This window comes from Leptospiraceae bacterium, assembly GCA_016708435.1.
GTDB lineage: Bacteria > Spirochaetota > Leptospiria > Leptospirales > Leptospiraceae > UBA2033.
Genome location: JADJFV010000005.1, coordinates 57,672 through 288,357 on the forward strand (window position 1 = coordinate 57,672; position 230,686 = coordinate 288,357).

Annotated in this window: 207 protein-coding genes, 3 tRNA genes and 8 pseudogenes (1 of these 218 running past the window's edge); 108 read left to right on the forward strand and 110 right to left on the reverse strand. The window is 36.5% G+C overall.

All coding sequences use genetic code 11. The features are described from left to right. The first annotated feature begins 262 nt into the window (after positions 1-262). The 6 genes and pseudogenes from IPH52_10255 (at position 263) to IPH52_10280 (ending at position 5,483) form a co-directional block, all read left to right on the forward strand. A complete protein-coding gene (locus tag IPH52_10255; GenBank protein MBK7055421.1) occupies positions 263-1,507 on the forward strand; it encodes a DUF1343 domain-containing protein in 1,245 nt (414 codons plus the stop codon). 21 nt (positions 1,508-1,528) lie between these two features. Then, a complete protein-coding gene (locus IPH52_10260; protein ID MBK7055422.1) occupies positions 1,529-2,125 on the forward strand; it encodes a hypothetical protein in 597 nt (198 codons plus the stop codon). Beyond that, a pseudogene (locus IPH52_10265) lies at positions 2,125-2,975 on the forward strand (DUF2797 domain-containing protein). Before IPH52_10260 ends, IPH52_10265 begins: the two are co-directional and overlap by 1 nt. 3 nt (positions 2,976-2,978) lie before the next feature. Then, the gene (locus IPH52_10270) at positions 2,979-3,785 is read left to right on the forward strand and encodes a tetratricopeptide repeat protein (protein ID MBK7055423.1); all 807 of its coding nucleotides are present in this window, start codon (positions 2,979-2,981) and stop codon (positions 3,783-3,785) included. Further along, positions 3,782-4,879, forward strand: coding sequence for a hypothetical protein (locus tag IPH52_10275; protein ID MBK7055424.1), 1,098 nt, complete (start codon positions 3,782-3,784; stop codon positions 4,877-4,879). Before IPH52_10270 ends, IPH52_10275 begins: the two co-directional genes overlap by 4 nt. A gap of 43 nt (positions 4,880-4,922) precedes the next feature. After that, complete coding sequence (locus tag IPH52_10280) at positions 4,923-5,483, forward strand: DinB family protein (GenBank protein ID MBK7055425.1); 561 nt, start codon at positions 4,923-4,925, stop codon at positions 5,481-5,483. Positions 5,484-5,772: 289 nt separating this feature from the next. Here the strand turns inward: IPH52_10280 and IPH52_10285 are convergent, their stop codons facing one another. Both IPH52_10285 and serC read right to left on the reverse strand, forming a co-directional pair. Beyond that, a complete protein-coding gene (locus IPH52_10285; GenBank protein ID MBK7055426.1) occupies positions 5,773-6,486 on the reverse strand; it encodes a FecR domain-containing protein in 714 nt (237 codons plus the stop codon). 401 nt (positions 6,487-6,887) lie between these two features. Continuing rightward, on the reverse strand, positions 6,888-7,982 hold the full coding sequence (serC, locus tag IPH52_10290; protein ID MBK7055427.1) for a 3-phosphoserine/phosphohydroxythreonine transaminase: 1,095 nt from the start codon (positions 7,980-7,982) through the stop codon (positions 6,888-6,890). A gap of 147 nt (positions 7,983-8,129) precedes the next feature. Between serC and IPH52_10295 the strand changes: the two genes are divergently transcribed. From IPH52_10295 to IPH52_10335, 9 genes are all read left to right on the forward strand, one after another. Next, on the forward strand, positions 8,130-9,767 hold the full coding sequence (locus tag IPH52_10295; protein ID MBK7055428.1) for a hypothetical protein: 1,638 nt from the start codon (positions 8,130-8,132) through the stop codon (positions 9,765-9,767). A gap of 574 nt (positions 9,768-10,341) precedes the next feature. Then, on the forward strand, positions 10,342-11,124 hold the full coding sequence (locus IPH52_10300; protein ID MBK7055429.1) for a hypothetical protein: 783 nt from the start codon (positions 10,342-10,344) through the stop codon (positions 11,122-11,124). Between the two features lie 38 nt (positions 11,125-11,162). Next, entirely contained in the window at positions 11,163-11,852 is a 690-nt protein-coding gene (locus IPH52_10305) for a hypothetical protein (GenBank protein ID MBK7055430.1), read from the forward strand. Further along, positions 11,842-12,816, forward strand: coding sequence for a WYL domain-containing protein (locus IPH52_10310; GenBank protein MBK7055431.1), 975 nt, complete (start codon positions 11,842-11,844; stop codon positions 12,814-12,816). Before IPH52_10305 ends, IPH52_10310 begins: the two co-directional genes overlap by 11 nt. Positions 12,817-12,897: 81 nt before the next feature. Continuing rightward, a complete protein-coding gene (locus IPH52_10315; protein MBK7055432.1) occupies positions 12,898-13,065 on the forward strand; it encodes a hypothetical protein in 168 nt (55 codons plus the stop codon). A gap of 1 nt (position 13,066) precedes the next feature. Further along, positions 13,067-13,573, forward strand: a complete 507-nt coding sequence (locus IPH52_10320; GenBank protein MBK7055433.1) for a hypothetical protein — start codon at positions 13,067-13,069, stop codon at positions 13,571-13,573. Between the two features lie 8 nt (positions 13,574-13,581). Then, positions 13,582-14,097 (forward strand): hypothetical protein, encoded by a 516-nt coding sequence (locus IPH52_10325; protein MBK7055434.1) that lies wholly within the window; start codon positions 13,582-13,584, stop codon positions 14,095-14,097. Positions 14,098-14,679: 582 nt separating this feature from the next. Next, the gene (locus IPH52_10330; GenBank protein ID MBK7055435.1) at positions 14,680-15,267 is read left to right on the forward strand and encodes a hypothetical protein; all 588 of its coding nucleotides are present in this window, start codon (positions 14,680-14,682) and stop codon (positions 15,265-15,267) included. A 402-nt stretch (positions 15,268-15,669) separates the two neighbouring features. Beyond that, positions 15,670-17,847, forward strand: a complete 2,178-nt coding sequence (locus IPH52_10335) for a glutamine synthetase III (GenBank protein ID MBK7055436.1) — start codon at positions 15,670-15,672, stop codon at positions 17,845-17,847. A gap of 83 nt (positions 17,848-17,930) precedes the next feature. Here IPH52_10335 and IPH52_10340 read toward each other — a convergent pair whose 3' ends face one another. Beyond that, positions 17,931-18,638 (reverse strand): FecR domain-containing protein, encoded by a 708-nt coding sequence (locus tag IPH52_10340; protein MBK7055437.1) that lies wholly within the window; start codon positions 18,636-18,638, stop codon positions 17,931-17,933. Between the two features lie 115 nt (positions 18,639-18,753). Here IPH52_10340 and IPH52_10345 point away from each other — a divergent pair, with 115 nt between their 5' ends. Together IPH52_10345 and IPH52_10350 are read left to right on the forward strand one after the other, a co-directional pair. Then, positions 18,754-20,028: an SH3 domain-containing protein gene (locus tag IPH52_10345; GenBank protein ID MBK7055438.1), complete on the forward strand. Its 1,275-nt coding sequence runs from the start codon at positions 18,754-18,756 to the stop codon at positions 20,026-20,028. Positions 20,029-20,106: 78 nt separating this feature from the next. Further along, positions 20,107-21,144, forward strand: a complete 1,038-nt coding sequence (locus IPH52_10350) for a DUF4325 domain-containing protein (protein MBK7055439.1) — start codon at positions 20,107-20,109, stop codon at positions 21,142-21,144. Between the two features lie 30 nt (positions 21,145-21,174). On the opposite strand, the gene IPH52_10355 is transcribed toward IPH52_10350, so the two are convergent. The 3 genes from IPH52_10355 to IPH52_10365 form a co-directional block, all read right to left on the reverse strand. Next, a complete protein-coding gene (locus tag IPH52_10355; protein MBK7055440.1) occupies positions 21,175-21,945 on the reverse strand; it encodes an enoyl-CoA hydratase/isomerase family protein in 771 nt (256 codons plus the stop codon). Positions 21,946-21,985: 40 nt separating this feature from the next. Further along, entirely contained in the window at positions 21,986-23,287 is a 1,302-nt protein-coding gene (locus IPH52_10360) for a serine/threonine-protein phosphatase (GenBank protein MBK7055441.1), read from the reverse strand. A 76-nt stretch (positions 23,288-23,363) separates the two neighbouring features. Next, positions 23,364-23,702, reverse strand: coding sequence for a hypothetical protein (locus IPH52_10365; protein MBK7055442.1), 339 nt, complete (start codon positions 23,700-23,702; stop codon positions 23,364-23,366). A gap of 71 nt (positions 23,703-23,773) precedes the next feature. On the opposite strand from IPH52_10365, the gene IPH52_10370 reads away from it, so the two are divergent. Then, a complete protein-coding gene (locus IPH52_10370; GenBank protein ID MBK7055443.1) occupies positions 23,774-24,691 on the forward strand; it encodes a tyrosine-type recombinase/integrase in 918 nt (305 codons plus the stop codon). Between the two features lie 13 nt (positions 24,692-24,704). Here IPH52_10370 and IPH52_10375 read toward each other — a convergent pair whose 3' ends face one another. The 4 genes from IPH52_10375 to IPH52_10390 all read right to left on the reverse strand — a co-directional run bounded on the left by IPH52_10375 (position 24,705) and on the right by IPH52_10390 (position 28,128). Then, a complete protein-coding gene (locus IPH52_10375; GenBank protein MBK7055444.1) occupies positions 24,705-26,159 on the reverse strand; it encodes a PAS domain S-box protein in 1,455 nt (484 codons plus the stop codon). Then, on the reverse strand, positions 26,119-26,577 hold the full coding sequence (locus tag IPH52_10380) for a response regulator (GenBank protein MBK7055445.1): 459 nt from the start codon (positions 26,575-26,577) through the stop codon (positions 26,119-26,121). Before IPH52_10380 ends, IPH52_10375 begins: the two co-directional genes overlap by 41 nt. Next, positions 26,570-27,523 (reverse strand): HAMP domain-containing protein, encoded by a 954-nt coding sequence (locus IPH52_10385; protein MBK7055446.1) that lies wholly within the window; start codon positions 27,521-27,523, stop codon positions 26,570-26,572. Before IPH52_10385 ends, IPH52_10380 begins: the two co-directional genes overlap by 8 nt. 107 nt (positions 27,524-27,630) lie before the next feature. Continuing rightward, positions 27,631-28,128 carry an MCP four helix bundle domain-containing protein gene (locus IPH52_10390; GenBank protein MBK7055447.1) on the reverse strand — a complete coding sequence of 166 codons (498 nt, stop codon included), beginning with the start codon at positions 28,126-28,128 and terminating at the stop codon, positions 27,631-27,633. Between the two features lie 294 nt (positions 28,129-28,422). Here IPH52_10390 and IPH52_10395 point away from each other — a divergent pair, with 294 nt between their 5' ends. Further along, the gene (locus IPH52_10395; protein MBK7055448.1) at positions 28,423-28,641 is read left to right on the forward strand and encodes a ferredoxin; all 219 of its coding nucleotides are present in this window, start codon (positions 28,423-28,425) and stop codon (positions 28,639-28,641) included. Positions 28,642-28,654: 13 nt separating this feature from the next. Here IPH52_10395 and IPH52_10400 read toward each other — a convergent pair whose 3' ends face one another. Next, the gene (locus IPH52_10400) at positions 28,655-30,031 is read right to left on the reverse strand and encodes an alkaline phosphatase family protein (GenBank protein MBK7055449.1); all 1,377 of its coding nucleotides are present in this window, start codon (positions 30,029-30,031) and stop codon (positions 28,655-28,657) included. A gap of 178 nt (positions 30,032-30,209) precedes the next feature. Then, positions 30,210-31,361, reverse strand: a complete 1,152-nt coding sequence (locus IPH52_10405) for a hypothetical protein (GenBank protein ID MBK7055450.1) — start codon at positions 31,359-31,361, stop codon at positions 30,210-30,212. A 121-nt stretch (positions 31,362-31,482) separates the two neighbouring features. On the opposite strand from IPH52_10405, the gene IPH52_10410 reads away from it, so the two are divergent. Then, on the forward strand, positions 31,483-31,992 hold the full coding sequence (locus tag IPH52_10410; GenBank protein ID MBK7055451.1) for a hypothetical protein: 510 nt from the start codon (positions 31,483-31,485) through the stop codon (positions 31,990-31,992). Here IPH52_10410 and IPH52_10415 read toward each other — a convergent pair. The 9 genes from IPH52_10415 to IPH52_10455 all read right to left on the reverse strand — a co-directional run bounded on the left by IPH52_10415 (position 31,989) and on the right by IPH52_10455 (position 39,765). Beyond that, positions 31,989-32,744 carry a hypothetical protein gene (locus IPH52_10415; protein ID MBK7055452.1) on the reverse strand — a complete coding sequence of 252 codons (756 nt, stop codon included), beginning with the start codon at positions 32,742-32,744 and terminating at the stop codon, positions 31,989-31,991. The two genes, IPH52_10410 and IPH52_10415, sit on opposite strands and share 4 nt — an antisense overlap. A 678-nt stretch (positions 32,745-33,422) precedes the next feature. Then, a tRNA-Leu gene (locus tag IPH52_10420) sits at positions 33,423-33,509 on the reverse strand. Positions 33,510-33,567: 58 nt separating this feature from the next. Continuing rightward, positions 33,568-33,639 (reverse strand) — tRNA-Cys (locus tag IPH52_10425). A gap of 55 nt (positions 33,640-33,694) precedes the next feature. Next, on the reverse strand, positions 33,695-35,443 hold the full coding sequence (locus IPH52_10430; protein MBK7055453.1) for a Na+:solute symporter: 1,749 nt from the start codon (positions 35,441-35,443) through the stop codon (positions 33,695-33,697). Then, positions 35,440-36,207 carry an imidazole glycerol phosphate synthase subunit HisF gene (gene hisF / locus IPH52_10435; GenBank protein MBK7055454.1) on the reverse strand — a complete coding sequence of 256 codons (768 nt, stop codon included), beginning with the start codon at positions 36,205-36,207 and terminating at the stop codon, positions 35,440-35,442. The genes IPH52_10430 and hisF overlap by 4 nt, the downstream gene beginning before the upstream one ends. Then, on the reverse strand, positions 36,204-37,661 hold the full coding sequence (gene gatA / locus IPH52_10440; GenBank protein MBK7055455.1) for an Asp-tRNA(Asn)/Glu-tRNA(Gln) amidotransferase subunit GatA: 1,458 nt from the start codon (positions 37,659-37,661) through the stop codon (positions 36,204-36,206). The genes hisF and gatA overlap by 4 nt, the downstream gene beginning before the upstream one ends. Beyond that, positions 37,658-37,942, reverse strand: coding sequence for an Asp-tRNA(Asn)/Glu-tRNA(Gln) amidotransferase subunit GatC (gene gatC / locus IPH52_10445; GenBank protein ID MBK7055456.1), 285 nt, complete (start codon positions 37,940-37,942; stop codon positions 37,658-37,660). Before gatC ends, gatA begins: the two co-directional genes overlap by 4 nt. Before the next feature lie 70 nt (positions 37,943-38,012). Then, entirely contained in the window at positions 38,013-38,954 is a 942-nt protein-coding gene (locus tag IPH52_10450; protein MBK7055457.1) for a hypothetical protein, read from the reverse strand. 1 nt (position 38,955) lies between these two features. Then, positions 38,956-39,765: a transporter substrate-binding domain-containing protein gene (locus tag IPH52_10455; protein ID MBK7055458.1), complete on the reverse strand. Its 810-nt coding sequence runs from the start codon at positions 39,763-39,765 to the stop codon at positions 38,956-38,958. A 94-nt stretch (positions 39,766-39,859) separates the two neighbouring features. Between IPH52_10455 and IPH52_10460 the strand changes: the two genes are divergently transcribed. After that, the gene (locus IPH52_10460) at positions 39,860-41,563 is read left to right on the forward strand and encodes a SpoIIE family protein phosphatase (protein MBK7055459.1); all 1,704 of its coding nucleotides are present in this window, start codon (positions 39,860-39,862) and stop codon (positions 41,561-41,563) included. Here the strand turns inward: IPH52_10460 and IPH52_10465 are convergent. The 5 genes from IPH52_10465 to IPH52_10485 form a co-directional block, all read right to left on the reverse strand. After that, the gene (locus tag IPH52_10465) at positions 41,550-42,548 is read right to left on the reverse strand and encodes a 5'-nucleotidase C-terminal domain-containing protein (GenBank protein ID MBK7055460.1); all 999 of its coding nucleotides are present in this window, start codon (positions 42,546-42,548) and stop codon (positions 41,550-41,552) included. The two genes, IPH52_10460 and IPH52_10465, sit on opposite strands and share 14 nt — an antisense overlap. 13 nt (positions 42,549-42,561) lie before the next feature. Then, positions 42,562-44,568, reverse strand: coding sequence for a TonB-dependent receptor (locus IPH52_10470; GenBank protein ID MBK7055461.1), 2,007 nt, complete (start codon positions 44,566-44,568; stop codon positions 42,562-42,564). Between the two features lie 259 nt (positions 44,569-44,827). Further along, the gene (locus tag IPH52_10475) at positions 44,828-45,082 is read right to left on the reverse strand and encodes a hypothetical protein (GenBank protein MBK7055462.1); all 255 of its coding nucleotides are present in this window, start codon (positions 45,080-45,082) and stop codon (positions 44,828-44,830) included. A gap of 81 nt (positions 45,083-45,163) precedes the next feature. Further along, the gene (locus IPH52_10480) at positions 45,164-45,943 is read right to left on the reverse strand and encodes a hypothetical protein (GenBank protein MBK7055463.1); all 780 of its coding nucleotides are present in this window, start codon (positions 45,941-45,943) and stop codon (positions 45,164-45,166) included. Positions 45,944-46,286: 343 nt separating this feature from the next. Beyond that, entirely contained in the window at positions 46,287-47,456 is a 1,170-nt protein-coding gene (locus IPH52_10485) for a hypothetical protein (protein ID MBK7055464.1), read from the reverse strand. 435 nt (positions 47,457-47,891) lie between these two features. Here IPH52_10485 and IPH52_10490 point away from each other — a divergent pair, with 435 nt between their 5' ends. The 11 genes and pseudogenes from IPH52_10490 to IPH52_10540 all read left to right on the forward strand — a co-directional run bounded on the left by IPH52_10490 (position 47,892) and on the right by IPH52_10540 (position 56,539). After that, complete coding sequence (locus IPH52_10490) at positions 47,892-48,122, forward strand: hypothetical protein (GenBank protein MBK7055465.1); 231 nt, start codon at positions 47,892-47,894, stop codon at positions 48,120-48,122. 220 nt (positions 48,123-48,342) lie between these two features. Beyond that, a complete protein-coding gene (locus IPH52_10495; GenBank protein MBK7055466.1) occupies positions 48,343-49,182 on the forward strand; it encodes a hypothetical protein in 840 nt (279 codons plus the stop codon). Between the two features lie 431 nt (positions 49,183-49,613). After that, complete coding sequence (locus IPH52_10500; GenBank protein MBK7055467.1) at positions 49,614-50,405, forward strand: hypothetical protein; 792 nt, start codon at positions 49,614-49,616, stop codon at positions 50,403-50,405. 432 nt (positions 50,406-50,837) lie between these two features. Beyond that, the gene (locus IPH52_10505) at positions 50,838-51,395 is read left to right on the forward strand and encodes a hypothetical protein (GenBank protein ID MBK7055468.1); all 558 of its coding nucleotides are present in this window, start codon (positions 50,838-50,840) and stop codon (positions 51,393-51,395) included. A gap of 416 nt (positions 51,396-51,811) precedes the next feature. Next, positions 51,812-51,958, forward strand: a complete 147-nt coding sequence (locus IPH52_10510; GenBank protein MBK7055469.1) for a hypothetical protein — start codon at positions 51,812-51,814, stop codon at positions 51,956-51,958. Positions 51,959-52,365: 407 nt separating this feature from the next. Continuing rightward, positions 52,366-52,647, forward strand: coding sequence for a hypothetical protein (locus tag IPH52_10515; protein ID MBK7055470.1), 282 nt, complete (start codon positions 52,366-52,368; stop codon positions 52,645-52,647). Then, a complete protein-coding gene (locus tag IPH52_10520; GenBank protein MBK7055471.1) occupies positions 52,625-52,903 on the forward strand; it encodes a hypothetical protein in 279 nt (92 codons plus the stop codon). The genes IPH52_10515 and IPH52_10520 overlap by 23 nt, the downstream gene beginning before the upstream one ends. 36 nt (positions 52,904-52,939) lie before the next feature. Beyond that, complete coding sequence (locus IPH52_10525; GenBank protein MBK7055472.1) at positions 52,940-53,224, forward strand: UPF0175 family protein; 285 nt, start codon at positions 52,940-52,942, stop codon at positions 53,222-53,224. A 150-nt stretch (positions 53,225-53,374) separates the two neighbouring features. After that, a pseudogene (locus IPH52_10530) lies at positions 53,375-54,946 on the forward strand (FAD-dependent thymidylate synthase). A gap of 134 nt (positions 54,947-55,080) precedes the next feature. Continuing rightward, the gene (locus IPH52_10535) at positions 55,081-56,256 is read left to right on the forward strand and encodes an amidohydrolase (protein MBK7055473.1); all 1,176 of its coding nucleotides are present in this window, start codon (positions 55,081-55,083) and stop codon (positions 56,254-56,256) included. Between the two features lie 106 nt (positions 56,257-56,362). Beyond that, positions 56,363-56,539, forward strand: a complete 177-nt coding sequence (locus IPH52_10540; GenBank protein MBK7055474.1) for a hypothetical protein — start codon at positions 56,363-56,365, stop codon at positions 56,537-56,539. A 70-nt stretch (positions 56,540-56,609) separates the two neighbouring features. Here IPH52_10540 and IPH52_10545 read toward each other — a convergent pair whose 3' ends face one another. The 6 genes from IPH52_10545 to IPH52_10570 form a co-directional block, all read right to left on the reverse strand. After that, positions 56,610-57,734: an alpha/beta fold hydrolase gene (locus tag IPH52_10545; protein MBK7055475.1), complete on the reverse strand. Its 1,125-nt coding sequence runs from the start codon at positions 57,732-57,734 to the stop codon at positions 56,610-56,612. Next, on the reverse strand, positions 57,734-58,504 hold the full coding sequence (locus tag IPH52_10550; GenBank protein ID MBK7055476.1) for a serine/threonine-protein phosphatase: 771 nt from the start codon (positions 58,502-58,504) through the stop codon (positions 57,734-57,736). The genes IPH52_10545 and IPH52_10550 overlap by 1 nt, the downstream gene beginning before the upstream one ends. Positions 58,505-58,790: 286 nt before the next feature. Next, positions 58,791-59,195, reverse strand: coding sequence for an energy transducer TonB (locus tag IPH52_10555; protein MBK7055477.1), 405 nt, complete (start codon positions 59,193-59,195; stop codon positions 58,791-58,793). A 72-nt stretch (positions 59,196-59,267) separates the two neighbouring features. Continuing rightward, positions 59,268-60,443, reverse strand: a complete 1,176-nt coding sequence (locus IPH52_10560) for an acyl-CoA dehydrogenase family protein (protein ID MBK7055478.1) — start codon at positions 60,441-60,443, stop codon at positions 59,268-59,270. Positions 60,444-60,485: 42 nt separating this feature from the next. Next, positions 60,486-61,229, reverse strand: a complete 744-nt coding sequence (locus tag IPH52_10565) for an SDR family oxidoreductase (protein MBK7055479.1) — start codon at positions 61,227-61,229, stop codon at positions 60,486-60,488. Between the two features lie 8 nt (positions 61,230-61,237). After that, on the reverse strand, positions 61,238-62,398 hold the full coding sequence (locus tag IPH52_10570) for an acyl-CoA dehydrogenase family protein (protein MBK7055480.1): 1,161 nt from the start codon (positions 62,396-62,398) through the stop codon (positions 61,238-61,240). Positions 62,399-62,655: 257 nt separating this feature from the next. Between IPH52_10570 and IPH52_10575 the strand changes: the two genes are divergently transcribed. Together IPH52_10575 and IPH52_10580 are read left to right on the forward strand one after the other, a co-directional pair. Next, complete coding sequence (locus IPH52_10575) at positions 62,656-63,627, forward strand: c-type cytochrome (protein ID MBK7055481.1); 972 nt, start codon at positions 62,656-62,658, stop codon at positions 63,625-63,627. A gap of 455 nt (positions 63,628-64,082) precedes the next feature. After that, a complete protein-coding gene (locus IPH52_10580) occupies positions 64,083-64,319 on the forward strand; it encodes a hypothetical protein (protein ID MBK7055482.1) in 237 nt (78 codons plus the stop codon). Between the two features lie 248 nt (positions 64,320-64,567). On the opposite strand, the gene fliM is transcribed toward IPH52_10580, so the two are convergent. From fliM to argH, 5 genes are all read right to left on the reverse strand, one after another. Then, complete coding sequence (fliM, locus tag IPH52_10585; GenBank protein MBK7055483.1) at positions 64,568-65,593, reverse strand: flagellar motor switch protein FliM; 1,026 nt, start codon at positions 65,591-65,593, stop codon at positions 64,568-64,570. Then, on the reverse strand, positions 65,590-66,567 hold the full coding sequence (locus IPH52_10590) for a hypothetical protein (GenBank protein ID MBK7055484.1): 978 nt from the start codon (positions 66,565-66,567) through the stop codon (positions 65,590-65,592). The genes fliM and IPH52_10590 overlap by 4 nt, the downstream gene beginning before the upstream one ends. A 52-nt stretch (positions 66,568-66,619) precedes the next feature. Continuing rightward, the gene (locus IPH52_10595; protein MBK7055485.1) at positions 66,620-67,240 is read right to left on the reverse strand and encodes a hypothetical protein; all 621 of its coding nucleotides are present in this window, start codon (positions 67,238-67,240) and stop codon (positions 66,620-66,622) included. Continuing rightward, positions 67,237-68,115, reverse strand: a complete 879-nt coding sequence (locus IPH52_10600) for a peptidylprolyl isomerase (GenBank protein ID MBK7055486.1) — start codon at positions 68,113-68,115, stop codon at positions 67,237-67,239. The genes IPH52_10595 and IPH52_10600 overlap by 4 nt, the downstream gene beginning before the upstream one ends. Before the next feature lie 183 nt (positions 68,116-68,298). Continuing rightward, positions 68,299-69,660 carry an argininosuccinate lyase gene (gene argH, locus IPH52_10605; GenBank protein MBK7055487.1) on the reverse strand — a complete coding sequence of 454 codons (1,362 nt, stop codon included), beginning with the start codon at positions 69,658-69,660 and terminating at the stop codon, positions 68,299-68,301. A 316-nt stretch (positions 69,661-69,976) separates the two neighbouring features. Here argH and IPH52_10610 point away from each other — a divergent pair, with 316 nt between their 5' ends. After that, positions 69,977-70,297, forward strand: coding sequence for a hypothetical protein (locus tag IPH52_10610; protein MBK7055488.1), 321 nt, complete (start codon positions 69,977-69,979; stop codon positions 70,295-70,297). 360 nt (positions 70,298-70,657) lie between these two features. On the opposite strand, the gene IPH52_10615 is transcribed toward IPH52_10610, so the two are convergent. After that, the gene (locus IPH52_10615) at positions 70,658-71,002 is read right to left on the reverse strand and encodes an alkylphosphonate utilization protein (GenBank protein ID MBK7055489.1); all 345 of its coding nucleotides are present in this window, start codon (positions 71,000-71,002) and stop codon (positions 70,658-70,660) included. A 123-nt stretch (positions 71,003-71,125) separates the two neighbouring features. On the opposite strand from IPH52_10615, the pseudogene pepN reads away from it, so the two are divergent. Together pepN and IPH52_10625 are read left to right on the forward strand one after the other, a co-directional pair. Beyond that, positions 71,126-73,736: pseudogene (gene pepN / locus IPH52_10620) on the forward strand (aminopeptidase N). 2 nt (positions 73,737-73,738) lie between these two features. Then, a complete protein-coding gene (locus tag IPH52_10625; protein MBK7055490.1) occupies positions 73,739-75,439 on the forward strand; it encodes a cation:proton antiporter in 1,701 nt (566 codons plus the stop codon). On the opposite strand, the gene IPH52_10630 is transcribed toward IPH52_10625, so the two are convergent. Both IPH52_10630 and IPH52_10635 read right to left on the reverse strand, forming a co-directional pair. Then, positions 75,420-78,608: a PAS domain-containing protein gene (locus tag IPH52_10630; GenBank protein MBK7055491.1), complete on the reverse strand. Its 3,189-nt coding sequence runs from the start codon at positions 78,606-78,608 to the stop codon at positions 75,420-75,422. The genes IPH52_10625 and IPH52_10630 overlap by 20 nt on opposite strands. Then, positions 78,595-79,995 (reverse strand): HAMP domain-containing histidine kinase, encoded by a 1,401-nt coding sequence (locus IPH52_10635; GenBank protein MBK7055492.1) that lies wholly within the window; start codon positions 79,993-79,995, stop codon positions 78,595-78,597. Before IPH52_10635 ends, IPH52_10630 begins: the two co-directional genes overlap by 14 nt. Positions 79,996-80,023: 28 nt before the next feature. Between IPH52_10635 and IPH52_10640 the strand changes: the two genes are divergently transcribed. Next, on the forward strand, positions 80,024-80,773 hold the full coding sequence (locus tag IPH52_10640; protein MBK7055493.1) for a Crp/Fnr family transcriptional regulator: 750 nt from the start codon (positions 80,024-80,026) through the stop codon (positions 80,771-80,773). A gap of 93 nt (positions 80,774-80,866) precedes the next feature. Here IPH52_10640 and IPH52_10645 read toward each other — a convergent pair whose 3' ends face one another. The 9 genes from IPH52_10645 to IPH52_10685 all read right to left on the reverse strand — a co-directional run bounded on the left by IPH52_10645 (position 80,867) and on the right by IPH52_10685 (position 91,567). Then, entirely contained in the window at positions 80,867-81,724 is an 858-nt protein-coding gene (locus tag IPH52_10645) for a response regulator (protein ID MBK7055494.1), read from the reverse strand. A 43-nt stretch (positions 81,725-81,767) separates the two neighbouring features. Beyond that, a complete protein-coding gene (locus IPH52_10650) occupies positions 81,768-83,411 on the reverse strand; it encodes a PAS domain S-box protein (protein MBK7055495.1) in 1,644 nt (547 codons plus the stop codon). 289 nt (positions 83,412-83,700) lie between these two features. After that, positions 83,701-84,120 carry an SH3 domain-containing protein gene (locus IPH52_10655; protein MBK7055496.1) on the reverse strand — a complete coding sequence of 140 codons (420 nt, stop codon included), beginning with the start codon at positions 84,118-84,120 and terminating at the stop codon, positions 83,701-83,703. Positions 84,121-84,133: 13 nt separating this feature from the next. Next, on the reverse strand, positions 84,134-85,363 hold the full coding sequence (locus tag IPH52_10660; protein ID MBK7055497.1) for a hypothetical protein: 1,230 nt from the start codon (positions 85,361-85,363) through the stop codon (positions 84,134-84,136). Between the two features lie 7 nt (positions 85,364-85,370). After that, positions 85,371-85,958, reverse strand: coding sequence for a cytochrome c (locus IPH52_10665; GenBank protein MBK7055498.1), 588 nt, complete (start codon positions 85,956-85,958; stop codon positions 85,371-85,373). A gap of 2 nt (positions 85,959-85,960) precedes the next feature. Further along, positions 85,961-86,518 (reverse strand): DUF3341 domain-containing protein, encoded by a 558-nt coding sequence (locus IPH52_10670; GenBank protein MBK7055499.1) that lies wholly within the window; start codon positions 86,516-86,518, stop codon positions 85,961-85,963. Between the two features lies 1 nt (position 86,519). Further along, the gene (gene nrfD / locus IPH52_10675; protein MBK7055500.1) at positions 86,520-87,884 is read right to left on the reverse strand and encodes a polysulfide reductase NrfD; all 1,365 of its coding nucleotides are present in this window, start codon (positions 87,882-87,884) and stop codon (positions 86,520-86,522) included. A 23-nt stretch (positions 87,885-87,907) separates the two neighbouring features. Further along, complete coding sequence (locus IPH52_10680; GenBank protein ID MBK7055501.1) at positions 87,908-91,003, reverse strand: 4Fe-4S dicluster domain-containing protein; 3,096 nt, start codon at positions 91,001-91,003, stop codon at positions 87,908-87,910. Between the two features lie 21 nt (positions 91,004-91,024). After that, positions 91,025-91,567: a cytochrome c3 family protein gene (locus tag IPH52_10685; protein MBK7055502.1), complete on the reverse strand. Its 543-nt coding sequence runs from the start codon at positions 91,565-91,567 to the stop codon at positions 91,025-91,027. A 989-nt stretch (positions 91,568-92,556) separates the two neighbouring features. Here IPH52_10685 and IPH52_10690 point away from each other — a divergent pair. Next, positions 92,557-93,915 carry a beta-glucosidase gene (locus IPH52_10690; GenBank protein ID MBK7055503.1) on the forward strand — a complete coding sequence of 453 codons (1,359 nt, stop codon included), beginning with the start codon at positions 92,557-92,559 and terminating at the stop codon, positions 93,913-93,915. 9 nt (positions 93,916-93,924) lie between these two features. Continuing rightward, positions 93,925-96,081: a carbonic anhydrase gene (locus IPH52_10695; protein MBK7055504.1), complete on the forward strand. Its 2,157-nt coding sequence runs from the start codon at positions 93,925-93,927 to the stop codon at positions 96,079-96,081. A 61-nt stretch (positions 96,082-96,142) separates the two neighbouring features. Here IPH52_10695 and IPH52_10700 read toward each other — a convergent pair whose 3' ends face one another. Further along, on the reverse strand, positions 96,143-97,180 hold the full coding sequence (locus IPH52_10700; protein MBK7055505.1) for a hypothetical protein: 1,038 nt from the start codon (positions 97,178-97,180) through the stop codon (positions 96,143-96,145). Positions 97,181-97,220: 40 nt separating this feature from the next. On the opposite strand from IPH52_10700, the gene IPH52_10705 reads away from it, so the two are divergent. The 11 genes and pseudogenes from IPH52_10705 (at position 97,221) to IPH52_10755 (ending at position 106,013) form a co-directional block, all read left to right on the forward strand. Continuing rightward, entirely contained in the window at positions 97,221-97,850 is a 630-nt protein-coding gene (locus IPH52_10705) for an ATP-binding cassette domain-containing protein (GenBank protein MBK7055506.1), read from the forward strand. Continuing rightward, complete coding sequence (locus IPH52_10710; protein MBK7055507.1) at positions 97,843-98,499, forward strand: heme exporter protein CcmB; 657 nt, start codon at positions 97,843-97,845, stop codon at positions 98,497-98,499. The genes IPH52_10705 and IPH52_10710 overlap by 8 nt, the downstream gene beginning before the upstream one ends. A 78-nt stretch (positions 98,500-98,577) precedes the next feature. Beyond that, positions 98,578-99,279, forward strand: a complete 702-nt coding sequence (gene ccsA / locus IPH52_10715; GenBank protein ID MBK7055508.1) for a cytochrome c biogenesis protein CcsA — start codon at positions 98,578-98,580, stop codon at positions 99,277-99,279. A gap of 1 nt (position 99,280) precedes the next feature. Continuing rightward, positions 99,281-100,132 carry a phosphoribosylaminoimidazolesuccinocarboxamide synthase gene (locus IPH52_10720; GenBank protein MBK7055509.1) on the forward strand — a complete coding sequence of 284 codons (852 nt, stop codon included), beginning with the start codon at positions 99,281-99,283 and terminating at the stop codon, positions 100,130-100,132. Next, positions 100,114-100,362, forward strand: coding sequence for a phosphoribosylformylglycinamidine synthase subunit PurS (gene purS, locus IPH52_10725; GenBank protein ID MBK7055510.1), 249 nt, complete (start codon positions 100,114-100,116; stop codon positions 100,360-100,362). The genes IPH52_10720 and purS overlap by 19 nt, the downstream gene beginning before the upstream one ends. Next, positions 100,359-101,021: a phosphoribosylformylglycinamidine synthase subunit PurQ gene (gene purQ, locus IPH52_10730; protein MBK7055511.1), complete on the forward strand. Its 663-nt coding sequence runs from the start codon at positions 100,359-100,361 to the stop codon at positions 101,019-101,021. Before purS ends, purQ begins: the two co-directional genes overlap by 4 nt. 213 nt (positions 101,022-101,234) lie before the next feature. Continuing rightward, positions 101,235-102,492 (forward strand): annotated as a pseudogene (gene glgC, locus IPH52_10735) (glucose-1-phosphate adenylyltransferase). 154 nt (positions 102,493-102,646) lie between these two features. Continuing rightward, a complete protein-coding gene (locus IPH52_10740) occupies positions 102,647-103,327 on the forward strand; it encodes a hypothetical protein (protein ID MBK7055512.1) in 681 nt (226 codons plus the stop codon). Then, positions 103,312-103,713, forward strand: coding sequence for an App1 family protein (locus tag IPH52_10745; protein ID MBK7055513.1), 402 nt, complete (start codon positions 103,312-103,314; stop codon positions 103,711-103,713). The genes IPH52_10740 and IPH52_10745 overlap by 16 nt, the downstream gene beginning before the upstream one ends. A 47-nt stretch (positions 103,714-103,760) precedes the next feature. After that, positions 103,761-104,597 carry a hypothetical protein gene (locus IPH52_10750; GenBank protein ID MBK7055514.1) on the forward strand — a complete coding sequence of 279 codons (837 nt, stop codon included), beginning with the start codon at positions 103,761-103,763 and terminating at the stop codon, positions 104,595-104,597. Between the two features lie 567 nt (positions 104,598-105,164). Then, entirely contained in the window at positions 105,165-106,013 is an 849-nt protein-coding gene (locus tag IPH52_10755) for a flagellin (protein MBK7055515.1), read from the forward strand. 497 nt (positions 106,014-106,510) lie between these two features. Here IPH52_10755 and IPH52_10760 read toward each other — a convergent pair whose 3' ends face one another. The 5 genes from IPH52_10760 to IPH52_10780 all read right to left on the reverse strand — a co-directional run bounded on the left by IPH52_10760 (position 106,511) and on the right by IPH52_10780 (position 109,400). Then, positions 106,511-106,723, reverse strand: coding sequence for a hypothetical protein (locus IPH52_10760; protein MBK7055516.1), 213 nt, complete (start codon positions 106,721-106,723; stop codon positions 106,511-106,513). A 108-nt stretch (positions 106,724-106,831) separates the two neighbouring features. Further along, entirely contained in the window at positions 106,832-107,467 is a 636-nt protein-coding gene (locus IPH52_10765; GenBank protein ID MBK7055517.1) for a hypothetical protein, read from the reverse strand. A 65-nt stretch (positions 107,468-107,532) separates the two neighbouring features. After that, positions 107,533-108,039: a hypothetical protein gene (locus tag IPH52_10770; protein ID MBK7055518.1), complete on the reverse strand. Its 507-nt coding sequence runs from the start codon at positions 108,037-108,039 to the stop codon at positions 107,533-107,535. 263 nt (positions 108,040-108,302) lie between these two features. After that, on the reverse strand, positions 108,303-108,803 hold the full coding sequence (locus tag IPH52_10775) for a DUF1564 family protein (GenBank protein MBK7055519.1): 501 nt from the start codon (positions 108,801-108,803) through the stop codon (positions 108,303-108,305). Positions 108,804-108,863: 60 nt separating this feature from the next. Next, complete coding sequence (locus IPH52_10780; GenBank protein ID MBK7055520.1) at positions 108,864-109,400, reverse strand: hypothetical protein; 537 nt, start codon at positions 109,398-109,400, stop codon at positions 108,864-108,866. Positions 109,401-109,610: 210 nt separating this feature from the next. Between IPH52_10780 and IPH52_10785 the strand changes: the two genes are divergently transcribed. Beyond that, positions 109,611-109,970 (forward strand): hypothetical protein, encoded by a 360-nt coding sequence (locus tag IPH52_10785; GenBank protein ID MBK7055521.1) that lies wholly within the window; start codon positions 109,611-109,613, stop codon positions 109,968-109,970. Here IPH52_10785 and IPH52_10790 read toward each other — a convergent pair. The 3 genes and pseudogenes from IPH52_10790 to IPH52_10800 all read right to left on the reverse strand — a co-directional run bounded on the left by IPH52_10790 (position 109,967) and on the right by IPH52_10800 (position 114,928). After that, a complete protein-coding gene (locus IPH52_10790; protein ID MBK7055522.1) occupies positions 109,967-110,995 on the reverse strand; it encodes a hypothetical protein in 1,029 nt (342 codons plus the stop codon). The genes IPH52_10785 and IPH52_10790 overlap by 4 nt on opposite strands. Positions 110,996-111,019: 24 nt before the next feature. Next, positions 111,020-112,762, reverse strand: a complete 1,743-nt coding sequence (locus IPH52_10795) for an acyl-CoA dehydrogenase family protein (GenBank protein ID MBK7055523.1) — start codon at positions 112,760-112,762, stop codon at positions 111,020-111,022. Between the two features lie 173 nt (positions 112,763-112,935). Further along, a pseudogene (locus IPH52_10800) lies at positions 112,936-114,928 on the reverse strand (FAD-dependent oxidoreductase). 251 nt (positions 114,929-115,179) lie between these two features. Here IPH52_10800 and IPH52_10805 point away from each other — a divergent pair. From IPH52_10805 to IPH52_10815, 3 genes are all read left to right on the forward strand, one after another. Further along, a complete protein-coding gene (locus IPH52_10805) occupies positions 115,180-115,830 on the forward strand; it encodes a TetR/AcrR family transcriptional regulator (GenBank protein MBK7055524.1) in 651 nt (216 codons plus the stop codon). Between the two features lie 178 nt (positions 115,831-116,008). Then, positions 116,009-117,226: a DUF445 domain-containing protein gene (locus IPH52_10810; protein ID MBK7055525.1), complete on the forward strand. Its 1,218-nt coding sequence runs from the start codon at positions 116,009-116,011 to the stop codon at positions 117,224-117,226. 133 nt (positions 117,227-117,359) lie between these two features. Continuing rightward, entirely contained in the window at positions 117,360-118,184 is an 825-nt protein-coding gene (locus tag IPH52_10815; protein MBK7055526.1) for an MBL fold metallo-hydrolase, read from the forward strand. 2 nt (positions 118,185-118,186) lie between these two features. Here the strand turns inward: IPH52_10815 and IPH52_10820 are convergent, their stop codons facing one another. Continuing rightward, a complete protein-coding gene (locus tag IPH52_10820) occupies positions 118,187-119,842 on the reverse strand; it encodes a GMC family oxidoreductase (GenBank protein MBK7055527.1) in 1,656 nt (551 codons plus the stop codon). Between the two features lie 248 nt (positions 119,843-120,090). On the opposite strand from IPH52_10820, the gene IPH52_10825 reads away from it, so the two are divergent. Both IPH52_10825 and IPH52_10830 read left to right on the forward strand, forming a co-directional pair. Further along, positions 120,091-121,248: a trypsin-like peptidase domain-containing protein gene (locus tag IPH52_10825; GenBank protein ID MBK7055528.1), complete on the forward strand. Its 1,158-nt coding sequence runs from the start codon at positions 120,091-120,093 to the stop codon at positions 121,246-121,248. 61 nt (positions 121,249-121,309) lie between these two features. Beyond that, on the forward strand, positions 121,310-121,993 hold the full coding sequence (locus IPH52_10830) for an SH3 domain-containing protein (GenBank protein ID MBK7055529.1): 684 nt from the start codon (positions 121,310-121,312) through the stop codon (positions 121,991-121,993). A gap of 66 nt (positions 121,994-122,059) precedes the next feature. Here IPH52_10830 and IPH52_10835 read toward each other — a convergent pair whose 3' ends face one another. From IPH52_10835 to IPH52_10915, 17 genes are all read right to left on the reverse strand, one after another. Then, complete coding sequence (locus IPH52_10835; protein MBK7055530.1) at positions 122,060-123,379, reverse strand: SpoIIE family protein phosphatase; 1,320 nt, start codon at positions 123,377-123,379, stop codon at positions 122,060-122,062. Positions 123,380-123,383: 4 nt separating this feature from the next. Further along, positions 123,384-123,776: a response regulator gene (locus tag IPH52_10840; GenBank protein MBK7055531.1), complete on the reverse strand. Its 393-nt coding sequence runs from the start codon at positions 123,774-123,776 to the stop codon at positions 123,384-123,386. A gap of 18 nt (positions 123,777-123,794) precedes the next feature. Continuing rightward, positions 123,795-124,868, reverse strand: coding sequence for a hypothetical protein (locus IPH52_10845; protein MBK7055532.1), 1,074 nt, complete (start codon positions 124,866-124,868; stop codon positions 123,795-123,797). Further along, positions 124,852-125,280, reverse strand: a complete 429-nt coding sequence (locus IPH52_10850) for a hypothetical protein (protein MBK7055533.1) — start codon at positions 125,278-125,280, stop codon at positions 124,852-124,854. The genes IPH52_10845 and IPH52_10850 overlap by 17 nt, the downstream gene beginning before the upstream one ends. Position 125,281: 1 nt before the next feature. After that, positions 125,282-125,695, reverse strand: a complete 414-nt coding sequence (locus tag IPH52_10855) for a hypothetical protein (GenBank protein MBK7055534.1) — start codon at positions 125,693-125,695, stop codon at positions 125,282-125,284. A 60-nt stretch (positions 125,696-125,755) separates the two neighbouring features. Then, complete coding sequence (locus IPH52_10860; GenBank protein MBK7055535.1) at positions 125,756-127,705, reverse strand: ABC transporter substrate-binding protein; 1,950 nt, start codon at positions 127,703-127,705, stop codon at positions 125,756-125,758. Positions 127,706-127,768: 63 nt separating this feature from the next. Further along, a complete protein-coding gene (locus IPH52_10865) occupies positions 127,769-128,620 on the reverse strand; it encodes a beta-propeller fold lactonase family protein (protein ID MBK7055536.1) in 852 nt (283 codons plus the stop codon). A 44-nt stretch (positions 128,621-128,664) separates the two neighbouring features. Beyond that, on the reverse strand, positions 128,665-129,630 hold the full coding sequence (locus IPH52_10870; protein MBK7055537.1) for a putative Ig domain-containing protein: 966 nt from the start codon (positions 129,628-129,630) through the stop codon (positions 128,665-128,667). Positions 129,631-129,671: 41 nt separating this feature from the next. Beyond that, on the reverse strand, positions 129,672-130,397 hold the full coding sequence (locus tag IPH52_10875; GenBank protein ID MBK7055538.1) for a hypothetical protein: 726 nt from the start codon (positions 130,395-130,397) through the stop codon (positions 129,672-129,674). Between the two features lie 116 nt (positions 130,398-130,513). After that, complete coding sequence (locus tag IPH52_10880) at positions 130,514-130,894, reverse strand: hypothetical protein (GenBank protein MBK7055539.1); 381 nt, start codon at positions 130,892-130,894, stop codon at positions 130,514-130,516. Next, entirely contained in the window at positions 130,863-131,309 is a 447-nt protein-coding gene (locus tag IPH52_10885; protein ID MBK7055540.1) for a hypothetical protein, read from the reverse strand. Before IPH52_10885 ends, IPH52_10880 begins: the two co-directional genes overlap by 32 nt. Continuing rightward, a complete protein-coding gene (locus IPH52_10890; GenBank protein ID MBK7055541.1) occupies positions 131,306-131,581 on the reverse strand; it encodes a hypothetical protein in 276 nt (91 codons plus the stop codon). Before IPH52_10890 ends, IPH52_10885 begins: the two co-directional genes overlap by 4 nt. Positions 131,582-131,990: 409 nt before the next feature. After that, complete coding sequence (locus tag IPH52_10895; protein ID MBK7055542.1) at positions 131,991-132,776, reverse strand: ParA family protein; 786 nt, start codon at positions 132,774-132,776, stop codon at positions 131,991-131,993. Positions 132,777-132,811: 35 nt separating this feature from the next. Next, positions 132,812-133,645 (reverse strand): phage antirepressor protein, encoded by an 834-nt coding sequence (locus IPH52_10900; GenBank protein ID MBK7055543.1) that lies wholly within the window; start codon positions 133,643-133,645, stop codon positions 132,812-132,814. 112 nt (positions 133,646-133,757) lie between these two features. Then, positions 133,758-133,910: a hypothetical protein gene (locus IPH52_10905; GenBank protein ID MBK7055544.1), complete on the reverse strand. Its 153-nt coding sequence runs from the start codon at positions 133,908-133,910 to the stop codon at positions 133,758-133,760. Between the two features lie 184 nt (positions 133,911-134,094). Next, complete coding sequence (locus IPH52_10910; protein MBK7055545.1) at positions 134,095-134,580, reverse strand: hypothetical protein; 486 nt, start codon at positions 134,578-134,580, stop codon at positions 134,095-134,097. Continuing rightward, on the reverse strand, positions 134,577-135,254 hold the full coding sequence (locus IPH52_10915) for a hypothetical protein (protein MBK7055546.1): 678 nt from the start codon (positions 135,252-135,254) through the stop codon (positions 134,577-134,579). Before IPH52_10915 ends, IPH52_10910 begins: the two co-directional genes overlap by 4 nt. A gap of 346 nt (positions 135,255-135,600) precedes the next feature. On the opposite strand from IPH52_10915, the gene IPH52_10920 reads away from it, so the two are divergent. The 9 genes from IPH52_10920 (at position 135,601) to IPH52_10960 (ending at position 144,995) form a co-directional block, all read left to right on the forward strand. Next, positions 135,601-136,485 (forward strand): 4-hydroxy-tetrahydrodipicolinate synthase, encoded by an 885-nt coding sequence (locus tag IPH52_10920; GenBank protein MBK7055547.1) that lies wholly within the window; start codon positions 135,601-135,603, stop codon positions 136,483-136,485. Beyond that, positions 136,478-137,293, forward strand: coding sequence for a 4-hydroxy-tetrahydrodipicolinate reductase (locus IPH52_10925; GenBank protein ID MBK7055548.1), 816 nt, complete (start codon positions 136,478-136,480; stop codon positions 137,291-137,293). The genes IPH52_10920 and IPH52_10925 overlap by 8 nt, the downstream gene beginning before the upstream one ends. 4 nt (positions 137,294-137,297) lie before the next feature. Beyond that, entirely contained in the window at positions 137,298-138,101 is an 804-nt protein-coding gene (locus IPH52_10930) for a TIGR00159 family protein (protein MBK7055549.1), read from the forward strand. Then, on the forward strand, positions 138,098-139,141 hold the full coding sequence (locus IPH52_10935) for a YbbR-like domain-containing protein (GenBank protein ID MBK7055550.1): 1,044 nt from the start codon (positions 138,098-138,100) through the stop codon (positions 139,139-139,141). The genes IPH52_10930 and IPH52_10935 overlap by 4 nt, the downstream gene beginning before the upstream one ends. Continuing rightward, positions 139,138-139,518 carry a holo-ACP synthase gene (gene acpS / locus IPH52_10940; GenBank protein ID MBK7055551.1) on the forward strand — a complete coding sequence of 127 codons (381 nt, stop codon included), beginning with the start codon at positions 139,138-139,140 and terminating at the stop codon, positions 139,516-139,518. Before IPH52_10935 ends, acpS begins: the two co-directional genes overlap by 4 nt. A gap of 15 nt (positions 139,519-139,533) precedes the next feature. Further along, positions 139,534-139,755 (forward strand): tetratricopeptide repeat protein, encoded by a 222-nt coding sequence (locus IPH52_10945; GenBank protein ID MBK7055552.1) that lies wholly within the window; start codon positions 139,534-139,536, stop codon positions 139,753-139,755. A gap of 17 nt (positions 139,756-139,772) precedes the next feature. Then, on the forward strand, positions 139,773-140,135 hold the full coding sequence (locus tag IPH52_10950) for a polymer-forming cytoskeletal protein (GenBank protein ID MBK7055553.1): 363 nt from the start codon (positions 139,773-139,775) through the stop codon (positions 140,133-140,135). Between the two features lie 295 nt (positions 140,136-140,430). Further along, positions 140,431-143,595, forward strand: coding sequence for an LPS-assembly protein LptD (locus tag IPH52_10955; protein MBK7055554.1), 3,165 nt, complete (start codon positions 140,431-140,433; stop codon positions 143,593-143,595). Next, positions 143,595-144,995 (forward strand): undecaprenyl-phosphate glucose phosphotransferase, encoded by a 1,401-nt coding sequence (locus IPH52_10960; GenBank protein ID MBK7055555.1) that lies wholly within the window; start codon positions 143,595-143,597, stop codon positions 144,993-144,995. The genes IPH52_10955 and IPH52_10960 overlap by 1 nt, the downstream gene beginning before the upstream one ends. On the opposite strand, the gene IPH52_10965 is transcribed toward IPH52_10960, so the two are convergent. Next, on the reverse strand, positions 144,992-147,277 hold the full coding sequence (locus IPH52_10965) for an NADP-dependent malic enzyme (protein MBK7055556.1): 2,286 nt from the start codon (positions 147,275-147,277) through the stop codon (positions 144,992-144,994). The genes IPH52_10960 and IPH52_10965 overlap by 4 nt on opposite strands. 214 nt (positions 147,278-147,491) lie before the next feature. Then, positions 147,492-148,376, reverse strand: a complete 885-nt coding sequence (locus tag IPH52_10970; GenBank protein MBK7055557.1) for a prolyl oligopeptidase family serine peptidase — start codon at positions 148,374-148,376, stop codon at positions 147,492-147,494. A gap of 273 nt (positions 148,377-148,649) precedes the next feature. On the opposite strand from IPH52_10970, the gene IPH52_10975 reads away from it, so the two are divergent. Continuing rightward, on the forward strand, positions 148,650-149,729 hold the full coding sequence (locus IPH52_10975; protein MBK7055558.1) for an alkene reductase: 1,080 nt from the start codon (positions 148,650-148,652) through the stop codon (positions 149,727-149,729). Positions 149,730-149,888: 159 nt separating this feature from the next. On the opposite strand, the gene IPH52_10980 is transcribed toward IPH52_10975, so the two are convergent. Then, a complete protein-coding gene (locus IPH52_10980) occupies positions 149,889-150,866 on the reverse strand; it encodes a hypothetical protein (GenBank protein MBK7055559.1) in 978 nt (325 codons plus the stop codon). Between the two features lie 189 nt (positions 150,867-151,055). Here IPH52_10980 and IPH52_10985 point away from each other — a divergent pair, with 189 nt between their 5' ends. The 3 genes from IPH52_10985 to IPH52_10995 all read left to right on the forward strand — a co-directional run bounded on the left by IPH52_10985 (position 151,056) and on the right by IPH52_10995 (position 154,106). Further along, entirely contained in the window at positions 151,056-151,541 is a 486-nt protein-coding gene (locus IPH52_10985) for a GNAT family N-acetyltransferase (protein ID MBK7055560.1), read from the forward strand. A gap of 85 nt (positions 151,542-151,626) precedes the next feature. Next, entirely contained in the window at positions 151,627-152,904 is a 1,278-nt protein-coding gene (locus tag IPH52_10990; protein ID MBK7055561.1) for a 7TM-DISM domain-containing protein, read from the forward strand. A 98-nt stretch (positions 152,905-153,002) separates the two neighbouring features. Beyond that, on the forward strand, positions 153,003-154,106 hold the full coding sequence (locus IPH52_10995) for a response regulator (GenBank protein MBK7055562.1): 1,104 nt from the start codon (positions 153,003-153,005) through the stop codon (positions 154,104-154,106). Positions 154,107-154,110: 4 nt separating this feature from the next. On the opposite strand, the gene fliE is transcribed toward IPH52_10995, so the two are convergent. From fliE to IPH52_11015, 4 genes are all read right to left on the reverse strand, one after another. Then, entirely contained in the window at positions 154,111-154,482 is a 372-nt protein-coding gene (gene fliE, locus IPH52_11000) for a flagellar hook-basal body complex protein FliE (protein MBK7055563.1), read from the reverse strand. A 78-nt stretch (positions 154,483-154,560) separates the two neighbouring features. Next, positions 154,561-155,022: a flagellar basal body rod protein FlgC gene (flgC, locus tag IPH52_11005; protein ID MBK7055564.1), complete on the reverse strand. Its 462-nt coding sequence runs from the start codon at positions 155,020-155,022 to the stop codon at positions 154,561-154,563. A gap of 19 nt (positions 155,023-155,041) precedes the next feature. After that, positions 155,042-155,473, reverse strand: a complete 432-nt coding sequence (gene flgB / locus IPH52_11010; protein ID MBK7055565.1) for a flagellar basal body rod protein FlgB — start codon at positions 155,471-155,473, stop codon at positions 155,042-155,044. Between the two features lie 32 nt (positions 155,474-155,505). Further along, positions 155,506-155,919 (reverse strand): hypothetical protein, encoded by a 414-nt coding sequence (locus IPH52_11015; protein ID MBK7055566.1) that lies wholly within the window; start codon positions 155,917-155,919, stop codon positions 155,506-155,508. Between the two features lie 1,097 nt (positions 155,920-157,016). Here IPH52_11015 and IPH52_11020 point away from each other — a divergent pair. Together IPH52_11020 and IPH52_11025 are read left to right on the forward strand one after the other, a co-directional pair. Then, the gene (locus IPH52_11020) at positions 157,017-157,373 is read left to right on the forward strand and encodes a PIN domain-containing protein (GenBank protein MBK7055567.1); all 357 of its coding nucleotides are present in this window, start codon (positions 157,017-157,019) and stop codon (positions 157,371-157,373) included. A gap of 32 nt (positions 157,374-157,405) precedes the next feature. Further along, a complete protein-coding gene (locus tag IPH52_11025) occupies positions 157,406-157,588 on the forward strand; it encodes a hypothetical protein (GenBank protein ID MBK7055568.1) in 183 nt (60 codons plus the stop codon). 133 nt (positions 157,589-157,721) lie between these two features. Here IPH52_11025 and IPH52_11030 read toward each other — a convergent pair whose 3' ends face one another. Further along, positions 157,722-157,928 carry a hypothetical protein gene (locus tag IPH52_11030; protein ID MBK7055569.1) on the reverse strand — a complete coding sequence of 69 codons (207 nt, stop codon included), beginning with the start codon at positions 157,926-157,928 and terminating at the stop codon, positions 157,722-157,724. 434 nt (positions 157,929-158,362) lie between these two features. Here IPH52_11030 and IPH52_11035 point away from each other — a divergent pair, with 434 nt between their 5' ends. From IPH52_11035 to IPH52_11065, 7 genes are all read left to right on the forward strand, one after another. After that, positions 158,363-158,704: a DUF433 domain-containing protein gene (locus tag IPH52_11035; protein ID MBK7055570.1), complete on the forward strand. Its 342-nt coding sequence runs from the start codon at positions 158,363-158,365 to the stop codon at positions 158,702-158,704. 239 nt (positions 158,705-158,943) lie between these two features. Further along, positions 158,944-159,090, forward strand: a complete 147-nt coding sequence (locus tag IPH52_11040; GenBank protein MBK7055571.1) for a hypothetical protein — start codon at positions 158,944-158,946, stop codon at positions 159,088-159,090. 193 nt (positions 159,091-159,283) lie between these two features. After that, entirely contained in the window at positions 159,284-161,101 is a 1,818-nt protein-coding gene (locus IPH52_11045; GenBank protein ID MBK7055572.1) for a flagellar hook-length control protein FliK, read from the forward strand. A 31-nt stretch (positions 161,102-161,132) separates the two neighbouring features. Beyond that, the gene (locus IPH52_11050; GenBank protein ID MBK7055573.1) at positions 161,133-161,864 is read left to right on the forward strand and encodes an endoflagellar hook capping protein; all 732 of its coding nucleotides are present in this window, start codon (positions 161,133-161,135) and stop codon (positions 161,862-161,864) included. Between the two features lie 27 nt (positions 161,865-161,891). Beyond that, on the forward strand, positions 161,892-163,283 hold the full coding sequence (flgE, locus tag IPH52_11055) for a flagellar hook protein FlgE (protein MBK7055574.1): 1,392 nt from the start codon (positions 161,892-161,894) through the stop codon (positions 163,281-163,283). Between the two features lie 335 nt (positions 163,284-163,618). Beyond that, positions 163,619-165,487: a GAF domain-containing protein gene (locus IPH52_11060; protein MBK7055575.1), complete on the forward strand. Its 1,869-nt coding sequence runs from the start codon at positions 163,619-163,621 to the stop codon at positions 165,485-165,487. A gap of 10 nt (positions 165,488-165,497) precedes the next feature. Further along, a complete protein-coding gene (locus IPH52_11065; protein MBK7055576.1) occupies positions 165,498-166,337 on the forward strand; it encodes an SDR family oxidoreductase in 840 nt (279 codons plus the stop codon). 95 nt (positions 166,338-166,432) lie between these two features. On the opposite strand, the gene tsaB is transcribed toward IPH52_11065, so the two are convergent. Genes tsaB through IPH52_11080 form a run of 3 tightly spaced genes read right to left on the reverse strand, consistent with a single transcriptional unit; the run spans position 166,433 to position 169,309 of the window. Further along, entirely contained in the window at positions 166,433-167,077 is a 645-nt protein-coding gene (gene tsaB / locus IPH52_11070) for a tRNA (adenosine(37)-N6)-threonylcarbamoyltransferase complex dimerization subunit type 1 TsaB (protein MBK7055577.1), read from the reverse strand. 50 nt (positions 167,078-167,127) lie between these two features. Then, complete coding sequence (locus IPH52_11075; GenBank protein ID MBK7055578.1) at positions 167,128-167,619, reverse strand: hypothetical protein; 492 nt, start codon at positions 167,617-167,619, stop codon at positions 167,128-167,130. A 13-nt stretch (positions 167,620-167,632) separates the two neighbouring features. Next, on the reverse strand, positions 167,633-169,309 hold the full coding sequence (locus tag IPH52_11080; GenBank protein MBK7055579.1) for a hypothetical protein: 1,677 nt from the start codon (positions 169,307-169,309) through the stop codon (positions 167,633-167,635). A gap of 308 nt (positions 169,310-169,617) precedes the next feature. Between IPH52_11080 and IPH52_11085 the strand changes: the two genes are divergently transcribed. After that, positions 169,618-170,649: an alpha/beta fold hydrolase gene (locus IPH52_11085; protein MBK7055580.1), complete on the forward strand. Its 1,032-nt coding sequence runs from the start codon at positions 169,618-169,620 to the stop codon at positions 170,647-170,649. On the opposite strand, the gene trxA is transcribed toward IPH52_11085, so the two are convergent. From trxA to IPH52_11105, 4 genes are all read right to left on the reverse strand, one after another. Next, positions 170,646-170,960 (reverse strand): thioredoxin, encoded by a 315-nt coding sequence (gene trxA, locus IPH52_11090; protein MBK7055581.1) that lies wholly within the window; start codon positions 170,958-170,960, stop codon positions 170,646-170,648. The two genes, IPH52_11085 and trxA, sit on opposite strands and share 4 nt — an antisense overlap. Continuing rightward, positions 170,957-171,115 (reverse strand): YtxH domain-containing protein, encoded by a 159-nt coding sequence (locus IPH52_11095; GenBank protein ID MBK7055582.1) that lies wholly within the window; start codon positions 171,113-171,115, stop codon positions 170,957-170,959. The genes trxA and IPH52_11095 overlap by 4 nt, the downstream gene beginning before the upstream one ends. A 150-nt stretch (positions 171,116-171,265) precedes the next feature. Continuing rightward, on the reverse strand, positions 171,266-173,995 hold the full coding sequence (locus tag IPH52_11100) for a SpoIIE family protein phosphatase (GenBank protein MBK7055583.1): 2,730 nt from the start codon (positions 173,993-173,995) through the stop codon (positions 171,266-171,268). A 4-nt stretch (positions 173,996-173,999) separates the two neighbouring features. After that, entirely contained in the window at positions 174,000-174,305 is a 306-nt protein-coding gene (locus tag IPH52_11105) for a hypothetical protein (GenBank protein ID MBK7055584.1), read from the reverse strand. A gap of 72 nt (positions 174,306-174,377) precedes the next feature. On the opposite strand from IPH52_11105, the gene IPH52_11110 reads away from it, so the two are divergent. The 5 genes from IPH52_11110 to IPH52_11130 all read left to right on the forward strand — a co-directional run bounded on the left by IPH52_11110 (position 174,378) and on the right by IPH52_11130 (position 179,125). Next, positions 174,378-174,450, forward strand: a tRNA-Ala gene (locus IPH52_11110). Positions 174,451-174,773: 323 nt separating this feature from the next. Then, a complete protein-coding gene (locus tag IPH52_11115; protein MBK7055585.1) occupies positions 174,774-175,310 on the forward strand; it encodes a peptide deformylase in 537 nt (178 codons plus the stop codon). A gap of 123 nt (positions 175,311-175,433) precedes the next feature. Continuing rightward, positions 175,434-176,189 carry a hypothetical protein gene (locus IPH52_11120; protein ID MBK7055586.1) on the forward strand — a complete coding sequence of 252 codons (756 nt, stop codon included), beginning with the start codon at positions 175,434-175,436 and terminating at the stop codon, positions 176,187-176,189. Between the two features lie 126 nt (positions 176,190-176,315). After that, the gene (locus tag IPH52_11125) at positions 176,316-177,440 is read left to right on the forward strand and encodes a diguanylate cyclase (protein MBK7055587.1); all 1,125 of its coding nucleotides are present in this window, start codon (positions 176,316-176,318) and stop codon (positions 177,438-177,440) included. 20 nt (positions 177,441-177,460) lie between these two features. Then, positions 177,461-179,125 (forward strand): PAS domain-containing protein, encoded by a 1,665-nt coding sequence (locus tag IPH52_11130; protein ID MBK7055588.1) that lies wholly within the window; start codon positions 177,461-177,463, stop codon positions 179,123-179,125. Here the strand turns inward: IPH52_11130 and IPH52_11135 are convergent, their stop codons facing one another. Further along, positions 179,126-180,391 carry a cyclic nucleotide-binding domain-containing protein gene (locus IPH52_11135; protein ID MBK7055589.1) on the reverse strand — a complete coding sequence of 422 codons (1,266 nt, stop codon included), beginning with the start codon at positions 180,389-180,391 and terminating at the stop codon, positions 179,126-179,128. 317 nt (positions 180,392-180,708) lie between these two features. On the opposite strand from IPH52_11135, the gene IPH52_11140 reads away from it, so the two are divergent. From IPH52_11140 to IPH52_11155, 4 genes are all read left to right on the forward strand, one after another. Continuing rightward, on the forward strand, positions 180,709-181,137 hold the full coding sequence (locus IPH52_11140; protein MBK7055590.1) for a hypothetical protein: 429 nt from the start codon (positions 180,709-180,711) through the stop codon (positions 181,135-181,137). A gap of 324 nt (positions 181,138-181,461) precedes the next feature. Beyond that, complete coding sequence (locus tag IPH52_11145) at positions 181,462-181,695, forward strand: hypothetical protein (protein ID MBK7055591.1); 234 nt, start codon at positions 181,462-181,464, stop codon at positions 181,693-181,695. Positions 181,696-181,930: 235 nt separating this feature from the next. Next, entirely contained in the window at positions 181,931-182,422 is a 492-nt protein-coding gene (locus tag IPH52_11150; GenBank protein MBK7055592.1) for a hypothetical protein, read from the forward strand. Between the two features lie 6 nt (positions 182,423-182,428). Next, the gene (locus tag IPH52_11155) at positions 182,429-183,292 is read left to right on the forward strand and encodes a 3'(2'),5'-bisphosphate nucleotidase CysQ (protein MBK7055593.1); all 864 of its coding nucleotides are present in this window, start codon (positions 182,429-182,431) and stop codon (positions 183,290-183,292) included. Positions 183,293-183,313: 21 nt separating this feature from the next. Here the strand turns inward: IPH52_11155 and IPH52_11160 are convergent, their stop codons facing one another. From IPH52_11160 to IPH52_11175, 4 genes are all read right to left on the reverse strand, one after another. Next, entirely contained in the window at positions 183,314-184,087 is a 774-nt protein-coding gene (locus tag IPH52_11160) for a response regulator (GenBank protein ID MBK7055594.1), read from the reverse strand. Positions 184,088-184,228: 141 nt separating this feature from the next. Further along, on the reverse strand, positions 184,229-185,032 hold the full coding sequence (locus IPH52_11165) for a prepilin peptidase (GenBank protein ID MBK7055595.1): 804 nt from the start codon (positions 185,030-185,032) through the stop codon (positions 184,229-184,231). Continuing rightward, positions 185,025-186,119: an aminotransferase class I/II-fold pyridoxal phosphate-dependent enzyme gene (locus tag IPH52_11170; GenBank protein MBK7055596.1), complete on the reverse strand. Its 1,095-nt coding sequence runs from the start codon at positions 186,117-186,119 to the stop codon at positions 185,025-185,027. The genes IPH52_11165 and IPH52_11170 overlap by 8 nt, the downstream gene beginning before the upstream one ends. An 8-nt stretch (positions 186,120-186,127) precedes the next feature. After that, complete coding sequence (locus tag IPH52_11175; GenBank protein ID MBK7055597.1) at positions 186,128-186,658, reverse strand: hypothetical protein; 531 nt, start codon at positions 186,656-186,658, stop codon at positions 186,128-186,130. A gap of 284 nt (positions 186,659-186,942) precedes the next feature. Between IPH52_11175 and IPH52_11180 the strand changes: the two genes are divergently transcribed. Continuing rightward, positions 186,943-188,136 (forward strand): PLP-dependent transferase, encoded by a 1,194-nt coding sequence (locus IPH52_11180; protein ID MBK7055598.1) that lies wholly within the window; start codon positions 186,943-186,945, stop codon positions 188,134-188,136. A 3-nt stretch (positions 188,137-188,139) separates the two neighbouring features. Here the strand turns inward: IPH52_11180 and IPH52_11185 are convergent, their stop codons facing one another. Continuing rightward, positions 188,140-188,910 carry a glucose 1-dehydrogenase gene (locus IPH52_11185; GenBank protein ID MBK7055599.1) on the reverse strand — a complete coding sequence of 257 codons (771 nt, stop codon included), beginning with the start codon at positions 188,908-188,910 and terminating at the stop codon, positions 188,140-188,142. 3 nt (positions 188,911-188,913) lie between these two features. Continuing rightward, entirely contained in the window at positions 188,914-189,633 is a 720-nt protein-coding gene (locus IPH52_11190; GenBank protein MBK7055600.1) for a four helix bundle protein, read from the reverse strand. Positions 189,634-190,111: 478 nt separating this feature from the next. Here IPH52_11190 and IPH52_11195 point away from each other — a divergent pair, with 478 nt between their 5' ends. The 7 genes and pseudogenes from IPH52_11195 to IPH52_11225 all read left to right on the forward strand — a co-directional run bounded on the left by IPH52_11195 (position 190,112) and on the right by IPH52_11225 (position 205,593). Then, on the forward strand, positions 190,112-191,380 hold the full coding sequence (locus tag IPH52_11195; GenBank protein MBK7055601.1) for a beta-ketoacyl-[acyl-carrier-protein] synthase family protein: 1,269 nt from the start codon (positions 190,112-190,114) through the stop codon (positions 191,378-191,380). A 102-nt stretch (positions 191,381-191,482) separates the two neighbouring features. Next, positions 191,483-192,445: a ketoacyl-ACP synthase III gene (locus IPH52_11200; GenBank protein MBK7055602.1), complete on the forward strand. Its 963-nt coding sequence runs from the start codon at positions 191,483-191,485 to the stop codon at positions 192,443-192,445. Positions 192,446-192,614: 169 nt separating this feature from the next. After that, positions 192,615-197,937 (forward strand): annotated as a pseudogene (locus IPH52_11205) (AAA family ATPase). 193 nt (positions 197,938-198,130) lie between these two features. Continuing rightward, the gene (locus tag IPH52_11210) at positions 198,131-198,679 is read left to right on the forward strand and encodes a hypothetical protein (GenBank protein MBK7055603.1); all 549 of its coding nucleotides are present in this window, start codon (positions 198,131-198,133) and stop codon (positions 198,677-198,679) included. A gap of 2 nt (positions 198,680-198,681) precedes the next feature. After that, the gene (locus IPH52_11215) at positions 198,682-199,056 is read left to right on the forward strand and encodes a DUF1987 domain-containing protein (GenBank protein ID MBK7055604.1); all 375 of its coding nucleotides are present in this window, start codon (positions 198,682-198,684) and stop codon (positions 199,054-199,056) included. Positions 199,057-199,061: 5 nt separating this feature from the next. Further along, a pseudogene (locus IPH52_11220) lies at positions 199,062-200,527 on the forward strand (GAF domain-containing protein). Between the two features lie 185 nt (positions 200,528-200,712). Then, complete coding sequence (locus tag IPH52_11225) at positions 200,713-205,593, forward strand: hypothetical protein (GenBank protein MBK7055605.1); 4,881 nt, start codon at positions 200,713-200,715, stop codon at positions 205,591-205,593. 237 nt (positions 205,594-205,830) lie between these two features. On the opposite strand, the gene IPH52_11230 is transcribed toward IPH52_11225, so the two are convergent. The 3 genes from IPH52_11230 to IPH52_11240 form a co-directional block, all read right to left on the reverse strand. Next, on the reverse strand, positions 205,831-207,393 hold the full coding sequence (locus IPH52_11230; GenBank protein ID MBK7055606.1) for an LruC domain-containing protein: 1,563 nt from the start codon (positions 207,391-207,393) through the stop codon (positions 205,831-205,833). Between the two features lie 77 nt (positions 207,394-207,470). Next, complete coding sequence (locus IPH52_11235; GenBank protein ID MBK7055607.1) at positions 207,471-209,336, reverse strand: cyclic nucleotide-binding domain-containing protein; 1,866 nt, start codon at positions 209,334-209,336, stop codon at positions 207,471-207,473. 11 nt (positions 209,337-209,347) lie between these two features. Continuing rightward, entirely contained in the window at positions 209,348-209,542 is a 195-nt protein-coding gene (locus tag IPH52_11240; protein ID MBK7055608.1) for a hypothetical protein, read from the reverse strand. A gap of 255 nt (positions 209,543-209,797) precedes the next feature. Between IPH52_11240 and IPH52_11245 the strand changes: the two genes are divergently transcribed. From IPH52_11245 to IPH52_11275, 7 genes are all read left to right on the forward strand, one after another. Continuing rightward, positions 209,798-210,265: a HEAT repeat domain-containing protein gene (locus tag IPH52_11245; protein ID MBK7055609.1), complete on the forward strand. Its 468-nt coding sequence runs from the start codon at positions 209,798-209,800 to the stop codon at positions 210,263-210,265. 3 nt (positions 210,266-210,268) lie between these two features. Beyond that, on the forward strand, positions 210,269-211,069 hold the full coding sequence (locus IPH52_11250) for a HesA/MoeB/ThiF family protein (protein MBK7055610.1): 801 nt from the start codon (positions 210,269-210,271) through the stop codon (positions 211,067-211,069). A gap of 239 nt (positions 211,070-211,308) precedes the next feature. After that, positions 211,309-211,731 carry a hypothetical protein gene (locus IPH52_11255; GenBank protein ID MBK7055611.1) on the forward strand — a complete coding sequence of 141 codons (423 nt, stop codon included), beginning with the start codon at positions 211,309-211,311 and terminating at the stop codon, positions 211,729-211,731. 24 nt (positions 211,732-211,755) lie between these two features. Beyond that, positions 211,756-213,045: a WG repeat-containing protein gene (locus IPH52_11260; protein MBK7055612.1), complete on the forward strand. Its 1,290-nt coding sequence runs from the start codon at positions 211,756-211,758 to the stop codon at positions 213,043-213,045. 512 nt (positions 213,046-213,557) lie between these two features. Continuing rightward, positions 213,558-214,628: a hypothetical protein gene (locus IPH52_11265; protein ID MBK7055613.1), complete on the forward strand. Its 1,071-nt coding sequence runs from the start codon at positions 213,558-213,560 to the stop codon at positions 214,626-214,628. 11 nt (positions 214,629-214,639) lie between these two features. Continuing rightward, on the forward strand, positions 214,640-215,185 hold the full coding sequence (locus IPH52_11270; GenBank protein ID MBK7055614.1) for a carboxypeptidase-like regulatory domain-containing protein: 546 nt from the start codon (positions 214,640-214,642) through the stop codon (positions 215,183-215,185). 146 nt (positions 215,186-215,331) lie between these two features. Beyond that, positions 215,332-216,786: a hypothetical protein gene (locus IPH52_11275; GenBank protein MBK7055615.1), complete on the forward strand. Its 1,455-nt coding sequence runs from the start codon at positions 215,332-215,334 to the stop codon at positions 216,784-216,786. Between the two features lie 65 nt (positions 216,787-216,851). On the opposite strand, the gene IPH52_11280 is transcribed toward IPH52_11275, so the two are convergent. Continuing rightward, the gene (locus IPH52_11280) at positions 216,852-217,145 is read right to left on the reverse strand and encodes a DUF2281 domain-containing protein (protein ID MBK7055616.1); all 294 of its coding nucleotides are present in this window, start codon (positions 217,143-217,145) and stop codon (positions 216,852-216,854) included. An 80-nt stretch (positions 217,146-217,225) separates the two neighbouring features. Between IPH52_11280 and IPH52_11285 the strand changes: the two genes are divergently transcribed. Further along, positions 217,226-218,488 (forward strand): tail fiber domain-containing protein, encoded by a 1,263-nt coding sequence (locus tag IPH52_11285; GenBank protein ID MBK7055617.1) that lies wholly within the window; start codon positions 217,226-217,228, stop codon positions 218,486-218,488. 16 nt (positions 218,489-218,504) lie between these two features. On the opposite strand, the gene IPH52_11290 is transcribed toward IPH52_11285, so the two are convergent. Then, complete coding sequence (locus tag IPH52_11290) at positions 218,505-218,801, reverse strand: HigA family addiction module antidote protein (protein MBK7055618.1); 297 nt, start codon at positions 218,799-218,801, stop codon at positions 218,505-218,507. A gap of 248 nt (positions 218,802-219,049) precedes the next feature. Between IPH52_11290 and IPH52_11295 the strand changes: the two genes are divergently transcribed. Further along, positions 219,050-219,274, forward strand: coding sequence for a hypothetical protein (locus IPH52_11295; GenBank protein ID MBK7055619.1), 225 nt, complete (start codon positions 219,050-219,052; stop codon positions 219,272-219,274). Here the strand turns inward: IPH52_11295 and IPH52_11300 are convergent. The 6 genes from IPH52_11300 to IPH52_11325 all read right to left on the reverse strand — a co-directional run bounded on the left by IPH52_11300 (position 219,247) and on the right by IPH52_11325 (position 225,046). Beyond that, the gene (locus IPH52_11300) at positions 219,247-220,533 is read right to left on the reverse strand and encodes a SpoIIE family protein phosphatase (protein ID MBK7055620.1); all 1,287 of its coding nucleotides are present in this window, start codon (positions 220,531-220,533) and stop codon (positions 219,247-219,249) included. The two genes, IPH52_11295 and IPH52_11300, sit on opposite strands and share 28 nt — an antisense overlap. A gap of 149 nt (positions 220,534-220,682) precedes the next feature. Further along, complete coding sequence (locus tag IPH52_11305; GenBank protein ID MBK7055621.1) at positions 220,683-221,354, reverse strand: hypothetical protein; 672 nt, start codon at positions 221,352-221,354, stop codon at positions 220,683-220,685. Positions 221,355-221,366: 12 nt separating this feature from the next. Then, a complete protein-coding gene (pstB, locus tag IPH52_11310; GenBank protein MBK7055622.1) occupies positions 221,367-222,167 on the reverse strand; it encodes a phosphate ABC transporter ATP-binding protein in 801 nt (266 codons plus the stop codon). Between the two features lie 14 nt (positions 222,168-222,181). Further along, positions 222,182-223,063, reverse strand: coding sequence for a phosphate ABC transporter permease PstA (pstA, locus tag IPH52_11315; protein MBK7055623.1), 882 nt, complete (start codon positions 223,061-223,063; stop codon positions 222,182-222,184). Next, positions 223,060-224,034, reverse strand: coding sequence for a phosphate ABC transporter permease subunit PstC (pstC, locus tag IPH52_11320; protein ID MBK7055624.1), 975 nt, complete (start codon positions 224,032-224,034; stop codon positions 223,060-223,062). The genes pstA and pstC overlap by 4 nt, the downstream gene beginning before the upstream one ends. Before the next feature lie 43 nt (positions 224,035-224,077). Further along, a complete protein-coding gene (locus IPH52_11325) occupies positions 224,078-225,046 on the reverse strand; it encodes a PstS family phosphate ABC transporter substrate-binding protein (GenBank protein ID MBK7055625.1) in 969 nt (322 codons plus the stop codon). 408 nt (positions 225,047-225,454) lie between these two features. Here IPH52_11325 and IPH52_11330 point away from each other — a divergent pair, with 408 nt between their 5' ends. Then, the gene (locus tag IPH52_11330; GenBank protein ID MBK7055626.1) at positions 225,455-228,451 is read left to right on the forward strand and encodes a SpoIIE family protein phosphatase; all 2,997 of its coding nucleotides are present in this window, start codon (positions 225,455-225,457) and stop codon (positions 228,449-228,451) included. A gap of 23 nt (positions 228,452-228,474) precedes the next feature. On the opposite strand, the pseudogene rfaD reads toward IPH52_11330, so the two are convergent. Then, positions 228,475-229,427, reverse strand: a pseudogene (gene rfaD, locus IPH52_11335) (ADP-glyceromanno-heptose 6-epimerase). A 171-nt stretch (positions 229,428-229,598) separates the two neighbouring features. Between rfaD and IPH52_11340 the strand changes: the two are divergent. Beyond that, positions 229,599-230,686, forward strand: the 5' portion of a protein-coding gene (locus IPH52_11340; protein MBK7055627.1) for a hypothetical protein. 496 nt of this gene lie beyond the right edge of the window; the window shows 1,088 of its 1,584 coding nt (coding positions 1-1,088); it begins with the start codon at positions 229,599-229,601; the stop codon falls past the right edge of the window.

Consider the following 230,686-nt stretch of genomic DNA (forward strand, 5'->3'; position numbering starts at 1 on the left):
ACCCTTAGAGAGAAACATTGAGTTTCGTTTTCTGCCTAGAATCTCAATCACTTGAGAGCGAGAGCGATGGGTAGAAACTCTGGGATGACACTTAGTTTGAGTCCACATCATTTTTTATCGTTTTTTTATTGGTGTTCATCGGTGGTAATCTTTAAAACATTTCTCCTAATTAGAACGCATTGGATTGAGTAAATAAAACTGCTTTCTAATTCTTATCCCTATAATTCTATGGAATCATTTAGAACAAATCAAAGTGAGTCCTATGAATCAGAAATTAGTTTTATTCTTTTTAATTGGGTTATTGGCATGTAGATCATCGAATGATGAAAGTATTATTCGTAAGCATCCAAGTGCCATTGATATAAAACCCTCTAGTGTAAAGTTCTTCAAAGAGGTATTGCCTACACTTGCCAAGAAAAAAATTCTTCTAGTCACAAATCCGTCCGGCATTGGGAACAATCCCGAGCGGCTAATGCAGACTTTCTCCGAATATGAAATTCGTCTCCAATATTTAATTGGATTGGAGCATGGATTCTTGGGACTCGATGAAGATTTTAGCTCTACACCGGTTACGATTGATTCCACCTTCAATGTTCCCATCTATCATATTTACAAATTAAAACCAAGTGATATTCAACTATTGCTCAGTGGAGTAGATGCCGTTGTATTTGACGTTCAGGATATGGGAATGCGTTGTTATACATACCTCACAGTCTTAAAACGAATCATGGATCAAATTCCAGACAATAAAATTCAATTTGTGCTACTCGATCATGTAAGTCCTGGAATGGAAATCGCTACGAGTGGCTCTGAGTTGAAAGGCGGTTACGAGAACTTTGCCGCTGACTTCCCCCTTCTTTTTTTTACGGGGCTTACACTTGGTGAATCTGCAAAGTATTATAACGCAGAATATTTACAGAACAGAATTGATTTGACTGTCATTCCAATGGAAAATTATACAAGAGGAATGCGATTTGAAAAAACCGGTCTTGTCTGGAATACTCCATCGCCTAATTTACCCAATCTAGACTCTGCTCGCAATTATCTAGCTCTAGTTTTTTTAGAAGGAATTAATATTTCTGTCGGACGTGGAACACAAGCTCCCTTTGTTTACTTTGGTGCTCCTTGGTTTAAAGATTCAGAGGAATTCTCTAGTCTACTCCATACAGATTCAGGGAATGATTATTACTTTCAGCCTGTTTTCTTTAAACCTGCTTTTGGTCCCTATAAGGATAAAATTTGCCGTGGACTTCGTATGACTGTTGTGAATTTGAATTATAATCCGATAAGATTAGCATACAATCTAATTAAATTGTTGAAGGAAAATTATAAACGTGATTTCAAATGGAATGGCGGTGGAGAGAAATTCTTTATCGACAATCTCTGGGGAAACGATGGATTTAGAAAAGCAATCGATGCAAATCTTACCTACGAAGAATTTCATGCAACCTTCGCAAGTGTAGAAGAAGCATTTGCTAAAAAAATAAAAAAATATTATATCTACTAAACGGAGAGGATAATGACTAACATGAAAAAAATCAAAAGTATTGTAAAAAATTCTTTTTTCTTAACAATTCTTTTACTTCTAACTGCTAACTTAGGTGCTGAATCAAAATGGGTCAAGCTTTCAAAGACAGACCGAGAAAAAGCATTCAAAGAATTTGACTACGACAAAGTAAAAAAAACTCTAACGGCAAAATACAATTATGCGAAAGAAGTTACGGTTCCTTATTCGATGTGCCAGGAAGCATTTCCTGATTTACCCGGACAATTTCCCTGTAGCTTTCTTTCCGATGAACATTCTATTAAAAAAAGCGTAGAAGATGTAAACAGTGAAGCTGGAGCAGGGGGAAGAATTGGAATTCGCATTTCCAAAGAGAAAAACCTTATTGGCGGCAAAGTATTCTTAGTCGGTGAAGACCAGAGCTCTGACGGAACTGTCAATGAAGACATGCTCCAGGTATTCTATTTAAAGAATAATTATATTTCTCATTATACCTACAAAGACCAATTAATTCTTTTCAAATGGACAGGCAAGAAAGGAGAAGAGACACTGGTATCCATTCTACTTGTTAAATTTGACAAGAACAAAGAAGTTAGTTTTTCTAAAAGGATTGATTTCTAATGAAAGGTTTCTTGCGAATGATGAAGCATGATGGGTTACTTCCTGTTACCTACCACTTTGTCATGGCAGAGTATGACAGTGTATCGAAGAAAACACAAAAGGCAGAAGCAACAGAAAAAAGAAGTGAGTTTACAATGAACTCACTTCTCGGGAAAAAACTAAGACTCTCCTTTACCGAAGAAATTCGCTGTGTAGATTGCGGGAAGGTTACTAAGAAAAGCTTTGCACAGGGGTCTTGTTATACTTGCTTTTTAAATCTTGCGAGTAATGATATGTGTATCCTTAAACCCGAAACATGTCATCATCATCTAGGAACTTGTAGAGAGCCAGAATGGGGACTGGCGAATTGTTTTAAAAAGCATACACTCTATCTCGCCAATACGAGTGGAGTGAAAGTGGGGATAACAAAAGAAAACCCCGTTTCTAAAAGATGGGTCGATCAAGGAGCCATGTATGCTTTGCCTGTAATTGAATTTTTATCCAGAAGAGATTCAGGAATTGTAGAAAGCAGTTTAGCAAAGTATGTTGCCGATAAGACTTCCTGGCAGAAGATGATTGGCGGAGATTCAACTCCGATTGATTTGTTTTTAAAAAAGAAGAATTACTAGCTAAGATAAATCTAAAAGAGCTTGTGAAAGATTTTACAATAATTAAAAATCCAACTCTCACCGAGATAAAATATCCGATTGCAAGCTATCCTTCTAAGAAAGTTTCTTATAAACCAGATAAGACAAAACCAATTGAAGATACTCTTGTGGGGGTTAAGGGGCAGTATCTGCTCTTTGAAAAAGGTGTAATTAATATTCGCTCTTACAGTGGATATTATGCTGAGTTAGAAATAATCGAGTGAGTCATGAAATTATTTTTAGTATTTTTCCTTACAATCTACTTTTCTATTGGGGTATACGCGGATAATCTAGAACCGATTCGCAAACTAAGAGAGGCAGGTCGTTTTGATGAAGCAATTGAGACTCTGATGAATTCGAATTATACAAGTGATATTGAATCAGAAATGCTTCTCGCAAAATTATACTTAGATAAAAATGCATACGAAGATGCAGTGCGTGTTTATACTCGCATTTGCAATGTGCTGAATACTCACGATTGTTTCAATGAACTTGCAATTACTTATCTCTCTATGGGAAATTACCAACAAGCAATTGATGAATTTGAAAAATCTATTTACTTAAACCGTAAGTCCGCAATGGTTTATTCCAATTTGGCGCAAGCTTACTTAATTGTAAAAAAATACGATAAAGCAGAAGAGGCTCATAAAATGGCACTCAAACTTTCTTCTGAAAATCCAATTGTAAAAGTAAACTACGGAGTCTTCTTGATTAAAACAAAAAAATATGCAGAGGCGAAAGGAATTTTAAAAGATGTTCTGAGAGAGAATACTTCTATGTTTGTCGCTGAATTGTATCTTGGAATTGCACACTATATGAAAGAAGAATACAATTCTGCACTTATTCACCTCAATCGTGGATTATTGATCAATCCAGAATCCTATGATTTGCATTACCACAGGGCGATTGTCTATTATAAGAAAGGTGATTATATCAATGCATTTCTTGATTTAAAAATGGCGGACAAGATTTCTCCTGATAATCCTAAAACCGGGGAACTAAAAAAACTAGTAAGGCAGGATTCAAAGCTATGAAATGGAATTCTATTTGGTTAATCATGATTATCCTGTCTGCGGATTTAGCTGCTCAAGTAGGACGAAATTTTAAAGTCACTGAATTTGGAATTCTAAACTATGCAGACAGTAAAAACGTAGTGACAGAGAGCGTTTTAAAAGACAAAGTTCGTATGGACAAAACAGAATCTAGTCCTCAGATTAAAAACTTCGCACCTAAAGAACAAAAGTTTGACATAGACCCGATTAAGAAAGCGGATCTATTAGGAAATAGGGGAACTCGTTTTGCTATTCCCGAAAATGCCTTTGTGGATAATACAGGTAAGCCGGTAGAAGGATCTGTCACCGTGACTGTCACAGAAGTCATTGACGAGCTAGATTTTCTTACCTCCGGCATAGGGCTAGTCTATTATAGCAAGTATGGTAAAGAATTGTATTTGATTTCGGGTGGAATGTTTAAGATAGAATACAAACAGGGAGAGAATAAAGTTCAGCTTGCCCCGGGCAAATCTATCGAAGTGCAGTTTCCAGATGTTAGCCCCAAGGAGAGTTTTAGTCTCTACCATATGGATGAAAGCGGAATTTGGAATTTGAAATCTTCTCTTTCCAATAATGATCGCATAGATGCAGGAACTATTGATAAAAACAATCTAGAAGGACGTAAGATTGTAGGAGTAAGAATTGCAATTATCGACAAGCCCGGCTACTGGAACTTTGCCTTTCCTGAATTACAACACACCTGTCTCAAAGGAACGATAGACGATAGCAAAAATCCCGTCGGGCAAAACATTGATTTAACAGTAATCGTTTTAGATGTGAGAGGATTTTTTTCTCGTTCTAGTAAAGAAAAAGAATTTTCCATTAACTCCTATAAAAAACGTCCTGTTCGAATTTTAGCTATGGACGAAAAAGGAAATCTGGGTATGTCCGGTCAGATTCAAACCTCTGATAAGAATGGTTACGATAAAAATACAGAAGGACCGGATAACTTTAAACAAGCAATTGGAAGTATTGAACTCAAGAAAGTTCCAGATGATGTTTGGAGAGATGAAAAGCTATTCCGGCAATTGCTTGGTTTCATCCAAGAAAAATACTATGTAAAATATCGAAAATAAAAAAAGGTAGAGTTGGCATTGTTTTAAAAAAAGGAAAAGTAAAATGTTACAATTAGAAAATAAAAATCCTTATAGCAAGTCGGAGATACTTGCTTCGATGGATGATATCAATCAAAAGGTAAAATCTTTTTATAGAGAGATTAGCCCGGAACTTTTTTTTCATGATGGATTGGGTGGTTGGTCGCCTGCTCAGAATTTGTCTCATCTAGGAGACATTGCAAAAGGAGGAGTGCTTTTACTTCAATTGCCTAAATTTCTTTTTTTAATCTTTGGTAAAAGAGAATCACAGAGAGATTTTAAAACTCTACAAACTGATTATATTGGAAGTGATAAATCCATTTATCTAGGTCCCTTAGTGCCTGCCTCCATACCACCAAAGGATTATAAAAAGCAAATCGCGGACTTAATGACAAAATGGGATAAGGTTTGCACGGAACTAAAAGAAGTAGTGCAAAGTATTCCAGAAGAGGATTATGATAAGTATTCTATGCCTCATCCCACAATGGGAATGCTTTCGCTTAGAGAAGTCTTGTATCTAATCATCATTCACCCCATTCATCATAGCTATAAAGTAGAACAAAAAATATCTGCCCGTAAAGGTTAGTGGATAAAATAGATTAGCCACAGAGCCACCGAGGCTCAGAGAAAAAGAGGGTATATACAATTTTGGTTTCGGGTGAAAGAAATTTCCTAGACATAGCTCGGCTGCTGGGAGTAAGCGGGCGGAATTTACAAGATAAAATTTTCAAAGTCTACTCTAGCTTGAACATCTATACTTCAAACGCGAAAAATTTCTAAGGTAATGGAATTATTCCTTCGTGATCTTCGCGCTCTTCGTGGTTAAAAAATCTTTAAATGTAAATGACTCTTTTGTAGTTAATGATTCTTTAAAATTAAAGCTCTGCGAATTTCTTTAAAGCGATTTTTCTAAGTTTCATATGTTGTTCGTCGGTGAGGCTTCCCTTTTTTCCGAGAGGGCTGTTGTCTATTACGCTGTGCTTATGCTCAATAGAATCAAACTTTACACCGGCAGCTTTAAAGTCTTCGGGTGTCATTGTGATTGTCTTTCCATCTTTGGTTAATACTGAGTAGTCGGTGTTATGACTTCCATGGTAGTTTGTGACTTTGTCCTGAAAGTCAACGGCTCCCTGACAGTGGCAAATACCGTGTATTCCCTCTTCCTTAACTTCGAAGGAGTAGAAACTAGTTCCGCGGATACCGGCTACGGAAGTAGGCATTACAACATTGAAATTGGAATCTTTGTTTCGCTTTTTAGCTTTAATCCAGAAGTTGCCTTTGGTGGAGGCTAGCTCTTGCTCTTTCTCGTTGAATTTGTTAATGCTAAATTCAGCATTCTCTTGAATCTCAACAGACGCGGAATCGTTTTCGAACTGAATAATAGCTACTGACTTTTCGCCTGTCTTAATCGTATCGCCTTCTCCAATAGGAGAATCCTTCTTAGCCGCAACAGTGCCTGATTGGTTTGTGATTTCTACCTTGCCAATGACAAAGATAAGATTTCCTTTGGTTGCAGTTTCTTTTGGCTTATTGCAAGTAGCTACTCCCATTGCAATTGTTAAGATGATGATTGTATAAATATGTTTCATAAATAACCTCTTTTTTCCTACTTAATATGTTACAATAAAAGTTACAATTCATTTTTAAAAAAAAGTTTAAGAGACTGTGTAGAAAGTATTTTTTTAACCACGAAGAGCACGAAGAATTTTCAAATCCAGAATATCATCGGCGGTGAAATATTTCCTTTTACACAGTCCCAGGCACTGAGGGGAGGATTGGTTGTTTCGATTTTATTTAGGTGCGTCGCATGAAAGAGAGCCAGTGGAAAAACGGGACTCCAAAGAACATACTGTAAATAAATCAAAAAAAACCTCAATTACGAAAAAAATAATATTCAGTGAAGAAGACTCTCTTTAAATCTCTCTGTGTCTCAGTGCCGGCGCCTGTGGTGAGTTTTATCGAACCATGGCAATCCTTTATAGTAATGAAATCAATGTTTGTTTTCGAATTCGATTAGAAATTCAATCAATGCATTTACGCCTTCCGGCGGCATTGCATTATAAATCGAAGCTCTAAATCCACCTGCGTCTCTATGACCGGGTAGTCCATGTAAGCCTCTTCTTTCACTAGAGAAGGTAAATTCTTTTTCTAAAGATTTATCTTTCAAATGAAAGACCACATTCATAGAAGAGCGATGATCCCCTTTAACAGGGCAAGAGTATAATCTTGATTTGTCGAGAAAGTTATAGAGAGTGCGCGCTTTATTTTCATTCATGTCTTCGATTGCGTCGATTCCACCCATCTTCTTACACCAATCAAAGACTAGCTTGGCGATGTAGATGGAGTAGGTAGGTGGAGTATTGTAGAGAGATTTATTCTTGGCAATGGTAGAATAGTTGAGAAGCACCGGCATAGGCTCCTTAACCCCTTCGATTAAATCATTTCTAGCGATTACTATCGTTAAGCCGGAAGGTCCGATATTTTTTTGTGCACCCGCAAAGATGATACCAAAATCACTTACATTGATCTTTCTAGAAAGCAAATCACTCGTCATATCAGCAACGACAGGGACTTTTTTAATCTTTGGTAATGTTTTATAGCGAGTTCCATAAATGGTATTGTTAGACGTGATGTGTAGATACTTTGCGTTGGCGCTGATATTGCTATCGTTTAGATTTGGGACGAGTGTATAATTGTTTGCTTTATCGTCGTAGATGATGTTGGTGTTAAAACCCAATTTCTTTGCTTCTTGCTCTGCCTTGTTTGCCCAAACACCAGTGATAGAAAAATCAGCAGTCTCACCCTTACGAAGTAGATTCAAAGGAACTGCGGAAAATTGAAGAGTAGCCCCCCCTGGATAAAATAGAACGGAATAGTTTTCTGGAATGGAAAGAAGTTCTCTCAGAGTTTTCTCAGCACTTGTTAGAATTTCGTCAAAATGGTATCCGCGGTGACTCATTTCCATGATAGACATTCCCGTTCCCATATAATCTAGAAATTCTTTCTGGGCTAATTCCATCACGGGGGCAGGAAGCATCGCCGGACCTGCGTTAAAATTGTAAACTTTCACTTTTGTAGGGTTCATAGATATAGAATTTTTTAACTAGGTTTGAAATCAAATAAATATTTCCTCCAAAATCAATCTTTTACTTTTCAAATCCGACATTCTAAAGTAGGGAATTCGGCGGTTTTGTTATTGCTTTGCCCCTAACATTTGTAGGAAGTGTAATTTATGAATTCAGTTGTGAAGTTTTTTTCGTCCTTAGTGCTCCTCTCGTCCCTGTCTTTGTTTGCCCAAGAAAAAGCAAAACTAGGTGAAGGTGAGATTCGTGATTCAGAAAGAATCCGTTTTACCAATAGATCCAATGCTAGGGCAGCAGAGAATGTTAAAAGGCAAAATGATACAATCGGGAAAAAGCTTTCCGAGTTAATCGAATCTGAGCCTACACAGGTGCACGATTATAAAAATGTTTCTGTGCGTCGTATTTTGGCGGATAAGAACGGAATGTTCGGAGGAGATATTATTTCTCTAGAATCAGATTCCAGTTTCGGTCATATCAACTCGGTCTACCGAATCCTTGCTTCTTATATTTCTAATTCGTTTGGTTACGGTGAAGAGAAAGCAGATATCATCGCTCTCTATGTTCTCTATTATAATGCAATGCATAGAAATGAGAAAAGCTATTTCAAGACAAAGTATACTTCTAATTTACTAGACACTCTAAAAGTGAATAGCACAGGAATTGGAAAGACTTATAAAGAATGGGCAGGGAGAACACAAATCGTAATTCCTCTCGAAGCAAATGCACTCAAAGAAAACGAAATCGATGTTACCCTCGATGAATTAGGCAATGAAGTAAATAAGATCATTGATGAAAAGAAAAACGGCGCAGAAGAAAAAAAGAAATTTGCTGAGGTCGTAAAAGAAAAAATCATCGAAGAGAAAAAACTCCTAGAGGAAAAAAAAGAAGAGCTAAAAGTCAAAGAAGAAAAGATTGCTCTCAAAGAGAAAGATGTTGAAGCAAAGAATCCTCCTGAAATTAAGAAAGAAATCATAGAGCCTAAAAAAGAAATTGTAGAAGTCAAAAAAACAGAGCCAAAGCCTGAGCCTCCAAGAGAAGTTGTAAAGAACAATCCAGTAGAGCCTGTGAAGACTACTCCTGTGCAACCTGTGGCAAAAGAAACAGCCGTTGTGAAAACAGAAAAGCCAATTGAGAAAGCTCCTGAAATTAAAAAAGAGCCAACTGTAGATGTAAAGAAAATAGAAAAAGAATTGGCTGTCGTTAAACAGGAATTAGCCAAGAAGATTGAAGTCGAAAACAAAAAGAAAGAGTTTTCGCCTAACGTCATTGATGGTAAGATTGTATTCTTAAAAGTGGTGAAATACGATACAGCAGAAGGACATTTTAATAGCGAGCTACATCTGATTGATCCAGAAAAAGATGATGCAGTCCTAAAAAGTGATTTCAATAAGATTTGCAGTCGTCAGTTCAAAGAGTTTGGGGGTAATATCGTAGTAGTCGGATTTAAAGACGGACACAAAGACGAGCACCAACTTTATCTTATCAACAAAAAAGACTTAAAAGAAAACGGGAAGTCGACATCTAATGTTTTTTCAAGAACGATAATCGAAATTATTGGAGATGAACTCTATGCCTTTGAATTTGAAAAGGGTAGCTATTATATTTCTAAGTTCGACAAGGGGCTTCGTCGCCTTATCCGCTCTGACAGAGAAATCAATCCAGATTCTAACCTAACCTTCTACGGAAAAAAAATCTACGTAACCGGCAAAGCAGAAACCGGTAATGCAGTCGATATCCGCATATTCAACAAAGACGATTTAAAGTTCATAGGTAAAATTAAACCTTAAGAATCTGTAAATCTAGATTCAACTCAGAATGCTCTAACCACAATGCTTCGACCCTCAGATAGAAGCATTGAGTTAAAAACAAATTCCAAGTTATCTTAAGATGTCGCCTTGAATAGGTTCATCGTGAGGGGATCTAGAAGTATTCAGACTAAGATTTCATGGTTTTACCGAAAGAAAAGAATGAAGAGGTTCCGAAATCATCTATGATATTGGGTATGTGGGGTTTTAGATAAATATAGCCTGTCATCCCGAAATTTTCAGTCGGGAATCTCAACTTATAAAAGAATTTACTCCCGTCATTTCGAACATGCATCATCGTGAGAAATCTATTTGGCAAAGAAAGGAAAAAATTTTTACTTCTAAGGGCACGAAGGAAGGCAGAAGGATCAGTGCGGTTGCTTGTTGATGCTAGTCTTCTTATGTATTGGCTCAAACTTGTATGATTGCATATTGGTAATACTGATGTTTTTTATCTGAAAATAATATATCTGTAGGTTATACTCTTGACATTTATTGGTGATATCTGGATGATTAGTAAGACATCTTTTAAAGAAGTTTTAAATAGGAGACATTTATGAAACTAGAATTTAAAAATATTCCGAATTGGGTTAATCCTGCTTTACAAGGGTTAGCATATTGTATAGGATATAAAAAACAAATGTATTGGAGGTATCATTTTAGCGAAGGCTTTATAACGTCGGAATTGTATACTCTCTTAAACTCGCACAAGAAAAGCACTCAGATTGTTCTGGCAGAATTTCCATTTGAAAAAATGTTAGATGGATTCAAGTTACCAAAACGTTCTGGCAGTGATGATAAAAATACATTCGATGGAAATATTAAAAAAAGTGGTAGAATGCCTTCTGTTGACATTATTGTCGTAGATGATAGTAATATGAATGCTAATAAAAAATCATATGATAGTTTAGAAAATAGAAAATCTAATGATTTTATTCTCCCCAAGGATGCTGAGCAATTTTTATTTGAAATTAAACTGTTTGAAGGGGAAGGTAATATTGATTATGATTTTACAAAAGTGAATAGTTATCTACTTGCCAATGAAAAGGCTAGAGGATTTTCTTTAATTGTTATTCAAAATGGAATAATTGATAAGAATGGGAAACCAAAAACTGAATTAAAAATAAATGGTGAACCTATTATTGATGTTATTATAAACAATACTCATAAGGAAAAAATCAAGAAAACGAGAACTATATTAAATTTTCATACAGACACTTATTCTAAAGAAAACTATTCCTTTAAAGTAAGAAGAATTTATAAGGCTTCAGCAACTATGCAAGTAACTCACAAAAGTATTTTTATTCTATTAGTCGAAATATTGCCAATTATTAATTAAAATATAACTTAGTAAAAGTTAAGTAAGGGACGGAAACTATGGCACTTAAAAACATTCTAGATAAGGATGTAATTTTTCGAGATATTACTTTAAAAAAATATTTAAGACTAGTTAAAGATTGTTTAGATGAAGATTTATATGAAGGGGCTTTAATTATATCTCAAATAAAATTGGAGCAAATCATAAAAAGAATTATAAAATATACTTATAAAATAAATCAGATTAGCCCTACAAGTATTGATATATATTTGGATAATACTGCAAAGAACATAAATATATTAACAAATATATGTTTTCAAGAAGCGTACGGAAAAAATTGTGAGCAGTTTATTATAGATGGACTAGATAAGTCCGAAGAGAAAAAACATTTTAAAAATTTATGGGATAATTTTATATTATCTTCGAAGACATTAAGAAATTCATTGATACACACTGGCTCAAGTTCTTCGCCTGCAAGCCTTGTCTTTTCCGCTATAAATAATATATATTTAATCGATTTAATTCGATATAGTTTTAATAGAAGTTATCCGCATTTTGACATAATTGGAAAATTTAGTAAATTAAAAGTTTCCACAAAAAAATATAAGTACAATACAGTTGAAGATTTTTTAGGAAAAAAAAAGAAAATTTTACTAAACTCGAGAACGAGGAGCATTGATTTTCGAAAATTGAAGCATACATGCTTGTCATATCAAGTTTATTTGAAAGAATCTATTAATGCCCCTTAAACTCCATCTATCAACTCAGGAACAAATCACCCGAGGCATAGAACAACTTGCCCTCGGGTGGCAATTCATAAGTAACCCCGAAACAGAAAAGAAGAAAGTTCCGATTGATTTAATGATAAATATATTGGAAGAGTCTTACAACGATTTGTCGGAAAGACAAGAAAATGGAACAGATTATTTAGACCGAAGATATAGGAATTACAGAGAGAAGTTAGGCGAGAAACCTTTTTATATTAAAATAGACTTTCAAAAGAAAATCATTCAAAACTTTAAAGGGAACGAAGAGAATATACGAAGGCTTGCAAAGGTTTATTTGGAGAATTATGCAGAGGATTATAGTGATTATATTCTGGATAATTATTTTAAAGTTCAAAAGGAAAACGGACTTTTAGAATATTCTCTTTTCGTTATAGTATTTTTTAATCTTGCATCTAGGTTAGGATTGACTGTTGAGATGACCTATGATAATATTTTAGATTCATCAAAAAAAAGAAGACGGAGGATAATACCAATCGGAGTTTCCTGTCGCCGTCCTTATCTCAACTTGATTGCACAAGACTGTAATGATAAGATTTATAAACATTTTGTTTTGAGTTGTATTACAGAAATTCATACTGATATTTTTGAATTTGCCAATGATTCTGAGCGTAAAAGAAATAACCTTGATTTAAAACATTTTCGGAATTCAAAAGACTATCGCTTTGGAAAAGAATACGTAACATACAAAATAGAATTAAAGAAAAAATTTCTAAGACACTTCCGTAATGTTTACTTCCCTGAATTTGAAACGATTGAAGAGAATAGTGATAAAGTAATTTTAGAAATTACGACTTGGGATTATCGGTATTTTTATAATGCAATTTTTAATTACAGAGAGCATTGTTTGCTATTAGCCCCAACCGACAAAGTTGACTTTTATAAAGATATTTTACAGAATACATTAAAAAAATATTCAGACGATTAAAAAAACTTCAAAGCGGAAAAACTTTTCCTCTATTTTTTACAATAGTGTGATAACGTTAGATGTAGTTTTATAGGAGAGAAAATGTCATTTATCGTTAACGTTCAATACAAACATGGAAAATTAAATCCTACCAGTCAGTCAGCTTGGCAGGGTACCGTTATGGGAAAGAGTGAGTCTGCAATAATGGAGGTGCTCAATAAGCGTCATTCAGGAGAGAAGATAGTTATTTTGAAAATAACATGGAAGTAATATGAATAAATTAATTCCCCTAATCTTTCCATTTCTCATTGGATGTCTTTCTTATCCTACTAAGAAAGAGATAATCGAATTAGATAAAAAAATTCTAGATAAGACTTTTGATTACTCAATTGAGCAATCAGATATAGATGTAAGTTTAGAAGTAGTAAATAATGACCTAGTTGGTAAATTATTTAAGAAAGAACAAATAACATATCACATAAAAAAGAAAGAGATTACACAATTTGATAAAAGTCAATCCGGCGACTATTGGACAGGAGTAATAATTTATACTGTAGGCTCAATGGGCATGGCAATTCCGTTCTTAGTTTACGGGTATATCGAATCTTTAATTCAAGTCAATAGTAAAGATAGTGAAAAAATCTATGAAGAACAGGAAATACGTAAAAATGAAATAGATGAATTTAATCCTAATCAATTTTCAGAAGCAAGTTATTATGTTTTACTCAACAATAAAAAAAGATTAAAATTGCAAATTCATCTTTTACTGTATCTTTAGATTACTTTATGAACCAGAAAGAGGTTAATTTGGATTATGCGATATATTTAAAAAACACAGAAGTCAAAGCTGAAACAATTTCACTTAAAGATGATAATATTACAGGAACAAGTCCAAAATATAAGCAAATTCTCACGATGATAGAAATTGAAGAAAAGAAAAGAAAAATTGTAGAGGAACGAGAAAAGCAAGCATCGAATCAAAGAAAATCCATTGATAAAGAGAATGAAAATAAAGCACTGGAAGAATTTATTTATGAAAATAATGCTTATTTTCCAGACTTAAAAGAATGTGATTTGACAAAAGGTATAGAAATAAAAGAAAAACGAGGATATAAAGATGCTTGTAAAATAGGTAATCCTAATACTGGATATTCTAATGGAGCAAGGTTTAATAAGCAGGTATTCTTTTTTTGTATAAGCAAATATGATAAAAGGAAGACAGGAAAAGGAATCTCTTTTTTTCATAACTCTAATGGAGAATGGGGTAAAGATAAATCACAAGTATCTTGTCTAACTGAGTAGGAAAAATAAACCACCATATAACTCCAAGTAGCCACTTACGAGAGAGAACTACACTCCGCCGTTCGGAATGTCCCTCTCGCTCACCCAAAACCGGCAAAATTATATTAGCCACAGTTTGCGTATACTTGTCAGACTCACACAACTACCAATAATAGAAACAAACGACCACAGTTCCCCTGTTAAAAACACAGAGTCAATTCCACTGAGTAATCGAACAAATATTTCTTTTTTTGGAGATTTGAGAAAAACGAAAGAGGAAATGAAAAAAGAAATCCTCATTGCTGCAGCTGTGAAACTGTATCATGATAAAACGTAAAATCCTGTTAATCTTGTAAATCCTGTCAAAAATTTCTTTTACTATGCTATTACAAATACTTTTGCTTCAATACTTAGTCTTCGCAGTAAAGACCTCTTTCTAAACAAAAAATATCTGAGAACGAAGTGAAGTTTTATTGACTAGGTATAGCTATTGGTCATGCTAGAGTAGTTAAATGAAAGAAAAGAAGAAAGTTCCTAATCCTTATGGTCGTAAGAGATGGATATTTCTGTAAGTTTTCATAGTTATAATAAAAGGGAAAAATAATGAATAGTTCTCAAATAAATTTTTATCTAATGGAAGAAGATATTCAAAAGATAAGCGATTACATTGACTCGCAAAGACTTGTGATTGTTGCGGAGCCTATGCCTAATAAAAAATTGAATTTTGTTCCTTCCCTTCTAATTCATTCCCAAAAAAAAATAAAGGTTCATAGATATTTGATTTTTAGAAAAGAGGACAAAGATAAAATTGAAGCAAATTATATAGTCTCTCGAAACTATTTTACGGTAAATGAAACCTTTTCTTCTATTATAGAATTTATTCCCTCGGAAATTATTAATAATAAATTCTATAGGGGTAGAATATTTTATAATAAAAAATTCTATGCGGATAATGGTAATTTAACAGAAAAAGATCCTGTCTTTTTGAAAGTTGCAGGGGATCTATTTAAGTGGATTAAAAAGTCCATAAAAAATGTTAAATACCGCAACTTTGAAGAGTTCCTTGTTTCAGAAAACACACTTGCCTGGATAGAGCAAGAAAAGGGAACTCTTTTGTTAAACAATATTAGTCCTGATAAGGCTTCCTTAAAAGAATCAGAGATTGAGCAACGGATACGAATAGCAGTCTAGTCGGTTATACTATTTAAGTAATTTCGAGATTCATACTTGTGACTCATGGATCAGTAAAACCTCCCTTCTAAACAAAAAAAATGGCCGCGGTCAAATAAAAATTTGGTCGTTTCTAAATTAGAATTTGGTCGCGACCAAATTAAAAAATGGCCGTTTCTAAATTACAAAATGGTCGCGATCATTTACAAAATTGGCCGTTTCCAAATTTTTAAACCCCTCTGTGTCTTGGTGCCTCTGTGGCAAATGACCTAATCTTTTTAACCCTTGGCACAGAAATTGCTACAATATGAATGAGAATACAGCTATTTTGACTTTCAAATAGGAAAATATCATTTTCAAAATCAGAATGTTCTAAAATAGTGCAAAGTGTATCAACATATACGACAAGGTTAAGGAAAAATTATGAATAGTAGAACAGCCAGACAAGAAGCGATAGCTAGAATTACAGACTACATACCAGAGGATTCTGGTTATGATTTTATTGACACACCCGTGCCTGAACTATTCGGAAGCAAGGTTTTCAGCAACAAAGTGATGCAAGATCGTTTGCCTAAGAATGTGTATAAATCCCTCAAAAAGACAATCAATGAAGGAAAACCACTTGAACCAGAGGTAGCTGACGTTGTTGCAAATGCGATGAAAGATTGGGCACTTGAAAATGGAGCTACTCACTATAGCCATTGGTTTCACCCGCTAACAGGTTTAACCGCAGAAAAGCATGACTCCTTTATCAGCCCACAAGGCGTTGGGGAAGTTATCATGGAATTCAGTGGAAAAGAACTGATTAAGGGAGAGCCAGACGCTTCTTCTTTCCCATCCGGTGGAATTCGTGTTACATTTGAAGCAAGAGGTTATACCGCTTGGGATGCAACTTCACCAGCTTTTATCCGCGATACTACTCTTGTGATTCCGACAGCATTTTGCTCCTACACTGGCGAAGCACTTGATAAGAAAACTCCTCTCCTTCGTTCTATGGACGTTCTTTCCGAGCAAGCTCTTAGAGTTCTAAGACTTTTTGGAAATAAAACAGCTACTCGTGTTACTACTACTGTTGGTCCTGAACAAGAATACTTTTGTATTGATAAAAACTTCTTCAACTTAAGACAGGATTTAATGCTCACTGGACGCACATTGTTCGGCGCAAAACCTTCTAAAGGACAAGAATCCGAAGATCATTATTTTGGTTCAATCAAACCTAGAATCATGCAATTCATGATTGAGTTAGATGCAGAATTGTGGTTACTCGGTATTAATTCCAAGACTCGGCATAATGAAGTTGCTCCTTCTCAATATGAAATGGCTCCAGTGTTTACAACCACAAACATTGCGATGGATCACAACCAACTTATCATGGACACTCTTAAAAAAGTTGCCAACAAACACGGATTATCCTGCCTTCTCCATGAGAAACCTTTCAAAGGTGTAAATGGTTCAGGAAAACACAATAACTGGTCTATGTCATCTAACGATGGACAAAACCTACTTGAGCCCGGCGATAATCCACATGATAATGCTCAGTTTTTATTTTTCCTAGTCGCAACCATTATGGCTGTGGATAAGCATGGTGATCTTCTTAGAGTTGCTATTTCTAACGCTGGTAATGACCACCGTCTAGGTGCTAACGAAGCTCCTCCGGCAATCATTTCTATTTTCCTTGGAAGCCAACTTACAGACATCATAGATCAAATAGAAAAAGGTGCTGCAACTTCTTCTTCAGTAGGTGGTTTTATGGAGATAGGTGTTTCTACTCTTCCACCACTTCCTAGAGATACAACAGATAGAAATAGAACCTCTCCGTTTGCTTTCACTGGAAACAAATTTGAATTCCGCGCTGTTCCTTCTTCGCTTTCTCTTGGTTATCCAAATGCTTTCTTAAATACATTCGTTGCAGAAGCGTTAGATGAAATGGCTACTGCACTTGAAGCTGAAATCAAAGGTGGAGCAACTCTTGAAAAAGGGGTTCAAAAAGTTCTAACAGAAACGATTAAAAAACACAAGAAGATTATTTTTAACGGTGACAATTACACTGACGAATGGAAGAACGAAGCAGCTAAGCGTGGTTTGCCTAACTACAGAACATTAGTAGACGCACTGCCTTCTTTTATCAAGAAAGAGAATATTGCCGTATTTGAAAAATACAAAGTGTTTAGTGCTAGAGAAGTAGAAAGCCGTTATGCGATCATTCTAGAAGGTTACAACAAAGTAATCAACCAGGAAGGTCTTTGCACACTTGATATGGGGAAAACACAAATTCTTCCTGCTACACTTAGTTACCAAGGCGCACTTGCTAAAACTATTGCAGACACAAAAGCATTATTAGGCGAAGGTGCTGTAAAAGCTCAGTTAGAAACTTTAAAAGAAATTGCTGGACTTAATGAAAGCCTAAAATCTAATTTAGATGCATTGGAAAAAGCACTTGATCATGAAGATGCAGATGTGTTAAAACACGCAACTCATTTCAAAGACAGTGTGATTCCAAAGATGGGTGCAGTTCGCGAAGTCGCTGATAAATTGGAGACTCTCGTGGATTCTCAGTATTGGCCTCTACCAACTTATGCGGAGATGTTGTTTATCGCGTAATCGGTTAATGACTCTACTGTAGGTCGATTGTAAGGACTTGATTAATCAAGTCCTTACAATCTCTATACTACTAAGATTACTTTTTATTTCTCTACAAACTTCTTTGCTATCAACTCATTTACCTTCTTAGCATTCTCTGTATTCGGATTTTTTTTTTTACCAAGCGGGCTATCGTCTAGCATACTGTGGTTATGACTTTCATCTGATGTGACTCCTACCTTTTTAAAATCTTCCGGTGTTAATACGATTGTCTTTCCTGCTTTTGTTAGAACTAAATAATCACTATCATGGCTTCCTGAATAGTTAGAAGAGTTGTCTTTAAAGTCAACTGCTCCCTGGCAGTGGCAAACGCCTGTTATACCTGTTTCTTTTATTTCAAAAGAGTAAAGTTTTGTTCCTCTAATTCCGGCTACAGAAGTTGGCATTATGACTTGAAAGTTGGTGTCTTTGTTTATCTTCTTAGCGTCTAACCAGAAGTTACCGCTCTTAGAAATTAACTCTTGCTCTTTTGCATTGAATTTGCTAATTACAAATTCAGAGTTTTGTTGAATCTCAACAGAGCCTGCGTTTCCTTCGAATTCAACAATTGCGGCTGATTTAGCTCCCGTAAGAATAGAATCTCCTTCTCCTAAAGAGTCTCCTTTCTTTGCAACTGTCTTTGTTCCTTTCGTAATAATCGACACTTCACCAATTGCAAATTTCACTGATCCTTTTGCAGAAACTTTTGTCTCTGCTGGCTTACTACAAAAAGAAAATCCGAATGCTAATAAAATTAAAAGTATTTGTTTCATATTTGTCCTCTATTGTCATTTACTCGCTTTTGCTGGTAAGTGACAATTCATTTTAGTTAATTATGGATGGACTAAAGAACTTGACTTTCTGAATTATTTCGGATTTTTATTTCTTATGCGCGGTCTATTAATCCTTATTTCTATTATTCTGTTTTCCTGTAAATTCTTTGAGCAGGACGAAAAGAAAAACTTTACGCCTTTATCTGAATCGATGATTGTCTCGGAGCTAACGGGTATTAGCTTTTATCAGGAAAAAAACGATTCTTCTTCCATTGCAAAGATTCCCTATCGAACAACACTTACTATAACTCAGTTAGAAAATGGTGATACCTGGAGAAAGACAACCTATTCCGGGAAAACGGGTTGGATTTTATACAATGCAAATTTATTTTCAAACTACATGCCTGGACCGAAATACTTTCAAGTAGTTGCTAGGACTGGTCTTAATCTTCGAGACTCTCCAAGCTTAGAGTCCAAAGTTAAATTACTTCTGCCGGAAGAAGCGACAGGCGAAATACTAGAAGGCTTTGGATCCCCTATTCAAATTCAAGATAGATTGGGAATTTGGCTAAAGGTCAACTATGAAAAAAAGGAAGGATGGATTTTTTCTGGTTTTGTAAAAATTGTTGAATCTCTGGATGCTTTAAATGAAAAACAGCAAAGTGGATCTGATTATTATCTTTTACAGTATGATAAACCATTTCAATTAAAATCAATTGACTTCGATGAAAGCAATCCTGAATTAAAAAGAGCTAAGATTACGAAATACCAGCATAAGTATTATACAATCTTAGATGTAGATTATCAAGCTACGAAAGAAGAAGAAAATAATTGTAGGATTGAAACTTTCCATCGACTTATTTTTCAAAATAAATCTACAGGCAAATACTACGAAACCGATACCTATCATAGTGAATTTTTATCTACTTTAGACAATCCACTCCCCGATACAGTCTTATCAACCTGGTATGGATGTTGGTGTTGCTGTCCCTGGAGAGGGAGTAATCTTTATTTTCTTTTAGAAGATAAAATTCTAATGATTGGTTATGAAGCAGAAGAAGCTAAAGCATATTGTCTTCAGGCTAATGTCTATATATCGCAATCTGAATCTCAAAAGAAATATGACTTAGTTAATCGTAAACTTTATCTAAATATAAAATATCCGGATTGTGATAATATTCCGGAGGGTATAGAATCAGACTTAGAGGATACGAGAAACTGGACACCTACAAAATTCCCATCTAGTGTATTTGCTGTTCTTGATTTTAGTGGAGGGAAGTTAGTTATTAAAAGAACTTTGAATTCCGGAATTCCAAAAGAATATGAAGAAGCCTGGAAGAATGCAATTAATATTCCCGTTGTAACTCCAATGACAAAAGTTCCCTATTGAATGAATGAGTTAATCAGACTCTATAATTATATGTCAATATAGATTGACAAAAACGTCAATCTATATTGACATATAATTATGACTGAAATTACAGAGCAAACTGAAAGGATTCGAAATTTCATTTGTAAGAATTTGCACTTTAACTCGGCAAAGATTACAAATCTAGTCGTAGAGAAGTTTTCTATTTCAAGGCAGGCAGTGAATGTTCATTTAAAAAATCTTCTAAGAGAGAAAATAATTCAAGCTAAAGGAAAAGGAAAATCAATTCAGTATTCATTAAGACCAATCCTTGAAAAAACATTTGAAGAAAGAATTTTACAAAATTCAAATGAATACACTGTTCGGGATAATACAATAGAGCCTATTTTTGAAAAATTAAACTTACCAAAAAATATATATGATATCTGGATGTATGGTTTTTCTGAAATGGCAAATAATTTAATAGATCATTCTGGTTCTAAGAAAGCAGAAATTTCTATTTTAAACAATTTTCTTTATACAGAAATAAAAATTAAGGATAGTGGTATTGGAATTTTTAAAAACTTAGAAAAGAATTTTCAATTAAAAGAACCTCAATATGCTTTACTTGAATTGTTTAAAGGCAAACTGACATCAGATCCAGCACGGCATAGTGGGGAAGGAATTTTTTTTACTTCCAGAATGTTTGATTTTTTTCAAATTAGATCTGGCAATTATTCTTTTTCAAAAGAAATCTCTCCTGATTTTTGGAAAATAGAACCTCTTCTAAAAGAAATGAAGGGGACAGAAATTACACTTAGACTAAATAATCGCTCAGAGCGGCAAATCAATGATATTTTTTTTAAGTATGTAATCGGCGATGACTTTAAATTTGCAAAGACAGATGTTCGCATTCAACTTGCCGAATATGGTGATGAATACTTAGTTTCTCGTTCGCAGGCTAAGAGAATTTTACTCCGATTAGAGAAATTTACAGAGGTAATGTTTGATTTTAAGAATGTTGAAAATATCGGTCCTGCATTTGCTGATGAACTTTTTCGAGTTTCAAAAATTAAATATCCAAAGCTTAAAATTAATTATTGCAATGCTGGAAAATTAGTCGAGATTTTTATTAAAAAGGCACTCAATGCAGTGTAGTTACAATTCCTGCATTGAGTATTTTACAAATTAGAAATTAGGTTTTCTTTTTTCTAGAAACGCACTGAGTCCTTCTGCTGTTTCTTTGTCGTTAAAGATATGACCAAATGCCTTTTGTTCTAGTTTCATTCCTTCGTCTTGTGTTGATTCGAGACCTTCCCACACAACACGCTTTGCTTCTCTAACTGCATGACCACCGCGAGAACAAATAGAAGTTGCAATTGCATTTGCTGTTGTCAATAGATCAGCAGGCTCTACTAGTTTATTGACTAGACCGATTCGGTAAGCTTCTTCTGCTGTAATCATATCTGCAGTGAATATTATTTCTTTTGCAAGTCCTGCTCCAATTAATCTAGGAAGACGTTGTGTTCCACCAAAGCCAGGAATCAGTCCGAGACCAACTTCGGGTAATCCCAATTTTGCGTTCTTGGAGGCAACACGAATATCGCATGCAAGTGCAAGCTCTAATCCACCACCGAGCGCAAAGCCATTGATAGCCGCTATGACTACTAAAGAAGATCTTTCGATTCTTGTAAATACTACCTGACCGACTCCGCCGAACTCATAGCCTTTTTCGTAGTCATATGTTTTCATTGCTGCAATGTCTGCTCCGGCTACGAATGCTTTGCCAGCACCAGTGAGAATTACGACTCGGTTTGATTTATCACTTTCTAGATGCGCGATACAAGATTCTAATTCAAGTAGCAAATCTCTATTTAGCGCATTTAGTGCTTCGGGGCGTGAAATTTCGACTGTAACAATTTTATCTTGCTTGTTTACTTTTAAATGTTTGTAATCCATTTTATTTTCCTCTTTTTTGATTTGTATTTTATTATAAAGTCTATTCAATTTCGAAGGCGAGAAACATAGCATCATCGGTAAATTCTGATTTGCCGTAAAAAGAAACTATTTTTGAAATGACAGAATCTTTAAATGCTTTTAAATTCGTTTCCTTTCTATATTGATTGAGTATTTGAAGTAGTCCTGTAGACTCTAAGAGTTCTTCCTTTGCATTTATATTTTCTATGAGTCCATCTGTATAAATAAAGAAGCGATCGCCTGATTCATATTTGAATTCGAGAGTCTCTGCAACTGGATCATGTAAACCAAATCCAAGTAGAGTTCCAAATGTTTCAATTTCTCGAAATTCTTCTCCTTTCTTTGCATAGATGAAATAAGGATGGCCTGCATTTCCTAATAGAAATGTTTTGGTTTGAAAGTTAATAAATATATAAAGAGCTGTTGCATGGTGGCTTTTAAATTCTCCAGATATTTTTTGATCTATATATCCGAGAAGTCCAGTGGGATCTAGCTTTAAGTAATAGGGTAGTGTAGATACCATTACTTTTAGCATGGCAGCCACCATCGCAGAGGAGTATCCATGTCCCGCAACATCGGTAATAAAAATTCCAACATTGCCTTCTCTCAACTGTATAAAGTCATAGAAGTCGCCGCCTATTTGGTTATGAGACTGTCTAAATATTTCAAACTTTAAGCCTTTAATAGAAGTAATCTTAGGAAAAAGAGATTCTTGCACTGTTCTTGCTAGCGCCATATCACGGTTAATCGCCATTTTATCTTGTAATAGATCCGCGTAATAACTAATAGCCGCAATTCTTGATTTATTAATATAATATCCTAGAAATGTGCAGTAAGCAATAAACAGATAAGGAATTAAAAACTTATAAGTGAGTTCTAAATCAGCCAAATCTGGAATGGTAAAAGCAATTACGGTATAAAAAATAAAAGAAAAGAAAGATGCTAATAGATACGCATATTTATGAACTCGCATAGATTCATGAATAATAGTGAATGCGATTGCTACGTAGTAGAGTTGCCAATTTAAAAAAGCATTTGCTTCTTGTTTTGAAATGGATGAGAAGATGGATGTAAAAAAGCAAATTAGAGAAAAACTCGCTAGATGATTTATTAGAGTTATCTTTTTATCTGGTCTCTTTTGTAAGATAGATAGCAGACGAAAAAAAGAAAAAAGAAGTCCGGATACAACGATCAAGAAATTTAAATCTATTTTAAAAATAAGAAAGATGCTATAAACAGACCACTGAGTATAAAAAGAGAATAGACTAAAGCGTTTTTCTGATTCTAATTCTTCTTGTAGTTGGATTGTCGATTTGCTAGACATAAAAGGCTTGTTATAATAGCAGTTTCTTCACTGTTTCATTCCTAGGGATTCTGGCAAGCAATTTGATTAAAAAGACTTAATCTTTACCAAGAAGTCTATAAGAAGTAACCTCTGATCCCTTTAGGAAAAGCTTTACTTCTAAACCTTGGTCTAGATGTTTATCAAGAATATTTGCAGTAGTCTGAGCAGTCTTTGCATCTTGGTAGCGTAGAAAAAAAAAGTAAGAGGTGCTTTTAAAGTTATACGGGAATCGATCTGATACGATAAGGCTCACACGGTAATGGTCAGGTCTTACTTCCATTACAATATGGCTGATATGCTTTCGGTTCACGATTCTTTCAAAAAGAGAAAGTCCCCATGGGTTTGTCTCAGCTAGAAGGGTAAAACTGACGATGAGATAGAGTAGGACTTTCATAGATAAACAATGAATCTTCATGAATAAAAATGGAAAGTCGATTTTCTTTTAGCGAATAATTTTTTTAAAATATGAACTCTACTGCAATTTCAAATCTTCAACAAAATGGAACTTACTTTTTAAAGCCAGTAGGCAATATTACTTTAGACGCTCATATTGGACAATTTAATCTATGGGCGAAAGAATACAATGTGGATAATTTCGGTAATCCGCTTGTTGTCTCTACCTCTACGATTAAAGATTTCTTCGATCATCTTCTTACTGATAAAAATAAATACGGCAGAAAGAATCGAGCCTCGACACTGCACGGCTATAAATCAGCTATTAAGAAGTCAGTCTCTAAAACTTTTAAGATGAGTATGGAAGAAAAAGTTGCCTTCGAATTATTCTTTCGAAAGATAAAATTACCAAAAGCTATTCGCTCTATTAAAGCAATGACAATTGACGAATTACAGGCGTTAATCGATGAATCAGATATTCGAACTAGCCTCATGATTCGATTCCTCGTTATATCGGGGCTTCGCATTTCGGAGATGATAAATATACGCCTATCAGATGTTTTACCGTCCGATGATAAAACAGATTTTAATATCTATGTCATTGGCAAAGGAAACAAAGAAGGAATCGTGAGTGGTATCCCCAAGCTTTTAATTTCAGAAATACAAACTGTATTTCAAGGAAAAGAATACTTATTCGAAAGAAATAAAAAACCGAAGCGAGCAAATGAGAATAAAGAAGAAGTAATGAAATATACAAGAAGGCAGATGTATGTTCTCATCGAAAAAGCAGGGCTTTCTATTTTGGGCAAGCGTATTAATCCGCATATGACAAGACATACTTGCGGTCGTATTTTGATGGATAGATTAAAGGATGTGAACAAAGTCCAAGATAGACTCAGGCATTCTTCTGTTCGAACTACCATCGAAAACTATCTTACAACTAAGATTACAAACAAGGATGTAAAGGAAGCGTTTGATGGGATTCTATAGAAGTTGTTTTAACTTATTTTTTAAATTCGAGAGTGATTTTTGTTCCATTCTCGCGATCTATTTGCAATATTCCTTTAAGCTGTTTTGTTAGCATTTCAACAAGTGTCAGTCCAAAGCCAGTTGAGTTTTCAAAACTTACGGTTTCTGGTAATCCGTTTCCATCGTCTTGAATGATTAAAAAAATAAATTGCTGATCATTGTCTGAAATTGTTTTTAAGCCTACCTCAATCTTGATGAATCCCTTTTCTCTGTCTTTAAATGCATATTTCATAATGTTAGTAAGAAGCTCGTTTATAATTATACTGAATGGTTGTAGTCGCTTAGTATCTAAAACGAAATCATCAATCGCTTCTTCAATCTTGACGATTCCACTGTTCGGAAAATTACTGATGATTTGATTAATCAATGCAGGTAGATAACTTTTAATGGAAATATTACTAAAGATGCCGGTCTGATACAATTTATCATACAATACCATCATACTCTGGACACGACTTCCTGCATCTTTGAGTGCTTCGATAGCACTAGGCTCTGTAACTGTTTGCATTTGGAGAACGAGAAAAGCGTTCAAAGTGCTCATATTATTTTTTATACGATGGTGCACTTCTCTTAATATGATTTCTTTTTCAGCTAGAAGGGCATTGATTTTTTCTTCGGCTTTCTTGCTTTCGGTAATGTCTCTTGTTACAGCCAAATGCACTGTCTTTCCGTTTTCTATCATAGGAACTGCGTGAGTTTCTAGCCAGCGACGACCGCCCTTTAGACCTATCATCTCAAATTTTAGCTGAACCGACTCACCTGCAATTACTCGCTCATGCATCTCTTTGAATGCCTTGCGATATTCGGGAGCTATTAAATTTAGCACGGGTTGATTTGCTACCTGCTCGATTGAATCTGCTTCGATCATAGACAATCCGGCTGGGTTCATTTGAATTAATTTTCCTTTAGCATCTACTATTTTAATGCACTCAGGCTCATTTTCTAGGATAGTGCGCAGGTGGGATTCACTTTCTATTAGTTTAGCTTCTGCCAGTCTTCTCCCTTTCTGTTCATGGATCTCGTCAAGAGCACGTCTGATAGCTAGGGGAAGTCTTGTAAGTCTATCTTTCATTACATAATCGGTAGCACCATGCTTAAGAAGTTCAACTGCTTCTTCTCCACTTATGGCACCGGAAACACAAATGAAAGGGGTGTTCGGACTCTTGGACTGTGCTGATAAAAGCGCGACGGATGCATCGAATCCGGGAAGGCGATAGTCGGCAAGAATAATGTCATATTCACCTTTTTCGAGGTAAGCAAGAAAATCTGCTTTATTGGCAGCCAAGTCGATCTCTAAAACCTCTCCAAGGTCAAGAAGATTCTCTCGAATCAGTTCTGCATCAAGAGGGGAATCCTCAAGATGCAGAATACGCAAAGGTGTTTTTTCTTCATTTCCCATGGTTGAATACGCGGTCAGGAGGGAGTTCATTTAGCATTGCCCAAAAGATTCCTAGATTTTTGACCGCATCAATGAATTGGGCAAATTTAACTGGTTTTACTACATAGGCATTCGTTCCCAATTCGTAGGTTCGGATTAAATCTTGCTCTTCTCTAGAAGAGGTCAGCATAACAACTGGAATCATGCAAAGGTTTGCATCTTTTCGAATCGCTCTTAATACTTCGATTCCGTCCATTCTTGGCATCTTTATATCCAGAATTGCTACAGAAGGATTTCCCGGTTCCCGAGATGCATACTTTCCTTCACGACGCAAATACTCTAAAGCTTCCACCCCATCCCGAACAACGATAATTCGATTTGCAAGTTTACTATCAGCAAATGCTTCTAAAGTCAGTTCGATATCATTCGGGTTGTCTTCAGCCAATAAAATTTGTTTTATTTCAGACATTTCTTATTCCTTCCTTTAATTTTGGCAAAGCAAAGTAGAAGGATGCTCCTTTATTCACTTCTGCTTCTGCCCAGATTCTACCACCATGACGGACTATTATGCGTTTTATAGTCGCAAGTCCGATTCCTGTTCCTTCAAATTCGTCCGTAAGATGCATTCTCTGAAACACTCCGAAAAGTTTGCTTGCATATTGCATGTCAAACCCGACTCCATTATCCTTGACAAGGAAAGTAACTTCATTTTTTTCCTCTTGAGAAGATATTTCAATTCTTGGAAAATCGGTTTTATGAGAATACTTTAAAGCATTTTCGATCAGGTTTGCCCACACTTGACGGAGTAGTGTATAATCTCCGTAAACGTTTGGAATTTTCCCAATTACCCATTCAATATTTGGATTTGAACTATTTTTTCTTTGTATTTCCAATACTTCTTTTAGAGCTTTTTCCATATCTACGACTTCTAAATGTAACTCCGCTCTTCCCGTTCGCGAGAATTGAAGCAAAGTATCTATTAGCACGCCCATTTGCCTTGCTGAGCTTGCTATTGTTTCAACATAGTGGAGTCCTTTCTCTGATAGACCATCTTTGCAACGACTGACTAGTAATTCCACATAGCCATCTATATGCCGTAAAGGTGCTCGAAGATCATGCGAGATAGTGTAGGAAAAGGACTCTAGTTCTAAATTGGCTGACTTCAATTGTGCAGTGCGCTCCATTACTCTTTGTTCTAGTTCCTCGTTTAAGCGATGGATTTCTTCTGCTGCTAGTTTTTGTTCTTCAATATCTGATTGGATTTTAGCTGTGAGAGCGTTAAATGTATTCGAAAGCATTCCAAATTCATTTTTGGATTTATATTGACTGCGCGCATTCAAATCACCTTCTCGAAATTGCACAGCGACTCTATTTAATTCAACCAAGGGCTCTTTTATGTTTTTTAAAAGAATCATACTTATAGCAACTACAAACAAAAGAATAAATCCTATGAAAAAAAACAATGAATACATCAGCCTATCCCGTTTCTGCTCAGCGTCCTGGTAAAATTTATCTCCTCTTCTTATTGCAAATTCACTAATTTTGTGGATATCGTTTTTAGATTTTCCAAATGCATGCCTTCTATTCCAGTTTTTCGCATTCGATCTATCGCTTCTTGATTCTTGCCTATTTGACTTAAGTGAATTGTTTCTTTTCGAATAGTCCTCCATTCTATCACGGAAGTTTTAGCATTGTCAATGTCAGTCCTCGGTCCGAGGAAGCGATCATACAAGGTATTAAATTCGATGTCTAACCTCTTTTCATATTCATCAATACTCTGAAGTATCAATATCCTTTCTTTTTCGTCTCTGGCTATCACAAAGTCCTTCATTTCAATGTGAATGGAAAGAGTGTCTTTTTTTATATTTGTTAAAGCACGGCGTACTGTTAAAGGGTGCTCATAGAGACCTTTTGTCTCTTCCCAAATACTATTTGCTTGGTAGTTTGCAATTATTCCTAAGAGAACTACTAGAAAAAGAATACTTCCTAGACCAATTCGCATTTGAGTTGTAAAATTCATTGGAATACCCTCAATCTAAAGAAGAATTTACGCTAATAATAAAATAATTATAATATACTAACCCGCGAAATATGCAAGTATAATTTAAGTGAAATTACTAGCAATAATAGAGTGATATTTATCATTGAATTCTAATTATTCTAAGTCATAAAATCAGCTTCCTCTGTTAAAATTTCGCTATATTCCAATTCTTAATTCAGCTTGGGAACAAAATTATTATGGGATTGACTACAAAGTTATATTCCTGTACTCTGCAATAAATTTATAAACTTCTTAGGAAAGGAGACAATTAGAATGGGAAGAATTGCTTATGTAAACAAGGACGATTGCACATCTTGTAACCAATGTGCGGATAACCTTCCGAAATATTTTCAAATGGATGACAACGATAACTCTGAAACTCATATCAATGGTGAGTTCATTAACAATGCTACTATACCAGAAGAAGATGTCAAAAAAGTTCAAAAGGAAATGGACGAGTGTCCAGGCGAATGTATTAAATGGAAAAAATAATTTCCGTCTAATCTTATTTATTTCTTGGAGTGCCTTTCTGGCACTTCAAACTCAACCAAGCACAAGCTGCATCAAACGTATCTCTTAGGTCTTCAATCTTTACGGGATTGGTTTTAGGATAGACAAGACCAATTGTTTTCATTTCTGAATCTGTCGGTAAAAACCCATGATTGTAATAACTCATCTCGCGGTATATTTCGTTTATACTCAGTGATTCTGAAAATGCCATATTGACTTTAGAATGTAAAATTCCTTTTGCAGATTTATTTAACCTAGTCTTTACTTGTTTTAATTCTTCCTCTGTGTCTAAAAGGGCAAATGGACATTCTGTGCTAATTCTATTTTTCAAATCTTCTATGTCTAAACTTGTGGATAATGCATCTTTCTCTTTATTCTCTACGAGTAGGGCAATTCCACCCAATGTCTTAAAGAAGTATTTCCATTTTGATTCTTTTGTATCAATTGCACCCATTGACATTAAAATCTTATTGGGAGCACATACACTTTTTACTTCTTTAAAGCCATGATCGGAAACCACAATCAAGCCAAGGTTTGGATTGTCATATAAATCAATTTTACGGATGAGCCTTCCGAGTAAAGAGTCGATTTTCTTTAACTTCTCTTCTGCGGCTAAGCTGTATATTCCTTTCTCATGGTGAATAGAGTCAAGATCGGTTGTATAGATAAGGAAAATGGCAGGCTTCTTTAATTCCCAGAGAGAAATTGCATTTTCTATTTTTTCTGTGTCGCCTGTCGTCTCTAGAACGCTAAGTCCTGTATCTTTTTTGAGTTCTCTGTAGAGATTCTTAGTTGATACAGCTTTGAGTAATTTTTCATCTTCGTCTGTCTTAGATCTCCAATACTGCGGGATATTATAGTCAATATCCGCTCCAACGGTAACAGGCCAGTAAAGAGAAGCAGTCTTTAATCCTTTATCGCGAGCAAAATCTAAAATGGTTTTTACTTGAATGTCTTCATCATACCACATCCAACCGGAGAGATATTTCTTAAAAGGATCAGTCGGTGAATTATAAATAATCCCATGCAGAATCGGATCCGTTCCGGTTAACATAGAAGTATGCGCAGGATAGGTAAGAGTAGGGTAGGTTGAGTCTACTGAATTAGAAAAATGAGATTTTGCAGCGAGCTTATTTAGATTAGGCGTTAGGTCTTTAAACTTAGAGTCTGAAGCATTGTAATACCCGGGAAATCCGTCTATGGAAAGAATGATTAACTTTCGATTTTGAAACAAAGTAGCAGATGCAATATCTCGCTCGATTAGATTGCATGAAAATAAAAAGAATACCACCGATGCACCGACTTGCACGAGCCTGTAGACACGGATGATATAGTGGATAAGGTTTGATAGCTTTTTTCGCAAATGAGTCAAACTAAAACAGATCCTAAACAATAGAGTTGTTGAAAATTAGAAGAACGGTGTCATGGTGAGGCTCTCGAATCCATGACTTTATTGAGTAAAGTCGCCCTTCGACAGGCTCAGGGTGACAATTTCTCAACAAGTTTAATATTGACCTTTTATCGGTATTCATCAGTGGTAATCTTAAAATTTAAAATTCAAAACGATAGCCGACATCCATTTGCCAGTCTTGATTATTTGTAATTGGATTTCTTCTTGCTATGGGGCTAAGCTGTATATTCCAACCAGTTGTTTTTTCATCATTAAATTTTCTTGGTGTTCTCTTTGCCCAGAAATATCCATAGATCGCTGAATGAATCAATTGCAATGCATAAATTCCTGCGGCAGCCGCAAGCACTTTATCGGCATTAGCCACTTGCTGATTGAAATCATCCTTAGATTGTAGATACTTATATAATTTGATTGGAGTGTTATAACTATTTTGATAATTCTTTAAGTCAGTGCTTAGACTTGCGGCAGTTGTGGCAGTTGTAGCCGTGCTTGCAGAAGCAGAAGCAAATGTTGAGAGTAAGAGTGGCTGGACGATTAAATCCGTAATCAACTTATCGTCTATCGACTTTTCTAGGCTATTAAGAGAGGCTTTATATCCAGCACCACCTAAAGATGTTACAATGAATAAAGAAGTATATACAGAGCCGAGTCCACTGTCTCTCCCATACGTTAGTCCCCATCCTGGGACTAATGCAGAGCGCCAAACAATCGACCACATGGATCGCGGCTTAGAGTAATAATCCTCAATGTCAGGATCAACATCTAGAAATTTCTCCAGGCGTCGAGTTCTCTTTCTTAGATCTTCAATATCACCTTCCATTCTTTCAATTTTTGCTTTTGCGTTTTCTCCGGTAAGGGATTTTAATTCAGATACTTCTGTTTCTAGTTTTTTAATTCGCTCTTCAAAGCTGAGGTTTAATAATTCCTGTTTTCTTTGTTCTTCTAATGCTTTGACAATTTCCTCTTCGAGTAGTCTTGCTTCTTCTCTAGCCTCTTCTTGTTCTTCGTCTTTTGTTTTAGTAGGTTTTTTGGCTGCCTTTTCTTGCTTCATCTTCTGCACTTCTTCTTTGGCAATCTTTTCTTCTAGTTCTGGAGTTTTCGCGTAAACGACTCTACGAATTTTACCTTTTGGAACTTTGAATTCTTTTCCTTTTAGCGTATAAGTAAGAGTATCCACATCTTGAGCCTTGAGGGTCATTTTAATAATAGTTCCATCTTTTAGAACTAACGTTTCAGAAAGCAGGAATTGAAACGGTAAATAGAATAGAATTACTGTGAGTAGTTTTTTCATGTTGTTCTCTTTAAATAAATAATTTCCAACGTGAGTTAATTTTTTTAATAAAAGCTAAATAGGCAAGAGAAAAATATTTATTCGAGTTGATAAATTTGATACAGGAGTAATGTATCAACCTATGAAAATTTTAATAAAAATAATATTTGTCCTAAGTATCCTCATGGTATGTGGTTCAGTCCTAGCAAAAGATAAGAAAAAGTCTGATTCACTGACTTACAAAGGTGCATGGTTTGAAATTGACTATCCTAAAAATTTTACAGTCAAACCTTCCATTCCTTCTTCGACTCCAGATTTATTTGATAGTGCTTTTTTTATTTCTCCCGATAAGAAAGTTACTTTTTATGTTTTCTCTCCTCAGTGGTCGGGGGATGCAACAGACATTAGCCTCAATAAGAATGCGGAAATAGAAAAAGACACAAGAACAGAAAGCAAGAATGGATTTAAGCACAAATGGTATACCTATGAAAGTAAAGATGGTTCTAAATTGCGTTCTTACCAAGAAACAACTAACGCAGAAGAGACAACTAAGCTAATCATAGGAATTGAATACACAGATAGAGAATCGTATAAAAAATACAAAGAGGAATATTTGAAATTCAAAAAGTCCATAAAGCAATTTGCAGATTAGTTAATTTTCTTTTTTATCTCGGAGGCAATTTCCGACCAAAGCTCTTTTGTGCTTTCATAGAGAATTGGTCGGCAATGCTTATTGACTCGAACATTCACTTTTCCTTTAAAGGTAGCCATTAGAACATCACCCATAAAGTTCGCAACGGAAAGGTCATCGTCCGGTAAATAAGTAGACGTTGACTTTGACTTTTCACTGGCAAATATGAGTTTACCGCTTTTATCATAAATCAAGACAGATAGAGTTACGATTAGTTTTGATTTATCCGATGGTGACGCTTCCTTTTCAAAGTGAAAGTCCTCTCGGGCTAATATTAATTGTTCGCTATTTGTTTCTGAAAGAATGTCAGGAATCAGATTTGCTTGCTTTATTTTTAATAATAAAGGACCGTTCCATAGCTTGGTGAGGTTTTCTTCTTCAATAGGTTCTAATTTAGAAATCGTTTTTGATTTTTGTAGAACAGATTCATCTTGAACTAATAAGCCTAGATTCTTTCCAATAGGAGTTTTGAATGCTTCCATAAAGGGCGCTGTATCTTCAACGGAGAGTTTGTAATATGTTTTTACATTATCAGAATCTTTTATAATTAGAACGTATTCTTTGTTAATGGAATAAGATAGCAATAGAGTCGGACTCTTTGCGCGAATAGTACCGGGCTCTACATTAGCCTTCTTATCATATTTGATGTAGGTCTCACCGCATGTAATGAAAGAAAAGATTATTAGGAAGAAAGAAATGTAAAATCGAAACATTGTTAATTTGTGAGATTTGTAAGGGTAGTTGTCAAATCAAAAATAGGATTGGCGGGGGTCGAAGCGGTCGAGGTAGAAATCACAGGATTTTCCCCCTTTCGCTATCGCTCAATGTCATTAAGTTAAGAAAAACCAAGAAAAATTTAACCACGAAGGGCACGAAGAACGCGAAGAAAAGACAGGATTTCTTCATAAACCCCTTCGTGAACTTCGTGCTCTTCGTGGTGAAAAATTCTTATCTTAATGACATTGTTCGCTATCGCTCACAAGCAGCCAAGCTATCCTGTGTGTCTACCAGTTCCAGAACTTAGGCAAGTATATATGTGAATTAGTAAATTATTGTTTGGGGAAATGTGTGGTACCTAGGGCGGGGGTCGAAGCGGTCGAGATGAAATCACAGGATTTCCCCCCCTTTCGCTATCGCTCACAAGCAGCCAAGCTATCCTGTGTGTCTACCAGTTCCAGAACTTAGGCAAGTATATATGTGAATTAGTAAATTATTGTTTGGGGAAATGTGTGGTACCTAGGGCGGGGGTCGAAGCGGTCGAGATGTAATCACAGGATTTCCCCCCCTTTCGCTATCGCTCACAAGCAGCCAAGCTATCCTGTGTGTCTACCAGTTCCAGAACTTAGGCAAGTATATATGTGAATTAGTAAATTATTGTTTGGAGAAATGTGTGGTACCTAGGGCGGGGGTCGAACCCGCACGAGATTGCTCTCACAGGATTTTAAGTCCTGGGTGTCTACCAGTTCCACCACCTAGGCAAGTCAAAAAATGTTCTCATTTCCTTTCCTCTTGTAAAGCCGCCTTAGCGTATTGCCAAGGCGTCGCCCGGATTCGAACCGGGGATCAAGCTTTTGCAGAGCCATGCCTTAGCCACTTGGCCACGACGCCAGAAATGCGAATATAGTTATGATTTTATTCTATCGCTAACTGTCAAATAAAATTGCTATTTTTCTACCTCATCTAAATTTCTTGGAAATAAATGGTAGGTCAGCACAATCGAAAATACTAGAAGGGAAACACTCATTACTAGCGAGTCGTAGTTTTCTAGGATTAGATTTCCGAGACTAAATAGCCCGCTGAATATAAGTATAATTCCTGTGACGCTAAGTAGAAGGGAATGAAGTAGGCTTAATTCATTTTGTCTTTGAATAAATCCATTTTCTTTAGCCCAAAGCCTCCAGAAGATGCCGGGAGGATTTACTCTTTCGTAGAAAATTACCAATTTATCCATATCAACCTTTGCTGTTAAAGTTGTCACAATTATAACTGTGAGAATTACACCGCCAACAGTAAATAAAACCGAATAGGGTGAAGCAAGTTTTATTAGAAAATGATTTATCGAATAAAAAAACACAGGCGCAATAAATCCAGTTAGCTCAGACCATGCATTGAGCCTTGGTATATACCAGCGCAAAATCAAGACTACCCCCACACCGGCTCCGCATTCCAATAGAAACTGCCATACTCCAGAAATAGTCTTAATAAAATAAAATGCAATTACAAGAGAAAGAACCATCATTAAAAGCTGAAAAACTTTGCTTACCGCTAAATGATGATTATCCGCTTTATCTTTTGCTAGATAAGGCTTGTATAAATCATTTACCAAATAAGAAGAGCCCCAATTTAGATGAGTTGCTATTGTAGATAGATACGCCGCCATAAAAACAGCAATCATGAGTCCGAGTAGTCCCTGCGGCAAACCACTCTTAGTCATTACCAGAACATAACCTTTCCCTTTGTCGTCGGGAAGTAAATCTGGAAATAAAATCACACTCGATAGAGCCACTAATATCCAGGGCCAGGGACGCACAAAGTAATGGGCAATCGTAAACCAGAGAGAAGCGAGTAGGGAAGACTTAACGTTCTTAGCCGCAAGAATTCTCTGGGCAATGTATCCGCCGCCTCCAGGCTCAGCACCCGGATACCAACTAGACCACCAAATCACTCCAATGAATAATAAAAAAGATTCAACGGAAAATTCTTTAGAACTGGGATTGCTGAAGTCAGGAATAAAATGAAAATAAGAAGCGGGTAGTTTTTCTTTTAGTCCAGCGATTCCACCTACTTCTGGAATAGATAGAATAAAGTAGGCGAGCACAATACAACCAAACATCGCAAAGAAGAATTGAAATGTATCAGCGATAGAAATTCCATGAAGTCCCATATAGACCGTATACAGAAAGGCAAATAAGAATAATCCGCTCACGATTAATTTGGCAGATACATCTGGAATTAAAACTTCTGCTACTTTTAACATCGCAAGGTTTACCCATGCAAGAATAATTACATTCATGATTAGCCCTAAGTAAATGGACTTAAAAATTCTAAGTATACTCGCTCCCATTCCGCTGTATCGTAGATTTACTAATTCAACGTCTGTTAATACGCCGGATTTTTTCCAGAGAGGGGCAAAGAAATAAACAGTTGCAATCGAGCTAATCGAGCCATACCACCAGAGCCAATTACCTGAGATTCCATACTTAGCTACGAGTTCCGTTACGGCTAATGGTGTATCAGCCGCAAAAGTAGTTGCTACCATGGCTGTTCCTGATACAAACCAGGAGAGTCTTCCGCTCGCTTGAAAATGTCCTTTTAGAGTAGCTTCCTTTTTGGAAAATAGAAATGGAATAAAAAGGGAAAAAAATAGAAATAAAAATATGACTAAGAAATCAATCCAACCAAATACGATCATAGCCTAACAGGAATTCCCATTTCTTTCATGCTTTGTTTTACTTCTAGGATAGACTGTTCTTTGAAATGAAAAATGGAAGCGGCTAATACTGCATCTGCTCCACCGCGTAAAATAGCTTCGACTAGATGCTCTGCATTTCCTGCACCACCACTTGCGATGATAGGAATTCGTAGGCTTGAAGTAATTAATTTTAGAAGTGGAATATCAAATCCATCTTTGGTTCCGTCTTTATCCATTGAGGTTAATAGTATTTCGCCGGCACCCATTGCTTCTGCTTCGCTTGCCCAATCTAAAACTTCTCTTCCGGTTTCTGTTCTTCCGCCGTGAAGAAATACTTCATGTCTTTTTCTTTCGGGGTGAAACCTTGCGTCTATCGCACATACGATACACTGAGAGCCGAATATCTCACTTGCGTCTTTTAGAAGTTTAGAGTTTTCAAAGGCAGCCGTATTGATAGAAACTTTATCGGCTCCTCTGACCAATACTTCTCGCACAGTGGCTACTGTGTTTATGCCGCCACCTACTGTAAATGGAATGAATATTTTACTCGCAACGGATTCTACTAAGTGAAATAGAATTTCTCTTTTATCACTCGATGCAGTAATATCTAAAAAGCAAAGTTCATCTGCTTTGTGATCTTCATACGAAATAGCACATTCTACCGGGTCACCTGCATCCCGCAAATCCACAAATTGAATTCCTTTCACCACTCTCCCGCCCTTTACATCCAGGCAGGGTATGACTCGTTTGGTGAGTTCACTCATTCTATGCTCTCCGGTAATTTCACTTTACATTCTTCTAAAGTTGCTATTTCGGAAACAAAGGAAAGTAATTTTCCTTCTTCAAATTTATTAGCTGTGATTTGAAGTCCTATCGGCAAACCATTCTTATCCACTCCGGCTGGAATACTGATAGCAGGAAGTCCGGCAAGGTTTACACTTGTAGTCAAAACATCTGCCTTATACATTTGAATCGGATCTTGTGTTTTTTCCCCAATTTTAAATGCAGTCGTTGGGGAAGTTGGTTGTAAGATAAAATCTACTTCTTTGAAATACTCCGCATAACTTCGCTTAATCATCACTCTCGCCTTTTGCGCTTGTCCGTAGTAGGCGTCGTAGTATCCGGAAGAAAGGGAAAATGTTCCGAGTAGAATTCTACGCTTTACTTCCTTTCCAAAGCCTTTGCTTCTTGAGTCGATATAAACGTCTTCTAATTTCTTTGGATCTTCCACTCTATACCCGTATCGAATTCCATCGAAGCGAGAAAGATTAGAAGAACATTCTGCAGTTGCTATGATATAATAAATTGGGATTGAATAAGAATGAATGCTAAAATCTAGCTCTTTAATCACTGCACCCTTAGAGCGCAAAACATCGATTATCTTGTGAAATTTATCTTTTACATCCGCATCCCATTCATTTCCTTCGTTTGCCATGATTCCAATTTTTAATTTGCTTAAATCTGTTTTGGATAAGTCGGAGCTAGAGAATGCTTTTTCCATGGAAGCTGTGCTATCATTTAAGTCAGAGCCGGATAATACGGATAATACGTCGGCTATTCCCTGCGGGTCATTGGAGAAGGGACCTATTTGATCTAGACTTGAGGCATATGCCACTAAGCCGTAACGGGATACTCTTCCGTAAGTTGGTTTGAGTCCGAATATTCCACATAAGGAAGCAGGTTGACGAATTGAGCCACCTGTGTCTGAGCCGAGTGCAATTGGAAGCATAGAGCCTGCAACAGCAGCAGCAGAGCCACCACTAGAGCCACCTGGGATTCTTGTTGTATCAAATGGATTTTTCGTAATTTGATAGGCTGAATTTTCAGTAGAGGAGCCCATTGCAAATTCGTCCATATTGAGTCCCGGAAAAAAGATAAATCCTTTTTCTCTAAGCTTTGCAATTACAGTCGCATCATAGGGAGATACAAAGTTCTCTAAAATTTTAGAGCCACAAGAAACTCTTTCGCCTTTGATACAGATATTATCTTTAATACCAATCGGGATTCCATCAAATTCAGAAAGTTGTTTTCCAGCTTGTCTGCGGCTATCTGAATTAGCCGCTGCTTCTAAAATTTGTTCTTTGTTTAAATATAAGAAAGCTTTTATCTTTGTATCGTTTTCTTCAATTCTCTTTAAGTAAGCTTTGCAGAGTTCGACGGATGTGATTTTTTTTTCGTTTAGTAGAGATTTTATTTCGGAGTATTTCTTAAAGATCATGTTTCGATTACCCTTGGGACTACAATGTATCCATTTTCAAATTTGGGAGCGATTCGAGAGATTTCATCTCGTGTCATCGAGTTGCCTAGAATATCAGGACGAACTCTATTTTCAGACCATTCGTAAATTTCTTCTTCTGTTACACCATTCGTGTCTAACTCTTTTACTTTGTCTACATACGCCATGATTTTATTAAAATCAGTAAGCATCCCTTCTAATTGGGATTCTTCGAATCGTAGTTTCGCTAAGTTCGCAATTGATTGAAGTTTATCTTTCTCCATACTCGGTTTCCTTGCTCCTTGTTGCCATACTCTTAGTCATTAAAAAGGAGGCAATCGGAAATAAGGAGAGTTATTCGAATATCTGGTCGATTCCATCCATACGGACATTTAGTCCTAGTTTTTTCATGGTAGTTTTGTTGACTGTAAGGAAAGTTCCGATGACGGGCGAAATTCCTACTTGAGAAGGCTTTTGGCGGTCTTCTAATATCTGTTGGGATTTGATGGCGAGTTGGGAGCCTATGGTAGAGTAATTAGGCGAAGTGCTAAAGAGAGCACCCGCTTTTACGAATTGCTCTGAATACACGATAAAACTTTTTTTATCCGCAATCGTGCTGTCTACAAGGAATAGAAAGCTTTCTTCTGAAATCACTTTTGGATCAGGAACCATCCAGAGAGCCTGGATGTATTTTTTCATGGTTTCATATTTAGACGGAACGTCATCGGGAGTATTCGTTTCTTGAATGGTGAGATTAATACTTACGTTAGAAAGTCTCTGCTTGTTTTCTTTTTGTGTTTGTAGAAAATCTCTACTTGTCATTACCCCGTAATTGTTAATTTCTCCGAAGTAGTTTTTGAAATTGTAAAAAACTGTTTCGGGAGGAATATTAAGGGAAACTCCTGCGATGTTTCCAAATTTTTCAGGTTGAAATTTTTGGTAATCTAAAACCATTGCAAATAGAATTGGGGTGTCTACTATTTTTCCTGCTACGCTTTCTAAGGATTTTGAGCCTATGCATAGAATTAAATCTGGTTTTAATTTTTTGATTTGAGCGGGTAATTGCTCTATGCCTTCGTAGTTTCCATCTAAATTTAATGAGAGAAATTGGTAGTCGTTTTTTCCTTCTTCCATGAATGAATTCTTGACTACTTCAAAACTGGAAATTTGCTCGGATACCAGGATAAATACTTTTTTCTTTCCGGGTTGAAATTTCATTCCATCTAATATGCGTGTCGGGGTTTGACAGGACAAAAGTAATAGGGAAAGCAAGCTTGATAGGAATACTATTTTCATATTAAGGCACCGACCCCAAAGTCTTTTTATTATCGGAAGTATCATCAAAATTCATCATTCTGATAAAGGCAGAGCCAATTGTATCAGCTTTTATTTTCTTAATAGTCTCTGTCAATTTTGCTAGTAATTCCTTATTCGTTGTAAATTTCGTAGAAACTCCAAGCGGAAGAAAGATGCTTTTGGTTGTAAAGATTGGACTTATGTTTTGCGAATCTGCTGGATCCAATTTCTTAAATGACTCTAAGCTATTTTCTGCAACAAGTGCAGCGTCCGCTTGTTTGAATTTTAACGCCATCAGTGCATCCATATCCTTCGGAACAGTAAGTATTTTCCAATTGCGCTCTCCACCGGTCAGCTCTTTTGTAATTTCTTTTGGTAACGCAGAGGCAACCACTTTCTTATCCAAATCTTCTAGTGTTTTTATTTCTGGGTTCATAGTAATTATTTTTTTATGATAAAAATAATTGTCCTTTGTTAGAAAGATAAAATAGGGCTTAAATCCTAGACTCCCTTTTTGTCTAGAATAATACAACGACTGAACAATCATGAACTGAGGTTTGAGACGATCTATCTCAGTATTCAAGATTTGTTCGCTTGCAATCACAAAAAAATTTATATCTGGTGAAATTGTTTGAAAATATTTATTTCCTTCTGACTGAAGACTTGTAATGTTACGCAAGTTTCCGTCTGGATCAAAGTAAATAATATTGAACTCCTCTGCATTCAGAGAAGTGAACAGTATTAAAACTAAAATAAGTATTTTGAACAGGCTTCTCAATAGATTTACTTTTGCTAAAGGTGATGGAATCAATAAAAAAGAAAGTAAATAGATATTGCAAGGAAAAAATCCTTGTCAGCATACCCTTGTATCTTCAAGCTTAAAAAAGGCTTAATTCGCATTATTTATGAACAATATTCCGTGGATATCATCTTTATTTAGAGACAGCAAGAGTATCAAGAGTAAACTTACTCTCACCATCTCTTTTGTTGTTATTCTTTTAATCACCATCTCAAGCATATTTTTTACGATGATGTTACTTTCAGAGTTGCGACGTTCTCTTGTAAAAAGAGGCGTGATGATTACACGCAGTATGGCTCTTGTTTCCGAAAACTTAATTGCTAGTTTTAATTTTTCCGAAGTAGAAAGGGGAGCCGCTGAGCTTGTAGATAACGACAGAGAAATTGTTTATGTAATTTTGGAAAGTGGTGACGGGAATATCATTGTAAGCCGTGATAAGACTTCTATTTCAAATCCTTCCGTAGGAGTCGTCGATAAAGAAATTTCTAAAATACTAGCAGAAGAAGATGGAAATGTAGAGAACATGGAAATCCGAATGTTAGAACACAATGATATGGAATGCATTGATGTAATGTCTCTTATCAAGGCAGGAGATAAAACCATAGCCAAACTTAGAATTGGTTTAACAACTCGGTTTTTAAATTTATCTTTATTAAAAAGTATTTTCATCGCAATTGGGATGATAATTATTTTTAGTCTTATGGGGATATTTATTAGTATTCGCTTCTCGTTACATTTCTCTACTCCTATCTTAAATCTAAAAACTGCTACCGAAGAAATGCAGAATAAAAACTTTGATTATAAAATCGAAGTTTTGTCCAATGATGAAATTGGACTTTTAGCGGATGCATTCGATGAAATGCGTGTTAGTATTAAGAGTTATAGCTCTTCTCTAAAAGAACTTAATCAAAATCTAGAAATAAAAGTAGATGAGAGAACGAGAGAATTACAAAATGTATTGCACGAAGTAAATATTTTACACGAACAAAAGAAGGGTGATTATTATTTAACGGCTAATCTACTTCAGCCTCTCATCGGAAATTTTATTGAAAACAGCAATGTCAAAATTGAGTATCTTATCAATCAGAAAATGAAGTTTGAATTTAGAAATGCCGCATCGCAAATCGGTGGAGACTTTATCCTTGCTGACAATCTCCGTCTCGGAAGTAAAAACTATCGTTTCTTGTGCAATGCAGATGCAATGGGTAAATCAATGCAGGGAGCAGGTGGAGCTTTGATCTTTGGTTCTGTGATCAGGTCCATTCTAAATCGAACGCAATATACAGACCATCTTACAGAAGTAACAAAACCAAATGAGTGGCTAGAAGATTGTTATATCGAACTCGTGAAAGTTTTTTATTCCATGCAAGGAACAATGAGCGTGTCTTGTATTCTTGCGCTATTAGATGATCAGACTGGAAGTTTATTCTCATTAAACGCCGGTCATCCTCCTTTGATTCTATACAGAGATGGAAAGGCGAACTTTCTAGATGAAGAATTTGTGAATCAAAAGATAGGAGAAAGCTTTGCATACGAAAAAATTCGAAAGAATGATTTAAAGATTAGCAAAGTATTATTAAGACGCCATGACCGATTGCTCTTCGGGTCTGACGGAAAAGATGATATTTTATTAATAAGCAATGATGTAAGTAGAAGAGAAATCAATGCAAATGATCGTTTTTTCTTAGAGTGCCTAGAAGAGGCTAATGGCGATTTACACAAAGTACTTTCTTGTATAGAGAAAAGAGGCACTCTCATGGATGATTTTTCTCTTCTCAGTATAGAATTTATAAACCCTATGGCATTATAATTCGATTTGATATTTTTGAAAATGCCGCACCAGTTGTGAAGGTCTGAATATAGTCATAAAAAATTGTAGCATCGTCTAAGTTTGCAGCAATTCCTGATTCTAATAAAAGCACGGATCCATCATTGTTAATCTCTAGCATATTTGGATTGAGGGAAGGATTTGCGTCTCCTCCATCATATTGAAATCTAGGTATTCCGACAGAGTAAAAATTACAAGCTGCACTCGAGGTAAAGTTAATTCCTTTGATTGTGCAAGAAGAAGAGCCTGCATTCCAACCTGAATTGATTTCTCCTGTCGGGTTATCATAGAGTAGGATTCCATCAATAAAAATTCGAATGACTCGCTTTCCTTCCGTAGTTATGAGAAGAGTATTGGAAGCTCCACTTCCTGAGACTACTGCTGATAATGCGCTAGGGTTTAGTTCAATTTGCACTTTACTACTGACTTGAAAAAATCTACCCGACCCAGTGGTCAGAGGGTTTAACCAACAGTTGCCGTGAGTAGGTCCGTCTGCATCCATATTTTCTATACTTCGTTCTGCTTTAATATTTAATTTGCCTACTGCCGATTCCAATGCTTGCTTGATTCTATAGGCTCGCATATTGACTCTTACCAAGCCCCCGGTAAAAGGAAGAAACTTTTTCACTAAGTCAATGGTTGGAACTGTTCCTTTGGGAATAATTCCATCGGGGTAAATAGCTTTTATCCCCTGTTCATCACGAATATTTCCTCCATTGTGAATTCCAATTGTCGCATTTGCTTTATAGGCAATTGCCTCGGAGGTAAGATTTCCAATTCTTGTTTCGCACCCACGCGCAAGACGACTGTTTATTGGTATATTCACGCCAAAGCTTTTTGGGGTTCCTGTTACTTGAGTTGTAAGTGCATTTAAAAAGAAACTTTTGTCTTCAAATTCATTTTGTTTTTGTATGCAATCAGTAAAAAAGAAAATGAGGAAAATTAAGATGATTGAATTTGGTTTCATTCGGTGCGATCCTTTATAATAGAAAATAAGTCATTTTGAATTCTATATATCTTTGAAATATATAGGCGGCTGGTATGGCTCTATTTGCGTAAGCCTCTATTGCTGTATTGGAGTCGTCATAGAGTTTATAATTTTGAAGGTTAAATATGCTGAGTCTAAATTCCATATTTTTTAAAACATCTTCTGTTGTGGCTAAACTAACGTTCCATATATGATACTGCGGATAACGAAATCCTCTTGCAGAGATTCGCTCAAATGCAAATCGGGCATTGGAATATCTTTCCGAAGAAGCCCAAATCGTGTTGTTTAAAATAAAATACTTTGTCACTCCCCAATTGACACCCAGGTTTACTCTTCCCTGCGGTACGTTAGTTAAAAAGGTTTTCGTATCAGCATTGATTCCGGGGGTTAATCCACCGTTGTCTATGGCTTGAAACCAGGACATGTTTGCAAAAAGGTAATTTCGAGTGGAATAGTTTAGTTTGAATTCTGCCTCGGAGCCAATGATTGTTAGCCCCCTAAGATTTCGATAGATATCTGTTTTACCGGGATTAGCTCCGCTTGTATTGACTGCTTCAATATTATTGAAGATTCTAGTATAAAACCAATTCACTTGAAAGCTAAGAGGCTTATAGGGAGTTTGGTATTCCATTCCCAATTCTCCTGTTCGAATTGTTTCTGGTTTTAAATTTCCGAAACCTGCTTGCCCATAGGTTTGAAATCTTTGTGTTCCATTTCCAAACACTCCACCGGGTTGGTAAGCTTGATTGTTGTCATACAATTCTTGAAAAGTTGGAGCACGAAAGGCAGACCCGTAAAGAATCTTAAAAGCTAGGCTTCCAAATTTAGTTTTTTCAAATGGGGTTATTACAAAGCCAGTCTTTGGATTAATTGTGCTTCCAAAATCAGAATAGCTATCGCGCCTAACGCCCGCAGTTATCGAAAGCCACTTCAAGGGCTCCCATTGAAAGTTTAAAAACTCAGCATGAATATTTCTACTTCGATTCTTTCCTTTTCTTAAACTATCCGGACCTGAAATGGATGCTTTTCCTGTCGTTGTCAGTTGAAGGGCTGTATCGTTTAAATCCGTATTCAGATTATCATAATCATAGAAGGCTGGATAGAGAGTATTGGTATTTCCTCCGCTATAATTTTGTTTGAGGAATGCATCTTTGTAGCTTAATCTTTCTATTTGTGCCCCTAGTAAAACAGAAACCTGGGAAAATGGATTGTATTGTAAAATAACTTCCGTTCCAGTGGTTTGGTATTGGTATCCACTTTTTTTGATCGGGCTTGAACCCGGGTGACTTAGATAATCGGGTCTTTCTACTTGTATTTCATCTCTGCGTAGGTAGGAGTCTGTATACAGTCTCCCACTTAAGGATAGAGTGGGGGTAATCACGATTTTCTCTGTTCCAATATCTGCGGTTAATAGGTTGAAGCCTAATTGTGAATCAGGCGTTACGGCTCCTAGTTCTCCCACGTTAGGTCCTCTCTCTTCTCGAATCATTTTTCCTTTGATATAAAAGCTTTCGCCTTTGTTTATGCTTAGAAAAAGATTGGTTTGTTTTTTTCTGTCATTTGTTTTAATCGAAGAGGCTAATGGCATAGCTACTACAGTCTTTGTGCAAAGTCCTGATTTATATTCGCTTACAGCACAAGATTGATCGTTTGGAAGATGAACTTGAGGTCTTTGTGATTCGAAGTGGCCTGCATAGGTGCTTAGTTTCCAATCTTCTCCCATTTTTAGATTATAATAAGCTGTTGGCTCGAATGTATTGTATTGACCAAATCTACTGGAAATATGTCCGCCCGTCTTATCGCCCTTAGCCGCACTGCGGGTAATAACGTTTATCACTCCAACAAATGCGTTAGTTCCATGAATAGAGGATCCGGGTCCACGAATGATTTCTACTTTCTCAATTGCATCTGCTCTGATGTCTAAGAAGGTCGAGCCATCATAAAAATTATTAATTCGATGACCATCGAGTAACATTAATACGCCAGATCTAGAAAGCACTCCTCGAAATGCTACCTTGTAAGAGCCAAATTGGTCATAGGAGATTTCTACGCCCGGAGCTTGTTTTAGAATGTCGGCGAGATTGCGGGCACCTGAGTTTGCAATTTTTTGTCTATTGTAGACGGATATAATCGCAGAGGTTTTGCTTACGCTTTCGGATTGGCCAACTCTTTTAGAGACGATTGATATATCTTCTTCTAATTTAAAAAAATCTTCTTCTGTTGTTTCTTCTGTTTTGATTTCGAGCTTTTTGTTTTTTTCAAATTCTTCTTTTTGCTTTTGTAATTCTACTTTTTCTTTTCAAATTCTCTTTGTCTTTCGTGAGGAGTTCTTTATTTTTTAATAAATCTTCTTTCTCTTTTTCGAGATTGTCTTTTTCTGTTTGAAAAAATTCTTTTTCTGTTGAGCTAGATTTCGTTTTTTTAGCTGTCTTTGTTTGTTGTGAAAAAAGGGAAAGAGGTAAAAGAATGGAAACGAAAAGGTAGATTAATCCCGCGTATAAATAAAAATTCATTTGTATCCTCAAAGAGACCAATTCTCACTAGTCGGATTGAAGAAAGCAAATGTTTTTTTTCTGGGTAGGAAATTTATTTCGTCAGTCTACTTTGACTTTATCGAAATGCTTATAATTATAAGTAAAAGATTTACGGAATTCATCCGGTGTAATACCCTTTTCTCTTAATTCTCGTTGGAACATTTCTCTTTTGGAAATATATCCCTCGTGGAGTGGTATTTCAATCTTAGCCACAGTCTCTTTGTATTTATCACTGGAATAGAGGCTAAAGCTATGTTTGTTAATTCCGGACTGGTCAAGTAAAATTCCAACCATTGTGATTCCCATACCTGCACCTTCCGTGCTATCTCCATATTCCATGAAAAAATCAATGAGGCTAGAAAAACTAGTAGCCTTGTTGAATTTGTCACGAATGCGCTCTTCTTCAATCGGGAGAAGGGGAAAATTGTTCTTAATCTTTATATTGAGAACGTCTTTGGTGTAATAGAAAGTAGCCGTTACAGGTAAATCGTATTTTTTGAAAAGATGCTTATAGCTCATGATCTTGTCTTCTGTTAGATGCCCTTTGAACTCTGTTAGACCTTTATCGTAGTCTTCGGGGTTACTTATATCTAACCCCAATTCTCTGTAGAGAACTCTTTTTAGATTTGCTTTTGTTGCATTTATCACAAGCTCTTTCGCAGAGGAATAAGCAATCTCCATTAAGTCTTGTCGATTGAATTTTTCTAAGATGGTTGAGGCAATGATCTTGAGGATATTTTCACCGTAATCACTTAAAAGGTAGGTTTTCATACTCAAAACATTGTTTTTGTTCACTGCATCTTGAATGATTTCTTTGAGTTCTGATTCGGTTTTTTTCAAAGTCAATTACCAGCTTATGAAAGATTTTTAAATAGATTCAGAGATAGTAATTAGGGCTTTCTTTGAGTCAAGTAAATATTTTAGTTTCGAAAAAGATAATTTGTAACTACTTAAAGTTTTTGCCACAGAGGCACTGAGTCACAGAGCTTTATGGGATTGAGCGATTCTTTATTCATGTGCGTCAAACGAAAGAGAGCTAACTGAAAAACCAAATTCAATTAAGAGTAATGTAATTTGAATCACAACAAGCCTCAATTACAAAAACAAACAGAGTTTTGTTTAATGACTCTCTTGAAATCTCTCCGTGTCTTTGTGCCTCTGTGGCATTCCGAGTCGTGTTATTTTAAACATAGACATATTTGTTTTTTGAAATTCTAACCATTGGTCGCGACCAGTCTTGCAATTGTTTTTCGAATTGTTTGATGTGGAAAAGATGTTGATTTAGTTCTGATTTCAACTCGGTCTTGATTTTTTTTGAGAGAGGTTGAGTATTTGAAATCTTAGAGAATCCCCATTCGACTCGCTTCTTTGCTTTGCGGATTTGGGCGCGAATGGATTTGAGTTGGTTTTTGTATTCGGATTGAACATTTAATATTTGGGATACACTGATTTCTTCCGAAAAGTCCCCCGTTTGAATATTAGAAATTGCTAATATTGTTTCGAGTCTTTCTAAGTCATTCGCTTTGTAGGCTTCTTGGACTTCATGCCAGAGCTCTTGCATATGAGGTGTAATTTCTGTTTGAAAATCAGGATGAAGCTTTCGAACTAACGTTCTGTAGATTGCTTTGATACGATCTTCGATGCTAGTATGAGTTTTTTCTTTCTCTTTAGATTTGGAAGATTTTCTACCAAGCACGTCTTCTTTAAATCTTTCAAACATGAAGTCATAGAATGCTTTGTCTTTCATCTTGCTTTTGATTGCAGGATTTGCATGGATGAATATTTCAAACATTTCTCTTAAGTCTTCTTCTGAAGGCTCATCGTCTTCGAATAAATCGTCATCCTCGTCTTCAAAACTATCTTCCTCATCGCCGAAGAAATCTCGCTTGAATTTCTCATTCCATTTGCGCTCTTTTTCTCTCTCTCGCTCTGCCTCTGCTTCATCACTCGCTCTGTATTTTTCAGGATTTGCTTTTCTGTCCATGACGAGCTTATAGGCATCGTAGGGAGAAAGATTTTTTTTCATCATCCAATAACGAATTTCTTGGAGAGTAGAGTGTAGGTCTTGCGCTTTTGCATGTGCTTCTCTGACCTGTGAAATATCAGAGCCAAAATTTCCATTGTACCATTTTTCATAAGTAGGAATATCAACAGTCTGATAGTCTTCCCATTCTTTCTTTGCTTTTTCGAGGTCTTTGATTGTCCTCTTACAGCCTTGAATGTATTTCTTTCGAACCTTTGTTTGCTCAATGACTACGAGAGCACGGGATTCTTTTTTAGTGGTATGGTGTGCATTCCCTCTATGCAAATTAGGCGCTTCCGGATTCTTCTTTCTTCGACTCGTCACTCTCATATTATGTCTCGCTTATCATGAATTCATGGAACGGTAAGATTCGGCAAGAAAAAAAATGGTTCTGAGTAGTGGTTGTTGTTTTACTTAGTTTTTACCTTGCTCTAATCTAGAAGCTACATAAAAGCCACATAGAAGCCGAATTCGGCTTCTATGTGGCTTTTATGTCAGTTCTACGTTGCTTTTAGGGATAATCGCTATATGATGAGTAAAGAATTCAAAGGTAACCGCAATTCACCACGAAGGACACGAAGAGCACGAAGAAGGGAAAAGGATTGGCTTTCGGGATTTATTCATGCGGGCTTTGCTGTCATTCCCGAAATTCCACCCTTCGCTTCGCTCACACGACCGCCAAGCGAAGTCGGGAATCTCAACTTATAAAAGGCTTACTACGGTCATTTCGAACATACGAAGTGCGGTTTGCCAATGAGGAACATCGTGAGAAATCTATTTGGCAAAGAAAGGAAAAAGATTTTCACCACAAAGGACACAAGGGTTTTCACAAAGCTCACAAAGCTCACAAAGCTCACAAAGCTCACAAAGCTCACAAAGCTCACAAAGCTCACAAAGCTCACAAAGCTCACAAAGCTCACAAAGCTCACAAAGCTCACAAAGCTCACAAAGCTCACAAAGCTCACAAAGCTCACAAAGCTCACACAAAGGTTCTAATTTTCATTGTGATCCTTGTGGTTTATTTTAGGCGAGTGTTTTGGGGTTGAGTTTAAATAGAAATCAAGGTTATTCATTCTCTGTATATCCGAATACTTTACGAGTTTACTTAAACACTAATTATCCTTTTTAGTCCTTTTACTCTTGACTTAATAGGTGTAATGCGAATTAAATTAGTCAGATGCCATTTTTAATATAAGAATGGAAAAAGGAGAGCATAATGAAAGCATTGTTAATTCTTATTTTGTTAGTTTTTTCATGTAAAACTTATCAAATAGATGGAAATATTTTTGAAACTGAAGAAGAGATGAACGAATATATTCAGAAACAAAATAGAGCTAAGAAATTAAAATCTACAATAAGTGAAAATCAGAAACGAAGAGAAAAGTTAATAGATGAAGTAATAGGAAATAAGTTATCTAAGAATAATATTTTATTCTTGCAAGAGTGCATTCCTCTGAGGCTTATTTCTACTTCTTTTTGTGCGAGCGAATATAACTATTTTGATGAAAGCCAAAACAGATATGTCGGACTTTCCTCTCCGTATGTCGGAAACGGTGATCCTGCTCTAATCGAAAAAACAGAAAATATAAGAAATTTTATTAAATCTCATTTTAATTCTTTGGAATTTCCTCGAGTATCAAATAACACCAAAATTAAATTGAATGATTATAATAAAGAACTATTTGAAGAGATTCGAAAAAAAGAATATATCATTCTTGAATCAAACTACTTTGATAGTAGTAATTTATCAGATTATGATTTGAAAAATAATTCTTTTACTTTTTACTATCATGCAAATGATAATAGAAATTTATTTCAAGAAAAAATGTTAACTGAATATTTCTTTAACATTCCTAACTTAAAATTAAATATGAAACTTGAATTAGCTGAAAATTTTTCAAAAAAAAATATCAACTATGCAAATCTATATTTCGTATTGCTTGCTAAAATAAAAATAAAAAATAATCAAACAGAAAAAATTTTAGAATTCTTACCAATGCGCTGGATTGTATTTAATGAAGAAACGATGGTTTCTACGGAGATTTTAAATAAATGATCAACCGATTTATAAATAATAATATACATAAAGGGCAACAACCAGTTAGAGTTTTATATCCTATTTTGGAGTCATTTTCAGATGACAATAAAACTGAATTTCAAAAGTTTCTCAAAGATAATAAAATAAATAATATTATTCAATTTAGAGATGAAAAAAACATTTATTAGGGAATGAAAGTTTAAGTGAAAATTTTTAGTATATTTGTCAGACTAATTCACATTACGCGCCTGCGTTGCAGGCACAAAACTTGCGAAGGAAATGGCAAGTTATTGTGCCTTTCACTTAGTCATGCAATGTGCCAGTATTTGATAGTCGGAAACATGATTTGAAACTCAAAAGATGCTACCGCACTTTCGAGTTTCAAAGTCACGTCGGATACTCTTTACGTTAGTTACAATTTTCGCACTTAAATTATATGGAGAAAATAAATGGAAAATTTACTTTGGAAAATAAAAAAAATAACTAAAACACTCTCTCCCACTCCTTTCTCTTCGGAAGAAGAATTTGAAAAATTAGTTTTTGAAACACCAGAAATTTTAGAAGATATTTTTCTATTAAAAAGACAAATTAGAGGAAGTAATAAATCCGGTATTCCAGACATAATAGGAATTGATAACGATGGAAATATTTGTATTATTGAAATGAAGAATGTAATAGTAAGTTCGAGTATCATCCCACAAGTTCTAGAATATGCATTCTGGGCAGAAAAAAATCCAGATTCGATAAAATCTCTTTGGCTTGAATGTGAAAATAAACCCGAAGATTTAACGATATCTTGGGATAAGTTTGAAGTAAGAATTTTAGTAATAGCTCCAAGAATTTTACAGTCTACATTAGATTTGGTTGATAAAATTAATTATTCAGTTGATTTAATTGAAATAAAAAGGTGGGTAGATGAGGACAATCAACTTTTATTGGTCAATAAATTAGAACCAGAAAAAGAATTTAAAAAATCTAAACCTGTAAGTGGATTAGAAATTTATGATGAGGATTTTTATAAAAAAGAAAGAAATCCAGCAAGTGTTAAAGATTTTATAAAGTATACACGTGATCTAGAAAAAATAATTAAAAATAATAATTGGCAGTTAGAAATGAAATACAATAAGCACTACTGTGGTTATAAAACAGGTTTCTTCAATGCATTTGGAATAAAATGGATCGGATCAAAAATCATTTGCATTCTTTATAAAAATATCCGAAGAGGAAACCAAGAATTTTAAAATAAAACCAACAAAATATGAGTCGCACTGGAAAGATGCGATATATATTATTGAACCTGGAAAAACTAAGATAGAAGATTATATCAATATTTTAGAATATTCCTATAAAAAGATAACAGGGCTGTAAGAAGTGCGAAAACTGCGAGTAACCATTTCGAGAGTTGACTAAGTTCATAAGTTGTGCACTCTCTCGTTCCAAGCTGGCAAAGTTTTACGGTAATAAAGAATGCAAGAGAATAATGCAAGTTTTGCGCCGTTCATCCTGCCGCTACGCTCCCAAAGTCTTTCTTATGGAAAAAATTTAAAGTCACAGGACTTTGTGAAAAGTAGCTTGGCTCGGAAATATCACTTTAAAACTTAAAAATTGCTACCGCGCTTTAGAGTTTCAAAGTCGCGTCAGATACTGTCACTGTCTACAAAGTGGAGATTGAAATGAATATTAAAAATAGAAATAAACTATTGAATTATCTTTTGGAAATGAAAAAGAATATAATAGTAAAAAATGAATTAGATAAAAAGAAAAAAGAATCTTTAGATAACTTTAAAAGAAAAGACTGGTTATGGCATGAACTTATAGTCAGTATTAGTACTTGGGGAAATGCCAAAAGAGCAAAGAAAATATTGGAAAATGAGGAATTGTATAACAATATAAAATATGATAATATTAAAAAATTACCTATTAATGAGGTTAGGAAAATAATTAATAAAACTATTAGAAATGCAAAAATTGGTACAGGGAGAGTATCACCCGAAAGAAAAGCTGATTTTTTATTTAGGAATTTTGTACTATTGCAAAATATGGGAGGGTGCGAAAAAGTTAGTAGCTTTTTATTGAATATAAAAGGAAAAGAATCTAAAATTATTTTCTTATCTTTATTTAATGGAATTAGCCAAAAGTATGCGAGAAATATATTTATGGACATTTATCATGAAGAATTTCGTTATAGCATAGCTGTCGATGAAAGAATAAAAAAATTCTTAATTTTTTAGACATTCCAGATTATCTAGATTATGATGAAAAGGAAAAAATTTTACTTTCTATTGCAAAAGACTCTAATTTTGAACCTTGGGAATTAGATAGATATATATTTAGTAAAATAAATGAGATAAAAAAAGAATTGTTAAAAATATACTGACTAGTGATTAACTGCGAGTATCCACTTCTAGACTAGACTACGGTCGTAAGCTATCCGCTCTTACTTTTACAAATTACGCAACAACCAATACAGACTAAAAAAAGTTTTAATTAAAAGAAAAACACAGATCTCTACACAAGAGCGATCAATAATATTGGTGGAATCTATTTTTAAAAAAACGAATTCGACACTGCTTTAGAATATTTTAATAAATCAAAAGAAATAAAGGAAAATCTAAAACTTCAAAACACAGTGGATTATGCGCATACAATGCATAACATTGGACCCGTTTATGACAGCAAAGGCAATAAGCAGCAAAAGCTAGATTTTATTATGAAAAAAGCCAAAAGTATTTATAAAAAGAATGGCCGAACAGACTATGTAAAAGATGTAGATGCGAGAATCAAGGAATTGTAATAATGTAGGATGCGAAGGATAAGAGCTTGTTAGTATTTGGGCACATTCGATACAAAATTTATTGCGGAACTAAATGCAATAAATTTCACTCAGTGACCGGACTGGTTCTACGAGTAGTAATGATTTCTCAGTAAAAAGAAATATACGACAAGAACAAAATCATGGCAATCATTTAATCATGAAAATCATGGTTAAGACAAAGGTAGAAAGAAAAATCTCTCTACTCCTAAATCCTGTTAATCCTAAAATCCTTTAATCCTAATCCAGACAATGAGTTTCAAAAAACGAAAAAGCTAATCCAATTCAACTATCCAGTGGAATTTCCATGACAGAATTTATAAGATACGTGGAAAATTGAAAAATTATTACTTGCTTAAAATAGGAATTAGTCTTGAATAATCTTTACGATGAAAGTTCAAAATAAACTAGAAATTTTAGATCCTCTTATTTTTAAAATTTCCGAATTACCCGAATCGATTCAATTGCAAATTTCGGATTATGTAGAATATCTATACTCAAAGTACAAACCAAGAATCAAAGATGTAGAAGTAAAACTCTCAGACGAAGAGAAAGTTGAATTATTAAGAAGAGTTGAAAAAATAAAAAAAGACCCCATCAGAAATTCATACTCAGCAGAAGAAGTATTCAATAGGATAGAAAAGAAAATTGGCAAAAAAATTCGAGTATAGAATTGAGAAAGATGCTGAAAAAGAAATGCTTGAGTCATATGACTGGTATGAATCCCAAGATCCAAATATAGGATTGGGAGAGAGTTTCTTAAAAAGCATATTTGAACGTATCTATAAAATTATTGAAAAACCAGAATCTTTTTCTTATGATAAATATACGGCAAGAACAAAAAATCCTGCCAATTCATTCATCCTGAAAATCCAGATTCAGACATATGTAATGAAAGAATTCAGTTCACTCTCTATCAAATTTTGAGTATACAAATAAATTGAATGGTTTAGGATTGATTGTATGAATTTAGCATTACAGATACCAGAATCAATTCTTTCAACAATTAAGATTCCTGAAAAAGACATAGAACAGGAATTAAAAAATATTCTAGCAGTAGATCTTTACGCAAATGGATATCTTAGTTTTGGAATAGCAAGACAACTTGCTGGTTTGAGTAAATATAAATTCGGTATTCTTTTAACATCTAAAAGTATTCCTCGCAATTATACAGAAGAGGAGCTAAATCAAGATTTACTCTATGCAAATAGTTGGCAACACTTCTCCTCGATGCCATCAACTTGCTAAGTCAAATTTATTCAGTGAACCGGATAATACAAAATTGCCGTAGGTTTGAGTAAAAAAACTAATTTTCCCTTTGTTTTTTAAAAATCGAACATAGAATAATTCTTGTATTTTATGACATAATTTTTTTTCTTTAAGAGTTAGAGAGAACCAATGAATCCAACTAAACCAATTGTAAACCTAATCGATTATAGCCGTAATCCATTCAACTTAGCCATAGCGAGTGCTAGAACTTGTTATTCCTCAAAAGGAATTTTACTTCCTGAAGATATGGTCAAATCGGAAAAGTCCATAGAAATAAGAGATCGAGTTGCCAAGTCCACTAAGAAGGCAGGGCATTTAACAACAAGACAACATCCACAGTTTATTTTTACACTCGATAAAGTATCCCGTCAATTTGTTTGGTCGTTTTTACACTCTCATCCATTTTACAATTCCGAGCAGGTGAGTCAGCGTTATGTAGAAGTAAAACGAGACAATTACTATATACCGCAAGATCTATCTGAAAAAGAAATGGAGCTTTATCTTGATGCGGTGAATTATAGTTCAGATGCTTATTTTGATTTTATTGAAAGGTTAAATCCTTATATCGCAAAAGAATATTTTTCCATTTACAAAGCACGGGCAGACTATCCTGAAAAATGGCAAGATCCAATTAAGAAAAAAAGTTTAGAAGTAGCGCGTTATCTTTTGCCGCTCGCGACGCATACGTATTTGTTTCATACGATTAATGGTCTGACACTTCATAGGTATCACAGGCTCATGAATACATTTGATGTTCCTGAAGAGCAGAGAATGGTTGTTAGCCAGATGATTGAAGCTGTAAAAGAAATCGATCCGCTTTATGTAGAAGAAATGGATGACCCAATTCCTTTAGAAGAAACAACTGAGTATAAATTTTTTCAAAATGTATTTTCTTCTACCTCACCTTATAATAAAGAATAGGCAAAAGAGTTTTTAGAAGAGTTTGATTCTGATATGAAAGGTAGATATTCCCGTTTAGTCGCTCATAATCCAAATGCAACCGATGTCCTTGCTTCCTCGGTTCGTGCTGTATTAGGTGTTCCTAAGTCCAAGCTCAGTGATGCTGATGCAGTTAAACTCGTATTATCCCCGCTTGAGAATAAACATCTTACTTCCACATTGAATGAGACTACGTTAAGTCCAATTTCTAGATCTCTTTCTCAGGTGCATTATACATTTAAGAAAAGAATTTCTCATACTGCTGATAGCCAAGACCAAAGACATAGAATGGTTCCCGGTGCGCGTCCAGTATTACTAGCTCAATACGCCGGCAAGCCTGATTATATCACACCTGTGGTTATCGAAAAGTATCCGGTGTTATTTGATGAATATACAAAGCGCATGAATGGAATTTTTGAACGAGTCAATCGCTTCCTAGAAGTGTGTAAGAATAAGGAATATGCTACTTATTTATTACCGAATGCAATTCCAATTCGCTTTTATGAGAGTGGGGATTTACTCAATCTGCATCACAAATGGAGAGCGAGACTTTGTTATAACGCGCAAGAAGAAATTTTTTATGCATCCTTAAATGAAGTTACAGACGTCCAAAAAGTAAATCCAGAAATCGCAAAATGGATAAAAGCCCCCTGCGGCATACGGCAAATGGGAGAACAAAAACCCTATTGTCCGGAAGGAGATAAATACTGCGGCGTTCAAGTATGGAAGCAGGGATTAGAAAATTATAGTAGGGTAATATAGCTGTCATTTCGAACGGCTTCATCGTGAGAAATCTATCAGACAAAAATAGGATGCGATTAATCTCTTACTATCATTGCAAAATAGACCTCTCACGATGGGACTGTTCGAGGTGACAGCATAAATAGGAAAATTCAATGAAAATATCAGAGATTCGACAAAAAGAATTAGTTAGTTATAGACGGGCTATTCACAGTAAGCCGGAGCTTAAGTATGAAGAAGAAAAGACTGCAGAGTTTGTAAAGGCGCATTTACAAAACCTGGGATTTAGTTTTCAGGATAAAATTGCTAAGACTGGAATTGTGTCTTTAATTGATTCAGGGATTCCCGGCAAAACGGTATTAGTCCGTGCTGATATGGATGCTCTTCCGATTCACGAAGAGAATACGACTGATTATATCTCACAGACAGAAGGCATTATGCATGCCTGTGGACATGATGGTCATACATCTGTCTTGATGGGCTTTGCCAATGAGATTAAAGAGAATATAAAATCTATCATCCCTAAAGGCAAAGTGCTATTAGTATTTCAACCAGCAGAGGAAGGGGGGAGTGGGGCGGATAAGATGATCGAAGAAGGTATTCTAGAAAAATACAAAGTAGACGCTGCCTTTGCACTTCATGTTTGGAACCATGTAGATATTGGCAAAGTGGGAGTAGTCGATGGAACTATGATGGCTTCGGTAGATGAATTTAAGATTATCGTAACCGGTGTCAGTGGCCATGGAGCAATGCCACAACATACCGTTGACCCTATAGTAGTTTCTGCTCATATCATTACCGCCTTACAGACGATTGTTTCTCGAAACGTTGACCCTTTAGAGCCATGTGTAGTGACAGTTGGAACCATTCACGCGGGAAAGGCTTTTAACGTAATTTCTGAAACTGTGGAAATGACAGGAACAGTTCGCACTTATTCTAAAAAAGTTTACGAAGAAGTCCCTGAAAAACTAAGACGACTTGTTACAGGAATCGCAGAAAGCTTTGGAGCTAAGGTAGAGATTATTTACAAGAGAGTAGATAAGCCAACTATCAATGATTCAGCTATGGCGGATATTGTTCGTAAAGCATCGTATACTATTTTAGGAAAAGATTCTGTGACGGAAGAAGAAGTGAGAACAATGGGAGGAGAGGATTTCTCTGCCTTTTTAATGAAAGTGCCCGGATGTTATTTCTTTATTGGTTCTCGCAACGCACAAAAAGGATTTGTGAACCCTCATCATAGTTCAAAATTTGATTTTGATGAGGATGCGATGGGGGTCGGACTCGCTGTAATGAAAGAAGTAGTTCGATCTTACTTAGAGCAAGCTTAAACTGTAGTCAAAAAGCTCAAAATAAAACTTTCTTTTCTGTTAAATTTAGGTTGATTTAAAAGCCCATTGAAAAAATAATACCTTTAAACCATTAAGGAGATATTTAATGAAAAAAGTTATTGCTTCATTACTAGTAGTTTTAATCATCAGCTTAGGATATTGCTCTTCAACACCAGAAGAAAAAGCTCCTGAGCCAGCAGCTTCTGAGCCAGCTAAAACTGAGCCTGCTAAAGATGCTAAAACACCTGCAAAAACACCTGCAAAAGCACCTGCTAAAAAATAATCACTTAACAAGTAATTGATTATAAAACTAAACGCGGATGATTTGAAAAAGTTATCCGCGTTTCTTATTTTTACCTACGCTTAATATAAAATTCCGACTCTTTCGATTTCAAAAGCTTATTTCCAGTTAAAAGAGACCACGAAAATAATGCTTCCTTCATTCCAGATTCTTTAGTCTTTAATTTCAGAATATTTCCAGAATTCATATTTCCAATTTTCTTTTTTAATTGAATCAAAATTTCGCCAGCGCTCAGATTTCCCGTATCCCATTCAACATGAAAATAAATATCCGAGTTCTTCATGAAGTCCCGGAGAAACTTTTCGATTATTTGATTCACATGAAAAGGCTTTTCTCGGTGAACCCAGTGATTTGCCTGAAGAGTATGAATATCAGCATTCACACAAATATCTTTTGTTCCCTCATAAATCATGGGGGCAAGAGCAGTATCCTGTTCAGGAATAATTACTGTTATTGGCAATTGAATTTTTTCTTGTGGTAGTTCGGGGACGTTGCCCCCCCAGTTCTTTAGGATAGCGCGATAGAGATTGATATTGCCAAGAGTGCTCTGCAATATTTTTTCTCGGTCAAAACGAAACATTGCATCTGAATCAGGAACACTGGCAGCAAGTAGTAGTCTTTTCCATATCGGCTCACCTGCGGTTGACCAAATTAATTCAGGAAGAATTGGAATTTGAAAGAAAAGAATATACCAAGACTTTGAGATTTGGTCCAATGACTTTTGTATTTCGGAAAAATTTCCACTGAATAGCTTACCGAATACATTGTTTAAAAAAAGTCTAGGATGTGGACAGCTAATAGAAGTGTAAGTGAAGACTCTCTTCGAATTATTGGGTTCAGAGATATAACACCAAGAGATTACGGCACCCCAATCATGACCAACTAAGTGGACTTTTCCATTAGATCCAACTAAGAATTCGATAACATTGTCTAAGTCCGACAGTAAGGTTTGTATATTAAAATCAGCAGGAACATGCTCTTGAAATGGATTCTTGATTCCTCTTAGATCGAAAGCAGCTACTCTGTATTTGTCCTTGAAATATTCAAATTGTTTTTCCCAACTAGAAGAAGTGTCGGGGTATCCGTGCAAAAAAAGAATCGTTTCTTTTCCATCGATCTGATCTGCTGCTAGGACATGCAGTTTAACATTTTCTGAATCAATATAATAAGATTTCATTATTTGTTTTGAACCTCGGCGAGAATAATGGTTATATTGTCATGACCACCGCTATCCTTTGCAGCAAAAATAAGGTTATCTACTATGACTTCTAAGCTTTTACTGCTCTCTAGAAGAAGTTGAATTTCCATATCACTAATCATTGCGTTGAGTCCATCACTGCATATTAGTAGTTTATCACCTGGTTCAAGACTTTGTATATAATCAACAGGGATAATTGGCTCAATAGAGCCTACAGCCTGCGTAACTGCATTTCTTTGCGGATGAATCATTGCTTGCTCGGGAGTGATAATTCCGATTCGGACAAGCTCAGATACGAAATTTTGATCTTCTGTAACTTGGATAAGAGTTTTGTTTCGATAGAGATAAAGCCTTGTGTCACCAATTTGTGAAATAAAAAGCTGATCCCCTTTGACAATTGCAGCGGTTGCAACTGTGCCCATACCCATAAGTCCTGGATTTAGCTTAATCATCCGATGGCATTGATCATGAGCAACCAAAAGACATTCACGAACTACATCTTCTGGTTTAGTTGTTTTATGATCCCGTATGTATTTAGCGGATTCGGTTACCATGATGAGTGATGCAGTCTCACCCGCTACAGCGCCACCCATTCCGTCGGCTACGAGTAGCATTATGCCATCACTAGTTGATGCAGGATTTTTAATATCTCCTTCATCACCGTTGCCAATGTTCATAATTAGAAAATTATCTTCATTGTTTTCCCGAATGATACCTATATCCGTCTTCCCGAAAGCCCTGATGTTCATATATATAAGTTATAATTGATTCTATTTCATTTGAGACAACATTTTTATGGTTTTAATTGTAAATAAATGCAGATTTGTGAAAAAAGCCACTGAGCCACTGAGAATCAGAGAGTGCGGTAAGACTAGCATAGAGTTGTTGAAAAATTAGAAGAACGGTTGTCATGGTGAGGCTCTCGAATCCATGACTTTATTGATTAAAGTCGCCCTTCGACACATTCGCCAGTCTCCTTATGCTCCCCCTCCCTGTCTCTGAGTCTCTGTGGCAAAATAGTAGGCTTATGATGAATCAGTCTAGGCTAAATTCAACGGGTAAGATAACGAAGGAATCTACTTGTTTGCCATTTACCTCACCGGGGCGAAATCTTGCTTTGCGGATAATTTGAAGGGCTGCTTCATCAAACCCGTATCCTTCACTTTTTTTAAGAATGGAAGTGCAAACTAGTTTTCCATTTTTATTGATAAATATTTGAACGGTAGTTTGTCCTTTTTGAATTCCTTTTTCTTTTGCCGCCTTGGGAAAGAAATCTTTTAAGCTAAAATCAATTTTTAAAATCGGCTTCTTAGTTAGTTTCTCACTTTCTAGATAGCCTTTCGAAATGTATTTCTCGCATTTGTCTTTTTCCTTTTCTTCTTTCCCTGCATAACTGTTAATATTTAGTAAGAACAGCATTAGTATAAAAAGTATCTTCATATAAAACGTCCATTATATCTTATTCTCGTATCCGTAGAGACGTAGCGCGCTACGTCTCTACGGATATTGTTTTTAAAATTCATGTTTTCCGTTCATCAAATTGCGGGCAATCACCATTTTGTGAACTTCACTCGGACCATCTGCTAGTCTTGCTGCACGGGCATCTCGATAGAATAATTCTAGCTTAGAGTCCCGACTATAACCTAGAGAACCACAAATTTGAATTGCGCGATCTACGCACTTACAAAGAATTTCGCTTACATGCCACTTCGCCATCGAAATAATTTGCCTTGTGTCACCGCCCTTTTGCAAAGTATCAGCGGCTTTGAGTGTTAGTAAAAAACCAGATTCAATTTCTAAAGCAGATTCGGCAAACATCCATTGAATTCCTTCATGCTCGGAAAGCTTTGAACCAAACACTTCTCTTTGCTTTGCGAATTCTCTTGCAATTTCCATAGAGCGTCTTGCTAATCCTATCCAGCGCATACAATGTGTTAGCCTTGCAGGACCAAGTCTCTCCTGTGTCCATTTGAATCCTTCTCCTACTCGACCGAGTATCATTGACTGAGGAACTTCTACGTTTTCAAAGTTTAATTCGCAGTGTCCTCCCTGTCCGTGTGAGCCCATAGTTGCAACTTCTCTAACCATCGTATAACCCGGAGCATCCGTTGGAACTAAGAATAGAGTAGAGCAGCGAAAGCTTCCACTTACTTTTGACATTACAATTAGGAACTTAGCACCATTAGCCCCTGTGCAAAACCATTTACGACCATTTAATATATACTTATCTCCAACCTTTTCAGCATTGGTTAAAAGAGACTGTGGGTCTGCTCCTGCTCCCGGTGCAGGTTCAGTCATCGCAAATCCAGAGCGAATGTCTCCTTTTATTAGCGGGTAGTAAAACTTTTCTTTTTGCTCTTCATTTGCGGCAATATGAAGTAAATGCATATTACCCTCATCCGGTGCATCGCAATTAAACACAAACGGCGCAATAGGAGATCGACCCAATTCACTGAATATGATTGCAGTTCCAACTGAATCTAATCCCAGTCCTCCTTCTGATTTAGGGAGATGGGGAGTCCAAAGTCCTGCTGCCTTAACTTTTTTACGGAGGCCTTGAGCTATCTCTTCTGGTAGACGACCGATTGTATAATCATAATCATTTTCGCAGGGCATTACAACTGTCTCTACGAATTCCCGCGTCTTGAGTCTTAAATCTTCTACTTCTTTTGTTACTGTAAAATCCATATTATCCTCACTTGTTCTATGTCATGTTTTCATTCTGTGCGGCTAAACAATATTAGTCATTCCGCCGTCTACTACGATCGTCTGTGCATTTATATAAGAAGATGCATCGCTGGCAAGAAAGATGGCTGTTCCGAGAAGCTCTTCTGGCTTGCCCATTCGTCCCATTGGAATGCGAGATTTGATTCCTTCCATGAGGGCTTCTTTTGATTTCATATTTCCAACCATATCAGTGTCAATGAAACCGGGGCAAATAGCGTTTAGCCGAAATCCACTTCGAATCCATTCAGCAGCACAGGCGAGAGTAAGCTGAATTACAGCACCCTTTGTGCCAGAATAAACAGAGGCAAGGGTAAATCCCCGCAGGCCTAAGACTGATGCGATGTTGATAATGTTTCCACCGATTTGTTTGTGTGATTTATAATAAGCCTGACTCGCACGAAAGACTGCTTTGAAGTTAATGTCGATTAGATCACTCATTTCTTTTTCACTTAAATGGGATCCCGGTTTATTAAGAGAAATTCCTGCATTATTAATCAATACATCTAGCTTGCCGTGCTTGGTTTTTATTTCACTGATGATGTCTTTGATTTTGTCTTCTTCTAGTAGGTTATTGACTCTACCTTCAATCTTTGCATCTTTCATCCAAGCGATCGTTTCTTGTTTTGTGCCTGTGCCATATACAATTGCTCCTGCATCGCGAAAGCCTAAAGCAAGAGATTTTCCAATTCCTCGACTAGCTCCTGTGATTAAGATTGTTTTGCCTGTAACATCAAATAGATTTTTCATAGTCCCTCTTATTTCTTTGTAGCGTTTTCTTTGATTAGTCCGGCAGCGATTTCGTTCTTTTGAATTTCTCTTGTGCCTTCATAGATTTGTAGAATCTTTGCATCACGGAAGTATTTCTCTACCGGATACTCTTTTGTATACCCATATCCACCATAAATCTGAACCGCTTCTGTTGCGACAAACATGGCAGTATCCGCAGCATAACATTTTGACATTGCAGAGAATTTAGCCATATCTTTATGATCCATTTCACAGAGTAGGGCAGCTTTATAAGTCATTAGTCTACTTGCCTCAATTCGCATTGCCATATCTGCAAGCAAATGTTGAATAGCCTGAAAACTTCCAATTTTTACACCAAACTGTTCTCGCTCCCTAGAATATTGAATGGCACAGTCAAATGCTCCCTGTGCTAAGCCGACAGCCGAAACTGCCACAGCAGGACGAGAGAGGTTAAGAGTTCTTAGCCCCGTTAAGAATCCAGTGTTCTCTTTGAGTCCAATCAAATTTTCTTCTGGAATTTCGCAGTCTTCAAAGATAAGTTGTCTAGTTTCTGAGCAGCGGATACCTAGTTTGTCCTCTTTCTTGCCGAATGAAAATCCGGGAGTTCCTTTTTCGACGATGAAGCAAGATATGCCTCTCGTTCCTCGCTCTCGGTTTGTAATTGCGAATACTGTGTATATGTCGGCTTGACCTGCTCCACTGATCCATTGCTTGGTTCCGTTTAATATGTATTTTGCGCCTTTCTTGACAGCGGTGGTAGACATGTTAGGAACATCTGATCCTGCACCTGGTTCAGTCAATCCGAAGGCAGCAATTTTATCTCCTGTAACAAGGGGAGCGAGCCATTTGTCTTTTTGTTCTTTGGTTCCACCAATTTGAATAGGCAATGCTCCGAGTTTAGTTGTGGCAAATGACACGTTAATCCCAAGACAGCCATAAGAGATTTCTTCGATGAGAATCATTTGAGCCATAACTCCAAGACCGAGTCCACCGGCATCTTCTTCGAACATTGCCGGGTAAAGTCCTGCTTCTTTAAACTTGTCTAAAACTTTTCGTGGGTATTCATTGTGTTCATCGTAATATGCTCTTACCGGAATGACTTCTTTTTTTACTACGTCTCTTACGAGTTCTCTAAGTTGTAATTGTTCTTCTGTTAGGTTAAGTAAAATGCCTGTTGTTTCTGTCATGATTTTCCTCTTTCCTAATTTGAATGACAGAATTGAAATTGAGTCAAGTATATATTGATTAAAAAAGTATTTTTATTCAGTATATATATACTACTAGGTATGGAAAAAAAATGGTGAGGGAAATACAGATATGTCGCGTATCGTCCTGGCTGAGAATAATAAATTACTTACTGTATTAAAAAAAGATTTTCAAAAAAAACTCATCTTCTCAATGTATACCAAAAAATAAAAGAGGGACAATGAATAAAATTATAAAAATAGCGTTATTAGTCATAGTCAGTATACCATTATTGATAGTCGGTGGTATTGTAATCTTTCTACCGAACGTTAAACTTCAAAAAGAATTATTTGTGGAAGTAACACCAGAGAGAATTGCTCGTGGGTCTTATTTAGCAAACCATGTAACAGTTTGCGTGGATTGTCATTCCACCAGAGATTGGACAAAGTATTCAGGTCCGATAACACCGGGGACAGAAGGAAAAGGAGGAGAGGTCTTCGACCAAAAGTTTGGTTTTCCGGGAGCGTTTTATGCGGCTAATATCACACAATACAATTTAAAGACCTGGTCGGATGCAGAACTATTTCGTGCGATTACAAGTGGAGTAGGTCGCGATAATCACCCGTTCTTTCCAGTGATGCCATTTAAGAATTATGGAAGATTAGACAAAGAAGACATTTTATCCATCATAGCCTATGTAAAAACTATGCCACCAATTGAAAGTAAAATTCCTGCGGGTAAGCCTGATTTTCCGATGGGAATCATCATGAAGACTTTTCCTGTAGAGGCAAATCTAACAAAGAAACCAGATTCATCTAATACTGTAGCCTATGGCAAATACTTAGTAACCGCTGCTGCTTGTTTTGATTGTCATACTGATGTAGATGATAAAGCAAATCCACTTCCTGGAATGGACTATGCAGGAGGTAGAACTTTTCCTATGCCGTTTGGAATTTTGAAATCTACGAATATTACTTTTGATGAGACAACAGGAATCGGAAAATGGACAAAGGAAGAATTTGTTCGCAGATTCAAATCCAATGACCCCAATGTTAAACCACCTGCTTCAGTAAAAGCAAATGAGTTTAATACTATTATGCCGTGGACTATGTATGCAGGCATGACAGAAGAAGATATTGGCGCTATCTATGAATTCTTGAAAACTGTGAAGCCGGTTGTTAATCAAGTTGTGCGGTTTAGTGCAAATAAGTAGTTGGGGATTTTGGGGATTACCATGCGAAGGCGCCGGTCGCGAATACTTGGAGCGAAGGGTGGAATGGACACTGATGGACACAGATAAAAAAACGATGGGGAGGATTTGGGATTAAGGTAATTTGTGTTTGTTGGATAAAGTCTGTTATCCCCTTATGAGTGAGAGGTTTGTAAGGTTGAGAATAAATTTCTAGCCTTATCTTTTTTTAGGTGTAAGGGGTGTTTAGTTAATGAAATCTATTTGATTTTAATACAACGGACGTGAGCACCAATAATGACCATTCCTTTTACGTTTGTCTATCCCCAAGATTGGGGAGATTTAGCAAAAAAAGAGGGTTTTTATGTCAAATCTACCCAATATTAGGGAGATTTCCACTAACGTATCTCTTTTGCGGCGTTAGCTTTTCGTTGTATTAAATTGCTTGTCAAATGAAAAATAAACTATATTATTGTGTTATGAATTCTCTTCTTACACAGGCAGTTAAAAAGTTAGGAGTTCTTTCTGAAATAGAGCAGGAAATCATTGCTGAGCGAATTTTGTTGGAGTTACAATATCTGCGCACAATGAAAGCGAAATCTAGTTCTGATACACGCAGAAAAAAAAGTCCAAGTAATGATTTAAAGATAATTAATAAAAAAGCATCTCAATTAAATAAAGAAGCAATAGATGTATTATACACTGTGACGAGTTAGTTAGTATTTTAAAAGCAAAATTGACAAACTACATTGGCTCAATATCAAAATTAAAATTGCAAGAATTAAATGAAGCATTAATAAATGCTTTAGAAATTGAATAATACATATTACCTGAAAAGCACTGGAATCAAGATTAAATTCCCTTCGTGTTCTTCGCGCTCTTCGTGGTTAAAAATCTAAACCCATCGGTGGTAAACTCTTCTTATCCCCACCTCCGTGTCTCAGTGCCTCTGTGGCAAATCTTCCTAGTATTCCTGCTCTGACCTAGTAGACCCTAATAACTCATCCGGAATCTCTTCGATGATTTCCCCAATCTGAACAGCGAGACGATTGCCAACACGACCGGGGATGCATTTGAATTTATTGCGTTCTCCTACTTTGATAATCATGTCTGCTTTGGTAGGAGTATTTTCTAGTTTGATTACATCACCCATTTGTAGGTTCATGAGTTCCATCATAGAGATGTCAACGGATCCTACTTCTGTGATTAACGGGATAGTAACCCCATCGAGACGTTCTTGGATGACGGATTTGTTTTCGTCTGTTTCCCCACGGCGAATAGAGGAATACCAATATTGTGCGGAGAGTTTGTTGATGATAGGTTCAATTGTGATGTAAGGAATACAAAGGTTTGTCATACCTTCTACGTCACCGACTTTTGTTTCGAGGGTAATTAATACCACCATGTCGTTTGGAGGAACTACCTGCGCAAACTGTGGATTAGTCTCAATGTTACCAAGACGAGGACGTAAGTCAATTACAGTAGACCATGCTTCTCGTAAGTTACCTAGGATACGAACTATAATCCCCTCCATTACTGACATCTCTATATCGGAGAGTTCTCGGTTGATCTTAGCAGATTCTCCTTTTCCACCGAAGAGACGGTCGATGATGGTGAATGAAATAGAAGGATCCATTTCTAAGATAGCAGATCCTTTTAGTGGATCCATGTTGATTACGGCAAGAGTAGTAGGGTTAGGAATAGAACGAATGAATTCTTCGTAAGTCAACTGATCCACCGATGCAACGTGCACACCGACTAACGCACGAAGCTGAGCGGATAATCCGGTAGTAGCCAGACGAGCGAAAGTCTCGTGCATCATTTGGAGAGTTCTAATCTGGTCTTTTGAAAATTTATCAGGACGTTTAAAATCGTAGATCTTTACTTTTTTTTGTTCACCAACGGCTGAGTATTCTTCTTCGTTTACTTCGCCACTGGAAATTGCATTTAATAGTGCGTCTATCTCATCTTGTGAAAGTATCTCTGTCATTTTTTTACCTTTACTACAACACCGGAAATTTTCCAGAATCCTTTCATGGTGTCATCTGTTTTTTTAAGAGTGTATTGATATTCAAACTTGGAAGGAATACGGTTTAGTTCTCTTTCTACGTGCACGTATACTCTAGCCATAGAAGGATTGATTTCTTCTGAGGAAGTAATTTTATAATAAGTCAAATTTCCAGAACGTCTTTCTGTTAGATATTTTTTAAATTCATCCACCACGATATCTTTGTAACCTGTGTCAGTTGAAGTATACTCGTTAGCAAATTTAGTATAGCCAAGGATAAATTCTGGAAAGTAAATGTATTTGAAGTAATGGTTCCAGTTCTTTTTTAATTCAGCACCTAAAAATAAATAGACAGTCTCTTCCGGTGCGAGTCCATCAGATGCTAACTCACTATCATGGTGACGTTTATTAATGCGCTCTTCTTTTTTCTTTTCGATTTGGAAGATGGTTTGGTTTTCGCTCTTCGCAAACGTGTTCTTATCCTCTGTAAAGTTTGGATAAAAATAACCGGTCACATAGTATTTCTTGCCGGGAGTAAATTCATAGTAGTCATCTAGGTTAAAACGCTTTGTAAAAGATTCATTTTTATGAACGATGATTTCTTTGACTCTATCACCAACTAAGTTATTCACCTTAATCTTGGAGCTTTTTAGAATTTCAGCCTTTAGATTTTCCCTTGCTTGCAATACATCATCGTTTTCGTCCGTGATTACAAATTGATAGGTCTCCAGGTTTTCAGTCGTGGGAAAAATACGAATGACTTCGTTTCCATAATTCTTGATTGTAAAGTCAAGGTATATTGGTTCTTTTTGTTTGTAGCTCATGGAGGTCAGTTTTAAATTGACTCTTCCTTGAAGACCAAAGAAATTTTCCGTAAAATTTCCACGCACATCCATATCTGGATAAGATAAGATTGGCAATAGGCATAGAAAAAATGTTAGGGCTAGCTTTAGCATACAGTTTAAGAATCGGCTAAATTTTCTGAATCTAACTAAAAAATCCATCCATCTAAGCTTTTTTTACAGCATCTTCGATAATATAGTTCGAAATCTTGATCAGTCTTTTCAAAATGCCCTTATTTTTTTTGTAATTGAAGTAAACATCCAAAAGCGAAATCAAATGAGGCTGAATTTGCTGAAAAGAGCGGGGGGAAATCTTATAGTGTAGAATTTCCCGGTCGATATTGTGTTTAATATTCAGCTCCGTCATATGCCGGTTTAGTTCCTTGATTGCCGAGTCTCCCGCTTTGTCGTGCGCTTCGTAGAAGGATTCAATCTTTAAAATGAAATCAGTCAGAGTCTTTTTAATTTTAGCCTCATCCTCGGTTGGTCTTCCTTTCGCGGTGAGTTTATTAATTGTCTCATATCTTTCCATCGACTCTTCGTAGAGTTTGTTGATTTCGGATCTTTCACTTAGAATAAAAATAATGAAAGTGATAATCTTCATGAATGATTCTGGAAAAATTCTATTTTTATCTAGCTCAACTAGAATTGCATCCTTATGAGTTAAGTCTTCTGGAATTTTGGAAACCTTATCGAGGACAGCACTGACTGAATCGTTCTGGCTAAGGGAAGCGATATGCGTCATAGCCTCGATATAAGCTTCTTCCTTATTTTGCATTTCGCTCATTTTGTAACACCTTCTCTTCTGTCTACAATCACAACCTTATTGATAATGGTTTTTGCATTTCCATCTTTTACAATTTGTGCAAATATTGTATCACTCGCAGGAAGCAGTTGACCGAATACTGTGTGTAAGCCGTCAAGATGAGGAGTGTTTACTTCATTGATGAAGAATTGAGAGCCGTTTGTATTTGGACCTGCATTTGCCATTGCGAGCGCGCCTTTGATGGCTTTCTTACTTGTGATGACTTCATTGTATTTGTAACCGTTACGGGCTAATACCTCTAAGACGCTCATTTCACTTGCCTGTTTTAAATTTTCTTCTGCTTCTGTGATTCTGCTTTCTAAATCTTGTTGGCTTTTAATTCCCATTCCTACTAAGACTGCTTTTTGTAGAAGTCTTCCGTAGCTCGGAGCGTCTTTTACTTTTACTTTGTCTAGACCTAAAGAGACTGCATTGATTTCATCGTCAAAGGAATATCCCGGTCCACCTGTTCCATCTCCATTCGGACAACCACCTTGCACCATGAAGCCGGCAATTACTCGATGAAAAGTAAGTCCGTTGTAAAAAGGTTTTTTTACTTTCTCGCCTTGCTTTAGAAATTCTTTTTCCCCTTGGGCTAGATCAATAAAATTTTGAACGGTTAACGGTGCGTTGTCGTGATAGAGTTCTAAGAGTAGATTTCCTTTGTTCGTGTCAATGATGGCGAATATCGCTTTTTTGTCTGGAAGGGCAACAGTCGTGTCCTCTTTCTTATGAACGACTACTTCCACTTTGGTATAGTCCGCTGGTTTGTAAGTTGGTTTTTGGAAAGACTTGTCTTTGCAAAAAAGGATTTGTGTGGATAAGGAAAATAAAACTATTAATTTAAAAAAATTCATTCTGACCTCAAAATTTTAATTCGTAAGCATTAATGATGACATGACCTTTATTTACTGTCACCTCGAATGGCCTAACCACGGGTGCGGCCTGCCCAACTCTCACCCCCCCACCTGGTAAACTGCCAACCCCCCCGCCTGGCGGGGCCCCAAACCGCCCGGAAGGCTTCGACTCACGCTAATTACTTATTTTTCAGCCTGTAAACTTTGGCGTAAGTGTGCAAGCGAATTTTCTGCCTTTTTGATCTGCTCTTTTTGCCTGTTTGAGGCAGTTCCGCCGTAGACATTCTTTTTTTCCGTGGATTTGACAAGGGAAATTGCTTCAAAATAGCTATCTCCTACGAAATGCTCGCTGATAGAGGCTCTGTCCGATTCATCGATGTCTGCTAGAGTTCTATTTCTTTGGACACAAAGAGAGACAAGTTTACCTACATGCTCATGTGCTTCGCGGAATGGAATTTTTTTGTCATTCACTAAATAGTCTGCCAGGTCTGTCGCTGTCGCAAAACCACGATTTAACGAAGCTTGCATTTTTTCAGGGAAAAATTTCATTTCGCGGATCATCTCTGTTATCCCCTCGATAGAAATTTTTACCTGGTCAACAGAATCAAAAAGAGAAATCTTATCTTCTTGTAAATCCCGATTGTAGGCGAGCGGAAGACCTTTGAGTAAAATCAACATATGATTCAAGTTAGCAATCACTCTTGCAGACTTTCCACGGATTAGCTCTGCTATATCTGGATTTTTTTTCTGTGGCATAATCGAAGAGCCTGTTGTGAGAGAATCAGGAAGAGAAATAAATCCAAACTCGACGGAAGAGTAGATGATAATTTCTTCACAGAGTCTAGAAGCATGGACGAGTATAAGAGAAGCTGCAAATAAAAAGTTTAGAATATGATCTCTTTGCGAAACTGCATCGATTGAATTCTCACTCATAGCGGGTAATTCTAATTCACCGCGCATAAGCTCTCTATCCGTATTGTAATTTACGCCGGCAAGAGCACCCGAGCCTAAAACCAGAAAATCATTTACTTCTAATGTATGCTGTAATTGTTTAAAGTCTCTTTCAAACGCCCAGAAGTAGGCGAGTAGGTAATGAGAGGTTCGGATTGGTTGTGCTACTTGTAAATGAGTGTAACCCGGCATCACTAGTTCCTGATTGTCTTTGGCTTTATTCAGGATAACGTCAAGTAGGTGCAAAAGAGAGACCAGGATTTCTTCTGTTTCGTCTCGGATAAAAAGTCTAACGTCTTGCGCGACCTGGTCGTTTCTAGAGCGACCTGTGTGTAATTTCTTTCCCGCCTGCCCAATTAAATGCGTTAGGCGGTATTCGATATGCATATGAATATCTTCTAGCTCTGTTGTATAATGGAATTGTCCGAGTTCAATTTCTGTTTTGATTTGCATGAGTCCTGTGACAATGCTATCAAATTCTTCTCTGGTAAGAATGCCTATTTTTAATAAATTCTTTGCGTGTGCAATGCTTCCCACGATGTCTTGTTTATACAACCGTTTGTCAAAACTAACCGATTCGCCAATTCTTTCCATGATAGAAGCGGCTTTTGTCTCAAATCTCCGCCCCAGAGTTTTTGTGATTTTTCTTCTTGCATAGTATTACTGTAAAATTAAAAATTGATTAGGTGTCAAGTGAAGAGTAATACGGTCACCTCGAACTGCCAAAACCGTCATTTCGAACCGAGCACATCAGTTTGTGCGAAGTGTGAGAAATCTATTTTGCAAACATACTATTAGGTTTATCTTATACTTTATTTGCTAGATAGACCTCTCACAAATCTTCCGCCCAGTGCTCGCGCATATTTCGTCTTGGCGCGTTCGAGGTGACAGTATAATAAAGGAGAAAATTATGACTCAAGTTTTTGGTTTATTAATTGCGGCGGTATTTGTTATCTTTTTATCTTTCATTCTATCTACGGGGATAATTAGTCTTATCTGCTATTCGTATTTTTATTTTAAATACAAATCGTGGAAGTATTTTAAAAGATGTTATCTATTTACTCTGCTCGGTGGTTGCGTTGGTGTCCTCATTACATTTGTGCTTATTCCAAAAACTGCTGACTCGCAGATTCTTCCTTATTCTATAATTTTTGCTTCTATGATTGCAGGTGGAGTTAGTGGAATTGTGGGGAAAAAGATTACCACCGAGGACACCGATGAACACCGATAAAAAAAATTCCTGCTAAGAAAAAGCCAACAGTCATAACTAAGAAGCCTGCCAATTCAAAAAAAAATAAAACAAAAAGATTGGTGGACAATCTATCAAAACGCAAAAGAAGATAATTGGAAAGGTGCTTGAAATTCAAATGGTAGGATAGGCATCCCTGCCGTCCGTTAACAGGAAAGTGTGTTTATCTTGCGTTAGCCACTTCCAGCCCTTTTATCTAAAATACTATCAAGTCCACTATCAAAGATAATCTCAAACATACTCCAAAAAATTTAGGAGTATGTTTAATATTAAGGTTGATAGTATCTTTAATAGTAATATTGAGCTATAGACTACTTAGGGATGATTGCTATTAGCCGTAAATCAGGGGGTTACTTTTTTTACGAATTCGGATTTTAGTTGTAAGCCGCCGATGCCGTCTATCTTGCAGTCGATATTATGATCTCCTTCAATTAGACGGATGTTTTTTATTTTTGTGCCGGATTTTAATGTAGAAGAAGAGCCTTTTAATTTTAAGTCTTTGATGATTGTGATACTGTCACCGTTTACTAGTAGATTGCCGTAAGCATCTCGCACTCCTTCGTCTTCGATTGCCATTTCTGATTGTTCCGCTTTTGCCCATTCATGAAAACATTCAGGACAATTGAGCATATCTCCATCTTCATAGGTTAGGTTTGATTTGCATTTGGGGCAATGAGGTAGATTCATTTTGTTACTTCTCCGATTTGATTTTTTGATTTCAATACAACTTGACTTGGAAACTTGTTTTACTTACTTGTATCGGTATCGGATAAGAAATACAATTTTTTCTTTTTTGATTACGAGGATTCTATGACTACGAATACGAACCAACCAACGCGAATTTTTCTAAAAGACTATAAAGCTCCTTCTTTTAAAGTGCAGAGTATCGATTTATTTTTTAGCTTACACGAAAAGGAAACACAGGTCAAAGCAAAGCTATCAATTGAAAAATTAGAAGAGACTTCCCTCGTTCTAAATGGAGAAGGATTAAAGCTCTTAAGTATTCGCATCGACGGCAAAGAACTGTCAGCCGCAGAATACTTTGTAACAGAAGATTCTTTGACAGTTCGATCCGTTCCCGATTATTTTACTCTCGAAACAATTGTAGAAATTAACCCAGAAGAAAACAAATCCTGTGAAGGACTTTACTTATCCAATGGAATCTTTGCGACTCAGTGTGAGGCAGAAGGATTTCGAAATATTACGTATTTCTTAGATAGACCTGATGTGATGACTAGTTATATTGTAAGCATCGAAGCAGATAAGAAGAAGTATCCGGTATTACTTTCTAACGGAGATTTGATTTCTAAAAAGCAGATTGGAAATGGTAGACATATAGCTGTCTGGAGAGATCCATTTAAAAAACCAAGCTATCTATTTGCGTTAGTTGCCGGAGACTTAGGCGTAGTCGAAGGATCTTTTACAACAAAGTCAGGCAAGGAAGTAAAGCTAGAAGTTTTCGCTTCGCATGGAAAACAGGATAGATGCTTTCATGCTCTTTTGTCCTTACAAAAAGCGATGAAGTGGGATGAGGAAAGATTTGGTCTTGAGTATGATTTGAATCAATATATGATTGTCTCGATTGATGATTTTAATATGGGAGCAATGGAAAATAAAGGACTCAATATTTTTAATTCCCGTTTGGTATTAGCCGATCCGGAGTCAGCCACAGACAATGACTTTATGCGAATTGAGTCAGTTGTCGCTCATGAATACTTTCACAACTGGACAGGAAATCGAGTGACCTGTCGAAACTGGTTTGAGCTTTCTCTGAAAGAGGGGCTAACAGTGTTTAGAGACCAAGAGTTTTCTTCTGATCTGCATTCTAGAGCAGTAGAGAGAATTAAAAATGTAGACGCACTTAGAGCAAGACAGTTTGCCGAAGACGCAAGGACCTAACGCTCATCCCGTAAGACCGGAGAGTTGTCTTGCTGTGGATAATTTCTATACTGCTACCATTTATGAAAAGGGAGCAGAGGTCATTCGAATGATGTATACTATGGTTGGAGTAAATGGTTTTAGAAAAGGAATGGACAATTACTTCAAAGAATACGATGGCAAGGCTGTTACTATTCTAGATTTTGCAAAGTCGATTGCAGAGCCGAATAACATTGATTTTACGCAGTTTAAATTATGGTATAGCCAATCCGGAACCCCCGAAGTCAATGTCACGGAAAACTACGATGCGGATAAGAAAGAGTATTCGCTTACTCTAAAGCAATTTTGTAAGCCCACAGAAAAAGAACCGAGTAAAGAAGCGTTTCATATTCCTTTACTCATCGGGTTACTCGATACGACGGGAAATGATTATAAACTGAATTCAAAAGATATAGCGTATAATTCAGACGGCAAAGCTCTCATCTCTTTAAAAAAAGAAGAAGAGACTTATCTATTTACCGAAATTAGCGATAAACCCGTATTATCCTTAAACCGTGAATTTTCCTCTCCTATCAAGCTTCATTGGAATGCAACACAGGCTGAGCTTTTGCATATCATTAAATTTGATAAAGATTCCTTTAATCGCCGCGAAGCTTGTTTTAAAATGATCTTACAAGAACTGCGAAGTTTAATTGCAGACTATCACAGCAAAAAAGAACTTAGACCCAATTCAGAAATCATTGAGGCAATCGGCTATATACTGCTAGATAAAAAAATAGATGCACAGTTTAAATCTCTTATGCTCCAAATACCGGGAGATGATTTTATTGCACAGGAAGAAGATATTCTAGATGCAAAAGCATTTCAAGCGGCTAATCATAGTATTACGATTGCATTTGTTCAGAAGTATGAAGATGCTATTCTAGATTTATACCATGCTCATCATAAATTGGACTCCATTGGGGATCGTGCGTTAAAGAATCATTTGCTCTTTTACTTAGTAGAAGCAAGTCATCCTAGCTCTATATCTATTGCATTCGAGCAATTTAGCGCAGCCAAGAGCATGACTGATAAAATAAATGCGTTAGTTGCCTTATGTTATACAGACAGTGAAGAAAGACAAAAAGCATTGCATGAATTCCTAAATCGTTGGAAGGAAGACGCGGTTGTATTTAACAAATGGCTACAAGTCCAGGCATCTTCTCGCATAACCAAGACCTTTGAGATCGTAAAAAAAATTACTACAACGCCACCATTTAATCCTGAAAATCCGAATAATATTTATTCTCTTCACTCTGTAATTGGAAAGAATCATTTTGTGATGCAACGGGAAAAAGAAAAAACCTATGCATGGCTTTGTGATGAAATTATTCGAATAGATAAAATCAATCCGCAAGTAGCCGCAAGACTCTGTAGTTGTTTTAATTTCGTAAATAAATTTCCTGACGAAATTAAAGAAATTGCACAAAAGGAAATCGGGCGTGTTCTTGCTATGCCTAATCTTTCCAAAAATTCGCGTGAATTACTAGAAGGTTGTATTTAGAGATGCCTCATAATCTAAGTCTGATTACAACAGTTGCAGTAAGCCTTGTCTTTGCTTTAATCCTCGGCTTCGTTGCCGCAAAATTAAAATTACCTGCTCTCGTTGGCTACTTAGTGGCAGGAATCATCGCAGGTCCCGCAACTCCCGGTTTTGTCGCAGACATGGCATTGTCAGGTCAGTTGGCAGAAATTGGAGTCATGCTTTTAATGTTTGGAGTGGGACTTCATTTTTCACTAGAGGATTTACTGGCTGTTAGACGCATCGCGATCTTAGGAGCTATTCTTCGAATCATTCTAGCCACAATTCTAGCAATTCTAATCACTGGCACCTGGGGATGGAGTTTTGGAGAAGGATTAGTGTTTGGGATTGCAATCTCGGTAGCAAGCACGGTTGTCCTTTTAAAAGCTTTAGAGAGTAGAGGACTGCTTGAATCTGTAAATGGAAGAATCGCAGTGGGTTGGGTGGTAGTAGAAGACTTAGTCACAGTGCTTGTGCTAGTTTTACTTCCACCGCTTTCTGGTTGGTTGAATGGAAGTTCTTTCGCGGCTAATTCTGATATGTCGGTATGGACTACTCTTGGAATTACACTCGGTAAGGTGACCATTTTCATTTTGCTTATGCTCGTTATTGGTAAACGGCTATTTCCCTGGCTTCTCTGGCAAGTTGCAAAAACTGGATCTAGAGAATTATTTACATTATGCGTAATTGCTGCTGCTGTAGGAATCGCGTATGGATCTGCAATACTCTTTGGAGTATCATTTGCTCTAGGAGCTTTCTTTGCGGGACTTGTATTGCAGGAATCTGATTTGAGTTATCGTGCGGCAAATGAGTCCTTACCTCTTAGAGATGCGTTTTCTGTATTGTTCTTTGTTTCTGTTGGAATGTTATTCGAACCAAAGATTCTTTTGGAAGAGCCTTTAAGAGTTTTGATTGTAGTTGTCTTAATTGTATTCGCAAAGTCAATCGTTGTCTTTTTTCTAGTCTTGCGATTTGGTTATCCATTAAATACTGCTTTGACTGTATCCGCAGGACTTGCTCAGATTGGAGAATTTTCTTTTATACTCGCAAGTCTAGGTGTGTCTTTGAAATTACTTTCTATTGAAGGACAAAATCTAATCCTAGCCGGATCCCTAATCTCGATTACTCTCAACTCAATTATTTTTAAAACAATAGAGCCGATTCAAGTATGGATTCGAACTAGATCCAAATTTGTTAGATTTTTCGAGCAAAATGATGACCCTCTAGCAGAACTACCGATGACCTTTGACTCCGAGCATTTAACAGGACATGTTGTATTGGTTGGATATGGTAGAGTTGGAAAGAGAATCGGGCAAGCACTCGTGCAAGCAAAAGTTAAATACGTTATAGCCGAACAAAATAGAGAAATTGTTGAAAGTTTAAGAGAAAGCGGTTACGCGGCAGTATGCGGCGATGCCTCCGAGCCTGCCGTTCTAATACAGGCTCATATTGCACGCGCTCATACTCTTGTAGTAGCTACACCCGATACTTTTTTAGTAAGGCAGATGATCGAGATTGCTCGCACTCTAAACCCGAATATAGAGACAGTCGTGAGAACTCATAGCGATGAAGAAACGGAACTCTTACAAAAAGAAAGAGTGGGTAAAATCTTTATGGGTGAACACGAATTAGCCACAAGTATGTCCGAATTTATTATTTCCAAAATTAAAGGTGAAACTCGATAGTAATTTTTGTTCCCTTATTTCTTATAATTGCAATCTTTCCACTCAGATGTTTAGAAAGCATTTTAACAAGCTTCAATCCAAAGCCTGTGGAGCTGTCAAAATCAATTGATTCCGCTATTCCGTTGCCATTATCCTCTACACTAACAAACACAGTTTGATCCACAACAAGCATTTCTATCTTAATGAAACCTTCCTGTCTATCTTTAAATGCATATTTGATTGTATTGGTTAATAGCTCGTTTACAATAAGACCGAGCGATTGCAAACGATTTACATCCAATTCAAAATCCATTATATTCCTTTCTGTCTTTATCCAGCTTGCAATTTGAGAATTGCCAAGAATTTGATCTACTAAAGTAGTAAGATATTTTTTAGCAGAAATTTTATCTAGATTCTTGGATTGGTTTAATTGGTCATATAATACCATCATGCTCTGCACTCTATTAGCTGCATCTCGCAGGGCAGTCGCGACTATCGCCTCACTTGCGTTAGTAGATTGAAGTGATAGAAGAGAAAAAACACTAGCCATATGATTTTTAATTCTATGATGCACTTCTCTTAATAGCACTTCATTATTTTCTAGAAGTTCTTTTACTTTTTGTTCTGCAATCCTTCGCTCTGTAATTTCTGAGAACGTGATAACGGCTCCTTCGATTACATTTTCTAGAGTTCTATAAGGTTGGATACGCATTGTATACCACTTATCGTCTTGTATTTGCACTTCTACTTGTTTTTGAATCAATGAATCCAGGACTTCTTGTAAATCGTCAACGAGAGTAGTATAGCCAATTAGGTTTGAAACTACATGTGCTACCGGTCTTCCTACATCTGTTGGGATTAGGTTTATAATTTTTATTGCAGTAGGGGTAAATCGTAGTATCCGCAATGACAAATCTAAGAAAATAGTAGCGATCCCAGTTCCTGCCAGCAGATTATTCATATCGTTGTTTACTCTTGATAAATCTGTAACTTTGGTTTGTAATTCCGTATTGATTGTAGCAAGCTCTTCATTGACAGATTGCAATTCTTCTTTGGAAGTTTCCAATTCTTCGTTTGTAGATTGTAATTCTTCATTGACAGATTGCATTTCTTCGTTAAAAGATTTCAGATCATCATTTGATGTTTCTAATTCTTCGTTTAGATTCTGTAGAAATTCTTCTTTTGTTTTTAGTTCTTGTTTTAGTTGGGTTATATACTCATTTACATCCGAAGAAGAATCGTCAGCGAATTTATATGGTTTTTCTTTTTGCTCAGGGGTTGCCTCTTCTTCAAGAACTACAAGAAAAAGGGGAGTGCTAGAGCCTTCGGAAAATTCCGATAATACGGGTCGAATGGTAATGCTTATATTCTTTGGGCTACCTTCTATATTGATAAATATGCCACTGCGATGAACGATAGTTGTTTCATTTGCGGCTTTACTAAGTGCAATCATTAAATCTTGTTTTAGACCTTCTTTTGCCAATTTAATAATATTGCTTGTCCCAAACTCACCTGCGGGTAATTCTAAATAGACTCCTGCTCTTCCATATAGGTATAGTATGTCGCCTGTTGCATTTATGAGAGCTCCATTGGGAGCAATCTGTTGTAGTAAGGCTTTTTCTGTTAATTCTTTGAAGGGTAGTTTTGTTTGCGTAACTAGTTTTTCTGGATGGCTGGAAACATTGACTGCGGGTAGCCCTGGCATTGAGTGGAATTTTCCAAACATAGTTTGAGATATATTTCTAAAGACTTCTTTTCTTTGGTAGACTTTTGCTTTTCTATCTTCTACAGAAAATAAATCACCAAAATCCCCAATCGTTTCTGAATTGCCTAGAAAAAGAATCCCCTCTGGATTCAAAGCATAGTGAAATAATGGAATTATCCGCTTCTGTAAATTTCCATTCATATAGATCATTAAATTTCGACAGCTTATTAAATCAATTTTAGAGAAGGGGGGATCTTTGATAATATTCTGCTCGGAAAATACAACCATATCCCGTATACTCTTACTGATTCGGTAGGCGGCTTTTGAATCATCGAAAGTAAAATATTGAGCGAGTCTCTCCGGTGTAACATCGAGAGTAATATTGGAAGAATAAGTGCCAGTGCGGGCAATAGTGATTGCTCTCGAATCAATGTCAGTGGCAAAGATTTGCAATTTAAAATTCTGTTTTGCCCGATCTAGATATTCTTGCAATAAAATTGCGAGAGAATAAGGCTCTTCTCCTGTAGAACAACCGGTAGACCAGATACGAATGACTGCCCCTGCTTGCTTATTGGCAAAGATTTTGGGAATGATTTGATTTTCAAGAATTTGAAATATTTCTGTATCTCGAAAGAAACTAGTAACTCCAATGAGTAAGTCGTGGTATAGCATCTGAACTTCAACTGGAGTCTTTTGTAGATACTTGAAATAGTTTTCCATTGAATCAATATGATGAACGGCAATTCTTCTTTCTATGCGGCGGTTAATCGTGGTTGGTTTATACTCAGAAAAATCATGACTTGTTTGAACCTTTAAAAGAGCAAATATTTTATCAAATAGTTCTTTTGTGTCTGCTGATGAAATCATTTTAGGAAGTTTACCAAATGAATGCTCTACATATTGTATTAGTTCAGCAGGCATTGATTTTGCAGGGGATATGAAGTCTATTAAGCCAGTAGCAATCGCACTGCGGGGCATACCGTCGTATTCCGTTGTCTCTGGATTTTGTGCCATTGCCATACCACCTTCCCCTTTGATGGCTCTGACGCCTATCGTTCCATCGTTGCCATTTCCTGAAAGAACAATACAAATTGCTTTTTCTTTTTGATCTAGAGCAAGAGAACGAAAAAAGAAATCAATCGGGAGACGTTGACCACGGGGGGAGGAGGGCTCTTTTAAGAAAAGCGATCCATTTAGAAATGTCATATCTCGATTGGGAGGAATGATGTAAGCACAATTAGGTTTTACTTTTATTCCATCTTCTACTTCTAGAACTTGCATTCGCGTATAACGTTGAATGAGTTCTGTTAGAATACTTTTGTGATCCGGTGCGAGATGTTGCACTATTATAAAAGCCATATTTGGATTAACTATAGGCGGCATACCTGAGAAGAATGCTTCGAAAGCAGCGAGTCCTCCAGCAGATGCACCGATACCTACAATTGGAAAATCTACTGTGCTGAGTTTACTTTCACTGTTCTTCATTTGCTTGCCCTTCTAATTCGAGTGGCAAAGTAAATGTAACCACAGTGCCAATACCAAGTTTACTTTTCACCCAAATACTACCACCTTGTTTTTCTACAAACTCTTTGCATAGTATAAGCCCTAGGCCTGTGCCGGATTCGTTTTCCGTTCCAAGCTCAGTAAACTTAGAATCCAATCTAAAAATCTTATCAAAATTAACAGTTTCAATTCCAATACCTGAGTCGGCGACGGAGACTTCTAAAAATTTTCCGTTTACCTCAGTGGATAATATTATTTTCCCTCCGAAGAATGTATATTTAATTGCATTGGTCAATAGATTTCGTAGAATCGTGGTCACTAGAGCCTCATCTGCATAAACTAAGTCTTTTCCCATTAAACCATTTTCGATTGTGATATTTTTCTTAAATGCGCTTACCGTTATGAGAGGAAGCGTAGCTTCAATGATTCGATTCATATATCTACTCGTCGGGTTGAAGCCTATATCGCCTGTCTGAGATTTTGACCATTGCATTAGGTTTTCCAATACGGTGAATGCAGATTTTGAAGAGGCATGAATAATTTCTACATACTTTAATAGTTGTGAGGATAATTCATTGTTTACGCTAGAAAGTTTTCCTTCTAATAATTCTGAGATTGTGATGATTCCTAGAAACGGATTACGCAGATCATCCGCAATGATACTAAAGAATTTATCTTTTGCTTGATTCACTTTTTCCAATTCATCAGTATAGCTCTTAATTCTTTCTTCTGCGTTCTTTTGCTCTGTTATATCGATTGCTGTGATTAGAAAATTTTTCTCAACGAAAGAGTAAATTCCTTCTATATGAACTTGCTTTCCGGGAATACCATCTTCTATTAATTGAACTTCGCAAATTTCTTTATGTCCTGATTCAGTCACTCTTTGAAAAAAAGAATTGAATATTTGTCTTGTTTGTTCAGAAATGAATAGTTTAAAATTCGCTTTTAGTAATGCGCTATGAGCTTTCGATAAAAGCTCTGCACCACTGATATTTAATTCTGAAATCGTTCCATCTTTTTCAAGGGTATAATACCCCATTGGCGCAAAATCATACCTTGCCGTATACTTACGAGTAGCCGCTTCTAGTTTTTCATTTGCTTGTATCAGTTCTTCATTTTGCATTGCCAATTCTATTTGATGTATTTCTATTTCGTGTATAAACTTATTTTCTTCTGTTTCATTTAGAAAGGAAGCTTCTAAGGAATGCTTTTTATTAAACTCAATTACCGCTCTTTGTCTAAGAGTTAGATTGGTTGTAGTGTTCGGTGTTTCTGGAATCATTGTATTTATCTCCACTTTGTCATATAACAATTCGTATTCGCCAGTGTATATTGGATAAATGAAATTAACCGGTGATTTATGTTTCAAAAAAAATGTATTTAGGACTATCTATTAAATGACACGGATTCGTGATGGGGATATAGAGAAGGGAGGTATTAGAAATGGTTTCTTATTGTTAGATAAATCGTTCTGTTCTACTTGTCCTAGTAGAGAATACGGGCTTTTTCATTGCACGGGATCTGATAGTCTTTCAGAAGTATCAGAAGAAAAAATTCGACTGAGTTTCAAAAAGAAAGAAATGATCTTTCAAGCACAGGAAATAGTAACCGGTTTTTATTGTATAGAAAAGGGCTTAGTTAGAACCTACAAGGCAAGTGTGGGCGGTAGAGTCCAGACATTTCAACTGGCAAGCAGAGGAAAATGGGTTGGTTTTAGAGATGCTATTGGCGGAGAGATTTACAATCATTCTGCGATATGTGTGGAAGATACAATCGCATGTTATATCTCCAAAGAAACAATTCTGCGGCTAATCAAAGTTGACGCTGCTTTTCAATTAGAAGTAATGAAATACCTGGCTGATGAATGGAAGGTAGTTGAAAATTCTATGCACTCTTTAGGCACAAAACAGATTCATAGTAGGCTCGCTGCTTTACTGATTTCGTTTAGCGATGCAGCAGATAAAGATTCCGAGCTAACGATAAACGTTACGCGCGATGTAATGGCAACTTGTATAGGAACAACGAAAGAGACTTTGATTCGCTCTCTATCTGATTTTAGAGATAGAAAATGGATTGGTATCGATAAAAATAAAATAGAACTTTTAAATAGAAAAGTTCTTTCCGATCTCGCGGAGATTATTTCGTAATTATCTTTTTGCCACATAGGCACTGAGATACAGAGAAAGATTCCAAGAGACTCTGTCGCTGCCTTATTTGAAAATTGGAGGAGTCAATTGGGGTTACTTCATGATAACCAATTGAAAAGTAGAATTCATGTCGGGGCTGCAATGAAGATTTAATGTTAAATGAATAGGAAAAGAAGTTCCATCTGAATAGATTAGGTTTAGAGGGCATGATTTAAGGATTTCTTTGTCTTTGAATGAATTATTTACTCGCTCGGTCTGACTTGATTCAATAATTCTCTTTTTATATAAATAGAATGAATCCTGGTCTTCCTTTGCTATAAACTTTTGAAAGCTTTGCTCTTTCAGTTTGTCTGCTAAAACGCCTAGAATATTTCTTGCTGTCAGATTTGATTCTATAATTAATTCTTTTTCATTGAGAGTCAATTGACCTACTGGGGATAGATGATACATCTCAAAGTATTTGGCTCTCAGAGTTTCGAGTTCATCCTGTCTTGCTCGAAATTCATCATTTTGCATCTGTAATTCTATTTGATGAGTCCTTAGATTTTCTTCGATTACCTTTGCTTTTTCTTTCACTTCGAAAAGGCGGAACGCCATCTTGATAGATGCATCTAGAACTGTAACACTTGAATTTTTTACTACGTAACCGTAAGAGGTAATTTTTTCTGTTGTCTCAACGATTTCTTTTTCTGTATGGCTTGATAGGAAGAGTAGCGGTAAATCATGCTTTGCCAGAATTGTCTTTGCAGCCTCTGTTCCGCTGATTCCTTCGCCTAGGTCTATGTCCATCAAAATCAAATCTACTTCTTTATTTTCTTGCATTAAATCAATTGCCTCTTCACCTGTTTCTTTATGTATAACAGTATACCCATATTTTTCCAAGGAGGCTTTAGTTAATTGTGCAAGTAGAAATACGTCTTCGACGAGAAGGAGTGTTTTTTCATTTAACATTGCTTTATTATAAATTTTGCTAGTATACTGTATACCTTTTAATTTACTTTGGAAATTCTAAAATAATCTTTGTTCCATTTTGGCGTTCAATTTTTATCTTTCCATTTAGTTGTTCAGTGAGTCCTCTAACGAGCATGAGTCCAAATCCTGTTGAATTGGAAAAGCTAATTGATTCAGGAAGACCATTTCCATTGTCTTCAATAGAAATATAGGGATTATTCGCTAGTAGTTTTGCGGTTACAGTTATTAATCCGCTCTCTCTTCCTTTAAATGCATACTTCATTATATTTGTAATGAGTTCATTTACGATGATTGCAAGTGGTTGTAAACGTTTGGTATTTAACTCAAAATTCTCTATTCTTTTTTCTACTTTTATAGAAGAACTATTGGGAAAGTTTTCCAGAATCTCATCTATTAAAACTGTCAGATAATCCTTGACGGATACTTCTCTGTAGTCGCTTGATTTGTATAATTTATCATATAATAATGCCATACTATTTACTCGATTGGCTGCTTCTTCTAAAGCAGTAATAGCAGTTGCATTGGTTATAGATTGCGATTGAAGCAGTAATAAACTGCATATTGTATTCATATTATTTTTAATGCGATGATGAACTTCTTTGAGTATGATTTCTTTTTCTACCAATAGAGATTTAATTTTTTCTTCGGCTTGCTTTCTATCTGTTATATCGCGGGTAACGCAGATAAAATGGGGAATGTGCTTCAAGGAAAAGGAGGCAATTGAGCTAATACCCATGAATTCTGTGCCATCTTTTCGTTTAAATATGGCTTCCAGGTCTTTGCAAAAACCAGATTCGGCTAATTGAGTGTATACTCTTTCTAAATCAGCAGGATTATTCCAGAGTTCAATTTCTTGGACTGTTCTACCGATTACTTCTTCGCGGGTATATCCTGTTAGTTCTAAAAATGCCTGGTTGACTTCTATGAGTGTTCCATTGGTTCGGTGAAATACAGAAACTGAATCTGGATTGGTCTGAAAGATTAATTCCATATTCTCCATTGATTCCTGATTTTCCAAATTCAATCTCTTGCTCAGTAAAATAATAAACCCGTATGTCCATAGATTACTCGTAATTAAGGCAACTAGATACATAGATGATTGAGTGAGCGTTGCTGCGAATGGACTACCCGCAGAAGGGGATATAATTGTCACCAAGGTTCGCATAAGAAAAAACAATGCATTGACTATAAAAACGAATGCTAGGAAGTTTGTGGATCCCCTGAGTGCGCGTATTCGATAATGTATGAGTGCATGAGTGGATAACAGAGATAATACGACGATAGCGATAGATACGGTTACTCGCCTGGCTATAAGATTATCATTTAGATAGGTGAAATGAAAAGTTATAAAACTAAATAGGAAACTTACAATAAGGAGTAAGCGACTGTTTTCCTTTTTTCCGAAGAATCTTAGAATTCCAACGTAGTAAAAAGTAAACGTGGCTAAGAATAGTATATTGTTTGCTACAGTGGCAAATTGTCGTAAACCGGTAGCATCTCTTAGATAATTAAAGGCAAATGCAAATACTCCAAAGACACTTCCTATTGTCCACCAACCCGGACCTTGAAAAGTTCTATCTATACGCATTTGCACTGAAAGGACAATAGCTTGCATTAGAATCGTAATGCTCATTATGATTGCTAATGTATGAATGTCAATGTTCATGAAAGAACCTCATCCTTTTCTATATACTAATAGGATTGGAGTAAATCAATGTAAAATAAAAAAAATAGAGGAAAAATGATGTTAGATGCTAGTGAATTTAAAGGAAGAGAAGAGTGAATAGTCAGGAAAATATTGTAGAGTTAAACTGTTTACTGTCACCTCATTCTATCGTTTTATTGCTATATAGACCTCTCACGGTGAAGATGTTCGAGGTGACAGTAAAAATCCTTAATTGTATCTACAATCTTGCAACTAAGTTTGCATTTTATACAATTAAGGATAATAAATCTTATTCGATAACGCTATCTTTTACGAGAGAGTCTAGAGAATGTTTTTCTTTTGGAAGTTTTGCTAGGTCTGGAAATTCATATCCTTCTTTGTAATGAGCTTTGTCTTTTGGATCAAAGAAGTGTTTGTATTTGTCAGAGTATCCCCAAACATAAACAGACTTGGCTGGATTTTGTCCAACTACAACGTATTTAGGAGAGATATATCCCTCTTTGCCGTCGATAGAGATATGAATGGACTCTTTTGCAACCCATTTATGATTTCTATATCCGCTTGCTGTTCCTACTGTGCCTTTTTTTACATCAGCAATTTTCTTTGTTAGCTCAGCATCAGAGTAAAGTGCCGAATCCCAAGTAACCTCAGCTTTCTTTCCACAGGAAACGAAAGCTAAAATGAATGTAACTAAAATAATTTTTTTCATGCGTATTCCTCTTTTATTGATGATGAGCCAAAGATTTTTCTAATCTAGGATCGCTAACCGGAATCATCTTAGAAGACTCCATACTTTTTAATACTACGAATCCGAATAGACCTACAACTCCGATAGTAACTCCAAGTGTAACACCGAAACCTGCAATGTTGAAATGCTCGAAATTGCTTGGGAATACAATCCAATAAAGTTCAATCATATGAGCTACTAGAATCCATATAGCAACTTTGTATAGGAAATTGATGTCGCGCTTGTTAGGGCGATTGAGTAGCAAGAAGAATGGAATAATGAATTTGATAAATGGAATCGCATAAGAAATTCCTGCCCAACCACCCATCAATCTTTGCTCAAACCAAAAGGTTTCTTCCGGTAAGTTTGCATACCACATTAACATAAACTGGCTAAAACCAACATACGCCCAGAATACACAAAAGGATAACATGAATTTACCTACGTCATGGATGTGGTTTTCATTGACTGCGTCACCAAAGTAGCCATTCTTTTTAAGATAAAAGATTGTTACTGCAAGAGCGGAAAGCCCTGTTTGGTAAGCACCGGCAAATATATATACTCCCCACATAGTAGAAAACCAATGAGGTGTAAGAGACATGAGTAAGTCAAAAGCTACTACGGAAAAAGAAAGTGCGAAGAATAGAATAAATCCTCCCGCTAACTTTGCGTTTGTGCTAGTGTGAGCAACATCTTTGTCTGTATCTTGTGCAACAGAGTTCTTATGAAATAAGAATCCGAACAAAGACCAGATACCAGCAATCACAATGAGTCTTCCTATGAAGAACGGAGTGTTTAACCATCCACTTTTGTGTTGGATTAGTTTGTCTTTCATGATTTCAGGATTGTCTGTGTGAGACCATTCATATAAATCATGTGTTCCAAATATAACTAGAACGGCTAATAAGACTAAACCTACAGGAAGGAATTTTCCGAAGTTCTCAGTGATGCGTCTAATAGTGACTAGCCAATGAGCCCCGGTGATATGACCGATTGCAGTAAAGAATACACCGGTAATTGCAATTCCTAGGATGAACATAGTAGCAACAAGGAGAGCCGACCAAGCAGGATTTGAATGTGCTCCTGGATGTCTTGCTTCAAAGTGTAAGCCAAAGAAGCCTCCCACAAAACTTACGATTCCAATTAGAATCATAAGAAAAAGAGCATTACGAGTGCTACTGTTGAGTTTAAAAGTAATCAGATTTTCTTGGATTTCTGCTTTCATAAGTTACCTATTTGTTTGCAGGAGCTTTTGCTTTTAGCTCAGCTTCTTGCATTTTTCTAATGTATAAAATGATTTTCCATCTGTCATCCGGTTCAATTTGTGCCGCATAACTAGCCATTAACCCGCGACCCATAGTGATGATATGGTAAATCTGTCCATCCGTCCATCCTTGGATTTTTGCACCTACAACACTTGGAGGTCTTATAGAAAATTTAGGATACGGTCCTACAACGTTTCCATTTCCTGCTCCTGCAACCCCATGACAAGGAGAGCAGTAGATTTGGTATCTGCTTTCTCCTCTTTGGAAGTTTGCAAGAGTTGTTTTAGAAGGATAAGGATTTTTTAGTCCTTGTTCCTTTGTCATTTCATCAGGAGTTGCAATGTCAGCAAATTCATACGGAAAGTATCCAACAGGGACGGTTCCCTCTGGAGGAAGTCTTCTTCCGTATTCATTGTGGTAAGCATCTAACTCTTGCGATTCTCTTGCAGGAGAATCATACATGTCAGGAAAAAATTCCAACACTGGTTTCTTGTATTCGCAGTTAAAAACCGCGATTGATAAGAAGATTAAGATAAGTAAATTCTTGTGATTCATATTTAGCCTTTTACTACGGTCACGTCAGTCGCGCCCAAAGATTTGATAAAGTTGACTGTATCCGCTTCCTTGTATCCGGGTGCGGAAGAAGGAATCCAAAGTGCAAACTTGTGACTGGTAATGTCTCTGTGTAAAATCTTTCTTCCCACAGTAGGAACACGCGAGAAGAAAAACAATGCAAGTGCAGAGCTAACTCCCGCCATGAAGATAGTCATTTCGAAAGTAACAGGAATAAACGCAGGCCATGCGTTATACGCCTTACCTGAAAAGTTAAGAGGCCAGTCTACTGCGTGGGTTAAGTATTGGTAGCCGAATCCAAATGTGGAGCCAACTAAACCCATTGCAAACGTAATCCAAGGGATCCCGGATCTTGGAAGTCCCATTGCTTCATCTAATCCATGAACAGGAAACGGTGTAAGACAATCAAAGCCAGTATAATTTTTCTTGTCTCTAGTCTGTCTTGCTGCTTCTAAGATTTGCTCGGGCTCATCAAAAAGCCCGAATACTCCAGAAGAAGTTTCTTCGTAAAAATGAAATTGTTCTTTTCTTGGTAAATACATTTTAATGATGACCTCCCTTTGTAGGCATAATGCTCTTAACCTCAGCGGCAGCAATCACAGGAAGGATTCTACAGAAGAGTAAGAAGAGTGTGAAGAAAATTCCAAAAGAACCAATGAGCATCGCATAATCGAAAATAGTCGGCACATAAAGCGCCCAGCTTCCAGGAATAAAATCTCTGTGAAGCGTCATAACGATTACAAATCGCTCAAACCACATACCGATGTTTACAAAAATAGAAACGATAAACATTACAGGAATACTTGTTCTGAGTTTTTGAAACCAGAACACTTGTGGAGATAAAACGTTACAGGAAATCATGATCCAGTATGCCCACCAATAAGGACCGAATGCACGGTTGACGAATGTAAACCCTTCGTATTCGTTTCCTGAATACCAAGCAATAAAGAACTCAGTAGAGTAAGCGTAACCAACCATAAGACCGGTTACCATGATAACTTTGTTCATGTTCTCTAAGTGTTTCATTGTAACGTATTCTTTTAAGTTGAACATTTCGCGAGCGATTACCATGAGTGTTACCACCATAGCGAAACCAGAAAAAATAGCCCCAGCAACGAAGTATGGCGGTAAGATTGTTGTATGCCAACCAGGAAGTAGGGAAGCCGCGAAGTCAAAACTTACGATTGTATGCACCGATAATACTAACGGTGTAGAAAGTGCTGCTAAAATCATAGATACCATTTCTAGGTGAGACCAAGCCTTGTTAGACCCGACCCAACCAAAAGACATTGCATCATAGATTGCGTATTTGAATTTGTTTGTAGTTCTATCTCTTACAGTTGCTATATCGGGGATAAGACCAATATACCAGAAAATGAGAGAAATACTGAAGTAGGTTGATACTGCGAAAGTATCCCAGATTAAAGGAGAACGGAAGTTTACCCATAAAGGTCCTCTTTCGTTTGGATAAGGGAATAACCAGAATCCAAGCCAAGGTCGTCCTACGTGAACGATAAGTTCAGACGCAGCAACCATAACGGCAAAGATTGTCATCGCTTCTGCGGCGCGGTTAATACCAGTTCTCCACTCTTGACGGAAGAGATGTAATACCGCAGAAATCAAAGTTCCTGCGTGACCAATCCCAATCCAGAAGACGAAGTTTACGATGAAGAATCCCCAACCAACAGGATTGTTAATCCCGAGGATGTAAAGACCTTCATACATTAAATATCCAATGATTCCTATATCTACAAGTGTAACGGTAAGAGCCAATGCAAAAGCTGTCCACCAAACCTTGGTAGGAAAGGATTCCGTTGGCTTTAAAATATCTTCCGTTACCTGCTTGTAGCTTTTATTACCCTCTACAAGAGGAACGATTCCTAGTTTTTCTTTGATTGCCACTGTCATCGACATATATCTTCTACCTTGCCTTATACATTCACTTTGTTTCTAACACGAGTTAGATAACTAACTTGTGGAAGAACGTTTAAGAATTCTAATATTCTATACGATCTCTTATCAGTTGCATTCTTTGTAACTTGTGCGGTTGCATCATTTGTATTACCAAATGTAATTGCATCAGCAGGACAAGTCTCTTGACATGCAGTTTTAAGTTCTCCGTCTTTCAAGGTTCTTCCTTCATTCTTAGCTTTGATTTTTTTCTCAGCGATTCTAGAAGAACAGAAAGTACATTTTTCCATAACCCCTCTACCACGAACGGTAACTTCTGGATTGAGTCCGAGATGTCTTGGTTCTCTTTGGTAGTCAGAGTCTTTCCAATGTTGCATCCAATTGAAACGACGCACTTTGTAAGGACAGTTGTTAGAGCAATAACGAGTTCCAACACAACGGTTGTAAACCATATCGTTAATCCCTTCCGAACTATGAGTAGTAGCCGCTACCGGACATACAGTTTCACAAGGAGCATTTTCACAATGTTGACACATAACTGGTTGGTGTGCGATTTCTAGAGATTCCGGTTTCATCGGATCTCCAATGTAATAACGATCAATACGAATCCAATGCATCTCACGACCAACAAGGACTTCGCTCTTACCAACGACTGGAATATTGTTTTCGACCTGACAAGCAGTTACGCAAGCAGAGCATCCAGTGCAGAGGCTAAGGTCAATTGACATACCCCAACGGTATCCTTTGTATTCGAATGCAGGATTTAAACCTTTGGACATTTCCTTTTCGTTTAGTTTAGGAATTTCAGAGGCTGCTTTTCCTGATTCAGGATTCTTTACAAAATTTTCAAACGAAGTAGATTGAATCAATGGTCTATCGCTATCGTATGGTTTGTATAAACCACCTTTAGGCGCTCTACCCGGTGTAGCAGTTGGATTCATCATATGATGATCCTGGGTAGTTGCGATCTTAGAAATCTTTCCAGTCTTTTCGATTGTTACGCTAATACCGGCAAATTGTAATTTACCGTTGATAGTGTTCGCTAATTCATAAGAGTTCTTTCCTACTTTGTTACCAACCTTACCTGCTTTTTCACGACCATAGCCGAGAGCGATACTGATTGTTTCGTTGTGTAATCCAGGAACAACGAGTGCAGGAAGAGAAAGCTCACGAGAACCTGCTTTTACTTTAACTACATCGTTTGATTTTACACCTAACGCATCTGCGTGAGAAGGAGAAATACCAACGAAGTTGTCCCAAGTAGTTTTAGTAACAGGATCAGGAAGTTCTTGTAGTGTTGCGTTGTTAGCATGTGTTCCATCGCCTAAAGCAACTGTTGTGTAAAGTGCTAGAGTGATTGACTTGCCTTCTTTTGCAGGAAGTTTTGCAATAGAACCTTTAAAAGCACGTCCTGCTTTGTTTGACTTGATATCAGCTTCTTTGTAAATGCTACCATTTCTTAAGAAATCTTCCCAGTTAAACTTGCTACCTAGTTTTTTAAGGTAAGAAGCTTTGATGTATTCATAATAAGAAGGGGCAGATGCTAATTTGCCGCCAGCCCATACGATTAAAGAATCTTCAAAAGAACGAGAGTTGAAGATTGGTCGAATGGTTGGTTGGGTTACGGATAATACACCTTTAACCGCTTCTCTATCTCCCCATGATTCGAGGTAATGAGTTACTGGTGCTAGGTATTTTGCGAAGCTTGCTGTTTCATCAAGTCTATCAGCCATAGAAACATAAAGACCAGCTTTTGCAAATGCGTCTTTTAAATTTAAAGAAGGAAGTTGGTAAGCAGGGTTTGTTCCGTATACTAAAAGAACTCCTACTTCACCAGCGTTTAATTCTTTTTGAAGAGTTACTAAGTTAGCAGAATAATTTCCAGCAGATTCCCCACGATTGTTTACATGGTCAACAGTCTTGCCGTCGTTATCAAGGGCTGAGTTAAGTAAGTTAACTGCAATTTGTAAATCAACAGCATCTGTTGTTTGAGAAGAAGTTCCACCAGCGACTACTAACGATTCGCCTTTTGCTGCCCATAAATCTTTTGCGATTTGTTCGATGAGTTTTGCGTCAACACCAATCTCAGAAGCCAGACCTTCTACAGTATAACCAGCAGTAGCCGAAGAAGCAGCACCTGCACCAAGTTTACCAAGAGCAACAGCAACAGCAGTTGCAAATCTTCTTGCATCGCCTGATTTGATAACAATACGTTTGTCAGCGTTTGAGCCTGTAACAGAAGGAACAGATTCAGCAGCGTAGAACTTATTGATAGTAGAAGTTGCATCTTTGATTTTTCTTCTAGAAGCAAATTGCTTTCCATACTCAACAGGAGAAATCCATGTGCCAAGGAAGTCAGCGTCAATTGAGAGAATTACTTTTGCTTTGTCAAAATGATAATTAGGAACGATTGCTTTTCCGTAAGACTCGTTTGCTGCAAGAGCAATTGATTCTTCTACAGATGTAACATCGATTTCGTAGTGTTTTCCACCACCAACAGTAGTTAAGAACTCAGCGATAACTGCTTTGGTAGAAGGAGAGTCAATAGGACCTGTTACGATTCTAGTTTTGCCTTTGAGAAGAGCTAGTTGGGTTTTGACTTGTGTGTCTAAGTCAGCCCATTTGATAACTACTTCAGCGCCGTTTTTGATTTCGGCAGGCTCTTTAGAACGGTCTGGATCATAAAGATCTAAAATGGAGGATTGACCGGAAGCACAAAGGGCACCTTTAGAAATTGGGCTTAATGAATTTCCCTCTAATTTAAGAGGTCTTGCGTCGCGGGTTTTAACTAAGATTCCACAACCAGCAGAGCATCCGCCACAAGTAGAAGCATAGTAGGTAGACTGACCTGGTTTTACGTAATCAGGAGCTTTTACGTAAGGAACAATTTTTTCTATAGGCTTTTGGATACAGTTGAGGGTGAGCATGGCAGAGGAAGCACCCATGAGTTTAAGGAAGGTTCTTCTGTCATAGTCGCCAGTCTTGATTCTTGCGATGACTGGATCAGGAGAGGTATAAAATTCTTGGTTTTGGACTTGTTTTATATCGTTTTTATCTTTGGTCTCATACGATTGCCAATGTGATTTTCTTTCTTCTTGGAAGCTGTTGTTAGACATTTACTAATAACTCCTATAAAATTATCGGTGGCAAGTGGAGCAGTCATTCGGAGCGTTGTTCTCGCGATGACAATTCACACAATATCCCATATTAAGTGATTCAACTTGTTTTACTTTGACCATTTCGGCAACGTTGCCATGGCATTTAGAACAATCTACTCCGCGTGAAATATGGCGGGAATGGTTGAAATACACGAAATCGGGTTGGTCATGGACTTTAATCCATTGAATAGGCTTTCCTTTTCCTTCAATGGTATTGCCCGTCGTTTTCTCTCCTTCAAATTGCTTAATGAGCCATTTGACATCTGCTGTCTTCGCTGCCACGTTGTTCGAGTGACAGTTCATACAAGTAGCTGTGGGAGGCACGCTAGCATGAGCGGAGGTTTCCACGGTAGTGTGACAATAACGACAATCAATCTTATTATCGCCAGCGTGGATTTTGTGGTTAAAAGGGAGTGGTTGGTCAGGTGCGTATCCCACATAACGAGATGGGGAAAACAGCAAGTAAGCAACCGCAGCAACCGTGATAAGTGGCAGTGTGATCTTAATAGCTTGTATATTCATTCTAAAGAGAATCCTTTCAAAGTCCCAAAGAGTAACTTTTAATATGCTTAGGTAACATGTATATCATTCTACACTGTTTTTTTGGGTAGGAAAAATTTCAAACGGTTTTAAGAAAATTGGAAAGAAATAAGTTTACTATGATGATTTTGAGAGTCAAATGGGAATTTTCACTAGATACTGCATATGCTTTGCAACTTTGCTAACTCCATTTCCGCCAGATTTTTTTCTAATTGATTTAGTAAATTCTTAAAGTAAGAATTATCCTAGCCAATCCGGGTTATGAAATTGTGATTATTTTGATTCAAGTGAATGGTGTAAAATGGAAATGCCGCTTTCTTAAACTTTTATTTTACACATCTTCTAGTCATTTGAATTTTTATACCTAGAGTCGCCAATCAGTTTGCTTTGTATGTAAGATACTGATTTCTGCACTATCAAATATACTATTATAGTTAGTGTATTTTTTTTGAGAGTATCTTTAATATTACAGTAGATAGTATCTTTGATAGTATCATTCATGCATCGCAAGTATAACGTTCAAATAATCATAACGTTACCCACAAATAATAAGAAACTGATTATCACCGATTAACACTGATAAAAGAACGATAAAAAACGATATGGATTGATACCAAATCACGAATATTAAAACAATATCGTCTGAGGCTGTGTAAAAAGAAGATTTTCTCACGTAAAGCCGCGAAGGCGCAAAGAATAGAGTTGATAGCGTTAGCGAAATCATAGATACACAAATAAATCAGAATGAAAATTTCGTAAATGAGAAAGGATTCAATTTATGAATTCCCAGTCAATGGAATGGGAATGGAATATTTGAGCCATTGAAGAACTAAACCAAAAATTGGAAATGTTAAAGAATATACGATATACTCTCACAATGAGAAATGTGTTTATCTATGGCAAATCCTCCAATCTTTTGAGGGCTAAACTTTTTTCCTTTTCAATTCGCGCACATTTCCCATAAAGGCAATATGCAAAAGATAATATTTCCAAAGGATTTTATTTGGGGAACTGCGACTGCTGCCTACCAAATTGAAGGTGGTTTTGATCGGGATGGGAAGGGACTTTCGATCTGGGATGATTTTACGCATCAAAAAGGAAAGATAAAGAACGGGGATAACGGCGATATAACCTGCGATCACTACAACCGTTATAAAGAAGACGTTAGTCTCATGAAAAAGCTTGGATATGGCAGCTATCGTTTTTCTATTTCGTGGCCTCGTGTTCTTCCGGAAGGGAAGGGCGCTATCAATGAAAAGGGGCTTGATTTTTACGATAAATTGGTGGATGAGCTATTAAAAAAGAATATCAATCCATTTGTGACTTTGTATCATTGGGATTTGCCATTAGCCCTTGAAAAAGAAGGTGGTTGGCTGAATCGAAAAACTTCTGAGCGATTTGGAGATTATACCGAGATTGTTGTTAAGAAGTTAGGCGATAGAGTAAAGAATTGGATTACTATCAATGAGCCCTGGGTTATTTTTGTTTGTGGTTATTTATTAAAAGTATTCCCGCCCGGAGTGTTTAAACCTTTTTCTGCTTTTAAAGTAGCGCATAATCTTCTTTTGGCGCATGGAATTAGTCTTGCTCGAATCAAATCCTTGTATCCAAATTCCTCTGTTGGAATTACCAATGCTCTCACTCCTGTGTATAATCATCGTTTGACGAAAGAGCCTGAGTCTACGCGTCGCGCGGATGCAATCATAAATCGTCTCTGGCTTGATCCTATTTATAAAGGAAAGTATCCCGACAATATCGCTTCTTTTGTGGAGTCTCAGAACAAAGGAAATATATTTCCTGAAGATATGAAACTCATTTCTGGTAAAACAGATTTCTTAGGAGTTAATAATTACTCTCGCACCATTGTAAAATACATTCCGTTTCCTATTTTTAATTTTCGTCCTGTAAATCCTTCTTATAAAGGAGTCGAATTTACCAGCATGGGTTGGGAAATATATCCCCAGGGGTTACTTGAGCTTATGCGCATGATTCGTCAGGATTACGGCAATCCTCCCGTGTATATTACTGAAAATGGAGTGGCATTCATTGAATCTCCAGCGGATAACGGCATTGTTCCTGATAAAAATAGAATTTCTTTTTTACAGGATTATCTTTCTTATCTACACAAAGCAATTTTAGAAGGCTCGGATATTCGTGGATATTTTGTTTGGTCTTTCCTAGATAATTTTGAATGGGCAGAAGGCTTCGCTAAGACGTTTGGTCTTGTTCACGTTGATCGTCAAACTTTGAAGAGGACTCCTAAGCTAAGTGCCAACTGGTATTCTAAAGTATGCAAAGAAAATGGATTTGAATACAGAGAAATTAAATGACTCTTTCCTATGCTTGAAAAAATTAAATACGATTTTCCGGCAAGTATAGTAGTATTTCTTGTCGCTCTTCCTCTTTGCCTGGGCGTTGCTCTTGCCTCTGGTGCGCCCTTACTCTCAGGCTTAATTTCTGGAATCATCGGGGGAATTATCGTTGGACTTCTCAGTTCTTCTCATACAAGCGTCAGCGGTCCTGCTGCGGGTCTTACTGCAGTAGTCTTAAGCTCGATCAGTCAACTTGGAAGTTTTGAAGTGTTTCTTACTTCTTTGTTCTTAGCAGGAATCTTTCAACTTCTATTTGGCGTTTTTCGAGGGGGTTTCATTTCTTCTTATATTCCGTCTAACGTTATCAAAGGTCTATTAGCTGCTATAGGTATCATTTTAATATTAAAACAAATTCCTCATGCTGTTGGGTTTGATATTGATGCCGAGGACGATTTCACATTCCTACAACCAGACGGAGAAAATACTTTTTCTGAATTGCTCAAAGTGGTTAATTTTATTTTGCCTGGAGCGCTTATCATTAGTTCCTTTTCGATCGTGATATTATATCTTTGGGAAAAAACTCCTCTACGCAAGTTTAGATTTCTTCCCTCTTCCTTATTCGTTGTTTTGTTTGGAGTAGGTTTTAATCAATTATTTATTGAACTTTTCCCATTTCTTACCATTGAACAAACACATCTTGTTAATATCCCAAAAGTAAATTTCACCGAGCTAAATAATGTTTTAAAGCGACCAGATTTTTCGCAAATATGGGATCACAAAGTATGGATCGTTGCCGGCACAATCGCAGTGATTGCTTCTTTAGAAACTCTTTTAAATCTAGAAGCAGTAGACAATATTGATCCACAAAAAAGATACTCTCCTCCAAATAGGGAACTCATTGCGCAAGGCGTTGGAAATATGCTAGCGGGGATAATAGGTGGTATTCCCGTTACATCTGTGATAGTCAGGAGTTCTCTCAATATTCAATCAGGAAACAGAACCAAAGCTTCGACTATTCTTCATGGAATGCTCTTATTACTAAGCTTTTTTTCCATTGCACCAATTCTAAATCTGATTCCACTTTCTTCGCTTGCGGCTATTCTGATGTATACTGGATACAAGCTCGTTAAAGTTTCTATTTTTAAAGAAATGTATTCTAAGGGAAAAAATCAATTCTTCCCTTTCATTGCTACGATCATTGCGATTGTCTTTACAGATTTATTGATTGGAATTTTGATCGGGCTAACAATTAGTATTCTCTTTATCCTCCGAAATAATTACAAGAATCCATTTACCATTGAAAAAAAACAACTCCATGTTGGAGAAACCCTTCGCTTAGAATTATCCAACCAGGCAACTTTTTTAAATAAAGCGACTATTAAGAATACTCTTTGGAATGTTCCCGATGATTCAAAAGTGATAATTGACGCGACTTACTGCGATTATATAGATCATGATATTTTAGAAGTGATTTTTGATTTTAGGAATACAGCCGCTCCCAAAAAAAATATTCAGGTCAATGTAATTGGAATTAGAGACAAATATCAATTAACCGATAACATTCAATTTGTAAATGTTTTGGATAAGGAAGGGCAAGGTAAATTAACTCCTGATGAGATATTGCAAATCTTAAAAGAGGGAAACAAGCGTTTTGTTGAAGGTTATAGAACGGAAAAGTATTATAAACATCAAGTAAATGCTACTTCTGATGGACAATTCCCGATGGCAGTTGTAATTAGCTGTATTGATTCAAGGACTTCTCCGGAAATTATTTTTGATTCGGGACTCGGAGATTTAGTTTCCATTCGAATTGCAGGTAATATTATCAATGATGAAATACTCGGCAGTATCGAAATCGCCTGTGATAAATTAGGAGCAAAGCTTATTGTAGTCATGGGTCACTCAAAGTGTGGAGCAATCAAATTAGCCGCTAGTTCCAATCATTCAGGAAAAATTGGAAGTATAACGGATAAAATAGATGTCGCCATTTCTCAGTGTGATAGACAGACACAGGCATCCTACGATGATTTCATTGATACTATTTCTTGGCTCAATGTTCACAATTCGGTCACAGAAATAATCAAAAAGAGCGAGTATATCCATGAGCGCGCAGATGACGGCAAGTTAAAATTAGTCGCTGCCTTTTATGATATCGAAACTGGTAAGATTCGATTTGAGAGATGAAATGCAACCAGTGATATATTTTGCCACAGAGGCACAGAGACGCGGAGGGTTAAAGAGTGTTTCATTTCACACTACTAGCCAGATTCATTTTTCTAGTAACTGTGCTTGCTGCTATTTCTTGAAAGAAAGGATCGAACGGATACTTTAGCATTTCCGCATACTGAGATGCCGCTGTTTTTTGATCTAGGATTTTTATTGCGGATTCAGCAAAGTAATAGTGCATTTTTTTTAGGTAAGGAATTTTTTCTTTGTTAAGATTTTTTGTGTCTATTGAGTTAAAAATTTTGTAGGCTAATGCGTATTTCTCTTGGTGAAAGTTCATCAGTGCTTCTGCAATTTTGGGATTCGGATTTGCATTTGGATTTTCTACTGCCCGCGTAAAATCTAATACAGGAAAAGCGGGAGTTTGTCTTCTAATGATAGTTGCTTCTGTTGCATCGTTTACTTTGTCTGCTTCTTTGATTCTTTCTTTTGCTCGCTCTATCAGTCCTTCTTTCCAATACATTTCCGCAAGTGCTATGTTCGCTTCGTCACTTAAAGAATTGCGCCATACTGCCTGTTTCCAATACTCTTCTGCATCTTGTTTCTTTCCCTGGTAAATAGAAATTTGCCCCAAGTGTAAGTAGATTCGATAATAAGTTGGTATAATATTCTTAGCCTGAATGAATTCGTAGCTTGCTTCTTTGAAGCTTTTTTGCATGTATAAAAATCGGGCATAATTGTATCTTGCAGGAAAGAACAATGGATCAAAGGAAATCATTGCGTTTAACATAGAATTAGCCTCTGACCAATCTCCTTCTTCGTTACGCTCGAGTAGTTTTACTGCTTCATTATTAAATTCTCCCATGTTCTCGATTGATTTTTCTTTATAGGTAAACGCGAGTAAAGAATTGGGTGGTTTTCCTTTCCACATCTTGCCTTTGCAAAGTATTAAATCATTTTCATTCTTTAAAAAACTTCCGCATACAAATTCTTTTTTGTGAAATTCATCTTTTTCATCATCCCAGAGAATCATCTTATATTTCAAATCATCAATCACGATTGTCTGTGAAAAAAGCCCGACTGCAAAGAATAAAAATAGCAATTGAAAATATAACATTGAGTAGAATCCTGACCTTAGACTTCGCAAAACAGTAGATATGAATACTTCCATTCTCAGTTGTAAAAATCTCTCTTATACTATCGGTTATAAGAAAATTTTCAAAAATATCTCTTTCGAAATTTTTGCCTCTGATTTTACTCTTTTAACTGGCGAAAATGGCAGTGGTAAGACTAGTCTCTTAAAACTCATCTTGCAATCCTCTCGTAAAAAAGAATTTAGCTGGGAAAAAAATCTTTTAGCAGATAAAGAGCAGAATTTGATTTCTTATCTAGGTCATGAAAATGGACTTTATAGCTCTCTCAGTCTACGTGAGAACCTAACGTTTTTTAATCGGATTCTAAAGCATCCAATGCCAGAATCTAGGATGAATACTTTGCTTGATTTATTTCATTTAACAAAACGATTAGAAGACCCTGTCTCTACTTTTTCGGAAGGAATGAAAAAAAAATCCGGAATCATTCGTGCTCTCCTTGCACGTCCTGCTCTTCTGTTATTAGATGAACCGTTAAACGGTTTAGACGTAGAATCTACTCAAGCATTTTTGAAAGTCTTGAATACCGAGTTTGCGGATACTTCCATTTTGCTTGTTGCTCATGAGATCGATAAGATTTCTCCTTTTGTAAAACGCAGACTTCATATCTATAAAGGCGAGCTAAATCATGTTTAAGTATTTACTCCTAAAAGAATTTCAATTGATAGGACGAGCCAAAAACGGGTTACTATCTCTTATATCCTTACTCATGGCATTTTTATTTATCTTTCATTATTCACTGGAAAATTCAGGTAAGTTAGATATAAATTCAATCGTTGGTCTTAAGTGGGCTGGTATATTCTTGTTAGCCTTCATTTTAATTTCACAAGTGACTTACGAAGAGAGAGAGTCGGGCGCCTATCGCATCACTCGTCTTTATATTCCATCTCATCTAGAATTTCTAGCAAAATCTTTTGTGTTATTTTTTTTACTCTTTCTTGTGGAAATATTTTTACTTCTTCTTTTATTCTTGTTCTTTGAGAATCTTCATTTCGCTTCGGAGAATTTGCTCGGTCAGTTTTTATATTTTATTCCAGGAACACTTTCTCTTTCCTTTCTCGGAGTGACTCTTTCGCAAATGAGTTTTGCTACAAGGCTTAAAGAAGTTGTGCTTCCTATTTTACTCATTCCACTTTCCATTCCTGTTTTAATTGCCGGCATGGAAGCAGAGCGAAAGTATTTTTCGAAAGGAGAAGTGAGCACTTCTTCTCTCATCGTTCTATTCGCTTTTTCGGTTTTGTATTTATCACTTGGACTATTACTACGCGAGGTAGGAGAAGATTAATGATGAATTATGAATGTTTAATGGTGAATGCAGGGAACACATACATGCGTTCCGATTTGCGAAAATACTGGAGAGTTTATGAACAATAGAACAATTCAACTTTATCCGATGTGGCTGGATTATTTCTTATTTGCGTTGCTACTGGGAATATTGCCGATTGCGGTTTTACTTTCTCTTTATTATCCGAATGTTATCTTAGAGCAGGGATTGTCTCACAGAATATTTTATTTTCATGTTTCGGTTGCATGGGTCGCTCTTTATGCACCTGCTTTCTCTTCGATTTTCGGGATACTCTATATTATCCGTCGAGACCCAAATTGGGACACACTTTCCTATAGCATGAGTAAACTCTCTCTTATTTTTTCTGTGATGGTATTATTTTCTGGACCTATCTGGGCTTACAGTGCCTGGGGGACTCCGTGGGATTGGACAGATGCTAGACTTCAATCTTTCTTTATACTTGTAGTAAGTCTTTTATCCTATTTTGTTTTTAGAAGTTTAATTACTGACTTGAATAAGAAGGCTATGTATTCTTCTTTTCTTAGCGTCTTATGCGCGTTAAACGCCCTTCTTACCTGGGGAGCAATTCGTTGGGTAGAAAATCCTGGCAATCATCCTGGCTCAGTTCTAGGAAAAGGTGGAATGGATAGAGATATGAAGGAAACGTTTTGGATCAATGTTTTAGCCTATCATATTCTCTTTTTAGTTTTATTTTTAGTGATTTATCGTAAAGATAAATTAGATGCAAAGTTAGTGCAGGTTAGAGAGGAAATGGAATAAAATGAAAGTAGCTTATAAAGGAAAAGTAAGAGATGTATATGATTTAGGGGAATATTTGATATTATCCTCTACCGATAGAATTTCTGCGTTTGATTGTGTGTTTGAAGAGACAGTGCCTGATAAAGGGAAAATTTTAAACTATATTTCCCTGCTCTGGTTTGATTTCTTTAAAGACATTCCAAATCAAATCGTAGAAACGGATTACACTAAGTATCCTGGAATCTACAATTCGCAGGAAGAATTAAAAGATAGATCAGTGCTTGTTAAAAAATGCAAGCGTATTGACTATGAATGTGTAGTGCGTGGATATCTTTCCGGCTCTGCCTATAAAGAATATAAGTCAACCGGACAAATCGCAGGAGTAGCGGTTAGTCGAAATTATGCGGAGTCAGAAGAATTATCCGAGCCACTCTTCACTCCGGCTGTTAAGAATGATTCCGGTCATGATGAAAACATAAGCGAAGCGGAATTAAAAAATAGAGTAGGTGTTGAATTATTTCAAAAGCTAAAAGACTATTCTCTCACGCTCTATACAAAAGGGCGAGATAAAGTCAAAACGGAAGGGTTGATTCTTTGTGATACCAAATTTGAGTTTGGATTTGATAATGAGAAAGTTATTTTAATCGACGAGCTCCTCACTCCAGACTCTTCTCGCTATTGGGATATCAATACCTATGCGACAGGAATTTCTCCTCCTAGCTATGACAAACAAATCCTCAGAAATTATTTGGAAAAAATTGAATGGAATAAAAATCCACCTCCACCTAAGTTGCCAGATAGTATTATAAAAGAACTTTTATCTAAATATAAAGAATTACAGGAAAAGATTACAAAATGTTTATCGGAAAAGTAAATATCACTCTCAAAGAATCCGTCTTAGATCCACAGGGAACTACTGTTAAAAAAGTACTACACGATATGGGCGAAGACATGGTTGCCGATCTTAGAATCGGAAAATACATCGAGCTAAAATTAAACTCGAAAGACATTGAAACCGCAAGACAAGATGCAGATAGACTCTGCAAGAAATTACTCGTAAATGGAGTAATTGAGACTTATGCGCTCGAGGTTCTGCCTGTATGAGAACAGCCGTTATCCGCTTCCCAGGCTCTAATTGTGACCGTGACATCGCAGATATTCTTACACAAGAATACAAGCACCAAGTTAGTTTCATTTGGCACAAAGAAAGTTTTGAAAAACACTATGACCTTGTTGTAATTCCGGGTGGATTTTCTTACGGAGATTATTTACGTTGTGGCGCGCTCGCTCGCTTTTCTCCTGCGATGGTTTCTCTCAAAGACCATATTGATTCAGGAAGATTAGTCCTCGGTATTTGCAATGGATTTCAGATATTAGTTGAATCTGGATTACTTCCAGGAGCGTTAACTCGTAATAAGACGCTCAAGCATATTTGTAAAAATGTAAACTTAAAAGTTGGCTCAAAAGGAAATCCTTTGACAAAGAAAATTTCTCCTGATCAGATTTTGGATATTCCAATTTCTCATGGCGAGGGTTCTTACTTTGCGGATGCAGATACACTTAAGCAATTGGCGGATGAAGATAGAGTCTTATTTCGCTATGCTGGTGAAAATCCAAATGGATCTTTAGATGATATTGCAGGTGTCACATCGAAGGATTTTAGAATTGCCGGTCTCATGCCTCACCCTGAAAGAGCAGTAGAAGAAATTTCGGGAAGCACAGATGGTAGAATCATTTTTGATTCTTTCTTTCAAATCTTATAAAGCGGAAATTATTTGTTAGTTGAGCATTCTAAAAGAAATATTTTCAAATATGGACTGAATTATACACTGTATTGATGCAGAAATAAATTGAATTGGGATTTTAGAACTATGATTAATATCATTATGAAATATGCCTTTCAAAGTTCTTTTTTTTTTGCTTTTTTAGGGGCATTTATAGACGAAAGTAAAACAAGAGGATAGGTTAAATTTCTAATGCAAATAACAGCCAAAATACAAAAAAAAGTAATCGTACTCATTCTCGGGGGAGGAAAAGGAACAAGACTTTTACCCCTAACCGAGAAACGCTCTAAGCCAGCTGTAAGCTTTGGAGGGAAGTATAGACTAGTTGATATTCCGATTTCGAATGCGCTAAATAGCGGGTTTGAACAAATATTCGTTTTGACTCAATTCAATTCTTATTCGTTAAATAGACATATATCTAGAACTTATAACTTTCAGTCGATTCATAAGCAGGGCTTTGTTGAAATTATCGCCGCGGAACAGACAGTATCCTCTGTTCGATGGTTTGAAGGAACTGCCGATGCAGTTCGAAAAGTTCTTCCGCATATGGAAGATTATAAATCCGATTATATCATCATTCTTTCGGGTGATCAACTTTACAATATGGACTTGAATCAATTCTTGATCACTCATCTTTCTGACCCAAGTAATCAGATGACGATCGCTGCAACACCGGTAAATGAGGAGTTGGCGCCAGCGCTTGGAATTTTACGTAAGGATGAAGAGAATTGGACAACTGGGTTTTATGAGAAGCCACAAGATATAGCTGAGGTAGAGTCCTTTCGTTTAGCGAACGGTACTTTCCTCGCTTCTATGGGTATATACCTATTTAACACAAGCACACTCAAAGAACTCTTAGCGGATACAAGTTTAACGGATTTCGGAAAGGAAATTATTCCGGGGGCACTCAAAACGCATAAAGTCAAAACCTATGTATACGATGGATATTGGGAAGATATTGGAACGATTCGTGCCTTCTATGAGGCCAATCTTATGTTAACCGATGATTATCCGAAATTCAACTTATACTTAGAGAGCACTCCTTTTTATACGAGAGCAAGGTCTTTGCCTCCAACGAAAGTGAATAGAGCTAATTTGAATAAAGTGTTACTTTCAGAAGGTTGTATCATTAACGACTCTAATATTACTCGATCGGTAATTGGAGTGCGTCAGGTGATAGATTCTGGATCACATATAGAAAATTCTGTTGTGATGGGAGCCGATACTTACGGATCTTTTGATAAGAAAGGATTTGGTATTCCTGTTGGAATTGGGCATAATTGTGATATAAAAAATGCGATCATTGATAAAGATTGTTATATCGGAAATGATGTAAAGCTTATCAAACAAAGAGAATCATGAGAACTATGAAGATGAATACGTGCGAATCATTGACGGGCTAATTGTTGTTCCACGACGCAATGCAATTCCGAACGGTTATGAAATCTGATTTCTGAGAACCTTTTAAATAAGGGTTCTTTTTTCATTTCTAAAAAGCTCGGCTTCGGTCGGGCTTTTTTCGTTTGTCAGCTATGTCATAAACTGATTTTATAAGACTAATAATGCTTTGCAAAAAAAGAGGAATCAAAAATAATTGAGCAACGATGCGCCTAAATGCTTCCCTTAAAATTGTTGCCATTATTTTGGGTTTTTGGTTTTCTCTTCCTATGTTTGGGTCTGATTTAAAGGAAGAGGAAGATGTTATTCTTTATCCGAGTTATTTGTATTTAGATTCAAGTCTAAAAGAATACAAAGTTAAAGTCCACGCGCAAGTATTTAAAAAGAAAGAAGACTCTCTAAAACGAAAAATTCTAATCGATAATCTAAAAGAGCATTTTGTTTCTTCTAATTCATCTGATTCTAAGATATTTGAAGAAAGAATCAGATGGTTCTTGGTGGATAATAAACGAGATAAAAAGATTTCTATTACAATGCTTGGAGAAAATTATCCACTAAACAAGACAGAGGCTAATGGTCATTCTATCACAGAGATTTCAATTCCTGCAGAAAAGATTACTAAGAAAGAATTGACTGAAAAAATTATAGAAGTAAAAGTAAATCCAACAAAGAGAAATGCGAAAGAGTATTTGGGAAAAATCTTTATTATCCCGGAGAATACTACCTGTCTTATTTCGGACATTGATGATACTGTTAAAATTAGCGATGTGCGCAGTAAGAAAAATCTAATTCAAAATAGTTTTGTAAATTCATTTCAATCTGTGAAAGGGATGCAAGAATTATACACAAAATTGGAGAGTTCTCAAGTGGGATGTTTTATTTTGTAAGTGCAAGTCCCTGGCAGATGTATTCGATTCTTTCTGATTATTTTTTAAAAGAAAAATTTCCTGAGTCGATTTATGCGATGAAGTATTTTAGAATAAAAGATTCTGATTTCTTTAATCTATTTGAGAAGCCCGAAGTGTATAAAACACAAACGATAGAACCATTTCTACAAGAATGGAAAACGGTAAAATTTATTTTAGTAGGAGACTCAGGTGAAAAAGATCCAGAAGCCTACGCGAAGCTTGCTTTAAAATATCCCGAGCGGATAACAAAGATTTACATAAGAAAAGCTTATGAAGAAAATTTAGAAGCAAGGATTGATTCTGTATTTAAAAATATTTCTACCGACAAATACTTATTCTTTCAAGATCCAAGTGAAATTAAATAATTATATTGTGGAAAAAAAAAGGGGACGTTATAATCTACGCGTAACTTATGAAATCTTCTTTACGTGCTTTAATTGAAAAACTCCATCCCTGGGGTCCGTATATTCCAATTTCGAAACGGGAGTATTTTCTACATATTGTATTGTTTTTCGATTTAGTATTTATCTTATTTCTAAACTCTTATGAGGCTTTTTTACCAAAAGTGTTTTTGGGTGCATCCTTTCTGTTTGATATGTTTGTAGTGACTCTCTGGGGAGTGCAGGTGATTTTTAAAATTGGTCGTTCTTTAAACAAGATAGAATTTGTGACGACCAATTGGTATTTGTTGCCAGGACTTGTGCCATTTCCTATCTTTCGATTTTTTTTAGTATTAGCTACTTTGAAGCTAATGATTATTACCTACAAGTTTATTAAACGTGGAGAAAAAGACACAAAACAATTCATTAGTCGTGAATTGAACTTTCGCTTTATTGATTTGTTTGTAGACGCAATTTCGGATGCAATTTTCCTTCGTTCCCTTGAACGTGTGGAAGAAGTAGTCGAAAAGATGGACTTTCAGGATCTAACAAAGGATATCCTCGCTAAGAATAAACAAGATCTCGGAAAAGCAGTGAAGGAATCTTTAGAGTCTAAGAATTTTGTAAAAAGAATCAATGCACTTCCTTTCATGACGGAAGTAACTAGCAAAGTAAGTGACGAGATAACAGATGTGCTACTCGAAACCCTTAGCACGCAAGTCGTAGGAAACATGATGAAAGAGGTTAATCTGCGTTTGCTCCACGTAATGGATGACCGTGTGCGAAAACTCTCCCTCGATAGAATCACCGAAGAAGAAAAGACAGTAAGTCAGCTAAGCAGTAGAATCTCTTTAGCACTACCTGCATAAATAGAGGCAAGCAAGCCGTTAAATAACTCTTGACCTTTATTCTAGAAGCCACCTAAGAGCGACATATAAGCCACATAGAAGCCGAATTTGGCTCGAAGATTAGTTCTAGGTCAGTTCTATTTGGCTTTCATGCAGATGGTTTGATTTGACTTAGCATAAACGCTTCCTAGAGAGCCTTGCAACTAGTAGCGATAGCGATTGTCGTGGAAATGCCGATGTTTCGGAATAAATTTCACATTTAGATGATAAGATTCGCCAATTCCGAAAAAACCGGCATTGGAACAAAAGCGCGGTCGGTGCTTTTTATATATTGTAAGGAACGGTTTGAAACCGTTCCTTACATCGAAAAAACCCACCGAATCGCCCCACATAGCACCTGTATTTACAAAAATTTTTTTGTAAGTTGAACCAATAAATTTCAGATAATAATTATTTTTTTCTTAAATTCCCAAAAAAAGTCTCTCTTTGTTTTTTGGGAGTAGGTCGATTAATATTATGAAGAGTCAAGGATGATTCTTCAATATCATTGCTCTCCACAAAGAGAGTCGGATTCATGGAGGAAACCGAATGATTATTAACCATAACGTATCTGCGATTAACTCGCACAGAGTATTAAAATTCAACAACGAAGCACTGAACAAAGACGTTGAAAAACTTTCTTCAGGCATGAGAATCAACAGAGCCGGTGATGATGCTTCCGGACTTGCAGTATCAGAAAAAATGAGAACCCAAGTTAACGGACTCAGACGTGCAGAAATGAACGCTGAAGATGGTATCTCCCTCATTCAAACAACTGAGGGTTGGTTACAAGAAACTCAAGAAATCGTTCAAAGAATTCGCGTACTAGCTGTTCAAGCGGCTAACGGTATTTATACCGAAGAAGACAGACAGCAAATCCAAGTTGAGGTTTCTCAACTAGTTGATGAAATTGATAGAATTGCTTCTCAAGCTGAGTTTAATAAAATGAAACTTATGACTGGAGCTTTTTCAAGACTCAATCCATCTGCAAGTATGTGGTTCCATATTGGGGCTAACATGCACCAAAGAGAAAGAGTATATATCGAAACAATGACAACTGCAGCTTTAGGTTTAAGAAACCCAACTGTATTGACATTCATTTCTCTTTCAACACTTAGTAAAGCAAACTCTGTTATCGGTCTAGCTGATGATGCTCTTAAAATGATTTCTAAACAAAGAGCTGACCTCGGTGCTTACCAAAACAGATTAGAGCACGCTGCTAAAGGCTTAATGAATGGTTACGAAAACATTCAAGCTGCTGAATCTAGAATTAGAGATACTGATATGGCTGAGCAAATGACTAGCCTTACCAGATACCAAATCTTGACTCAAGCTGGAACGGCGATGTTAGCTCAGGCTAACCAAAAGTCTCAAAACGTTTTGCAACTTCTAAGATAGAAAATCTAGGTTTATCTCGTTATAAATCTCCGTGATGTTTCTTGCCGAGCCCTAAAAAGCTCGGTTTTTTTATGTCCTGGGGGTTATGGGGATTAGCCCCAAGAAGTCACTTGAGTGCACAGAGAGAATCAGGGTATAGGAAGTGGGCGAATCGGCGTTAGCATCGTTTCATTTGAGATGCCTGTCATCCCGAAATTTTCGTGCGACTCAACTCCTTAGCATACGGCAAATAAATTTCTCTTCAGCCGACCGGGCTCTCTATCGTCAATAATTTGTGCTTTGTTTTATAAGTGGGTTGAATGTATTCAACCCCTACGTTATGAATCATACAAATTATTGACGCCGTTCGATCCCTTTCGCGCGGAGTTGTGGGGCTTTAACGGTAAAGATGAATTATCCTTCATTCGTAAATAGGTTGGTCTTATCGTAGTAGAGACAGGTCTCAGACCTGTCTCTACGTGTATAATGCAGACCTTATAGCGAGTAGGTAATGCGCATTAGTCTTTATCAAGTTCTCTTGCTCTTATGATGATTCCATCTCTTCCGCCTGGAATATGTGAATAAATAAGGCATTCGCATTCTTTCCATTCACTTAACGGGACTTCTGGGTCAGGAATAGCGAGAGGCTTACAGTCTTTTGCTTCTGCACCTTTGATTTTTCCAACATATTCATTTAAAATTATTTTTCCTATATTTTCTTCGTAAGTCATAGCAATTAGATTTATTACAATAAGTTTATTTTTTGTTACTGTATCGTTTATTTATCGGTGTGGTTGGTGAGCTTGTCCATCTATCCGTGGTAATTTTTAAATACTTCCTCATAACCCCGCAGCAAAGGCAAATATTAAATAGCCGATTAAACTAAACCATTGAAAACAACTACCGGCTAGCAAAAGCAAGAATCTAACTAAATTTGTTTTACGTGCTTTTTGTAATTCTTTTTCAGGCATATTGGGGATAATAGGTGTTACAATCTTAAATAGAAGAAAGAAAAATCCAATGGATCCAAAAATAATAGAAATAAATAGTGTTGCTCCTCCAAAGGAAATCGCCCAGAGAGGTGTTTCTATTTTACCTGAATCAATGGAAGTTTGTAGCTTTGTTCTGTCTAGTTTTCCAAAGGTCCAAGCGATACCGGAAACAAAAATTGGAATCTTTTTTTCTTCGTTAATATTTAGGAGTAAATTGGTAGTAAACGCTCCCCGTCGGTTGGTGTTTGTGCTATATCCCTCCGATCCGACTGAGTATTCGACACTTTGAACCTGTTTCCAATTGAATGTATCTTGGCTTTCCGTAAAAATATTCTTTCTGTGAATTTCACATTCTCCTGCCTCTGCGCATTTGATCGAAGCTCCACTAACAGAAAATACAAGAACTCCGATTGCTATTACATTTGCTATGAAAGAAACCAGTATTTGCTTTTTGCCGCTTGGATCATTTTTTATTTCTGACATTATCTTTCTCCTTTCAATTTTTCCTATAATCTTTTTCTACTGTTGAATTACATTTATTATCGACTCTAAATCTCTTTCGCTCTTGCGATGATGGAATCTTTGCCGCCTTTGATGTATAAATAGAATACGCATTCGCATTCTTTCCATTCGCTTTCAGGCTCTTCGCGACTTGGCTTAGCTATGGGATAACAGCTCTTTACCTTTATTTCGTTGTTTTTATCTTTGTATTCTTTTAAAAGAGCTGTTGTTTTAGGTAAAGTTGAATCTCCGTCGGATGGGGCTTGCATTCCAATAAAAGGTTCGTTTATTAAATTACTCAGTAATTTACTCTTTGCTTGCGATGTATTTGCTTCGATACAGGAATTTTGCATCATTCTTATATTCTTTTTCTCAATAGAATTTTGACTCGCACGGGCGAGAAAGGTTCCATGAAAAAAATGGTGTGGTTTTTCGTTCGGATTATCGGGATTACCCGCCCAGCCTGCCAATTGATTCTTTGCGTTGCTTGATTCTGGTTTTGAAGAACAGGATAGAATTGTGAAAAGGAACAGTAAGAGGAATTTTTTATTCATAGATGTTTCCTCTTTAGATTGTCAGAGTCGAAAATAATTTGTCAATTCTTATTGATTGGCTTCTTCTATTTCTTATCTTGATTTGTATAACTTTGGTGCTAGTATTATCATCGGTCGTGTGAATGGATTCCGGAGATTTTACTTCTTCTGGAGGTGAATGGGTATAATCCGTCTATACCTGTGATGCGCATCGCTAAATGGGAATATGTAAAAGATGCTTTTTTAGTAGATGAATCGAAACTTGTAATTGTTAGATGTATTTTCTATACTCGAACATAGAATAGTCGTGAAAAATAATCCTTTATTTTTTGAAATCTAAGTGAAACTTTTAGTTCTAGACTGGGGAGCGTAGGAACTACTTTGTGCAATTTAGATTCTACTAAAATGCGCCACATCCCAAGTAGGTCAAGTTGTAGTAAATGTACAAACATCCAGCAGCGAGATTTACCAAAAGCTAAAGCAAGTTCCCCAAGCTCGACCCATTCTGAATTACGGGGACGAAAGTTAACCTTTCGCAACTTCAGATTTTCCAATTGGTATTCAGTTTTAATTTTTTTAGGATCGGGAAGAATACCAGTGTGGGTAACACTCCGAAATCTGCGTAGAAGGCTTCGAAGGTAGGGGCTAACGTTTCCGTTGTATTTTTTTAGTTTAGAAATAAAATCAACCATAAGATGGTCAGGAATTAGAAGAGTAGAGACGGTTGCATCTTCTTCATTTATTTTTTTTCGGACAAATTCTTTTGAATTTTGAAATACGATCATACATATACTAGGTAACAAAACGTTCAGACTGTGCGAAAAAAATAAAATATTTAGCAAAAATTAAAAATAATATCTACCTGCAAGCGCCAAACCGGCATTAACTCCGTCGCGACCAATGAGAAATACATTAATATAGACTTCAGCGGACAATTCAAATTTCTTATCTGCATTCTTCCATGAAATTCCAAGAGGGGCACGAATGCCAAGAGAGTTTTCGTAATTATCGTCGCGATCTCTGAAGAAATTTCCTCGACCTCTTCCATTACCTTCTTTGTCTCTGCGTCCACCGCGCTCCTGTAAAACACCACCGCCACCGGCATAAAGGGAGAGTGAATCATTTATTTGATAAAAGTTGTAAAGAAAAACACCGTGCAAATGAAATCTTCCATAACCGAGTAAGCCCAGACCAAGGCTTCCTTCGATTGACATTTTATCATTCATCAAATATTTTCCAGTGATACCTGTGGGACCGAGTAGAGTTAAGCCTAATCCAAATTTGCCGCTTCCAGAAGAGCTTGTATTGGAGGATTTTGCATCCTGTGCGTTAAGCGTATTTAAAAAAAGAAGGGTTATAAAAATAAACACAATTTTAATCATTTGAAATCCTTAGATGTTGATTATAGCATCGACTAAATTGAATGCTATTACCAATTAGTAGAAACAGTTTTTTTTTCCAATCTTAATTCTTTTAACCTCTGTGAGAATTTATTTAAACGTAAATTTCTAAGATTGCATTTATACTTCCCTTCTAATTTGAATATACGAAAATGGAATAAGACAGACTTAATTTTTCATAAAGGAAATAAAATGGATTATAAAGTAGAATATTTAAACAATTCAGAGAAAAGATCTAAGGGACCAATTTTAAGAATTTCTCAGAATTTTTTTTATCAGGATAAATCACCCTGCGAAATAACAAACTTTGAAAATCAAGAATGGTATCATGGAACAGGAGTATATCCCAAAGAGCATCCCGGGAAAAATATTATTCGCCCATTAGAATACGGGTTATTATCCGCAAAATGTTTGTATTGTGAAAGCCAAAATATTTTAGTAATTGCATTACAGGGATGTGTATCCATGCATTCAGGTGATGCTTACTATGATTTTGAAATTATCTGTCAGAATTGTAAATCTTTTTCTGCTTTTTCTTATGCAGAAAATTAATTCATTCTTTTCATTAAATATAAATACAGAAGAGAGTTGAATGAAAGAATTAGAAATGCAATAGCCAATAAAGAAATGGATTCTTTAAGTAAAAAATAAATTGGAATTGATTGTAAATTCCAAACACTAAAGAGAATGGTCGTTAGCCGCTTGTCTAAAGTATGTAGAGTGATCTTTTGGTAGAGATGTTCTCTATGTGCACGAAAGATATTTTCCTTCTTTAAAAGTCGCTTTATAATTGTAAGAACACCATCCACCCAGAAAACAGGAATGAGTAAAAAACCATAACCCAGATCAATTGAATGGTCACTATTTCCAAGGAAGGGAAGGATGCCAATCATATACCCAAGCGGCAAAGACCCAGTATCCCCCATGAACAGTCTTGCAGGCGGAAAGTTAAAAAAAATAAAAGAAGCCAGTGATACACCGAGAAGAATTAGCGTAGTCTGATTGTTTTCAGGAAGTCCGTTAATTATAAAAAGAAAAATAAATAAGGCTGCAAAGGTTGAGAAAGTTAGATATAAATCAAGCCCATCCATAAAATTACAAAGGTTGGTTACGAAGATAATATACCCCGCAAGCACAATACTATAAAAAACTTTCGGGACCTCAGGTGCAATTCCAAGAACTTGAAAGTCCGGAAAAAAAAGATAACAATAAGGAATAAAAAACACAATTTCAAAAAATAGTTTTCTACGAGAGCTAAAATTATACCTATCATCTAAAAATCCAATTAAAAGCAAAACCAAAAGACCCGGCACAGTGCGAAATAAAAGTTGTATATCTCCCATACCTTTTCCAGAATAAAAAACTAGGTAGAAGAGGCTAATGGTAAATACACTCATAAACACGAGCCCGCCTGATTTCTTAGTCGGAAACTCATGCATGCTTCTGTGATTGGGAACATCCAGATGAGAAAAGAATTTTGAATGATAAAATGCCCAGAGTAAAAAAGTAGAAGAGGCGAACACACTCAGGTATAAAATGACTTTCTCTAAACCAAACACAATCCCATCAAAATACATTCCCTTGAATTGAAAAGAGAAAAATCAAAAATTCTCAATCCTATAAATACAAGCCCTGGCAATTGCAGTGCTATCAATCACATACGCTTTACAGTCCTTCGTCCATCTTTCCAAAGCATTCGTATTTTTTAATTTTAGTAAAGCCCGCTCATAAAGTAAGCTAGAAAGATAGCGTGCAGTTATAATCATTAGATTTTCAGCGAGTCTTTCTTTTGTTTTATCAGAATCAAAAGAGCGGAAACTTTGAATAGCCGCTTCTAGTGTCTGCCATTGCTCATCAATAAACTTTGAAGGGAAATTGATCTCTACTTTGATCGAGTTCAGGTACTTTCTGAAATTTCCTTCTTCGCTCATTCCTGCGAGTATAGCGCCTGTCGCAATCCTTACATGGATTTGACTTGTGCCTTCATAGATAGTATTGATTCTGGAATCTCTAAAAAACCTAGACACATCATAGTCTTCTGTGTATCCAGCTCCTCCATGAATTTGCACTGCGATGTTTGCACATTTATGACCTTCTTCCGAGCAGTAGTATTTTGCGATAGGCGTAAGAAGGGAAGCCAGGCTACTAAAATTTTTAATTCGTTCGTCTTTTCTTATTTCCCTATCGTCTTTTCCTTCTTTCTCCATTCGAATCTGATGATGTTGGTAAAGATCGATTACCCGCGATGTCTCTAAGGTGAGAAGTCGCATCGCGTTTGTTTCTCTTTGAATTTTGTGAATCATTTCGGCGACAGCTGGAATTTCCCCGATTGGTTTTCCAAATTGAATTCTTTCACTAGCATATTTTTTACATTCAGCCAATACGCCCGCTCCACCACCGGGACCACCCGCTGCACTTGCAAGACGCATAAAGTTAGTCATCCCTGCCGTATAACGTGTGAGACCTAAGCCTTCTTCTCCTAAAATTTCTGCATAAGAATTATCGTATACAATTTCACAAGTGGGTGACGCGTGTATGCCCATCTTCTTTTCAATTCCCGCTACTTCAATGTCAGTGCTTTTAACTAAAAATACAGATAAACCTCTTGCGCCATTTTGTTTTCCAGCTCTAGCTAAAGTAAGAAGTAGAGAAGGGTGATCTCCCAGACCACACCCCTGCGAAATAAAGCGTTTAGTTCCTGTTATCCGGTAACTTCCATCTTCTTGTTTTGTTGCAACCGTTCGCACATTATTCAGATCAGAGCCAAAGTCAGGCTCTGTGAGTGCCATTGCAAATAAAGATTCGCCTGTAGCCGCCTTAGACGCATACTCTTCATTTTGCGCACTTGTTCCAAAGCGAGAAACAATTTGAGCCAGGTTTAAAAGAGTAGTAGTCATACAAAGAGATACATCTCCTCTAGTCATAATCATAGCAAAAAGAGCACCTATAGTAGCAGGAAGACCAAGACCACCGGCTTCTCTAGATATAGCGTATGCCATTAGCCCCGTATTTCTAAATTTCTCATAAATTTCAATTGTTTCTTTCGGAAAAATTACTTTTCCATTTTCATATTTCAGATGATTTCTATCCATGGCTTGTGCTACCTGGGAAACCTCTTTTCCGAAAAATTCTCCCAGTGAATCAAGGCAGGATTTATATAACTCCAATGCTTCTTCAAAATTAGAAGGAGCCATTTCGTATCTAGGATTTTTTGTTTTTAAGAAATGCTTATGGTCGTAAAAATCATTTCCCTCAGCTCCTTCCACAATCGACTTCCAATCAATTAAATGATTGAATACAATCTGTAAATCCTCATCGTCAGTGAAATAGTTATTTGAAATCATAGTTATCCTTCTACAGTCACCTCGAACAGCTCCATCGTGAGAGGTCTATTTTACAATAATCGTAAAGAGTAAATCTCACCGAATTTTTGTCAGATAGACCTCTCACCAATATTATATTTATTGGCTTGCACCAACCAACACATTTCTGGGTTCGAGGTGACTGTAATAATCTTTTATATTTTATGAGCTGCTTCGAGTCCTTCTAAGAAGGCTCGCTTTGCATCAATTCCTTTTGCGTCTTTTGCTCCACCGATTAGAAATGTTTTCTTTTGCGGATACTTGGAAGTAAACTCTTCATAGAGAGAAATTTCCTTTTCTTGTCCAACACATAAAATGATAGAGTCACATGCATAGGTAAACTCTTCTCCGCTTTTTAAAACTACTTTCAGTCCCTCTTTTGTTACTTCTTTGTAGTCTAGTCCATGAAAAAATTCAACGCCTGCTGATTCTAATTCTTGCTTTAATGCCCAGAAAGTTGTCGGACCAAGACCAGCCCCATGCTTTCCATTTCTTCTAAATACCGCAACATTCCTGTTAGCCTTATGCGGTTGAATTCCTACATTTGTAAAAGAATTGATATTGTATTTTTTATCGTAGGATTCAAACGTTGGGTCGTGATCTTCTGTTAGTTTATGTGCAACGTCAACTCCAATTCCACCGCCTCCAATGACTGCGACTTTTTTTCCCGGCTTAAATTTTCCTGTCAGATAATCAGTGTAATTCCCAACTGGAAGATTTTCAAGTCCCGGGATTTTAGCTTCTCTCGGTTTCACACCTGTAGCAAATACAACTGCATCTGGATTTAATTCTTCAAGCAATCCTAAATTCGCTTGTGTATTTAAACGAATTTCTACACCCAGGTAGGGAAGTTCATTTTGAAAAAATCGAATTGTTTCTTTGAATTCGGATTTTCCCGGGATATGAGAGGCTAATTGAAATTGTCCACCAAGTTCACTTGCTTTTTCTAATAAAATTACTTTATGACCCAATGAAGCACTTGCACGGGCAGCTTCTAAGCCGGCAGGACCTGTTCCAATTACTACTACCTTTTTCGGGGTAATAGATGATTTACGCTCGTAAGTAAGTTCATTTACTGCTTCCGGATTTACAATACAAGAAACAGATTTTTCCTGGAAGGCATGATCTAGACAAGCCTGGTTACAAGCAATACATGTATTGATTCTATTGGACATTCCTGTTTTAAATTTATTTACAATGGCAGCATCAGCTAAAAAGGGACGAGCCATAGAAATAATATCAGCCTGGTTACTATCAAATATCCGCTGCATGGTAGACGGATCATTTACGCGGTTGGAGGCAATGATTGGGACGCCTGGAGTATTTTCTTTGATACGACTTGCTGTAGAAGCCCAGGCACCACGCGGCACTAACTGGCTAATTGTAGGTATCCGCGACTCATGCCATCCAATTCCAATATTTAAAGCAGAAACTTTTTCATCTCTAAGAGTATTTGCAAGTAATATTACATCTTCGAAGGTTGGATTTCCTGGAATCAAATCAATTCCAGACATACGAAATATGACCGGAAATCCTTCGGGTAGATTTTTTCTTACAGCGCGTAGAACTTCAATGGACATATTCATCCTGCGCTTTTCATCTCCACCGAAGTAGTCTTCTCTTTTATTTGTCACAGGTGAAAAGAATTGATTGAGTAAATAACCTTCACTTCCCATAATCTCTACAGAGCCAAATCCTGATTCTCTTGCAAGCCTTGCTGCGATTCCAAAGTCTTCCACTGTCTTCCAGCATTCTTCTTCTGTGAGTGCGCGCGGTATATAACGATTAATCGGAGCGCGAATAGCAGACGGACCAACACAACCTCTATCGAACGCATAACGTCCTGCATGAAAGAGTTGCGCGCACATATTTCCTTTTCCCGCAAAAGTCATTCATTTTTTTAAGCTCTTCTGCATGTTCAGGAATTTGAATGTTAAAAAAAGTCCTAGAACCTTTTCCTTCTTCGTTTACGCTGATTCCGCCCGTAACGATAAGACCAACCCCGCCTTCGAATCGCTTCCCGTAAAACGCTGCCATTCTCTCAGCAGTTCCCAATTCTCCCTCAACGCCTAAATGCATCGAACCCATAATAAAACGATTGGGCAGTGTATAATTTCCAATTTGAATTGATTCAAAAGCTGTGCTCATAGTTGTCTCCGTATCTTCGGTCATTTCGAACTAGCAGCATCCAAGTTTGCGCCGTGAGAAATCTATTTTGCAAACATAGTATTGTGTTATTCTATAACTATGTTTGTCAGATAGACCTCTCACGAAGAGGCTGTTCGAGGTGACTGTATAATTTACCACTGGTAAGTTATATTGAATTTTTGTCAACGTATTAATTTACCATTGGTAAAATACTGCTTGCAAAGAAACAGCAAATCATTTTCATTGAGTCAATGGTAGCTAGTAAGAAAAAATCTAAAAAGAAGCAATTAAAAGTAGGTAGACCTTTAAAGAAAAATGGACTTACTGTAAGAGAAGATTTAATTTTAGCAGGCACTGAACTTTTAAAGACTACTTCCTTGGAAAAACTTTCTCTAAGACAAGTCGCCTCGAAGGCAGGTGTCAGTCATGTCGCTACCTACCATCATTTTGAAAATAAAAATGCTTTGCTTGCTGCCATTGCCGAATTTGGTTTTCAAAAATACTTTGCTAGTTACCAGGAAGAATTAAAAAGAACGAACAATGATTTTCTCGGTAGATACCGTGCTCTTGGCTGGACGTATGTGCAATTTATTTTAAACAACCAACAATTTGCCCGTATCATGTTTGGTGGTGTCGGCGTTGATTTAAAACTCCATCCAACGTTAGCCGCAGTCTCTCGTCGCACCTATAAGCAGCTACATGAAATTATCCGCATGGGACAACGCCTCGGTGTAATCGGAGAAGGCAACGCAAGAGACAAGACATTAGCCTCCTGGGCAATGATCCACGGAATCGCAATGCTATTTCTAGAGGGCAGAATTAAACCCAAAAACAATCTAAAAGAAATGGAAGAGTTAATTCAGTCGGTCACGGAATACGCTTACTTGGGGATGAAAGTTTAGTTTTTTAGAGCTTTACTTTTTCCAAAAGGATTTCTTTAATTCGTTTGACACTTCTTTACTAATCTCGATACGTTGAAATTCATTTGTGTTTTTTTTCTCAGTGTTCTCTGCAAACTCTGTGAGAAATTTATACTTTTAAACAATTCCAGTAAAATAAACAGAACAAAAGGAATTTACTATGTGGGAAGATTTCCAACAACATCTCTGGCTTTATCTATCTATGCCTTTGGTCGCGGCTTTGATTGGTTATGTTACAAAATTGGTTGCGATACGGATGATGTTTCAGCCAATCAAGTTCATTGGTATAAAACCTTTTTTGGGATGGCAGGGGATTATTCCTCGCCGTGCAGAAAAGATGGCATCAATTGCGGCGGATACTCTCACTGCTAGACTTATTAATACGCGTGAGTTATACAATAGAATTGATCCCACTGAAATCATTAAAGCATTAGAAGAGCCTTTAATTCGAGACATTGATATCATTGCAGATGAGGTTATCGGAAAATTACAACCGGAGATATGGGAAGCTTTACCGACTCTAGTGCGTGATCAACTCATTGGAAATATGAGAAAGGAAATTCCCGGAGTCATCAAAGCATTAATGGCAGACATGGATCGGGATTTGGATTCTATCTTTGATATAAAATCAATGGTCGTTTCAATCATGAGTAAAGACAAGGAACTTCTCAATCGTATTTTCAAAGAAGTAGGAAAGCCCGAATTTCAATTCATTGCAAATTCAGGAATCTATTTTGGTTTTCTAATTGGACTCATACAGGCAAGCACATGGATGCTCACACATTCTCCGCTCATCATGCCAATGTTTGGTTTATTCACTGGTTGGTTTACAGATTGGTTAGCACTCAAGATGATTTTTTATCCCAAACAACAAACTAAATACATGGGACTTGTTACCTGGCAGGGACTCTTTATAAAGAGAAGGCAACAAGTGGCAGCGGAATACGGTGCGTTAATCGCAACAGAGATATTAACCCCTAGAAATATTCTAGAATATGTTTTGTCAGGTCCTCTTTCAGATAGACTTTACGAAATGATAACTCGAATTATTAAAAAGACAATTGATACCCAAGTTGGATTTGCAAAACCAATTGTTATCATGACTTTAGGCGGAGAGAAATACCAGGAAGTAAAGCACAAAGCAGCATTGAAAATCATTGAGCGTTTACCAGAAACTTTAAAGAATATTGAGACATACGTTGGTAATGCGCTAGATATTAAAAATACTATCGTAAGTAAAATGCAACAACTCACTGAAGAAGAATTTGAAGGTGTCCTTAGACCTGCCTTCCAACAGGATGAATGGATACTTATCACCGTAGGCGCTGTTCTTGGTTTTCTCGTCGGGGAAATGCAAGTATTCCTAATGACGCATTGATTTGTTTAAAGGAAAAAATATTTTGAAGATAACACAAATTTTACTCTCACTCTGTTTCCTGATTTTAGTGAATTGCAGAGTAACGTCGTTACCCGCTAGGTCAGTTCAGAAGGGAAACACAACTCCCTTCGATTTGAAATCCTATTCCAATCCAAAAGGAAAAATCCAATTTCAAAAAGTAGTCTCTGCTGATTGGGCTGTTTCTAGAGGTGGTCTCATTTACTTGGATGATCCTATTTCTAAAGAAAAGGGTCTTAAAGAAGGGGATGAGCCAATACAAATTTATATGTATGTGATCGATCATCCTGTTCATGGAAGATTTTTTATTGATACAGGAATTGCAAATGTATTTAAAAAAGATCCATCGCAGTGGCCTGTTAATTGGCTTCTCAAGAAAGGAATGAATATGAATGCTTTAAAAGTAAAACAGACGTTAGGCGACTGGATGACTGCTAATCCTGCAAAACTAAACGGTGTATTTTTAACTCATATGCATATTGATCATTTAATGGGTGGAGGTGATTTAGGAAAAGAAATTCCTATCTATACAGGAACAAAAGAATCAACTTCTACTGCCTTCATCAACATGTTTGTGCAAGGTAGCACAAACGATTTACTCGGAGAAGGAAAAACAATCCAAGAATTAGAATTTCCCAATGCAGACTCTGAATTGGGTCTTTCTACTTTAGACTTTTTTGGCGATGGCTCTCTTATTGTTCTCTATTCTCCTGGTCACACTCCCGGCAGTTTAGCATTTTTAGTTCATAGCACAAATGGTCTTCAACTTGTTCTAGGGGATACTTGTCATACTACCTTCGGTTGGCAAAACAATGTTCCCCCCGGAGACTTCACCGCTGACCGAGATAAAAATAGAAATAGCTTGAATGCTTTGCAACTCATTGCAAAGAAATTCAAAGATATAAAAATCCATCCCGGCCATCAGAGTTTAAAGGATTAACTTTATTTCATATCAAATTGATCTGCAATTCTCTCGGCCATGGCGGCTATCGTTAGCGATGGGTTTGGTCCGAGAGAAGTAGGAATGATGCTAGCGTCTACTACGTATAAACCCTTGTGACCGAATACTTCTCCTTTTCCGTCAACAACTCCTGTTTCTTTTGACTCTCCCATTACACATCCACCAATTGGATGAACCGCGATGATTTTATTGAGATAGGTGAGTGGGTTATCCACAAATATTCCTTCCATTTTATTTGCCATTGTCTTCATGGCTCGGCGCACTCTATCGTAATGCAACTGGCTACTCTTCATTTGCCACTTGATGATTGGTTCTCCATCTTCCCGAAGTTTAATTTCTCCATCGTTTCTGTCTCGTCCCATGCCTAGAAGTAGATAAGCTTTTCTCACAAACTTTTCGCTGTCGAGTAAATCGATTAGTTTATCACCAACATTGACTTCGCCTTTATGCATAGGGGAACCAATCAGTTTAAAAAAGAATTCTTTTAGATAACGAATTCCTATTTTAATCGGACGAATTAAAAAGTGAACGGATGGAATTTTTCCGGATACATACCAACCAAGTCCAATTGGAAAGCCAGCATCTTGAATAAATGCGTTATGCGCGTAACCATCGGGATAAGGTTTGAATTTATGCTGAATAGCCGCTGTAATTACAGGTCCTTTGGTAGGAATCACATCATGCGATGTATTTAATACAGAGCCTTCTAAGTCTCCATTTCCGCACCATTTTTTCCCAAGCATGGGAGAAAGATTTTTTAGTTTGCCTTCTTTTTGCATTCTTAGAAGTAAAGCAGTAGAGCCAAGAGAGCCTGCTGAGACTATGACTTTCTTTGCAGTCAGTTTTATTTTCTTTTCTGGTTCTCGCGGATTATAATAAATAACCTCATATCCACCGTCTTTATCTTCCATCGGAGAAATAGATTCTACATTTGCGTTAGTTCTCACATCGGCTGCGACTTTTTGTTTTTGAGCACGGAAGATGTAATTTAAATCTAATGTATTCTTTGCATGAATATTACAGCCTATATCACATTCACCGCATTTGTTGCAATTCGATTGCAGGGCACCGTGAGCGTTTAAGGACTGTTGTCCGGGAAAATCACCTTTGAATCGAATTGCTAAGTCAGGAAAAATAACTTTTGGTTTTTCCAATTCATCTTCCGTTTGTTCTAAGGACTCACCGATTTCTTTAAACAAATGCGTCTTAGGCGTGCGGTTGTAGTATTCGTTATCAAGCGGGTAGGGCGATGCTTCCATTGTGTTGACTACTTTATCATAATAAGGCTCAAGAGTCTTGCGGGTAATACCGTTTGGCCAGCCAGCAAAATTTTCTTCTGGCATTCTCATTAATACATTTGCATAGATAAGACTTCCTCCACCTAAACCACTTGCGGTTACTGACATTAAGTCGCTCTCTGGATAATCACGAATTTCCATAAAGCCAAAGCGTTTGTCTTTTGGATCCCAGATTAGTTTTTCTTTGATTTCGTGAATTCGTCTAGGAAAATCCCACATCTTGTAGTGCTTTCCTCTTTCTAATAGGCAAACCTTGATTCCTTTTTCTGCTAAGCGACAAGTCATCACAGACCCACCAAAACCAGACCCAATTACAATCACATCGAAATCAAATTTCATTTTATATCTTCCTTAATTTTTTCTAAAACTGATTCAGTGCCTGTTGTTTTTATTTACTAAAGTTCGCTTGTCAAGTTGTAAATTTTGATTTCAAAGGATTCATTCTTTTCCATCTGATTCTAATCATTTATATATTTTTTCCAGAGAGAGATTGCATAAATTAAATGGTTTTTTAAAAAAAATAAAAACTAGAACGAACTTTTTTTACCCTTCCAAGTTTCTAATAGGTAAAACTTTGAGGTTGAAACATGAATTATAAATCAAAAACATTTTTATTCTCATTCCTATTTATTTTACTCGGAACATTTCTTTCCCCACTTTTCTATTGTATAGGCGGGGGCAAATCAAGCTTATCCTTAAATGCTAAAACAGAAGTGAATCCTACTCCTTCGGTTTCGCAAGCAGTAGGAATTCAAACCGCGTTTAATGAAGTATATGAAAAAACGGCTGATAGCGTTGTATCAATTGCAACAGAAAAAACTGTCAACATTCAAATGAATCCTTTTATGGATCCATTTTCCGGTGATCCATTCTTCGGTCCTCCTTCTTTGAAAGGAAAATCCAAAACGCAAAAGCAAAAGCAAACCGGACTTGGTTCTGGAATTATTTTAAATAAGGAAGGATACATTCTAACCAATGAGCATGTCGTTCATGAAACAGATAAGCTTCATGTTAAGTTACGAAATAAAAAATCTTACGAAGCGGAAGTCATAGGCTCTGATCCTGTTTCTGATATTGCTGTATTAAGAATTAAAGGGGCTAGTGATTTAGTTCCAATCGAAATTGGAGATTCTTCAAAAGTTAAAGTTGGAGATTGGGCTATTGCAATTGGGGCTCCTCTTGGATACGAGCATTCTTTCACTGTGGGAGTCGTCAGTGCAATTGCACGGGGTGGAATTGATTCTTCTGGTGTTAGCTATATTCAAACAGACGCGGCTATTAATCAGGGAAATAGTGGTGGACCACTCCTTGATATTTATGGGAGGGTAATTGGTATTAACCGTATGATTGTATCTCCGAGTGGAGGCTCTATTGGGATTGGATTTTCTATTCCAATCAATGAAGCAACCAAAGTCGCGGAAGAAATTAAAACAAATGGAAAAGTAAAACGTGCCTGGGTAGGAATTGCACTTGATGCAATCGATGAAGATACAAAACAAGAACTCAAACTTCCTTCCACAGAAGGAGCACTTGTTAAACAAATTTACAGCGACTCTCCAGCGGCAGAAGCAGGGATTGAACTCATGGATGTGATTACTCAAATCGGTGATGAAAAAATGAAATCACCGGAAGACGTAGTCAACAAAGTTCGTAAATCTAAAGTCGGAGACAAATTGCCATTTGCCTTATTTCGAAAAGGCAAAGAAGTAAAATCCATTGTCAAAGTAAGAGAAAGACCTCAGTAATTTTGAATTTTGAAAATGCAAAAATGGATTGAATAATTCTAAATGGAATTAGAATGGGAAAATGAAATTCTACCAATTTAATTCCATTTCCAATTTTCAAAACAAAACTAAGCAAATCTTTACACTACGAAATTTAGTTTTAATTCTTCTGCTCCTATTTATTAGCTCTGTAAATCCAATATTCTCACAGGCTAGTAAAGGAACTTGCTCTACATGGATAGAAGGAGACTCTCAATCCTTAGTCGATTGTAAAGAATCTACTTTAGAAGAATGTGCAAAAAATAAATCGTCCATTCAAAAAAAAGATACAGCGTTTCAAAACTATACAGGTAAGCTTTTTAAATCTAAGAATGCTGACGCATCGGAAATTTTTGAATTTAAAAATGAATCTGTAGACAATTGTAAAAAGCAAATGATTCAATCAGCAAGAGATGCGGAAGGAACTATGTGTTCCGAATGGGGATTTGTAGTCTATTCAGAAGGATTGAAAGCAGGAGATGTTTCCTACATCTACGGAAAATCTGTCAACGTCAGAGAGTCTGCTTCTACAAAGTCAAAAAGTATTTTAACACCTACAGATAGGACTAAAATTAAAATCCTAGAAAAATCAAAAGAGCGAGCGACAATTCCAAATTTGTATAAAGCCTATTGGTTTAAAATTTCTGTAGGAGACAAAACAGGCTGGGTATACGGACAATTCTTACATCCCGACCCAAACAGTAGTGTTTCTTTCATTGAACAATAAATAGCGGCTAATGGGCTGTAGGCTGTTTAATGTGATATGCATGCAAGTCTGTGTTAATTGAAAAAACTATCTTGTGTAGGTGATTTTTAATATGGATAAATCATCCATGAGGATAGCGTCTTGTTGTATCCACTGAACTATTCTTTCTATATTACCTGCACCATTTTCCACACAAGTTAGAAATCGATTTTGGTCTTCATTGATTTTTGGTTGTCCGTTAGGAAGGGTCTCAATTATTACATCATCTCTACCATCTGATCCAAAAAACACAATGTCGCCTTTTAATAATTGGAAATTGCTGATTGATAAATTTGCTTTCTGCTGACCGACAACAGGGAATCCAAGCTTGTTATAATTCTGATCAGTGTTTATAAAACTTGCTTTTCCTTCTCGATATAAAACAGGATATGGATGCTCTGCGTTGATAAAATACAAATTACCTGTATCCTCTTCCAAAATTCCAAGCACCATAGAAACCATCATGAGTCCCTCAAATGTAAGGAATGTTTGGTTCAGTTCCTGATAAGTATTGTATAGCCATTCATCGGGCATTAAATTCTTTCCCCATTTAAAACTACGTAAACGCTCCATTACTACTTCAAAAGCTGTACCTAGAACAATTGCTCCACCCGCCCCTTGTGTTGATTTACCCATTGCATCACCATTGATAAATACAATGTATGATTTATTCATCAGTTTGACATTATGCGCAATATTTATATCTCCTCCAATAGTGTCCGTTGATCCTCTGAAATTGAATTCTTTTTTTTGCTTTAGAAAGAATTCGACTGTTACCTTTTCACTGGAGACAGAATTGCGGCTCAACGGCTCTATTAAAAGAGATGTTAAATAATAATCTCCATCCTGTTGAAATTTTAATTCATTTATTTCGCCTAACGTTCTTGTTAAAATTTCAGTTCGTTCTTGAACTTTCCTTTCTAAGTCTTCGTTAAAAATACTTAACTGTTGATTTTTTTCTATCAATGTGGTTAAGAGTTCTTTATTTTGCATACGAAGAGTGTAAACTTCCAACGCATTCTTGAGTGTTACAAGCATTTCTTCCGGCTGAAAAGGCTTTGGGATATAACGATAAATCTCTCCGTGATTGATTGCTTCGATGATAGTTCCAACATCAGCATAACCTGTAAGTAAAATTTTAATCGGATCAGGGTAAACATTGGCTATTTTTTTAAGGAATTCAACTCCAGTAGTGTGCCTCATTTTCTGGTCTGTGATAATAATTTGGATTGGTTCGCGCTGTAGTATTTCAAGACCTTCTTCGGCTGAAATTGCTAGCAGAATTTCGAAATTCTTTTTGAATAAATATTTGAAGCTAACAAGATTCTCCTTTTCATCATCTACATAGAGTATTTTACTTAGGGACATTTTTTTACCTTCTATCGTTATGTTCATACTGCTCTAGTGCACTAGTAAGAACTACTTTCATTTCATCTCTATCAAATGGTTTGGAGAGAATTCGAGAAACTGTTCCATTGTCTATGGCTACTTGCATAGCAGACGTATCGCCGTAACCTGTGAGCAATATTCGAATAATATTAGGTTGTTTTTCTGAAACGTGCTCTAAGAATTCTATTCCACTCATAAAGGGCATTCTTTGATCTGAAATGATAACCTGAATGTCTTCTTCTTTTAATACTGATAATCCTTCTTGGGCTGAATTTGCGATAATTACATTAAAATCTTTTCTAAAAAGTAGCTTAAAACTAGTTAAATTTTCTTTTTCATCATCTACATATAATATATTATAACTATTTGTATTCATAAGCTTCTCCACTTTTTACTAGACAGGCAAATAGATAGTAAACTCAGTTCCCTTTCCCATAACGCTTGTAAAATCCATTTTACCTTTGTGTTGTTCTATAATTCCATAACTAATGGAAAGACCTAGTCCTGTCCCCTTACCAATTTCTTTCGTTGTAAAGAATGGTTCAAATACTTTATTTTTTATATCGGGGGAAATTCCAGTTCCTGTGTCCCTTATAGAAATGATTATGCATTCGTTTTTAAAATCTTGCACCCCTGATTTGGAATGCTCAGTTTTTATTGTAATGGTTCCCTTTTCTTTTATCGATTGGATTGCGTTTGCTAATAAATTAAGAAAGACCTGGTTTAATCTTCCGGCAAAACAATTTACGAGAGGAAGGTTTCCGTAATTCTTAATTATCTCGATTCTATCCTGGTATTGATTATGAAGAAGTATCAGGGTAGAATCTATATTCTCATTTACATCAGCTAATTGCTGTTTACCCCCATCCATCCTTGAGAAAATTCTGAGACTTTTAACTATGTCCGCTGTCTTCCTTGCACCGGTTTTGATATTATTGGATAATTCACGAACACCTTCAATTGTTTCTGATACATTGATTTGTTCCTTTAGTTTTTTTATCTCTTGTAGCTTTTCATTTATATTTTCCGGTGTCAAAGCCTCATAGGCATCCAAAACCTCAATCAATTCCATTGCCAATTCATTCAAAGCTAGTATACTTGAATTAATATAATTGATTGGATTATTAATCTCATGCGCGATGCCTGCTGTTAGAATTCCAAGAGATGCCAGTTTCTCAGATTGTATCAGTTGAGACTGAGTAGATTTTATTTCTTCGAGTGATGCCTTTAATTGAAAATTTGATAATGTAGTTAACTTCTCTGATTCAATCAACCTTGATTGAGTTTCTTGTAATTCTACAATTGTAGCTTCTAATTCAGTATTTACGGTTACCAGACGAGCTTCTTTTTCCCGCAAAGTTTTAAAAGCCTTTACTAATACTTCTTCATTTGTTTTGAATTTCCTTTTTAGAAATTCAATTTCTTTTTTTAGAGCTTTTATTTCTTCTTCGTCATTCATTGTTTTCATAGTTTGACTCACACCACGAAAAAGCATCTTCTAGCATTTCAAAATATTCTAATTCATAAGGTATTTCATCTGCTTGATCGACGATTTGTTGAGTAGAAAAATTTGATAAGGACTCAACAGGAAGTAAAATGGCAACTTTTAATACTCCAACTTTTATACAGGCATTCAGCCAACACATTAGAACCCAGTTTTGTAAAGACTCGGGATAAACGCATAGACGTTTTGTGTCGTCGCTAATAATATATTTAGGTTTATATTTTTCGATTAAGTCAGTTACAATAATTGTCTCTGTTTTTATCTCAGCTTCAGACATATTAATTGTTTCCAGAAGCCAAATGTCGTAGAAAATTTTTTTACTATCATCAAATTGGCATACCATGAATTTTGTTTCGCTAATTATTTTCATGCTCATTTTATTTTACACTCTTTAACCAATCAATAGCAGATTCTTTTTTAACGAACCAGCGCGTAACAAATTCTTTTCCTTTCGGTTCCTCCATCACTTGTTCAAGTGATAGTTGTGCAATAAAATCAGGGTTATCAAAAACAATTGCAACCCACTTTAATCCCATATCAAGAAGAGAAATAAAAATATTTTCATTTGTCCACTCTTGCATTTCGGGACTGACTACAAAGCGCATATCGCTTATGTTAGGGATGTTTTTTGTAGGTTTGCATTTTAGGCAAGCATCTAACCAATTCAGCATTTCCTGTTTGTATTCGTCTTCAGTCATTTTCTCTGTTTCAGGAAGCCAAAATGTTTCGATAAGATTGTCTTCTTGAAAGTAATCAACCGTTATATATTTACTTCTATACATATTTTTCATGCTTTACTCCTTAGCAGATAGATATTTGTAAAACTCTATATTGGATTAACGAAATCATATTTATTTACAAGGCAAATAGATAGTAAACTCAGTTCCTATTCCGACTTCACTGTTAAATTCTATTTTACCTTTGTGCTGCTCTATGATTCCATAACTTATCGCAAGCCCGAGTCCGGTTCCTTTTCCAATTTCTTTCGTTGTAAAAAATGGTTCAAATACTTTATTTTTTATATCAAGGGAAATTCCAGAACCTGTGTCCTTTATAGAAATGATTACGCATTCTTTATTAAAATTTGATAAGCCTGATTGTAGGTATTCCGTCCTTATCGTAATCGTTCCACTTTCGTTAATTGCCTGGATTGCATTTGCAAGTAGATTCATGAAGACTTGATTCAATTTCCCGGCAAAACATTTTAATAGAGGAAGTTTTCCATAATTTTTTATAATCTCGATTCTATCTTTATATTGATTATGAAGAAGTATCAAAGTTGAGTCCAAATTCTCATTGATGTCGGATAACGTTTGTTCATCGTTATCCATTCTTGAAAAGGTTCTGAGACTCTTAACAATATCTGCAGTCTTCTTGGCACCAGCTTTAATATTGTTGGATAATACTGTTACTCCTTCAATCGTTTCGGATAGGTTAATTTGTTCTTTCAATCCTTTTATTTCTTCTAGCTTCTGGGTTATGTTTTCCGGTGTAATTGTCTCATACACTTTCAATACATCAATCAATTCTGTAGCTAAGCCATTTAGTGCAGTTATGCTTGAGTTGATATAGTTGACTGGATTGTTTATTTCATGCGCTATTCCGGCAGTCAAGATACCCAGGGAAGCTAATTTCTCAGATTGAATCAGTTGAGAATGAGTTGAATTTATTTCTTCGAGGGCATGAGCAAGATTCGAATTCGTCAAGGATAGTTCTGCATTCGATTTATTCAGCTCATTCGTTCGTAATTCAACTTCCTTTTTCAAATTCTCGGAGTATCTTATAATCAATCGCCTTCTTTGAATAATCCAAACTACCAGGCCAATGAATAAAAGACCACCTAGAGTCTGATAAAATAATTTCAGATTAGGGCGTGGATTTGGATCGTAAATGAATTCTTCTAAGTTCACATCTTCCGGAAGCATCCCGAGATCTGCGTATACTTCTGCTATGTGCCTCCATCGACCTGGATTCATATACCCGAGTTCGACTAATACTGGTTGCACGAGTGACACCATTTGCTTTGCTTCATACAATAAATGATTTCGTGTCATACGCTTTGAATACTTTTCTAAAATCAAATCGACTATTTCTTCTTGATTACTCATCGCATACTGCCATCCGAGTAAACTAGCTTCACGAAATGCTTTCACTCGCTCGGGGTATTCTTGGATTTCTTTTTCACTCGTAAATAGATTGTCACCGTAAAAATCTATTCCCGCCGAACGGGGAGAAAAAACCTGATACGCAAAATGAACATTTTCTAAATAAAATGGTTGGTCTGTTGAATATCCATTCATACCGTAAACTTTTCCTTTTAGCAAATCATCAAAGTTAAAGCTATGTTCTAGTTTTATAAAATCGTTAGTCGCTATACCTTCTTTTTTTAAGTAGGCTAAAATTTCAAACGATTGCCTGGACAACATTACAGGTTTGGCAAGAATGTCGTGAATACTTTGGACGCTATTTATTTTCGAAGTTATTAGAACATCAGGGGAATGCTGAAAAATCACTGCGATTACAACTACCGGTTTACCTGCTTGTCGATTTAATAAGATACCACTATTTCCAGTACCAAACTGGTATTTTCTGGAAAGAACGTTCTCTAATGCTTCATCTCCATTGGGAGTTTCAACAAGCTGCACATCTAGCCCGACATCAGAGTAATATCCTTTCTCGATTGCTGCGTAATAGCCGGCGAATTGAAATTGGTGATACCATTTTAATTGAAGATGAATTCTATCGAGCGCGAAGCAAGGTGTATAAATAAAAAGAAGGAGTAAAAAGTATCGGGCAATCATTGGGGTAGTTCTCTATTATCTGCACTTTACATTAAGTCCTAAAAATCTGCGGCTAACGACCAACTAATTCGCCCCTGTGACTGTCACTCCATTTGGATTGGTTCCGGCAGAGTAGATTGGACCTGCAGTTAAATCACCATTAGCCTGGTTGATAGAAAAATAATTGATAGTCCCACCGTTCCAGCTTACACCATAAATAAATTTCCCAGAAGGATCAGGGAATAATCGAACCCAATTGTTTGCACCTGAGGTTACATTTGTTGTAATAGTCAATGCTCCTGTTGATTGGTTAATCGTCATTACTCCTATTTGTGCGGTGTCCCTTGTAAAATAAAGATATTTGCCAGTTGAATCTACACTAATTGATTCCAATCCAGGGATACTGGTAGCATAAGAATTTACGTAGGTCAAAAGACCTGTAGTAGGATGGATCGTAAAGAGAGCGATAGCATTTGAAGCAAAATTTGCTGAATACATATACGTATTGGTTGGATCAATTTCTACTGTTCTAGGATCACCCCCGACTGTGGATACAGGACCTCCTACCTGTGTTAGAGCACCTGTTGCTTGATTGATCGAATAACTAAAAATCTGAGTCGTTCCATTGCTTACTGCATAGGCGAATTTTCCTTCTCGATCTACTCTTACATAGTATGTGTTCGAGCCAGCCCCAACAGAGCCTACCGAATTTAAAGTTCCGTCTGTATTTATGGAGAAATAGGAAATGGTTCCTCCATTATTTGCTACGTAAGCAAATTTTCCGGTGGGATGAATGAAAACAAACTCTGGACTTGCAGTTGCTACCGGACCTCCCACTAATGTAATGCCTCCTGTTGTAGGATTAATTGAAAAGGCTCTAATCTCACTACTTCCTTTTGAAACTACATATAAAAATTTACCCGTAGGATCTGCCATTGCTCCTCTTGCATTGGTGCCGGCTACAACCGTCCCCGCAGAAGTTAAAGCGCCCGTAGACGAATTGATAGAATACGCTGAAACATCATGCGTTGCATAGTTGAGAGAATAGGCAAATTTAGGAACAGAGAAAATGTTCTCATGCGAATAACGGCAGAAATACTTCCCGCAACATTGGTAGCCGTGATTGTATAATCAGTCAATGCAGTTCCTTGCGATGGAGTTCCGCTAATCACACAAGTCGCACTTATGCTTAGACCTGTAGGAAGAGTAGGGCTTGCTGTGCATGTTGTCGCCACACCTGTGATCGTTGGAGTGAGAGCAGTAATTGCAATTCCATTTGTAAAGAAATACGGCGAGCCAACATAAGAGATTGCAGTTGGAGCAGATAAAATTGTGATATTCACCACTCCGCTTAAGCTTCCCGCTGAGATTGTATAGGCAGTAGATGCTTGTTCTACTGTAGGAGTTCCGCTAATGGCACAAGTGGTTGCGTTGATACTTAATCCTGTTGGCAGGGCAGGAGTTGAAATGCAGTTTGTGACAGTGCTTGCAATTACCGGAGTTAAAGTTGACATGGGGACTCCTCTTGCTAATGTATAACTAGCACTTAAATAGGCAATCGCAGATGCGCTTCCGCCTGACGCTAAAACATTTCCACCTATCAAAGCAGAGTTTGAAAGATCCGAACTTGTCCAAGTAATTCCAGTTCCATCATCAGAAGTAAAAGAACTAGCCTGCAATAAATACGATTTCATTCCAGAAGCAATATTGGCTAATGGGCTTGAAGCTATGGCTGTGTATTCAGAAGAAATTACCAATGCGCTTCCTGACTCATTCAATACATTCTTTCCATCTAATTTCCCGTCTCCTAAAATATCCCCCATCAAAATATTGGTATACGAATTATAAGACGAAGTGACTTCTAGTCCCGATGAGTCAGAAATACCTTTGCCCTTCAATACATCCGATACGACAGAGTCGATTCCTCCTAAAGTAGCTAGAAACACCTTTGCATTCGTCGAATCATAATCGGAAGAAGTTGGGTCACTTAAATTTGCTTTGGAAGGATCAAACTTTTGCTAGAGCCAAAGAATATTTCTCCAATGTATTCATTCGCTGTAGTCGCTAAACCTTCCAAATCGGCATTGCTTAGAGTCTGTAAAATTAGTTCGCTATTCTTGGAATGGATAGATGGATTCAATTGGTTAGCGGATAATCTATATTTTACTAAGGAAGAAAATTTCCCCGCTCCCATATTCGTTAAAGGGTTTACGTTTGTATTGAGTCTTGTGCTACTTGTAGTATTCGAGGCAGTGAATGTAACAACAGAAACCATTCGCGTCGAATTGGAGCTTGCTGTTTCAGGCACTGTCCATGAAAATGCTTTTCTTCGAAATGGCGAATAGGTAGTAGAAGCAGAAGTAGGAGTCACAACAATGCAAACCAAATTTGCTTCCGGTCTTTCCATACTCAGAGAATAAGTCCCTCCATTGTTTTTGTCCGAATCACCCGAAGTAGTAATCCCGTTTGCTAATAACGACCCCGCTGTCCCATTGCATTTTCCCGCATCCGTGCCACTAGTGGGAATAGTTCTCGCTTGCACAGTTGCATTTTTGATAGAACCCGTCATTTGCGCTTTTCCATTTAACGTGAGGATAGGTCTATTCAAATTTAAAAGTCGCTTGTAAAGTAGGGAGAGTTCTAAAAAGCTATCTCCTGATTTATTGCATGATAGTAATAAAATTATTAACAAAAATGGAAGAGTTCTTTTCATCGTTTTTCTCCTGACCAAGTGTTTTTCATATAGTAACGAATTGTTTACGCATTCTATGCATCTATTCAATGCTGTCAAGTGAGGAAAATTTGAACTACATAGGTTTTTTACAAAGGTTAGGTTGGGTTCAAAACCTTGCTTGTATGTGGTACATCGGGCGTTCCGCTGCTCGTTACCCATTGTTTTATCCTGTGCAGGATTTGCTTTCCTTTGTCCGACAGAGCGTCGGGCTCGCCTTCCTGAATGGATTCCTGCTGGAGTCGGTTGGTGAGCAGCAGCTTCCATTCTTTAGCTGCTTGGATTTTTCTTTTCTTTCCATCAGCAGCTATCATTTCAACTGGGGTATATATTGTACCCCAGTAGTTACTAAGTTCTGGATCGCGGCTTTTTAATTTCTTTATATATTGCTTTATATCGCTACTACCGGTTAATACCAATAATACGTCCTGAATGGAGGAATACCATTTATCTTCTCTTAAAGCAATATTTGCATTCATAAGAAATAGAGGAATTTGCTTTTCTGCATTTTTCGCAAATTCTAATTTGAATTGGAATATCTTTTTCTAAGTAAAGAAGTTTCAACCATTTAAAACTTCTTTTGTCATAATCTAATTCCTTTGGATTAGGGTATCCAATTAGATAACCACTAATTTTCCAAGGATAAGTATAATTAGCTTTTAGCCTATTATAATATCTCAAGATTTGCTTATAGTCTGGAAGTTTTAGAATCGTCTTTTTTAATTCTACAAGGATAATTTCTTTTTCTTGCTCAAAGGTAAATACTAAATCTGTTCTTGCATCTTTCGATTGAGTTTCTTGTCTTTTATAAGTATACTTAGTATTAGCCAGAAATTTTTTGTCGATTAAGTAGGGATGAGTTTCTAGAATATCTTCAATATCTGATTCATTCATACCTTCTCCATAATATAGCCTGAACGAGTGTTTTTTACAATCTCTACTAGTTTCTTTATTACATCTTCTCTTTTTTTAGGAAGTGATTTTGGTTTATATTCTTTTGGAAGCTTAGTAAAAATATCTTTATTCGCTGGATACTTATCAGTATCCGCAAATTCTTTAAATATACGTTCTTCTTCCCATGACTCAATTGGAAGGTATTTGCTTTTTATCTTCTTTGCAATAATTCCTTTCAGTTCGATAACTGGTTTTTCTAAAACTAAAAGCAACGCTAATTCTTTGTTTGAAGGATTACTATTGATTAGTTCTGTTGAAAGTAAATCGACAAAGTCTTGTTGTGTTAGAATACCCTTAGCATCTTTAAGTTCTTTTCAATTTGTTTACTTTCAATTCCAATACTCTTCAAATCTAATTTTAGTTTTTTTGTATTAAATTCAAAGTCTTTAATACTCTTTGTAATTTCTTGAATAAAGGAAGTTGATTTACGATTGCTACTTTTATCTAAAATATCTAATCCTTCTTTTATTTTTATAATATTAGTTTTTAAATTTTTAATTGCTTGTTAGTATTCCATATTATCCTCTATCCTATTTATTAACTCTTCAGTCAAATCTTGGATTTCTTTTCTAGCAACTGCATCCTTTGAAAAACACATAGGTGAATTATCTCTTACTGATTTTAAATACGCGCTTTTATTAGAAAGCTTGGTGTGAAATATATTATCATCTTTGGATTAAAGCCATAGTGAATCATATGAGGCGCAGAGAGTCTTTCTATACAATTATTTATATAGCTTTTATGAATGGTAAGCCTTGACATATATTTTGTGAATACAACACCTAAAAATTGTAGATGAATTTTTTTATATGTTTCGTGTTTAAAAGATATTTGGTGAAGGCATTTTATTAAAACCTCTAAGCCTAATTGAACAAATGGTTCAGGAGTAAAGGGAACGATAAATCCATGACTTGCAATAATCGCATTCTTTGTCTCACCACCTAAGCTGGGAGAAGTATCTATTAAAATAAAATCATAATCGTTCGTTGTTTTAATTATATCAGATAGAATAAATTCCCACATCAGCCCTTTATTCTTTTGTGCCCTATAAATTTTATTAGCTTCAATCATGTCTACTGCTCCAGGCAATAAATCTAGTGTGGGTAATATTTGTTTGCCTTTCTCTTCAAAGACTGATTTTATAATGTAATTGTCTATATTAAAAGAAGACGTTCCTTTTGTTACCCAGTCCAACATTGCAAAATAAATATTTCTTCGATTCGATTGAATGAAATCCCATCTTTCATTTAGATTCAAGCAATATCCAGTCGTATTCATTTGTGGATCCATATCTATAATTAAAACTCTTTTGTTATGAAATTTTGCAAGCGCTGCTGCTAAGTTCACTGTAATGGTAGTCTTTCCTACACCACCTTTAAAGTTTACAATTGAAATTATTTTTGCCATATGATTTAATCCTCACTTTTTTTGCTGTCTATACATTACTTCTTCCCACGCAATTTCTTTTTCTCTAAAGGCAAAAAGTTATCTTTCGTAATAATGCTTGTGCCCAATTCCTTTTCGGTTTGTTTACGTGCGTTACCCGCTACACTACCGCCACGTTTGGCTACTTTTTTATTCTTATCAAATGTATCTGGCTTTTCTTTTTTAGAAATTTCTGTAGTGACTTTTTCCCCGAGCATTGTGAAGATTAACTCTAAGTCTGTCATATGATCACGGAGATTTTGTGTCTTCTTGGTTAAACCTTTTACTTGTTTGTATTCATTGGGAGTTAAACCGAAAGTAGCCTTTGAAATTTCAGAAGTGAGAATTGCATAATCTTTCTCGGAGTGAACACCTCGCTCTTTCCATTCATCGGTAAGATTTTGACGAATGGCAATCCCTCGAAGTCGTTTATCAATCCAGTCCTTGGGATAACCTTTTTGTTCGTATAATTCTTTCATTCTTTCTTGTGCAAGCTCGGGATTTTCGATTTCTTGCACTCGTTCATAACCAACTTTTGCTAACCATTGTTTGAACGGTTCTGCTTTAGGAGAAGGAATAGATTGGATAATACGAAATAGTCCCTGTGCATTAGAGCAATCCGTTTTGTATTTTTTGCCATCGCTTGCTTCGAGTTTCAGTTGTCGACAAATTGTCGATAACTCAAGTCCATCTTCCAACTGAACTCTAATTTTCATCTTATACCAATAATCCTTGGCATCTAAGCTATCTGTCAATACTCCCACAATATCCACTACGGAAAAATACCATTCTTCGTTAAACCAAATCCGCCTGATGCTTTTGCTTTCAAAGACTATTATTTTATTTTGCATTTTCACTCTCCTCCATCCCACAACCCTTTCTCTAATATATCATCAATCTCTTCTCTTTGATAAGCAACGGCATAACGCCATTTGCCGAAGGATGCTTGGGAGTTAACAGCCTTTACCCAATCGAGAGCAGCTTTTGCTTTTTCGTCGGATTCTTCTGTTCTTTATCAGGATTCACAAGACCGATTTCAGGATTGTTTAACCTTGTCTTGTCCGCGTGAACATATTGCTCTACTTCATAATTGTGAACTAGTTTGTCTTTTGGCATGGCTTTCCTTGCTTGTGTAGCATCTAACTACTTGCTATCCTAGTCTAATACTAGGACAAAATAGAAGGTATTTCTGTAATTATTTACGTCAAGAGGGAAAATACGTTTTACTTCAAAAAACGATTGTCATCTTTAGTGAATAGGTTTTTTTAAAAGTTCGATGAGTGCTAAAAAATTTACTAAATTACAAATAACTCTTTCCTTCCATATCGACCCAACCTGTCTTGGAAAGTTCTTTAACTTTATTGCGAAGCCAAGGCTCGGCGGTGCCGATACAACGAAGGTAATCACTATCATTTTGATAGATTAAGAAGTCTAGATTTTCATTAGTGATATAAAAAATATAATCAGGAAATTCAGTTTGAAATTTAGTGAAAGATTGGTTTTCTGGAAAAATATAAATTGTGGAATCATCCCCTTTATCAAAGAAAAGATAAAATTCATTGGGTAATAGAAATTCATCTAGCCATTTCCATGCATTAGCATCGCAGACACTAAAACCACCATGTTCAGCAGCTGATTCCCATAGAGCGTAGTGGTATTTTCCATCCGTAAAAGTATCCCAGACTTTTTGACGAAAAAACACGGATTTTAAACTAGACATTTCTGTTAGTTTATACCCTGTTGTATGTAAAGCTTCATTGATGCTTTCTTTTACAAAGTTAATCATTTTGCATTCCTGAAATAAGGTACACAATCTAAAAAGATATGACCCTTTATCCTGTCTTCTTTTTTGCCAGAGGATTTATATCCAATATGAAATACATCTGAACCCTCTAATTTGTGCGGCGCATCAATGCTAACTTCTGCTCCACCAAATCCCTTCCATTCAACAACACCAGACTTTCCATTAATATCTTTCGCCCATTGCTTGGGTTGAAACTTAGAAATATCTGCTTTTGTTCTCCTGAAAGCCTCTTGCAACGCTTCCTCGAATGTTTTTCCAGAACCTCTCCAGTCTAAATCATGTTCTTGAATTGGATACCCTGTTAAACTCCCAATATCCTTTATAAAATTCTTTTGGCAAGCACATAATCTTACCTGTTTTACTTTCCAAAGTAGATCGCAATAGGCTTCTTTTTCGTATTTTTCTAATGGTATGTGTTTTTCTATCTTAGCTTGTAAGACAGCTAATTGCTCTTCTTCAGTCTGGTCTGAGTTCTTTAGCGACGCAACAACGATAAGAATAATACCAACGAGCAGGCTAACAAGGAATAGCCTTCTTCCTAAATAAGAAGGTAAGTTTTTCGTGTTATCATTCGCTTCTTTATTTTTGACAGACTTGGAATTGCGCTGGATATTTCCAAGCGATACAGCAGCAAAGATAGAAGGATGATTCCTCATATCCATCTCCAAATTGAGTGCCTTGACCAAGCTGCTTATGTTATAATAGTTTTGCCAACTATAATATCATTTTTTAGGGACTGTGAAAGCATCCCCATTTTTTTAGTTAAACATCGTATCTTTTATCGTGTCCATCGGTGGTAATCTTTAAAGAATCAGGGGAAGTCATCCCCTTTCGCAAAGGGGACTGAATCTACAAGGTTCAGCAATATCGATACAATCAGGGGAAGTCATCCCCTTTCGCAAAGGGGATTAAATCTATAGAGCTTAGCAATATCTATACAATCAGGGGATTCGAAAAAAGTTTTTAATTGCCAAAAAGCTTCACTCCTAAAACTCTATTTATATGTTTCAAGGTGTATTTACGGCGATTATCACGCCTTTTAAAGATGATAAAATTGATTATAACAGCTTTTTTCGCATTTTAGATGCGCAAATTCAGTCTGGTGTTGCAGGGGTTGTGCCCTGTGGAACGACAGGTGAGTCTCCTACTTTGGATTATGATGAGCACAGTGAATTGATTCAAAAGACAGTAGAGTATGTGAACAAGAGAATATTGGTTATTGCTGGCACAGGCTCTAATTCTACTTCCGAGGCGATTCATCTTACCGAGCGAGCTTGTAAAGATGGAGTAGACGGAGTATTGTCTGTGAATCCATATTACAATAAGCCTACTCAAGAAGGGCTTTTTTTGCACTTCAAGAAGATTGCAGAAGTATCTACAAAGCCAGTTATGCTTTATAATATTCCGGGGCGAACGGCTGTTAATCTATTGCCCGATACAATCAAAAGGCTTTCTGATATTCCAAATATCAAGTCGATTAAAGAAGCCACAGGTGATTTGGGGCAAATGGCAAAGACGATTCAAGCAGTTGGATCTAAAATGTCTGTTCTTTCGGGAGATGATAATCTTACTTTGCCCTTACTTGCTATTGGAGGTAAAGGGGTAGTATCCGTTGTATCTAATTTATTTCCAAAGACATTGTCTTCTATGGTAGCTTCATTCTTAAAAGGTGACTTGGAAGGTGCAAGAAAAATTCACTACGAACTACTTTCTGTCTTTAGCCTTGTGTTTTGCGAAACCAATCCAATTCCAGTTAAGGCAGCTATGCATTGGCTCGGTTATTCTGAGAATACTCTCCGTTTGCCAATGACTACTTTGACTGCGAGTGCACAGGCTGATGAACTAAAAAAACAAATCTTCCATTTACGGAGCTTAGGCTATGAGTAAAAAAGGTAAACTGAATGTAACATTAATTGGTTCCGGGGGTAGAATGGGAGTATCCATTACCCAGGTTTTATCCAAGAGCGCAAACTCTACATTATTCGCCGCAGTGGAGAGAGGCAATTCTCCTCTGATTGGAAAAGATGTTGGGGTAAATGCCGGTCTTGGAGAGATGGGGAAAGTATACACTGCCAATGTAGAAGACTCTATTGCGGGGGCAGATGTAATCATTGATTTCGGTGCCGCAGAGAATACAAAAAAAATATTAGAATTAGCGGTAAAGTATCAGAAACCGCTTGTCATTGGAGTTACTGGACTTGACGAAGCATTCTTACAAAGGATTCGAGAAGCTTCTGTGCAAATTCCAATCTTGCAATCCCCGAATATGTCTGTTGGAGTCAATTTGCTTTTTAAATTGGCTGAGATGACTGCACGTGTTTTGGGAGATGAGTATGATATTGAAATTCTAGACATTCATCACAGGCACAAAAAAGATTCTCCTTCTGGAACTGCTATGAAATTAAAAGAAGTTTTACTTTCTACACTTGGTCGCACTGAATCAGATGTAAGCTATGGTCGTCATGGAACTGAATATGGGGAGCGAGATGCAAAAGAGATTACCATTCATTCTATGAGAGCAGGCGAAGTAATTGGAGATCATACTGCTTACTTTTTTTCTCCAGATGAACGAATTGAGATTTCTCATAAGGCAAGGGACAGACGCACGTTTGCTGTTGGTGCAGTGAAAGCGGCGGAGTTTATCTATGAGCAAAAGATTGGCTCTTTTCATATGTTTGATGTCTTAGGAATTTAATAATTTGGATTATCTTCAGTCCTTACTTTACATTGATTATAACAACCTATCGCCAATAGCGGTTACGGTTGATATACTCATTGTAAGTTATATTTTCTTTAAAATCTACATCATGCTTCGTAAGACTCGCGGCTTACAGCTATTAATCGGTGTAGGTGTATTTTATATCATGGGACTTGTGGCTAGTTACTTTCAGTTAGAATTACTCGATTGGCTCATTGTGAATATAAAACCTGCCATCATATTTGTTGTCATTGTTTTATTGCAGCCCGAGCTTAGAAGAAATTTGGGCGAGCTTTCGAAGATTCGAATTGTTAAACTATTCTTGTTAAAACCAAATTATGAATTGGATGAAATAGTAGAAGCGGTCAAGATGATGGCTCTAGATAAAACAGGCTCGATTATTGTCATTGCAAAAGACATTAGCCTAAAAGACATCATAGAGCAATCGGTTCAACTAGATGCAGTGATTTCTTCTAGTTTACTTCTAACTATTTTCAAAAAGAATTCTGCTCTTCACGATGGTGCTGTCATCATTGAACAGAATCGTCTCGCATCGGCTTCATCGTATTTGCCGATGAGTAATAGTCTTGGAAATTCTACTCTAGGGGCAAGGCATCGTTCTGCGCTCGGACTGGCAGAAGAAACAGATGCGGTTGTTATTGTTACATCAGAAGAGACAGGAGAAATTTCTCTTTGCAAAGATGGAGAGATGCATCATCCAATCAAATCATTCGAATTAAAAAATCAATTGCAGATGCTACTCACTGATAAATATCCCAAGAAAGAAAAAGGGGTGAGCAATTGAGACTCTTTCATTTTTGGCAAGCAAAGATTGGCTCTATATTACTCGCCATTATCTTCTATATGAATTTGCAAAATGCTAAAGTGCTCGTAAAAAATATAAACGTACCCATCGAATACCCTCGATTATCCGGTAGTCTTTATTATTCTAAGAATAATGAAAAAACTTACCAGATTAAAGTAGAAGGATTTAGAGATTTAGTAAATTATCATTCTCAATTTATGAAAGTAGTTGTAGATCCAAATGAATTGACTCTTGGAGAAAATCAATACGAAGTGAAAAAGATATGGGGAACTCCTTCGAGTGGAATTAAAGTCACTATGCTCGGACCCAAGCTTAATATCGGAGTGGATTTACTAGCTTCAAAAACGATGCCCGTTGATATAGCGTTTGATGATGATTTGCCGCAGGGCTATGTCCGGTCTTCTCATTCTATAAAGCCTTCCACCATCACAGTGACAGGACCTAAAACAGTCGTTGAAAAAATGTCTAAGTTTGTTTTGCCTACCATTTCTCTTAAAGAGGCAACAGAATCTTTTACGCGCACGATACGAATTCCAGAGTTTCAAAAAGGTCTGGGGCTTGCTGGAAATATCAAAGAGTTTCAACTTCGTGTTAATATCATTCGTGATCTGTCCAACATTGGAGATCAGATCATTGTTCAGTTGCCTGTGAAATGTGAATACTTAGACCCGGCTCTCGATGTAGATTTATCAGTGGAAGAGGTTTCGATTAAATTTTCCTCGACTACAAAAGTCAATAGCATTCAAGTGATTCAAGGAATACAGGCGAGCGTTCCATGTAATTATGTTTATGATAGAAAGACAAAAAAGATTTCTCCTAATTCTCTACCCGTGTTAGCAAAAGTGCGAATTGTAAAATCACCGGATTTGAAGAACATTGAAATTTTAGGAGTGATGCCTGAAAAGATTAATCTTCAATACAAAGTAAAGCCTGGAATTTTGGAAAAAGATAAAAAGGATTCACCCACAACCTCGGATGAAGTCTTTTATCCTGAGGATTTACCGGAGGATAGAAAATGATTCTTTCCGTGGGAAATGATATTGTAGAAAATGGTAGAATTAAAGATACCTTCGATAAATTTGGGGAAAGATTTCTTGAAAAAGTTTTCTCCAAAGACGAAGTGGAATATTGTCTATCTAAAAAGAATCCAATTCCGCATTTGAGTGCTCGTTTTGCTTGCAAAGAGGCTTTTATCAAGGCAATTGAATTGGAAAATGGAAAGGCATTGGAAATGAAAGAAATCGAGTTAAGTGGAAATTTTTTTGGAAAAAAAAATCTTGCATTGCATGGAAAAGCAAGAGAATTATTCTTACAAAAGGGATATAATGAAATTTCGGTTTCCATAAGCCATACTGATGAATACGCAACTGCAGTCGTGATACTCTACTGCAAATAGAAAGGGAATGACCATATGATTACAACAGAAATGAAAGAAGTTTTAGTTCACTACAATCAGGGATTAACGCTTTATAAAGATAGAAAGTTCAAAGAAGCCTTGGACAGTTTTAAGAAAGGCTTAGATATTATACCAGATGATGGTCCATCTTTAATGTATATCAAGAGATGCAAAGAATTTTTAGAAACACCTCCGCCTGCTGATTGGGACGGAGTTTATATAATGAAAACAAAATAATCTAGAAGTAAATAATCATGATGAAAAAAAATAATTCTTTTTTAGTTACTGAGCATGGAACGATTTCCACAATTTTAGGAAGAGATACCTATTTCAATGGAATTCTAACTTTCAAAAAGCCTCTACAAATTTCTGGTGAGTTCGAAGGAGAAATTGTATCGGATGGATTTCTTGTCATTAGTGAAGGTGCAGTTATTCGTGCTAATATCAAAGCGCATACTGTAGTAGTAGCCGGTCATGTCACAGGAAATGTAATTGCTACAGAGCGTTTGGAAATGCAGGGAACAGGTAAAGTCGTCGGAAATATCAAGACCGCCAAATTGCAAATAGCCGATGGAGTAGTATTTGACGGCAACTGCGAAATGATCCAAAAGACTTGATTCATCCTTCCATCGATTAATAAAATAAAACTGATTACCACGGATGAACACAGATGAACACGGATAAAAGATTTTGGAGTATTAAAACAATCCGTATTCATCCATATTTAACTGCGGTAAAAAAAAATCCTGCTTAAATCCGAGAACTATTAATCCCTTTTCATTCATGCAAAATAAATCTGTTTTAAAAAAATTTGCTCTCATGGGTAATGCTTATTTACCGCAAAGTGCACTAAGATCACGAAGGTCTTTATTTAGTATACTAAATTCCTTCTTCGTGCTCTCTGTGCCCTTCGTGGTTAACATCTTTTTGCCTTTGTCGTTTACAAATTTGTATGCGCAGGATACTACAGAATTAATTAAACTGATAACGCCTGATTCCGAAGAAAAGAAAAAGACAGAAGCGGATACAAATAAAGAACATAGCATCACAGAAACACAAAAGAAACTAATCAGAAAAGTTTTAGACATTCTATCGGATAGAGAAGTAGATGAATACCTGCGAGCCATGGGACTTAGCACAGAAGGATCTATTTATGCAAAGAGACAAAGACTTCGCGACAGTGTAGTTTCAAAAGATGAGAAGATTAAAGAAGAGTTGTCGCTTCAACAACAAGAAGCAAATAAAAAGCAGGATTCCTTTGTAATCGAAAATGCAAGTGAAGGCGAATTACTATCTGTTGATAAAACCAAATCAGGCGTATTGATTTTACGTGGAAAAGTAAAATTAAAAATAGGGCAGGGGCATTTAATTGCTGACTCGATTTCTGTTGACTCAAAGAAAAATGAAATCTATGCAGAGGGTAATGTTGAATTCTTGGATAAATCTCTTACAGTCAAAGGAGAGAAATTTATCTATGATGTGAAGCTAGAGCGCGGTGTGGTATATGACACGAAGGCGACACTCTATCCTTCTTTCTTTGTTGGAAAAAAAATCAAGAAGATAGATGAAAATAAATATGTTTTAGACATGGGACACTTCACTGCCTGTGGAGCGGAAGTTCCTCATTATACGTTCAAAGCCAAGAGAATTGTTTTTTATAATGACAATAGCATAATAGCGACTAACCTCAAATTCCAAGTAGGCGGGACAGATCTTTTTTGGATTCCACTTTATTATAGTTCTAATTTGGGAAGTGGTTGGACAACTCAATTTGGTAAGAATCGTTCACAGGGAAGTTTCTTTCAGGGCTCTTATCAATGGTCTGATCCAACTGCCGTTCCAAGTCTATTCATGCCAGTAGGAAGAAAAGTGAAAGTAGACTTCTTTCAAATTACTGGTCAAGCAGTTGCCTTTGATTTTTGGAAAACAAGCCCCTGGTTAAATTACAATCTAGAAACAGGATATGCAAATTATAAATACAATCGTTTCGTTGATACCTATGAAAGTAGATATGGAGTTCCCAAAGACCCTATCGGAGATGTGAGTAATGTAGTTACATCCAACCAAGTGGATAAGGGAGATTTATGCGCTTATAACCATGATCCAAATTCTAAATTGCCCTGTCTTGCGACTGCATCCGATGTATTAAAATCAAATAATGGTTGGAGTAATCCAGTTCGAAATTTCGGAACCTTGCAACAGGATTGGAGTAAAATCAACTTAAACGCAAATGCGCGTAACAACAATATTGCGGGAGATGGAACTCGTAACTTACAAGTGCGATTTGAAAATTATAGCAATCCAAGATATGATTTTGAATTTGGATACCGTTATGAGCCATCGAATACTCTACAATCTCTCTACACTAGACGTCAGCAGAGAAATCCTTTTATCCGTCAGAACACTGTTTGGTCACTCGATTATACTCAGACACATGGAGACTTAAGTGTAAATATTTCAGCAAGACGTAATTATTCTTTTCTGCCAATTAAGCCACAAGAATATGAAGGATTTTTTCCTCTATATGAAGAGTTGCCGCGAACAAGCATTCGTAACTCTTCTCAAGTTGGAACTATTCCCTATTTCTTTGCTCCTGTGTATTGGGATATCAATATTAATAACGTAGTAAAGCGTTTTTATTCAAGTCCAGCTAGAAATTCTCAGTCGATTGCAACGGGGGTTATTCCAAATTTGCCCGGTGGAGCTTATCCATATGGAGATGCGAAATCAGCAGTCGCAAGAACAGAGATTGAAACAGTTGTCGAGTCTGGTATGAAAACCAATTTGAATTTTGGTGGCTATTTGACATTTTCCCCATCTGCCTATTATGGCTTTCAAAAATACACGCTCGATATTCCGGGTGGTGTTCAGCAATCTGATCTTTCTCGTGAGAGAGAGTTGCGTAGAAATTCCTATATCTATACAAGACAGAATCACCGTTTGAGTTACGGTGTGCCTGCACTTCTCTTTTCCTCTACATTTCGTTGGACAGATGGAAGTCGTTCTGAGTTAACCGAACAGACTCTAATGAGAGGACGCGATAGAGTAAAAGAATTAGAATTTGCTCTAGAGAGTAACGCATTTGAAAATCTAGAATTCTCCGTAAAAACAATTCGCGACTTACGAGAATTTGCCCGTGAATACAATCCACAGCCGACTAATCAACAGAGATGGTATTTTACTGTTGCTAGAGCGGCAGTATTCTTTGATTTCATTGATGGATTTGGAAAGAAAAAAGATACGCTTCTAGAAAAGAGAAGAAGTTTTTACACAGGCATTTTTATAAATAATGATTATGTATATCATACAGCTCAGCACAGTCCTTTGTATAACAATGCTACTCTCTCTTATAAGATGGGCGGGTTCTCACTTCCATTTATTCGCAATATTAAAAACTTTGAAGTCGGTGGAACCTGGTTTCATGTTTTTAAAAATAGTCAGTTAGAACAATTTGGAGTATACGCCGGACAATACAACCAGGCAGGTAGATACAATAATACACGAAGTTCCTTTTTAGATTCGTATCGTTTTTACATTCAAACAGATTTACAAGTCAGCAGAAATTTTGGATTGGAATTAGAGCTTGATTCCCGTGTCACTCAGCCCTGGAGATTTACAGATGAAATTGGACAGAATGCAATCTTTAGAAATGGAACTGACCAGGCTACGATTGATAATTCTTACCAGCAATACACAAGTCCAAATACTTCGTTTCAGCAAACAACCATCCAGAGAGATTTGGCAAATGGACTTGGTTTAAATGGAGCACAGGCGAGACAGTCAACAGCATTTAACGTGAACCGCTTTATCTTTGTTGGAAAATACAATATTCATAATTTCGAGTATCGTCTTGGCTACTCGATGGACTTACGTGCAATTCCGGGTGGAACGTCTTTAGATAGTCTAGTTACTTTCTATGATCAGTCAGTATTCTTTTCTATCAACCTACTCAATGTTAACCTCGGACCGGATGAGCCGGCTGCTGCTCAATCAAGAGCAAGAATTTACAGATTCAGAAAACGTCCATTGGACAAAGGAATTGGTGGATATTCTGGTGTAACCGCGGAGGGACCTTAATGTTAAAAGAAAGAAATCAAACATTCAAATTAATGTTTATCGGATTAGATTTAGCCATTTCTTTTTTGGGATTCTGGGCTGCTTTTCTACTTCGCTATTTTTTAGATACTAACTTCTATTTTAATACTACGAACTATGTGATACTATCTATTGTTCTATCGGTTACGCAGGTGTTGGCGTTCATATCCATTGACCTATACCATCCAAGACGCGGACTTTCTTTTTTTGATGAATTAGTTGTAATTGCAACGGGTGTTGTGTTAAACTTACTATTTATTCTTTCTCTTCTCTTTTTCTTTAGAGGAGAGATTAGAGGAGAAAGTTTTTCTCGTCTTTTTATCGGATACTATGTTGTAACGAGTATTGTGCTCACGGCGATTATTCATTATGTATTTAGAATTTTCTTGATGAGACTTAGAGAAAGAGGATACAATCTCAGAAATGTAATCATCATAGGAACAGGTAAGACCGCCGAACGAATAACAGATGTTATCCAGAACCATAAAATTTACGGTTATAATATTGTAGGATATATCAAAAGCATTGCCCGCACAAAATCTAAAGAGGATTTTCCAATCCTTGGGAATCTAAAAGACATTGAAAAAATACTTTCCGGGCAAAGACCGGATATCCTCATTTACGCAAAAGAATTTGCTGATGGAGAGAACTTACGCGAGATCATTGATATTTGTGATCACGAAAACATTGAGCTAAAAATCATTCCTGAATTCATTGAGTTTATCGCTGCCAAGGGACGAGTAGAGGGAATGGATGGAGTTCCGATTATTTCGATTCGCGATATTCCAATTCGAATGGGATACAATCGATTTATCAAACGTTCTTTTGATTTTCTATTTGCTCTTATATTTATTTTAGTGTTCTCGCCTGTTTATATTTTAATTGCTTTTTTGGTTAAGGTTACTTCGGAAGGAGATATATTCATTCGTCAGGAAAGAGTTGGACTTGATAATAAGAGTTTTCCCATGTTAAAGTTTCGCACGATGTATACACAGGCGAAGGCAGATTCAGATACTATCTGGACTAAAAAAAATGATCCTAGAGTCACACCTGTAGGTGGCGTATTACGCAAATTATCCTTAGATGAGATTCCTCAATTTTTTAATGTGTTAATGGGAAGTATGTCTGTTGTAGGACCTAGACCGGAAAGACCATTCTTTGTAGAAAAGTTTAAGAATGAACATAGACAATATATGAGACGTCATGCGGTAAAGGCTGGTATAACTGGCTGGGCGCAAGTGAACGGACTCAGAGGAGACACCTCGATCGAAAAACGAATCGAGGCGGATATTTACTATATCGAAAACTGGTCAATCTTCTTTGACTTAAAGATAATCCTGCTTACCCCCTTAACCGGACTAATTAACAAGAATGCTTATTAACTAATCTCTTGCGCTTGCACAACGGCGAGTGTAGCTAGATTAACAATTTCTCTTACGGAACAATCAAGAGGCAATACGTGCATTGGTTTTTTAGTTCCGAGTAAAATAGGTCCCATGATTTCTGCACCACCCAATTCAAAGAGAAGTTTATAAGCCATATTTCCAGAAGATAGATTTGGAAATATCAATGTGTTTACATTGTGATCTGCCAGAGTGGAAAATGGAAATTGCTTCTTTAGGATTTCTGGGTTGGTAGCAAAGTTTGCCTGGATTTCGCCGTCTACACTTAGTTCAGGATGATTCTTATGCAAGAAGGCAACGGCATCTCTTACTTTCACTGGCTCTTCTCCAATATTGGATCCAAAATTAGAATAAGAAAGCATTGCAATTCTAGGAACAATGCCAAAGCGTTTAATCGCACGAGCGGCTAATAGCGTTATATCTATTAAGTCTTCTGTGCTCGGATTTACGTTGACAGTCGTGTCTGCAAAAAAGAAAGTTCCTTTGCGGGTATTGATGATATACATTCCCGCTGCAATTCTTGTGTCATCTTCTAGACCAATGATTTGCAATGCTGATTGAATTGGACTTGCATAATTTCTTGTGATACCGGAAAGAATTGCATCAGCCATTCCGAATTCTACTAACATTGCGCCGAAGTGATGACGATTGCGCATTTTCTGCTTTGCTTCGTATAGCGTGATTCCGCGACGTTTTCTCTTCTCTGCAAAGGATTCAGCGAATTGAAGCGAAAGCTGTTTCATCTCTTCGCTAGTAGGATTTATGATTTGAATGTCTAGTAAATCTAATCCATATTCTTTAGCGAGGTTACTAATGATTACCTTGTCGCCTAATAGAATAGGAATTGCAACCCCGTATTCTTTCAACACTAGAGCTGATTTTAATATTTTATAATTGTCTGCTTCTGCGAATACCACACGCTTTGGATTTCGTTTTGCTTTTTCAGTGAAGGTTCGAATTAGCTTGTTGTCCTGTCCTGTGAGGGTAATCAGACTTTGCTTGTATTCTTCCCAATCTGTGATTTCTTTTTTTGCGACACCTGATTCCATTGCAGCCTTTGCAACAGCGGGAGATACAATATAGATCAAGCGCGGATCTATCGGTTTTGGAATGATATAGTCTTTTCCGAAGTAGAGTTTGCGGGAGTTGTAAGCCAGATTGACTGAATCAGGAACAGGCTCTTTTGCTAGGGCAGCAATTGCATAGACTGCGGCTAATTTCATTTCTTCGTTAATCTTAGTTGCGCGCACATCAAGAGCACCACGAAATATATAAGGAAATCCTAATACGTTGTTTACCTGATTGGGATGATCACTTCTTCCTGTTGCAATGATTATATCATCTCTAGAGGCAACTGCTTCATCGTAAGAAATTTCAGGGTCTGGATTAGCGAGTGCTAATACAATTGGTTGTGCCGCCATGCTTTTTACCATTTCAGGTGTAACTACATTTCCTTTTGATAAGCCTACAAATACATCGGCTCCTACCATTGCTTCTGCTAAAGTCTTTGCTGATGTTTCTACGGCGAAGAATTTCTTTTGTTCGTCTAGATCGGTTCGGTCGGTTCTAATTGTTCCTTTGCTGTCTAGCATTAAGATGTTTTCTTTTTTGACACCAACGGATACATACAATTTGGCGCAGGAAATGGCTGCTGCTCCGGCACCGTTCATAACTAATTTGATTTTAGATAGATCTTTTTTGGAAATTTCACAGGCATTTAAAAGAGCAGCGGAGGAGATAATCGCTGTTCCATGCTGATCGTCGTGCATGAGAGGAATATCCAATTCTTTCTTTAAGCGAGTTTCGATTTCAAAACATTCGGGAGCCTTAATGTCTTCTAGATTGATTCCACCGAATGTTGGAGCAATTGTTTTAACTGTTTGAATAAATACTTCTACATCTTTTGTATCGAGTTCAATATCGAATACATCAATGCCTGCATAGATTTTAAAAAGCATTCCTTTTCCTTCCATAACAGGTTTACCGGCTAACGGTCCTATATCCCCTAAGCCCAGGACAGCAGTTCCATTAGAGATAACAGCGACTAGGTTTCCTTTCGCGGTATATTTATATACATCTTCTGGATTTTTAGCAATTTCTAAACAGGGTTCTGCTACACCGGGAGAGTAGGCGAGTGAAAGGTCTCGTTGTGTGCTGTAGGCTTTTGTGGGGATAACTTCGATTTTACCCGGCTTACCGGTGGAGTGGTATTCTAAAGCTTCTTGTTTATTTATTTTGGCTGGATGAATTGGTTTGCTCATGCTTGTCCTCAATCTCATGTAAAAAAAAGATATGAAAATAGAATTGTATAGAAAGGAAAAGCTGCAAGTATAAAAAAATGCTTTGTAAGACGAAATGAGGAAAAAAGATAACGCTTTGGCTCTCAAAGTCATTTAATAACTCACCCTGCTTGGTGAGTTATTCATATACTCCTTAATTGGTTGTATTGTTCCGTATAAGGAATAGGTTTTGTTGTTATAAATTTTTTAGGAAGAAATCGACTGATCTTTTCTCTGCTTCCTCTTTATGTGTATTCCAGATAAATTCGTGTTTGTCGCAGTTAGGAATCCATTTTTCTTTTGGCTCTCTAGCTTCTGCAAATAGACGAGCAGCATGGTTTGAATCTACATAATGATCTTTATCACAATGAAAAATCGAAATTGGACGGGGAGAAATATTTCCTATTTTTTCGATGGGTCTAACTGTTTCGAGTTTCATGTTCCCGCGTAGATTGATTATTTGTAAGACGATTGGAATGAGCGGATAATAAGGAATGCCGAAGTCTCTTTTTGCGGCTTCGGAAGTTACATCGAGTGCGGATGCATAGCCGCTACTAAATAAGCCGGCTTTTATTCTTGTATCTGCTTCCATCGCAATAATGCTAGTAGCCGCTCCCATAGAAAATCCAAAGACTCCGACAGATTCTAATTTCTTTTCTTTCAGAAGAAAATCAACAGCAGCCTTTACATCTTTCACTTCATGGTATCCCATACTAGCATACTCATTTGCATTTCGTCTAAGGCTTAAAGCAAGTAAATTAAAACCTGCATTGTGAAGAGTAGTAGAAAAACGCAAACCTTCATTACGCGAACCACCATGTCCATGAACAAGAATAATTCCTTTCTTTGAATTTGCTGCTGGCATATACCAACTTTCAAGAGAAATTCCATCTGCATTTATTACAGAGACTGTTTCATATTCTAGACCAATTTCTTTTGGTGTATCACAAAATACATGGTGCTCTTTTGAGCAATTGGTTTTAGGCAAAAGAATGAGCGAAGAAAAAAACCAGGGGATGTAGGAAAGAATGATTAATAGGATTGCAAATAAGCTTAAGCGAAGGTTTCTTTTTGTGAGCATAGTGCAATCTATGTTGGATTTGATTTCTTTTGTAAACTTATTTTTTAAGAACCGAGGATTGTATAAAAGTAAAACTTGTTTCTCACAGACGCAGAGTTCATTGAGAGTATTGATTTATTGGCTCTTTTCTCAGTGTTCTTTGTGCTCTCTGTGAGGAAATCATACTTTGAAGTAATCTGGAATGAAAATTAATTAAACATCGAATTATTTAACTTGTATTATAAAGCAAGCTTAATTAAGTGTAAAATTAATTATTACATTTAAGGAGAACTGATGAGTTCTAAATTATTTTCCAAAACCAAATTAGGTACCCTAGAATTAAAAAATGCCATTGCTATGGCTCCAATGACTCGCTGTCGTGCGATTGGTAATATTCCAAATGATTTAATGGCTAAATACTATGAGCAAAGAGCAGGGGCTGGTCTTATTATTACCGAAGGAACTTCTCCTTCCCCGAATGGATTGGGCTATGCTAGAATTCCCGGACTATTCTCAGATGCACAGGTAGAAGGTTGGAAGAAGGTTACTTCTGCAGTTCATGCAAAAGGAAGTAAGATTTTCGTTCAATTCATGCATGTAGGAAGAATTGGACATCCTAATAATTTACCGGCTGGGGCAGAATTGGTTGGAGCATCTGCTATTAAGGCAAAAGGGCAAATGTGGACTGACAATGCAGGAATGCAAGAACATCCAGTTCCACGCGAAATGAATAAATCAGACTTAGATAAAACCAAGCAAGAATTTGTTCATGCATCAGAAAATGCAATCAAAGCAGGATTTGATGGAGTTGAGCTTCATGCGGCTAATGGATATTTGCTAGAGCAGTTTTTAAATCCGGGCTCTAATCAAAGAACAGATGAATACGGTGGAAGTTTTGAAAACAGATGCCGTTTTGTGATCGAAGTCGCAAAAGCTGTAGCTGAAAAAATTGGCAAAGAAAAAACAGGGATTCGTCTTTCTCCTTATGGAGCTTTTAATGATGTAGGTCCATTTCCTGGAACAGAAGAGGAATATGCGTATTTGGCGACAGAGTTAAACAAGATAGGTCTTGTTTATATTCATTTAGTTGATCATTCTTCTATGGGTGCTCCTAAAGTAGAGCCTTCTACTGTTCAAAAGATTCGTGAGAATTTCAAGAATACAATTATCCTAAGCGGTGGGTATGATCGCAAAAGAGCGGAAGCAGATTTAGATGCAAATGCAGGAAGTGTAATTGCATTCGGAAAAGCATTTCTTGCTAATCCTGATTTAGTAGAGAGATTAGAAAAAAATGCAGCATTAGCAAGTCCAGATATGTCTACTTTCTATTCTGCTGATGAAAAGGGTTATACCGATTATCCAGTGCTTGGTTAGTTCGAACGATTTTAATGTAAAAAATATTCTTTTCTGTCGGGAGTCTCAATAAGTTGAGATTTCCGACAAAAGATATCGGAAATGACATCTTAACGCACTGTAAAATGATGAAACCTCTTACTTCAAACTCACGTTAGATAATTTTAGTAGGAAAAATTCTTACCTTGCATTTTTGGAAGGTGAATGTAAAAAGAATTTAGAGTCTTTGTTGAATAACATATCTAGAACCTGCCTGTCTGAGCCAGTAATGATTTGTTCTTTTTGCAAAAACTCTAATACATCACTTCTATGTCCACCGTCTAGATTTTTGAGTTGTGAATAAAACCATTGGAGTGGAAATACAGATGATTTTACTTTATTGTAATCTTCCAATGTTTCACTGAATTTTTTTAAACTAGAAAGTTTCAATTCTGCGATTGCTTCAAATTCTTGTAGAACTTCTAATATTCCAGTCGTATCATCACTTAATAAATCAAGTAACCTAAAATATAAAACAGGATTGATTTGAGCTAAAATAAAAATATCATCTTCAAGTGCTATGTAGAGTCTCTTTTCGATTTCTTTACTTAAGAGAATGCTATTCGTCAACTGCTCCGAATAATTTGGGGAAAGAATTAATAAGAATAGAGAAGCAAGTTTGAATTCATCTTTAGCGATTAAGAATCGAATCATGAATAGTCTTTTTTCTTCCGATATATGCTTCCAAAATTCATTTATTTTAAAATCAAAAAAACTTTTTACTTCAATGGAGTTTTTTTTGTTTAAGTAGCTTTGATAATTCTCTCGGAGGATTGCAAATAAAACATCTTCCTTGAATTTTTCTAATCTATGAGCTGCTTTGATTGGCTCGGTTATTTGAATAAAGTATTTTAAGCAGGTAATGAGTTTTTCATTGCCCATCATTTTTTTTGACAAAAAAGAAGCAGATGCATGTTCATATGCACTATACGCAACAGAAAGACTTAAGTCCCCTTCGTAGAAAGAAAGAATTTTTTCGTCGGCTACACATAATTTGTCTCTTGTGCAGTCTATGCATTTTTCAAAACGAGTTTCACATTTCTTTTTGTGAGTCCGCGTTTCTAATTTAGTCACTTGACTTTCTTTCTCAATTACTGTGTTAATTTCCGAGAAATGCATTTCTAACTCTCCCTACTTATTAATAATCTACGATTCAAAACTAAATTAGTCATCCTTTTTTTTTATTATGATTACAATTCAAAAAAAAATATAAGTATGAAGAAAATAAGATTGCCATGGAGGCATAGAGACATGGAGATTATTTTTACCTACTAATCGCAGGTAGACCTATGTTAGTCGCTCAAATATATGAAGATAAGAGAAATATTTTATAGTGATTGGAATGCTATTATGCGAATTCAGGAGGATTCTTATTTTGCAATAGAGCCAGAGCCAGTTTCTGTCTTACAAAGTAAATGGATTTTCTCGAAAGAGACTTGCTTTGTTTTGGAAGAGGATTCTGAGATTCTGGGGTATTGTCTAGCTCATCCATGGGAGGATAATGACGCTCCGCCGCTTTATAGCGAATCACTTACAGGCTCTCATTTTACCTGTATTTTTATTCACGATCTTGCTGTTACACCACGAGCGCGTAATCGTGGAATAGGTCTTATGGGATTTCATTATCTGAAAGAATACGCTATAAAAAATAAGTTTCATTTTCTTAGTTTAGTTGCGATACAAGGAGCAGAAAATTTCTGGCATAAACTTGGCTTTCAACCGGCTAATATTGATAAGTCTTTAGTTAGCTATGGGGAGACTTCTGTTTATATGAAATTAGTTCTCCCTGCCTAAGATATTTAAGAGTAATATAATTCATTTGACGATAGCGGCTTAATGGAGTTTGCTTGTTATTTGAAGGAGTAAATAACGTATTACTTTGAAATTTTTATCCATTCTAATCATTTTACTTTTTCCGATTCTCCATTGTAATGTAAATTCTAAGGAAAATATTCCAGTGGCTAAGAATGGAATTTTGGATTTAAGAAATTGGAATCTAAAAACGCAGGGTGTTCTTGCTTTAAATGGGGAGTGGGAATTTTATCCAAATGAGTTCATTTTACCAAATCAATTTTCCGAAAAGAGAAAACCGAGTTATTTGCAAGTCCCATCGAATTGGAATACATTTGTTCTAAATGAAAAAGAAATGGGAAGTAAAGGTTTTGCTACTTATCGGCTAACGGTATTATTCTCCCTGGAACAACGAGATATTGCATTTAGGGTTCCTGAAATTTATACAGCCTATCAGATTTTTGGGAATAATGAATTAATTTCTAAGAAAGGCAATATCAGTGATATGGAAGAAGGAGCCATTGCTGAATTTGATCCAGAAATCAGTCTACAGCCACAAAACGGATTTACCAAATTAGAAATCGTAATTCTTGTTTCCAACTACCATCATCGAAGAGGAGGAATTGTAAAAGAAATTCAAATTGGAACTATATTGGATTTGATGAAGAAAAGAGAAGTTTCAATTGCAGAAGATTTATTTCTAGCAGGAAGCATTATTATCATTGGGATTTATCATTTCGGATTGTTCTATCTTAGAAGAAAAGAAAAATCCTATTTTTACTTTGCAATTCTTTGTATTTTAGTTTCGATTCAGACTTTAATTTCTGGTGAGAGATATTTCATGCGGCTATTCATGAATACTCCCTGGGAAGTAATGTATACATTGGATTATTTGAGCACCTATCCGAGTCTTATTTTTTTTGCGATGTTTATTAGGGAATTATTCAAAGAAGACTTTTCTATTTATATATTAAGGTTTGTTCAGGTCATTTTTGGATTAGCTTGCTTGCCTGTGATTTTTGGTGAGTCTATTTTGTATTCTACTCTTAATCCTTATTTCGAAATACTAATCGTTATTAGTTTCTTCTTTTTTTTGGGATCACTCTTTCGGGCTACCTTTTACAAACGAGAAGGGGCATACTTGATATTATTTGCAACGATTGGCGTCTTTGCAGCAGTCATCAATGATATATTGTTTGGACGAAATATTATTTCTACTATGATACTAGTTCCTTATTCCATTTTCTTTCTTTTCTTTGCCCAATCTTTTTTATTATCAATACGATACTCTAAAGCATTTTTCAAAGTAGAATCTCTATCAAACGAATTAGAAAAATCAAATCGTTCCCTCGAAGAAAAGTATTAACCAGAACGTCTGAATTATCAGATAAAAATCTAGAATTAAAAAAAGCAAAGATAGAAGCGGAAAAAGCCTATAAAATAAAATCAGAATTTCTAGCGAACATGAGCCATGAAATAAGAACTCCTATGAATGGAGTGATTGGCATGGCAAATATTTTATCGAATACAGAATTGAATGAAACACAAAAAGAATATTTGAATACGATAAGCATTTGCGGGGAGACAATCTTAACTATTATAAATGATATATTAGATTTATCTAAAATAGAATTTGACCAGCTTGTATTAGAAAACAATCCATTCTCCATAGAAGAATGTATAAAGGAATCAATCCATATTGTAGCTCCTAAATTAACCTCTCAGGTGAAGCTGTCTTATCAATTTATGACAGACTCAGTGCCTATCGTAAAGGGAGATATAACTCGATTGAGGCAGATTTTTTTAAATCTTTTGGGAAATTCTGTTAAATTTACGAAAGAAGGATTTATACTAATCCGATGCACTGTTAAAAATGAAACAAAAGATAAAATCGAAATACTATTCGAGGTAGAAGATTCCGGGATTGGTGTATCTCAGGATAAGCAAGATTTGATTTTCGAATCCTTTACACAATCTGATTCTTCCATCACTCGCAAATTTGGGGGAACAGGTCTGGGATTAACGATTACAAAAAGATTAATTACAAAAATGGGTGGATCTATTGGAGTAAGAAGTGAAGAAAATAAAGGAAGTAATTTCTATTTTACAATTTCTTTTGATAAATCGCTCGAAGTAAAAGTAAATAAAAAAGAGGAATTAGTAAAATCGGATGAGACATTGGGGATTCTTTATCCTTTTAAAATTTTGCTCGTAGAAGATATTCAAGTAAATCAAAAAGTCGCGTCTAAGTTTTTATCCCGTCTTGGCTATACCGTAAGTATTGCTAACAACGGCAAAGAAGCATTAGCCTTTGTTTTGTCGAATCCGGTGGATTTAATCTTTATGGATATTGGAATGCCTGAAATGGATGGAATGGAAGCTACCAGAGAAATTCGTCTCATAGAATCGAAAAAGCATATAATCATTGCGATGACTGCAAACGTTGATATGGAAGACAGAAATAAATATTTATCAGATGGGATGGATGATTTTATTAGTAAGCCAATCTATTTTGACGAACTAGCAAAAAAAATCAGAGATTGGGGAGAGATTTTTTTTGCTAAATAGTCGATTATCTTAAATTGCTTAAGTCTCTGTATGCTTTGATGACACCATCGATCATAGTCTTAGTGAAAGTGAGAGATATACGAGCTTTTTCTGCTGCAATCATTACCTGGTGCGAGTCAACACTGTTTGGATCAAATACAATTTTTTGAGTGAGTGTATCTGCTTCTACTTGTTGGTCGTTGACTTTCTCGAAAGATTTTTGCAATACTTCTGCAAAGCTTTCGGCTACATCGTCAGGTGAATGGGTCTTAGCCGCTTCTCCATAATGACGTGTATCGGATGTGCTAATAGAAATCTTATCACCCTTAGGTGAAATAGGAAAGGGACTTCCTGAATTATACGTTGAACCAATATTAGAAATATTAAAACTACTCATTATTACAAATCCTTATTATTACTAAAATTTAAAATCTTTCCAACTCTGTGTCTCAGTGCCTCTGTGGCAAATCTTCAATTATGCTCTACCAATTTCTAACGACTTGTTAAACATTGCTTTGCTGCCGTTGATCATTTGCACATTTGCCTCATACGAACGAGACGCAGAAATCATATCTGTCATTTCTGTTACCATGTTTACATTCGGAAATTCTACATAGCCTTTTTTTTGTCCTACTTTGATTGCATCTGGATGAGTTGGATCATAGACAAGACGAAGAGGGGTCATGTCTTTTTCGATTTTCATGACCTTAACACCTTGTCCTTCGCCGGGAGAAATTCCAAAAGGATAAACAGGACTTTTCCACTGAGTGCGAAGATTCATTGGAGTCATTACAACTCTGTCTCTTCTATAAGGACCGTCGCCATTTGTATTACGTGTAGTAGTTGAGTTTGCGATGTTGTTAGAGATTACATCCATTCTGAGTCTTTGAGCTGAAAGACCGGTTGATGAAATATTAATTGAGGTAAATAAACCCATTTTCTAATGCTCTCCTTTCTTACGCTGATCTAATTACGATATTTAACATGCGGAAATTCTGATTGAGTCGCTCGACCATCATGGTATAAGCCATTTGGTTATGAGAAACTTCTGTCATTTCTTTTTCTACATCTACGTTGTTTCCATCGGCTCTCATGGTTGTGAGATAATCTACATTAGCCTTCGATTGAACATCTTTATAATTGAGTGGTTTGAAAAACTCAAAGTGTTTTTCATGTGAAATTTGTGTAGGCACAGCACTCTTTTTTTGAAAGTCTTCGGATTCTAAAGCACGTTTTAAATTTGATTCGAAGCTCACTTCACTTCTTTTGAAATGAGGAACATCTACGTTTGCAATATTGTCCGCCAAAACCTTTCTCTTGTAAGTGGCGTTGTTTAAGCCTCTTTCGAGTAGGTCTTGTGTTTTCATAAAATAAGTGTTTGTGAACATATTTCAATCTCCTAAACAGATTTCTCGGTTTACTATACGTTACTCATCGGCAGGATTTGAATTTTGCATGAATGAAAATTATGTCGTATTGATAAAAAAATGCAATTTTGTGATAGTTTAGTTACCACAGAGGCACGAAGACACTGAGGTATTCGTGGGGGATTGGTTAGACGCAAGAGAAGCCTATTTCTCACAGAGAGCACGGAGTTCACAGAGAGGTAAGCAAAGTTCAAAACTGTCAATTTAGGAAGAGAAGGGTAGGATAGGCATCCCTGCCTGTCCATTGAATAGGCAAAGGCTAGTGCAGGTGTATTGCCGGAACGAATAGATGAAGTGATCCGTTCTGCCTTTGCCTTGCTAGAAGTCTTTTCGTTCCAGGTTAAAAATGCAATGTCACCCATTGTGCCGACAATGTTTTCTAAAATTTTTCGTATTAATTTTCTCATATATATAATTTCCTTAATTCGCACTACCTCACCCCAATTTTATAGAAGTTGAATTGTCTGTCTGTAATGACCTCTCCCTACAATCGGAGTTTTACAGAGAGTGGCTAATAGCTGTAACTCCCATTTTTAGAAACTCAGATAGTGAAATTAAAATAATCTTCGTATGCGGCTAATCGAAAATCAACTCAAATTATTTTTTATCAAATATTTTTTTCCAATAGTTACACAGTTCAGCATTTTTGTGGCTCTAATGCGTAATTAGGGTATAATTGCTTTGTCACCTCGAATGCTAAGGCGTTGGGAGAGGCTAATGCTATGTATACGCTTTGTATAAGCTGCGTATAAGATAACGTTTTATCAAACATAGGGTAGCGATAGGTTCAAAGCTATACTCAATATAGGTTCTCTATGCCCCCTTAACCCATATTTGAAGTATTAGGGAACCCATTGCTACCCTATGTTATGTGCATCGTCTTCTTATACGATGGTAAAAGGAAGCTACTACCTCACCCTGACTCTCTAGAAGTTTGTATAGTAAACATTCTGCTAAGAAATATTTGGAAGTTTAACAATTCTTTTATTAAATAAGTTATTGTAGAATATATGGCTTTGAAAAGACAACAGGGAACGATTGGATGCTTCTTGATTAATGTCTTATCTAATTACACTGCATAGTCCTTGCAGGCTATGCAGGAAGGTATTTCGCTCCGTTGGAGCTTTCAATATTCAGATTATTGAAAATCCATTACTTAACTTCCGGTTCTTTTTTATCCTCTTCTTTCTTTTGTTCCGGCTCTTTTACAGCGGCTACCATTTGAGTAACCGCTTGTGAACCAATATAGCCAGCTTGGCTTATTTACAAAATTCGCAAGTATCATTCCAGCGTAGCTTACGTCTATTCTCGCCACACCGACAGACTATCTACTGAATGCTGCTTCAAAAGGGAAATTATCGTTGACATGTTTAGATATTTCAGTAATAAAAAGCATTGGTAGTATGAATTGAAAGTATTGAATATTTACATGGATGCTTGTTGTATTAATCGACCCTTTGATGATTAGAGAGATGGAAGAGTTAGATTAGAATCTGAATCGTTCTTGATTTTATTAGAAGAAATTGAAAAAGGAAATTTGCATTGGTTAGGTAGTGTAATCTTAGATTTTGAAATAGAGCAAACTCCGGATAAAATAAAGCAAAAGAAGTCAAAGAATTATTTGCTTTCTGTAAATAAGAAAATTAACATGAATCTAGAGATAAAAAATAGAGCCGATGAATTACAGTCTTTAGGATTTAAAACTTTTGACGCTCTCCATATAAGTTGCGCTGAATACGGAAAATCTGATGCATTCTTGACTACTGATGACAAACTCCTTAAACTTGCCGTCAGAAATCAGGAGACTTTAAGAGTTAAAGTATTTAATATTACTAGTTGGACACAGGAGTATTTAAAATGAAAACCAAGAAAAAGACAAACCAGGAAATCTTAATGTTTGGGTATGAACTTTTATATAAAAATTTAGGTCCAGTGGATTATACCAGATTTCTTCAGCAATTAGAAACGGGTTACGGAGATTATACCAAACAAAGAGACCAGTGGCTTGGAAAGCATTCAATTGATTCTGTTTATTCCGCGTTATCTTTACAGAAGAAAAGGAAAGTTGCTGTTTGAGATCATTCTATGAAAACAAAAATTCGCTCACACAACATCGCTTTCTTTAATTACACTGCATAGTCCTTGCAGGCTATGCAGGAATGTATTTCGCTCCGTTGGAGCTTTCAATATTCAGATTATTGAAAATCCATTACTTAACCTCCGGTTCTTTTTTGTCATCTTCTTTCCTTTGTTCTGGTTCTTTTCCTGCGGCTACCATTTGAGTAACCGCTTGTGATCCAATGTAGCCTGCTTGGCTTGTGCCGAGTAAAGTATGTAGAGGTTCAGGAATAGAGGGAAGACCATGTAAAGGATTTGTCTTTGCGGATAATGGTTGTTTTCTTTCTCTTATCCACATAATTCGCAAGAATCATTCCTCCGTAGCTTACTCCAAGTAATCCGACTAAGGATAAATTAAATTCTGGTAAATTAGGATTGTGCAAAATAATACCCTGACAAATCGCTATATAGAAATAACTTCCCATAAGCACAATCGTCCATGCAAAGGATTGAAAATTAACTAACGAGTAAGAATTTGTTTCTGGATCGATTAGTATATCAGGAAGAAAGTTTATCTTTTTACTTAGTAGAGATAGAATACCTAAAAAGAGAATTGTTACAACAAAGCTTGCAATCTGTGACTCGTTGGAATGTCTTGAAATATTATTTGGTGTTCAGCATCCGACTTTGCTTAAATTTCCGAATACGCCTGACTTTGATATTTCAGCGATTGGGAAGAAGTGATAAAAAAATTCATGGTTGAATCTTCTTGACAAAAAATCTTTAGAATATATGCTCATAATGATTATGAATACTATTGAACTAAAACAAACTTTAAATCATCTAAGTGAAGAAGAAAAAATAGAAGCTATTTCATATTTAAGTAATTCATTTTCCCAATTCTGGATAGGAATTGAAAAAAATCCAATTGTATGCAATGGAACTGCCTGTATTATCAGGACAAGAATCCCTGTTTGGTCTTTGGTTTCTTATAAATTAAAAGGTTGGGATGATAAAAAAATTCTAATAAACTTTCCAACGTTAAGGGCTTCTGACATTTCTAACGCATGGCTATATTATAAATTAAATCAAACAGAAATTGATAATGCAATTTTAGAGAATGAGGAATTTTAAGGTTCGTGATTTGGTATGAATCCATATCGTTTTTTATCGTTCTTTTATCAGTGTTAATCGGTGATAATCAGTTTCTTATTATTTGTGGGTAACGTTATGGCTGGGAAGCGGTATAGAAAAGAATCCCCCACGGGAGTGGAATAAGAAAGAAAATCCCACTCTGGAAAGAGAAGAGAAATGGGATCTCAAAAGTGAAACTTTTGAAAACATAGTGGATAAAAAGGTGCAACTTTATAAAAATGAGATCTCCCAACGACACCGCGTTAGGGATCAACTGGATGAATAGGGATAGCTCTATCATCCCTATTCAGGAAGGCGAGCCCGACGCTCTAGTCGGACAAAGGAAAGCAAATCCTGCGCAGGATACGACAACGTATAACAAGTAGCGGAACGCCCTAGGAATTACACAGAAATCGAAGCAAATGAGACATTTTATGGTAATTATGGACATTATTGTCAAGATTTAGGTTAAATTGCAGAATATATTTTTACACCAACAAATAAATAGTACAAGCCGTGTACTTTTTTAGTTAAGCTTTTAGGAAACTGTTCGATGTTCAGTGTAAGGCGGACTCTTGCATGTTTATTTTTAATCACTTAGAAAACCTAATTTTTGGTAAAACTCCAACAGAGGAGATTAAGAAAGATAATACAATTGCAAATAAAGAGTCAAATTTCAACGAAATCCTACACCAGGCAGTCAACGATGCTTCTCGCGTTGAGGCAGATAGATTGCAAACCTATTCTACTATCAGCGAGAGTTTATCGGAAAGACGAGACGTCGTTGTAGTTGAGCCATTTAAAGCAGAAATATTTCAAGAACGAATTTCTAAAGATACAAAGGAAAGCTTTCAACAGCCTTCTCTTTCTTTTCGCGAGGTTATGCCGGATAACGCTTCTTTTTATGCCCCCTCTGAAACTGTAAAATTAGAGTCTGCGCAAGTAAACGGTAAAAGTTATTCGCAAACTTTAGAATCCGAATTCAAAACTATTGAAGCGGATGAAATTAAAAAAGAAAAATCGGAAACAAAAGAAGTTACTACATCCAAAGAGGTTTCTTCTGAAATATTACTCCAAGCCTTTGCTAAGTTAGAAGTAGAAGGACAAAATGCAAAAGACCCAAAGATATCGTCTAAGAAAATCAATTTAGAAGCAAAGTTAGAAGAAAAGAAATCTTCCTCTGATGTAAAATCGGCGCGTGTAGAAGGGCAAACAGTTGTTTCTCTCAAAGCAACGCCTAAAGAAATAGAAAGTAAAGATAGTAAAAAAGTTGCTACTAAAACTGTATCTTCTGAAGAATCTTTAACAAAAGCAAAAGAAGTAAAACTTGAATCTGATACCAAAGAAATTCTAACTAAAGAAGTAAAACGAGAAGTTCTAAAAGATTCTGAGAAAGTAGTAAAGTTTGAGGATAATAGTAAATTATCACAGACTCAACCTAAAGCAAAAGAAACTCCCGTAGCAAATCAAAAAGTGCAGATAGAAGTAAAGTCTGATTCCAATGTACATACAGCAAATGTCATTGTAGGAAAAGAAGAATTATCCGCTACTGGTGCTACAGTGGTGGAAGCACGTAAGCCAAAGAAGAGTCAAGAATTAGAATCTAAAGATAAATCCAATTCTGAAAACTCTAAGCCTATTCAAAAAGAATTTGTTGGCAATGAAAAAGAATTCCGCATGACAAAGGAAACTCTTGTAGAAGTTTCTGGACTTGATAAAAACAAATGGACTATTACCCGTCGTGAAAAAGAAGTAGAGCATGCTAATTTAGAGCGTAAGAAAGAATCTGTTTCTCTCTTAAATGAAATTGCAATGAAGTCTAGCTCTTCTCAGACTTCATCTGATTCAGATAAATCTTTTTCTAATTCTCGTTTTGATGCAAATGGATTTAAAACCTTTTCTGAATCTATGAAGACGGCTAATTCTGATAAGCCACGCGAAGCGGGGTTTGACAGAGAGAATTTTTCTAAGTCTTTAAACGATCTAGTAAGCAAAGCACGCATTAATATTGTTGAGAATGGTAGAAACTCTGCACAGATTTCTCTTTATCCAAAAGATTTAGGTAAGATGACACTTAATATTGATGTTATCAAAGAAAAGGTAGAAGGAAAGATTTTAGTAGACTCTGAGTTTATCAAGAATCGATTGCTAGGAGATGTCTCTCAATTAAAAGCTGACTTAAAAGCCAGTGGTCTTGATTTACAAAGCATTTCTGTGGAAGTAAGAGATCATAGTTCTACCGCTTTTGATTTTGCAAATCCTTCCAATGAAAAAGATTCTGCTAAAGAAAAGTCAGAAAAGGCAAATTCCTCTTTGCCTCAAGTTGCTGCAAATGAAGAACAATCGGAATCTCAGTTTTCAAATAAATCGTATAATCTTGTAGATATAAAAATATAGATAGAGAAGTTTTTAGGAGACCACACACAGAATGCCAGTGCCAGTGCCACAATTAACAGGAATTAAACAAAAAACACAAGATTCCTCTTCTGAGTCTACTAAGACAAAGTATCTAGATGCTGATAAAAAAGTAGATATCAAGTCTTACCTAGATAAATTAAACAAAGAAGAAAAATCTGGACTCAAAGGAATTGAAGTTCGGGACACTCCTAAACAACTTGGCAAAGATGATTTCTTAAAATTATTAATTACTCAACTCACACAACAAGATCCAACCAATCCAATGAAAGACCAGGACTTCATTGCACAAATGGCTCAGTTTTCGAGCTTAGAGCAAATGAAGAATATCTCCTCCGGCATTTCCCGAATGGAGGCTAAGCAAAGTTATTCTCTTGTGGGCAAGGTTGTCTCCGGTCCTGATATGGTGACTGGTGAAACAGTGGTTGGATTAGCAGCGGCATTATTTTTTGATGCGGATGGAAAATCTTATGTAAGAGTAAATGGAAGATCTGTCGAAGTAGAGAAAATCACTCTTATCTCTGATCCTTCTGTTTTAAATCTTGAGAAAGATATGTCCCCTAACGTCAGTAATAAAGAAAATCAAAACGAAAAAAAATCTTCAAGTGTTCAAGAAAATACGAATCCTTCCGATAAAGATAAGGCAAAGCAATCAGTACACGAAGCTACTCCAAATTTGGATAAGTCAGTGGATTGGAATTATCCCGGAGCTAAAACAAATAAAGGCACAAATTATGATAAATAAAAAAAATAACCTAGAGGTAACTGCACTATGATGCGATCCCTGTATTCCGGAGTTTCCGGTTTAAAAAATCACCAAGTAAGAATGGATGTAATAGGAAATAATATTTCCAATGTAAACACACATGGTTTCAAAACGGAACGTGTTACATTTCAGGATATGATTTCTCAGGAGTTATCCGCTGCTATGGAGCCAAAAGACAATATTGGGGGAGTAAACCCAAAACAAGTTGGACTCGGCTCACTGATTGCTGCTATAGATAAAATCATGACACAGGGTTCTTTTCAAACAACTGGAAAGAATACAGACGTTGCGATTTCCGGGGAAGGTTTCTTTGTTGTAAAAGATGGGGATAAAGAGTTTTATACTCGCGCCGGTGCATTTAACGTAGATAAAAATGGATATTATGTAAACCCTGCCAATGGTTTGAAAGTGCAAGGTTGGAATGCAAGATTAGATGAAAGTGGAAACAAATATGTAAACACTGCCGCTAGTGTAGAAGACATTGTATTACCTCTCTATTCAAAAGAGCCTGCGAAAGCAACGAAAGAAGTAATTTACCAATCTAACTTAAATTCTGCTGCTCTTGCTGTTCCTGAAGATGCAAAAGCTGACGAAATTAAAAAATTTATCAACGATCCAGATCCAAAAAAACGCAGAGGACACCAAACAAGCATCATCGTGTTTGATGACCAAGGTATTGAGCGTGAAATGAAAATGGAAATGTATAAACTACGGGATAACGTTTGGAGAGCTTCTGTTTCTATGACTGATGCTTCACAAGTATCAATTGACGTTGCTACAAAAGATCAAAATACAACAGTTCCAGGAAATACCGAAATCGAACTTAGCTTCTCTCCTGATGGAAGATTAGTGGGAGTATCTGATGGTGTTGATAGTTTGAGTGCTGGAAAATTAACCGCAGACATTTCTTTTAGAATTGCGGGAAATCCTGAAAAGCAATCCTTCACTTTGAATTTAGGTGAATCAGGAATGGTAAGTGGAATCACTCAATTTGCTTCTGATTTTACAACTAAAGCAATTAAACAAGATGGTTACCCAATGGGCTATATGGAATCTTTTTCTATCGATAGTTCTGGAAAAATCATTGGAGTTTATTCGAATGGAATCCAACAACAATTAGCTCAAGTAGCAATGGCAATCTTTACAAACCCTGCTGGATTGAATAAAGCCGGCGATACAATGTATAGCTATTCTATTAACTCTGGTGATGCAAACATCGGTGAGTCTGGAATTGCTGGTCGTGGAAAGATTAATGCTGGAATATTGGAAATGTCAAACGTAGACTTGTCTGATCAGTTTACTGATATGATTGTAACACAAAGAGGCTTCCAAGCAAACTCTAGAACTATTACTACTGCGGATCAATTGATTCAAGAGGTTTTAGGGCTTAAGAGATAATTTCTTCTCCTCAATGCTTAGAATAAGCCATTGGCTGACTTAGGTTGGTCGATGGCTTTTTTGTTTTTAAGTCATCGGTGGTAATCTTACCGTTTTTAAAAATGCGATAAAAACTGAAAGATTAGATAAAAAAGTATTTGTATTTTATCGGTAAATAGTAAAACTTAATTGTCTTTGGATTTTCTGCCAATAGGAAACTCGGGCAGATATACTTCTATAGAAAAGGGAATAATTTGCAAATAAATCAATTCATAATATCTGACCTACCTGAACTGGAGCAAAAAGTCTCCTCGTTCTCTAAGCAGATAAATGCGGATTATTTTGCTTTATCGCAAATGAATTCTTTCCCGGATCATTCTGAGAGATTTATAAAGGTAGTATTTTACGTTCGTAAGGAAACTTTACAAAATTCTCAAAAAGAAATTCGCAGTCTATTAAAATTCAATCCTAATATTCTAGCTCTCCTAGTTGTAAATGCTCCACCGGAAGAAAATATTTTTGAGACTACTGGACTTGAAAATGATTTATTCTTTTCTAATATAGAAGACACAGTCCCTGCAGTTTTTCTTTCCAAGACTTTGGTAAATGCCTTTAGCTTTTTACAACTACGATTAGAAAGTTTTGAGTTACAATACAAAGTAAATCTTAGCACGAGTCATATTTCTAAGCTTACTAGAATCGGTGTTAGCCTCTCGAACGAAAAAGATTTCACAAAGTTACTGCGAGATATTCTTTATAGCTCAAGAGAAATTTCAGTCGCAGATTCAGGTTCTCTTTACTTGATTGACAAAGACGAAAAAGGCAATCCAAAGAATCTACGCTTTAAGATTTCCGCGATGGACTTAAATAGCATTGAATTCATTTTGCCAATCAATAAGCAAAGCATTGCCGGATATGTCGCGTTTACCGGTAAGGTTTTGAATATTCCCGACGTATACAATCTTCCTAAAGATGTAGAATACAATTTCAATAGAGACTTTGACAGAGTTAAGAATTATCATTCTAAGAGTATGCTCGTAGTTCCGATGAAAAATTATCTTGGTGAAGTGATTGGTGTCATACAACTTATTAATCGCAAGAAAAACTTCAATAATAAGTTGACCGTAGATCAGATGCGGGGTAATGATGTTATGCCTTTCGATAAATATTCGGAAGAGCTTGTGATGAGCGTAGCGGGGCAGGCTGCTGTTGCTATTCAAAACAATAATTTGATTCAAGACATCGAATCTCTCTTTGAAGGATTTGTAACAGCATCTGTGAGTGCAATTGAAGCACGGGATCCGACTACGAGTGGTCATTCCTTTCGAGTAGCTCTATTAACAGTCGGTCTTGCAGAGACAGTTGATAAGATTAGTGTTGGTAAGTTTTCTAATGTAAAATTTACCCATGAACAAATGAAAGAGATTCGTTATGCTTCTCTTCTTCATGACTTTGGAAAAGTTGGAGTGCGAGAAAAAGTTTTAGTTAAATCAAAGAAGCTAGAACCCTACGAATTAGATTTAATTAAATGGCGCTTTCATTATATGAATAAGGATTTACAAGAGCGGTTTACAGCGCGCAAACTTGAATATGTAAAGAAGAATGGAAATGTTGGTTATTTTGAATTCGAGCGGGCAATTGAAATGGAATACTCTTTTGAGAAAAAGAAATTGGAAGAGATGCTTCAAGTAATCATTGCTTCGAATGAACCTACAATTCTAGAGCAATCCAATTCACAAGCACTCGAAGATATATCTAAAATGAATTTTTCCTTTTTAGATGGAAATGAATTACCTGTGCTCACCTCTGCTGAATTAAACTTCCTTTCTATTCGCAAAGGCTCTCTCGACTTTGAAGAGCGCAAAGAAATAGAGTCCCATGTAGAGCATACCTTTCAGTTCTTGAGTAAGATTCCCTGGACTTCGGGTCTAAAGATGGTTCCTAGTATTGCCCATGCCCATCATGAAAAATTGAACGGGAATGGTTATCCAAGAGGATTACATGCCCAAGATATTCCGATTCAATCTAAGATGATGACGATTGCTGATATATTTGATGCTTTGACTGACAAAGATAGACCTTATAAAAAGGCAGTTCCACTTGAGCGTGCACTCGATATTCTAAAAATGGAGGTAAAAGATCATCATGTTGATGGTGATTTGTTAAATATTTTTATCGAATTGCGGGTTTTCGAAAGACTAAATACTAACAAACAAATTTCATAAGGATTATTTAATGTCTGAATACCCATTAAAAAATTGCACAATACTCATCACTGGAATCACTGATTCTGGTTCGTTAGCATTAGCCATTGCTAAGCAGGCTAAGAAAGAAGGCGCTGAACTTATTTGCACTGGTCTCGGTTTGACACCTTATCACAACAATCTTTCCGATAAAGCAAAAGCCTACTTAGAAAAAACTTTTTCTGATTTTAAAGAAACTATCGCTAAAGAACTCGGAGAGAATACTCTTACGTTGCCTCTTGATGTGACGATTGATGCAAGCATAGATGATACAGCAAAATTTCTGAGCGAAAAAGGAATCCAGCTAAATGGGCTTCTTCATTCCATTGCTATGGACAAAACAATTCGTGCCGGTGCAGTTAAGCCTCTGATAGAAGTTACAAGAGAAGAATTTATGGGAGCAATGGATGTATCTGCTTATTCATTAATTGCTCTTACTCGAAGTCTACTCAATAAACAAGTTCTACAAAAGAACTCTTCTATTGTTTCACTGAGTTATCTCGGTGCAGAGAAAATTGTGCGCCATCCTTATAAGAACGTTGGTGTTGCGAAAGCTGCTCTTGAGCGGATAACAAGAGAGTTGGCGTTTGAACTAGGCAAGTCTCATAATATAAAAGTAAATTCAATTCGTTTTTCTCCTTTCACGGGAAGCAAAGCAGGGGGAGCTATACAGGGCTTACAGGAAGCATTTGATTTTGCACAAGAAAATTCTCCGATGGGAAATGCTCTTCCCGAAGACTTAGGATATGAAGTAGCTTATCTCCTCAGACCTTATGGGCGGATAACAGGCGAAATTCGTCATGTAGATGGTGGATACAATATCAGAGCTTAAACATTAGACTTGTTGCAAATTTGTCACCCTGAGCCTGTCGAAGGGCATATATTTAGCTAATAGTATGGATTCGACAAGCTCACCATGACAATTTTTTATTTATGTGCGTAGGTCTCTCTCATATACTTAGGAAGTAGGGAAGAATAATCATTGTTCGTTAGGTTTAAGTTGCGGATAATGGAAAGTTTCCTTTTAAGAAGAGGAATTGGGTTAGGAAGAGAAGAAAGTAAATCTTGTGTATGCGCTACTAAGTCGGTATCGGAAATTACGATACTATTTTGATATTCTTCGTTGAATAGATTTGGGATATCAGAAGGTAGCGCATCATAGGTTCCTTTATATGTTTGACCATCAGAGTATCCTGTAAAGACTTTCTTTTGTTTTCCATCCAGACATACAATTGCGGGGGATTTATAATATTCAGTGTAATAAGCAGAATACAATTCCAGTGTATCAAGACCAATGCTAGGAATTTTCCAAATCTGAGATAGGTTTCTCGCAGTGCTAACAGAAATACGAATTCCAGTAAATGAACCCGGACCACTACAACATACAATTGCATCAGGCTTATCTAGGCTAATAGCATTAAGCCCCTTTTTTATATCAGTAATTAATCGAAAGGATGCTTCTCGTGGATGATTGGCAGAATAAAAATAATCTTCCTTTATATCCGAATCACTAACAGTATAAAGACCGACTAGAATAAAGTCACAGCTTGTATCAAAGAATAAAATGCGCATTTATTTACAAATGCGCAAAGTTTCCGTTTTTGGTCGATTGTTTATTTTAATTAAAATCCTGAGGCGGTAATTGCAGCTTTTGCACAAGGATTGTTGTTTGGATCACAGGAATACAGTTTAAATGTGAAGCCATCGCTTGGATTTGGTCTTTGTGTAGAACTTCCTAAATTTGTATTGGTTGTTCCTGTAAAGCTAAGTGCAGAACAATTAGATGTAGAGAGTGCATACTTTTTTACATTCGTATTGAGTGCTCCACCTGCACCGCCTGCAACTGTGTTGTAATAATTGGAAGGACTAACAACGATTCCATTGAGAGTAAATGTATCAAAGCATTGTCCTGTAAAGGAAAGATTTGAAAGGTCAGCGCGAGAGAGTATAACAAGAGATCCATTCGTGTATTTATCTGTAGCAGTTCCATTCGACCAATTTCTTAGGACTAATGCTGATAATCCGCTTCTATCTTTCTTTTTAGATTGAATGCATCCAACGGATACAATTAAAATCATGGCGATTAAAAATATATTTTTATAATTTGTTTTCATTCTATTTATTCCTTTAGTTTGGTCTGTAACTATATGCTTCTGGAGAAACTGTTCCAGTCCAAAAGTTTCCTTGTAATTGGAGGTAGATTCTTCTATCATCGATGGCTGTATAATTTCCTGTATTCGGATTTACATCAAATTTATTTCCTAGAATTTGATAGAATAATTGTGCTTTGAAGTGATGCTTGTCTCCGAAAAGATTTACACCTGCCCAATATACACGTAATATATCATTCTGGTTGTGACTATTTCCATCTCTATGAAAGTCCCCTGCAATTTCTTCATACTTTAAGACTGGCATGATATAATATTTATCCATGATTGGAATATTGTATCCGATGGTTGTATGCCAGGCATGTAGATTGTTAGATGCAGCACCGGTATATTTGGTGTATGCGCCTGTAATATAAGCACCTTGAAATGTAAAGGTTGTATCATAGGTATGACCGACTAAACCAAAGCTTGGACGACCGGGAGTGGTCGCGCTATTTTGCACATTGTAGTTTGGCACACTCATTGTAATATTATTTACAATCACATTCGTAGTGCTTCCTCTGTCTGGATTGGATTGTTGTCCGTTGAGTAAATTAAATGCGTTAGTTGTTCCTGGCATGTATTCCGGAACGGCTAAAGTGTTTGGTTGAAAGTTTGCTGTTTGCATATAGCCTGCACCAATAGACCATTTCATTTCCTTTTGGAATACTTCTTCGCCTTCTTGCCAGTTTACTTCTTTTCCGTCTGCTTCCCGTTTTAATCCGCCGAATACATTGTATTGTGCTCGTGCGTAGTAGGTAGGGGAAATTAAAACTGTTCCCCAGCGGTTAGCCGTTGTTAGATCCTGTCTTCTACCTGTTCCATAATCTCCACCGGCACCTTTTCCATTTCCAACCATTAAGGATACTTGCAAATATCTTTCCCATTTATGACCCAATTCTTTTAAAGGAAGAGCAGATACCATGACACCTAAGTCAAATTGAGGAATTGCGTTTGTGATAATGCTACGCTCAAGAGTAATGAAATTAGCCGAAGATTGAAGATACTCTCTCGTAAACTGCGTATTCATTTGACCGAATGTGAGACGAAGACCGGCATATGGATGTTTTGCGTAGATTAGAGCTTCATGCACATAACCACGATTATCTGACATTCTCACTGTATTGACTACGGGAGTTGTAGTAGTAGTGATAATACCGTTGTTGTTCGATACACCGGTTACAACGTTAGTTGTTGTAGTAGCTGTGTTGGGACGATTTACCATATTCTCCATACGAAATTGAATATTCATTCCCCACCAATCGTTTTCATACATTGTTCCAAATCGTAGACGTCTAAAGTTCCAATCGACTGCATTGAAATCACTATGACCGTTCGAATAGGGAGATTCAACACTTCCGCTTACTCCTCTAAATTGCATTCTACCGTATACGGTGATTTTTTCTTTTTTTACATCGTCAGGTCTATGAGCAAATCCATCGGGTAGAGTGGTTATCTCTCTAGGCATTGGTTTTAGGTATTCAACTTTAGTTCTTCCTGGTCCTGGCTTTGTAAATATTTGTCCAGTCTCGGTATCTTCATAAAATTCTTTAGGTGCTTTCGTTTCCTTCTTAGGCTCGCTGTGACTATGGTCACTTGTAGCGTCTTTACTCTCTTCCGCTAAAATAGGGAAAAAGAGAGCAGCAGTAAGTAACATAAGAATTGTTTTAGTGTTTATTTTTTGCAATGTGAATTTCCATCCTTAATCGTAATTCTTCCTTATTTACTCTTATTGATGTTACAAATTTATTACAAATTGGCTTCAATGTGCTCCTGCAACTAAATTTATTACAAAATTATTTCAATATCAGACTATAATCAGGGTAGTTTTGTAATGAATTTGATAAATGAACTAGTGAAATACCTTGTTCGAGAGCTAACTACATAAAAACCAAAAAAATACAAGATTTTATTCAATAAAGTAATTGCTTAAGTTGGCATTAAAAAATGTAAATGGAGTTGTGAATGCAAGAAACAGAAATTAGACTTTTGGAAACCGATACATTGATGTCGGAGATAATAAATAGAACCCCATCTTTGAGAACTTATAAGCCTCCCTTTTGGTGTAAAAATGCTTTTCTACAAATTATTTGGCTTATTGTTCGTGAAATCATTTATTATAACAGAGTAGAATATCGACGGCATAAATTGATTAGACCTGATGGTGGAACTTTATGCATTGATGTCTTGAAGGATGAAGAATTAAAAGAAGATGCACCGATTGTAATTTTTATTCATTCGATTACGGGAAGTTCTAATGCAGTGAATAGCTTTGTGCGGTATGCGCAATACCGTGGATGGCGCTCGATTGTTTTAAATCGGCGTGGTCATGATCATCCTCTTACAAATCCCAATTTTAATTTAATGGGAGATGTAGATGATACAGTAGCCATGATTAATCATATTAAAACATTGTATCCAAATTCTAAGTATATGGGTGCTGTTGGAATATCTGCCGGAAGTGGACAAGTTGTTTCTTATATAGGAAGGGAAGCGCATAATGTAGGAATATCCGCTGCCGTATCTCTCTGTCCCGCCTATGATATCGGACAGGCTTTTGCGAATTTAGATGAGCATTATCCATTAGTAGCTTCCTTATTATTGAAAAGAATTCAGAGTTATTTCTTGAAAAAGAATGCGAAAGTGCTTAAAGATGCCATTGGCTTTGAAGAAGGTTTACAGGCTAAATCCTTACATGAATTTGCAAAAAGAGTAGCTCCCATTTCTGGAGCAAAGGATTGGGATCACTATTTAGAAGAGCACAACCCGATGTCTCATTTTCAGGACAATCAAGTTCCGTGTCTAATCCTAAATAGCCTCGACGATCCAATCTGTGTAAAAGAAAATATTCCGAATGAAAGCTACCGAAATTATGCTGTGGTCCTGACTCAATATGGCTCTCATATTGCTTTCGCGGAAGGTTTTTTTGCACAACGCTCTTGGATGGAAAGAGTCACAATGGATTTTCTGGAAACTTGTTCTTGTTCGTCTGTTTAAATAAATCCCTCAAATGCCTTTTGTAATTGTGGCAATGGCATTGCACCTGAGATTCTTTTTACTTCTTTTCCATCTTTAAAAAGAATGATCGTCGGGATGCTGTTTATATTAAATTGTCTGGCAATATCTGGCTTTTCTTCTGTATTGATTTTGATTACTGTAACTTTGCCTTTCCAAACAGATGCTAATTCAGCTATGACAGGGCTCAATGTCCTACAAGGCGCACACCAGGCAGCCCAGAAGTCAACTAGTATAGGCTTATCATGAGTAGCCACTAAGTCATTGAAAGAAGAAGGTAGTTTTTCACTCATACATGAACCCCCATCATAAAACCTAGCAATGCGCCGTAGATTGTGCTAATATATGGATTCGCTGTAATAGGGCATGCACCGGATCTACATCCAATTACCTTATGCCATGCAAAGCCTAACGCTGCACCGGAAATAACTTGTAGCAATGTTGTCATTGTTATCATAATAAAAAATCCTCCTAAGATTGAAATAGACTCTATTTTCGTAAATAGGATACCCTGTATGGTATATTTGACAGGAAAAAAGAGAAATCGTTTTTAAGCAAGCAGAATTTAATTTATTAACTCACCTTGTGTATGGGTGATTTATTGAATTCTTTTTTCTATGATGACGGTATTAATTCCATTCTCGTGAATGTAACTGACTTTATCCATTAGCTTTTCTACGAGGAATACACCGAAACCACCACGACGCTCACCTTTTAGATTGGCTTCTAAAGAAGGAGCGGGAACAGCAGAGCGGTCAAAGAATTTTCCTTTGTCCTGAATCATGATAATGATAGAATCGTCTGTGAATTTAACAGCACAGTCGAAGGTAGGATTAGGAAGCTTTGTGTCTTTATAGGAATGCATCACAACGTTAGTTGCTGCTTCATCGTAGCAGAGTAGAATATCATCGCATAGAAATTCGGCTAGATTACGAATCTTAATTGTTTCAAATAGGAAATCACGAAACTTAGGTATAGATGCATTATTCGCTGGAAATGTTTTTCGGAATTGGTAGTCATCATTGAATTTTAATATAAGAACAGTGAAGTCATCGAACTGCTCTGTAGTTTGAGAGTAATCCACGATTTCTTTGTATACTTCTTCGATGATTTCCTGAGGGTGTTTATTTCTACGCTTAATGATTTCTTGAACAAATCTTTCTAGACCAAACTCAACATCATCTTTGTCCTTTTCTTCGATAGCACCGTCTGTATAGAGAACAACCATATCTCCTGACTTTGGTTTGATTCTTCCGCCTACATATTTCATCGAAGGAATTACTCCAAGAGGAGCACCGGTCCCTTTTATGAACTCATAGCTATTATCCGCTTTAATCCAAATTTGATCATTATGACCGGCTGAGGCAAATTCTATTTCCATAATGGATGGATCATAGTGAATGAAGAAAAGAGTAACAAACATTCCCGATTGAGAATCTTCATAGATAAGTGAATTAGCTGCTTTTAATAATTCAGCAGGATTCATCTCGTGGTTACGACTGAGTGTGCGCATGACAGAAGAACTCATTGCCATGAATATTGCTGCTGGAAGGCTCTTACCGGAAACGTCTGCAATTAGAAAGGAAAATTGTCCGTCTTCGTATTTATAGAAGTCATAGAAGTCCCCGGATACTTCTTTTGCCGGAACTGATTTTACTCCTAGTTCAAAGTTAGATCCAGATGGAATTTTCGATGGCAAAATATTATTTTGAATATTGCGGGTAATCTCTATTTCCTTCTGCATTGCTTTCTTTGCGATCATATCTGCATTGAGCTTAATGTTCTCGTATCCTTTAATGAATTGAGAAGAAATAGTTTGGAGCAAACGAAGATTATTTTCTTTGAAAAATGTATTGTCAATTCTCTCAGAAATACAAATCGCCCCAAACGGTTTCTGGTTATTACCCAGTAGAGGTAGAACGATAAAGGAATCTTTCAGGAATTTCTTGTCTAAAAGGTCAGCGTCTTCATCAACAATATAAGATTCTTTCAGTAAGATTTTATTTTCAATGATTGCATGAACGATAAGTGAGTCTCTTGGGAATGTTTCATGGGATTTGTCTTCAACACCATCTATAAAAGACCATAGATTTAGCTTTTCTTTGTTTTGATCGATTATGAGGATAACAGCACGTTTGGCGTCAAGCTCTCTAACTACGATACGGATTGATTTACGAATTAAATCTTGTTCGTCTTTGGATTCTAGAACTGCTTTTCCTAAATCAAAAAGACTTCCCAGTTCACTTACTTTTTTTTCTAATTCTCGGTTTGTTTTTTCAAGGTTATCAAGGAGTCTTGTCTTTTGAATTGCTACAGCCGCCGCATCTGAGAAACTAAGAAATAATTCAATATCACTATCGTTGAAGTTATTTCGGTCAATGGTGTTAATTCCTTCCATGACTCCAATGACTTCGTCGTCTGCGATTAAGGGGGCAGCTAAAATATTACGCGTTGTAAAATCGGAGGCTTTATCTACTACTTTGTAAACACGGTCATCATTTTGTGCATCGTTGATAATCATTGGCACGCGGGTAACGGCGACTGTCCCCGCAATTCCTTTACCCATAGGCACACGGATTTTTTGGATTTCTTCTTCTTTTTCTCCTGCGACAATATGAAAATACAATTCATTCTTTGCTTTGTCAACGAGTAAGATAGAGCAGGATTCTGTTCTGAATACACTCTTTACAGATTCCATTACGTCTTTTAATAGATTGGTAAGATGACGAGAAGAGTTGATTAATCCAGACACTCGAATTACTTCTTTGAGTAAAAATTCTAAGCGAGTATTTTTTTGAAGGTTGTCTGTTGAATTGAGTAAAAGCTGAATTGCTGTTGTGAAGTGTAAAAAGATTTCTCCGTTTTCAGGAAGAACGAGCGAGTCCTTTAAGAGTCTACTTAATGTTTTGGAGTAAACAGAGATTAGCTCAAAGTCATTAGTAGAAAAGTTTTCGAAGTGATTGATTCCTGCGAGTAGAAAAACTCCAATCGATGTAGCTTCATCTCCTAGAAAGCATGAAATATAGGTCTGGTCTGCATCAATCTTGGAACCGGGAATGGTTGAATTTTTTTTAATTCGAAAACTTCTTTTCTCTCTGAAGGAGTGATTCGCTAATAACCGTGCTTCTTCTGATAAAGTCTCTGCGCCAAAACTTTTAAGAGTATTTTTCTCATCTAGAAAAAATAAAAAGCCAGATTTTGCTCCGACATTTTTTATTGCTTCATTTAAGATTAATACAAAAACCTGTGTTAGGTTTTCATTTTCTTTGACCGATGCAGTTCCTCCAGAGTTACTTTGAAGGAGAGTTAAAAGAGTAGATTGCAGCAAACGTTTATGAAAAGTTCAGCTTAAGAGTTTCTTCTCGGAGCTTTTTGTTAGCTTGTTCTAGCTCTTTGATTTTATCGAGCGCATTCATAAGCTCATCTCTTGAAATATTAGAAACTATATCGGAAGCTTGCATTGTTTGTTGTGCGTTTTTCATTTCAGATGAAGAATAATCAATAATAGACTCATACATTTTAATAATTTGATCTGCATTCGAAAGTTCTTTTTCATTGAGTTTCAGAACTTTTTCATAGCCTTTGATGATGTCGCTTTGAGCCATCACTTTCTTTTGTAAACTTTCTATCGTTTCCATAAAAATCACCTTTTAAATATAAAACTTAAATTGACACATAGGATATAGTTTTGAAACTCATACTATACCTACGGGGACGTAGCTCAGCTGGGAGAGCATTTGCATGGCATGCAAGAGGTCGGGGGTTCGATCCCCCTCGTCTCCAATCTAAAATTACGTCTACATAATTTCTATTGATTATTGATTGTATGTCAATGTTTTTTTTGCTTGCTTGAATTTTTCATTTATATTTTGAGAATGGATATTATCGTAACTATCAGGTTAAAATTTGCCACAGAGACACAAAGGCACAGAGAAAGATTGAGGGTATTGGATTTCAATGAATAATGCATACGTTGTATTTAATATTTTCAAAAGAATGAATCTACCTAGAGATTATAAGGGTAGTAAAAATGAATTCAATCCTCTTAATCTCTGTGTCTCAGTGCCTCTGTGGCAGGCTTATTAGTTTATACATTTGGAGAATTTATGGCTGCGAGAAAAGTCCTTAGATTAGGCGATCCTGTACTTAGAAAAATGAGTCAGGCTATTACGGAAGACGAAACAAAGACCAAAGAGTTTAAAAAGCTGATTAAAGACATGTTTGATACTATGAAGTTTGAAAATGGAGTGGGATTAGCAGCACCACAAATCGGTGTTTTGAAACGGTTAGTAGTAGTTGGAGTTGAAAACTCAGAGCGTTATCCGGGCACACCCGATATTGAAGAAAGAATTCTAATCAATCCAGTCATAACAGCTTTAGCACCACCGGGAGCAGGTTTTTGGGAAGGATGTCTCTCTGTTCCTGGAATGAGAGGACTCGTAGAGCGACCTAACAAAATCAAAATAGAATGGTATGACGAAAAATGGAATCATCATTCTGAAATTGCGGAAGGCTATAGAGCAATCGTATTCCAACATGAATGCGATCATCTAGATGGAGTTCTCTATGTGGATAGACTCAAAGACTCAAAACTATTTGGTTATACGGATGTGATTGATACGCATGGCAATGAACTTGACTAAAAACAAATAAGATTTACCTACACGAGAAAGCTAAGGCGTAAAGAAAAGAGATTGCCAATAAACTCAAAAATCTCTGCAAACTTGCAACCTCTACGATTAAACTTTTCTTAGTCTTTCCTTTAAATGAAAATATATATACAAACTTTATTCCTATTTTTCTTTTCCATTTCTTTGTTGGCAACTGATGAGGATAATCAGGATAAACCCTCCTACCATAAAGGAAAAATTCTAACCGATATTGGTTTTGCTAATCTTAGCTCTGAAGTTTCTTCGCGTTCAAATCCGAATACGTTTACTTCCCTCTACTTTTTATATGATGTAAGGCCATTACTGCTTTCCTCGAATACCCAAAGCGTTGAACTCGGATTGTATAAATATGCAAGTTATAGTAAGCCTGAGATTGAAAATTACAATTCCAGACTAGGTGTAGAATATGCCATCTTCGATTGGTTGGGAATTGGTGCATCGGTTTCCGCGACGCGTGTCAGAATTACTAAGATTACTCCCGGTAGTTATCTTACTGCAACGTCTAGTTTTTTTCTGCCAACTTCTCCAAATGGCAAGCCTCCTACAATCAGTGATTATTTTAGTTTTAGCAGACAGGAATTTAGAATTAACTTCGCTACCATTGACTTAGAGGCAAGTTTACATTATCCTTATAAAATCTTCGATCCATACTTTAGATTCGGGTATGGGGCTACACCCGGTTATCCCGGTGTTTATAAGACTTCTATTGTAGGTGGACTTAGAATATTTTGGGAGAATTCTTATTTCCAAACAGAATACATTCAAGATTTTCTGTATGGTATTCGAATTCAGCAGACTGATTATTTACTGGAACGAGGATTTCGACTTGGTATTGGCTATTCCTGGTTTTAAAAATATTTAGGGATTGGTTTTCCTTTGTTAAAAAAGATATTGACTTGTAAGTCTACCTAGCACAGGTTTTTTAGGTAAAGGTTTTAAATCGAGAAAGCTCTAGGGTTTAATGCTGAGGATTTTTGAATGAAGTTAGTAATTGATAAAGAAAAATTAAAGAGTATTCAAGATGAAAAAGCCACGGAGAAAAAATACACACTCCTGCTCGTTGACGATGAACCTGCCAATATTGAAGCTCTCACAATGATCTTGGAAGACACCTACAATATTATAAAAGCCTACACAGGCGATGAAGCACTTGCTTTTATTAAGGAAGACCCTAATCCTTCTAGAATTCATTTGATTATCTCTGATCAGAGAATGCCCGGTATGAGTGGCGTTGAATTTTTAAAGCAGACAATCGCCATTATCCCCAGATCCATTCGAATGATACTCACCGGCTTTACTGATATCAATGACATCATTGATTCCATCAATGAAGGAAAGGTCTATAAATTTCTTACAAAGCCTATTGAGCCGAAAGATTTGATTATCTCTATCCAAAGAGCTTTAGAAGCATATGAGTTAGAAAAACAAAATATCATCTTAATTGAGCAACTAAAAGAGATGAATGAAAACTTAGAAAAATTAGTTCAGGAAAGAACTGAACAATTACAAGAGTCTCTAACTATTTTACAAAAACAAAAAGAAGAACTAGAATATCTTTCCAATTTTCAAGACACACTCGTCAATGAGTTGGAAGTATTGTCTATTACAGATCCTCTGACCGGCCTGGCTAATCGTCGTTGGCTTGAATCATTTGCTAAAGAAGAGTGCGAAAAAGCATTTCGTAAAAAAGATGAAATTTCCGTAATCATGTTAGACATTGATCATTTTAAACGGTATAATGATTTTTATGGACATGCAATGGGAGACAAATGCATTAAGACTGTTGCTGAGATCATCAAGAAAAGTATTCGTCCTAAGACCGACCTAGCCGCTCGCTATGGTGGAGAAGAGTTCTGTTGCGTTCTAACTAAGACTGGATTAGAGGAAGCATGGAAAATTGCTGAATCTATGATACAAGGTCTAAAAGCCGAAGCTATTCCACACGAAAAATCCGACACTTCAAGCATGGTAACCATTAGTCTTGGGGTTTATTCTGCTTTGCCTACAGATGAAGGCGCTTGGAAAGAATTGATTTTACGAGCGGATGATTACCTATACAAAGCAAAAACAAATGGTCGCAATCAAGTATGGTATAAAGAATAAGTTTACCACTTAGCAACGCCGTGAAACAACAAATCAAGCAGTTTTCTAACAAGATTTTAATTTATGAAGAAGAACCGTCAGTTAGAAATAAAATCATTCATACCCTAACGGCTAAAGGATATTTTCCTGAAAAAGTTGAAACAGTCACAGACATACTTCTAATTCTAAAAAACGATATTCCCTGTTTATTAATTCTTGATTTATCGGGGAGCGAAATTCTTTCTTTCTTAGAAAAGAATGATTTATCGAATGAACTACCAATTCTTTTTTTATGTAAAGAATTTGATCTAATCAACAGTAAGGAATTTCCTGAAAGAGTTACGGATACTATACATAAGCCGATTAGAGCCAAAGAGCTTTTATATAGAGTTAAGAACCTAATAAACCTTAACCATACGTTCCATGACCTAAGGAAAGAGAAACTTGAATTGGAAATAGATATGAAAGTTCAGAGATTAATTGAATCAGAACTCCTTGAAAAAGAAAATCGTCTCGCTACAATTCTAGATAGTGTAGAGGCATTTATTTATATTAAAGATACACATTATCGATACCAATATGCAAATAAAAAGGTTTGCGATTTATTTCATCAGTCGCTTGAAGATATTATCAATAAGGATGATTATGAATTTTTTGATAGTGAAACGGCGACTAATCTACGACAGAATGATCGAAGAATCATTGATTACGGAGAGAGAATTGAGGAGGAGGAAATAAATACAGGAAAGAATGGTTTAATTACTAACGCATTTCTTTCTGTGAAACTTCCATTATATAAAGAAGACGGAACCGTCTATGCGTTAAGCGGCATATCAACAGAAATCACAAAGCATAAGCAGGCTGAAGATAAACTAAAGCGTGCTTTAGCTCAGTTAGAGGAACAACATACACAATTAAAGTCTACACAAGCTCAATTAGTGCAAGCAGAAAAGATGGCAGGGCTTGGAACGTTAGTCGCCGGTGTAGCACATGAAGTAAACAATCCAACAAATTATATTTTCTTAAGCTCTAAGGCATTGGAGCGAGATTTGATTACATTTAAAGAAGAAGTGATTCAATTGATGGTGGGTAGTGAATCGAATGTAATCAAATACTTTGAGGATAACTTCAATAAGTTTCAAAGGTCACTATCAAACATTCTCGAAGGTGGTGAGCGGATAAGAATGATTGTCCAGGACTTGCGATCTTTTTCTAGACTCGATGAGGCAGAGAAGAAACACGCAAGTATATATGAAATATTGGATTCCACTCTAAGAATTGTTAAGATTCAGTATAAAAAAGAAATCAAGATAAATATGGAGTCTTTCATTGATAAAAGTATTGAGTGTTATCCGGCGCAACTAGGACAAGTCTTTCTGAACGTTTTAATTAATTCCTGTCAGGCGATTTTGCAAAAAAAGAAAGATGTTAATGAGGTATTTGCTGGAAGAATAAAAATATCTGTTCAAAGTAATTATGATACAATAGAAGTAATCTTTGACGATAATGGCTGTGGTATGTCGGATGACGTTCGAAAGAAAATCTTTGAGCCTTTCTTTACGACTAAGCTTATTGGTCAGGGAACAGGACTTGGTATGTCAATTTCTTATGGCATTATTCAAAAACACAATGGACAAATCACTGTAGAATCAGAAGTAAATGAGGGCACAAAGATTATGATCAGATTACCGATAGGCGGAATATAGTTAAATCTGTTTGAGTGAGGAAACTGTAATCGAAGTATTATTTAATTTTCTAGCTAGAATTCTAGAAAGATAAACTCCATACATTGGGTATTTTCGAATTGTATCAATCCAATCTCTAGCAGAAATAAAAATTACTTGTGAAATAGTTTTGGCTTTAACCGTAGCGGTTCGTCTGTGTCTTAATAAGAATGCCATTTCTCCAATGAAAACATCACTACTATCGAGGATACTAACGATTTTCCCATCAATCCATGCTTCGAATTCTCCCTTTACGATGAAATAGAGTCCATCGCTTTTGTCTCCTTTTTGAAATAGAAAATCTCCGGCAGATAATTCGATTACCTTATGATTTTCTAGTCCTTGCGGCAATTTAGAGTTAGTTGCATCATAGGAGATTTCTAGGGTAACTTTATTTCCGGGTTCATGGTAAGTGATTGAGTCGATAAAACATTTTGTCATTAGAATACCACGACCACTATAGCCTTTGACTTCTAAGAGATTAGCATTTAGAAAGGATTTGAAATCAAAGCCTTTGCCCTTATCTGTAATCGTGATTGAAATCTTAGTCTCTAAAAGTTCGTATTCCAAAGTGACAATGCGGCTGGCTATCTTTGGGTCTTTCTTTTTTAATTCTACTAGCTCACGCATTTTGCGATCGTCTAGCATCCATTCTTTTTTTTCATCGGTTGTAATTTCACAATTTCCATGTTCAATGGCGTTTATGAGCATTTCATTTAAAGCGAATATAACGCCGTATTTCTTCTGAGTCTGAATAAGTCCTCTGTTTGCGAGGTTACTTGCGATTAGCTCCGCATAAGCTTTCACGTCATCAATTTCAGATTGGATTACAAACAATCCTTTGGTTCCAATGTCCTGGATGATACCGGCTCTGAATAGGAGATTTTCGTTTCGCATGAGAACAGAAAGTATCTTTGGCATCTGGGTTAAAATTTCAAAGGGAGAAAAAATGTAAAAGAAAGGAAAGTCGATTGCGCCTAATTCTGATTTGTCTTCCTTGATTCCAAATATGCCAGTATTACTGAGCCAATGATCGTGAGCAATCGTATGAAAAATCTTGGGAGTAGAAAAATCTATATCATCCAAATCAAAGATAGCAAACTGAGGCATGATGTATTCTAAAAAATGAAGGGTCTCACCCGGCTCTTTGCTAACTACAAATTCAAAGTCTAGGAAAATATTTTCCGTCAGAGACTTTTCTATACTAGCTCCCAGCTCTTCGTTCTTAGAAAAAAATACTATCATCATGGATTTGATACCTGGTTCAATATGAAAAGCAAACCAAACTAATACAAGGATTTTTTTAATAAAGATTTACTGCTGTCTTGTATAGCTTGGCTAAAGAGCGATAAGTGGCAATGTCATTAAGATAAGGATTTTTCACCGCGAAGGGCGCGAAGATCACGAAGGGATTTATCAATGAATCCTGTCCTTTCTTCGCGTTTTTCCTCTCTTCGCTTAGTAGCTCACCAACAGCCGAGCTATGTGGTTAATTCTTTTTCTTTATAAGAACTTTACAAAATAATGCTTACTATTTAAGTAGTATATATACAAAGGAGTAAAAGATGAATCAGACGATCACAATGCCGGACAATTGGAATCTTATTTTTAGAGATGAGCTTTTACTCGGAGAAGGCTTTTTTAGCACAAGCTTTGAAGACACAGAAGGATTTTTTGAAATCAATGTAAATTATGTTCCTTCTTTAGAAAAATACTACATCGAGAATGTACAACTAAGAGGAACGAAGGAAATTTTAAAGAATAAGAATTATTCTACCTTTGCGGCTAATGAGAAGGATGCGATGCTTCGAGCAAAAGAAATGGCGAGTTTTATAAACCAATTCATTTTAAAACCATCAGTCGCAAACCTATTAAAGCAAATTCCTCTTCATATCATTTCTATCGACGATGACTTTCATTTTTTAGGCAAACAACAAAATACTACTCCTGCAAATAATCCGAATTACGAAGAGTCGTTATTTATGTTGGGGTAGGGCTGTGGGATTGTAAAAAAAGACTCTGTAAATCGACATGGCTCATACCTCGCCTATTTCTTTCACTAAAAAATGTTCTCTAGGAATTTGAATTAATTCTGTTATGTCAGTTCTTTTACAGTAAGTATGCATTGTCTATAAATCTAACTTACTGTTCGCAATATTCTTATGTGTTGTATCAAAGATACTCAAAATGACAAATTCAGTATCTTTGATAGTATCCTTAATATTATACTTGATAGCATTTTTGATGTATGGTCTACCAATCCTCCGGTCCATGTTAAGCTGTCCCTGTCTAAGAACGAAAAGAAGGCAAACTGCTGTATGCCACTGGAAATATTAAATCGGCTTTGTGTTTGGTTTGGACTTTATGTAGCCCGACATCGAATTCTGAACTTTGCAGTATTGGAAAGTCTTTCCGCGACAAGAACAACTGCTTTTTTAGCTCTAATCCTTACCGTTGTAACAAAACTGTTTCCCGATTATTTTTATGTAATTTTGTTTCTCTGCATTGGAATATTTCTATTTGCAAGTCGTGATAAAAAAAATATCGGATAGAAAATCGATCCGCGTTTATTTGTTTGAATTTGCTTCCTTCGAGTGGTAATCTTTAAGAGGTTTCCACTAGCTTGAAGTTTGCGGCCAAGTCCCTTGTTGGCACATTCGTAATCTATCCCCTTCCTAGCTTGCTCTAACCCTAGGTTTTCTTTTTAGCAAAAGCTACCAAATATGTATTTCTTTTTAAAAATAGATTCCGATAATGGTATTAAAATCTAACATAGGTGAACTAATCATGAAACCATTTTTATCGACAATTCTTATTGCATATCTATTTACGTCTGGTCTTTTTGCAGCGGACAGAATTCAACAAGAGAATTCTAAAGTAATTGATGAATTTGCAAAAACAGAAGAATATATTAAAAACAGAAAGATTTCTAAAGAGTATAGAAAAAAGACCTTAGAAAAGAATCTGACCAATGCAATCAAGTATACAATGCATAAAAAATTCCCTGATTACCAATCTAAAATCAAAGACTTGAAAGCAGATGCTCTTAAGTTTGAGCAAGAGAAAGGAACTTTCAATTACTACCTAAATTACAAAGAGTATTATATATTTTACAACTTTGCCGTTGACCCAGAAGTTTACCTCCAATTGCCAATTGATGAGAAAATGTATATTAAGTTAGGCGATCAAGACAAAGAAACAGCAGCTACTGCTCCTCCTGAGCCTGCTAAGAATGCAAATACACAAGGACCAAATAAGCCATTGGGAGAGCCGAAGTAACCTATTTTGATTTCTAATAAATCGAAAGAATTTGACCTAGCTATCTCTTCTGTTTTGAGTGCAGGAAAGATAGTTAGAGAAATCTATAATTCCAGTTTCTCCGTAAGCTGGAAAGCAAAAGATGATCCTCTCACTGAAGCAGATATTCAGGCAAACAAAGAAATAATCTCTCAAATTCAAAACCAATTTCCTTCTGATGGAATTCTCTCCGAGGAGATAACGGATAACAAAGCCCGTCTTGAAAAGAGCCGAGTCTGGATAATAGATCCAATTGATGGAACCAGAGAGTTTGTCGCAAAGAATCCTGAATTCTCCATTAGCTTAGGACTTGCTATTGACGGCAAACCAGTATTAGGCGTAGTTTTTAATCCAATCACAAGAGAATTAATGAGCGGAATAGTAGGGGAAGGTGTTTCTTGTAATATTGTAGGAGAAGACTTGGAGTTAGATATTTCTCAGATTCAACTGAGTAAGATTCACTTTGCGGAGAATGTGGATAAACCTTCCGTTTATGTATCTCGTTCTGAATTTTATAAATACAAACTATTTGATACGAATCCCTATTGGAATGATAATTTCATTTTAAAACCAATAGGTTCTATTGCGTATAAGCTTGCCTTAACCGCTGCTGGTCTAGGAGATCTAAGTCTATCGCTTAAACCTAAGAGTGAATGGGATATCTGTGCGGGCATTGCTCTAATTCTTGCCGCGGGTGGAATGGTAATCGACTTAAAGAATCAAACAGATATACCGTTTAACGCATTACTACCCCGTATCAATGGTATATTAGGTGGAAATCCATTCTTAGTAAAACGTTTAATTGAAAGTGACGGCAAATTTTTTAAAGACTCTTTAGTTGATTGGAATTGAGTAATCCCTGTCTTTAAAAGCTTACTTTTCATTTTTCGTTTCTATCAAGGAAACAGAGTAATCAATCTTATCAATTTCCATTAAAAAGAAACTGCAAATACTCGGAATTATTTTACCATGCCTATCTTTAAAATTTAATTCAATATTATTTAGTATTCTATCTTTTATATATTTTGGGATATGCTTTTCTCTGGCGGATGGGTCTTCCCATAAATTTAAGTCTAACGATGTTTTGCCTATGATGTCTTCTTTCTTCAAGTCAAACAGTATTTCAAACTTTTTATTTACGTCTACAATCTCGCTCGTTGCTATTTTTGTAATGGAGATTGCGATTGGTGATAACTGAAATATTTTGTAGAATTTCTCTTCACTGATTTGAAGTGCGGTTTCTTTTTGTCGTTCTTTTATTTTAGCTTCGAATAATTTAAACGCCATTTTTATTGATGCGTCTAATACCGTAATGCCGCTATGTTTTACAACATAACCGTAAGAGGTAATTCTTTCAGTCTTTTCTACAATCTCAGGTTCAGTGTGACTTGATAAGAACAGTAAGGGTATATCTGCATCTTTTAAAATCAATTCTGCGGCTACTGTCCCGTCTATCCCGTTTCCTAAATCAATATCCATTAGAACAAGATCAAATTCTTCTTTCTCTAATTGAATTAAATCAACAGCAGACTCACCGGAAAAAACATGCGTTACATGATAGCCAAATTGAATTAACTGTTTCTTCTGTATGTATGCTAGAATTTCTTCATCTTCTACGAGAAGTATTTTTTTATTCGATTTAGTCATTGCATTTCTTTTAAGAATTCAATCCATTCTAAAGAATCCCTCGACTTAATGAAAGCAAAAAAGGTCGATAGTATTTTTTTAATTAATTAAACGAATATAAGATTATATTCATAAAGGCGGATAAACCATATAATTTAAAATTCACAATTCAACATTCATAATTACAAAGGCTTTTGCGAGAAAAGATATTAATAATCCTAATCCGAAAAAGAACCCCATGGGTATTGGCATATTACGAATAGCCTCTCCTTTCTTGCGAGAGAGAAATGCCCAGCTAACCGCTAAGATATAAGAAGAATTTAGAAAGATCATCCAATAGGGATGACCACATAGAAAAGCAAAAGCGGGGGCAAAGATTACATCCCCGAGACCAATTCCTTTTGGATAGATGAGCCAGAGAAGAATATAAAAAGCAATAAATCCGCCTAGCACAGCATAATCAAATAGATCAGGTAGCTCGTTGTAGAATAGGTAATTTGCAGTGACACCAAAGAAAATGATAAATGGCAAATTCTCGTAATCCAACGAAAACTTATTATAATCCGTTATCATTGATACTAAGACATGACCGAAGAAAGGAAGTAGCAGAAAGGAAAATAGTAAATTGCCGCTCGCATAGAAGAATAAACAAAATAAGAGCCCAAATATAAATTCAATCCAGGGATAATGAGGAGATATCTCTACTCCACAGGCTTTGCATTTACCAGAAGTGAATAAGTAACCGAGAATTGGTGTTAGATGAATTGCTTTTACATTTGTATTGCAATTCTCACATGCACTAGGCTTTGTAAAAATAATCTTCCACTTTTCTCTGAATGTATATTTCTTTCTAAGTGGACTGTAAAAATATTTTAGAATTCTTTCTCCGAGAGTTGTGTAGAAACTAGCAAAGCAAGCCGCAATAATAAAACCATAAAAGTAAAAAAGAAATTTTATACTAAGCAAGTTCTTGAAGAGCTTTCATTCCCAATGCTAATTTTTCTCTTGTATTGGCAAAGCTGATTCTAATATAACTATGGCTCTCATTAAAGATAAATCCCGGAACTACAATTAATTTCTTTTCTAGAACCGCTCGCTTTACAAAGTCTTCATCGTTTCCTTTTACCTTTAAAAAGAAATAGAATGCCCCACCACTTTTATCTACAGGATAATAGTCCTTAAGCGATTCGTATACAAAATCTCGATTTGACTTGTATTCACTGATATAAGAGCTCATATCAGTTTTTAATGCTTCAATTCCAGCCCATTGTGTGACAGAGGGAGCGCATACGATAGTATATTGCTGAAGAGTGGTTAATACCTTGATGACTTCTTCGCTAGCCAGAATAGAAGCAAGTCTGAGTCCAGTCATGCTATATGTCTTTGAAAAACCAGAAAGAGTAATCGCCTTTTCGTAGAAAGAACCAACGGATAAAAACTTTTTGTCATAATCAAACAATTCATAGATTTCATCGGATATAAGATAAGCATCATTAGCCTCTGCAAGCTCAGCTAGAAGTTCGAGTTGCTCTTTTGACATCACATATCCTGTTGGATTTGATGGATTAGAATAGATGATGAGTTTTAGATTTTGAAATTTTAATTTCTTTGTGTCTTCTTTTGTGAATTTTTCATCTAGAGTGTGTGTCTTCGCACCATGAAATTTTAACATGGATGGATACATTAAGAAGTAGGGTGAGATGATCAAGCATTCATCTCCTTCATTTACTAGAGCAGAGAATAATAGTAATAAGGCGGAGCTAATCCCTGATGTAACAAGCAGTCTAGAAGGGGTTGCATACTTGATATGATTTACGGTTTCGTATTTTTTTACGAGCGCTTCTTTTAGTTCAGGGATTCCCGCTGTTAATGTGTAAGCAGTCTTACCATCAGTAGCCGCCTTATTCATAGCTGCTATAATATTGGGTGGACAAGGAAAATGCGGCTGTCCGATAGAAAGGTTGATTGGATTTTCTAAAGTTGCCGCTAATTCAAATGCTTTACGAATAGGAGATGTGTCTAATCCACTTACGTGGGTTGAAAATGTTTTCATGTAAAAGTCTACTTATTGTTAATGATTCTTGCTGTTTTCTTAGGATTGTCTATTAATTCGATTACGCCATTTTCATAACGGTATGTGACTGGTGAAAAGGTAAGAACAGAGTCAAAAGTAAATGTTACTTGTTCGCCATTATCCTGAACATCTGGAATATCATTGCAATTGCCTATTTCGGGGAATGTTTTAAACTTTCCATCTGCGTTGAGGGTAATCACAAGAAACTTTGCAGGACATTCTGAGTTGTCATCAAAAGATTCTACTGTAAATAAAAACATATCAGTTGAGGCAAGTTGAATGATTTGATTGAGTTGGACTAATTGAAGGTTTGCCGATTCGTATACATCGTCATTTTTAAAAATAATTCGTTTTACTAATTTTCCGTCTATGATCTGATCGAACATTTTAAATTCACCAAAGCGAGAAGAGATTAGTTCGAATTCGTCTGGAATAAATTTTTTACGGCAGCCATCTATAAAGAGACCTGTTGCTAATATTAAAAATAAACTTATTAAATATCTATGATAACGTTTCATAAAATCCTCTTTATTTATGTCCAATTAATACTTTCTAAAATATGAATTACTTTCTCATAATAATATTGAATCGTAGAAAAGGCAAATCATTTTCCCTGTATACATTATATTTCGACTCATTTAAACCTGAATATTAAACACCTCCTTTATTATTTTTACTTCTAGATTTAATTCTTGATAGTCAATATAATAATGGCTTTACTAGAGTTTATGAAAATAATACTTGATTCAAGTGGAAGTAAAAACATTTTCCTCTAGTGTAAAATTTGAATAGGACGATTGAAATGAGCAAAAACCGTTTTGAAACAAAAGCACTCCATACTGTTGTGAAGAAAAAAACTGATTCTAAATTTGATATATCTACTTCTTATACCGAAATGCGCTTTCCTGTTTTCTCCGAAACAGAAATACAAAAAGAGACTTATGAGTCTTACTCGGAAGCTAATAGCCTTTTTCCCAACCAAAATCTATTGCAACGGTTTTGCGAGATTGAGAATTTTCAAGATGGAATTTTTTGTTCTTCTGGTAATATTGCAATTTATCAAACGATACTAGCATTAACGAATAGGGGAGATCATATTTTAATTTCTAAAACTTGTTCTCCACTGATTTTAAAGATAGTTACAAATCTTAAAGAAAAAATGGGAATCAAATTTTCATTCCTAGATTTATCTAAACCCCAAAAGTGGAAATCGCAAATCAATCAGAAGACAAGACTTTTGTTTATAGAATCACTTTCCATTCCAAGTCTACAAATTCCAGATTTGAATTTACTCAGTAAATTTGCCAAGAAGCATTCCTTATTATTTGCACTTGAAAATTCTTATTGCACACCTTTCCTTCATATGACTTCTGAATACGGTGCAGATTGTGTTGTCTATTCGGACTCCGTATATTTAGATGGACAAAGCCGATTATCCGCTGGAGTTATTATTGGAAAAAGAAAACTAATTGATAAAATTAGAAAATTCAGTATTGAACAGGAATCAGTCATTTTACCTTTTCATTCCTGCCTTTTAGAGCGCGGTTTAGAAACGTTAGCCCTTAGAATGGAGAAGCATTCAACGAACGCATTAAAAGTGGCTGAGTATTTAGAAGGGAATAGCGTATTTCAAAAAGTGGTATATCCATTCTTACCATCCTATCCTGATTATAAAATCGCTTTAAAGCAAATGAAATTCGGTGGAAGTATGATTAGTTTTTCCATGGAAGGAGGAGTTGTTCGAGGACGCAGGTTTATTGAATGTCTAAAGAAATTTTCGAACCCGTCTCAAGCAAGCATAAGAACGACTATTTTACACCCGGTGTCTACTACCCATTTGACTCTACCTGAAAAAATCCGATTACAAATGGGTGCTAGGTCTAATTTAATTCTTCTCTCTGTTGGTCTTGAGCATATCGATGATATTCTCCAAGAGATAGAGCAGGCAATTTCTGATTCTAAGATTGTAATTAAATTATATAAGAAGGAAAGCTAAGATTTACCTTGCTGTATATCCACCGTCAACAGGGAGAGCCACTCCAGTAATGAAACTAGCCTCGTCAGAGCATAGCCAAACTGCTGCCTTTGCGATTTCTTCTGGTCTGGCGAGTCGATTCATTGGGTGAATTCCTTCAAACTCAGATCTCGCTTCGGCTGGATTCGGACTAGCCTTAAAGAGTTTTTCAATCATTTCTGTTTCGATGCCACCGGGACAGATTACATTGATTCTAATTTTTTTCTGCGCAAATTCTAACGCAGCACTTTTTGTAAGCCCAATAACTCCAAACTTGGAAGCACAATACGGGGTTAATAATGGATAGCCGACTAATCCTGATGTTGAGGCGATGTTTACAATCGAGCCCCCATTGGTGTTTTTTTCCATTTCTTGCAATGAATACTTTGTAAGTAAAAATGTGCCTCTAAGGTTAATAGCAATTACCTTGTCCCATTTTTCCTCATTATAATCCTTAATTGAAACACTGGCACCACCAATGGCAGCATTATTAATTACGAAATCCAATTTTCCAAAACTCTGAACGGTTCTTGCAACGAAGATCTTTACATCTTCTGTCTTACTCACATCTGCGGTGGTAAACAAAGCTTTTACTCCTTCCTTTTGAATTAACTCAACTGTCTCTAAGCCTTCCTTTTCTCGACGACCACAGATAGAAACATTCGCTCCTTTTTTGGCGAACTCAATCGCTATTGATCTTCCAAGACCTGATGTAGCTCCTGATATAATGGCAACTTTTCCTTCAAATGTTTTCATTGATTACTCCTTTTTTGTATTGGCTAATGATTTAAAATGTTTTATAATAAGATCATTTAGAACATTCAGTTCATTGATTATCTGACCAGTATCTGCATACCCAAGATCGTTAGCCAAAATTAAATAATAACGAAGTTCCTCAATGTAGCCTCTACATTTAGCTAGAAATCTTTTTAGTTCTTCTTTTTCTTTTCTACTTATTCCTTCCATAATACAAAGAGGTAGAGATGTAGCTGATTTGCGGATACGCGATGTAAGGTTATCGATTTCGTCTTTCGGAAAATTTTTAGTGAAATTATAAATCTTTACAACAAGTTTATGAGCTTCTTTCCAAACGAGGGATTCATTTTGTACGGATAAGCCTTGTTTGCTGGTATTATTTTCTTTTTCAAATAGGGATTTGAATTCACTTGGAATTGGTACTACTTTTTTAATGGAATAGTCGAAAAATAAAACTCTAATTTTTATAAAGGCGACAGGAATTGTTTCATTATTCTTAGTCATTCTAAAATTTAGATCAAAAGCTTTTTCAGTAAAATTATCCGGTGCCACATCAATCTTGACTGCATCCTTATACAATAATTCTCCTTGATAAGCTATATTGGCGTTTGCAAAAATAACACTCTTTTCTTTTAAATTTAATACATTGTATTTATAATGTTCAAAGAAGGCCAGGTAAGCCTCCATTACAATGTCTAGGATAGTAGCAAAAGAAACATGCACGTCCAAACTTAGATCAATTCTTCTTATTGGTATTTCTATTGAGAATGGGTAATTGGTTGGCATTTCAATTTTGGGGGCATAGAAACTCCTGATGAGACATAACTTAATTTTACTTTCCGAATTAGCAACTTATTTTTTAAGACTGGTTTCTTTTTTTTAAAAGATTAGTCAATCTAACCAAATGTATATGTATGATTTAACTCAAACGAAGTTGTTGTTTTGTCTCTAACCAATATAATTTTAATCTAGAAGCTATGTTCGAGCCGAATTCGGCTCGAACATAGCTTCTAGATGGCTTCTATCTGGCATTTACTTTATAACTACTCGTGTTGGCACTTTGCTGAGTATACGAAACATGACAAAGCAGTTTTTTAAAAACCAAGTTTGTGATTATAAATGAAAAATATCTTGACTAAACTATTCCAATAGGGTAACTCAAAATACATATAGAAAATCTGAAAAAGGCAGAGGTAAAAAAATGCCCAAGAACCAAAGAGTTGTTATAACAGGAATCGGCACCATTTTGCCGAATGCATTCGATCTAGAAAGTTTCTGGGATAATCTAAAGAATGGAAAATCTCAGATTGATTATTTGACTCGTTTCCCTACCGATGATTTTGCGATTAAAGTAGGAGCCGAGGTGAGAGACTTTGACTATAAAACTTTTCTCCCGAATCTTGATCCCAAGCTAGCAAAGAATTACAATCATGAGACGCTTGTTCTCATGGCAGCTATGGAGCTTGCTCAAAAGAATGCAAAACTAGAAAAAGACACCTTAGATCCAACCAGAGTTGGATTCATTGATTCTTCGTCTAGATCTTCTCTTGCATGGTGGGAACATGCTTGGAAGAGATACACTGAATTGAAGGATGATTCAGTCTTTGATCGATACGCTGTGCTAACTTCTATGGCTTCGAACCCGACTAGTCTTACTGCCATCAATAGCAATATTCAGGGATTTGTTACAACTATCTCTGCTGCTTGTGTCGGAGGGCATCATGCCATTAGCCTCTGCTTTCAGGCAATTCGTAAAGGGCGCGCTGATGTTATGTATGCAGGTGGGCATGAATTTCCGCTCATTAAACCACTCATGCAAATGTATTCTGACCCTCAGAGTCGGGTCATGTCTCTCGAAAAGGAAGATCCTAAGAATGCTATTAGACCCTATGATAGAAAACGAGATGGATTTGCGTTAGGCGAAGGAGCAGCCGTCTTATGTATGGAAAGCTATGAGCATGCCAAAGCCCGCGGTGCAAAAATATATGCTGAAGTTTTGGGAACACTGAGTTATAATGAAGCTGACCATGCGATGAGAATGGATATTACCGGAAAGAAAGCTGCCTCTGGAATTAAGAAGCTAATTCAAATTAGTAAAAGAACTTTAGAAGATGTGGATTATTTTTGCGGTCACGGAACGGCAACTTATACAAATGACCTAGCGGAAGGAAGGTCAATGAAATTATTATACGATGGAGTTCCTAAAGAGAAGTGGGCACCACTCGGATCCATTAAACCAATCTATGGACATACATTCGGAGCTGCCGGTATATTAAATGTAGCCGCTACAGCTCTTATGGTAGACAATCAAACTCTTTGTCCTACTATTAATTTGAAAAACGTAGATCCGGAATGCGAACAAGATCATATACCTGAAGGTCCAAGGGAGGCTAAGATTGATTTTGCGATATCACTTGCCTTTGCAATTGGGAGTCAATCTTCCTTTATTTCATTGGGCTCTGTTGATTAAAAGAGAGATTGATTTTTCGCTTTTAATTAGGTTGAAAAACCGATAAGAATTCTAGATTCTTAAATTAATGCGTTATTTTTTTAAAATAAAAGAGGAGAACAAATGAAACTTAAAACAAATGGAATACAAATTACAGGTTACGGAGATTATTACCCTGAGAAAATTTTAACGGACGAAGAAATCCGTGGAAGATTAAAATATCCTGAAATGCATGCAGCAGAAAAAGCAGTTATAGGTGATATTGGAGTCACAAAAAGACATAGAGCAAACGAAAAAGAAACTTCCGTCTTTATGGCTTCCAAGGCTTGTGAGATGGCAATGAAAAATGCCGGTGTGTCACCAGAGGCAATAGACTTATATTTATTTTGTAATTGGACAGAGAGATATTATTTGCCAGACTTAGCTCCGCAAGCATCCCTTCTTAATGGAACTAAGAATGCTTTGGCTTTCGATTTAGGAACAGCATGCACTGGCTTCGTCCACGGAGTCCAAACAGCAAGTTGTTATTTACAGACTGGTAAGTGGAAGAAGGCTTTAGTCGTGGGTGCTGAGAGATTTTCAGAAAGAACAAAAAAAGGTGGTTACGGAGAATTTACCGCTGGAGATGCTGCTGCGGCAGTAGTAATGGAATATACAGGAAATACAGATACGGGTATCATTGATACTTGCTTATTTGATGTTGGAAGTTTAATCGAAGTAATCACATGCAACGCACCTGCTGGGTTAATTAAGAGTTACCCGGATTTAGTTACAAATGCGGCTGATTACACTTTGAAAGCAATTGATCTATTGATGGAAAGAAATGGATTGACCGAGTCGGATATCAAATGGGTTGTTCCGCATCCAGGAACAGATATCGTTGTAAAAGATGTATTGAAGCGCACTAAGATTCCAAAAGAAAAGTATCTAATGAATTTTCCAAAGATGGGAAACGTTTCAGCTGCTTCTATTCCAACTGTTTTGGCTGAGTATTACAACAATGGAACAATCAAGAAAGGTGATGTAATTTTAACTCCGGCAGTCGGTGGTGGTTTTTATTGGGGAGGAATTCTTTACATCGCATAGATAATATTGGGGCTTGGGGCGAAAGTCCCAAATCCCCGATAGGGATAATACCCTTTTTCCTACGGAAAAATATTACATCAAAAAAATAAATTGCATGACAAATTAATATTTAGCAACATAGTTCTTTAATCTGCAAATAGATTCGCGACTTTGAGGATTTTGTTTATTTATGCAAGTAATTGAAGGCTATGAAGTTAAAGAAAAGATCAACACCAATTCGGATATAGAAGTTTATCGGGCAATAGACAAATCTGATAATAAACCAATCATCTTAAAAAGCATTCCAATTCACAACGAATTTCATTCATCGATTATAAATCTCAAAAACGAATACGATATTCTGAAATTTTTATCTTCCGATTTAATGGTAAAGGTTTATTCCTTCCAAAGATATTCTAATGGATTTTTATTAGCGTATGAAGATACAGGTGGAATTTCTTTAAAGCAATATGCCGATGGAAAAAAATTACCACTTGATGTTTTTTATTTAATCGCAATTCGCTTAGCAGAAATTCTTTCCGAGATTCATCGAAAAAAAGTAATCCATAAAGATATTAAACCAGAAAATGTAATTATTAATCCCAATACAATGGATGTGAAACTCATTGACTTTGGAATTTCAACTCGACTTTCTAAAGAAGAAACAAAATGGACGGCGGCTAATGTTCTAGAAGGAAGTATACAATATATTTCTCCAGAGCAAACAGGTCGAATGAATCGATCTGTAGACTATCGAAGTGATTTTTATTCTCTAGGGGTTACTTTCTATTTAATGCTCACAGGAAAACTTCCTTTTGAAAATACAGACTTACTAGAATTAGTTCATGCGCATTTAGCGAAAACTCCTGCTTTGCCACATGAGGTGGATGCAAGTATTCCAATTTCAATTTCTACAATCGTTGGTAAACTTATGGCAAAGACGGCAGAGAATCGCTATCAAACTGCACTTGGTCTTAAATATGATTTAGAATTGGCACAAAAAGAAGATCCTTCTAAATTAATAGAAATTGGTTCCAAAGATTTATCAGATGAATTTAAAATTACGCAAAAACTATACGGTAGATCAGAAGATATAATAAAACTTATCGAAACATTTTCAGAAGTTCATGAAACGGGCATATCTAAGTTAATGCTAATTTCTGGATATTCAGGCGTGGGCAAATCATCGTTAGTCAAAGAAATTAATAAACCAATCACAGCTTCTAAAGGGTATTTTTTAAGTGGAAAATACGATCAATACAATCGTAATTTACCATTTAGTGCTATCATTCAAGTATTTACAAATCTTATTCGTTTGTTTTTAACAGAAAGTCCAGAGAGTATAGATACATGGAAAGCAAAAATAGTAAGTGCTCTTGGTTCAAATGGGAAAGTAATAACAGACGTTATCCCCGAATTGGAATATATCATCGGAGAGCAGCTACCAGTTGCAGAGCTAGGATCTCAAGAAAACTCAAATCGTTTTTATTTAGTCTTTCAGAACTTTATTAAAGTATTTGCTAATATGGAACACCCACTTGCAATCTTTTTGGATGACTTGCAATGGGCGGATTCTGCATCCCTTGGATTGATTAAAAATTTGATGTTGGATTCATCCATGAGATATTTGTTTCTCATGCTTGCTTACAGGGACAATGAAACAGATGGAAATCATCCATTCACAATCATGCTTGACTCTATCAAGAAAGAAAAGTTCGAAGTAGGTTTGATTTATTTAAAACCTCTTTCCGAGGAGAATGTAAATGAAATGCTACGGGATAGTTTATTCTGCAAGTCAGAAGAAGTTGCTCCTTTGGCAGAGCTTGTTTTTCAAAAAACAGGTGGAAATCCATTTTTTATTACAGAGCTTTTAAAACAGCTTACAAAGGAAGAATCAATTACCTTTGATTACGATCATGGAAAATGGCAATGGAATATTGAAAAGATTAAATCTACTCGCATCTCAGAAAACGTTGTGGAATTATTAATTGGTCGCATCCAAAAGCTTTCTGAGAAAACGCAACATATCTTGAAACTTGCATCCTGTATAGGGAATAACTTTGAATTAGCCACACTTTCTTTGATTAACAATGCTTGGCCCCAAGACACTAAGAGAGATTTGGCTGAAACAATCAAAGAAGAATTAATCTATCCTGTTGGAGACAACTACCGATTAGTCGATTCAATGGGTACTGATATTAAAGACATGCGTCGTAATTATGAAACAGCTAAAAAAATTGCCTACAGATTTCAGCATGATAGAGTTCAGCAGGCAAGTTATGAACTAATTGGGGAATCAGAGAAAAAAGCACTCAGGTTGAAGATTGGAAGGATTCTCTTAAAGAGCGAAGGCTGGGAAGAAAATCTATTTGATGTGGTCAATCATCTCAATATTGGTTCTGATTTAATTACAGAAGAATCTGAAAAGAAGCAGTTAATAGAGCTTAACCTACAAGCAGGTAAAAAAGCCAAGAAATCTACTGCTTATAAACCTGCGTTAGAATATTTAGCGCAAGCACATACTATCATGAATAATTTAGGATCTTTCTGGGAACGATACTATGACTTATCTTTGGTTGTGCATCGAGAATTGGCTGAAGTGGAATACCTAAATGGAAATTTTGAAAATTCAGAGCGGTTAATTAACAATATCCTCGAACATGCTAAAACTGATATTGAAAAAGGAGAGATATATCGTTTATTAATTGTGCAGTATACATTATCCGCTAAGTATCCTCTCGCAATTGATGCACTAAAAAAATCCCTTGCTCCATTTAATATTTTTCTTCCTGATAGATTAGGATGATGCAATTAGAAAAGAAATGGATTTTAAATCTTATCTTTAAAAAGCAAAAAAGTCGAATCGTTAGCAGATGAGCCTGAGATGATTAATCCTGAAAATATAATTGCGATTCAGATTTTAACAATTACTATTCCTACATCCTATATTATTCAAGTCCAGAGTTTTGGACAGTCCTCGTCCTTAAAGCAGTCAACTCTATATTTGTTAAATATGGCAATGTCGTGGAAACTTATGGTTATTCGTGTTATGGCATTCTTCTTGCCGCCAGCGGAGATTTTAAGTTGGGGTATGAGTTTGGCAAGTTAGCTGTTACAATTAGTGATAAGTTTAAAAATAAATCAGAAAAATGTAAAGGCAGTAATGTATTTGCCAATTTGATTCATTCGTGGGTCTATCATATTAAGAATACTGTTGAAATCAATGCAGACGGGTTTAATGCAGGATTAGAGTCTGGAGAATTCCAACATGCCAGTTATATCTCATGAATGCTTCGTTAATTTATTTTTTATTCGGGAAAAATTTAAATCAATTGCAAAATGAAATGCAAAGATGTTACATTTTACACAGAAAGTAAAAATAACCTTGCGATTGATACAATTATTGGTAGAGATAATTGATAAGAATCTTTCAGGCAAGTTTAGAATCTGAAATTTTAATTTCGAAACAATGGAAGATATATAATTTTTAGAAATTGTAATTCAACATCAAATTATGTTGTCTATCTGCATATATAAAATTATGCAATCTCAGATTTTTTTTCTTTATGAACGATTTGAAGATGCATTGCGGAAGCTCGAATCAGCCTGCATCGTTGCATTTATAGTAGGGTTACACCCTATTGCAGAGCATAATTTCTATTATTCTCTCATTCTCTGTGCGATGTACAAATATGCAAGCAAAGAAGATAGAATTAAATATATGGAACAAGTGAAGTCCAATCAAAAGCAAATGAAGATATGGGCAGAGAGTTGTTCTGAGAATTTCCTTCATAAGTATTTATTAGTAGAAGCAGAGATAGGACGAATTGAATACAAAAACTGGAAAGCAGCCAAGCTATATGATGAGTCTATTCAGGAAGCGCGTAAGAATGAGTTTGTGCAAAATGAAGCATTAGCGAATGAATTGGCTGCAAAGTTTTGGTTAAAGAAGAAGAATTATCGATTTGCTCAAAATTATTTCTTAGAAGCCTACAATTGTTATGAAGGTTGGGGTGCGATTCGAAAGTGCGAAGACTTAAGAGAGAAATATCCTAATTTCATTACAGAGCAGAAAATTCCCTATGACTTTAGTAAGACCTTATCAAGTACTATGTCTATCTCGACACAGACAGGAAATGGTTCTTCTACTCAACTGCATACAACAAATACTTTGGACTTGCAATCGGTATTAAAAAGTTCTTCTGCGATCTCTGGCGAGATTAAGATTGAAAGCTTATTAAATAAAATTATGAGTATCGTGATAGAGAATGCAGGGGCTCAGCGTGGAGTATTGTTATTAAAGAAGGATAAGAAACTCTATGTGGAAGCAGAAGGCTCTATCTCTTCAGAAGAAGTGAGCGTAATGACTAATATCCCCATTGAGCAGTTTGCGGACATTGCAAGTTCTGTTGTATACTATGTAGAAAGAACGAAAGAAAATCGTGTTTTAATCAATGCCGCAAATGATGAAAAGTTCAATAAGGATTTGTATATTTCTAAGAATCAAATCAAATCTATTTTATGTGCTCCGATCATGAAGCAGGGTGAGTTAACGGGAGTGTTGTATTTAGAGAACAATCTATCTACCGGTGCATTTACGGCAGACAGATTACAGGTAGTCAATGTGCTGTCCTCGCAAGCTGCTATTTCTATTGATAATGCGCTACTCTATGCAAACATGGAGCAGAAAGTAAAAGATAGAACAAAAGAATTAGCAGAGACTAATGATAAGTTGGCGGAGAAGAACCAGCATATAACGGATAGTATTAATTATGCGAAGACCATTCAGGAAGCCATTCTACCATCTAAGACTGCGATTGGAAATTCTCTGAGAGATTTCTTTATTCTGTTCAGACCGAAAGACATTGTCTCTGGCGATTTTTATTGGTTTACTCATTTTGAAGGTTACACCTTTATAGCCGCAGTGGATTGCACGGGACATGGAGTTCCCGGTGCTTTTATGTCAATGATTGGTAGTTCCATTTTAAATCAAATCGTGAAAGAACAACGTATATTAGACCCAGCACTTATCTTGAAGCATTTGAATAATAATGTACGTCATGCGCTAAGACAAGACGTAAAAGAAGATGCATCTCGTGATGGAATGGAAATATGCTTTTGTCGAATCAACGATTCTGGAGACGAAGCAGTGTTTGCCGGTGGTCATAGGACGCTCTATATGATACGAGGAACGGAGCTTATTTCTATTAAGGGAGATAAAGAATCCATCGGCGGAAAGCAGAAAGAAGAGCGTGTATACACAAATCACGAGATTAAAATAGAGAAGGGAGTTCGCACGGTGATTTATCTCACCACGGATGGATTCCAAGATCAACCAAGCCCTGAATGGAAAGAAAATTGGATCAAAGGGATTGCAAGAAATGATTCAAAAGCATTATTCTGTATCAGGCTTAGAGCAGAAGAAGTTGTTCGAAGATGGACTTGATGCCCATACTCAAAATAATTCCGAGCCTCAACGGGATGATATCACTCTGATTGGAATTATCTTGTAATTTTTAGGTTTTTAAGGGAAAGAGTTTATTGGGATTGACTCAAAAAACTATTTTGGCATAATGCAACTATTCATTTGGCTTCTAGGCTTCTTGGTCAGGGAATACTTGGGTTTTGGACTAAGTTCGAGTAACCAAAATCAATGTTAAAGATATTATTGACAATAATACAAATTTTAGGTTAGTGTAAATTCTTATGAATGAAAGTGGTGGACTATACAACCAGTATCTCGAAATTAAAGATCACAAGATACTCGTCTCATTTAAAGGCGCGATATCTCAGGAAGTCTTAACCGAATTCGGTACTATGATTAAATCTTCTTTGAGTGCCGAAACTAATACTAAGCGTATCTTTGCTGTATTTGTTGAGCTTGCTCAAAATATAGTCCATTATTCTGCCGAACAGCAGCCAAATGCAAATGGGCGAGCAGGCGTAGGAATTATAATACTTAGAGAAAAGCAAAACCTATTTTTTCTAAGTTCAGGGAATATGGTTCCCAATGAAAAGGTAGAAAAAATTAAAGCAAAGTGCGAGAAAGTAAACGCAATGAATAAAGATGAACTCAAGGCATATTATCAAGAGTTAATTCGTGGTGAACGTCCTCAAGATGGAAGCCGCGGTGCTGGACTTGGTCTTGTTGATATTGCACGTAAATGCGATAGCCCTATTGAGTGCACCGTCGATCGTGTAGATGACGAGATATCATTTATGACTCTTTCTGTATCTTTTAAAAAGGACATTTAATAATGGATAAAATTCTTATACAAAAAACCAAAACCTCACCGGAAATCATTATGGATTTTGAGAGAGGTATTCTAGATATAATTGGTGAGTCTTATCCTGAAAATGCAGTCGGATTTTATAAACCTGTATTTGACTGGCTAAACTCAGCTACTAGTGCCAACATTCCGATAACTGTAAATTTTCGCTTAGATTATTTTAATACAAGCTCTTCCAAGTGCGTGATAGATATTCTTGATATTTTAGATAAATACCATGGAAACGCTGGAAAGGTTTCTGTTAAATGGTATTATAAAGAAGATGATGACGATATGCTAGAAACAGGTGAAGAGTTTTCTAGTGATATTAAAGTTCCTTTTGAGCTTCTTTCCTACTCCTAGCTCTTATGGCAGGTGAAAATTCTAATGAAAAACATGAAGAAATTTTCGAGCATGAATTCGAAATTCTTCAAAGAATAAAAGAGCATTTTCAAGTTACATCAGACAAGGATTCTAATCTAGTCGAATATAAGATTTTAGGAGAAAACTATGAGCAACTCCTAAGACAGAGCATTAAGCTTATGAAGATTGGGGATTCTACCCAACGAAGACTGATTAAAACACAAAACCAACTCCAAGAAGCAAATGATCAAATTGAAAAGTCTTACAATAATTTAAAAGCACTCAGTCAATTTGGACAATCAATTACAGCAAGTCTTGATACTAAAGAAATTATTCTCTCTGTTCATAAGCATATAGAAGCTATGATGTCTACCGATATACTTTCCATCGGGATGTATGAAGAAGACAAAAAAATGATCAAGTATAAATTCTGCGTTAAGAATGGAGCCTATGTTCCTTCTCTTGCCTCAGAGAGATTAAAGGAAAAGAATTTTCCTCTCTCTGCTTTGAAAAAAAACAGGAGATCATCGTAGAAGATATTTATACAGAATATCCAGATATGGTTGCAAGTGTAAAAGAACTATGGGATGAAACAACAAAGTCACTTGCCTTTTTCCCATTGAAAGTGGAAGACAGGTTTATTGGAATTCTCACCGTTCAAAGTTATGGAAATAAAGCATATTCTGAAAATCAATTGAACGTATTACGAACATTAGCCTCTTACGTAGGCATTGCCATTGATAATGCAGACGCATATAAGAACCTTTCTAAAAAGAATAAACAACTCAATGACAATATTGAAAAGATCAATTCCCTCAATGAAGGCATAGAAAGAGAAAGACAGAAATCCGAAAAGTTATTATTAAATATTTTACCTGCTTCCATTGCAGAGCGTCTAAAAGCTGGCGAAAATGTTATCTCTGATTTTTTTCCAGAGGCTACTGTGATGTTTGCCGATCTAGCTGGATTTACAAAGATGAGTGCCAAATTAGCTTCGCCGGAGAAACTCGTTATTATCCTCAATGATATTTTTACAGAGTTTGATATGGTCGCCAATAAATATGGACTCGAAAAGATTAAAACAATCGGTGACTGCTATATGGTTGCCGGTGGTATTCCTGTTACGAGTGCAGACCACACAGAGAGAGTAGGCTACGCATCCATTGATATGCTAAGAGTGTTTACTGAGATAAAAGCAAATTGGAATATGGATTTTGGAATTCGAATTGGAATGCATGTGGGTTCTATTGTAGCCGGAGTAATCGGTCAAAACAAATTCGTTTACGATTTATGGGGTGATACTGTAAATACAGCTTCTAGAATGGAATCCCATGGTGTGCCAGGAAGAATTAACTGCTCCCAGGAAATATACAATAAATTAAAAGATAAATTTGTTTTCGAAGACCGCGGTGAAATGGAAGTAAAAGGAAAAGGCATTATGCATATGTTTTTTCTGAACGATAAAAAATAACCTAAACTATTAGTGGGAAAAGATTACCTATGATTTGTCTTAAATCAGTCCAATGCTTTTCCACTTTGTGGGCGGTCTTTGTCTAATGCGATTCCTGTGGATTTGTAGGGCGGTTGTGTCCTGTATGCTCCGAGCCATTAAGCCTTGAAACAAACATTAATCGTGATAAACTAGTTCTTGGAAGGATGAGAGAATATCTTTCGAATTGGCAATCATCGGGTAAAGTCAGTAAGAAAGCAATCACAGAAATTGAAGATGCATTGGCAAATACTGATTTGCCGAAAAAAGAGCAAGCAAATCCATCGTTTGGAATTATAAGCTTGTTCTTACAGTGGGTGCAAAGCCTAATCACAGTCTTCTTTGTCGGTATTGGCTCTCTCTTTGAGCCAATGATAGTAAAGCCCAAAGCGGCAAATCATAAATATTCACATTCCGGCAAAGAAATAGATTCTAGCTATGAGAATTTGACAGAAGGAATTCTTACTGAGGATAATAGTCGTATATCGGGGTTAGATAGTCTTTCCGAGATGGACGAAAAACCTAGACGTAGAAAAGGTAAATACAGCGTTGATCCATTTAAGGAAAGTATTAAAGAAGAGCCTGCGTTTGAAATCTGGTCAGGACTTCGTCCTTTATTTAATGAATACATCTGGTGGTTCATCGGATCTCTCTTAGTATTAACAGGCTCTATCATGGGAATCAGAGAAGCATGGCTTGTGCTTTCAGGGATTAATCGTCATTTGACAGTGCTAGGCGCAGTTGTCTTGTATCAATTTTTATTCACTGCACTCGGAGTATTTCTTGGGACTAGGTCAATTATTACGGGAAGACTTCTTTCGGTAATTTCTCTTCTATTGCTTCCCGTTTCATTTTCTGTAGTGTCTGATGTGCTTAGCGTAAATATAGTCCTAGGTCTTATAGCTCTTTTTATTTTAATGGGGCTTACTTCAGGTATCCTATCTATCATAGCTAAATTATTTCAGTTACGGGCTAAAGGTTTTATTGTAGCCATATTGCCTTCCCTTGCCTTATTATCCATAGCTTCTTTAGTAGGTAGCAGTATAAATTTAATTCTACTCAGTTTCCTTCCTCTTTTGGTGGTTGGATATGTTGGAAGTAGAGTGATTCAGTCAAAGGTTTATAGCAAAGGATTATTCTTACTTTCTATTTATGCTGCCATTTCTGTATTGATTGTTTGTTTAAACCAAATTCCAATGGAAGGTAATCTACAGTTTGCCTTTGGGACTTTAGAACTAGGAATTCTTCTTCTCTGGATTTTAGGCTTATCCGCAATATTAGTTACTGCATTCGGAACTCTGGGTAAAACAAACGAAACAAAGAGATTATATGTTGTTCTCGAAATATTCTTTTTAGCTGTTGCGCTAGCTATTTCCTCTGCGGGAGGAATGTTCATTTTAATTACTGCCAATACAACTCAATTCGTATTTGCAATTTTACGGGCGGTTTATATTACCTTGCCGCTTCTTTCTACTGTCCTTTTTTTAACGACGGTCGCCCGTCATGAAATGTCTATTCATCCATTCATGATATTGTCTATTTTCACTGGCTTCCTTTTTGGATACGAGATATTCCCAATGACTCATTGGTCTTTTGCGTTTGCATCTTTTGTTCCCATTACAGGAATGTTTTTTCAAAAAAGACAATCCATTAGAATGCAAAAACTTTTAATCTTTTGGGGAACCTTCGTTGGATTAATATCCTGTTCTATTCTATTAGCGATTACACTTCGTTTGCCACAAAATCAAAATATGGAAGTATTTCTACTGCTTCCGATTTTAGCTACAGGACTTTATTATGGCTTCGTATCACACCAAGTAGGTGGCTGGTCAAGATCTGCGTTACATCTAACTGCATCCTTTGGTATATTTGTATTCATGAATACGCTTCTTATTTATTTTTTGCCTAACAGCGAGTTGTTCTCAAGGATGGGAATTGCATTTGGTCTAATCAGCAGTATTTATTACCTTTTAGGAATTGAGTTTGAAAGAAGGCTTTTAAACAAAAAGGAGGGTTATGATTTTCAACCTTTTGATGATATTTCTCTTCTCGCCGGTGCACTTTCTTTTTTAAGTCTAGTATTTGTAACGAGCACTAGTTTTATTGAAAATTCAGTTGGTATAATTATTGGAATACTATTAATTATGCGCTCTTTTAGAGACAGGAGTAGTCTTACCTCCTTTATAGGAGCCATGATACTTTCTCTTGCTGTTTTTCGATTAACATTAAATTCTTTTGATGTTATTAGCACGGCAAATGCTTCGTTAGCTGCTGCTTCCATCGCATTAGGTGCGGGAGTTCTTTGTGTCCTATTTCCTAATTTTAGCCCAACACCTGTAATCGCGAGAAAGGTTTTTTATGTATTACGGTTACCATTTTCTGCGCATGGATTAGTGCTGATTCGAAATGGATTATCGGCTACTTCTCTCCTTTATGTTTTACATAGCATTGGATTGACCATTACATGGTTTGGAATTGTAGATCAACCAGAGAGAAATTTTGTTATTCTATCGGGAGTAATTCTTGCTATTGTTTTTGTCTTAGCCTTTTTTTCTCGAGCGTTCAATTCCTTTTATCTGCGAGGTTCAACTGTTTCGCTTGCACTTATTTTTGTATGTATTGGATTAGCTGCTGTCGCGAATCGAATCGGTAGACCTTTGTCGCCTAACGTTGTGGGACTTAATCTTTCCCTTGGAATTATTGCACTTTGGATATTCTCGCGAGTCTTGTTTTTTACTGGTCAAAGAATTGCAGATTGGTTAGACAATTCTATACAGGGTAATTTTTATCATCATGTTCCTTTGACGGCAATGCTTTTGCTCGGTCTTGTTTTACTCCTAGATATTTTTCTTTTGCAACCTGCAAATATCTCTCGCTTTTTATATATTACCCCGCCAACGTTTTTCATCGGAGCAGGACTCGCCGCTTTCTTCTATAGTCGTTCTATAAACACTGTAATTCCTTTACATATTTCTAGTGGGTTAATGATTTTAGCCTCTGCATTAAGCTTTGCGCAAGAGGCTATTTTGGGAACAAAGTTAATTCCACTTGATTTACCCGGAAGTCGATGGGTTCCTGTCATTACCGAACAAGCATCTAGGAGCGGAGATTGGTTAAATCCAATTTACTTTTTACCCCCGAATTTGAATCAGGCAATATTGATTATCCGCGCGACAACAGGGATTGCATTCGCAGGTGCTATGTATGCTTTATTTGTATTGGTTCTACCATTGAGTGCACTTGGTGCAGCAATGCGAAAAATTATTTTTAAACGCGAAGACTATCTCCCTTTACAATCTATTTTCGTAGCTTGGTCATTTATATGCATTGGAATGATTTCTATCATTGCTTTTCAATACGCATTTATTACACCTGCATGGATTGCACTATTGGCGAGCGCATTACTCATATTTGCCCGCTATTCTAGAGAAGGAAATGCTTCTTTCGCGATTAGTGGAATTCTAATTTTACATGGTATGGCGCATCGGGACTCTATATATCCTGTTACGATTGGACCTGTATTTGCAGTCATTGCTCTTCTTATGGTTATTGCGGTGAAGCCATTTAGTTCTATTTCGAAGAAGCCTTATAGTAGAATTCTAGAAAGTTTTCATGCAGGAGCTTTTATTTATTCAGGAATAGGTATCATATACGCGCTTGCTAGTTTGTCTGCGGCTAGTTTCGATAATGCGGTTCCCGGTTTAATTCTTGCTATGTTCTTAGGACTCGGCGGAGTATGGATGCAAACCTTTACCTTGGGGATTAGCTTATTTATTGGTTCTATGTCTTTGTTTATTGGAGCATTTCAATGGATTGCGGGGCTTACAACGTTTGCCGCTATGGCGAGCGTGATTGTATTTGGTTTTTCAGGAATAACCTCCTTTCCTCTATTATGTGAGTATAGTTTTTGCTCGGAGGCTAATACTGTTAATTCCCTTCCGGGGATGATTCCTTACTTTGCACTTATACTTTCTATCGTGATAGGTTTGGCTAATTTCTGCTCTCTTCTTATAAGAAAGAAGCGTGAGGATTTTTCAATAGGTCTGCTTTATGGATCAGATGTTTTAATCTTAATGATTGGATTTTTGATTGCCATCTTTGTTCGATTGAACATTCCATCAGGTTTACTGTTTAATGAGTATGCTTTGATCTCTGCAATTCTTTTAGTGATTCTTATTTCTATTTTTACTTCTATTCTATATAAAAAACCGCGGCATATTTATTTTACCCAAACATCGATTGCTACTCTCTACATAGCTTTAAAGCCTGCTTTTCCTGAAGTCTTGACTCCTGAGGTTGATGCAATCGTAGCATTAGTCTTTGGTTTTATATTAACGGGGATAACAACGGTTGCACGTAGAGCTGAAATTCCTCCCTTACAAGAAAGCACTCGTCGTTTTGCTGCTATCATGCCTGTAGTGGCTGCGATGGTTCTACCTACAGAGTTTAATTATGGAAATGCAGGGATGGCAACTTTCTCTTCTGCATTGTATGCCGCCCTCGCAATCACTTCTTCTAATCGCATCTATGCAGTGCTTGCGGCAGTAGCGGCTAATCTCGCTATATTCACTGCTATTATGGCGTCTAACGTTCAAGGACTTGAAGTTTACTTGGCACCGGTGGGACTTTTTACTTTATTTCTAGGACATATTTATAAAGAAAATCTAACGGAACAAGCAAGAAAGATCATTCGTATTGGAGGAGGCTTACTTCTCTATTTACCTGCCGCTGTAAATATTAGTTTTGAAATGGGGCGTGCGTCAGACGCAATGTATGCTGTTGTATTTGGAATGCTCTGTCTTTTAGGAATCTCTGCTGGAATGATTTTTCAGATTCGCTCTTATTTATTTATGGGAGTAAGCTTTTTTACGCTCAATCTTGCTGCTAATCTTTTGCAAACAGGACTTAGAGATCAGCGCATGGGATTTATTCTTTTATCTTTTGCAGGGCTATTCATTATTGGTAGTCTAGTTTTTTATACTTTGAAGAATAATCAGATTCTAGGTTTTGTAGAGAAAACACAAAAGAAACTGGCTAAATGGGAATAAAGATTAATTAAAGATTACCACCGATGAACACCGAGAGCACCGATAAAGGATGCGATAGGTCTTTAATATTTATCATTTGGCTTGAATCCAAATGATTTTTTTCATTCTCTTATCGGTGTTCATTCCACCCTTCGCTTCATATATTCGCGACCTTCGCCTTCACCTAGTAATCAGTTCTTTTTAATTTATAGAGGGACAACATGGTGAGTCAATGCATTGGCTCACCATGTTTTCAAATTATGCTGATTTTAATTTCTTGCGAAGGATTATGCCCATGGAAATACCAAAGACGGCAAGAGATATAGCAATGAAAAGATTTGTATTTGACTCAGTTCCTTTTAAGTAAGCAAGTAAATTGCTTGGCTCAGAAGGAAGAGGATAAACTTTACCACTTGTTACTGTTGTATACCAATCCTTGTCGTTCACTCCTTTTGATGTTGCCCAAGAGTTAAATCGTGAGTAACCGGTAACACTTGCATTTCTAATATCTTGTCTCTCTAAAGGCCAAGCCCAAACGCCCGGAACCATGATTGCCCAAGGAAATCCATTTGAGTCCATATACAGATCTTTGCCTTCTGCATCAAAGTATCTTCCAGGAAAGAAAATATTTTGGTTTGTGTTGATGACTTGCAGATAAATATTGTAAGGCGCAGAACCGACTACACTTCTTGCTACTGGTGTATTAAAAATAACCTTGATCTTTGATACATGACCTGGCGCATAAGTTTGATTTAACTCAACGTTTTGGGAGCTAATTGTATTTGCACTGTTACCAAGTATTGTTAAACCTGCGTCTAGCTGAGCACTTGTTGGGGTAAATATCGTTAGTCCAGTGTTATTTGGAACGCCTGCTGCATCTGTAATTGTGCTTTCGAAGGAAATGTTTACAGTATTTGGAAATAGAAGATTCAGTTTATGACGATAACCTGCACCTCTGGCTACGTGCTGGTATGCTCCACGCACTTCTACAATTTGACCCTGTGCATTCAAATCTTCTTCATTGTAAAATTGGACTACATAGTCATTTAAATCTGCATCCCCTGCGTTCGGATATAAATCTTCAAAGGAAATTGTATTTACACCAGTTGCAGGAAAACGAATCTTCGTAGCTTTTTTAGGATCATCCGGATAAAAATCATGTTGGTCGTCAATTCCATCTCCATCTCTATCAGCGATTTGTGTTCCATTGCCGGTTGGATTAGAAATTGGAAGTGTAACATTTCCAATAGAACTAATTGGTTGATTCGTTGAAGTTCCATTTGTAGTGACTGGGACTTGCAGTGGAACAACTACAGGCTGACTTGTCGAGCCTCCTGATGTTATTGTTACATTTACTTGAGTCGTTGTGCTAGGAACTGTTACGCTACCTGTAACATTTCCACTTGCATCAGTGACTTGTTGTAATAGCACATTATTCTCTGTTGGATTTGTAATCGTGACAGTGGCTGGACTTACAGGATTACCCTGATTATCCGTAACGGTCATATTAACTGGAATAGTTGTATTTGTTTGGTAGGTAAATGGTGTGTTGCCGCTAGGATTGACTGTAACCGTAGCACTGGGTTGTGCATCAGCTAAAGTTGTCGCGGTAGAGGTAGAACTTGGTATGCTCACAGTAGCAACGCTTGCAGGATTATTTGTGTTAGCCGTATTCGCGCTATTACCTGTAGTTCCTACACTCGTAGTTGTTGGTGCTGACTCTTGAGCAAGACTTTGAATTGGAATGAGTTGTTTTTTCTTTTGATCGCAACCTACTAGGGCGATAGCCAAAACGAATACTATTGAAAGAATTTGTTTCATATTGATCCTCCACGGGGATTTTTTTCCATCTTTGTATATATGGACTAGAAATTAAAGTAAAAACTGTCAAAAAGTAATTAACTTGAGGATTTTCGTCGTTTGCGATACTTTGAGTGTTGAGAAATTTTTGGACTAGTGATTGGGGAAGGGAGCATACTTATCTTATCTTCTAGGATTTTATTTTTTTGCTGTTCAATTTTTAATTGATCTTCGATTTCTTGCATTCTGTTTTTCAAAAGTCGTTCCGAATATCCGATTCTAGTAGCGAGAGTTTGAATCAGTTTCAATGAAAAGTCGGGATTACTTTTTATAAGAGCTTCCAGGTTATCACCATCTGCTGTTGCCACTACACAGTTTGTCATGCAGACTGCGCTTGCTGATCTTGGTTGATTTCCGAGGATGGACATCTCTCCAAAAATTTCTCCAGCTTCTACAAATCCTAAACTAATTTTCTCTCCTGCCTCTGTGTGCTTACATACTTCAATACTTCCCTTTTTTAGGAGATAGAATTTTTTTCCAGTTTCGCCTTCTTTGAAAAGAATGGTTCCGGCGGTATAATAGTTATTATGCTCCATCACAGTTGATTCTTTTACAAATAGTTTTCTAATCTTCTTAAAGCCTGGAAATTTGAGATTGTATAAAATTCCTTTTCCTAATTTGTAAAGTTCATATTGAAATAGAAAACGATGAAAGCCTTTCGGGAGTGTTTCAAATCGAACGATACTTCCCATCGGTCGCTCAAAGTCTTCGTGGTTATCCCAAATCACAGTTCCTTTAATTGTAGGAGATTTAAAATCAGAATATAGATAAGAAATTTCTAATTTGTGTCCAATCTCGAGTGTATCAAAAGTCCTAAGAAAACTATTAAATGAAGTCACATCGGAGCCAACCATTGACTTTGTATCGAGACCCTTTTCTACGTTTACTTCCATGATGATAGGAATGCTAATGATACTGTTTTTGAAATATTCTGGATTGATTGCGCCTAGTAAAAATAAATTAAATCCAAGCACGATGGGGTAAATGGCAAACAGTGTAATCATTTCAAAATCGTTCAGTTTTAAATCAAAAATATAAATGAGTTGAGCTTGAAAAAGATAAAAAACTACAGAGACTAACAGCAACAATCCGATGGCGATTCCTCTTTTGACACCAATTGAAATAGAAAAGAAAGGAACAAATTCGGCATTCTTTTTTCCCATTGAGCGGATAATCCATCTTTCATACTGAGGTTGTAGTTGGATTGCCTCCCAGTCTTCAAGGGAAATATTTTGTTTTTCTAATTCACTCGTATGGGGTAGTGCGAGTGCACGAGCCATTAAGTATTCCAATGCAAGAATTAAAAAAACCAATTCCGGACCAATCACATACGTAATTTCATTTCCAATCAAAAGACAGGAATCATAAATCCCGTGAAACAAAAGTGGAATGGTATAAGCATAAATTAAATTGCTAGTTCTATTCTTGGTCGTGTAGTAAGCCTGTCTTAGCGCGAGGTAATAGGCTATTATCCCACAGGTAGTAATATGCAGTGGAACAGAAGTAAACATCCGCAAAAAAATCATGGAGGAATTTGTTTGGATGGCGTAGAAAATATTTTCTAAAGCAGAAAAACCAATTCCTAAAAACATTCCAAAGCAAACACTCTCATTGACATTGAGCTTGGAATATTGTTTTTTAAAAAGAAAAAACAAAAACAAAAATGCAGTTGTTTTCTCGAAGAGTGCTGCATTGATGAAGCCTGTAAGAATCTTGGTATCGCTCTCAAAAAAATCATCCAACCAAGGAAATACTAGGAGTAGTAATGCTGCTTGCAGGACACCATATAAAAAAGCGTCTAGGAAAACGCTAAACCGAGAGTTCTTGAGAAAATGCCTCTGATATAAAAGAATAAAAAGAGGAATAGGTAATAAAGAGAGAAAAAGTTTTTCAATTGAAAGCAACTAATAGTCCTTTACCTTTTTCGAACCGGTTTTTTGACTTCTTCTTTCAAATCGCGCTCGCGGATTTCTCGAATGGGCTCAGCCTCAGCTCTGAGTTCTTCTTCTAAAATATCATCCGGCTGCTCTTCTTTCACTTCCTGTGAACTGCAAGCTGAGAATTGAAGGGAAATAACGATTAGGATTAAGTAATATAGTATTTTTTTCATAATTTATGGGATAAGAATAATAGAATGCTTTAAAATATGCAAGTGATATTTTTTGACTAGTCTTGTTTCTTGGCTTTCCGTAAAGTCGTTGCCATCGAGGCAAGGAGGCACAGAGAATGGCAGTTTATCATTAGTTAGTCTTTGTTTTTTTATCTTTTTATTTGCTTTTTTTGAATTGAATTAAGCTATTAGTAAAATCATTGCACATAAACTTAGGTTGAATTAGTTTAAAAAATAATTAGGAGTGTGGTGTCTATGTTAAACAAACTTTGGTTTGCTCTTTGTGTTTTTATCTTGAGCGTTTCTATATCTGCTGAGGTGCCGGTCGAAGTGCATGTAAAAAATTTATCATCTGGATCGGATTCAGATAAAATTTCTGCATGTCATTTTCTTGGAAAAGAAAAACAAGAGTCAAAATATCTATCTGAAATACAAGAGGTTCTTAAGACAACCGACAATTCGCGAGTAGCCGTAGCCTGCGCGAATGCGCTCGGGTATATCCAAGAAAAAGGAAGTTCTACTACTGCTCTCAAAAATAAAATCATGTCTGAATCGAATTCCGATGTGGTCTATGCCTGTCTTGCTTCCATTGTGAATATCGCAATCAAAAATGGATACGAGGCAGATGCAAAGTCAGCAGTGCAATACTCGGATATCAATCACAGAAGTGATGAATTTGTTGCTGATTTAATTGACAGAATCAAGAAAAAGTTCAAAGAGTAATCCGTGTTATCCACATTAGAGCTAACGCGTTATTCTAGAAATATCTTACTATCCGAGGTAGGAAGAAAAGGACAGGAGAAATTAAAAGACTCAATGGTTACAGTAGTAGGAGCAGGGGGGCTTGGAAGTCCCGTCTTATACTACTTAGCCGCTGCGGGAGTAGGAGCAATTCAAATCATTGACTCTGATAAAGTTGATCTTACCAATCTACAACGCCAGATTCTTTACAACACTTCATCGGTTAATAAGGATAAGGCGGAAGAAGCGGAGTCGGTATTGCGGAGTCTAAATCCCAATTTGAGCATTCTTTCGCAAAATGCGAGATTAACCGCTTCCAATATAGAAGGAATTTTTCAGGGCTCCAATTTAATCATTGAAGGATCTGATAATTTTGAAACAAAGTTCTTAGTAAACGATGCCTGTCATTTTTTAAATATCCCTCTTATCCTTGCGGGTATTCTGAGATTTGAAGGACAGGTCATAGGAATTCTACCAAAGCAAACTTCTTGCTATAGATGTATCTTTCATTCTCCGCCGGATGCAGACAGTGTCCCCAATTGCGGCGAAGCAGGAGTAATCGGTAGTGTCGCGGGCATCATTGGCTCTATACAAGTAACGGAGTCTATTAAATTCTTACTCGGTCAAGAGCAGGGGCTATTTGGTAGTATCCTTTCAGTGGATGCAAAGACAATGGAGTTTAGAAAAATTTCCATCCCCAAAAACAAAGCCTGTCCTCTCTGCGGAGAAAATCCAAGTATTACAAAGATTGAAGACATTGTATTAAAGACTTGTGATTGGGAATAAAGATTTGCCAAGCTTCGATAAACTCTGGACAGACGCTAAGCCCAGAGTTAGAGATAATTTTGGCATTGCATTCGAAAGAGCTTGGAAAATATCTCGCAAAGACGCTAAGCAGCAAAGGTGAATCCTTCCTAAATACAAACCGCATTTAATCCATTTCCTTCTTTACAAAGAGCAGAAAATGTGATAAAAAGAAATTAACTTATGAAAACATTTCGAGTTATGATTGCTGGCTTTATCTTTTGCCTTTTTTTACAGAGAGTTGTTCTTCTGTGATTCAGGGAGAAATCATTGCAAGGGGAAATCCAACTGGAGATTTTATTCTGAATCCAACGGGCTGCTATTCGGGAGCGAGAATGCAATTTTACGGAATCATTCTTACGCAAACAGAAAACAAAGGACTTGTTTTAACTGGTATCATTGATCCAATCAGAGGTAAGTTAATTAAATTGAGACTTCCCGATTCCTGTCAATCGGATGATTACGATGACTGCAAAGAGATTTTTATTTCAAAAGAATCTTGCAGTGTGTATAAAATTAAAATAGAACCAACAAATGTGATGGTAAATAAAGTTCGTGCGTTAAGAGGCAAATTGGAATTAGACTGTAAATTCCAAGAAGGCGGAAGCATAAAGGGAAAAATTGAATTTGACTACTGTCATTAAAATTGATTATGAGGGTTTAAAACTATGAAACTGTTTAATAAAATGATTCTAATCTCTTTTCTTTTTTTAAATATCCGATGCACAATCTTTGAAATTATTTTTAGCCCAAAAAGCGAAGGAAAAGTTCTATTTGGTTATATGGATAAAAAAGGAAAAGAAACAATTCCTCCCAAATACAAAAAGGCTCATCCATTCAAAGAGGATTTAGCAAATGTAAAATATGAAAATAATCTCTGGGGATTTATTGATAAGAAAGACAATCGTGTGATTGAAGCAAATTACTTTGATGCAAAGGAATTCTCAGAAGGCTTAGCTGCGGTTAAGGTAAATGATGCTTATTCGGCAAAGAACTGGGGTTATGTCAACAAGACGGGGGAGATGGTGATTAGCCCTTCTTTTTATTCTGCTGGAGAATTTAGAAATGGAATTGCGCGTGTTACGTTAGAATATACAAAAAGATCCGGTTTCGCAAATCATTTACACGGATATATAAACAAAGAAGGAAAAATCATTGCGACTGATAAAGATAGAACCACTTCGTTAGAAAGGGATAATCATTCTTATGCGGATGGATTGTTACCGGTAAAGACTCCCGACGGATGGGGCTTCCAAAATCTAGCGGGCGAGATGATTACAAAAGACAGCTACTATGAAATACGTAGTTTTTCAGAAGGCATGGCGGCTGTAGCGGTTAATATTGATAGTCCAGATACTCTAAAGAAATTCTCAGACCTAATAGGTGGAGTGCCTGGAAGTGTAATCAGTGTAGTGTCTGGAACAAATACTGTTATCCTCTGGGGCTATATAAACACCTCAGGGAAAATGGTGATTCCTTTTACTTATTTGCAAGTGACTCCGTTTACAAATGGATTTGCCGTGGTCAATAATTTGAAAGTAGATCCTATAAGTAAGAGTGGATATTTTTTTATCAATAAAAAAGGAGAGAATCAATACAATTCGAGCTTTGAGTTCGCTAAGGGTTTTTCTAGCGGACTTGCCTGCGTTACGTCTATTTCAGACGAAAGAGGAAATACAAAGTCTTACTATATAAATCCCACCGGTAAAAAGGCATTAGACTCAGTCGATGGAAGAGAGCTTTTTAGTTGCGAGCCTTTTAGCGATGGAGTTGCCTTTATTCGAACCAGTGAAACTTTCCAAAAAGATCAAAATTCATTTGCCGAGTTCACTTATAGAGAGGGTTACATTGACAATAAGGGTAATCCTATTTATCCGCTCTCCATACAAAAAGACTTTGATGGACTTAGAACTTTCTCCAATGGAATGGCTATGTTCAATCGGTATTTTAAAAATTAGAATAGAATTAAAACGATTACCACCGGTGAATACTGATACAAGATACGATAGTTTTTAAATATGTGCAGTTTCGCTAAGCAATAGCTCTGATAATATTTTGATTTAGGATGATTCCTTTTAACAGAGCGACTAATACTGGTTAGTCGAAATAACAAAAAAATACAACGCTCGAATTCAAATTATTATATCTAAAAAATCTCTCTGTGTATTCTTGCCTCAGCGCCAAATGCATTTTTTAAAAACCTTTGAATTCGAATAGCCTTGGTATATACTTGAGTAAATAGAGTATAGTTTTTGTGACTTTTTGAAAAACAGCAAAAACAAAGGGATTTTTGACGAAAACGGAAAAATCCGAAAATTGTAAAAAAACTTAAAATCTACCTAAAATTGAGTATATACAAAAATCGCCGTCTTTAAAAAAATGGCATGAAACGTTAGGCGATATATGTAAAAAAAGTAAATTCCAGAAAAAATATATTGCCTATATATTCCGAATTATTTTTTTTAAAATTATGAAATCAAATGGTCAAAAATTAGAAATTAAGGGTAAAACGTTAGTTGGTAAATCATATCTCAAATCTTCAAAGTTTCTTGGATTGAGCTTGTTGGTCTATTTGCTATTAGCTGCTTCTAGTCTATTTGCGCAGGCGAAGTTGCCTACACTGGCAGTGCTGAATTTTAAATCAGATGGAAGTTTAAAAGAAGCACAGCTTCAATCTATCAGCGAGAAAGTGAGCAGTGGGATTGGAAAACAGGGAAGGTATACAGTTTTAGATAGAGGCTCTACGAAAGAACGGTTAAAAGAAATAGCCGATCAGCAGTTGGGACTTTATGATGAAATCAAAATCACGGATGCGACTAAAAAACTAGGTGCAGAAAAGATTTTAGTGGGAAGTGTTACGAAGTTTAACACGGCGTATTCGATATCCGCTAAAATTATAGATGTAGGAAGCGGGAAAATTGACAACGAACAAACCGAAACAATTGAGTCTCTAGATAAAATATCAGATGGCGTAGAGTCGATCGTAAAGAAATTCAGCAGACAATCCGTGGTTGTGACTAAGAAGGGAATGTTGTGGCGATCTGCTATTATCCCCGGTTGGGGTCAGTTGTATAGCGGGATTGCGGTGGACAATAGAAGAGAAAGAATCAAAGGACTTTCTTTTATGGGTGCGGGATTTCTTTTTGGAGCAGGTCTACTCGTAGCAAATGCAAACTATCAAAGCGCAAAATCAGACGTAGCCTCAAAAGAGAGACTCGATACGCTCGTATTCATTGCTTCTGGAAATACATTTAATCCATTGGGATTGATTACCTATTCTCTGGCAAACAGTGCTTCTGGAAAGATGGATAGTGCGGCTAATACTGCTTCGCTTGCATCGGTGTTATTCATTGGAGTGTATGCGATTAACTTACTCGATGTTATCATATTTGGAGGACATGATGCTGTCGCAGGAGGTAACTCGCTCTTCAACACCAATCCCTATGCCAAGACAGACGGGTTTAAGCTCAACACCTATTCCAACTACCAAAACGGAAATTGGAACAGAGAAGTAAATATCAAATACGATTTTAATTTTTAAAGGAGAATAGAATGAATAATAAAAAGGATTTTAAAACAGTCACCTCGAACAGCTTCCTCGTGAGTGTATGCATCTTAGGACTATTCGCATTTGCTGTAACTGGTTGCGATTACAAAAGCTCAAATACTTCTAGCTTGCTGGGGAAAGCAATTCTGAATTTCCAACGCGGATTGAACTCTGTGAGGACTGTTGGAATAACAGTGACATGTGATACAGATACTCCCGCGATTTCGACAAAGAAAATCAGCGGAAAAATAAAGGACACCAGCTCTTTAGTAAACATTCCAAACGCGAGAATTTCAACGGATACAGCTTCTTCGCTTGTAACACTGAGCGATGAAGCAGGTAGTTTTAGCATTGCTGGAATTGAATCGACTACAACGGATGTCACAGTAGGCGTAACGGCTACTGGCTATGATACGCTGAGCCAAAAAATAAAACTTACCTGCCAAAATTCCGTTGTAACGATTCTCATCAGTAAAGTAACAATAGCCGCTGCCGGAGTCAATGCAATGACAATGGATAATTCTAAATTGGATGATGGAAATATTCAGTAGGGGTAAGAATCCCCCTCTTTCCCTCTTTAGCAAGGGAGACGCCAGTTCTAAGTGCGGCTTAGAGCAATTACCCCCTTGCCAAAGGGGGGCTAGGGGGGATTCGAAATGCACCAAAGCAAACTGATAACACACTATGGAGAATACCAATGAAACAAAACAACCAACCTATAAAGGATAATGATATGAATAAACAAAACACCACCACCACAATCGTAAGGACAATTCGTGAATTGCCTCTACGGATCGTTCGTAATGGAATGCTCCTCGCTATCGGCTTCTTCGGCACAACAATATTAGCCGTTGCAATATCCGGCACGATTAAAACATGGACAACAGGCGAAGTGTTAAAGAGCGCTGATTTGAATACTACGATTGCGAGTCTACAAACGGCTATTCAGAATATACCCAATTGGACGAAAGCGGCTAATGGGAATGATGCGTATTATACAGCGGGGAATGTGGGGATAGGGACTGCGAGTCCGAGTGCAGCGTTAAACATATATTCAACGATAGATAATGCGGGGATATTGGCAGAAACAACGAGCACAACGAAAGTTGCGAGACTACAGTTAAAATCAGATTCAAGAAATTGGGGGCTATCCGTAGAAGGATCTGGCTTATCGAATAATGGGAAATTTAATGTTTATGACTACACTGCCTCACAATATAGAATGTCTATTGATACATCAGGCAATGTTGGGATTGGGACGACGAGTCCGGTGGCTAAGTTGGATGTAAATGCTACTACATTAAGCGGAGCAGGAATGAAAATTACACTTGCCGGTGGTAATCAAAATTATCTTCAATTGAATAGCGGTGCAGATGGTAACGCTGCATGGGGACTAAATGATAATGTGAGTAGAGATTTAGTGTTTTACAGATACAATAGCTCTGGTACTTATTTAGATGGTCCACTAAGAATTTCAAATGCAACAGGTGCAGTTACGGTAACAGGTGCACTTTCCAAAGGCTCCGGCACATTCGATATAGCTCATCCTGATCCATCGATGCCGAAGAATGCAAGACTCAGACATTCGTTTGTAGAGTCACCGACAGCGGGAGATAATATCTATCGTTGGCAAATCAAAGTTATGCGCGAAAATGGAAAGTTCTTTATCAAACTTCCAAAATACTGGACACATTTGAATACAAATCCAATGGTATGGGTTTCCTCTGCCGAGCAACCAGCGGCATCATTCGGTTATGTGGATATGACACAGGAAAAAGTAATTGTGCAAGCGGATAGAGTAGGGACATACAATGTTTTGCTGCTAGGAACTAGAAAAGATTCCCTAGCGACAAACAATTGGAAAGAGTTAGGCATGGAATATATTTCAAAAGGAATAGGCGAAGCCGAAAAAATTCTTTCTTATAATGCACAACCTGAATTCGGAGAAGAGCCACAAGAGCAAAAGTCCCTTCGACTCCGCTCAGGGAACGACCAACAAGCGGCTAATGAGAAGAAGCTTCTTGCGTTGGAAGAATCAAATCAAAAGTTAATAGAGGATAACAAGAGATTGCGCGATGATATGGCGCGGTTGCGTGGAACGTTGGAAGATCGTCTTCGTGCGATAGAGAATACGCAGATGGCAAAAAAATAATTAGGAATGCGGAATTAGGAATGTTAGTCTACAAAAGTTCTGTTCGAAGTTGCCAGATTTCTGGGTTACGGCTTGTGTGGATAATAGCGAAAATCCGCAGATTTCCAATTGTGCTTTTTATAAAGTCTTTGTTTCACATCTTCCCAGGAGGACAAGGCTTTAGGATTAGATTCCATAAGAGCAAGTCGTTTATCAATAAATTCTTTTCCTTTGTCGGAGAGTTTGAATTGATTAGCCGTATCAGAGATAGAAGTTTCAGCTTTATATTTATGAAGGAGAAAACTGACAAAGTCAAAAATCTCCTGCCTAGCAATAGGTGGGAGACTACTTATATTTTCTAAAAGAAGTTCAGAAGACATACTGAAAACAGTTAAGTCATTTGTATTAAATGTCAAGCGAAAAAAGACAATGCATTACAACACAATATAGGAGAAACAAAATGAGAGAATATTTAACAAGAAAAATTTACGGAGGAGTAGTCTTCGCCCTTGCAATCTTCGGCACAACAATATTAGCCGTTGCGATATCGGGCACGATTAAAACATGGACAACAGGCGAAGTATTAAAGAGTGCGGATTTGAATACAACGATTACGAGTTTGAAGACTGCGATAGAGGGAATTCCCAACTGGACGAAAGCGGCTAACGGCAATGATGCATATTATACAGCGGGGAATGTGGGGATTGGGACTAGTGCGCCAGCGAATACTTTGGATGTTGGGGGCTCTCTATCCGTAACAGGGGGAAGCAGTTCCTATTTACAATTTATCAATCCAAATGTGAGTGCTAGTTTAAAGTCATGGAGGATTTCAAATCAAGGGGGAAATGGTGACTTATATTTTGACAAATATGCAGATAGTTCAACTTATCTTAGAACTTCAATGTTTATAGCTGGGAATACTGGCAATGTGGGGATTGGGACAACGAGTCCGAGTTACCCTCTTCAAATTAGTGGTGACATTAGCGTAACAAATAATGGTGTTTTACGTTTTGGCAGTGCTGGAGCAGTCGGTTTTACTAGTGGAACCAATGTTCTCTCTATTGGAGGCGGAGTTACAGGAAGAGTAGTAATATGTAACGGGAATGCTAGTTCTTGCGATACTGGAATAAATGTAATAAACTCAGGTGGAGCTAATTTTGTAGGTATTGGCACCACAACCCCCTCACAATTATTAACAGTCAACGGTACCGCCGGAAACAGCACAGGAGTCTGGGTAAATAACTCTGACGAGCGGCTAAAGAAGAATATCCAACCACTTGGGAATTTTCTAGAGAAGCTAACAGAATTGCGCCCCGTTACGTTTGAATGGAAAGACCCGAAGAAATTAAACGCCAAAGAAGGAAAGCATATTGGATTTATTGCGCAGGAAGTAGAGAAAGTATTTCCTTATTGGGTGGATACTGATAAGGATGGAATGAAGTGGTTATCTATGGAAGGGGTTAATGCGGCTTTTGTGCAGTCATTCAAAGAAGTTGCGTTTCGACTCCGCTCAACGAGCGACTCTGTCAGTGTAGTTACTCAGAAGATTGAATTTCTCGAAAAAGAAAAAGCGGCTAATGAGAAAAAGCTTCTTGCGTTGGAAGAGGATAACAAGAGATTGCGCGATACGGTAGAGACGTTGCGCGCAACGTCTCTACGGACATCACAACAACTAGAAGACCGTCTTCGTGCAATTGAGAATACGCAGATGGCAAAGAAATAATTGAAAAAAAGGTTTACTAGGCAACTTTTTTCAAAGGACGAATGTTAAAATTTACTTTTTTCATTTTGTCCTTTGCCGTTTCTATATCAAAATGAGTTTGAAGCCCAAGCCAGAACTCAGGGGAGTTGCCAAAGAAAAAAGAAAGTCTGAGTGCCGTATCAACGGTAATCGATCGTTTGCCTTTGAGTATTTGGCTGATTCGAATGGGGGTAACTTTGATTTCCCTCGCAAGGACAGCCGCAGTAATTCCATAAGGAATGAGAAATTCTTCACTCAGAATTTCGCCGGGATGAATAGGTGGAATTTTTTTCATAATACTTACCTCGATTCCCCGGTGGAGAATTTAAATCCGTTACATCTTTTGCAACGTCAATCAAAAGAAGTTTTTGATACATTAATCTTTGTAAAGAAGCGGGAAATTTTTTGGAGTAAGTTCTGCTCCATATTTTCTTTGTTTCTCTATCGAAGAAAGATTGTATCACTTTCTCAAAGTATCGAGAGACGATATTTTAGTCAAGCGAAAAAAGACAATGCATTACAACACAACATAGGAGAAACAAAATGAGAGAATATTTAAAAACAAATCAATCGAACGCATTGAAGTCGATGTTGAAAGCGAAGTTATGTAACTTCGCTTTCAACTTGACACAAAAGATGAAAAGCGGAATGATCTTCGCTATCAGCATCTACGGCAGAGTGTCATTAGCCGTTACAATATCCGCCACGAGTAAGGAAGAAACAACAGGCGAAAGAGCCTACTATATCGCAATACTCAAAATAGAATAATCATCCATGATTTTATAATGCTTTCTAAAATCTTCCCATTCTTCTAAAATTAAATCGTTTAGCTCGGCAGGGTTCTTGCCATCAAATTCTTTTAATACTTTTTTTATATGCGTTGTTCCGAACTCTTCTTTATAAATATTCTTTTGTTCGACGATTCCATCTGTGCAAACGAAAATAAAATCTCCGGGTTTGACTTTGAATTTTTTAGACTGTAATTGCAAGTCTTCATTGATAGCAAAGAAAGGCATCTTATCAATTTTGTCAGCCTGTGAGTCTTCCATGTATTCGGATAATCTAGCTACTTTATTTTTTCTTTTTAACCATATAAATCCGTGTCCATAATCAAATACTTCAATCGTTTGATTTAACTTATCATAAAGAACAAATACGCCTGTCGCATACATTTCATCCGGAGTAAGATTATAACTTAGTCGATTCAAATGCGAAAGCCTTTCGGATAATTTAAAATGCGTTAGGTCTTCTTGTTTTTCCATTTCAACCCAGGTCTTAAGCATAGTTCCAATCACCATGACTACATTAGAGGCTTTTAGCCCTTTGCCGCAGACATCTAAATGAACAAAAAGAGAAAGGTTAGGGCTCAAAGAAAAAGTTCCTACATAATCTCCTCCCGGTCCATGCAAACAATTTACTTTGTAGTCAACTGACATATTTGATTCCTGTTTAAAATTTTTATTTGTCTCAAGCATCATTTTTAATTGAGAGACTTCACAAAACGACATGTCTTTTTCTAAAAAACTATTCAATCCATCTAGAATTTTTTGAATCGAGCAGATTCCATAAAAATATCCATCAACTGTAATGATAAATGGATCGAATCGAATATCTTCCTCTCTTTGCATTAGTAAGTAGGAAGTCTCCGAAAGGTTTGTATAAGCATCAATACACAAAACTCTTTTGTCGTAAACACTTTGCACTGTTACTTCTGGACGCAGCAGTAGTTCTTTAGAGAAAGGACCTTTGCTCAATGCCGCTAGTATTTTTTGGCGCATCGTATAGCCTATGATCTCATTTGAGTCTGTATCAAAAACAGGAAGAAAATCTAGCTCGTCGTTTGCCATATACTCTTCGTGCAGTGTTTGAAAGCGAAGGTATTGGTTTATTAAAAAGAATTTATTTTCTTTCTCTAATGCTGGTAAGGTTACTGCTAGTTTGCCGCATTCATAGGCTGAGAAAATGGGTCTCTTGTCCCCTTTAAAATCTGCGAATATATTCGGTTGTCTTTGAAGTTCTAGTTCCATGGAATAGACTTTAGAGTTTTATTCTTCCAAAGAATTTACGTGAGTGTTACGATTTAATTTTATTTGTCATCCCCGATTTCTTTTGTCGGGGATCTCAAGTAGTAGAGATTCCCGACTGAAAATTTCGGGAATGACAACTTGATTTGAGTTTAGATAGATTTGTGTCCGTCTACTTCGGTTAGGAATTTCTTTTTAATATTATCTTCTAGAAAAATGCGAAAGCTTTTTTGGTATTTGGGAAGTTTGAACTTATCACTGATTACTCTTTTGTCACTGAACTTAATTTGCGAAGAGGGATTAAAATAGGCTTTGGCGTTTTCAGTCGTGAGAACAAAAGGAGGCATTCCTCCACGTAACAAAATCCAACTCGCGATGATGGAGCCAGTTCTATGATTTCCTTCAATGAAAAGCTGGGGCTGACTGAGAACACCTACAAAGATTTCAGCCGCTACTTTACTGACTCTATCGTGTTCGTAATGCTTTTTATACCATCGCTTGATGGGAGGAAGTCCTTCAAAGAATCTCTGTCTTGTTGCATCTAGATGATCCATATATTCCATTCGTAAATGTTCGTTGTGACCACATAATACAATATGATTTAGCTCTAACATTTCTAAAACATGCTTCTCGGAAAAAATATCTACCTTATTAATCAATAATTCGTTTAAGCGTTTATAGGCTAACACCATGTTATACGCTACAAAGTCATTGAACTCATCTCTCGGAACTTGAATATCTTTATTGATCTCAGGAAATCTTTGTTTTACTTCTTCAAAGTTCTTTTCAATTTTTTGTATATCACAGACGCTTATCTTGGACAAGGTAAATCCTAATTAGCCGAAGCGACCGTTGAGGTAATCTTTTGTTAGCTTCTCTTTTGGATTATTGAACATTTCTTCTGTAGTTCCTTTCTCTACTAATTTCCCATGATAGAAAAGACAGGTAGTGTCTCCGATACGTGCGGCTTGTTGTAAATTATGCGTTACTATAATCACAGAATAATCTTTTCGTAACTCAACAATTAATTCTTCAATCTTAGAAGTAGAAATTGGATCTAGAGAAGCGGTTGGCTCATCCATTAGTAAAATTTCTGGCTGCATCGCAATGGCGCGAGCTACACAAAGTCTTTGTTGTTGTCCGCCTGATAAAGAGTATGCATTTTGTTTTAGTTTGTCTTTTACTTCATCCCATAGATAGGATTTTTGTAAGGCTGTTTCTACTAGCTCGTTTAAATTTCCTGTGTATCCATTTAATCTTGGACCGAGTGCTATGTTTTCGTAAATTGATTTTGGAAAAGGATTTGGACTTTGGAAAACCATTCCCACACGTAGACGAATTTCTACAGGATCAATTCCGGGAGCATAAATATCTTCACCTTTTAAAAGTATCTTTCCTGTTACGCGGCTACCTTCAATAAAATCATTCATTCGATTGAGTGATCTTAGGAAAGTGCTTTTGCCACAACCAGAAGGTCCAATGAGTGCCGTGATTTTGGATTCCTCAATGTCTAAATTCAAATCAGTTATCGCAGGATAATCACCGTAGAAAATATCTACATTTTCACAGTGAATTGTTACAGGAGTTTTTTCATCCGTAGATTTTTCTCCAATTGTTACACCAAATTTTGCAGTCATGAAAATCTCCTAAATCATCTGTTGATACCGCGTATCTTGTTTTGAAAATATATTCTAAGTCCAATTGCAATTACATTGAGGACAAATAGCATCGCAAGTAAAACTATAATGCTAGATGCCGCCAATGCGTGAAATTCTTTTTGTGGAAAGCTAGACCAATTGTAAATCTGAATGGATAATACACTGAAGCTATCGAGTAGTCCCGAAGGAAGAAAGGCAACATAGGTTAATGCTCCCACCATTACAAGAGGAGCAGATTCTCCAATCGCTCTTGACAATGCGAGTATTACGCCCGTTGACATTCCGGTTGCAACCATTGGTAGAACTTGGTGTTGAATCACTTGCCATCTTGTTAAACCAAGACCATATCCTGCCAATCGAAAAGATTGAGGTACGGCGCGTAACGCTTCTTGCGATGCAATTGTTATGATGGGAAGAATTAATAAAGCCATCGTAAGAGAAGCAGCAATTAAGCTTCTTCCTAAATCCATAAATCTTACAAACAGAGTAAGACCAAGAATTCCATAAATGATAGAAGGCACACCCGCAAGATTTTGAATGTTTAATTTTACAAATCGAATGAAGCGAGTTTCTTTTGCATATTCTTCTAAATAAATCGCCGCCCCAATTCCTAATGGAACAGAAATTAATGCAGTGAGAAGCATCATATAAAAAGTTCCGACGATGGCAGCTAGAATTCCTGCTTTGTCATGAAAGCGAGAAGGGTAGCTAGTTAAAAAATTCCAATTGAGAGTAGAATACCCTTGAATTAAAATATCACCTAATAGAATGACTAAAAATAGAATGACTGAGAAGTTAGCCGCAAGACAGAAGGTTTGAAACAATACTCCGAAAATAGCGTATTTGGCTTTCGTTTTGTTGAATTCGTTTTTCATTTGTAGATTTCCCTGTATCGTTTTATAATCGTAGTTGCGATCATATTGAATACGAAAGTGATTAAAAATAACATCAATCCAACAGCGTAAATGGTATAGTATTCCATTGATCCCGCAGGAGTGTCGCCGAGACTAATCTGAACGATAAATGCTGTCATTGTTTGAATCCCGATAAAATAATTCCATTCCATATTAGGGGAAGCTCCGGCGGCTAACGTTACTGCCATCGTCTCTCCCACCGCGCGAGCAAATGCTAAGATAAAAGAAGCAATGATTCCGGAAATGGCAGAGGGAACAATGACTTTGGTTACTACATTGAACTTGTTCATTCCAACGGCGTAGGCTGCATTTCGAATGGAAAGAGGAACTGCTCGAATTGCTTCTGCTGAAATCGAAGACACGAGCGGTATACAGGAAATACCCACTACAATGGAAGCAGAGGTAGCATTGAATAATTCTACTTTGTTAAATATTTTTTGTAAGAAGGGAGTGATTGCGAATAATGCAAAGTATCCGAATACTACAGTTGGTATACCGGAAAGAATTTCAATGATTGGAGTCATGAAACGATCCATCTGCTTACTTGCATATTGAGTTAAATAAACTGCTGTTCCAAATCCTAGTGGTAAGGAAATAACAGAGGCACCAATCGCTATCATGAGAGTGCCAGAGACTAACGGTAATATGCCGAGCTTTTTAGATTCACCAAAAGGCTCCCATTTAGTTCCCGTCAGAAAATCAAAAATGCTATATTGCCTAAAAAGCTCTATAGCATCCCAAAATAAAATCGTTATAATGAAAAGAGTTACACCAATCGTAATCCAGGAAAAGGATCTCAATGTGTAACGAATTGCTCTTTCTTTAAAGCTGTAAGAAGGTCTTTGACCAAATCGGGAAAATACCTTAGATCGATCACCGCAGGAAACTGCCTGTGTTAATAAGTTGCCTGAGCTTTCCTTGTTTTCTGCCATAATGATTTCCTTATAAAAGGGGAGCTTTCACTCCCCACTGCAATTAATAAAGTTCTGCTAGAGGTTTGTGTTTGTCTTCTTTGGATTTTACAATCGTGCCCTTTACTTTGTCAGAATATCTTTTCTTTACTTTGTCGTAAATAGAATCTGGTAAAGGAATGTATCCAGTTTCTTTTGTGAACTTGGCTGCATTGTCTAGATAAAATTTGATAAATTTATCCACACTTTCTGCTGTAGTAGAAGCTACTTTTACATAGATAAAAATTGGTCGAGATAAAGGAGCATAGGTATTGCTTTTGATGTTCTCGAAAGTAGGCTCAATTGCTTCTTTGGTTTTTGGGTTTACTACTTTTGCTAGAGAAAGTTTATCTTTGTTATTTTCGTAATAAGCAACTCCGAAGAACCCGATTCCACCTTTCGTTCCAGCAACACCGGTAACGATTGTGTTGTCATCTTCGCTAAAGCTTACACCTTGTTGACGGAAGTTGTCTTTTTTCTTAACAATCTCTTCAGCAAAATAATCGAAAGTTCCAGAGTCTTGTCCTGGAGCAAATGCTTTAATTTCTATATCAGGCCATTTTGGATTTAGTTCTTTCCAAGTCTTTGCATAACCATCTTTTTGATAAATTTTCTTTAAATCTTCAATGGTTAATTCTTTTGCCCAATCGTTTTCTTTGTTTAATACAATGGATAGTCCATCATAACCAATTGGTAGCTCAATAAATTCGATGTTCTTTCCTGCGCAAGATGTGATTTCTTCTTCTTTGATATATCTAGAAGCGTCTGAGATATCGGTTTCGTTATTGCAAAACTTTTTAAATCCCCCGCCAGTTCCAGAAATACCAACGGTAACTTGAATACCGCTTCCTTGCTTACCAAACTCTTCTGCAGCAGCCGAAGTAATTGGGTAGACTGTGCTAGAACCATCTGCTTGTACTTTATTGCTTTTCTTTCCACAATTTCCAAAAGTTAAAGCAATGGAAATTAGAATTAAAATTGTAAGTTTATTCATAAACGACCTTTTTTGTTAAGATTTTTTATACGGGCAAAAAATTAAGCAAGGACTTGTATTATTAAGCCACTTGGATAATTTTAAATTTCAATAGAATCCATTTAACTCGCTAATTATTACACCCTTATAACAGCAAAATTACTTCTATAAAACTTATCAAGAATAAGTTCCTGTTTATCTCGAAAAGTTAGCTTTGATTTTTTTATATTTCTGAATTATTTGCTTGCTTTCTAGTCTGTTTCATGTATTTTGAGCGCCTGATTTATGGGCATCTACGACTTCCTCAATAAAATATATTTTAATTTCTCCACCGTCGGCTCTCTCATACCCGCGCTTTTTTTCTTACTGACGGCAGGATTTCTACTCAGAATAAAAAATAAGTCGAAGGCGACTTTTCACCTAGGAATTGTGTATTTGCTTTTTGGACTTGTTCCCCTGGACTATTTTATCAATTTTTCCCTGTATGATCCTGTTTCTGTGTATACTCGCTGGATAAGTGCTGTCATTTCCTTACCTGCGTCGGTACACTTGATTCTGTTTTTCTTGTATTTCCCTGAAATTAAAAAACCGAAAGCAGCAAAGCCAATTTTATATGCTGGTTGGGTAATCACTCTTTGCGTTTGGGGTTACTATGTATTTGCCACAATACAGGCACCAAAGGTTTATAACTTTTCAGGACACTATTGGGATTTTGATGCCGACCCGGTGCAAGAGTTTTTAGGGATACTCGTGTTTGTTTCGGTGTTAGGCTTTATCGTAACTGCACTCTGGAGAATTTACAATGCTCATGGCAAGGATGTATGGGTATTATCCGCGCTCTTATTGTCCGCAATGGTAGTCACTGTAATTCCTTCTGTTGCTAATATCCTGAGTCGTAGAGGGATGATTGAAAGAGGGACTTTCTTTGGATACTTCGCCCTTCTTGTAATGCTTGGAACTTTTTCTTTGATTGTAGTTTATATCAATAACAAAAAAGACAAATCTTCTTTCATGACCAAGATAATAGGTATTAGCCTCGTTACTTTCTTTATGGTGTTGCAGGCGGTTGGTTATTTTTCTATACGGGACAGAGAATCTACATTTGATGAACTGAAAGCAAAAGATGTTAGTTTGATATTGCATCAAATCTCAAATCCAGAAGACTTACGATATGTGAAATACTATAGCATCGAGAAGGATTATTTTCTTTCGAATGCAATTACAACAGAGACTAATTTCGATTTAACCGAAATGAAAATCGAGATGATTAATTCTTTTTACTATGATTCAATTTCTAAGCTTGAAAGTTCTGATAAAACAAAAGAATCCGATGAAAAGGTAATTTCCATTTTAGACAATATGCCTACTTACCTCGAAGCATATAAAATTTCTATCCTAGATGCACAAAGGATTTCAAAAGAGCAAAACACCGAATTTAAAATGGGTAAGTATAGTGTTGACCTGGAAAAAAAACTTTGTGTGAAGAGAAAAGAAATTACAAACCTTCCCGAAAATAACTTTAAGACTTTACTGAATACCTATTTAGAAACAAAGAATGAAATTTACTTTCAACCATTCAAGAAAAGTATGCTCTCTTATTTGCAAAGGAGTAAATCGGAAGGGAAAGAGCTTAAAAATGAAGTGTTGTGGTTTATTTCCGTTATGCGTCCCTCTCTTTCTCGATTTTATAGAACAGACTTAAAAACGGGTGAGCATTTTGTTTCTTATTTTTATTCTGATCTAAAGTATCAGAGAATGTATGAAGTAGGATTTAAATATCTTTCTTTTAGAAATTATATTCATACAACATCTCTGCGTTATACGCTTGTTATCCTTACGGTAGTTTGTCTTGTAATCTTTGGATTTAGACTTTTTCTTTACGGTGCTTTGATTCAGCCACTCGATTCTCTGATGGCGGGTGTCACAAAGGTTAATAAAGGAGACTATCATGTTCGAATTCCGATTTCCGTTTCTGATGAGCTTGGATTCTTGGGCAAATCTTTTAATCGAATGGTGCGATCGATTCGTGGTGCAAAATCAAGGCTTTTGCGTCATGCAGGCGAGCTAGAAGCAAAAGTAAAAGATAGAACTTCTGAGCTTGTGACAACGATAGGAGAAATCCAAGAACTAAAAACACACCAGGATGGAGATTATTTTTTAACTTCTCTTCTGATTAAACCTTTGAGCAAAAATAATAATAAGAGCGAGCGAGTTCATGTAGAGTTCATGATTTCGCAAAAGAAAAAATTTCAGTTTAGATCTTATAAGGAAGAAATTGGTGGAGACATCTGTGTATCCTACAACATAACACTGCGTAACCGCCCGATGAGTGTTTTCTTAAATGCAGATGCAATGGGAAAATCTATGCAGGGAGCAGGCGGGGCACTTGTAATTGGGGCAGTGTTTCAATCTATCATTCAAAGAACAAAATACAGCAACGAAATGCAAGCGGAGTATCCGGAGAAATGGTTGAAGAATACATTTGTAGAATTACACAAAGTATTCGAAAGCTTTAAAGGCTCTATGCTTGTTTCTATTCTAATGGGTCTTGTAGAAGATGATACTGGCTTTATGTATTACGTGAATGCCGAGCATCCTTATACAATTCTTTACAGAGACGGAAAAGCTGACTTTATCGAGAAGAGTAGTCTACTTCGTAAACTTGGAACGATTGATATGCAAAGCTCTGTATTTGTGCAAACCTTTCAGATGCAGCCAGGCGATATTATCCTCTCAGGCTCCGATGGAAAAGATGATGTATTTCTAGGAACCAATCCAGAGGGAGGAAGAATTATTAATGATGAGGAAACCTGGATATTAAAAAAGGTAGAAGAAGGGAAGGGGGATCTGAAAAAAATCTACACTAGCATTTCACAGAGCGGAGAGTTAACGGATGATTTGTCGCTACTTCGTGTAGAGTATGATTCCCATGTGATGGACTTTGTAATTGATTTGGATATGGAAGAAGTTGATGCAATGCTCCTTGAAGCCAAGGAATTTCAAAACAGAAAAGGACATCCAAAAGCAATTGAGATATTAGAAAACGCATACAAAAAAAGTCGCAATCATATTCAGCTAAATAAAACCCTAATCAATCTTCATCTACATGCGGGAAATTTCAGACGAGCAGCAAAACTAGCGGAAAGTTTTTCAGAGAACTATCCAAATGAATTCGATTACATATACATTGCCTCTTTTGCTTACAAACGTGCGGCACTCTTTGAAAAAGCACTCGAAGCGGCAGACCGGCTAAAGCTTCGTTACCCCGACATGCTTAAGAATCTAACTAATCTGGCAGAAATCCATTTCTTCTTAAAGGATTATAAAAAATCCCTGGAGATGGTTCGCCGCGCATTAAAACAAGACCCAGAAAACATTCGCGCCCTCTTGACTAAAAAGAAATTAACAGCTTTGAACGTGAAGTAGGACATTGCGGTAATTTCTTGATCCTATTGCAGCAAACTCACGTATTCCGCTATTGCATTTTCTAGGCTTGTAAATCCTTCTGCGTATCCGGCGGTTATCAGCTTGTCGATTTCTGCTTTTGTGTAGTATTGATACTTGGGGCGAAGGCTTTCTGGCATTTCCACATAATTGATATTAGCCGGTAAGTTCATTGCTTTGAATAAAGCTCGGGCTAAGTCGTTCCAGGTTTCTGCAACACTCGACCAAGATTAAAGAGTCCGTATTTTTTATCTAAGAGTAAAAAGAGTGTGATTCTAGCAGCGTCCTTTACATAAAGGAAGTCTCGCTTTTGTTCACCGTCCGCATACTCGCTATGATACGACTTGAATAAGTTTAAGGCTCCTGTGGCTTTGATTTGTTCGTATCCTTTGTGAACTACGCTTCGCATATCAGCTTTATGTGCTTCTCCAAAACCAAATACGTTGAAGTATTTGAGTCCTGTAATTTTATCAGAAAATCCTTTCTGTCTTGCGTATAGGTCAAACATATGTTTGGAATATCCATACATATTGAGCGGGCGAAGTTGAGAAATATCCATTCTATCGTCGTAGCCATTAGCCCCATCTCCGTAGGTGGCAGCACTCGATGCATAAATAAAATCTGCTTCATTAAAAAGAGAATATTCGCAGAGAATCTTTGTGTATTCAAAGTTATTTTGTATCAGATAAGACGCGTTAGTCTCAGTCGTGCTAGAGCAAGCTCCCATATGAATCGTATGAGTGTATTTCTTAAATGGGTTTCCATTTTGGATGCGATTTAGGAAATCATCTTTTTCGAGGTAGTCTTTGTATTTTAAGCCTAAAAGATTTTTCCATTTCTCAGAACTTCCTAGATGATCTACTATGAGTATATCCGTTTCATCCATTTGGTTTAATTCTCTTACAATATTAGAACCAATGAGCCCTGCACCGCCGGTTACGATAAATTTTCTTTTCATACTTCCATTGAGGAAAATACTGATTTTGTGTAAATACTAAAAAGAACCTCAAGAATGAAACGATTTTCAAAATTCATTTTCATTGGTTTGTATTTTTAAGTCTTGCAGGAAATGGAAGGTCTTGAAACGTATTCTAAAGAATCTATTTGCTTCGATGGGAGGAATTGAGACATGAATGCACAGAAAAGAATCACAATCTCAGTCATGTTATTATTATTTTTATCTATATCTTTTCTTACGCCGGTCATTTCCGTTTTTCTAAATTATGGAACGAATACAGGAATTTTAAACACAAAGTATTTTAATCTACTTCTTCCCGCGATTGTCACAACTCTACTCGCGTTCTTTCTAATTTATTTACGACAAAAAGATTCATTCAATTTTACGTCAAGGCATTCAATTGGATTAATGTTCTTATTCGCATTGTCTATTTTGCTTTTTGCTTCCAATCCTGTATTCAAATATGTAAAATACACAGGATTTATTTCTCTCCTCATTTTAATTTCAATTTGGATAGAGCCATTTGTAAATTCTGATCCAATTAAGAATGCATTGAAGTATACAAGCATTAGTCTCACTTATGCTCTGCTTTTTCTTGGAGTGTTAGAGCCCGGATTTATTTTTACGCAAGTAGGTAAATTAGAAAATCTAAATCCGTTTTATAAGAAGGAAGGCTTTGTTGATTTTTTAGGTTTATTTGACAATACTAGAATTTTGGAAGGCGGATACTTGAAACCTGATATTCATTCTAACTATTTAATTGGGGATGGATCGATTGGTAAAATCAATATTAACCACTTAGGGTTTAGGAGTAAATGGGAATTAGTCACTCCAAAGCCCAAAGACGAATTTAGAGTTTTACTTGCCGGTGATAGTTTTACAGTTGGATATAGAATTGACGATCAATTTACGATGGGTGGACTGATTGAATCAGAGCTTGCGGGGGATAATAAGCAGACTGTAAAAACCTATACGGCTGGTTTATTTGAGCAGTATTCAATTCTCTTATGGCAGAAAAAATATCCAGATCACTTTAATGCGAATACTCTCATCGTTGGTATTTGTCTTGGTAATGATCTCGTTCAAACCTATACCAAATTAAAATCCATAGAGTTAAATCAGAGTTTTTCGTATCATCCAGTGAATGATCCCTATTACGACCAAGTGATGGGTAAGGAGAATTTGCCGCTCTCTGCTTTGGATGCGAATGCAAGTTTTAATTATAATGTATGGAATCCAGCTACTTCGATTCGAAAAGA

Coding starts and splice junctions, on each gene's coding strand:
- IPH52_10255 (MBK7055421.1), top strand. CDS start 263: ATGAATCAGAAATTAGTTTTATTCTTTTTAATTGGGTTATTGGCATGT.
- IPH52_10260 (MBK7055422.1), top strand. CDS start 1,529: ATGAAAAAAATCAAAAGTATTGTAAAAAATTCTTTTTTCTTAACAATT.
- IPH52_10270 (MBK7055423.1), top strand. CDS start 2,979: ATGAAATTATTTTTAGTATTTTTCCTTACAATCTACTTTTCTATTGGG.
- IPH52_10275 (MBK7055424.1), top strand. CDS start 3,782: ATGAAATGGAATTCTATTTGGTTAATCATGATTATCCTGTCTGCGGAT.
- IPH52_10280 (MBK7055425.1), top strand. CDS start 4,923: ATGTTACAATTAGAAAATAAAAATCCTTATAGCAAGTCGGAGATACTT.
- IPH52_10285 (MBK7055426.1), bottom strand. CDS start 6,486: ATGAAACATATTTATACAATCATCATCTTAACAATTGCAATGGGAGTA.
- serC (MBK7055427.1), bottom strand. CDS start 7,982: ATGAACCCTACAAAAGTGAAAGTTTACAATTTTAACGCAGGTCCGGCG.
- IPH52_10295 (MBK7055428.1), top strand. CDS start 8,130: ATGAATTCAGTTGTGAAGTTTTTTTCGTCCTTAGTGCTCCTCTCGTCC.
- IPH52_10300 (MBK7055429.1), top strand. CDS start 10,342: ATGAAACTAGAATTTAAAAATATTCCGAATTGGGTTAATCCTGCTTTA.
- IPH52_10305 (MBK7055430.1), top strand. CDS start 11,163: ATGGCACTTAAAAACATTCTAGATAAGGATGTAATTTTTCGAGATATT.
- IPH52_10310 (MBK7055431.1), top strand. CDS start 11,842: ATGCCCCTTAAACTCCATCTATCAACTCAGGAACAAATCACCCGAGGC.
- IPH52_10315 (MBK7055432.1), top strand. CDS start 12,898: ATGTCATTTATCGTTAACGTTCAATACAAACATGGAAAATTAAATCCT.
- IPH52_10320 (MBK7055433.1), top strand. CDS start 13,067: ATGAATAAATTAATTCCCCTAATCTTTCCATTTCTCATTGGATGTCTT.
- IPH52_10325 (MBK7055434.1), top strand. CDS start 13,582: ATGAACCAGAAAGAGGTTAATTTGGATTATGCGATATATTTAAAAAAC.
- IPH52_10330 (MBK7055435.1), top strand. CDS start 14,680: ATGAATAGTTCTCAAATAAATTTTTATCTAATGGAAGAAGATATTCAA.
- IPH52_10335 (MBK7055436.1), top strand. CDS start 15,670: ATGAATAGTAGAACAGCCAGACAAGAAGCGATAGCTAGAATTACAGAC.
- IPH52_10340 (MBK7055437.1), bottom strand. CDS start 18,638: ATGAAACAAATACTTTTAATTTTATTAGCATTCGGATTTTCTTTTTGT.
- IPH52_10345 (MBK7055438.1), top strand. CDS start 18,754: ATGCGCGGTCTATTAATCCTTATTTCTATTATTCTGTTTTCCTGTAAA.
- IPH52_10350 (MBK7055439.1), top strand. CDS start 20,107: ATGACTGAAATTACAGAGCAAACTGAAAGGATTCGAAATTTCATTTGT.
- IPH52_10355 (MBK7055440.1), bottom strand. CDS start 21,945: ATGGATTACAAACATTTAAAAGTAAACAAGCAAGATAAAATTGTTACA.
- IPH52_10360 (MBK7055441.1), bottom strand. CDS start 23,287: ATGTCTAGCAAATCGACAATCCAACTACAAGAAGAATTAGAATCAGAA.
- IPH52_10365 (MBK7055442.1), bottom strand. CDS start 23,702: ATGAAAGTCCTACTCTATCTCATCGTCAGTTTTACCCTTCTAGCTGAG.
- IPH52_10370 (MBK7055443.1), top strand. CDS start 23,774: ATGAACTCTACTGCAATTTCAAATCTTCAACAAAATGGAACTTACTTT.
- IPH52_10375 (MBK7055444.1), bottom strand. CDS start 26,159: ATGAACTCCCTCCTGACCGCGTATTCAACCATGGGAAATGAAGAAAAA.
- IPH52_10380 (MBK7055445.1), bottom strand. CDS start 26,577: ATGTCTGAAATAAAACAAATTTTATTGGCTGAAGACAACCCGAATGAT.
- IPH52_10385 (MBK7055446.1), bottom strand. CDS start 27,523: ATGATTCTTTTAAAAAACATAAAAGAGCCCTTGGTTGAATTAAATAGA.
- IPH52_10390 (MBK7055447.1), bottom strand. CDS start 28,128: ATGAATTTTACAACTCAAATGCGAATTGGTCTAGGAAGTATTCTTTTT.
- IPH52_10395 (MBK7055448.1), top strand. CDS start 28,423: ATGGGAAGAATTGCTTATGTAAACAAGGACGATTGCACATCTTGTAAC.
- IPH52_10405 (MBK7055450.1), bottom strand. CDS start 31,361: ATGAAAAAACTACTCACAGTAATTCTATTCTATTTACCGTTTCAATTC.
- IPH52_10410 (MBK7055451.1), top strand. CDS start 31,483: ATGAAAATTTTAATAAAAATAATATTTGTCCTAAGTATCCTCATGGTA.
- IPH52_10415 (MBK7055452.1), bottom strand. CDS start 32,744: ATGTTTCGATTTTACATTTCTTTCTTCCTAATAATCTTTTCTTTCATT.
- IPH52_10430 (MBK7055453.1), bottom strand. CDS start 35,443: ATGATCGTATTTGGTTGGATTGATTTCTTAGTCATATTTTTATTTCTA.
- hisF (MBK7055454.1), bottom strand. CDS start 36,207: ATGAGTGAACTCACCAAACGAGTCATACCCTGCCTGGATGTAAAGGGC.
- gatA (MBK7055455.1), bottom strand. CDS start 37,661: ATGATCTTTAAGAAATACTCCGAAATAAAATCTCTACTAAACGAAAAA.
- gatC (MBK7055456.1), bottom strand. CDS start 37,942: ATGGAGAAAGATAAACTTCAATCAATTGCGAACTTAGCGAAACTACGA.
- IPH52_10450 (MBK7055457.1), bottom strand. CDS start 38,954: ATGAAAATAGTATTCCTATCAAGCTTGCTTTCCCTATTACTTTTGTCC.
- IPH52_10460 (MBK7055459.1), top strand. CDS start 39,860: ATGAACAATATTCCGTGGATATCATCTTTATTTAGAGACAGCAAGAGT.
- IPH52_10465 (MBK7055460.1), bottom strand. CDS start 42,548: ATGAAACCAAATTCAATCATCTTAATTTTCCTCATTTTCTTTTTTACT.
- IPH52_10475 (MBK7055462.1), bottom strand. CDS start 45,082: ATGAATTTTTATTTATACGCGGGATTAATCTACCTTTTCGTTTCCATT.
- IPH52_10485 (MBK7055464.1), bottom strand. CDS start 47,456: ATGAGAGTGACGAGTCGAAGAAAGAAGAATCCGGAAGCGCCTAATTTG.
- IPH52_10495 (MBK7055466.1), top strand. CDS start 48,343: ATGAAAGCATTGTTAATTCTTATTTTGTTAGTTTTTTCATGTAAAACT.
- IPH52_10500 (MBK7055467.1), top strand. CDS start 49,614: ATGGAAAATTTACTTTGGAAAATAAAAAAAATAACTAAAACACTCTCT.
- IPH52_10505 (MBK7055468.1), top strand. CDS start 50,838: ATGAATATTAAAAATAGAAATAAACTATTGAATTATCTTTTGGAAATG.
- IPH52_10510 (MBK7055469.1), top strand. CDS start 51,812: ATGCATAACATTGGACCCGTTTATGACAGCAAAGGCAATAAGCAGCAA.
- IPH52_10515 (MBK7055470.1), top strand. CDS start 52,366: ATGAAAGTTCAAAATAAACTAGAAATTTTAGATCCTCTTATTTTTAAA.
- IPH52_10525 (MBK7055472.1), top strand. CDS start 52,940: ATGAATTTAGCATTACAGATACCAGAATCAATTCTTTCAACAATTAAG.
- IPH52_10535 (MBK7055473.1), top strand. CDS start 55,081: ATGAAAATATCAGAGATTCGACAAAAAGAATTAGTTAGTTATAGACGG.
- IPH52_10540 (MBK7055474.1), top strand. CDS start 56,363: ATGAAAAAAGTTATTGCTTCATTACTAGTAGTTTTAATCATCAGCTTA.
- IPH52_10545 (MBK7055475.1), bottom strand. CDS start 57,734: ATGAAATCTTATTATATTGATTCAGAAAATGTTAAACTGCATGTCCTA.
- IPH52_10550 (MBK7055476.1), bottom strand. CDS start 58,504: ATGAACATCAGGGCTTTCGGGAAGACGGATATAGGTATCATTCGGGAA.
- IPH52_10555 (MBK7055477.1), bottom strand. CDS start 59,195: ATGAAGATACTTTTTATACTAATGCTGTTCTTACTAAATATTAACAGT.
- IPH52_10560 (MBK7055478.1), bottom strand. CDS start 60,443: ATGGATTTTACAGTAACAAAAGAAGTAGAAGATTTAAGACTCAAGACG.
- IPH52_10565 (MBK7055479.1), bottom strand. CDS start 61,229: ATGAAAAATCTATTTGATGTTACAGGCAAAACAATCTTAATCACAGGA.
- IPH52_10575 (MBK7055481.1), top strand. CDS start 62,656: ATGAATAAAATTATAAAAATAGCGTTATTAGTCATAGTCAGTATACCA.
- IPH52_10580 (MBK7055482.1), top strand. CDS start 64,083: ATGAATTCTCTTCTTACACAGGCAGTTAAAAAGTTAGGAGTTCTTTCT.
- fliM (MBK7055483.1), bottom strand. CDS start 65,593: ATGACAGAGATACTTTCACAAGATGAGATAGACGCACTATTAAATGCA.
- IPH52_10590 (MBK7055484.1), bottom strand. CDS start 66,567: ATGCTAAAGCTAGCCCTAACATTTTTTCTATGCCTATTGCCAATCTTA.
- IPH52_10595 (MBK7055485.1), bottom strand. CDS start 67,240: ATGAGCGAAATGCAAAATAAGGAAGAAGCTTATATCGAGGCTATGACG.
- IPH52_10600 (MBK7055486.1), bottom strand. CDS start 68,115: ATGAATTTTTTTAAATTAATAGTTTTATTTTCCTTATCCACACAAATC.
- argH (MBK7055487.1), bottom strand. CDS start 69,660: ATGGAAAGAATTGGCGAATCGGTTAGTTTTGACAAACGGTTGTATAAA.
- IPH52_10610 (MBK7055488.1), top strand. CDS start 69,977: ATGACTCAAGTTTTTGGTTTATTAATTGCGGCGGTATTTGTTATCTTT.
- IPH52_10615 (MBK7055489.1), bottom strand. CDS start 71,002: ATGAATCTACCTCATTGCCCCAAATGCAAATCAAACCTAACCTATGAA.
- IPH52_10625 (MBK7055490.1), top strand. CDS start 73,739: ATGCCTCATAATCTAAGTCTGATTACAACAGTTGCAGTAAGCCTTGTC.
- IPH52_10630 (MBK7055491.1), bottom strand. CDS start 78,608: ATGAAGAACAGTGAAAGTAAACTCAGCACAGTAGATTTTCCAATTGTA.
- IPH52_10640 (MBK7055493.1), top strand. CDS start 80,024: ATGACACGGATTCGTGATGGGGATATAGAGAAGGGAGGTATTAGAAAT.
- IPH52_10645 (MBK7055494.1), bottom strand. CDS start 81,724: ATGTTAAATGAAAAAACACTCCTTCTCGTCGAAGACGTATTTCTACTT.
- IPH52_10650 (MBK7055495.1), bottom strand. CDS start 83,411: ATGAACATTGACATTCATACATTAGCAATCATAATGAGCATTACGATT.
- IPH52_10655 (MBK7055496.1), bottom strand. CDS start 84,120: ATGAAAAAAATTATTTTAGTTACATTCATTTTAGCTTTCGTTTCCTGT.
- IPH52_10660 (MBK7055497.1), bottom strand. CDS start 85,363: ATGAAAGCAGAAATCCAAGAAAATCTGATTACTTTTAAACTCAACAGT.
- IPH52_10665 (MBK7055498.1), bottom strand. CDS start 85,958: ATGAATCACAAGAATTTACTTATCTTAATCTTCTTATCAATCGCGGTT.
- IPH52_10670 (MBK7055499.1), bottom strand. CDS start 86,518: ATGTATTTACCAAGAAAAGAACAATTTCATTTTTACGAAGAAACTTCT.
- nrfD (MBK7055500.1), bottom strand. CDS start 87,884: ATGACAGTGGCAATCAAAGAAAAACTAGGAATCGTTCCTCTTGTAGAG.
- IPH52_10680 (MBK7055501.1), bottom strand. CDS start 91,003: ATGTCTAACAACAGCTTCCAAGAAGAAAGAAAATCACATTGGCAATCG.
- IPH52_10685 (MBK7055502.1), bottom strand. CDS start 91,567: ATGAATATACAAGCTATTAAGATCACACTGCCACTTATCACGGTTGCT.
- IPH52_10690 (MBK7055503.1), top strand. CDS start 92,557: ATGCAAAAGATAATATTTCCAAAGGATTTTATTTGGGGAACTGCGACT.
- IPH52_10695 (MBK7055504.1), top strand. CDS start 93,925: ATGCTTGAAAAAATTAAATACGATTTTCCGGCAAGTATAGTAGTATTT.
- IPH52_10700 (MBK7055505.1), bottom strand. CDS start 97,180: ATGTTATATTTTCAATTGCTATTTTTATTCTTTGCAGTCGGGCTTTTT.
- IPH52_10705 (MBK7055506.1), top strand. CDS start 97,221: ATGAATACTTCCATTCTCAGTTGTAAAAATCTCTCTTATACTATCGGT.
- IPH52_10710 (MBK7055507.1), top strand. CDS start 97,843: ATGTTTAAGTATTTACTCCTAAAAGAATTTCAATTGATAGGACGAGCC.
- ccsA (MBK7055508.1), top strand. CDS start 98,578: ATGAACAATAGAACAATTCAACTTTATCCGATGTGGCTGGATTATTTC.
- IPH52_10720 (MBK7055509.1), top strand. CDS start 99,281: ATGAAAGTAGCTTATAAAGGAAAAGTAAGAGATGTATATGATTTAGGG.
- purS (MBK7055510.1), top strand. CDS start 100,114: ATGTTTATCGGAAAAGTAAATATCACTCTCAAAGAATCCGTCTTAGAT.
- purQ (MBK7055511.1), top strand. CDS start 100,359: ATGAGAACAGCCGTTATCCGCTTCCCAGGCTCTAATTGTGACCGTGAC.
- IPH52_10740 (MBK7055512.1), top strand. CDS start 102,647: ATGCGCCTAAATGCTTCCCTTAAAATTGTTGCCATTATTTTGGGTTTT.
- IPH52_10745 (MBK7055513.1), top strand. CDS start 103,312: ATGTTTTATTTTGTAAGTGCAAGTCCCTGGCAGATGTATTCGATTCTT.
- IPH52_10750 (MBK7055514.1), top strand. CDS start 103,761: ATGAAATCTTCTTTACGTGCTTTAATTGAAAAACTCCATCCCTGGGGT.
- IPH52_10755 (MBK7055515.1), top strand. CDS start 105,165: ATGATTATTAACCATAACGTATCTGCGATTAACTCGCACAGAGTATTA.
- IPH52_10760 (MBK7055516.1), bottom strand. CDS start 106,723: ATGACTTACGAAGAAAATATAGGAAAAATAATTTTAAATGAATATGTT.
- IPH52_10765 (MBK7055517.1), bottom strand. CDS start 107,467: ATGTCAGAAATAAAAAATGATCCAAGCGGCAAAAAGCAAATACTGGTT.
- IPH52_10770 (MBK7055518.1), bottom strand. CDS start 108,039: ATGAATAAAAAATTCCTCTTACTGTTCCTTTTCACAATTCTATCCTGT.
- IPH52_10775 (MBK7055519.1), bottom strand. CDS start 108,803: ATGATCGTATTTCAAAATTCAAAAGAATTTGTCCGAAAAAAAATAAAT.
- IPH52_10780 (MBK7055520.1), bottom strand. CDS start 109,400: ATGATTAAAATTGTGTTTATTTTTATAACCCTTCTTTTTTTAAATACG.
- IPH52_10785 (MBK7055521.1), top strand. CDS start 109,611: ATGGATTATAAAGTAGAATATTTAAACAATTCAGAGAAAAGATCTAAG.
- IPH52_10790 (MBK7055522.1), bottom strand. CDS start 110,995: ATGTATTTTGATGGGATTGTGTTTGGTTTAGAGAAAGTCATTTTATAC.
- IPH52_10795 (MBK7055523.1), bottom strand. CDS start 112,762: ATGATTTCAAATAACTATTTCACTGACGATGAGGATTTACAGATTGTA.
- IPH52_10805 (MBK7055524.1), top strand. CDS start 115,180: ATGGTAGCTAGTAAGAAAAAATCTAAAAAGAAGCAATTAAAAGTAGGT.
- IPH52_10810 (MBK7055525.1), top strand. CDS start 116,009: ATGTGGGAAGATTTCCAACAACATCTCTGGCTTTATCTATCTATGCCT.
- IPH52_10820 (MBK7055527.1), bottom strand. CDS start 119,842: ATGAAATTTGATTTCGATGTGATTGTAATTGGGTCTGGTTTTGGTGGG.
- IPH52_10825 (MBK7055528.1), top strand. CDS start 120,091: ATGAATTATAAATCAAAAACATTTTTATTCTCATTCCTATTTATTTTA.
- IPH52_10830 (MBK7055529.1), top strand. CDS start 121,310: ATGAAATTCTACCAATTTAATTCCATTTCCAATTTTCAAAACAAAACT.
- IPH52_10835 (MBK7055530.1), bottom strand. CDS start 123,379: ATGTCCCTAAGTAAAATACTCTATGTAGATGATGAAAAGGAGAATCTT.
- IPH52_10840 (MBK7055531.1), bottom strand. CDS start 123,776: ATGAATACAAATAGTTATAATATATTATATGTAGATGATGAAAAAGAA.
- IPH52_10845 (MBK7055532.1), bottom strand. CDS start 124,868: ATGAAAACAATGAATGACGAAGAAGAAATAAAAGCTCTAAAAAAAGAA.
- IPH52_10850 (MBK7055533.1), bottom strand. CDS start 125,280: ATGAGCATGAAAATAATTAGCGAAACAAAATTCATGGTATGCCAATTT.
- IPH52_10855 (MBK7055534.1), bottom strand. CDS start 125,695: ATGAAAAATATGTATAGAAGTAAATATATAACGGTTGATTACTTTCAA.
- IPH52_10860 (MBK7055535.1), bottom strand. CDS start 127,705: ATGATTGCCCGATACTTTTTACTCCTTCTTTTTATTTATACACCTTGC.
- IPH52_10865 (MBK7055536.1), bottom strand. CDS start 128,620: ATGGCAGATCCTACGGGTAAATTTTTATATGTAGTTTCAAAAGGAAGT.
- IPH52_10875 (MBK7055538.1), bottom strand. CDS start 130,397: ATGAAAAGAACTCTTCCATTTTTGTTAATAATTTTATTACTATCATGC.
- IPH52_10880 (MBK7055539.1), bottom strand. CDS start 130,894: ATGAATGCAAATATTGCTTTAAGAGAAGATAAATGGTATTCCTCCATT.
- IPH52_10885 (MBK7055540.1), bottom strand. CDS start 131,309: ATGAATGAATCAGATATTGAAGATATTCTAGAAACTCATCCCTACTTA.
- IPH52_10895 (MBK7055542.1), bottom strand. CDS start 132,776: ATGGCAAAAATAATTTCAATTGTAAACTTTAAAGGTGGTGTAGGAAAG.
- IPH52_10900 (MBK7055543.1), bottom strand. CDS start 133,645: ATGCAAAATAAAATAATAGTCTTTGAAAGCAAAAGCATCAGGCGGATT.
- IPH52_10905 (MBK7055544.1), bottom strand. CDS start 133,910: ATGCCAAAAGACAAACTAGTTCACAATTATGAAGTAGAGCAATATGTT.
- IPH52_10910 (MBK7055545.1), bottom strand. CDS start 134,580: ATGATTAACTTTGTAAAAGAAAGCATCAATGAAGCTTTACATACAACA.
- IPH52_10915 (MBK7055546.1), bottom strand. CDS start 135,254: ATGAGGAATCATCCTTCTATCTTTGCTGCTGTATCGCTTGGAAATATC.
- IPH52_10920 (MBK7055547.1), top strand. CDS start 135,601: ATGTTTCAAGGTGTATTTACGGCGATTATCACGCCTTTTAAAGATGAT.
- IPH52_10925 (MBK7055548.1), top strand. CDS start 136,478: ATGAGTAAAAAAGGTAAACTGAATGTAACATTAATTGGTTCCGGGGGT.
- acpS (MBK7055551.1), top strand. CDS start 139,138: ATGATTCTTTCCGTGGGAAATGATATTGTAGAAAATGGTAGAATTAAA.
- IPH52_10945 (MBK7055552.1), top strand. CDS start 139,534: ATGATTACAACAGAAATGAAAGAAGTTTTAGTTCACTACAATCAGGGA.
- IPH52_10950 (MBK7055553.1), top strand. CDS start 139,773: ATGATGAAAAAAAATAATTCTTTTTTAGTTACTGAGCATGGAACGATT.
- IPH52_10960 (MBK7055555.1), top strand. CDS start 143,595: ATGTTAAAAGAAAGAAATCAAACATTCAAATTAATGTTTATCGGATTA.
- IPH52_10965 (MBK7055556.1), bottom strand. CDS start 147,277: ATGAGCAAACCAATTCATCCAGCCAAAATAAATAAACAAGAAGCTTTA.
- IPH52_10970 (MBK7055557.1), bottom strand. CDS start 148,376: ATGCTCACAAAAAGAAACCTTCGCTTAAGCTTATTTGCAATCCTATTA.
- IPH52_10975 (MBK7055558.1), top strand. CDS start 148,650: ATGAGTTCTAAATTATTTTCCAAAACCAAATTAGGTACCCTAGAATTA.
- IPH52_10980 (MBK7055559.1), bottom strand. CDS start 150,866: ATGCATTTCTCGGAAATTAACACAGTAATTGAGAAAGAAAGTCAAGTG.
- IPH52_10985 (MBK7055560.1), top strand. CDS start 151,056: ATGAAGATAAGAGAAATATTTTATAGTGATTGGAATGCTATTATGCGA.
- IPH52_10995 (MBK7055562.1), top strand. CDS start 153,003: ATGAGCCATGAAATAAGAACTCCTATGAATGGAGTGATTGGCATGGCA.
- fliE (MBK7055563.1), bottom strand. CDS start 154,482: ATGAGTAGTTTTAATATTTCTAATATTGGTTCAACGTATAATTCAGGA.
- flgC (MBK7055564.1), bottom strand. CDS start 155,022: ATGGGTTTATTTACCTCAATTAATATTTCATCAACCGGTCTTTCAGCT.
- flgB (MBK7055565.1), bottom strand. CDS start 155,473: ATGTTCACAAACACTTATTTTATGAAAACACAAGACCTACTCGAAAGA.
- IPH52_11015 (MBK7055566.1), bottom strand. CDS start 155,919: ATGAGAAAATTAATACGAAAAATTTTAGAAAACATTGTCGGCACAATG.
- IPH52_11025 (MBK7055568.1), top strand. CDS start 157,406: ATGTTTGGGTATGAACTTTTATATAAAAATTTAGGTCCAGTGGATTAT.
- IPH52_11030 (MBK7055569.1), bottom strand. CDS start 157,928: ATGTGGATAAGAGAAAGAAAACAACCATTATCCGCAAAGACAAATCCT.
- IPH52_11035 (MBK7055570.1), top strand. CDS start 158,363: ATGCTCATAATGATTATGAATACTATTGAACTAAAACAAACTTTAAAT.
- IPH52_11040 (MBK7055571.1), top strand. CDS start 158,944: ATGAGATCTCCCAACGACACCGCGTTAGGGATCAACTGGATGAATAGG.
- IPH52_11045 (MBK7055572.1), top strand. CDS start 159,284: ATGTTTATTTTTAATCACTTAGAAAACCTAATTTTTGGTAAAACTCCA.
- IPH52_11050 (MBK7055573.1), top strand. CDS start 161,133: ATGCCAGTGCCAGTGCCACAATTAACAGGAATTAAACAAAAAACACAA.
- flgE (MBK7055574.1), top strand. CDS start 161,892: ATGATGCGATCCCTGTATTCCGGAGTTTCCGGTTTAAAAAATCACCAA.
- IPH52_11060 (MBK7055575.1), top strand. CDS start 163,619: ATGAATTCTTTCCCGGATCATTCTGAGAGATTTATAAAGGTAGTATTT.
- IPH52_11065 (MBK7055576.1), top strand. CDS start 165,498: ATGTCTGAATACCCATTAAAAAATTGCACAATACTCATCACTGGAATC.
- tsaB (MBK7055577.1), bottom strand. CDS start 167,077: ATGCGCATTTTATTCTTTGATACAAGCTGTGACTTTATTCTAGTCGGT.
- IPH52_11075 (MBK7055578.1), bottom strand. CDS start 167,619: ATGAAAACAAATTATAAAAATATATTTTTAATCGCCATGATTTTAATT.
- IPH52_11080 (MBK7055579.1), bottom strand. CDS start 169,309: ATGTTACTTACTGCTGCTCTCTTTTTCCCTATTTTAGCGGAAGAGAGT.
- IPH52_11085 (MBK7055580.1), top strand. CDS start 169,618: ATGCAAGAAACAGAAATTAGACTTTTGGAAACCGATACATTGATGTCG.
- trxA (MBK7055581.1), bottom strand. CDS start 170,960: ATGAGTGAAAAACTACCTTCTTCTTTCAATGACTTAGTGGCTACTCAT.
- IPH52_11095 (MBK7055582.1), bottom strand. CDS start 171,115: ATGACAACATTGCTACAAGTTATTTCCGGTGCAGCGTTAGGCTTTGCA.
- IPH52_11105 (MBK7055584.1), bottom strand. CDS start 174,305: ATGGAAACGATAGAAAGTTTACAAAAGAAAGTGATGGCTCAAAGCGAC.
- IPH52_11115 (MBK7055585.1), top strand. CDS start 174,774: ATGGCTGCGAGAAAAGTCCTTAGATTAGGCGATCCTGTACTTAGAAAA.
- IPH52_11120 (MBK7055586.1), top strand. CDS start 175,434: ATGAAAATATATATACAAACTTTATTCCTATTTTTCTTTTCCATTTCT.
- IPH52_11125 (MBK7055587.1), top strand. CDS start 176,316: ATGAAGTTAGTAATTGATAAAGAAAAATTAAAGAGTATTCAAGATGAA.
- IPH52_11135 (MBK7055589.1), bottom strand. CDS start 180,391: ATGATGATAGTATTTTTTTCTAAGAACGAAGAGCTGGGAGCTAGTATA.
- IPH52_11140 (MBK7055590.1), top strand. CDS start 180,709: ATGAATCAGACGATCACAATGCCGGACAATTGGAATCTTATTTTTAGA.
- IPH52_11145 (MBK7055591.1), top strand. CDS start 181,462: ATGCCACTGGAAATATTAAATCGGCTTTGTGTTTGGTTTGGACTTTAT.
- IPH52_11150 (MBK7055592.1), top strand. CDS start 181,931: ATGAAACCATTTTTATCGACAATTCTTATTGCATATCTATTTACGTCT.
- IPH52_11160 (MBK7055594.1), bottom strand. CDS start 184,087: ATGACTAAATCGAATAAAAAAATACTTCTCGTAGAAGATGAAGAAATT.
- IPH52_11170 (MBK7055596.1), bottom strand. CDS start 186,119: ATGAAAACATTTTCAACCCACGTAAGTGGATTAGACACATCTCCTATT.
- IPH52_11175 (MBK7055597.1), bottom strand. CDS start 186,658: ATGAAACGTTATCATAGATATTTAATAAGTTTATTTTTAATATTAGCA.
- IPH52_11180 (MBK7055598.1), top strand. CDS start 186,943: ATGAGCAAAAACCGTTTTGAAACAAAAGCACTCCATACTGTTGTGAAG.
- IPH52_11185 (MBK7055599.1), bottom strand. CDS start 188,910: ATGAAAACATTTGAAGGAAAAGTTGCCATTATATCAGGAGCTACATCA.
- IPH52_11195 (MBK7055601.1), top strand. CDS start 190,112: ATGCCCAAGAACCAAAGAGTTGTTATAACAGGAATCGGCACCATTTTG.
- IPH52_11200 (MBK7055602.1), top strand. CDS start 191,483: ATGAAACTTAAAACAAATGGAATACAAATTACAGGTTACGGAGATTAT.
- IPH52_11210 (MBK7055603.1), top strand. CDS start 198,131: ATGAATGAAAGTGGTGGACTATACAACCAGTATCTCGAAATTAAAGAT.
- IPH52_11215 (MBK7055604.1), top strand. CDS start 198,682: ATGGATAAAATTCTTATACAAAAAACCAAAACCTCACCGGAAATCATT.
- IPH52_11225 (MBK7055605.1), top strand. CDS start 200,713: ATGAGAGAATATCTTTCGAATTGGCAATCATCGGGTAAAGTCAGTAAG.
- IPH52_11230 (MBK7055606.1), bottom strand. CDS start 207,393: ATGAAACAAATTCTTTCAATAGTATTCGTTTTGGCTATCGCCCTAGTA.
- IPH52_11240 (MBK7055608.1), bottom strand. CDS start 209,542: ATGAAAAAAATACTATATTACTTAATCCTAATCGTTATTTCCCTTCAA.
- IPH52_11245 (MBK7055609.1), top strand. CDS start 209,798: ATGTTAAACAAACTTTGGTTTGCTCTTTGTGTTTTTATCTTGAGCGTT.
- IPH52_11260 (MBK7055612.1), top strand. CDS start 211,756: ATGAAACTGTTTAATAAAATGATTCTAATCTCTTTTCTTTTTTTAAAT.
- IPH52_11265 (MBK7055613.1), top strand. CDS start 213,558: ATGAAATCAAATGGTCAAAAATTAGAAATTAAGGGTAAAACGTTAGTT.
- IPH52_11270 (MBK7055614.1), top strand. CDS start 214,640: ATGAATAATAAAAAGGATTTTAAAACAGTCACCTCGAACAGCTTCCTC.
- IPH52_11275 (MBK7055615.1), top strand. CDS start 215,332: ATGAAACAAAACAACCAACCTATAAAGGATAATGATATGAATAAACAA.
- IPH52_11280 (MBK7055616.1), bottom strand. CDS start 217,145: ATGTCTTCTGAACTTCTTTTAGAAAATATAAGTAGTCTCCCACCTATT.
- IPH52_11285 (MBK7055617.1), top strand. CDS start 217,226: ATGAGAGAATATTTAACAAGAAAAATTTACGGAGGAGTAGTCTTCGCC.
- IPH52_11290 (MBK7055618.1), bottom strand. CDS start 218,801: ATGAAAAAAATTCCACCTATTCATCCCGGCGAAATTCTGAGTGAAGAA.
- IPH52_11295 (MBK7055619.1), top strand. CDS start 219,050: ATGAGAGAATATTTAAAAACAAATCAATCGAACGCATTGAAGTCGATG.
- IPH52_11300 (MBK7055620.1), bottom strand. CDS start 220,533: ATGGAACTAGAACTTCAAAGACAACCGAATATATTCGCAGATTTTAAA.
- pstB (MBK7055622.1), bottom strand. CDS start 222,167: ATGACTGCAAAATTTGGTGTAACAATTGGAGAAAAATCTACGGATGAA.
- pstA (MBK7055623.1), bottom strand. CDS start 223,063: ATGAAAAACGAATTCAACAAAACGAAAGCCAAATACGCTATTTTCGGA.
- pstC (MBK7055624.1), bottom strand. CDS start 224,034: ATGGCAGAAAACAAGGAAAGCTCAGGCAACTTATTAACACAGGCAGTT.
- IPH52_11325 (MBK7055625.1), bottom strand. CDS start 225,046: ATGAATAAACTTACAATTTTAATTCTAATTTCCATTGCTTTAACTTTT.